General features: G+C 36.1%; 216 protein-coding genes, 19 tRNA genes, 3 rRNA genes, 10 pseudogenes and 5 riboswitches (2 of these 253 only partly in view). Of the genes and pseudogenes, 175 read left to right on the top strand and 73 right to left on the bottom strand.

The annotated features are described in order from the left end of the window. Positions 1-1,126 carry the 3' end of a heavy metal translocating P-type ATPase gene (locus tag JFT89_RS20780; protein ID WP_002063744.1) on the top strand. The gene continues 1,229 nt to the left of window position 1, outside the view, so only the last 1,126 of its 2,355 coding nucleotides appear in the window; its start codon lies off the left edge, out of view; it ends in the stop codon at positions 1,124-1,126. A gap of 224 nt (positions 1,127-1,350) precedes the next feature. Here JFT89_RS20780 and JFT89_RS20785 read toward each other — a convergent pair whose 3' ends face one another. Beyond that, complete coding sequence (locus tag JFT89_RS20785) at positions 1,351-2,814, bottom strand: nicotinate phosphoribosyltransferase (protein WP_002010465.1); 1,464 nt, start codon at positions 2,812-2,814, stop codon at positions 1,351-1,353. 199 nt (positions 2,815-3,013) lie between these two features. Between JFT89_RS20785 and JFT89_RS20790 the strand changes: the two genes are divergently transcribed. The 3 genes from JFT89_RS20790 (at position 3,014) to JFT89_RS20800 (ending at position 6,284) form a co-directional block, all read left to right on the top strand. Further along, complete coding sequence (locus JFT89_RS20790) at positions 3,014-4,273, top strand: tetratricopeptide repeat protein (protein ID WP_002010467.1); 1,260 nt, start codon at positions 3,014-3,016, stop codon at positions 4,271-4,273. Positions 4,274-4,287: 14 nt separating this feature from the next. Beyond that, positions 4,288-4,416: an NprX family peptide pheromone gene (locus JFT89_RS20795; RefSeq protein ID WP_000733136.1), complete on the top strand. Its 129-nt coding sequence runs from the start codon at positions 4,288-4,290 to the stop codon at positions 4,414-4,416. Positions 4,417-4,583: 167 nt separating this feature from the next. Further along, complete coding sequence (locus tag JFT89_RS20800; RefSeq protein ID WP_002063745.1) at positions 4,584-6,284, top strand: M4 family metallopeptidase; 1,701 nt, start codon at positions 4,584-4,586, stop codon at positions 6,282-6,284. 63 nt (positions 6,285-6,347) lie between these two features. Here the strand turns inward: JFT89_RS20800 and JFT89_RS20805 are convergent, their stop codons facing one another. Then, complete coding sequence (locus tag JFT89_RS20805; protein WP_016097205.1) at positions 6,348-6,896, bottom strand: TVP38/TMEM64 family protein; 549 nt, start codon at positions 6,894-6,896, stop codon at positions 6,348-6,350. Between the two features lie 398 nt (positions 6,897-7,294). Here JFT89_RS20805 and JFT89_RS20810 point away from each other — a divergent pair, with 398 nt between their 5' ends. Next, entirely contained in the window at positions 7,295-7,813 is a 519-nt protein-coding gene (locus JFT89_RS20810) for an RNase A-like domain-containing lipoprotein (protein WP_033706379.1), read from the top strand. A 15-nt stretch (positions 7,814-7,828) separates the two neighbouring features. Next, a pseudogene (locus JFT89_RS20815) lies at positions 7,829-8,100 on the top strand (hypothetical protein). Positions 8,101-8,105: 5 nt separating this feature from the next. Here JFT89_RS20815 and JFT89_RS20820 read toward each other — a convergent pair. From JFT89_RS20820 to JFT89_RS20830, 3 genes are all read right to left on the bottom strand, one after another. Next, positions 8,106-9,359, bottom strand: a complete 1,254-nt coding sequence (locus JFT89_RS20820) for a VanW family protein (protein ID WP_002063749.1) — start codon at positions 9,357-9,359, stop codon at positions 8,106-8,108. 234 nt (positions 9,360-9,593) lie between these two features. Next, positions 9,594-10,610, bottom strand: coding sequence for an LCP family glycopolymer transferase (locus JFT89_RS20825; RefSeq protein ID WP_002029713.1), 1,017 nt, complete (start codon positions 10,608-10,610; stop codon positions 9,594-9,596). A gap of 331 nt (positions 10,611-10,941) precedes the next feature. Then, the gene (locus tag JFT89_RS20830; RefSeq protein WP_002063751.1) at positions 10,942-12,120 is read right to left on the bottom strand and encodes a NupC/NupG family nucleoside CNT transporter; all 1,179 of its coding nucleotides are present in this window, start codon (positions 12,118-12,120) and stop codon (positions 10,942-10,944) included. Positions 12,121-12,211: 91 nt separating this feature from the next. On the opposite strand from JFT89_RS20830, the gene gloA2 reads away from it, so the two are divergent. The 3 genes from gloA2 to aspA all read left to right on the top strand — a co-directional run bounded on the left by gloA2 (position 12,212) and on the right by aspA (position 15,622). Then, positions 12,212-12,598, top strand: a complete 387-nt coding sequence (gloA2, locus tag JFT89_RS20835; RefSeq protein ID WP_002063752.1) for an SMU1112c/YaeR family gloxylase I-like metalloprotein — start codon at positions 12,212-12,214, stop codon at positions 12,596-12,598. 110 nt (positions 12,599-12,708) lie between these two features. Then, positions 12,709-14,007 carry a hemolysin family protein gene (locus JFT89_RS20840; protein WP_002063753.1) on the top strand — a complete coding sequence of 433 codons (1,299 nt, stop codon included), beginning with the start codon at positions 12,709-12,711 and terminating at the stop codon, positions 14,005-14,007. 181 nt (positions 14,008-14,188) lie between these two features. Then, on the top strand, positions 14,189-15,622 hold the full coding sequence (gene aspA / locus JFT89_RS20845) for an aspartate ammonia-lyase (protein ID WP_002010496.1): 1,434 nt from the start codon (positions 14,189-14,191) through the stop codon (positions 15,620-15,622). A gap of 37 nt (positions 15,623-15,659) precedes the next feature. On the opposite strand, the gene JFT89_RS20850 is transcribed toward aspA, so the two are convergent. Beyond that, positions 15,660-17,279: a lactate permease LctP family transporter gene (locus JFT89_RS20850; RefSeq protein WP_002029741.1), complete on the bottom strand. Its 1,620-nt coding sequence runs from the start codon at positions 17,277-17,279 to the stop codon at positions 15,660-15,662. Between the two features lie 203 nt (positions 17,280-17,482). Continuing rightward, positions 17,483-18,022: a redoxin domain-containing protein gene (locus JFT89_RS20855; RefSeq protein ID WP_307838615.1), complete on the bottom strand. Its 540-nt coding sequence runs from the start codon at positions 18,020-18,022 to the stop codon at positions 17,483-17,485. Positions 18,023-18,409: 387 nt separating this feature from the next. On the opposite strand from JFT89_RS20855, the gene JFT89_RS20860 reads away from it, so the two are divergent. Beyond that, a complete protein-coding gene (locus JFT89_RS20860; RefSeq protein ID WP_001075217.1) occupies positions 18,410-18,697 on the top strand; it encodes an ArsR/SmtB family transcription factor in 288 nt (95 codons plus the stop codon). A gap of 208 nt (positions 18,698-18,905) precedes the next feature. After that, the gene (locus tag JFT89_RS20865) at positions 18,906-19,085 is read left to right on the top strand and encodes an acid-soluble spore protein H (protein WP_002063756.1); all 180 of its coding nucleotides are present in this window, start codon (positions 18,906-18,908) and stop codon (positions 19,083-19,085) included. A 42-nt stretch (positions 19,086-19,127) separates the two neighbouring features. Here JFT89_RS20865 and JFT89_RS20870 read toward each other — a convergent pair whose 3' ends face one another. After that, positions 19,128-20,477: a peptide MFS transporter gene (locus tag JFT89_RS20870; RefSeq protein WP_002063757.1), complete on the bottom strand. Its 1,350-nt coding sequence runs from the start codon at positions 20,475-20,477 to the stop codon at positions 19,128-19,130. Between the two features lie 379 nt (positions 20,478-20,856). Then, on the bottom strand, positions 20,857-21,825 hold the full coding sequence (locus JFT89_RS20875; RefSeq protein ID WP_033706380.1) for an ABC transporter substrate-binding protein: 969 nt from the start codon (positions 21,823-21,825) through the stop codon (positions 20,857-20,859). 172 nt (positions 21,826-21,997) lie between these two features. On the opposite strand from JFT89_RS20875, the gene JFT89_RS20880 reads away from it, so the two are divergent. From JFT89_RS20880 to JFT89_RS20890, 3 genes are read left to right on the top strand one after another with little or no spacing between them, the layout of a single operon-like run. After that, positions 21,998-23,002: a FecCD family ABC transporter permease gene (locus JFT89_RS20880; protein ID WP_002010489.1), complete on the top strand. Its 1,005-nt coding sequence runs from the start codon at positions 21,998-22,000 to the stop codon at positions 23,000-23,002. Then, complete coding sequence (locus JFT89_RS20885; RefSeq protein ID WP_002125167.1) at positions 22,999-24,057, top strand: FecCD family ABC transporter permease; 1,059 nt, start codon at positions 22,999-23,001, stop codon at positions 24,055-24,057. The genes JFT89_RS20880 and JFT89_RS20885 overlap by 4 nt, the downstream gene beginning before the upstream one ends. 12 nt (positions 24,058-24,069) lie before the next feature. Next, positions 24,070-24,891: an ABC transporter ATP-binding protein gene (locus JFT89_RS20890; RefSeq protein WP_002167083.1), complete on the top strand. Its 822-nt coding sequence runs from the start codon at positions 24,070-24,072 to the stop codon at positions 24,889-24,891. A 183-nt stretch (positions 24,892-25,074) separates the two neighbouring features. On the opposite strand, the pseudogene JFT89_RS20895 reads toward JFT89_RS20890, so the two are convergent. After that, a pseudogene (locus JFT89_RS20895) lies at positions 25,075-25,806 on the bottom strand (class I SAM-dependent methyltransferase). A gap of 212 nt (positions 25,807-26,018) precedes the next feature. Between JFT89_RS20895 and JFT89_RS20900 the strand changes: the two are divergent. The 3 genes from JFT89_RS20900 to JFT89_RS20910 are packed head-to-tail and all read left to right on the top strand — an operon-like array spanning position 26,019 to position 28,702. After that, positions 26,019-27,209, top strand: a complete 1,191-nt coding sequence (locus tag JFT89_RS20900; protein WP_016097211.1) for a glycine C-acetyltransferase — start codon at positions 26,019-26,021, stop codon at positions 27,207-27,209. A 44-nt stretch (positions 27,210-27,253) separates the two neighbouring features. After that, the gene (locus JFT89_RS20905; RefSeq protein ID WP_033708778.1) at positions 27,254-28,219 is read left to right on the top strand and encodes an L-threonine 3-dehydrogenase; all 966 of its coding nucleotides are present in this window, start codon (positions 27,254-27,256) and stop codon (positions 28,217-28,219) included. Between the two features lie 60 nt (positions 28,220-28,279). Next, positions 28,280-28,702: an NUDIX hydrolase gene (locus tag JFT89_RS20910; RefSeq protein ID WP_002063761.1), complete on the top strand. Its 423-nt coding sequence runs from the start codon at positions 28,280-28,282 to the stop codon at positions 28,700-28,702. Between the two features lie 40 nt (positions 28,703-28,742). On the opposite strand, the gene JFT89_RS20915 is transcribed toward JFT89_RS20910, so the two are convergent. The 3 genes from JFT89_RS20915 to JFT89_RS20925 all read right to left on the bottom strand — a co-directional run bounded on the left by JFT89_RS20915 (position 28,743) and on the right by JFT89_RS20925 (position 33,180). Then, positions 28,743-30,626, bottom strand: coding sequence for a vWA domain-containing protein (locus tag JFT89_RS20915; protein WP_002063762.1), 1,884 nt, complete (start codon positions 30,624-30,626; stop codon positions 28,743-28,745). Between the two features lie 3 nt (positions 30,627-30,629). Continuing rightward, positions 30,630-31,523, bottom strand: coding sequence for an ATP-binding protein (locus tag JFT89_RS20920; RefSeq protein ID WP_000892986.1), 894 nt, complete (start codon positions 31,521-31,523; stop codon positions 30,630-30,632). A 127-nt stretch (positions 31,524-31,650) separates the two neighbouring features. Next, positions 31,651-33,180 (bottom strand): cardiolipin synthase, encoded by a 1,530-nt coding sequence (locus JFT89_RS20925; protein ID WP_002063763.1) that lies wholly within the window; start codon positions 33,178-33,180, stop codon positions 31,651-31,653. Positions 33,181-33,523: 343 nt separating this feature from the next. Between JFT89_RS20925 and JFT89_RS20930 the strand changes: the two genes are divergently transcribed. Continuing rightward, positions 33,524-33,847, top strand: coding sequence for a hypothetical protein (locus JFT89_RS20930; protein WP_016097214.1), 324 nt, complete (start codon positions 33,524-33,526; stop codon positions 33,845-33,847). Between the two features lie 730 nt (positions 33,848-34,577). After that, the gene (locus tag JFT89_RS20935; RefSeq protein WP_016097215.1) at positions 34,578-36,281 is read left to right on the top strand and encodes a putative bifunctional diguanylate cyclase/phosphodiesterase; all 1,704 of its coding nucleotides are present in this window, start codon (positions 34,578-34,580) and stop codon (positions 36,279-36,281) included. A gap of 30 nt (positions 36,282-36,311) precedes the next feature. Here JFT89_RS20935 and JFT89_RS20940 read toward each other — a convergent pair whose 3' ends face one another. Further along, on the bottom strand, positions 36,312-37,709 hold the full coding sequence (locus tag JFT89_RS20940; RefSeq protein ID WP_002063766.1) for an amino acid permease: 1,398 nt from the start codon (positions 37,707-37,709) through the stop codon (positions 36,312-36,314). A gap of 451 nt (positions 37,710-38,160) precedes the next feature. On the opposite strand from JFT89_RS20940, the gene treR reads away from it, so the two are divergent. From treR to treC, 3 genes are all read left to right on the top strand, one after another. Then, on the top strand, positions 38,161-38,871 hold the full coding sequence (gene treR, locus JFT89_RS20945; protein ID WP_002063767.1) for a trehalose operon repressor: 711 nt from the start codon (positions 38,161-38,163) through the stop codon (positions 38,869-38,871). Between the two features lie 141 nt (positions 38,872-39,012). Next, entirely contained in the window at positions 39,013-40,440 is a 1,428-nt protein-coding gene (treP, locus tag JFT89_RS20950) for a PTS system trehalose-specific EIIBC component (protein WP_002063769.1), read from the top strand. Positions 40,441-40,453: 13 nt separating this feature from the next. Beyond that, positions 40,454-42,115, top strand: a complete 1,662-nt coding sequence (treC, locus tag JFT89_RS20955) for an alpha,alpha-phosphotrehalase (RefSeq protein WP_201040549.1) — start codon at positions 40,454-40,456, stop codon at positions 42,113-42,115. Between the two features lie 31 nt (positions 42,116-42,146). Here the strand turns inward: treC and JFT89_RS20960 are convergent. The 3 genes and pseudogenes from JFT89_RS20960 to gerKA form a co-directional block, all read right to left on the bottom strand. After that, positions 42,147-43,270, bottom strand: a pseudogene (locus tag JFT89_RS20960) (Ger(x)C family spore germination protein). Then, positions 43,251-44,357: a GerAB/ArcD/ProY family transporter gene (locus tag JFT89_RS20965; protein WP_016097219.1), complete on the bottom strand. Its 1,107-nt coding sequence runs from the start codon at positions 44,355-44,357 to the stop codon at positions 43,251-43,253. Before JFT89_RS20965 ends, JFT89_RS20960 begins: the two are co-directional and overlap by 20 nt. After that, the gene (gene gerKA, locus JFT89_RS20970; RefSeq protein WP_016097220.1) at positions 44,338-45,840 is read right to left on the bottom strand and encodes a spore germination protein GerKA; all 1,503 of its coding nucleotides are present in this window, start codon (positions 45,838-45,840) and stop codon (positions 44,338-44,340) included. The genes JFT89_RS20965 and gerKA overlap by 20 nt, the downstream gene beginning before the upstream one ends. 151 nt (positions 45,841-45,991) lie before the next feature. Here gerKA and JFT89_RS20975 point away from each other — a divergent pair, with 151 nt between their 5' ends. The 10 genes from JFT89_RS20975 (at position 45,992) to JFT89_RS21020 (ending at position 54,871) form a co-directional block, all read left to right on the top strand. Then, positions 45,992-46,678: a CPBP family intramembrane glutamic endopeptidase gene (locus tag JFT89_RS20975; RefSeq protein WP_016126548.1), complete on the top strand. Its 687-nt coding sequence runs from the start codon at positions 45,992-45,994 to the stop codon at positions 46,676-46,678. 23 nt (positions 46,679-46,701) lie between these two features. Next, positions 46,702-47,673: a phosphotransferase enzyme family protein gene (locus JFT89_RS20980; protein WP_002063775.1), complete on the top strand. Its 972-nt coding sequence runs from the start codon at positions 46,702-46,704 to the stop codon at positions 47,671-47,673. 159 nt (positions 47,674-47,832) lie between these two features. Continuing rightward, positions 47,833-49,293 carry an alanine/glycine:cation symporter family protein gene (locus tag JFT89_RS20985; protein WP_002063776.1) on the top strand — a complete coding sequence of 487 codons (1,461 nt, stop codon included), beginning with the start codon at positions 47,833-47,835 and terminating at the stop codon, positions 49,291-49,293. A gap of 10 nt (positions 49,294-49,303) precedes the next feature. Beyond that, complete coding sequence (locus JFT89_RS20990; protein ID WP_002063777.1) at positions 49,304-50,158, top strand: amino acid ABC transporter ATP-binding protein; 855 nt, start codon at positions 49,304-49,306, stop codon at positions 50,156-50,158. A 12-nt stretch (positions 50,159-50,170) separates the two neighbouring features. Beyond that, positions 50,171-51,001, top strand: a complete 831-nt coding sequence (gene glnH, locus JFT89_RS20995; protein ID WP_060751640.1) for a glutamine ABC transporter substrate-binding protein GlnH — start codon at positions 50,171-50,173, stop codon at positions 50,999-51,001. Positions 51,002-51,088: 87 nt separating this feature from the next. After that, positions 51,089-51,745, top strand: a complete 657-nt coding sequence (locus tag JFT89_RS21000; RefSeq protein WP_033706391.1) for an amino acid ABC transporter permease — start codon at positions 51,089-51,091, stop codon at positions 51,743-51,745. Further along, positions 51,746-52,390 carry an amino acid ABC transporter permease gene (locus JFT89_RS21005; protein ID WP_002063780.1) on the top strand — a complete coding sequence of 215 codons (645 nt, stop codon included), beginning with the start codon at positions 51,746-51,748 and terminating at the stop codon, positions 52,388-52,390. 204 nt (positions 52,391-52,594) lie between these two features. Continuing rightward, positions 52,595-54,013 carry an amino acid permease gene (locus JFT89_RS21010; protein WP_201040550.1) on the top strand — a complete coding sequence of 473 codons (1,419 nt, stop codon included), beginning with the start codon at positions 52,595-52,597 and terminating at the stop codon, positions 54,011-54,013. After that, entirely contained in the window at positions 53,997-54,374 is a 378-nt protein-coding gene (locus JFT89_RS21015; protein ID WP_033706393.1) for an OsmC family protein, read from the top strand. Before JFT89_RS21010 ends, JFT89_RS21015 begins: the two co-directional genes overlap by 17 nt. A 62-nt stretch (positions 54,375-54,436) precedes the next feature. After that, on the top strand, positions 54,437-54,871 hold the full coding sequence (locus JFT89_RS21020; protein WP_033706394.1) for an HIT family protein: 435 nt from the start codon (positions 54,437-54,439) through the stop codon (positions 54,869-54,871). Between the two features lie 21 nt (positions 54,872-54,892). On the opposite strand, the gene JFT89_RS21025 is transcribed toward JFT89_RS21020, so the two are convergent. Then, positions 54,893-55,876: a helix-turn-helix transcriptional regulator gene (locus tag JFT89_RS21025; RefSeq protein WP_002063783.1), complete on the bottom strand. Its 984-nt coding sequence runs from the start codon at positions 55,874-55,876 to the stop codon at positions 54,893-54,895. A gap of 65 nt (positions 55,877-55,941) precedes the next feature. On the opposite strand from JFT89_RS21025, the gene JFT89_RS21030 reads away from it, so the two are divergent. Next, a complete protein-coding gene (locus JFT89_RS21030; protein ID WP_002010525.1) occupies positions 55,942-56,466 on the top strand; it encodes a dihydrofolate reductase family protein in 525 nt (174 codons plus the stop codon). Positions 56,467-56,504: 38 nt separating this feature from the next. Here JFT89_RS21030 and JFT89_RS21035 read toward each other — a convergent pair whose 3' ends face one another. Further along, entirely contained in the window at positions 56,505-57,875 is a 1,371-nt protein-coding gene (locus JFT89_RS21035) for a sensor histidine kinase (RefSeq protein WP_002063785.1), read from the bottom strand. Positions 57,876-57,886: 11 nt separating this feature from the next. Next, positions 57,887-58,564 (bottom strand): response regulator transcription factor, encoded by a 678-nt coding sequence (locus tag JFT89_RS21040; RefSeq protein WP_002029819.1) that lies wholly within the window; start codon positions 58,562-58,564, stop codon positions 57,887-57,889. 174 nt (positions 58,565-58,738) lie between these two features. Here JFT89_RS21040 and JFT89_RS21045 point away from each other — a divergent pair, with 174 nt between their 5' ends. The 4 genes from JFT89_RS21045 to JFT89_RS21060 all read left to right on the top strand — a co-directional run bounded on the left by JFT89_RS21045 (position 58,739) and on the right by JFT89_RS21060 (position 62,519). Then, positions 58,739-59,986, top strand: coding sequence for a cell wall-binding repeat-containing protein (locus JFT89_RS21045; protein WP_201040551.1), 1,248 nt, complete (start codon positions 58,739-58,741; stop codon positions 59,984-59,986). A gap of 156 nt (positions 59,987-60,142) precedes the next feature. After that, on the top strand, positions 60,143-61,594 hold the full coding sequence (locus tag JFT89_RS21050; RefSeq protein ID WP_016097228.1) for a SulP family inorganic anion transporter: 1,452 nt from the start codon (positions 60,143-60,145) through the stop codon (positions 61,592-61,594). Positions 61,595-61,659: 65 nt separating this feature from the next. Further along, the gene (locus JFT89_RS21055) at positions 61,660-62,082 is read left to right on the top strand and encodes a universal stress protein (protein ID WP_002010593.1); all 423 of its coding nucleotides are present in this window, start codon (positions 61,660-61,662) and stop codon (positions 62,080-62,082) included. A 320-nt stretch (positions 62,083-62,402) separates the two neighbouring features. Continuing rightward, positions 62,403-62,519, top strand: a complete 117-nt coding sequence (locus JFT89_RS21060) for a DUF4027 family protein (protein ID WP_002125236.1) — start codon at positions 62,403-62,405, stop codon at positions 62,517-62,519. 130 nt (positions 62,520-62,649) lie between these two features. Here JFT89_RS21060 and glpT read toward each other — a convergent pair whose 3' ends face one another. Further along, positions 62,650-63,999, bottom strand: coding sequence for a glycerol-3-phosphate transporter (glpT, locus tag JFT89_RS21065; protein WP_002063790.1), 1,350 nt, complete (start codon positions 63,997-63,999; stop codon positions 62,650-62,652). Positions 64,000-64,270: 271 nt separating this feature from the next. Here glpT and JFT89_RS21070 point away from each other — a divergent pair, with 271 nt between their 5' ends. From JFT89_RS21070 to inhA2, 10 genes are all read left to right on the top strand, one after another. After that, the gene (locus tag JFT89_RS21070; RefSeq protein ID WP_078176722.1) at positions 64,271-64,747 is read left to right on the top strand and encodes a MarR family winged helix-turn-helix transcriptional regulator; all 477 of its coding nucleotides are present in this window, start codon (positions 64,271-64,273) and stop codon (positions 64,745-64,747) included. A 19-nt stretch (positions 64,748-64,766) separates the two neighbouring features. Then, positions 64,767-66,380 carry an MDR family MFS transporter gene (locus JFT89_RS21075; protein ID WP_201040552.1) on the top strand — a complete coding sequence of 538 codons (1,614 nt, stop codon included), beginning with the start codon at positions 64,767-64,769 and terminating at the stop codon, positions 66,378-66,380. Between the two features lie 138 nt (positions 66,381-66,518). Beyond that, a complete protein-coding gene (rbsR, locus tag JFT89_RS21080) occupies positions 66,519-67,490 on the top strand; it encodes a ribose operon transcriptional repressor RbsR (RefSeq protein WP_002029805.1) in 972 nt (323 codons plus the stop codon). Between the two features lie 13 nt (positions 67,491-67,503). Then, positions 67,504-68,400 (top strand): ribokinase, encoded by an 897-nt coding sequence (gene rbsK / locus JFT89_RS21085; RefSeq protein ID WP_201040553.1) that lies wholly within the window; start codon positions 67,504-67,506, stop codon positions 68,398-68,400. Then, positions 68,397-68,792, top strand: a complete 396-nt coding sequence (rbsD, locus tag JFT89_RS21090) for a D-ribose pyranase (protein ID WP_002125248.1) — start codon at positions 68,397-68,399, stop codon at positions 68,790-68,792. The genes rbsK and rbsD overlap by 4 nt, the downstream gene beginning before the upstream one ends. 18 nt (positions 68,793-68,810) lie before the next feature. Further along, positions 68,811-70,295, top strand: a complete 1,485-nt coding sequence (rbsA, locus tag JFT89_RS21095; RefSeq protein ID WP_002063794.1) for a ribose ABC transporter ATP-binding protein RbsA — start codon at positions 68,811-68,813, stop codon at positions 70,293-70,295. Between the two features lie 3 nt (positions 70,296-70,298). Next, a complete protein-coding gene (locus tag JFT89_RS21100) occupies positions 70,299-71,234 on the top strand; it encodes an ABC transporter permease subunit (protein WP_002029798.1) in 936 nt (311 codons plus the stop codon). Between the two features lie 14 nt (positions 71,235-71,248). After that, entirely contained in the window at positions 71,249-72,172 is a 924-nt protein-coding gene (rbsB, locus tag JFT89_RS21105) for a ribose ABC transporter substrate-binding protein RbsB (RefSeq protein WP_002159286.1), read from the top strand. Between the two features lie 38 nt (positions 72,173-72,210). Further along, positions 72,211-72,858: a fructose-6-phosphate aldolase gene (fsa, locus tag JFT89_RS21110; protein WP_000667669.1), complete on the top strand. Its 648-nt coding sequence runs from the start codon at positions 72,211-72,213 to the stop codon at positions 72,856-72,858. Between the two features lie 300 nt (positions 72,859-73,158). Further along, positions 73,159-75,552: a M6 family metalloprotease immune inhibitor InhA2 gene (inhA2, locus tag JFT89_RS21115; protein ID WP_201040554.1), complete on the top strand. Its 2,394-nt coding sequence runs from the start codon at positions 73,159-73,161 to the stop codon at positions 75,550-75,552. A gap of 284 nt (positions 75,553-75,836) precedes the next feature. On the opposite strand, the gene JFT89_RS21120 is transcribed toward inhA2, so the two are convergent. Further along, positions 75,837-76,991: an MFS transporter gene (locus tag JFT89_RS21120; RefSeq protein ID WP_016097234.1), complete on the bottom strand. Its 1,155-nt coding sequence runs from the start codon at positions 76,989-76,991 to the stop codon at positions 75,837-75,839. A 226-nt stretch (positions 76,992-77,217) separates the two neighbouring features. On the opposite strand from JFT89_RS21120, the gene bdhA reads away from it, so the two are divergent. The 6 genes from bdhA (at position 77,218) to JFT89_RS21150 (ending at position 83,514) form a co-directional block, all read left to right on the top strand. Beyond that, positions 77,218-78,270: a (R,R)-butanediol dehydrogenase gene (gene bdhA / locus JFT89_RS21125; protein WP_016097235.1), complete on the top strand. Its 1,053-nt coding sequence runs from the start codon at positions 77,218-77,220 to the stop codon at positions 78,268-78,270. A gap of 118 nt (positions 78,271-78,388) precedes the next feature. Then, positions 78,389-78,733 carry a potassium channel family protein gene (locus tag JFT89_RS21130; RefSeq protein ID WP_000948238.1) on the top strand — a complete coding sequence of 115 codons (345 nt, stop codon included), beginning with the start codon at positions 78,389-78,391 and terminating at the stop codon, positions 78,731-78,733. A 264-nt stretch (positions 78,734-78,997) separates the two neighbouring features. Then, on the top strand, positions 78,998-79,849 hold the full coding sequence (cerA, locus tag JFT89_RS21135; protein ID WP_002063800.1) for a phospholipase CerA: 852 nt from the start codon (positions 78,998-79,000) through the stop codon (positions 79,847-79,849). Positions 79,850-79,925: 76 nt separating this feature from the next. Beyond that, the gene (sph, locus tag JFT89_RS21140; RefSeq protein WP_002063801.1) at positions 79,926-80,927 is read left to right on the top strand and encodes a sphingomyelinase C; all 1,002 of its coding nucleotides are present in this window, start codon (positions 79,926-79,928) and stop codon (positions 80,925-80,927) included. A 113-nt stretch (positions 80,928-81,040) separates the two neighbouring features. Continuing rightward, positions 81,041-82,213: an amino acid deaminase/aldolase gene (locus JFT89_RS21145; RefSeq protein ID WP_002063802.1), complete on the top strand. Its 1,173-nt coding sequence runs from the start codon at positions 81,041-81,043 to the stop codon at positions 82,211-82,213. Beyond that, a complete protein-coding gene (locus JFT89_RS21150; RefSeq protein WP_201040555.1) occupies positions 82,201-83,514 on the top strand; it encodes a D-arabinono-1,4-lactone oxidase in 1,314 nt (437 codons plus the stop codon). Before JFT89_RS21145 ends, JFT89_RS21150 begins: the two co-directional genes overlap by 13 nt. A gap of 7 nt (positions 83,515-83,521) precedes the next feature. Here JFT89_RS21150 and JFT89_RS21155 read toward each other — a convergent pair whose 3' ends face one another. Then, a complete protein-coding gene (locus tag JFT89_RS21155; protein WP_201040556.1) occupies positions 83,522-84,673 on the bottom strand; it encodes a VanZ family protein in 1,152 nt (383 codons plus the stop codon). A 171-nt stretch (positions 84,674-84,844) separates the two neighbouring features. Between JFT89_RS21155 and JFT89_RS21160 the strand changes: the two genes are divergently transcribed. Beyond that, positions 84,845-85,048, top strand: coding sequence for a hypothetical protein (locus JFT89_RS21160; protein WP_016097240.1), 204 nt, complete (start codon positions 84,845-84,847; stop codon positions 85,046-85,048). Between the two features lie 124 nt (positions 85,049-85,172). Here JFT89_RS21160 and JFT89_RS21165 read toward each other — a convergent pair whose 3' ends face one another. Together JFT89_RS21165 and JFT89_RS30835 are read right to left on the bottom strand one after the other, a co-directional pair. Next, positions 85,173-85,985 carry an undecaprenyl-diphosphate phosphatase gene (locus tag JFT89_RS21165; protein ID WP_002010553.1) on the bottom strand — a complete coding sequence of 271 codons (813 nt, stop codon included), beginning with the start codon at positions 85,983-85,985 and terminating at the stop codon, positions 85,173-85,175. A 132-nt stretch (positions 85,986-86,117) separates the two neighbouring features. Continuing rightward, positions 86,118-86,636 (bottom strand): annotated as a pseudogene (locus JFT89_RS30835) (methyl-accepting chemotaxis protein); the annotation flags it as partial. 645 nt (positions 86,637-87,281) lie between these two features. Between JFT89_RS30835 and JFT89_RS21175 the strand changes: the two are divergent. The 5 genes from JFT89_RS21175 (at position 87,282) to JFT89_RS21195 (ending at position 91,323) form a co-directional block, all read left to right on the top strand. Then, a complete protein-coding gene (locus tag JFT89_RS21175; RefSeq protein WP_002010551.1) occupies positions 87,282-88,553 on the top strand; it encodes a 3D domain-containing protein in 1,272 nt (423 codons plus the stop codon). 103 nt (positions 88,554-88,656) lie between these two features. Then, complete coding sequence (locus JFT89_RS21180) at positions 88,657-88,884, top strand: helix-turn-helix transcriptional regulator (RefSeq protein WP_078185072.1); 228 nt, start codon at positions 88,657-88,659, stop codon at positions 88,882-88,884. Next, positions 88,877-89,350, top strand: a complete 474-nt coding sequence (locus JFT89_RS21185; RefSeq protein ID WP_016097241.1) for a DUF2178 domain-containing protein — start codon at positions 88,877-88,879, stop codon at positions 89,348-89,350. Before JFT89_RS21180 ends, JFT89_RS21185 begins: the two co-directional genes overlap by 8 nt. Positions 89,351-89,466: 116 nt before the next feature. Then, complete coding sequence (locus JFT89_RS21190) at positions 89,467-90,099, top strand: class A sortase (protein WP_002063812.1); 633 nt, start codon at positions 89,467-89,469, stop codon at positions 90,097-90,099. 144 nt (positions 90,100-90,243) lie between these two features. After that, positions 90,244-91,323 (top strand): YHYH domain-containing protein, encoded by a 1,080-nt coding sequence (locus JFT89_RS21195; RefSeq protein ID WP_201040557.1) that lies wholly within the window; start codon positions 90,244-90,246, stop codon positions 91,321-91,323. 30 nt (positions 91,324-91,353) lie between these two features. On the opposite strand, the gene JFT89_RS21200 is transcribed toward JFT89_RS21195, so the two are convergent. Beyond that, positions 91,354-92,739: a peptide MFS transporter gene (locus JFT89_RS21200; RefSeq protein WP_016097243.1), complete on the bottom strand. Its 1,386-nt coding sequence runs from the start codon at positions 92,737-92,739 to the stop codon at positions 91,354-91,356. 253 nt (positions 92,740-92,992) lie between these two features. Between JFT89_RS21200 and brnQ1 the strand changes: the two genes are divergently transcribed. After that, the gene (gene brnQ1, locus JFT89_RS21205) at positions 92,993-94,294 is read left to right on the top strand and encodes a branched-chain amino acid transport system II carrier protein BrnQ1 (RefSeq protein WP_407707174.1); all 1,302 of its coding nucleotides are present in this window, start codon (positions 92,993-92,995) and stop codon (positions 94,292-94,294) included. 134 nt (positions 94,295-94,428) lie between these two features. Then, the gene (locus tag JFT89_RS21210) at positions 94,429-96,150 is read left to right on the top strand and encodes a DUF2339 domain-containing protein (RefSeq protein ID WP_201040558.1); all 1,722 of its coding nucleotides are present in this window, start codon (positions 94,429-94,431) and stop codon (positions 96,148-96,150) included. Positions 96,151-96,190: 40 nt separating this feature from the next. Here JFT89_RS21210 and JFT89_RS21215 read toward each other — a convergent pair whose 3' ends face one another. Both JFT89_RS21215 and JFT89_RS21220 read right to left on the bottom strand, forming a co-directional pair. Next, positions 96,191-97,738: a hypothetical protein gene (locus tag JFT89_RS21215; RefSeq protein ID WP_016097246.1), complete on the bottom strand. Its 1,548-nt coding sequence runs from the start codon at positions 97,736-97,738 to the stop codon at positions 96,191-96,193. Between the two features lie 181 nt (positions 97,739-97,919). After that, complete coding sequence (locus JFT89_RS21220) at positions 97,920-99,311, bottom strand: amino acid permease (protein ID WP_016097247.1); 1,392 nt, start codon at positions 99,309-99,311, stop codon at positions 97,920-97,922. Positions 99,312-99,576: 265 nt separating this feature from the next. On the opposite strand from JFT89_RS21220, the gene JFT89_RS21225 reads away from it, so the two are divergent. The 3 genes from JFT89_RS21225 to JFT89_RS21235 all read left to right on the top strand — a co-directional run bounded on the left by JFT89_RS21225 (position 99,577) and on the right by JFT89_RS21235 (position 101,648). Continuing rightward, positions 99,577-100,869, top strand: coding sequence for an NCS2 family permease (locus JFT89_RS21225; protein ID WP_002029772.1), 1,293 nt, complete (start codon positions 99,577-99,579; stop codon positions 100,867-100,869). 139 nt (positions 100,870-101,008) lie between these two features. Next, positions 101,009-101,209, top strand: a complete 201-nt coding sequence (locus JFT89_RS21230) for a helix-turn-helix transcriptional regulator (protein ID WP_000301182.1) — start codon at positions 101,009-101,011, stop codon at positions 101,207-101,209. 4 nt (positions 101,210-101,213) lie between these two features. Continuing rightward, positions 101,214-101,648, top strand: a complete 435-nt coding sequence (locus tag JFT89_RS21235; protein ID WP_016097248.1) for a hypothetical protein — start codon at positions 101,214-101,216, stop codon at positions 101,646-101,648. 33 nt (positions 101,649-101,681) lie between these two features. Here the strand turns inward: JFT89_RS21235 and JFT89_RS21240 are convergent, their stop codons facing one another. From JFT89_RS21240 to JFT89_RS21275, 8 genes and pseudogenes are all read right to left on the bottom strand, one after another. Beyond that, complete coding sequence (locus JFT89_RS21240) at positions 101,682-102,119, bottom strand: GNAT family N-acetyltransferase (RefSeq protein WP_016097249.1); 438 nt, start codon at positions 102,117-102,119, stop codon at positions 101,682-101,684. 14 nt (positions 102,120-102,133) lie between these two features. After that, positions 102,134-102,424: a DUF4022 family protein gene (locus JFT89_RS21245; RefSeq protein ID WP_002090894.1), complete on the bottom strand. Its 291-nt coding sequence runs from the start codon at positions 102,422-102,424 to the stop codon at positions 102,134-102,136. Between the two features lie 18 nt (positions 102,425-102,442). Continuing rightward, the gene (locus JFT89_RS21250) at positions 102,443-104,272 is read right to left on the bottom strand and encodes a monovalent cation:proton antiporter family protein (protein WP_016097250.1); all 1,830 of its coding nucleotides are present in this window, start codon (positions 104,270-104,272) and stop codon (positions 102,443-102,445) included. A gap of 373 nt (positions 104,273-104,645) precedes the next feature. Next, on the bottom strand, positions 104,646-104,957 hold the full coding sequence (qoxD, locus tag JFT89_RS21255; protein WP_002063824.1) for a cytochrome aa3 quinol oxidase subunit IV: 312 nt from the start codon (positions 104,955-104,957) through the stop codon (positions 104,646-104,648). After that, positions 104,958-105,560 (bottom strand): cytochrome aa3 quinol oxidase subunit III, encoded by a 603-nt coding sequence (gene qoxC / locus JFT89_RS21260; protein WP_002010602.1) that lies wholly within the window; start codon positions 105,558-105,560, stop codon positions 104,958-104,960. Between the two features lie 13 nt (positions 105,561-105,573). Beyond that, the gene (qoxB, locus tag JFT89_RS21265; RefSeq protein ID WP_002063826.1) at positions 105,574-107,508 is read right to left on the bottom strand and encodes a cytochrome aa3 quinol oxidase subunit I; all 1,935 of its coding nucleotides are present in this window, start codon (positions 107,506-107,508) and stop codon (positions 105,574-105,576) included. A gap of 33 nt (positions 107,509-107,541) precedes the next feature. Further along, on the bottom strand, positions 107,542-108,417 hold the full coding sequence (locus JFT89_RS21270; protein ID WP_088291666.1) for a cytochrome aa3 quinol oxidase subunit II: 876 nt from the start codon (positions 108,415-108,417) through the stop codon (positions 107,542-107,544). Positions 108,418-108,699: 282 nt separating this feature from the next. Continuing rightward, a pseudogene (locus tag JFT89_RS21275) lies at positions 108,700-110,114 on the bottom strand (amino acid permease). A gap of 378 nt (positions 110,115-110,492) precedes the next feature. Here JFT89_RS21275 and JFT89_RS21280 point away from each other — a divergent pair. From JFT89_RS21280 to JFT89_RS21315, 8 genes and pseudogenes are all read left to right on the top strand, one after another. Then, complete coding sequence (locus JFT89_RS21280) at positions 110,493-111,203, top strand: C39 family peptidase (RefSeq protein WP_002063829.1); 711 nt, start codon at positions 110,493-110,495, stop codon at positions 111,201-111,203. Between the two features lie 132 nt (positions 111,204-111,335). Beyond that, a complete protein-coding gene (locus JFT89_RS21285) occupies positions 111,336-112,511 on the top strand; it encodes an amidohydrolase (RefSeq protein WP_201040560.1) in 1,176 nt (391 codons plus the stop codon). Between the two features lies 1 nt (position 112,512). Beyond that, complete coding sequence (locus JFT89_RS21290; protein ID WP_002134449.1) at positions 112,513-112,710, top strand: DUF3311 domain-containing protein; 198 nt, start codon at positions 112,513-112,515, stop codon at positions 112,708-112,710. Further along, positions 112,707-114,179, top strand: a complete 1,473-nt coding sequence (locus tag JFT89_RS21295) for a sodium:solute symporter family protein (RefSeq protein WP_002063831.1) — start codon at positions 112,707-112,709, stop codon at positions 114,177-114,179. Before JFT89_RS21290 ends, JFT89_RS21295 begins: the two co-directional genes overlap by 4 nt. Positions 114,180-114,280: 101 nt before the next feature. Next, on the top strand, positions 114,281-115,759 hold the full coding sequence (gerLA, locus tag JFT89_RS21300; RefSeq protein WP_002063832.1) for a spore germination protein GerLA: 1,479 nt from the start codon (positions 114,281-114,283) through the stop codon (positions 115,757-115,759). Continuing rightward, positions 115,760-116,883 (top strand): annotated as a pseudogene (locus JFT89_RS21305) (endospore germination permease). It begins immediately after the preceding gene. Then, complete coding sequence (locus tag JFT89_RS21310; RefSeq protein ID WP_016097253.1) at positions 116,867-118,033, top strand: Ger(x)C family spore germination protein; 1,167 nt, start codon at positions 116,867-116,869, stop codon at positions 118,031-118,033. Before JFT89_RS21305 ends, JFT89_RS21310 begins: the two are co-directional and overlap by 17 nt. 11 nt (positions 118,034-118,044) lie before the next feature. Next, complete coding sequence (locus tag JFT89_RS21315; RefSeq protein ID WP_000493991.1) at positions 118,045-118,182, top strand: hypothetical protein; 138 nt, start codon at positions 118,045-118,047, stop codon at positions 118,180-118,182. Positions 118,183-118,245: 63 nt separating this feature from the next. On the opposite strand, the gene JFT89_RS21320 is transcribed toward JFT89_RS21315, so the two are convergent. The 3 genes from JFT89_RS21320 to JFT89_RS21330 are packed head-to-tail and all read right to left on the bottom strand — an operon-like array spanning position 118,246 to position 120,600. After that, a complete protein-coding gene (locus JFT89_RS21320; protein ID WP_016097254.1) occupies positions 118,246-119,646 on the bottom strand; it encodes a nucleoside recognition domain-containing protein in 1,401 nt (466 codons plus the stop codon). Next, a complete protein-coding gene (locus JFT89_RS21325; protein ID WP_002063836.1) occupies positions 119,624-120,346 on the bottom strand; it encodes a FeoB small GTPase domain-containing protein in 723 nt (240 codons plus the stop codon). The genes JFT89_RS21320 and JFT89_RS21325 overlap by 23 nt, the downstream gene beginning before the upstream one ends. Next, positions 120,343-120,600 carry a FeoA family protein gene (locus JFT89_RS21330; RefSeq protein ID WP_002134462.1) on the bottom strand — a complete coding sequence of 86 codons (258 nt, stop codon included), beginning with the start codon at positions 120,598-120,600 and terminating at the stop codon, positions 120,343-120,345. Before JFT89_RS21330 ends, JFT89_RS21325 begins: the two co-directional genes overlap by 4 nt. 509 nt (positions 120,601-121,109) lie before the next feature. Here JFT89_RS21330 and JFT89_RS21335 point away from each other — a divergent pair. The 4 genes from JFT89_RS21335 (at position 121,110) to JFT89_RS21350 (ending at position 124,560) form a co-directional block, all read left to right on the top strand. Further along, positions 121,110-122,009 (top strand): phosphate ABC transporter substrate-binding protein PstS family protein, encoded by a 900-nt coding sequence (locus JFT89_RS21335; protein ID WP_000245113.1) that lies wholly within the window; start codon positions 121,110-121,112, stop codon positions 122,007-122,009. Between the two features lie 71 nt (positions 122,010-122,080). Continuing rightward, positions 122,081-122,971: a phosphate ABC transporter permease subunit PstC gene (gene pstC, locus JFT89_RS21340; RefSeq protein ID WP_002063837.1), complete on the top strand. Its 891-nt coding sequence runs from the start codon at positions 122,081-122,083 to the stop codon at positions 122,969-122,971. A 2-nt stretch (positions 122,972-122,973) separates the two neighbouring features. Continuing rightward, complete coding sequence (gene pstA / locus JFT89_RS21345) at positions 122,974-123,894, top strand: phosphate ABC transporter permease PstA (RefSeq protein WP_002063838.1); 921 nt, start codon at positions 122,974-122,976, stop codon at positions 123,892-123,894. A gap of 138 nt (positions 123,895-124,032) precedes the next feature. After that, on the top strand, positions 124,033-124,560 hold the full coding sequence (locus tag JFT89_RS21350) for a P-loop nucleotide/nucleoside kinase family protein (RefSeq protein ID WP_201040561.1): 528 nt from the start codon (positions 124,033-124,035) through the stop codon (positions 124,558-124,560). A 49-nt stretch (positions 124,561-124,609) separates the two neighbouring features. On the opposite strand, the gene JFT89_RS21355 is transcribed toward JFT89_RS21350, so the two are convergent. Next, complete coding sequence (locus tag JFT89_RS21355) at positions 124,610-127,654, bottom strand: efflux RND transporter permease subunit (RefSeq protein WP_016097256.1); 3,045 nt, start codon at positions 127,652-127,654, stop codon at positions 124,610-124,612. Positions 127,655-128,327: 673 nt separating this feature from the next. On the opposite strand from JFT89_RS21355, the gene JFT89_RS21360 reads away from it, so the two are divergent. The 24 genes from JFT89_RS21360 (at position 128,328) to JFT89_RS21475 (ending at position 136,971) form a co-directional block, all read left to right on the top strand. Further along, positions 128,328-129,879: ribosomal RNA gene (locus JFT89_RS21360) — 16S ribosomal RNA — on the top strand. Positions 129,880-130,025: 146 nt separating this feature from the next. After that, positions 130,026-132,947 (top strand): 23S ribosomal RNA (locus JFT89_RS21365). 100 nt (positions 132,948-133,047) lie between these two features. Next, positions 133,048-133,163 (top strand): 5S ribosomal RNA (gene rrf, locus JFT89_RS21370). The 16S, 23S and 5S rRNA genes sit together here with 19 tRNA genes alongside, the layout of an rRNA operon. A gap of 5 nt (positions 133,164-133,168) precedes the next feature. Beyond that, positions 133,169-133,244 (top strand) — tRNA-Val (locus tag JFT89_RS21375). Between the two features lie 8 nt (positions 133,245-133,252). Then, positions 133,253-133,336, top strand: a tRNA-Tyr gene (locus tag JFT89_RS21380). Between the two features lie 12 nt (positions 133,337-133,348). Continuing rightward, a tRNA-Gln gene (locus JFT89_RS21385) sits at positions 133,349-133,423 on the top strand. A 4-nt stretch (positions 133,424-133,427) separates the two neighbouring features. After that, positions 133,428-133,503, top strand: a tRNA-Lys gene (locus JFT89_RS21390). A gap of 17 nt (positions 133,504-133,520) precedes the next feature. Next, a tRNA-Leu gene (locus JFT89_RS21395) sits at positions 133,521-133,601 on the top strand. Positions 133,602-133,630: 29 nt separating this feature from the next. Continuing rightward, positions 133,631-133,705, top strand: a tRNA-Gly gene (locus JFT89_RS21400). A 16-nt stretch (positions 133,706-133,721) separates the two neighbouring features. Next, positions 133,722-133,810: transfer RNA gene (locus tag JFT89_RS21405), tRNA-Leu, on the top strand. Between the two features lie 3 nt (positions 133,811-133,813). Beyond that, positions 133,814-133,887: transfer RNA gene (locus JFT89_RS21410), tRNA-Arg, on the top strand. A gap of 10 nt (positions 133,888-133,897) precedes the next feature. Continuing rightward, a tRNA-Pro gene (locus JFT89_RS21415) sits at positions 133,898-133,971 on the top strand. 15 nt (positions 133,972-133,986) lie between these two features. After that, positions 133,987-134,059, top strand: a tRNA-Ala gene (locus JFT89_RS21420). An 18-nt stretch (positions 134,060-134,077) separates the two neighbouring features. After that, positions 134,078-134,170 (top strand) — tRNA-Ser (locus JFT89_RS21425). Positions 134,171-134,194: 24 nt separating this feature from the next. Beyond that, positions 134,195-134,271, top strand: a tRNA-Met gene (locus JFT89_RS21430). A 2-nt stretch (positions 134,272-134,273) separates the two neighbouring features. Continuing rightward, positions 134,274-134,349, top strand: a tRNA-Asp gene (locus tag JFT89_RS21435). A 9-nt stretch (positions 134,350-134,358) separates the two neighbouring features. Further along, positions 134,359-134,434 (top strand) — tRNA-Phe (locus JFT89_RS21440). 20 nt (positions 134,435-134,454) lie between these two features. Beyond that, positions 134,455-134,530: transfer RNA gene (locus tag JFT89_RS21445), tRNA-Thr, on the top strand. Between the two features lie 3 nt (positions 134,531-134,533). Further along, positions 134,534-134,604 (top strand) — tRNA-Trp (locus JFT89_RS21450). Positions 134,605-134,614: 10 nt separating this feature from the next. Further along, a tRNA-Ile gene (locus JFT89_RS21455) sits at positions 134,615-134,691 on the top strand. 7 nt (positions 134,692-134,698) lie between these two features. Further along, a tRNA-Asn gene (locus JFT89_RS21460) sits at positions 134,699-134,773 on the top strand. A gap of 1 nt (position 134,774) precedes the next feature. After that, positions 134,775-134,846, top strand: a tRNA-Glu gene (locus JFT89_RS21465). A gap of 131 nt (positions 134,847-134,977) precedes the next feature. Beyond that, positions 134,978-135,397 (top strand): CBS domain-containing protein, encoded by a 420-nt coding sequence (locus JFT89_RS21470; RefSeq protein ID WP_002010634.1) that lies wholly within the window; start codon positions 134,978-134,980, stop codon positions 135,395-135,397. A 422-nt stretch (positions 135,398-135,819) separates the two neighbouring features. Continuing rightward, complete coding sequence (locus JFT89_RS21475; protein WP_002063841.1) at positions 135,820-136,971, top strand: DUF3965 domain-containing protein; 1,152 nt, start codon at positions 135,820-135,822, stop codon at positions 136,969-136,971. A gap of 241 nt (positions 136,972-137,212) precedes the next feature. Here JFT89_RS21475 and JFT89_RS21480 read toward each other — a convergent pair whose 3' ends face one another. Together JFT89_RS21480 and JFT89_RS21485 are read right to left on the bottom strand one after the other, a co-directional pair. Further along, the gene (locus JFT89_RS21480) at positions 137,213-137,545 is read right to left on the bottom strand and encodes a hypothetical protein (RefSeq protein ID WP_002010638.1); all 333 of its coding nucleotides are present in this window, start codon (positions 137,543-137,545) and stop codon (positions 137,213-137,215) included. A gap of 5 nt (positions 137,546-137,550) precedes the next feature. Then, positions 137,551-138,711 (bottom strand): SH3 domain-containing protein, encoded by a 1,161-nt coding sequence (locus JFT89_RS21485; RefSeq protein ID WP_016094762.1) that lies wholly within the window; start codon positions 138,709-138,711, stop codon positions 137,551-137,553. A gap of 259 nt (positions 138,712-138,970) precedes the next feature. Then, positions 138,971-139,083, top strand: a riboswitch (TPP riboswitch). 60 nt (positions 139,084-139,143) lie between these two features. Beyond that, positions 139,144-139,247, top strand: a riboswitch (TPP riboswitch). A gap of 89 nt (positions 139,248-139,336) precedes the next feature. Between JFT89_RS21485 and tenA the strand changes: the two genes are divergently transcribed. The 18 genes and pseudogenes from tenA (at position 139,337) to kdpDN (ending at position 154,780) form a co-directional block, all read left to right on the top strand. Then, the gene (gene tenA, locus JFT89_RS21490; protein WP_002150502.1) at positions 139,337-140,032 is read left to right on the top strand and encodes a thiaminase II; all 696 of its coding nucleotides are present in this window, start codon (positions 139,337-139,339) and stop codon (positions 140,030-140,032) included. Further along, positions 140,001-140,750, top strand: a complete 750-nt coding sequence (locus tag JFT89_RS21495; protein WP_016094761.1) for an ABC transporter ATP-binding protein — start codon at positions 140,001-140,003, stop codon at positions 140,748-140,750. The genes tenA and JFT89_RS21495 overlap by 32 nt, the downstream gene beginning before the upstream one ends. After that, entirely contained in the window at positions 140,750-141,502 is a 753-nt protein-coding gene (locus JFT89_RS21500; protein WP_033708337.1) for an ABC transporter permease, read from the top strand. Before JFT89_RS21495 ends, JFT89_RS21500 begins: the two co-directional genes overlap by 1 nt. After that, the gene (locus tag JFT89_RS21505; protein ID WP_016094760.1) at positions 141,499-142,500 is read left to right on the top strand and encodes an ABC transporter substrate-binding protein; all 1,002 of its coding nucleotides are present in this window, start codon (positions 141,499-141,501) and stop codon (positions 142,498-142,500) included. Before JFT89_RS21500 ends, JFT89_RS21505 begins: the two co-directional genes overlap by 4 nt. 10 nt (positions 142,501-142,510) lie before the next feature. After that, positions 142,511-143,131 (top strand): thiazole tautomerase TenI, encoded by a 621-nt coding sequence (tenI, locus tag JFT89_RS21510; protein WP_016094759.1) that lies wholly within the window; start codon positions 142,511-142,513, stop codon positions 143,129-143,131. Then, positions 143,124-144,233: a glycine oxidase ThiO gene (thiO, locus tag JFT89_RS21515; protein ID WP_016094758.1), complete on the top strand. Its 1,110-nt coding sequence runs from the start codon at positions 143,124-143,126 to the stop codon at positions 144,231-144,233. Before tenI ends, thiO begins: the two co-directional genes overlap by 8 nt. Before the next feature lie 15 nt (positions 144,234-144,248). After that, on the top strand, positions 144,249-144,452 hold the full coding sequence (thiS, locus tag JFT89_RS21520) for a sulfur carrier protein ThiS (protein WP_001049509.1): 204 nt from the start codon (positions 144,249-144,251) through the stop codon (positions 144,450-144,452). 2 nt (positions 144,453-144,454) lie between these two features. Further along, the gene (gene thiG / locus JFT89_RS21525) at positions 144,455-145,225 is read left to right on the top strand and encodes a thiazole synthase (RefSeq protein ID WP_002134479.1); all 771 of its coding nucleotides are present in this window, start codon (positions 144,455-144,457) and stop codon (positions 145,223-145,225) included. Beyond that, positions 145,218-146,237 carry a thiazole biosynthesis adenylyltransferase ThiF gene (locus JFT89_RS21530; protein WP_016094757.1) on the top strand — a complete coding sequence of 340 codons (1,020 nt, stop codon included), beginning with the start codon at positions 145,218-145,220 and terminating at the stop codon, positions 146,235-146,237. The genes thiG and JFT89_RS21530 overlap by 8 nt, the downstream gene beginning before the upstream one ends. A gap of 6 nt (positions 146,238-146,243) precedes the next feature. Then, positions 146,244-147,065, top strand: a complete 822-nt coding sequence (gene thiD, locus JFT89_RS21535) for a bifunctional hydroxymethylpyrimidine kinase/phosphomethylpyrimidine kinase (RefSeq protein WP_195743284.1) — start codon at positions 146,244-146,246, stop codon at positions 147,063-147,065. 557 nt (positions 147,066-147,622) lie between these two features. Then, positions 147,623-147,770: riboswitch (cyclic di-AMP (ydaO/yuaA leader) on the top strand. Positions 147,771-147,863: 93 nt separating this feature from the next. Then, positions 147,864-148,241: pseudogene (locus JFT89_RS30365) on the top strand (hypothetical protein); the annotation flags it as partial. Positions 148,242-148,265: 24 nt separating this feature from the next. Next, on the top strand, positions 148,266-148,496 hold the full coding sequence (locus tag JFT89_RS30370) for a hypothetical protein (protein ID WP_042889410.1): 231 nt from the start codon (positions 148,266-148,268) through the stop codon (positions 148,494-148,496). A gap of 261 nt (positions 148,497-148,757) precedes the next feature. Then, a riboswitch (cyclic di-AMP (ydaO/yuaA leader) is annotated at positions 148,758-148,903 on the top strand. A gap of 94 nt (positions 148,904-148,997) precedes the next feature. After that, positions 148,998-149,102: a SipW-dependent-type signal peptide-containing protein gene (locus tag JFT89_RS21545; RefSeq protein ID WP_000887888.1), complete on the top strand. Its 105-nt coding sequence runs from the start codon at positions 148,998-149,000 to the stop codon at positions 149,100-149,102. Further along, a complete protein-coding gene (kdpF, locus tag JFT89_RS21550; protein ID WP_000972378.1) occupies positions 149,099-149,179 on the top strand; it encodes a K(+)-transporting ATPase subunit F in 81 nt (26 codons plus the stop codon). Before JFT89_RS21545 ends, kdpF begins: the two co-directional genes overlap by 4 nt. A gap of 19 nt (positions 149,180-149,198) precedes the next feature. Then, positions 149,199-150,866: a potassium-transporting ATPase subunit KdpA gene (kdpA, locus tag JFT89_RS21555; protein WP_016094754.1), complete on the top strand. Its 1,668-nt coding sequence runs from the start codon at positions 149,199-149,201 to the stop codon at positions 150,864-150,866. Positions 150,867-150,879: 13 nt separating this feature from the next. After that, the gene (kdpB, locus tag JFT89_RS21560) at positions 150,880-152,970 is read left to right on the top strand and encodes a potassium-transporting ATPase subunit KdpB (RefSeq protein WP_016094753.1); all 2,091 of its coding nucleotides are present in this window, start codon (positions 150,880-150,882) and stop codon (positions 152,968-152,970) included. Positions 152,971-152,987: 17 nt separating this feature from the next. After that, positions 152,988-153,569, top strand: a complete 582-nt coding sequence (gene kdpC, locus JFT89_RS21565) for a K(+)-transporting ATPase subunit C (RefSeq protein ID WP_002063856.1) — start codon at positions 152,988-152,990, stop codon at positions 153,567-153,569. Between the two features lie 56 nt (positions 153,570-153,625). Beyond that, positions 153,626-154,780, top strand: coding sequence for a KdpD-like non-kinase potassium sensor (kdpDN, locus tag JFT89_RS21570; RefSeq protein ID WP_002063857.1), 1,155 nt, complete (start codon positions 153,626-153,628; stop codon positions 154,778-154,780). 19 nt (positions 154,781-154,799) lie between these two features. On the opposite strand, the gene JFT89_RS21575 is transcribed toward kdpDN, so the two are convergent. After that, on the bottom strand, positions 154,800-155,978 hold the full coding sequence (locus JFT89_RS21575; RefSeq protein ID WP_016094752.1) for an MFS transporter: 1,179 nt from the start codon (positions 155,976-155,978) through the stop codon (positions 154,800-154,802). A gap of 140 nt (positions 155,979-156,118) precedes the next feature. Here JFT89_RS21575 and JFT89_RS21580 point away from each other — a divergent pair, with 140 nt between their 5' ends. The 4 genes and pseudogenes from JFT89_RS21580 to JFT89_RS30375 form a co-directional block, all read left to right on the top strand. Beyond that, the gene (locus JFT89_RS21580; protein ID WP_201040563.1) at positions 156,119-156,580 is read left to right on the top strand and encodes a MarR family transcriptional regulator; all 462 of its coding nucleotides are present in this window, start codon (positions 156,119-156,121) and stop codon (positions 156,578-156,580) included. Positions 156,581-156,710: 130 nt separating this feature from the next. Then, entirely contained in the window at positions 156,711-157,565 is an 855-nt protein-coding gene (locus tag JFT89_RS21585; RefSeq protein WP_002063860.1) for a patatin-like phospholipase family protein, read from the top strand. Between the two features lie 68 nt (positions 157,566-157,633). Further along, positions 157,634-157,837 (top strand): hypothetical protein, encoded by a 204-nt coding sequence (locus tag JFT89_RS21590; protein ID WP_016094750.1) that lies wholly within the window; start codon positions 157,634-157,636, stop codon positions 157,835-157,837. 56 nt (positions 157,838-157,893) lie between these two features. After that, positions 157,894-158,040, top strand: a pseudogene (locus JFT89_RS30375) (sugar ABC transporter ATPase); the annotation flags it as partial. 26 nt (positions 158,041-158,066) lie between these two features. Here the strand turns inward: JFT89_RS30375 and JFT89_RS21600 are convergent. The 4 genes from JFT89_RS21600 to JFT89_RS21615 form a co-directional block, all read right to left on the bottom strand. Next, entirely contained in the window at positions 158,067-159,056 is a 990-nt protein-coding gene (locus tag JFT89_RS21600) for an ABC transporter permease (protein WP_002134498.1), read from the bottom strand. Beyond that, complete coding sequence (locus JFT89_RS21605) at positions 159,040-160,527, bottom strand: sugar ABC transporter ATP-binding protein (RefSeq protein WP_016094747.1); 1,488 nt, start codon at positions 160,525-160,527, stop codon at positions 159,040-159,042. Before JFT89_RS21605 ends, JFT89_RS21600 begins: the two co-directional genes overlap by 17 nt. Continuing rightward, positions 160,524-161,636, bottom strand: a complete 1,113-nt coding sequence (locus tag JFT89_RS21610; protein ID WP_016094746.1) for a sugar ABC transporter substrate-binding protein — start codon at positions 161,634-161,636, stop codon at positions 160,524-160,526. Before JFT89_RS21610 ends, JFT89_RS21605 begins: the two co-directional genes overlap by 4 nt. A gap of 87 nt (positions 161,637-161,723) precedes the next feature. Beyond that, positions 161,724-161,829, bottom strand: a riboswitch (SAM riboswitch). 92 nt (positions 161,830-161,921) lie between these two features. Further along, positions 161,922-163,223 carry an NCS2 family permease gene (locus JFT89_RS21615; RefSeq protein ID WP_002029878.1) on the bottom strand — a complete coding sequence of 434 codons (1,302 nt, stop codon included), beginning with the start codon at positions 163,221-163,223 and terminating at the stop codon, positions 161,922-161,924. 224 nt (positions 163,224-163,447) lie between these two features. Between JFT89_RS21615 and JFT89_RS21620 the strand changes: the two genes are divergently transcribed. The 3 genes from JFT89_RS21620 to JFT89_RS21630 all read left to right on the top strand — a co-directional run bounded on the left by JFT89_RS21620 (position 163,448) and on the right by JFT89_RS21630 (position 165,710). Beyond that, positions 163,448-164,314, top strand: a complete 867-nt coding sequence (locus tag JFT89_RS21620; RefSeq protein ID WP_201040647.1) for an SDR family oxidoreductase — start codon at positions 163,448-163,450, stop codon at positions 164,312-164,314. Between the two features lie 219 nt (positions 164,315-164,533). Next, entirely contained in the window at positions 164,534-165,295 is a 762-nt protein-coding gene (locus JFT89_RS21625; RefSeq protein ID WP_002063866.1) for a L,D-transpeptidase, read from the top strand. A gap of 163 nt (positions 165,296-165,458) precedes the next feature. After that, on the top strand, positions 165,459-165,710 hold the full coding sequence (locus JFT89_RS21630) for a hypothetical protein (protein WP_002029881.1): 252 nt from the start codon (positions 165,459-165,461) through the stop codon (positions 165,708-165,710). Positions 165,711-165,742: 32 nt separating this feature from the next. Here the strand turns inward: JFT89_RS21630 and JFT89_RS21635 are convergent, their stop codons facing one another. From JFT89_RS21635 to JFT89_RS21675, 9 genes are all read right to left on the bottom strand, one after another. Beyond that, a complete protein-coding gene (locus JFT89_RS21635; RefSeq protein WP_002010693.1) occupies positions 165,743-165,958 on the bottom strand; it encodes a DUF1540 domain-containing protein in 216 nt (71 codons plus the stop codon). Positions 165,959-166,030: 72 nt separating this feature from the next. Continuing rightward, positions 166,031-166,486, bottom strand: a complete 456-nt coding sequence (locus tag JFT89_RS21640; RefSeq protein WP_201040564.1) for a thioredoxin family protein — start codon at positions 166,484-166,486, stop codon at positions 166,031-166,033. A 12-nt stretch (positions 166,487-166,498) separates the two neighbouring features. Continuing rightward, a complete protein-coding gene (locus JFT89_RS21645; protein ID WP_002063868.1) occupies positions 166,499-166,918 on the bottom strand; it encodes a disulfide formation protein C in 420 nt (139 codons plus the stop codon). A gap of 167 nt (positions 166,919-167,085) precedes the next feature. After that, positions 167,086-167,337, bottom strand: coding sequence for a YhdB family protein (locus tag JFT89_RS21650; protein WP_002150460.1), 252 nt, complete (start codon positions 167,335-167,337; stop codon positions 167,086-167,088). A 122-nt stretch (positions 167,338-167,459) separates the two neighbouring features. Continuing rightward, positions 167,460-167,969, bottom strand: a complete 510-nt coding sequence (locus JFT89_RS21655) for a PCYCGC motif-containing (lipo)protein (RefSeq protein ID WP_002063869.1) — start codon at positions 167,967-167,969, stop codon at positions 167,460-167,462. A gap of 45 nt (positions 167,970-168,014) precedes the next feature. Then, on the bottom strand, positions 168,015-169,124 hold the full coding sequence (locus JFT89_RS21660; RefSeq protein ID WP_002063870.1) for a GerAB/ArcD/ProY family transporter: 1,110 nt from the start codon (positions 169,122-169,124) through the stop codon (positions 168,015-168,017). A gap of 12 nt (positions 169,125-169,136) precedes the next feature. Then, complete coding sequence (gerYC, locus tag JFT89_RS21665; protein WP_002140451.1) at positions 169,137-170,219, bottom strand: spore germination protein GerYC; 1,083 nt, start codon at positions 170,217-170,219, stop codon at positions 169,137-169,139. Beyond that, positions 170,216-171,721 (bottom strand): spore germination protein, encoded by a 1,506-nt coding sequence (locus JFT89_RS21670; RefSeq protein ID WP_016094744.1) that lies wholly within the window; start codon positions 171,719-171,721, stop codon positions 170,216-170,218. Before JFT89_RS21670 ends, gerYC begins: the two co-directional genes overlap by 4 nt. A gap of 124 nt (positions 171,722-171,845) precedes the next feature. After that, the gene (locus JFT89_RS21675; RefSeq protein WP_002063875.1) at positions 171,846-172,442 is read right to left on the bottom strand and encodes a hypothetical protein; all 597 of its coding nucleotides are present in this window, start codon (positions 172,440-172,442) and stop codon (positions 171,846-171,848) included. A 231-nt stretch (positions 172,443-172,673) separates the two neighbouring features. Here JFT89_RS21675 and JFT89_RS21680 point away from each other — a divergent pair, with 231 nt between their 5' ends. The 3 genes and pseudogenes from JFT89_RS21680 to JFT89_RS21690 form a co-directional block, all read left to right on the top strand. Next, the gene (locus JFT89_RS21680) at positions 172,674-173,234 is read left to right on the top strand and encodes a nitroreductase family protein (protein WP_002087479.1); all 561 of its coding nucleotides are present in this window, start codon (positions 172,674-172,676) and stop codon (positions 173,232-173,234) included. A gap of 115 nt (positions 173,235-173,349) precedes the next feature. Continuing rightward, positions 173,350-174,765, top strand: a complete 1,416-nt coding sequence (gene spoVR / locus JFT89_RS21685) for a stage V sporulation protein SpoVR (protein ID WP_002063877.1) — start codon at positions 173,350-173,352, stop codon at positions 174,763-174,765. A 103-nt stretch (positions 174,766-174,868) separates the two neighbouring features. Then, a pseudogene (locus tag JFT89_RS21690) lies at positions 174,869-174,973 on the top strand (neutral/alkaline non-lysosomal ceramidase N-terminal domain-containing protein); the annotation flags it as partial. A gap of 64 nt (positions 174,974-175,037) precedes the next feature. On the opposite strand, the gene JFT89_RS21695 reads toward JFT89_RS21690, so the two are convergent. Then, on the bottom strand, positions 175,038-175,511 hold the full coding sequence (locus JFT89_RS21695; protein WP_002063878.1) for a MarR family winged helix-turn-helix transcriptional regulator: 474 nt from the start codon (positions 175,509-175,511) through the stop codon (positions 175,038-175,040). Positions 175,512-175,656: 145 nt separating this feature from the next. Here JFT89_RS21695 and JFT89_RS21700 point away from each other — a divergent pair, with 145 nt between their 5' ends. From JFT89_RS21700 to JFT89_RS21750, 11 genes and pseudogenes are all read left to right on the top strand, one after another. Beyond that, entirely contained in the window at positions 175,657-176,241 is a 585-nt protein-coding gene (locus tag JFT89_RS21700; protein ID WP_033706430.1) for a DUF3238 domain-containing protein, read from the top strand. Positions 176,242-176,592: 351 nt separating this feature from the next. Next, entirely contained in the window at positions 176,593-177,000 is a 408-nt protein-coding gene (locus JFT89_RS21705; RefSeq protein ID WP_033706431.1) for a trypsin-like serine peptidase, read from the top strand. Continuing rightward, a pseudogene (locus JFT89_RS21710) lies at positions 176,966-177,354 on the top strand (DUF2606 family protein). Before JFT89_RS21705 ends, JFT89_RS21710 begins: the two are co-directional and overlap by 35 nt. 179 nt (positions 177,355-177,533) lie before the next feature. After that, complete coding sequence (locus tag JFT89_RS21715; RefSeq protein ID WP_002063885.1) at positions 177,534-177,797, top strand: metal-sensitive transcriptional regulator; 264 nt, start codon at positions 177,534-177,536, stop codon at positions 177,795-177,797. 88 nt (positions 177,798-177,885) lie between these two features. Continuing rightward, on the top strand, positions 177,886-178,446 hold the full coding sequence (locus JFT89_RS21720) for a sulfurtransferase TusA family protein (protein WP_033706433.1): 561 nt from the start codon (positions 177,886-177,888) through the stop codon (positions 178,444-178,446). 38 nt (positions 178,447-178,484) lie between these two features. Beyond that, positions 178,485-179,621 carry an MBL fold metallo-hydrolase gene (locus tag JFT89_RS21725; protein WP_033706434.1) on the top strand — a complete coding sequence of 379 codons (1,137 nt, stop codon included), beginning with the start codon at positions 178,485-178,487 and terminating at the stop codon, positions 179,619-179,621. Between the two features lie 21 nt (positions 179,622-179,642). Continuing rightward, positions 179,643-179,873 (top strand): sulfurtransferase TusA family protein, encoded by a 231-nt coding sequence (locus tag JFT89_RS21730; RefSeq protein ID WP_002063888.1) that lies wholly within the window; start codon positions 179,643-179,645, stop codon positions 179,871-179,873. A 38-nt stretch (positions 179,874-179,911) separates the two neighbouring features. Continuing rightward, positions 179,912-180,271 carry a rhodanese-like domain-containing protein gene (locus JFT89_RS21735; RefSeq protein ID WP_201040565.1) on the top strand — a complete coding sequence of 120 codons (360 nt, stop codon included), beginning with the start codon at positions 179,912-179,914 and terminating at the stop codon, positions 180,269-180,271. Between the two features lie 15 nt (positions 180,272-180,286). Further along, positions 180,287-180,583 carry a rhodanese-like domain-containing protein gene (locus JFT89_RS21740; protein ID WP_002063891.1) on the top strand — a complete coding sequence of 99 codons (297 nt, stop codon included), beginning with the start codon at positions 180,287-180,289 and terminating at the stop codon, positions 180,581-180,583. 72 nt (positions 180,584-180,655) lie between these two features. Further along, positions 180,656-181,135 carry a DsrE/DsrF/DrsH-like family protein gene (locus tag JFT89_RS21745; RefSeq protein WP_002063892.1) on the top strand — a complete coding sequence of 160 codons (480 nt, stop codon included), beginning with the start codon at positions 180,656-180,658 and terminating at the stop codon, positions 181,133-181,135. A 33-nt stretch (positions 181,136-181,168) separates the two neighbouring features. Next, the gene (locus JFT89_RS21750) at positions 181,169-181,942 is read left to right on the top strand and encodes a sulfite exporter TauE/SafE family protein (RefSeq protein ID WP_201040566.1); all 774 of its coding nucleotides are present in this window, start codon (positions 181,169-181,171) and stop codon (positions 181,940-181,942) included. Between the two features lie 33 nt (positions 181,943-181,975). On the opposite strand, the gene JFT89_RS21755 is transcribed toward JFT89_RS21750, so the two are convergent. After that, positions 181,976-182,416 carry a hypothetical protein gene (locus JFT89_RS21755; protein WP_002010734.1) on the bottom strand — a complete coding sequence of 147 codons (441 nt, stop codon included), beginning with the start codon at positions 182,414-182,416 and terminating at the stop codon, positions 181,976-181,978. A 148-nt stretch (positions 182,417-182,564) separates the two neighbouring features. Further along, positions 182,565-183,815, bottom strand: coding sequence for an LCP family protein (locus JFT89_RS21760; protein ID WP_042889408.1), 1,251 nt, complete (start codon positions 183,813-183,815; stop codon positions 182,565-182,567). A gap of 277 nt (positions 183,816-184,092) precedes the next feature. Here JFT89_RS21760 and JFT89_RS21765 point away from each other — a divergent pair, with 277 nt between their 5' ends. Beyond that, positions 184,093-185,091 (top strand): YhdH/YhfP family quinone oxidoreductase, encoded by a 999-nt coding sequence (locus JFT89_RS21765; RefSeq protein ID WP_016094732.1) that lies wholly within the window; start codon positions 184,093-184,095, stop codon positions 185,089-185,091. 35 nt (positions 185,092-185,126) lie between these two features. Here the strand turns inward: JFT89_RS21765 and JFT89_RS21770 are convergent, their stop codons facing one another. Together JFT89_RS21770 and JFT89_RS21775 are read right to left on the bottom strand one after the other, a co-directional pair. Further along, positions 185,127-186,782 (bottom strand): Na/Pi cotransporter family protein, encoded by a 1,656-nt coding sequence (locus JFT89_RS21770; protein ID WP_002063897.1) that lies wholly within the window; start codon positions 186,780-186,782, stop codon positions 185,127-185,129. 460 nt (positions 186,783-187,242) lie between these two features. After that, positions 187,243-188,445 carry an MFS transporter gene (locus tag JFT89_RS21775; RefSeq protein WP_002029919.1) on the bottom strand — a complete coding sequence of 401 codons (1,203 nt, stop codon included), beginning with the start codon at positions 188,443-188,445 and terminating at the stop codon, positions 187,243-187,245. Positions 188,446-188,763: 318 nt separating this feature from the next. Here JFT89_RS21775 and JFT89_RS21780 point away from each other — a divergent pair, with 318 nt between their 5' ends. The 7 genes from JFT89_RS21780 to JFT89_RS21810 all read left to right on the top strand — a co-directional run bounded on the left by JFT89_RS21780 (position 188,764) and on the right by JFT89_RS21810 (position 195,322). Continuing rightward, entirely contained in the window at positions 188,764-189,852 is a 1,089-nt protein-coding gene (locus JFT89_RS21780) for a DUF871 domain-containing protein (RefSeq protein ID WP_002063900.1), read from the top strand. A gap of 76 nt (positions 189,853-189,928) precedes the next feature. Beyond that, positions 189,929-191,869 carry a BglG family transcription antiterminator gene (locus JFT89_RS21785; RefSeq protein WP_002063901.1) on the top strand — a complete coding sequence of 647 codons (1,941 nt, stop codon included), beginning with the start codon at positions 189,929-189,931 and terminating at the stop codon, positions 191,867-191,869. 109 nt (positions 191,870-191,978) lie between these two features. Next, positions 191,979-192,299, top strand: a complete 321-nt coding sequence (locus tag JFT89_RS21790; RefSeq protein WP_000131326.1) for a PTS lactose/cellobiose transporter subunit IIA — start codon at positions 191,979-191,981, stop codon at positions 192,297-192,299. A gap of 1 nt (position 192,300) precedes the next feature. Then, entirely contained in the window at positions 192,301-192,606 is a 306-nt protein-coding gene (locus JFT89_RS21795) for a PTS sugar transporter subunit IIB (RefSeq protein WP_002063902.1), read from the top strand. 76 nt (positions 192,607-192,682) lie between these two features. Beyond that, positions 192,683-193,993, top strand: coding sequence for a PTS sugar transporter subunit IIC (locus JFT89_RS21800; protein ID WP_002063903.1), 1,311 nt, complete (start codon positions 192,683-192,685; stop codon positions 193,991-193,993). Next, positions 193,969-194,247: a hypothetical protein gene (locus JFT89_RS21805; RefSeq protein WP_002150399.1), complete on the top strand. Its 279-nt coding sequence runs from the start codon at positions 193,969-193,971 to the stop codon at positions 194,245-194,247. The genes JFT89_RS21800 and JFT89_RS21805 overlap by 25 nt, the downstream gene beginning before the upstream one ends. Beyond that, on the top strand, positions 194,237-195,322 hold the full coding sequence (locus JFT89_RS21810; RefSeq protein WP_016094731.1) for a DUF871 domain-containing protein: 1,086 nt from the start codon (positions 194,237-194,239) through the stop codon (positions 195,320-195,322). The genes JFT89_RS21805 and JFT89_RS21810 overlap by 11 nt, the downstream gene beginning before the upstream one ends. Positions 195,323-195,493: 171 nt before the next feature. Here JFT89_RS21810 and entC read toward each other — a convergent pair whose 3' ends face one another. From entC to JFT89_RS21830, 4 genes are all read right to left on the bottom strand, one after another. Next, a complete protein-coding gene (gene entC, locus JFT89_RS21815) occupies positions 195,494-196,906 on the bottom strand; it encodes a cell wall-binding protein EntC (RefSeq protein ID WP_201040567.1) in 1,413 nt (470 codons plus the stop codon). A 716-nt stretch (positions 196,907-197,622) separates the two neighbouring features. Then, positions 197,623-198,774, bottom strand: coding sequence for an ABC transporter permease (locus JFT89_RS21820; protein WP_002063918.1), 1,152 nt, complete (start codon positions 198,772-198,774; stop codon positions 197,623-197,625). A 26-nt stretch (positions 198,775-198,800) separates the two neighbouring features. Further along, positions 198,801-199,475, bottom strand: coding sequence for an ABC transporter ATP-binding protein (locus JFT89_RS21825; protein ID WP_201040568.1), 675 nt, complete (start codon positions 199,473-199,475; stop codon positions 198,801-198,803). Continuing rightward, positions 199,472-200,575: an efflux RND transporter periplasmic adaptor subunit gene (locus JFT89_RS21830; RefSeq protein WP_016094727.1), complete on the bottom strand. Its 1,104-nt coding sequence runs from the start codon at positions 200,573-200,575 to the stop codon at positions 199,472-199,474. Before JFT89_RS21830 ends, JFT89_RS21825 begins: the two co-directional genes overlap by 4 nt. A 211-nt stretch (positions 200,576-200,786) precedes the next feature. Here JFT89_RS21830 and JFT89_RS21835 point away from each other — a divergent pair, with 211 nt between their 5' ends. From JFT89_RS21835 to JFT89_RS21850, 4 genes are all read left to right on the top strand, one after another. Continuing rightward, on the top strand, positions 200,787-201,521 hold the full coding sequence (locus JFT89_RS21835; RefSeq protein ID WP_016094726.1) for a YwaF family protein: 735 nt from the start codon (positions 200,787-200,789) through the stop codon (positions 201,519-201,521). Positions 201,522-201,608: 87 nt separating this feature from the next. Continuing rightward, positions 201,609-202,475 carry an ABC transporter permease subunit gene (locus tag JFT89_RS21840; protein ID WP_016094725.1) on the top strand — a complete coding sequence of 289 codons (867 nt, stop codon included), beginning with the start codon at positions 201,609-201,611 and terminating at the stop codon, positions 202,473-202,475. Between the two features lies 1 nt (position 202,476). After that, positions 202,477-203,490, top strand: a complete 1,014-nt coding sequence (locus JFT89_RS21845; protein WP_201040569.1) for an ABC transporter permease — start codon at positions 202,477-202,479, stop codon at positions 203,488-203,490. Between the two features lie 139 nt (positions 203,491-203,629). After that, complete coding sequence (locus JFT89_RS21850; protein WP_201040570.1) at positions 203,630-205,552, top strand: FtsX-like permease family protein; 1,923 nt, start codon at positions 203,630-203,632, stop codon at positions 205,550-205,552. A gap of 36 nt (positions 205,553-205,588) precedes the next feature. Here the strand turns inward: JFT89_RS21850 and brnQ2 are convergent, their stop codons facing one another. From brnQ2 to JFT89_RS21870, 4 genes are all read right to left on the bottom strand, one after another. After that, on the bottom strand, positions 205,589-206,905 hold the full coding sequence (brnQ2, locus tag JFT89_RS21855) for a branched-chain amino acid transport system II carrier protein BrnQ2 (protein ID WP_201040571.1): 1,317 nt from the start codon (positions 206,903-206,905) through the stop codon (positions 205,589-205,591). A 220-nt stretch (positions 206,906-207,125) separates the two neighbouring features. Beyond that, entirely contained in the window at positions 207,126-207,695 is a 570-nt protein-coding gene (gene cotJC / locus JFT89_RS21860; protein WP_002010774.1) for a spore coat protein CotJC, read from the bottom strand. 12 nt (positions 207,696-207,707) lie between these two features. Continuing rightward, positions 207,708-207,971 carry a spore coat protein CotJB gene (locus tag JFT89_RS21865; RefSeq protein ID WP_002063927.1) on the bottom strand — a complete coding sequence of 88 codons (264 nt, stop codon included), beginning with the start codon at positions 207,969-207,971 and terminating at the stop codon, positions 207,708-207,710. Positions 207,972-207,979: 8 nt separating this feature from the next. After that, entirely contained in the window at positions 207,980-208,195 is a 216-nt protein-coding gene (locus tag JFT89_RS21870; protein ID WP_000357172.1) for a spore coat associated protein CotJA, read from the bottom strand. A 108-nt stretch (positions 208,196-208,303) separates the two neighbouring features. Here JFT89_RS21870 and JFT89_RS21875 point away from each other — a divergent pair, with 108 nt between their 5' ends. From JFT89_RS21875 to JFT89_RS21895, 5 genes are all read left to right on the top strand, one after another. Next, complete coding sequence (locus JFT89_RS21875) at positions 208,304-208,678, top strand: VOC family protein (RefSeq protein ID WP_002063930.1); 375 nt, start codon at positions 208,304-208,306, stop codon at positions 208,676-208,678. Positions 208,679-208,953: 275 nt separating this feature from the next. Continuing rightward, a complete protein-coding gene (locus JFT89_RS21880) occupies positions 208,954-209,235 on the top strand; it encodes a YkvA family protein (RefSeq protein WP_002063932.1) in 282 nt (93 codons plus the stop codon). A gap of 11 nt (positions 209,236-209,246) precedes the next feature. Then, positions 209,247-209,852 carry a DedA family protein gene (locus tag JFT89_RS21885; protein WP_201040572.1) on the top strand — a complete coding sequence of 202 codons (606 nt, stop codon included), beginning with the start codon at positions 209,247-209,249 and terminating at the stop codon, positions 209,850-209,852. Positions 209,853-209,957: 105 nt separating this feature from the next. Further along, on the top strand, positions 209,958-210,326 hold the full coding sequence (locus JFT89_RS21890; protein WP_016094719.1) for a DUF3992 domain-containing protein: 369 nt from the start codon (positions 209,958-209,960) through the stop codon (positions 210,324-210,326). A 20-nt stretch (positions 210,327-210,346) separates the two neighbouring features. Further along, on the top strand, positions 210,347-210,685 hold the full coding sequence (locus tag JFT89_RS21895) for a DUF3992 domain-containing protein (RefSeq protein ID WP_016094718.1): 339 nt from the start codon (positions 210,347-210,349) through the stop codon (positions 210,683-210,685). Between the two features lie 64 nt (positions 210,686-210,749). Here JFT89_RS21895 and JFT89_RS21900 read toward each other — a convergent pair whose 3' ends face one another. After that, positions 210,750-211,169, bottom strand: a complete 420-nt coding sequence (locus tag JFT89_RS21900) for an S-Ena type endospore appendage (protein ID WP_002150368.1) — start codon at positions 211,167-211,169, stop codon at positions 210,750-210,752. A 305-nt stretch (positions 211,170-211,474) separates the two neighbouring features. Here JFT89_RS21900 and JFT89_RS21905 point away from each other — a divergent pair, with 305 nt between their 5' ends. Further along, a complete protein-coding gene (locus JFT89_RS21905) occupies positions 211,475-213,937 on the top strand; it encodes a LamG-like jellyroll fold domain-containing protein (RefSeq protein WP_016094717.1) in 2,463 nt (820 codons plus the stop codon). An 80-nt stretch (positions 213,938-214,017) separates the two neighbouring features. After that, positions 214,018-214,221 (top strand): hypothetical protein, encoded by a 204-nt coding sequence (locus tag JFT89_RS21910; RefSeq protein WP_000391508.1) that lies wholly within the window; start codon positions 214,018-214,020, stop codon positions 214,219-214,221. Between the two features lie 131 nt (positions 214,222-214,352). Here JFT89_RS21910 and bcaP read toward each other — a convergent pair whose 3' ends face one another. Next, positions 214,353-215,756, bottom strand: coding sequence for a branched-chain amino acid transporter BcaP (gene bcaP, locus JFT89_RS21915; protein ID WP_016094716.1), 1,404 nt, complete (start codon positions 215,754-215,756; stop codon positions 214,353-214,355). A 289-nt stretch (positions 215,757-216,045) separates the two neighbouring features. Here bcaP and JFT89_RS21920 point away from each other — a divergent pair, with 289 nt between their 5' ends. From JFT89_RS21920 to JFT89_RS21965, 10 genes are all read left to right on the top strand, one after another. Continuing rightward, positions 216,046-217,173, top strand: a complete 1,128-nt coding sequence (locus JFT89_RS21920; RefSeq protein ID WP_016094715.1) for a cation:proton antiporter — start codon at positions 216,046-216,048, stop codon at positions 217,171-217,173. A 123-nt stretch (positions 217,174-217,296) separates the two neighbouring features. After that, positions 217,297-217,644, top strand: coding sequence for a hypothetical protein (locus JFT89_RS21925; RefSeq protein WP_016094714.1), 348 nt, complete (start codon positions 217,297-217,299; stop codon positions 217,642-217,644). Next, positions 217,644-218,507, top strand: a complete 864-nt coding sequence (locus tag JFT89_RS21930) for a MurR/RpiR family transcriptional regulator (protein WP_002063942.1) — start codon at positions 217,644-217,646, stop codon at positions 218,505-218,507. The genes JFT89_RS21925 and JFT89_RS21930 overlap by 1 nt, the downstream gene beginning before the upstream one ends. Positions 218,508-218,663: 156 nt before the next feature. Continuing rightward, the gene (gene murQ / locus JFT89_RS21935) at positions 218,664-219,548 is read left to right on the top strand and encodes an N-acetylmuramic acid 6-phosphate etherase (protein WP_002134585.1); all 885 of its coding nucleotides are present in this window, start codon (positions 218,664-218,666) and stop codon (positions 219,546-219,548) included. A gap of 35 nt (positions 219,549-219,583) precedes the next feature. Beyond that, positions 219,584-220,948: a PTS transporter subunit EIIC gene (locus JFT89_RS21940; protein ID WP_000711285.1), complete on the top strand. Its 1,365-nt coding sequence runs from the start codon at positions 219,584-219,586 to the stop codon at positions 220,946-220,948. Positions 220,949-220,996: 48 nt separating this feature from the next. Beyond that, positions 220,997-222,070: a DUF871 domain-containing protein gene (locus JFT89_RS21945; protein ID WP_016094713.1), complete on the top strand. Its 1,074-nt coding sequence runs from the start codon at positions 220,997-220,999 to the stop codon at positions 222,068-222,070. Positions 222,071-222,223: 153 nt separating this feature from the next. Further along, on the top strand, positions 222,224-222,628 hold the full coding sequence (locus tag JFT89_RS21950) for a DoxX family protein (protein ID WP_001077751.1): 405 nt from the start codon (positions 222,224-222,226) through the stop codon (positions 222,626-222,628). Between the two features lie 182 nt (positions 222,629-222,810). Further along, positions 222,811-223,611, top strand: a complete 801-nt coding sequence (locus tag JFT89_RS21955) for an MBL fold metallo-hydrolase (RefSeq protein ID WP_201040573.1) — start codon at positions 222,811-222,813, stop codon at positions 223,609-223,611. Beyond that, positions 223,611-224,015, top strand: coding sequence for a nuclear transport factor 2 family protein (locus tag JFT89_RS21960; RefSeq protein WP_016094712.1), 405 nt, complete (start codon positions 223,611-223,613; stop codon positions 224,013-224,015). Before JFT89_RS21955 ends, JFT89_RS21960 begins: the two co-directional genes overlap by 1 nt. Before the next feature lie 88 nt (positions 224,016-224,103). Beyond that, positions 224,104-224,586, top strand: coding sequence for a PRK06770 family protein (locus JFT89_RS21965; protein WP_002063949.1), 483 nt, complete (start codon positions 224,104-224,106; stop codon positions 224,584-224,586). A 33-nt stretch (positions 224,587-224,619) separates the two neighbouring features. Here JFT89_RS21965 and JFT89_RS21970 read toward each other — a convergent pair whose 3' ends face one another. After that, positions 224,620-225,531 carry a DMT family transporter gene (locus JFT89_RS21970; protein ID WP_016094711.1) on the bottom strand — a complete coding sequence of 304 codons (912 nt, stop codon included), beginning with the start codon at positions 225,529-225,531 and terminating at the stop codon, positions 224,620-224,622. 204 nt (positions 225,532-225,735) lie between these two features. Between JFT89_RS21970 and JFT89_RS21975 the strand changes: the two genes are divergently transcribed. Together JFT89_RS21975 and JFT89_RS21980 are read left to right on the top strand one after the other, a co-directional pair. Beyond that, entirely contained in the window at positions 225,736-226,230 is a 495-nt protein-coding gene (locus JFT89_RS21975) for an Lrp/AsnC family transcriptional regulator (protein ID WP_002063953.1), read from the top strand. A gap of 287 nt (positions 226,231-226,517) precedes the next feature. Further along, entirely contained in the window at positions 226,518-227,015 is a 498-nt protein-coding gene (locus JFT89_RS21980; RefSeq protein WP_201040574.1) for an N-acetyltransferase, read from the top strand. Positions 227,016-227,050: 35 nt separating this feature from the next. On the opposite strand, the gene JFT89_RS21985 is transcribed toward JFT89_RS21980, so the two are convergent. Then, the gene (locus tag JFT89_RS21985; protein WP_002063956.1) at positions 227,051-227,821 is read right to left on the bottom strand and encodes an SDR family NAD(P)-dependent oxidoreductase; all 771 of its coding nucleotides are present in this window, start codon (positions 227,819-227,821) and stop codon (positions 227,051-227,053) included. Between the two features lie 140 nt (positions 227,822-227,961). Between JFT89_RS21985 and JFT89_RS21990 the strand changes: the two genes are divergently transcribed. From JFT89_RS21990 to JFT89_RS22010, 5 genes are all read left to right on the top strand, one after another. After that, the gene (locus JFT89_RS21990) at positions 227,962-228,321 is read left to right on the top strand and encodes a MerR family transcriptional regulator (protein ID WP_002087388.1); all 360 of its coding nucleotides are present in this window, start codon (positions 227,962-227,964) and stop codon (positions 228,319-228,321) included. 491 nt (positions 228,322-228,812) lie between these two features. Beyond that, positions 228,813-229,169: a DMT family transporter gene (locus JFT89_RS21995; RefSeq protein ID WP_016094709.1), complete on the top strand. Its 357-nt coding sequence runs from the start codon at positions 228,813-228,815 to the stop codon at positions 229,167-229,169. Between the two features lie 2 nt (positions 229,170-229,171). Continuing rightward, positions 229,172-229,486 (top strand): DMT family transporter, encoded by a 315-nt coding sequence (locus JFT89_RS22000; RefSeq protein WP_002063959.1) that lies wholly within the window; start codon positions 229,172-229,174, stop codon positions 229,484-229,486. A 138-nt stretch (positions 229,487-229,624) separates the two neighbouring features. Next, positions 229,625-230,200: a TetR/AcrR family transcriptional regulator gene (locus tag JFT89_RS22005; protein ID WP_002029987.1), complete on the top strand. Its 576-nt coding sequence runs from the start codon at positions 229,625-229,627 to the stop codon at positions 230,198-230,200. A gap of 360 nt (positions 230,201-230,560) precedes the next feature. Next, positions 230,561-230,686, top strand: the 5' portion of a protein-coding gene (locus tag JFT89_RS22010) for an MFS transporter (RefSeq protein WP_201040575.1). 1,077 nt of this gene lie beyond the right edge of the window; only the first 126 of its 1,203 coding nucleotides appear in the window; its start codon is at positions 230,561-230,563; its stop codon lies beyond the right edge, outside the window.

Below are 230,686 nucleotides of genomic sequence, written 5' to 3' on the forward strand. Positions count from 1 at the left end.
AATGGCATTTATTCCACCACTTATTTTAGAGGGTGCTACATTCTCCGATTGGATTTATAGAGCTTTAGTGTTCTTAGTAATCTCTTGTCCATGTGCGCTCGTTGTATCGATTCCTCTTGGATTCTTTGGCGGTATTGGTGGGGCATCTAAAAGTGGTATTTTAGTAAAAGGAAGTAACTATTTAGAAGCATTGAATGATGTGAAATATATCGTTTTTGATAAAACAGGAACATTAACAAAAGGTGTCTTTAAAGTTACGAAGATGGAGCCTAGTGAAGGTATCACAGCTGAAGAGCTATTAGAATATGCAGCATTTGCAGAAGTATATTCAAATCATCCGATTGCACAATCTATTCGAAATGCATATGGAAAATCAATCGATGAAAATGCTATTGAAGACTATAGTGAAATTTCTGGTCATGGTACGGTTGTAAAAGTACAAGGAAAAGAAATTTTCGCAGGTAATGCTAAATTAATGAGCAAAGAAAACATTACATTTAAGCAACCAAATAAAGTAGGTACACTAGTTCATGTTGCTGTAGATGGTAAATATGCAGGGTATATTGTTATCTCTGATGAGGTAAAAGAGGATTCAAAACAAGCAATTCAAAAGTTAAAAGAACTAGGTATTAAGAAGACAGTCATGTTAACTGGTGATGCAAAATCAGTCGGGGAAGCTGTTGGTAAAGAATTAGGTTTAGATGAAGTTCATGCCGAATTATTACCACACCAAAAAGTAGAAGAAATCGAAAAAATTGATGCAGCAAAACGCGGTAAAGAAAAGATTGCATTCGTCGGTGATGGTATTAATGATACGCCAGTACTAGCAAGGGCAGACGTTGGTATTGCGATGGGCGGCTTAGGGTCAGATGCAGCAATTGAAGCTGCTGACATCGTTATTATGACTGATGAGCCTTCAAAAATTGCGACAGCAGTAAAAATTGCAAAACGTACACGTAGCATCGTATGGCAAAATATTATATTTGCATTAGGGGTAAAAGGGTTAGTGTTATTACTCGGCGCCTTTGGTATTGCAACAATGTGGGAAGCAGTCTTCTCAGATGTTGGTGTGACGTTACTTGCAGTATTAAATGCAATGCGTGTACTACGAGTAAAAGATTTATAAAAAAGAGGACGCAATTGCGTCCTCTTTTTATTTGGTTATTTTGTTGAAATTGACTCAAGAAAATAATATCAAATATTATTTTGTTTTTAAATAACGTAATATATAAATTCACAAAAATATAATATTCTTCTTATTATTTTAATATATTTTTTACAAATATCCATATAGTATTGAAAAATGGAGAAGTGGGGGAGGGACAAAACCCCACTGATTAAAGCTTCACTTTATTTTTGTATGTTTTTTTCAACCTGTTCTCGAACAGTTTGAATATAATTCATTTTATGATCCCAACATTCTTGGCTTAAATCGACAGGGTACTCTTCTGGGTTTAAAGTTCGCATATACTCTTCCCAAAATAGTGAGAGGCTGCGTTCATTATACTTTTGAATATCTAATATATTAGGTAATTCATACGCTCTTTTACCGTTAATGAAAATATCTTGATGCAGTTCGCGTGCTTCAAAGCTTGTTACGAATTTACTTATATATGTATGAACTGGATGAAACATTTTTAAACGCTCTTCTTTTCCGGGTTCTTCTGACTCTAAAGCAATATAATCGCCCTCTGCATGATCGTTAACACGGTTAATAATACGATAAATTCGTTTAAGTCCTGGGGTTGTAATTTTTTCAGGATTAGATGAAATCTTAATCGTATCATTTAATTTTCCGTCAGTATCTTCAATAGCGACTAGTTTATAAACAGCCCCTAATGCTGGCTGCTCAAAGGATGTAATCAGCTTTGTACCAACACCCCATACATCAATTTTTGCCCCTTGAGATTTCAAGTGCATAATCGTATATTCATCTAAATCGCTAGAAGCGATAATTTTTGTGTTTGTAAATCCAGCTGCATCAAGTTGTTTTCTGGCCTCCTTTGATAAATATGCCATATCACCACTATCAAGGCGAATGCCATAAAAATCGATACGATCCCCGAACTCTTTTGCAACACGAATCGCATTTGGAACACCAGATTTTAATGTGTCGTATGTATCGACAAGAAATACACATTTTTTATGTGTTTCAGCATATTTTTTAAATGCAACATATTCATCGCGATATGCTTGAACGAAAGAATGGGCATGTGTGCCAGCTACAGGGATGCCAAATCGTTTCCCTGCGCGAACGTTACTTGTAGATGAAAAACCACCAATAAAGGCAGCTCGTGTTCCCCAAAGGGCAGCATCAAACTCATGAGCGCGTCTTGTACCGAACTCTAAAAGCTCATCATTATTTGCAGCGTGCTTCATACGTGCAGCTTTTGTAGCAATTAATGTTTGGTAATTTACAATATTTAAGAGGGCAGTTTCAATTATTTGTGCCTCGCCAAGCGGTGCATCAACACGTAATAATGGTTCGTTATTAAAAACAACTTCGCCTTCTTGCATACTACGAATCGTGCCAGTAAATTTCATGTTTTGTAAATAATGAAGGAAGTCTTCTTCAAATTGCAGCTCTGCTAAATAAGCGATGTCACTTTCGGTAAAGCTGAAATTTTCTATGTACTCTACAATTTTTTCAAGACCAGCAAAAACAGCATAGCCGTTTTCGAATGGAAGCTTTCGAAAGTATAGATCAAAAACAGAACGGCGAGTATGAATACCATCTTTCCAATATGTATAAGCCATGTTGATTTGATATAAATCTGTATGTAAGGCGTAACTATCGTCTTTATAATGATTCATTGCGAAAACACCTCCGTAATTTGGTTATAGTATACCAATCTTTCCCCTTTCGTAGCAAAGAAGTAATAGGGGATTGAAGTCAAGAGAGAAAAAAATGAAATAATGCATATTTTTTAGAAAATTTACATTTATCAATTTATATTTCTCTAGATTTTATGTATTATTAGAGTAATGGGGGTAATGAGAATGGAGGAGGACAATGCAACAAACATTAGAAAAAATAGGCAAGCAAGTTTTTTATAAACGGCTACAGCAAAAAATGACACAGGAAGAATTATGTCAGGGCATTTGTTCTGTCTCATACTTAAGTAAGATCGAAAATGGAAAGATTGAAGCATCAGAAGAAATTCTACAATTGCTCTGCACAAGACTAGAAATTGCTGTGACGGATTTGAGAGATGTAGAAGAAGATGTGAAGGTGAAGTTGGACGAGTGGTTGAATGCATTAGTTCATTTGGACAAGCAACAAGTAGAGCGTATATACGAAGAGTTGCAAGGTGAAATGAAGCATGTGTTGGATTTTGAAATTATAAATTATTATAAACTGTTGTATACACGTTATTTAATGATGAAGCGGGATCTCCCTGCTGTTGAAGAAGAATTGGACGGATTGAAGAAAGTGTATAAGAAATACTCGCCTTTTCAGAAGATGTTATATACGTATAATAAGGCATTATTATATTCTGTGCAGTACAAATATACGCAGGCATTAGAATATCTGTTAAAGACGGAATCGATGGCGAAAGAGTTAGGATATTATGAAACAGGAATATATTATAATTTAGCATTGACATATAGTCAGATGGAAATAGACCATATGACATTATATTTTGCTAATGTGGCATTAGAAGGTTTTAAAAGTGAATATAAATTTAGAAATATAATTAATTGTAAGTTTTTAATTGCGTTTAGTTATACTAGAAAAAAACAATATAATGAAGCTATGGAAATCTATAATCATATCATAAGAGAAGCAACTTCTTTTGCTGATAAAGATAATATTCTTTCTATTGCTTTAAATAATATTGGTTATCTGTACTACCGACAAAAAAATTATGCCAAGGCGAAAGAGTATTATATAGAATGCTTAAAATATAAAAAAGAAGAGGATATGAATTATATTGATGCCATGTATGAGCTCTCGTTACAGTGTATTCAATTAGGAGAACTTGAGGAAGCGGCTGAATGGATTGAAAAAGGTATCCTTGCTGCAAGGAAAGATGATAGATACAAAGGGATGTTATATTTATTGTTAAATTTAAGATATAAATATTTTGAAGAAAGAGACCTCTATAAAAAATTTCTAGAAACAGAAGTAGTTCCTTTCTTTAAAACAGAGGAAAATATAAAAGATTTAAAGAAAGTATACTTAGAACTAGCTGAATACTTAGAAGAATGCTCAGATTTTAAAGAAAGTAATCGCTATTATAAATTAGCGATTACTTTATTAGAAGAGTAAAGAGGAGGGATAGTATGAAAAAGTTAATTGCAGGAACATTTGTGGTTATGGCAATTGCAGCTGTAGTATTGGATATTCAGTATGCTTGGAAGCCGGATACTCTAGGGCAAGAAGCTAAAACAGTTGAACAAATTAATTTATAAAAAAAACCCTTTCCCAACGGAAAGGGTTTTTTTTCAATATTTGTTCCTCAAAATTCTACAAAACTTGAGAAAAAAGTTATTTGAATTTTTAGTATATTAATAGTGGAAACATAATGCTAATATGAAATTACTCTTTTTCAAAAATTTTTTATTAGGGGGAAGGTTATATGAAAAGGAAGAGTTTAGCGTTAGTGTTAGCGACAGGAATGGCAGTTACAGCGTTTGGAGGGACAGGCTCTGCGTTTGCGGATTCTAAAAATGTACTCTCTACGAAGAAGTACAATGAGACGGTACAGTCACCTGAGTTTATTTCTGGTGATTTAACTGGAGCAACTGGCAAGAAAGCGGAATCTGTTGTGTTTGATTACTTAAACGCGGCAAAAGGTGATTATAAGCTCGGAGAAAAGAGTGCCCAAGATTCTTTCAAAGTGAAACAAGTGAAAAAAGACTCTGTAACTGATTCAACAGTAGTACGTATGCAACAAGTTTATGAAGGAGTACCTGTATGGGGGTCTACTCAAGTAGCTCACGTAAGTAAAGATGGTTCTTTAAAAGTATTGTCTGGAACAGTTGCGCCTGATTTAGACAAGAAGGAAAAGTTGAAAAACAAAAATAAGATTGAAGGCGCAAAAGCAATTGAAATCGCGCAACAAGATTTAGGAGTAACACCTAAATATGAGGTGGATCCAAAAGCGGACTTATATGTATATCAAAACGGTGAAGAAACAACATATGCATACGTTGTAAATTTAAACTTCTTAGATCCAAGCCCAGGAAACTACTACTATTTCATTGAGGCAGACAGCGGTAAAGTATTAAATAAATATAATACAATTGATCATGTGACGAATGATGATAAGTCACCTGTTAAACAAGATGCTCCTAAACAGGATGCTAAAGCGGTTGTAAAGCCTGTAACAGGAACGAATAAAGTAGGGACAGGTATTGGAGTGTTAGGAGATACGAAATCGCTTAATACAACGTTATCTGGGTCATCTTACTACTTGCAAGATAATACGCGCGGAGCAACAATTTTCACATATGATGCGAAAAATCGCTCAACATTACCAGGAACATTATGGGCAGATGCAGATAATGTTTTCAATGCAGCGTATGATGCAGCGGCAGTTGATGCTCATTACTATGCAGGTAAAACATATGATTATTATAAAGATACATTTAACAGAAACTCTATTAATGATGCAGGAGCACCATTAAAATCAACTGTTCATTACGGAAGTAAGTATAATAATGCATTCTGGAACGGTTCACAAATGGTATACGGAGATGGTGATGGTGTAACATTCACTTCATTATCTGGTGGTATTGACGTAATTGGTCACGAATTAACGCATGCAGTTACGGAAAATAGCTCGAATTTAATTTATCAAAATGAATCAGGAGCATTAAATGAAGCAATTTCTGATATTTTTGGTACTTTAGTAGAATTCTATGATAACCGTAACCCAGATTGGGAGATTGGTGAAGATATTTATACACCTGGTAAGGCGGGAGATGCACTTCGTTCTATGAGTGATCCAGCGAAATATGGTGACCCAGACCATTATTCTAAGCGTTACACTGGTTCAAGTGATAACGGTGGCGTTCATACAAACAGTGGTATTATTAACAAACAAGCTTATTTATTAGCAAATGGTGGTACGCATTCTGGTGTAACTGTAACTGGTATCGGTAAAGATAAATTAGGTGCGATTTACTACCGTGCAAATACACAGTATTTCACGCAATCTACTACATTTAGTCAAGCTCGTGCTGGTGCAGTACAAGCTGCAGCTGATTTATATGGTGCTAGCTCTGCAGAAGTAGCAGCAGTTAAGCAATCATTTAGTGCTGTTGGTGTAAACTAAGGCTTTAAGGGATAGTTATTAATAAAATACCTCAAAAATAAAGAAGGAGCCTATGCTCCTTCTTTATTTTTTTCTCCATTTTTTCCACAAATAAAATAATCCAACACAACCTGCGATTGTAATAATCCATTTCGCTACATTTGTTCCGTTAATGACATGATATGCAGAATATACTTCAATCAATAAAGCCGGTATTTTCCCTATTGTGCTGGCAATACTGAAAGAGAGTAATGACATTTTGCCTAGAGCTGCAAATAAAGTAACGATACTGGACGGAATGAAAGGAATAAAACGAAAAGATAGGACTAGTAGAAATGCCTCTCTGCCTTCTACGTAAAGAAGGCGTTCTACCTTTGGATACTTATTTACTTTATCGTGAGTGAACCTTTGAAGGCCTATACGATAAATATAAAACGAGATAATAGCCCCCAATGCCTCACCTGCGATCGAAATGATTGTACCATTTGTTACACCGAAGAGTTGTATATTAATAGCGGTCAAAAAAATACTAGGGATAAAACCTAAAAGACTGATGATGATGTTGATTAAGATACTAAGTGGAATTGCGATTGAATAATAATCTGTTAAGAAGTTTTGAATTGTTTCAACCATGTTATAAAATCCTTTATCTTTTTTTGCATTACACCATATTTCTATTGTATAGGCAAGTGCAAATTTACATAATGTAGAAAACAGTTGATAGAAAGGGTTTCGCATACCTTATGTAGGTATTGGGTATATAAAAATAGGGGTATATTTAACTTGTTTGAAAAACACTACATAAATCCTATGTTTAAAGGGTTCATGTAGTATTTTGATTGGTGTTTTAATCTGGGAAATAATTATAAAAACATGGGGGTATATTTTAAAAAGGGCGAAAAACAGTGATTTGATGAAAGGGGGTGGAAAATATAGAAAAATGAATGAGGATTTTAAAACTGTATACATTTTTTCTTTGTGAAATTGACTTTTAGTGGAGTTACGATAATAATCATGGAAGAGGTGATACGATGAAACGATTAAGTAGTCTTTTCTTGAGTAGTTTATTGGCACTAATGCTGATTTTAAGTGGATGTGCAGGAAAAGAACAAAAAACAGAAAAACCAAAAGAGGATCATTTTACATCAGTAGAAAAAATTAGTGATAATATTTTAGATGAAATGGAAGGGCCACCTAAAAATGGTCATACGATTGAAAGGCATGTAGGCAAATCAGAAGAGGATTTGAAGAATCGTTTGAAGACAGATAAAGTTTCAGCGGCAAGTACATACTATGATAAGGAAACAGCGACAAAGGCTGTGAAAGATAGTTTAAAACAACATGATAAAGAAATTCAGGATTGGTTGAAAAACTCTAAAGAGGCTCGCCTTGTATTGAATACAAATCATTCATTCCCAGTTGGAAAAACGGTAATAAAGAAAAATATGAATGTAAAAGACAAACTAGTAAAGACTGTTACTGTTTTAGCGAGAGATAAATCAGGAAATCTAGGATTTAAGATTATTACTTCTTATCCATCAGATAAATAAAAGGGGGGAGTATATATGTATCCAACATTACAATACTTTCTTAAATCGTACTGTACGTTAAGTATTCATGAGGATGAAATAGTAAGCGTGATGGAAGAGTTTATAGAGCAAGAGGACGAAGAGATTGTTTTGAAATTACGCGATGAATTAGTAAATATGAAGAAAAAGAACGCGTGGGAAGAAGCGTGCGTATTAGCTGCGAAGCAAGGAAATCGTGTGTGGTCTTTAGAAGAAACGAAAGATCATCTGGAAATTTTTTACTATTATTGCAAAAGAAAAAGGCGTGAGTAAATCACGCCTTTTTGTATACGCTTTTTGAAATTTGTCCATTTGAGAGTACTTCACCGTTTTGTGTTACTTTTTTATACGTAACCGCTGTTATTTTATCACCAGTATTACTAATTACTTGAGAAGAAACTTCAACATTTTTACCAGTATTTGTACCGAAAATACGTGTAGTAATACTACCGCCATTTGAAAATGCTTGAATGTAAATATGCTTACCTGTATTGTTTTTAAATTTTAAATCCGGACCATAATCTGCCACTGCTGCATCTTGCCCAAGTGGTAAATAATTTACGGGCATAGAATGATTGCTTCGAGAAACAATTCCTAAATCCGCCCTTAAAGCTGCGCTGTATAAAGTACTACTTACTTGGCAAACGCCTCCGCCTGCACTTTGTATAACTTTACCTTGTGAATATACTGCTGCGGATTTATAACCATGTGCAGCATCAGTTACGCCAACACGGCCATTAAAACTAAACGTTTCATCAGGTGCTACAATAACTCCACTTAAAGTGTTAGCTGACTTATTTACGTTATAGGACTGATTTCCATTACGGCCAGCCATTGGGGTAGAGTATTCAGCAATCACTTCTTTAATCCCCATTTGTTGTATATCTTCTGTAGAACGTTCAGGTTTTATTAGTGTAACTGGTAATACAACATCGGGTGTGCCAGAAGTAATAGCTGCGCTTGTTAAATCGGTTAATTTTCCTTTATCAATTTTTTCTCCATTTTGACTTTGGCTAATATTTACTGTAGAGCCTTCAACACTTAATTCGGCGTTGACAGGATTTTTTAATGTTTCATTATATTTATCCTTTATAAAGGTTTCATAAGTTGTTGTATTTAATTGTGGTGTTAATTTATAGTCACGTTTTACTTCACCGTTTTCAGCTTGCTTACGCATGTTGTAACGATTCATTACGTTCCCTTCTTGTTCTTTAAAGATATTGTCGACAATATCCTTCTCTTTATAATCTACTCCTAAATCTTTCCACGTGTAATTTTGCTTATCATTTTGGAATACGTAGTTAAGAGATTTTTGATTTAATTCATTCATCTTTTGATTAACAAGGGCTTGAATATCTGCTTTATTTTTTCCATCAAGAGAAATACCTTCAAATGTAGTGTTTGGTAGTGCAGTTGTATTTAGTTGATTATTTAATTTGGATACATATTGATATCCACCAATACCACCAACACAAAGTAATATGCCACCAGCAATAGCGGAACCAATCAGTATTTTGCTTAGCTTCATTTATTTCCCCCCAGAAAAATTTGTATAAATATATGTATTACATTTTTTGTATAAAAATGATGAAAATAACATTATGTACGTCCTAGTATACTATTATTTTCACTACGTGTGTAATGTTTTCATAAAAAATGTTACACTGTTGTAATAATTGTCTCTTTTTGTCACAATATGCATGAGAAATATGTTGAAAATTATAATAAAAAGGCTGCTTAGAAAAATCTAGCAGCCTTTTTATTATAATTTTTTATGCTCATTTTTATTCGTAACACCGAGATGTTCTTGAAGTGTTGTCGATATATCATTAACACTCTTTTCGTTTGGAACGTAATAATAAATACCACCTATATATTTATCAGTACCTTCCACTTGCAATTTATCCATTTTTAAATTTGAATCCATTGAATTTTTTGCAATAGTCATCATATCATCAAAAGTTAAATTTGTTTTTAAGTCTGTATCGACAGCATCTAATAGGCTTCCGATTTTATTAATGGAATTGAGAGATAGGGCTTTTTCAGCAATAGCCTCTAAAACAAGTTGTTGTCGTTGACCACGCATATAATCACTATCAATATGACGCGTTCTAGCTAGTGCAAGTGCTTCTTCTCCATTTAAATGTTGACGCCCTTTTTTTAGGTGAATTGCATCTGCTTCGTCGCTACTATTTTGTTCTGTGAACTCAACTGGAACGTCGACAGTTATACCACCTAGAGAATCAACAATCTTGATAAAGGATTTGAAATTAAATTTTACATAGTAATCAACTGGTACATCTAAAAATTTTTCTACTGTATCAATTGTGCTGTCTACACCACCAAATACATGTGCATGTGTAATTTTATCATATTTATCACGTGATTTAATGAAGACGCGTGAATCACGTGGAATGCTGACTAGTTTAACAGATTTATCATTTTTATTAATTGTTGCAAGTAGTAATGCATCTGTACGAGTCGCTTTTCCGTAACCTTTTTCCCTGATATCACTTTCATCAACACCCATGATCAGGACAGAAATATTATCAGTCATAGGTTTAACAGCTTTTTCACGTTTGCTGGATTTATCTCCTCGGCCGAGTTCAGAATAAGCGTTGCTTAAGACGGATTTTGCTTTACTGTATATATGGAAGGAATAGCCTCCTGCTCCCATTGCTACAATAAGTAAGGGAATAAGAATGAACCAAAGTAGGCGCTTTTTCTTTGAACGTCCTTTTTTGGCTCGAGTTTCGTTGTTAATGTCGGATTTCATCATTTTTTCTCCTTTAAAACAATCAAAGTGTATACATCTAGAAGCGTATTAAAACACATAAAAAATATTTTACGCTAAATAAAAGGTATTGTACATGTATAAAAAATAGATGTATTGATTATTTATCCCGCATTAACGGGCAGTAAAACTCCCACCTCAAAGTCCAGCGAATGCAAGGAAGTTAGGTGGGAGATAACTGCCCGTAAATGCCCGATTGGTTCAACTAATAATCAGAGGGGGATAGCCCCCTCTGATTAAAGTTTCACTTTATAAGACATCTATTCGTTATTGTATACAAAAGACAGGGATAAGAAAATGATAAAATTTTACCTAATTAAAGCATAATACTTACAATAATCGCAGATAAAATACTAACAAGAGTAGCGCCGTATAGTAATTTTAAGCCGAACCGGGCAACAACATTTCCTTGTTCTTCGTTTAACCCTTTTACCGCACCGGAAATAATTCCAATGGAAGAAAAGTTGGCAAAAGAAACGAGGAAGACAGAAATAATACCAACTGTACGGATAGAAAGAGTGCTGGAAATTTTACTAAGATCCATCATTGCTACAAATTCATTTGTTACAAGCTTTGTTGCCATAATGCTACCAGCTGCGACAATTTCAGAACTTGGTACACCGATAAGAAATGCAATAGGAGCAAATACGTAGCCGATTAATTGCTGAAAAGTAATGCCGAATATAATGAGGAATAGGTCATTAATGCAGCTAATTAATGCTACGAATCCGATGAGCATAGCACCGACGACAATGGCTACCCGGAAACCATCAAGAATATATTCGCCAAGCATTTCAAAGAAACTTTGCTTTTCACCTTTTATTTCCAAAATATCTTCTTCATCTTTAACGTCGTAAGGGTTAATGATGAGTACGATAATAAAACCGCTAAATAAATTGAGAACGAGTGCGGTTACTACATATTTAGGTTCAATCATCGTCATATAGGCACCTACGATAGACATAGATACTGTTGACATGGCTGATGCACAAAGTGTATAAAGACGGTGTTTTGGAATTTGAGCTAATTGCTTTTTTACCGTAATAAAAACTTCTGATTGGCCGACAATAGCGGAAGCGATGGCATTGTAAGATTCTAATTTCCCAAGACCATTTATCTTGCTAAGAAAGAAACCAATCCAATGAATAAAAAATGGTAGTATTTTGAAATGTTGTAATATACCAATTAAGACGGAAATAAAGACAATCGGTAATAATACAGTAAGGAAAAATGACATCTCACCTTTATTTGCAAGACCGCCAAATACAAAGTTTATACCATCAGCAGCATACTCGAGTAGCTTTGTGAACAGGCTGGAAATGACCCGGATAAGTATGAGACCAATTTCTGTATTTAATAATAAATAGGTTAAAATTAACTGTATAATAAGCATGATGAAAATAGGTTTGAATTTAATGTGTTTCTTATTATTGCTAGCAATATAAGCAAGGAAGAAAACAACGATAAGTCCGACGAAAAAAGTGATAAATTTCATAGTAAGCCTCCTAAAAGAGATATTCTGCTATATATGTTTTTCATTTCAAGGGAGAATATGCATCTTTGGTAAAGAAAGGAATAGAGAAATCATGAATATATGTAAAGTACATCACGTTGCAATTATTTGTTCAAATTATGAAGTGTCAAAGGATTTTTATACACGAATATTAGGTTTTAAAGCGATAAATGAAGTATATAGAAAGGAACGAGATTCTTATAAGGTAGATTTATGTGTAGGAGAAGAGTATCAAATAGAATTATTTTCATTTCCAAGTCCGCCTGACCGCGCAAGTTTTCCAGAGGCTGCTGGACTTAGACATTTAGCTTTTGCAGTTACTGATATAGAAGAAGCTGTTAAACATTTAAACCGATGCGATGTTGAGACGGAATTGATACGTGTCGATGAGATAACGGGAAAAAAATTCGTCTTTTTCCAAGACCCTGACGGTTTACCTTTAGAATTGTATGAGGTTTGAAAATTGGTGAATTTTATATAGGGTTGCTTTCAAGTAAATGAAGAAACTAAAGTGAAACTTCTTTATTTAAAGGAGGTGTAACTTTAGCTAAGAAGAGCTAAAGGACATATGTGGATATTTTAAAATTATTGATGGTAGCTGTTCTTATTGCGCTAACAGGTTTCTTTGTAGCTGTAGAGTTTGCAATCATAAAGGTGCGTAGCAGTCGTATTGATCAACTCGTTAGTGAAAAACGACGAGGAGCATTGGCAGCTAAAAAAGTAACTTCGAATTTAGATGAGTATTTATCAGCATGTCAGTTAGGTATTACAATTACTGCTTTAGGGCTTGGGTGGTTAGGAGAGCCCACTATAAAACATATACTCGAGCCGTTGTTTTTAAAACTACACTTATCTCCTGCAATTGCAAGTACAGTTTCATTTATTATTGCCTTTGCAGTTATTACGTTTTTACATGTTGTCATTGGTGAACTTGCTCCGAAGACGCTCGCTATACAAAGGGCAGAGCAAGTTAGCTTATTATTATCGAAGCCAATTATTTACTTTTACCGAGTAATGTATCCGTTTATTTGGGCTTTAAATGGTTCTGCAAGGCTTGTAACAGGGTTATTCGGATTACATCCGGCTTCTGAACATGAAGTAGCTCATTCGGAGGAAGAATTACGATTAATCTTATCTGAGAGTTATGAGAGTGGAGAGATTAATCAAAGGGAATTTAAATATGTAAATAATATTTTTGAATTCGATAATAGAGTCGCAAAGGAAATTATGGTACCTCGTACGGAAGTTGTAGGTTTATATGAGGACGAACCATTTGAAACACATATTAAAATAATCGCACAAGAAAAGTACACGAGATATCCCGTATTTGGTGAAGATAAAGATGAAATTATTGGGATGGTTAATGTAAAGGATTTATTTATTCGTTATATGGATGGTAATCGAGACGAGGGGTGCTCGATTACGCCATATACAAGGCCAGTTATTGAAGTGTTAGAAAATATCCCTATTCATGATTTGCTATTACAAATGCAAAGAAAACGAATTCCATTAGCTGTATTATATGATGAATATGGTGGTACAGCGGGGATCGTTACACTAGAAGATATTTTAGAAGAAATAGTTGGAGAAATCCGAGATGAATACGATGAAGATGAACACCCGCCTATAGAGCATATAAGTGAAGGGTGTAAAATTGTAGAGGGAAAAGTGCTTATTAGTGAAGTAAATGATTTATTTGGCATACACTTAATCGCTGATGATGTAGATACAATTGGTGGCTGGATTATGGTACAAAAGCAAATCGTTGCTGAAGGAGATATTATTGAAAAACACGGCTTTTCTTTTAAAGTTCTTGAAAAGGATATGCATCAAATTAAGCGAGTTGAAATAAAGAAAGTAGAAGAATGAATGGATTTTCTATTATATAAACTTTAATAAAAAGTATATATAGAAAAATAAATGTTTGCGCTTTCAAAAAAGGTGCTATATAGTGAAAGTGGATACTGAAGAATTCATTTAATGATACTCGTATTTTATAGGGCGAATTCTTTAGATAAGGATTTAGAATGAAAAGTATAGGTGATGAAAAATGATAGCAACGAAGGATATACGTATAGAAAAAGATTTTTTAGGTGAAAAGGAAGTACCGAGTGTAGCTTATTATGGTGTACAAACATTACGTGCCGTAGAAAACTTTCCTATTACAGGATACCGCATTCATCCGTCACTCATTACGGCAATGGCAATTGTAAAAAAAGCGGCAGCGCTTGCGAATATAGATACAGGTTACTTAGCTAAAGATATCGGACAAGAAATTGCAGAAGCGGCACAAGAGATTGTTGATGGAAAGTTCCATGATCAATTTATCGTAGACCCGATTCAAGGCGGAGCAGGTACTTCAATTAATATGAATACTAATGAAGTAATTGCAAATAGAGCCTTGGAACGTATGGGATACGAAAAAGGTGAATATGCGAAAATTAGCCCAAACACTCATGTGAACATGGCCCAATCAACAAATGATGCGTTCCCAACTGGGATTCATATAGCAACTCTTATGATGCTGGAAGAACTTCTTGTTACAATGGAAGAACTTCACTCTGCTTTTCATGATAAAGCAAAAGAGTTTGATCACGTTATTAAAATGGGGCGTACGCATTTGCAAGATGCAGTTCCAATTCGCCTTGGACAAGAATTTGAAGCATATAGCAGAGTGCTAGAGCGTGATATAAAAAGAATTAAACAGTCTCGTCAACATTTATACGAAGTTAATATGGGTGCGACAGCTGTCGGTACGGGATTAAATGCAAACCCTACTTATATAGAACAAGTTGTGAAGCATTTACGAACTTTTAGTGGTTTCCCTCTTGTTGGTGCAGAGCACTTAGTTGATGCGACGCAAAACACAGATGCATATACAGAAGTATCTGCAGCACTAAAAGTATGTATGATGAATATGTCTAAAATTGCAAATGACCTTCGTATTATGGCGTCTGGTCCACGTGTTGGGTTGGCGGAAATTCAATTACCAGCTCGTCAACCAGGTTCATCTATTATGCCGGGTAAAGTAAATCCAGTTATGGCAGAAGTAATTAACCAAGTTGCTTTCCAAGTAATTGGAAATGACCATACAATTTGCTTAGCGTCAGAAGCTGGCCAATTAGAGTTAAATGTAATGGAACCGGTATTAGTATTTAATTTAATTCAATCCATCAGTATTATGAACAATGGATTCCGTGTATTCCGTGAATATTGTATTAAAGGAATTACAGCGAATGAAGAGTTGCTTAAGCAATATGTTGAAAAAAGTGTTGGAGTTATTACAGCAGTGAATCCTCATATTGGTTATGAAGCAGCTTCTCGCATTGCACGTGAAGCAATTGCGACAGGAAAATCTGTTAGGGAGCTATGTTTAGAACATGGTGTACTTACAGCAGAAGAGCTTGATATTATTTTGGATCCATATGAAATGACGCATCCCGAAATTGCTGGTGCTTCTTTATTAAAGAATAAAAAAATGTAATGTAAAAAGCACCGATCCATTTGGATCGGTGCTTTTTTTAGAAGATATTAAATACAGAGTTAAGTTGAAGTAAGCTAATAATAGCTAAGAAGATTAAACTATATTTCATTACTATTTTAAATAGAGCAGATTCTTGACCAACTAGTCCAACTGCTGCACAAGCAACTGCTACAGATTGTGGTGAAACCATTTTTGCGATTGTACCACCAACTACGTTTAATGAAACGAGAGTAGAGGGTACGATGTTTAACTGATCGGCAGTTACTGCTTGAAGTGGTGCGAATAATGAACCACTTGATACGACTGAACCTGTAATGAATACGCCAATCCATCCTAAGATTGGAGAAAGAACTGGGAATGCATTTCCTGTAGAAGAGAATGCAAGTCCAAGTGTAGATGACATACCAGAGTAGTTTTCTACGTAAGCTAAAGCGATAACGCTACAAATTGTATATACTGGAACTTTTAGTTCTTTTATTGTTTCGATCATTAATTCTTTAATCATTTTGCCGTTTACACGGTAGACGATAAGTGAAACGATGATTGCTAATACAATCGCAGTAGTTGTAGAAGAGAATACATCTAGTTTGAAAATCGCTGCGAAAGGTGTATCAGCCTTTGTAATTGGTGCAGTTTTCATAACCGCATTATGAAGACCAGGGAATTGAATGTTAAATACTAAGTTTGCCAATGGACCATCCGGAGCAAATAAAGCTTTAATTGGTTTTAAATTAAAGATTGTTACAAATGCAGTTAAGAATACGAATGGGGACCAAGCATATAAAATTTGATTGAATGTATGAGATTCTTTTTCTTCTTGTTTTTCTTCTTTAGCAGAAGATTTTGGTTGCCAAACACGTAAGAATAATGTAAGAGCGACCATACTTACGACTGCTGCGAAAATATTAGTAAGTTCAGCGCCTAAGAAGTAAGTCACAAGGAACTGAGTAATTGCGAAAGAAACACCACTTACAAGAATACCTTGCCAAGTTTCTTTAATGCCTTTAAATCCATCTACCATTGAAACAAGTAAGAACGGTAAAACAATGCTAATGAATGGCAAAATGTAAACAGCTTGACGACCGACAGTTAATGCATCTAGCCCAGTTAATTGTGCAGGTACTGTAACTGGAATACCCATAGCACCCATAGCACCACCAGCGATATTAGCTACTAAGCAAATACCTGCTGCTTTTAATGGATTAAAGCCCATACCTACAAGTAATGCAGCTGTAATAGCAACTGGAACACCGAAACCAGCTGCGCCTTCTAAGAAAGCACCGAAAGAATAAGCGATTAATAATACTTGTAAACGCTGATCATTTGTAATACTTGAAATGCTATCACGAATGACATTGAATTGTTCTGTTTTAACAGTTAATTTGTAAAGGAAGATAGCTGCGATAACGATAGTACAAATTGGATAAAATCCAGATAAAACACCGAATCCGGCAGATGCTACAGCTACAGTTGCGGGCATTTTATAAACAAATATAGCAAGAATAATAGCGACGATCACACTATAAAGCCCAGCCATGTAACCTTTCATTTTGAATCCCACTAAACAAATAATGAAGCAAAAAATTGGGAGTGCTGCGATTAGTGCAGATAACCAAATATTGTTTAATGGGTCATAAATTTGTGTCCAAGTACTCATAATAATGACAACTCCTATCTATTATATGTGAAGAAATTCACATTATTTGTGAAACTATTCACAATCAACTTACATGCTTAGTATATTCTCCTTCAACACTATTGTCAACGTGAAAAAGTATAATTATTCCATAATAGTATTAAAAGTAACATTTTGTTCATAAAGTAGACAAAAAGCGTAATCAAATTGATTTGATTACGCTTTTATAAATTATTGACATATTCTTTCATTTTTTCATATGTCATTGGTCCTACATGTTTATATTGAATGACACCGTTTGAATCGATGACAAAAGATGTTGGAATACTGATAATTTGATATGCAGCACTTGCCTGTCCTTTCTGATCTAATAGGACGGGGAAGGTATATTTGTTTTCTTCAAGAAATTGTTTTACATTGTTCGGGTCTTTTTCAGTAGCTGTCGCATTTACAGCAACAATTTCAATCCCCATATCTTTAGTATCGTGATAAAACTTTTCCATATCAGGCATTTCTATTTTGCATGGACCACACCAGCTTGCCCAAAAATTCAATATTACTTTTTTTCCTTTATAGTCTGTAAGACGAACTTCTTGACCAGTGGTTGTTTCTAGAAGGAAATTGCGGGCAACATTGCCAACTTCAGTTCCAATGGGGGTGTTTGATTTTGAAGCTATATCTTCTTTGTTGTCTAATAGGAAGTGATCGATAATAGTCCAGCCAACCGCAATGCTAATTAACGAAATAATAAACCATTTTTTAATATTACATCATCCTCCTTACTTAAATTTCCTTTTCATCGTAACAAAGTGGTTAAATATGGTCAAATTACTTTACGATAGGTTATCAATTATGGACGGTATTTTACAATATCATTACTGTACATTTCAGTAAGGTGAAAATATAACAAAAAGGCTGATAAATCAACATTTGTAAGCAAAGTATTACTATCCCTTTGTTTTGCTTTTTCTTTATATCATATAGTATAATATTCAAAATCAGCAGGGATTTTTTCCTGAACTGTGTGCTGATAAAAGGAGGAAAAATTTTTCAGCATTATAGGTTGATAAAGTTATGTCGTAACAGGAAATATAAGAACAGATATATAAATAAATAATAAAGAAAATAAAAACGAAAATGAGGGGAACTTTATGAACCAAAACCAATTTGACTGTCGTATTTCAGAAGAAGACGTACAGATGTTAAGAGCATTAGCTCATCCACTTCGTCTACGTTTAGTAATGGAACTAATGCAGCGTGGAACATGTAATGTAACACAATTACAAGAGGTATTAGAAATTCCGCAATCAACTGTTTCGCAGCATTTAACGAAATTAAAGCAAAATAAAGTAGTACGCTTTGAGAGACGCGGGTTAGAAGTGTATTATCAAATTCATAACGATAAAGTAAGTGAAGTAGTAAAAACATTATTTTCTTAATTTTTGAATATTATGGAAAAAAAGACGTGTGAAATATACGTCTTTTTTTATTTGGAAAGGGTCTAATAATAGGAAGATTTGAGAGCGTATATATTAGCGCGTTAGAAAGAAACAAACTATCGGTTGAAGTGCTAAATTGACGGAATATATTCTGAAGGGATATGAAAAGATAGAAAGGAGTGTTGTAAGCCAAAGGAGGAACAATATAATGGATGTAAAACGTGTGAAACAGATATTATCTTCTTCAAGTAGAATTGATGTTACATATGAAGGCGTACCAGTATGGATTGAGAGCTGTGACGAGCAGAGCGGAGTTGCTCAAGTATATGATGTATCTAATCCTGGAGAAAGCGTTCACGTGGATGTGACGGCTTTAGAGGAGAAGTAATAGAAAAGACGCTTCTAATTGTAGAAGCGTCTTTTTTATTTACTATTCCATCATATGTGCAATTTTCTTAGAGAACATAAGAAGTACTAATCCTAGCACGATTACGATAACACCGATGCTTGCGAATACTTCTAAATATCCTAAAGATTGAGTGAAAGCAGCTAATTGTCCTGCTAATAAGTTTGCCAAGCCAGTACCAGCTAACCATACACCCATTAATAATGATGCTAATTTAAGAGGAGCTATTGCACTTACCATAGATAATCCAATTGGTGATAAGAATAGTTCACCGATTGTGTGGAACATGTAAGTGAATACAATGAATAGTAAGTTTGCTTTCATTGTAATGTTACCTTCATCGCTACCAGTTTTTAGAACAGCTAAAGTTAAAACTAAGTACCCGATTCCTAGTAAAATCATACCAAAAGCCATTTTTGTAGGGATTTTTAAATCCCCATTTTTGGTTTTTGAAAGTTTAATCCATAATGCAGAAACTGGTAATGCTAATAAGATAATGAATAATGGGTTTACAGATTGGAACCAAGGTGTTGGAATTGTAAATCCACCAATTGTACGATCTACGAACTTATCTGTGTAAAGTGTTAAAGAACTACCAGCTTGTTCAAATCCTGCCCAGAAGAATACAACGAAACAAGTTAAAATTAAAATTGCAGTAGTACGTTTTTTCTCTTGTGTTGTTAAAGGTTTTTTCTCAATTGCTTTTGCATTTTTTTCTTTAGACTTTTTACCGACAACAGTTGTTCCGATAGACCCTAAGTAACGAGGTGCTAAGAAATTAAAGGCAATCTGTCCAATAATCATACCGATACAAGCTGTTAAGAAACCGTATCTATAATCTGTGAAGTAACCACAAATGAATGGAGCGATAAGAGCTCCTAAGTTAATTCCCATGTAGAAGATAGTGAAGGCACTATCACGACGAGAATCGTTGTCGCTATATAATTGACCTAGTAAAGTCGAGATATTTGGTTTGAAGAATCCGTTACCGATAACTAATAATCCTAATCCTAAAAATAGTCCAGTTTTCGTGTTCATTGAAAATAGTACGAAGTTACCAATCGCCATAATGATACCGCCGATGGTAATGGCATGTCGTTTCGTAATGAAATGGTCAGTTAACCAGCCACCAATAATCGGTGTGAAATATACAAGCATTGTGAAAATACCGTAAATTTGAACTGCAACTGCTTTATCAAATCCTAAACCGCCACTTACTAAGCTCGTTGTTAAATAAAGAACTAATAAGCCACGCATTCCGTAATAACTAAATCTTTCCCATGCTTCTGTAAAGAACAACAAATATAATCCTGGTGGATGTTTTTTTGGTGATTGTTGCTCTCCAGCTTTGTCTAATTTTAAAGCTGCATCCATGTTTGTTTCCCCCTAATCCTGTATAACGGATATTTATGTAATTATTTTAATTCACAAAATATTTAGAAGTCAATAGAATTATATGGAAATAGCAAGAAAGTTTCTGAAAAAATCTATTTTTCTTCAACTGTTATTGTAGTTTTCCCTGAAAACAAGATAATAAGCGTTTTCAAATGTAGTAATTGAATTCTAAAAGAAAGTAAAATAGTGATAAATCAGAAAATTTAGATTAGAATATTTATTCTGATATAGAGAAAATAAACTATATTTACTTTTATAATATAACATATCGGGAATAAAAATACAAAATGAAATAATGTGACACTTCAGTGAAATGAAAAAACCAGCTCCATAAAAGAGGGAGCTGGTTAGAATAAAATTATTTAACAAAGCGTTTTTCAATATCATCTAGTAGTAAGTTAGCGGCGATTACACCACCAGCTGTATTCCAAATAACATCGTCAACTTTGTATGCTTTTCCATTCTTTACTGCATTTAAGTTTTTAAATAGAGGATCGTTTATATATTCTTTTTCTAGTTCAGAACCTTTTTTCTCGTTGCCTTTATCGAATGTGAAGTAGAATAATACATCACCATCCATTGCAGAAATACGCTCTTTAGATACATTGCGTTCTGCGAAATCATCTTTGTTTTGATCTCCAGGACGTTTAAATCCAAGTTCTTTTAAAATAACACCAGAGAATGTATCGCCATGATAAATACGAACATCACCAGGCATAAAACGTACCATAGAAATTTCTTGATTTACTTTATCGCCAAGTTGGCCTTTCAAATCTTTCATACGTTTTTCGTAATCAGCTAAAACCTTTTGACCTTCTTTTTCTTTATTTAAAGCCTTTGCATAAAATGTGAAGTTATCTTTCCATTCACCGCGTAATGTTTCAGAGAACACAGTAGGTGCGATTGCTTTTAGTTGCTCGTACACTTTTTCGTGACGCATTTTGTTACCGATAATTAAGTCTGGTTTTAAAGAAGCAATCGTTTCAACGTTAACTTGTCCTTCGTCGCCAACAACTTTTACATCTTTCATTTTGTCCTTAATATGTGGATACCACGGATCACCAGTCCAAGACTTTACAGCACCAACGGGTTTCACACCTAATTCAAGTAAAGCTTCAGTTCCTTCATTCGTTAAAATAACTACACGTTTTGGATTAGCAGGAACTTCTGTTTTACCCATTGCGTGTTCAACGGTAATCATTTCTTTTTTATTATCTTTTTTTGTTGATTCTTCTTTGTTATTTGATTTTCCACAAGCACTTAAAAGAAGTGAAAAAGCTAGTAGAAATACAAATACTGTAAACGATTTCTTTTGCATGAAATTCATTATGTACCCCCTACATGTTGAGAATATTTTTCAATAGCAAGCATGATATTAAGCCTTTATCTTTTGATTGTCAATATATAGTACTGAAAATAGTTCTCATTATCGTTGACAATGAGAATTAAGTTGAAATACACTTACAACGTATCATTATACATTGAAGGGGAAACGCTGCATGTTATTAAAAACAAATCAAGCAAAATGGATTGGATTATTTGTTGGAATCGTTGCAGTCGTTATTTGTATTTGGGGAAGTATTATTTTCGGATATACAAATACGAGCTGGAAATTAGCTTTAGATGCTTTTTTCCATTTTAATGGTTCAAATGAGCATATTATTATTCAAAATGTGCGTCTACCAAGGGCGTTAATTGCAGCAAGTGTTGGTGCTAGTTTAGCCATTGCGGGTTGTTTGATGCAAACTTTAACAAAGAATCCGCTTGCTTCTCCAGATTTTATTGGATTAAATTCAGGCGCTGCGTTCTTTATAGTTGTAGCAATTGTACTCTTTTCCGTGACATCATTATCAGCTTTTACATGGATTGCCTTTTTAGGAGCGGCAGTTGCAGCAGTACTTGTATTTGCCTCTAGTTCTTTAGGAAAAGAAGGGACAACGCCTCTTAAGTTAACATTAGCAGGTGTAGCGATAAGCGCTTTATTTTCATCATTAACACAAGGGTTACTTGTATTAAATGAAAAAGCATTTGAAGAAGTGTTATTTTGGCTTGCCGGATCTGTGCAAGGAAGAAAGTTAGAGATTTTACAATCAGTATTCCCGTATTTATTAATAGGCTGGATTGCATCTTTTATGATGGCAGGGAAAGTAAATACATTAATGATGGGGGAAGATGTCGCAAAGGGGCTCGGACAACGAACGATTTTAATGAAATCATTCGTGTTACTTATTATTGTACTGTTGTCTGGTGGTTCAGTTGCGGTTGCTGGTCCAATTGGATTTATTGGCATCGTTACTCCTCATTTCGCAAGAGCTCTTGTTGGGGTAGATCACAGATGGAGAGTACCCTATAGCGGATTGTTAGGTGCAATACTATTAATCTTGGCTGATATAGCAGCAAGATATGTCATTATGCCACAAGAAGTACCAGTAGGGGTTATGACAGCATTTATCGGGGCCCCATTCTTTATTTATATTGCACGTAAGAGAGGGCTTAGCAAATGAAGAAGTATATTCCGTTTCGTATTGGAAAAGGCGAGCTCTCGTTTTTAATGTATAAACGAGCTTGTCTCGTCTTATTGAGTTTACTAGTTGTTTTAATAGGATTATTTTTTGCGAGTGCAGGTATGGGGGATATGAAAATTGCTCCTTATGACGTATGGCAAGCGATTACCGGAAATGGTGATGCGATGTCAAATATGGTTGTAAATAAATTTCGTATGCCGCGTATTTTAATTGCTATCCTCGTAGGAATTGCGCTTGCGGTAGCGGGCTGTATTTTACAAGGGCTCGTTCGAAACCCACTTGCTTCTCCTGATATCATCGGAATTACGGGCGGGGCAAGTGTTGCAGTTGTACTCTTTTTAGCTATATTTAGTGATAAAAACAATGCGTTAACAGTAAGCATTCATTATATGCCGCTAGCAGCTTTTGCTGGGGCAACAATTGTAGCGTTTTTTGTATATTTATTTGCCTGGAAAAATGATGGATTATCACCGATTAGTCTTGTTTTAATTGGTGTTGGATTTTGGGCATTAACGAAAGCAGCAACAACTTTATTTATGTTGTTAGCACCAATTTATCAAGCAAGTCAAGCGAATGTATGGATCACAGGTACTGTTTACGGTTCTTCATGGCAAAATGTTATGGTACTTGCGCCGTGGGTTCTCATTTTAACGACAATATCATTTATCGCTGCGAGACATTTAAATGCACAAGAGCTAGGGGATGATATAGCAGTGGGACTTGGTGTTCCTTTAACGAAGTCGCGTGTATTTATGTTGTTACTTAGTACAGCTTTAATTGGCGGGGCAGTTGCCTTTGCAGGAGGAATTGGATTTGTTGGTTTAATGGCACCTCATATTTCGCGAAGATTAGTTGGCTCTTTCTACGGTGCATTGCTCCCAGTTGCGGCGATTATCGGTGCAATTCTAGTACTAGCTGCAGATTTAATTGGGCGTACAGTTTTCACACCGCTTGAAATTCCAGCAGGGGTATTTACATCAGCAATTGGTGCACCTTATTTTATTTATTTACTTTATAAAAGTCGGAATTCATAAAGGGAGATGAATATGCAAAAAGCATTGGAGACGAAACGCTTGACGCTGTCGTATGGTGAAACGATTATTATTGATGAGCTGAATTTAGAAATTCCAAAAGGGGAAATTACAATCTTCATCGGTTCTAACGGTTGTGGGAAATCAACTTTATTACGTTCACTAGCTAGATTATTAAAGCCAACAACCGGTGACATTTTGTTAGATAATCAAGCAATTCAAAGTATGCAAACGAAGCAAATCGCTCGTCAAATGGCGATTTTACCGCAAGGGCCACAAGCACCGGAAGGACTTACGGTATTACAACTTGTAAAGCAAGGACGTTATCCATATCAAACATGGCTGAAGCAATGGTCCGAAAAAGATGAGGAAATGGTACAAAAAGCGCTTGCAGCAACGGGTATGACAGAATTTGCTGAGCGTGATGTTCATGCCCTTTCAGGTGGACAACGTCAACGTGCTTGGATTGCAATGACCCTTGCACAAGATACAGATATTATTTTGCTTGATGAACCGACTACATATTTAGATATGACGCACCAAATTGAAGTGTTAGATTTATTATTCGAATTAAATGAAACAGAGCAAAGAACGATTGTTATGGTATTGCACGATTTAAATTTGGCATGTCGTTATGCAGACAACATTGTAGCTATTCAAGATAAACAAATATATGCGCAAGGTAAACCAGAAGAAGTTATTGACCAGAAGTTAGTTCGGGATGTATTCCGTATGGAGTGTCAAATAAGCGCTGATCCGTTATTTGGGACACCGCTCTGTATCCCGCATGGAAGAGGAAGACGTGTACTTAAAGAGGCTGTTCAGGCGATGAGATAACGAAAAAAGACGATGAGGATTCATCGTCTTTTTTACCCCGCATTAACGGGCAGTAAGATCCCCATCTCAAAATTCAGCGAAAGCAAAGAAGCTGGTTGGGGGATCAACTGCCTGTAAAAGCCCGATTGGTGCGGGCTAATAATCAGTGGGGGATGAACATCCCCCACTGATTAAAGTTTCACTTTATTTTCGGCAAGAAAATAATAGAAAAAGGGGAATACGTAAACGTCGTTCATATTCTTCTTCATCTTGAAAACAGTTTCGATTTGGTGTAGCTTCTTTTAAGTTTGTAATCGTAAATCCGGCTTGTTGTAATAATGTAAAATATTCTTCCGTAGTCCGGTGATATTTAATAACTTCTTGATCAATCCATGGCTCAACTCGTTTTCCTGTTTTGAAATAATCATCGACGAGCCAACTAGTTCTTTTACCACTCGTTTGCAAGCTTTCAAATGAAGAGGTAATAACGGGATGTTGAACGCTAAAGGTGAAGGTTCCGTTTGTTTTTAAAGTTTGAAACACATTTCGAAAAATGATATCAAGGTGTTCAATATAATGTAAGGCAAGTCTAGATGTTACTAAATCAAAAGTAGAAGGAGGGTATGTGTAGTCTTTGAGGTTTAAAAAATGAACGGTGCCATTTTTATTTTCTAGTTGTTTTTTAGCTTTTTCATACATAAGCTCGGAGCCTTCAATACCAGTGTAAGAGTGGCATCCATGTTCTAATAATTCTTCGCCGAATTTAGCATCACCACAACCTAAATCGAGGGTTTGTTTTCCTGTTACATTGCCAATGAGCTGAAAGAATGCTGGTTTTTCAAGGGATTCGTTTGGACTATTTTCTCGATATCTTCGCTACATATATTGCTCTAAAAACGATTCGTTATTATATACATCAGATTCAGTAAATGCCATTTTAAAAGCCGCCTAAATATTTTTTTAATTCTATCAAATATGAAAAGTAAATGATAGATTTCTTGTAATGAATCATATATAATCTAAAATTGTAAGCGGTTTCTTTAAACTATTTTTCTATAATAAATTCTGAAAACGTGTTAAGCTAGTAGAGGGATTATTAGAACTATTAAGATAATAATCCGCTTACATGAACGATGGGAGGCTTCACGATGTCTAGTAAAACACTTGCAAACTTTTTAGAAGAAAATTTAGAGGATTTAAAATCAAAGGGGCTTTATAACGTAATTGATCCGCTTGAAAGTCCAAATGGACCGATTATTACAATTGGCGGAAAAGAATATATTAACTTATCTTCAAACAACTACCTTGGATTAGCGACTGATAATCGCTTACAAGAAGCAGCAATTGGTGCAATTCATAAGTACGGCGTTGGAGCAGGAGCTGTTCGTACAATTAACGGTACTTTAGATTTGCATATTAAATTAGAAGAAACAATTGCAAAGTTTAAACATACAGAAGCAGCAATTGCTTATCAATCAGGATTTAACTGTAATATGGCAGCGATTTCAGCTGTTATGGATAAAAATGATGCGATTCTTTCAGATGAATTAAACCATGCATCTATTATTGATGGTAGTCGTCTATCAAGAGCGAAAATCATCGTTTATAAGCATTCTGATATGGAAGATTTACGCAAAAAAGCAATCGAGGCAAAAGAATCAGGTCTTTATAATAAATTAATGGTTATTACAGACGGTGTTTTCTCAATGGATGGAGATATTGCAAAATTACCAGAGATTGTTGAAATTGCAGAAGAGCTGGATTTAATGACATATGTAGATGATGCACACGGTTCAGGTGTACTTGGCAAAGGTGCAGGTACTGTAAAACATTTCGGCCTTTCTGATAAAGTTGATTTCCAAATTGGTACATTATCAAAAGCAATTGGGGTAATTGGTGGATATGTAGCTGGGAAACAAAACTTAATCGATTGGTTAAAAGTGCGTTCACGTCCATTCTTATTCTCAACAGCTTTAACACCAGCTGATGCAGCTGCTTGTATGAGATCAATTGAAATTCTAATGGAAAGCACAGAGTTACACGATCGTTTATGGGAAAATGGTCGCTATTTAAAACAAGGGTTAAAAGAACTTGGCTTTAACATTGGAGAAAGTGAGACACCAATTACGCCTTGTATTATTGGTGATGAAGTATTAACACAAGAATTTAGTAAACGTCTAAATGAAGAAGGCGTTTACGCAAAATCTATCGTATTCCCAACTGTAGCAAAAGGAATGGGACGCGTTCGTAATATGCCTACAGCAGCTCATACGAAAGAAATGCTAGATGAAGCAATTCGTAAGTATGAAAGAGTAGGGAAAGAAATGGGTATCATTTAAGTAACGACATCTTTTGAATAGCTTGCAAATGAGGAGTGGGGAAAATGAAAAAAATTCTAGTAACCGGTTCTTTAGGGCAAATTGGTTCTGAACTAGTAATGAAACTTCGTGATGTATACGGCGCATCGAACGTTATTGCAACTGATATTCGTGAAACAGATAGTGAAGTAGTAACGTCTGGTCCATTTGAAACGTTAGATGTAACAGATGGACAAAAATTACATGATATTGCAAAGCGTAATGAAGTAGATACAATTATTCATTTAGCGGCTTTACTTTCAGCAACTGCAGAAAAAAATCCGTTATTTGCTTGGAATTTAAATATGGGCGGACTTGTAAATGCATTAGAAGCAGCACGTGAATTAAACTGTAAGTTTTTCACGCCAAGTTCTATCGGTGCATTTGGTCCATCAACGCCAAAAGATAATACACCACAAGATACAATTCAGCGTCCTACTACGATGTATGGGGTAAACAAAGTAGCAGGAGAATTATTATGTGATTATTATCATCAAAAGTTTGGCGTTGATACGCGCGGTGTACGTTTCCCAGGCTTAATTTCTTACGTAGCTCCTCCAGGAGGCGGAACAACTGACTATGCAGTTGAAATTTATTATGAGGCGATTAAAAAAGGTACATACACCTCATACATTGCAGAAGGAACATACATGGACATGATGTATATGCCAGATGCTTTACAAGCAATCATCTCATTAATGGAAGCTGATCCAAATAAACTAGTTCATAGAAATGCGTTTAACATTACAGCAATGAGCTTTGAACCAGAGCAAATTGCAGCATCAATCCGTAAACACATTCCGAACTTTACAATGGATTACGCAGTAGATCCAGCTCGTCAAACAATCGCTGATAGCTGGCCGAACTCTATTGATGCAACAGCAGCAATGAAAGAGTGGGGCTTTAAAGCAGAATATGATTTAGACAAAATGACAACTGATATGCTGGCTAAGTTAAAAAAAAAGCTCGCATCTGAGTTAGTAATGAATTAATAGGAAGAGCCGATTCTTAGGAATTGGCTCTTAATTATTTTAGGAAGGGAGAAAAGCAACATGCAAAGAGTTGATGTTGTATATGCATTAATACACGATAGCGAAAAAGATAAAATATTAATGGTACATAATATAGAACAAAACGTTTGGTCATTGCCAGGCGGGGCTGTTGAAAAAGGTGAAATATTAGAGGAAGCACTAGTAAGAGAAGTGAAAGAAGAGACAGGTTTAACTGCCGTATTCAGTGGACTTGTCGCATTAAATGAGAAGTTTTTTGAAGAGAAAGGACATCATGCATTATTTTTTACATTCCGAGCAAATGTAGTAACAGGTGAACTTCGTGCAGAAGATGAAGGAGAAATTTCCGCAATCGAGTGGGTAGATAGAAAAATCGCGAATGAGCGATTCCCATACTATGATGGAGGGTTCGAATTATTATTAGAAGTTTCCATTCTATACAAGTTTCAACCAGAAACAAAGTAAGTTAACGAAGAAAAACAGGAGCCTCGTGGCTCCTGTTTTTCTATTCAATCGTCTTCAGTAATAGTTTCTTCAACAATGGTTTAATCTTCAGGCGTAAATCTTCAGCATGATTTGCAACTAAGAAGTGATGGTTATAAATGTTTTTCATTAGTTGATAAGTCGCTTCTTTCGCTTCGCCTTCTTCGATAAAGATGCCGATTACTTCCATACCACTTTTACGAGCAAGTTTGACTGCTTCGTGCGTATCTAAAATTCCGTCTTGTTGATAGTCTAGTGCAGAAGGTTCACCGTCTGTAAAGACAAGTAAGAATTTATGTTTTTCTGGTCTTTTCGCAAGCTTTTCGGAAACGATACGAATAATATACCCGTCGCGGTTATCTTCTTCTTCGCGAAGTTGCATAATTTCTGGACCGACGTTTGGTAACGTTGAGTTTTTATACGTAACAACTTCATGGATAACGTTCGGTTTATCTTCAGGTTTAGCACTAGAAGCATCTTCCCAAAATCCACTAATAGCGTGCGGGATTTTTAAAGATTTTAAAGCTTCATGGAATAGGACCACACTCTTCTTCGTTTCTTCCATTTTGTTATACATAGAACCAGAGCAGTCCACTAATAGTTGGAATGCAACGTCGAGCTCTTGTGATTCTTGTCCTTTTTTATAAAACATACGCGGCTGCTTTTCAGTATAAATACGAAGGAATTTCTTACGAAGCCTTCCGTAATATTTATCACTGTTTGCATTCGTTTTGTTTTCAATTGTTTTTTCGATAATTTTCTTTAATTCTTTTACATCTTTATTAACGACTGATTTGATAGCTTGGTAATCTTTTTTCTCATCAGGATTCGATTTGCGAGCTTCTTTAAATGTATGAGAAGCTCCCACATTATACTTGCCGTATGCACCGTCGTTTTGGCTAGAAGCATGAGACGCTCTTGCTTCCTCTGTATCAGCACCATCAAAGTTAGATTGTGTACTTTTTTGGGAAGTACCTTGTACAGAACCAAGTGCTTGGTCACCATCTTCTGATTCACGAGCAGTATCACCCATCATATTTGTTTTTGTTCCGCTTTCTAAATCAAAGCGTAAAAAGTTCTCGTTTTCATTGTTTTTATTTTCACGGTGCCATGTCGAGAAGCTTTCATCCATTTTGTTTTTGTTATCATCGTCATCTAGGAGCTGCGTATCATCATTTGCTAATTTTTCAGCGCGACTGTCTTTCTCATCTGTAATAACAGATAAATAAAGCGGTGCATGTCCGAAATAATTATTAAGCATATCACTTTCAAGAAGTCCTTCTAAACGATAGCGAATTTTCTCAACAATATACATAATATCTTCCGTATTACGAGCTTGGAATGTTTCATGCAAAATTGATTCAATTTGCTCGAAATATTCATTATTAAACATTTCATATTTATCACTCGTTAATGAAAGATAGCATAGACAAAATAGACGATCACCGTGATAGTTACGAACACGATTTATTTCATTTTGTGAGCCAAAGTAATTGCGATACATTTCTTTTCGGCGTTTAAAAATATGTTTTGTGCCAGGACGTAAATTTTTGACGATTTCCTCAACACGTAAATCTTCTAATAGAACAAATAATTGTGTTAAAAACTTTTTTAGAGGCGATTCTTGTAACTCAATCGCATAAGAACGAATTAAAGTCATGTCCGAGTAATGTTTATTACCAAGTGCCTTTAAGAACACTTCGCTTTTTAATCCGATTACTGTATCCTCTTCTTTTCGATCATCCCAAAAGTGACTAATGACAACCTTTTTTTCAATTTCGTCGTAGTATGCTTTATAGCCATACTCAAGATAGGCATCGTCTTCTTTTAGAAGAGCATACATTAAGTTTTCCATTTGTAGAAACAGCGACGCATCAATTTTTTTGTCACTAAAAATTTGTCTCATGAATTATCCCTCAAAGAAATAACTTTCTGCTAATTCACGGACAGTCATTTGTTCTGTTTCATCGTTTAATTTTGCGATAATACTACGTTCAATTGCACGCATAACAGGAATATATACACCTAAATCACATGCATCGATAATGCCACGAATACTAGCTGCCTCTTCACTTACGCGCCCATCACGAGCTAAAGGCATAAGATCGCTTGCGAATGCAACGAACTTTTCAATTGTTGCAACATCATTTAATTTTGATTCAGATAGTAATAGCTCTTTTAATGTATCACCTTGAATGTAAGGAACTTCAATAATAACGAAACGGTTTTTTAACGCTTCGTTTAGTTCACTTGTCCCAACGTAACCTTCGTTAATCGCAGCAATTACGCGATATTCGTCATCACCGTATACAACCTCTTGTGTAAATGGGTTTGTAATCATTTTACGGTAATCTAACGCACCATGAAGAAGTGGTAACGTTTCAGGTTTTGCCATATTGATTTCATCAATATAAAGGAAATGACCGTTTTTCATTGCCTTCATAAGAGGACCGTTAACGAACGTAACTTCAGATGCGCCGTCTTTCGTTTGTAATGTGTTGTATCCTAAAATACCTTCCACATCTAAATCGACAGAACAGTTAATACTATGCATTGGTTTTTGGAATAAAGAAGAAAGAGTTTCTGCTAGTACCGTTTTACCACTACCAGTTGGCCCTTTTAATAGAATGTTTTTACCAAGTAAAAGTGCTGTAATGGCATCTTCAATAATGCTGTTATCAGATGCTTTATATATTTTCTTGCCAATTAAATGTGCATTTTCACCAGCTTCTTGTTTATTCTTTTCGTGAATTGTAGAAAGCTGCTGTTTTAAATCAGAATGTATATGAAATTGTTCTAACATGTATTTCCCACCTAACATTATTTTCATAAAGTAATACATCTTATGATAACTTGTTTTAATATGGTATGCAAAGAAAAGGAGAAGGGGGAAATATAAAAGAAAAAGCAATCAATATCACATTGATTGCTTATAGTAAAGGAGAAATGAGTCGCATAAAGGACTCTAATATTCTTTTTTTGATACTTCTTTTTTGGAACGAGTTCCATTTAATTTCAGTGGAGTGTTTAAAGTCTTCTTCAAAATCATGTTTAATATCATGAACGGTTTCTGATTCATATAGTACGCTAATAATTTCATAATTCAATTCAAAGCTACGTACATCCATATTTGCTGTTCCAATTGTTGCGATCGTATCATCAACGAGTACAATTTTTGCATGCATAAATCCATCTTTATAACTGTAAATAGAAGCACCAGCTTTTAAAAGTGGAGTGAAATAGGATTGAGATGCTTGATCGCTAATAATACTATCACTTTTACCTGGATATAAAATACGTACATCTATGCCGGATATTGCACTTAAGCGTAATAATGTTAAAGTTTCTTGATCCGGAATAAAGTATGGTGTAGCGATCCAAATAGATTTTTTGGCTGAGGCCATAACAGCTAGTAATGTATTACGAATACTTTTATCATCTGAGCTTGGTCCACTTGCTACAATTTGCACCGCACCTTCTGCATCCGGAATTTCTTTTCCTGGGAAGTATTGTCTATTCATAAATTGATCCCAAGAATAAGTATTCAATCCACTAGACGCATAAAGCCAATCTTCTAGAAAGATGGCTTGTAATTTATACAATGCTTTTCCTTCTATTTTTAAATGACTATCACGCCAAACAGGGAATTTTTTTGAGCGACCAAGATATTCATCACCGACGTTGAGCCCTCCGGTAAAACCAATTTCTCCATCTACAATGACGATTTTACGGTGATTACGATAATTAACTGTCTCGAGTAACCAAGCTGAAAAAATAGGGTCAAATTCGACAATTTCAATTCCAGCTTTTTTCATAGGTTGTAAAAATCGTCGTCTTAACGTATTACTTCCGAGTCCATCATAAAGGAAGCGTACAATAACACCATCTTTTGCTTTTTGTATTAAAGCATCGCGTACTTTTTTACCAATCTCATCAGATTTATAAATATAGTATTGAATATGTATGTGATGTTTTGCATTCTCGATTGCGTTCAAAATTTCTGAAAAGGTTTGATCACCGTTTGTTAAAAGTTTTGTTGTCGTTCTATCTGCGGCAGGCCCGCCTCCGAATTTTTGTACGACTTCTGTTAAATGTATAGAACGTTCATGTAATGGGACTGTGAGTGATAATTCTAGTCGTCTTCCTTCTAATATTTCGCGGAATAATTTTCTTTGTTCTTCTGAACGATGAAGATGTTTTTTTCTTCTCCAACGGCTACGCCCGAAAATAGAGTATAAAAGTACACCTACAACAGGAAGAAGTGCTAATACTAAAAACCACGCTAAGGTGCTTTGGGGTGATCTATTTTCGATAAAAATAACGAATGAAATTCCTACGATTGTGATGGACCATAGAGCACCAACAAACGTATATAACGAAATAACCGATGTATTTAATAGGAAAAGAACGATAGATACGATTGTAAATATTAATAATAATTGAACGATAGGTTTCTTCATTTCTATATAATTCCTCTAATCTTTCTTAAATATAGACTTCTTAAATAGAAGATATAATCTGACATCCTTATTATAAAGTGTTTTGTTTTTTTACAAAATATAGACATTTGTCCTATACTTTCCGCATTTGTCCTACATACAGTATATTGTTACGTTGTTATCCCGCTATTTGCTGGTTAATGATCAGTGTAGGAGGGACAAAAACCTTGCCCCTTATATAGGAAAGGGAATGAGGTTTCTTTTCTGGATTTGTAGCAGGTGCATTATGAAGCCCAGGATATGGTTATCCATATTACGCGAATTCTTCTTATTAAGGTGAAGAAATGGAAAGGAGAGGGAAAAAATGAATTATATAGAAAATAACGGATTGTATTATCGTCATAATCATGGAGGGCACCATCATAATGGCGGACATAATCACCATGGTGGGCACAATCATTATGATCATCATCATCATCACGGTGGTGGATGGGGCTGGGGTGGCGGCTCGTGGGGCGGCGGATTTTTCCCAGGAAGTTTTGCTGGAGGCATGTTAGGTGGGCTTACAGCTGGCGCATTAACGGGTGCAGCAGGTGGAGGCTACTATCCAGCACCGTACCCAGTAACATATCCAGCACCATATCCAATGCCATACCCGGGTTATCAGCAAATACCATATCAGTATTAAACTAAAAAAGAGGATATCCTCTTTTTTAGTTTAATACTTTATTTATAAAATATTTCCAAAAACAAGGTGAAAATATGTTAATATTTTGTTATTATAATTCAATATGTTAAATGCAAATTTTGGCTTTATCCCGCTATTTGTGGGCAGTAAAACCCCCGCTGATTAAAGTTTCACTTTATATTATTATTCGTGAATCGTTGCATTTTGTATATCAATCTCTATTTCATTATGTATCGGCAGTTAGATTTACATCTTAACATTTAATGAAATAAAAGAGGTTAGGTGTGAGGTCGTATTAGTAGGGAGCAGAGGCTAATAGTGATGAAATTGTCACTCTACAAATTCAAAGAATGTAAGAGAATACTGTATAATAAGCTTAGATAAGTAGAGAGATGAGAAGCTTCTACTATAATTAAAACAGCACCATATTGCTTTTTTTTATAAATAATATTATGTTATTTTAATCGGCCTACTTAGAAAAAAATTGTGATTTATCCCGCATTAACGGGCAGTAAGACTCCCACCTCAAAATTCGGTGAATGTGAGAAAGTTAGGTGGGAGATAAAAGCCCGATTGGTGAAGGCTAATAATCAGTGGGGGATGGACACCCCCCCCACTGATTAAAGTTGCATTTTATGTAAAGGCGTATTGTTAGAAAATGAAATATCTCTATTTCTATGAAGAGAAACGAGTTGTGTTTTAGTCAGATAGGAAGCAAGGAGAGGTGCGCATGCTAGAACAAAGAGGTCATGCATTATATGACTCTTCATTGCAAGATTTAAAATTAGCATTAGATGAGTCTTCAATTGTTGCTATTACAGACCGAAATGGTCTTATTACATATGTGAATGATAAATTTTGTAAAATCTCAAAATATAAAAGAGAAGAGTTAATAGGAAAAGATCACCGTATTTTAAATTCCGGGTATCATCCGAAAGCATTTTTTCAAATCCTATGGAAGCGTATTTTGAGTGGAAAAGTCTGGACGGGGGAAATTCGAAATCAAGCAAAAGATGGTACGTATTATTGGGTTAAAACAACAATTGTTCCATTTTTAAATGAAAAGGGAGAACCTTATCAATTTATTGCAATTCGAAATGATATAAGTAGTAGGAAAGAAGCAGAACAAAGATTACGATTAAGCGAAAGTCGTTATAGGGAACTTGCTTATCATGATGGGTTAACAAGTTTACCGAACCGTTTACAGTTAATTACGACTGTAAATAAGATGATTGCAGAGAAAATAGAGTTTGGCATGATTTACTTTGATTTAGATCGTTTTAAATTAGTGAATGATACGTTAGGTCATATGATAGGAGATTTACTTTTAAGCGAAGTTGCTTCACGGTTGCATTATGTGCTAGGAGAGAAAGATGTTCTAGCTAGGCTTGGTGGCGACGAATTTGTACTGTTAACAAAAACTCATACACATGATGAGATGAGGCAGTTAGCGACATCCGTGTTGTCATGCTTTCAAGCGCCATTTATGCTTGAAGGTCATGAAGTATATATTTCAGCTAGTCTAGGACTTTGTTCCTATCCGCAAGATGGAAAAGACGTTGAAACGTTATTAAAAAATTCAGATTTAGCCATGTATAGTGCGAAAGAGCAAGGAAGAAATGCGGCGTGCTTCTTTACAGATGAATTACGTGCGAAAATAAACCGTAGAATGAAAATAGAATTTGCTTTGCAAAAAGCGATTCGTGACGAAGAATTAAAAGTGGCATTACAGCCCATTATTGATTTGAAAACAAAGAAATGTACTGGTATTGAGGCTTTAGTACGCTGTAAGACAGAAGAAGGTCCTATTTCCCCAAGTGAATTTATCCCTGTAGCTGAAGAGTGTGGACTTATTATAAAACTAGGAGACTGGGTACTAGAAAAGTCATGTCGACTGTTTAAAACTTTACCAGATTATCAAGAGGGACTGAAGTTATCTGTTAATTTATCAATACAACAATTGATGCAAAAGCGATTTATTTTATCTGTTCGTAGTATATTGAAGCGAACAGGGTTTCCGCCAAATCGTTTAATATTAGAAATAACAGAAAGTATAGCTGTACGTCATTTTGATTATATTATTGCTACATTACAAGAATTAAGAAGTATGGGAATTTTAATCGCTTTAGACGATTTCGGAACAGGGTATTCCTCATTATATTATTTAAAACAACTACCACTTGATATTGTGAAAATTGATCGTAATTTTATTCGTGAGTTTCATTATGATCATGCACAACCAGAGCGAACGATTGTAAAATCGGTTATTGAAATCGCCCATAGTTTAAATTTATTAGTGGTTGCTGAAGGGGTAGAAACGGTAGAACAAGAAAGTTTATTAAAATCAATGAGTTGCGACTTTGTACAAGGTTTTTATTATGCGAAACCGTTAGATATAGGGGAACTAAAAGAAAAGTTATTAACTGATTTTTAATAAAAAAGAGAAGCGAAAAGCTTCTCTTTTTTATTGTTTTTTTTGTGAATCTTTCATTAAAACTGGATAAAGAATAAGACCTAATACAAACAAACCAATGCCTAAGAAGAATGTTTTTAAATCAGCAGTTCCCGTTTTAATAACCCATATGGAATATAAAAATGCTAATGCAGTAATGATTCCATCTTTTACTCGAGATCCAGGCATTATATCATACGTTTCCCCCGTAATAACTAATTTTAACTGATACAAGGTAGAAACAAGGTACGGGATTAAATATGCTAATGTCGCTACAACAATAGCGAAATTATATGCTTCTGAAACAGTACCAGAAATCGTTGAGAATAAGAAAATTTGCGTCATCACATTTGTAATAAATAATGATTTTGAAGGACTACCTTTTTTATTTGTTTTACTGAAAAACTTAGGGAAAAGTCCATTTTTAGCAGCCTGGTAAGGTACTTCTGAGCTAACAACGATCCATCCTACAGTAGAGCCGAATAAAGATACGAGTGCAAGTAAGGCCATTATATAAGCACCTTTAGTACCAATTGCTAAATTTAATGCATCTACTAATGGTTTTTGAGACTCTTTTAAAGCGTCTTGTGGAAGAGCGCCCATTGTTAGTAGAGTAATTGCCATGTAAATAAGAAGAGCGATGATTAATCCGAAAATCGTAGCTTTCTTAACATCGTGCTGAGATTTTGCACGGTTAGAGAGCATAACTGCTGACTCAATACCGATAAACGCCCAAAGTGTTGCAATAGCAGCGGAATTTATTTGTCCACCCAACGAAATAGGTTGTCCAGCTTCATTCATAAATGTTTGACCGTCCCCGAAATTAGAGGCATTGAAAATGAATAATGTGATTACAATAAACATTGTAAATCCGATGATTTTTGCGATTGTTGCAAGAAGGTTCATATTTCCGGCTCTATCAATATTTTGAGAAAGAATATATTGAATTCCCCATAGCATCATACTACATACTATGAAGGTTAAAGCTTTTCCAAGTTCTAATGAAAATCCGTTTGTTGAAAAGAGAATTTGCTTACTTTGTAAAACTGGGAAGAATGTTGATAAATATCCTGCAAAGGAAATAATTACAGATGCTGTAGCAGCCCAGTTAGCAGCCCAGTATCCCCAAGCCATACTATATCCTGCAACTTTACCTGTCTTTTGAGAAGTAAACATTGCTTGGGCGTAACTTTGTGGTCCTGCTTTTAATTCTGGTTTACGAATTGCTAAATTTCCAAATACGAGTGCAATCATAAATACACCAAGTCCTGTAATACTCCATGCCAGTGTAGATCCCATTGGACCTGATACGTGTGCTAAATTTGCTGGGAGCATAAATACGCCACCGCCAACCATATTCCCGATAACAAAAGCTGTTAAAATCCATAATCCCCATTTTTTCGTTTCCATTTTTGTTAACTCCTTTGTAGTAAGTTTTGCTTAAACATCATTTTTTACTAGCATTTTTGGCAATAAAAAAAGAGCCATGTAGATAAAAAATACCTACATGGCTCTTTGCCAAAGCGTAGGTACAACGGGAATAACCCTTGTACCTACGCGTAATTTTTCCGCTAGGTTTCAAGGGTTAAGTATGATGATGATGTTTTTGTGCAAATGTAACTACAATTGTTGTATAAGTAAGCATAGTTCTTTGCTCCCTTTCTCCTCTGATTTTGAAGTTAGTATACTATATGTTTTTTTGAATGAAAAGAAAAATATTAAAAAATTTATAAAAATACGTTTTAGGGACTAAATATTTACCCATAGTTTTCTTGTACTGGAAAATAAGTGAGAGATTGGCAGAAGAGTATAGCGTGGTATAATACATATAGAATTAGAAGGTGACAAGGGGCTATTGTAGATGATGAGTAAGTATGAACAAATTTATACAGAAATCAGCAAGTCTATTGATAATAAACAATTAAAAGAAGGATGCAAAATTCCATCAGAAACGGAATTAATGAAGCAGTACGAGGCAAGCCGGGGTACTGTAAGAAAAGCTGTAGATTTATTGCAAGAGCGTGGATATGTTCAAAAAATACACGGAAAAGGTGTTTTTGTATTAAAGCGCAAAAACATTGAATTTAACTTTGGTGGTATTGTAAGTTTTCAAGAAGAAAATGAACGTTTAGGACGTTACTGTATTACAGAAGTCGTGGAAATAGAGAAAATGAAAGCGACGAAAGATGTAGCAAAGTTATTAAATGTGAAAGAAAAAACGGAAATAGATCATATTAAACGCGTACGAAATATTGATGGAGAAAAAGTAATTTTAGATATAAACCATTTTGTATCGGAATATATTCCAGGATTAACGAGAGAAATTGCAACTGCATCGATTTATAAATACATCGAAAAAGAATTAGGACTACATATTAGCTATTCACAGAGGGTAATTGAAGTACAGCCATGTACAGATGATGACCGAAAGTATTTAGATTTAAATGGAACAGACTATGTTGTCGTTGTAAAAAACTTTACTCATTTATACGATGGGAGTCAGTTCGAATATACGGAATCACGTCACCGCTTAGATATTTTTCACTTTTCGGATGTGGCGCGAAGAAAATAAAGAGATGGAGCGAAATAATCGTTCCATCTCTTTATTTATAAAAAAATCATCAACTTATATATACGAGTGTTGACTAACTTATATATACGAGTTAATATGTAAGTGTAAACGGTATCAAAAAAAGAAAAGAGGGACGGGAATATGGGGAAAGACTATCGTAAAACAGCAGAAGAAGTGTTGCAGTATATTGGTGGGAAAGACAATATTGAACAAGCTGCGCACTGTGTAACGAGGCTACGTATCGCTTTAAAAGATGAAAATAAAATAGATAATGATAAATTACAGTCTGTTTCATTAGTAAAGGGAGCGTTTCATAACGCTGGGGTATTTCAAATTGTAATTGGTCCAGGTGATGTCGACCGAGTATACGCTGAATTGATAACGCTTGCAGGTATGGAAGAATCGACAGTAGCTGACGTAAAAGGTTCAGGGGATAAAAAATTAAATCCAGTTCAAAAGTTTGTAAAAGTATTTTCAGATGTATTTATGCCGATTTTGCCAGCAATTATTACGGCAGGTTTACTAATGGGGATTAATAACCTGTTAGGGGCAAAGGACTTATTTTTTGATGGGAAAAATTTATTAGAAGTATATCCGAACTTAGGTGGGCTTTGGGATTTAATTAATATGATGGCCAATACAGCATTCGTATTCTTACCGGCACTTGTTGGTTGGTCAGCAACGAAGCGCTTTGGTGGTAGTCCAATACTAGGGATTGTTATGGGATTAATGCTTGTGCATCCGGCCTTATTAAACGCGTGGGATTATGGAAAAGCAGCGACTGGTTTAGAGGGACAAAAGATTGAGTACTTCGATATTTTAGGGCTATTCCAAATTGAAAAGGTAGGGTATCAAGGTCAAATTTTACCCATTTTAGTAGCAGCATTCGTATTAAGTAAAGTTGAAATCTTCTTAAAGAAACATGTGCCAAACGCAATTCAATTATTAGTTGTACCAATTACAACAATCGTTGTAACAGGTGTATTAGCATTAGGGATTATCGGTCCAGTTACACGTCATATTGGCGATTTATTAACGGCTGGATTAGTTGGCGTATATGAAACGGTACCAGTACTTGGAGCAGTATTATTTGGAGCATTATATGCACCGCTCGTAATTACAGGAATGCATCATATGTTTATTGCAATTGATTTGCAGCTAATTGCACAGCACGGCGGTACATTTATTTGGCCGATGATTGCTCTTTCTAACATTGCACAAGGTAGTGCGGCACTAGCGATGTTCTGGATTTCTAAAAATCAAAATGATAAAAGTATGGCATCAACATCAGCAATCTCAGCATACTTCGGTATTACAGAGCCAGCGATGTTCGGTGTGAATTTAAGAAATAAATTCCCGTTCTATGCAGCGATTATTGGGTCTGCTATAGCAGCGATATTTATTACATTAAATGGTGTATTAGCACCAGCAATCGGAATTGGCGGATTGCCAGCATTTATTTCTATCATTCCGAAATCGATTCCAATGTTTATTGTAGGGATGATAATCGCAGTAGTAATTCCATTTACATTAACATGGTTATTTGCGAAACGAGTAAAACAGAAGTAGGAGGAAATTAAGCATGAAAGATTGGCATAAAAGTGTAGTCTATCAAATTTATCCGAAGAGCTTTAATAGTTACTATAATAAAGAAACCGGTGATATAAAGGGAGTTACAGAGAAATTAGATTATTTAAAGGAACTTGGAGTGGATTATATTTGGTTAACACCGATATACCGATCACCACAAAATGACAATGGATACGATGTAAGTGATTATTACAGCATTGATCCATCTTACGGGACGATGGAAGAGTTTGAAGAGCTTTTAAAAGAAGCGAAAGTACGTGACATTGAAATCATGCTTGATATCGTTGTAAATCATAGTTCAACGGAGCATAAGTGGTTTAAAGAAGCAAAAGAAGATAAGAATAGCCCGTATCGAAATTATTATATTTGGCGTGATGAAAAGAATAATTGGCAGTCTAAATTTGGAGGATCTGCTTGGAAATATGATGAGAAAACAGGGCAATATTTTTTACATCTATTTGATGAGACGCAAGCTGATTTAAACTGGGAAAATGAAAAGCTTCGTGAAGAAGTGTACGATATGATGCGCTTTTGGTTGGAGAAAGGTGTAAAAGGATTTCGCCTTGATGTTATTAACTTAATTTCAAAAGATCAAAGATTTTTAAATGATGAAGGCACCACGGCTACAAGTGATGGGCGTAAATATTACACAGATGGTCCACGCGTCCATGAATATTTACAAGAGATGAGCCAAAATGTTTTTGAAGGGAAAGATGTAATTACAGTTGGAGAAATGTCATCTACAACAATTGATAATTGTATTAAATATTCGAATCCTGAGCGCAATGAACTAAGCATGACGTTTAGTTTCCATCATTTAAAAGTAGATTATTCGAATGGTGATAAGTGGACGAAAGCTGATTTTGATTTCATTAAATTAAAAGAAATTATGTCCGATTGGCAAAGTGAAATGCAAAAGGGCGGAGGATGGAATGCGTTATTTTGGTGTAATCATGACCAGCCTCGTATTGTTTCACGGTTTGGTGATGATGAGAAGTACCGAAATGAATCTGCTAAAATGTTAGCGACAGCTATGCATATGTTGCAAGGAACACCTTACATTTATCAAGGGGAAGAAATCGGTATGACGAATCCTAAATTCGAGTCCATCGAGCAATATCGTGATGTGGAATCGTTAAATATATATAATATAAAGCTAGAAGAAGGATTATCAAAAGAAGAGATTATAGGGATTTTAAAACAAAAATCTCGTGACAATTCCCGTACTCCAATGCAGTGGAATGAAGAGGTGAACAGTGGTTTTACAACAAATGCACCTTGGATTTCAGTGGCTGATAGTTATGAAGAAATTAATGTAGAAAAAGCGTTAGAAGAGAAAGAATCTGTATTTTATCATTATAAAAAGTTAATTGAACTTAGAAAAACTTATGATGTAATTACAGAAGGGGAATATGCTATTTTAGATGAAAATCATTCTAAGATTTGGGCATATACTCGTACTGTAAAGAATGAAGTACTACTTGTTATAAATAACTTCTATGGAGAAGAAATAACATATTCTGTACCAGGTAATGTTCAATTAGATGGAATGAAACAAGAAGTATTATTGTCAAATTATAAAGATTCAAGCAAGGATATTACAAATATTAATTTAAGACCATATGAATCAATTGTATATCGATATACGAAATAAAAGGTTGTATGCCCAAGTGGCATACAACCTTTTATTTTAAGACACCACTATATAAAATGCTTACTTCTACTTCGGGATTAAATTTCACTTTTGCATAATCTTTATTCCAATTTTTTTTCTTCCATAAATCAGGATGATAAGCGATAAGGTGTCTTCCGATACCGAAAGCATCACAATTTGCTTTTTGTAGCTTTTTCGTTATTTGTTTAGCTTCTTTCGTAAGTTGTTTCGATAATTCTCTATTTAGCTTTTCTCTTTCACCCATTTTATAAAGATTATCCCTTGGAGCTTCAAGCGCTATAATTTTTAGTTGAAGCTTAATGTGAGCATAAACATTTCCTTTTTTATCTGTTGTTATTTTTAAGTCTCGTTTTAATTTCTGATTGCTCACTTCCATTGTTAAATAATCAGATGTCTTCTCTGATTCATCACTAGTAAGTTTTTGGGTTATACGGGCACTTGTTCCCATTTTTCCGGTTAATAACACGAATAAAACAGCTTGTTTCAGGGGTAAATGTCCAGTTAATTTGTCTTTATTAAATAAAGCTAACCCGTCTGTAATAACTTCTTTTCCTTTTATTTTTATAGAAGGGAGAGTGAAATCTTTACCCGGATCTAACATTTTTGTAGCGGCTGTTTCTAAAGTTTCTTTCGGAAATACACTCATGTCCTCTAAGCTTTTAATTTTTTTCTTTAGAAAATCTCCAATTAGTAAATTTCCTACTTTCTTTTTTTTAGTATTTCAGCTGTTTCACCATCTACTGAAATAAGTTTTACCAGAGCAGTTGGATTTGTTGGGTCTCGAAAACTAACATCTAAATAGGGTAATATACCTTTTTTTTGAATTTTTGTTCCTAATAGCAGCACACCGTATTTGAAATAGCGAATATTCCCAGTCACATTTTCTTTCAAAGTATCGCTAGTATCTCGTATGTTATGGCCGGTTGCTGAATGTATTTCATTTTCAAATGAAGATTGCTCGCTTCCTGAACTTCTTACAAGTTCGATGGTTTGTTGAAGTTTATTTTCTTCTGTAATATCAAATCCAATACTATAAGCTAATCTAGCATCCCTTAAAGGTTCTTGATCCCAGCAACCAGAAAGAAGTGAGCTAGCACATAAGATGCTACATAATTTAACTATTTTTTTGCGCATATGGAGCTCCTTTCTTATTTCTTAATAAGGAATAAAGAAGAAATAAAAAGGGAAGAACGACAATGAAAATATAAGTGAATTTATCAGTGAAATTTGCAATCACTTTTAATTCTTCAGGTGTATCTATAAATAAGGCGATACTAAAAGTGACAATTCCAACAATTGGAACAGCTTTTTTATGATTAGCAAGGTTGAATATATGCCCAATGCCTATAGAAGCAGCACAGTAACAACTAGCAATAGAAGCTACGACAGTTATCATCCAAATTGGTATGAATATTAAATCAGTGCGGTCTATAATCCCGATATGTAAGGAGCGCAATAAGTAAGCAACTGGCTCTGGAATAAGCTCAATTTGCTTTGGACTAAATACGATAAAGCAAATCCAAACCGTAAAAGTGTAAAAAAGGGTTACGAATCCATTAGCGATAGAAATTGCTTTCAGCCGTTCCACAGGATTCCCATTTACCTTTGGAAAAGCGATAAGAATAATTTCAAAACCATACATTGCCGTAATTGTTTCTTTCGATGCTTGAATAATATTCCACCATCCAGCCTCTGTAATGGGAAAAATATAAGAGAAATCAGCTCGCGAAAGCCCTAGGGCAATTAAAAGAGCCATTGGTAAAATGAGAATAGAAGCCATGACATAAAATCGTACAATGACTTTAAATGTATTATAAGCTACATAACAACAAGCGATTGTAAATAATATGAGAATTGCAGACCAAGGAGTTGCTTGCAAAATCCATACTTTAATGACATTACAAGCATTTAACATAACGGTCATACCGATAAGGGTAAAATAAAAAACATAAGAGAATCCTAATAGTTTTCCTAATTTATTACCAAACATCATACAAACAATTTCATATATATTTGCATTAGGAAATCTTTTTAATAAAAACCACATAAGTAAAATAATAATTTGAGTCGCAAGACCAGCTACGAGTGTAGAAATCCATCCACCGCCTTTAGCTATTGGGTGAAGACGGTTTGGTAGAGAAAGTATACCAACACCGATTTGGCATTGAATAACGAAAAAGGTCAATTGAACTAGCGAAATTTTACTTTGCGTGTTTGTCACCGTTCTCATCCTCTCTCGTTACATGTTGTCGTTGCATTTTTTTCGGCTTTGAATCATGTGGTCGTTCCCAAAACGACCAAATTGGAAGTCTGATAAAAGCATCTTTCATATCTTTTATATTCATTGGTGCAAGAGGGGAAAGATATGGTGTATGAAAAGAATGAAGCTGACATAAGTGAACGAAAGTTATAATTAAGCCAAATGAAATCCCTACATATCCGAATATAGCAGCAAGGATCATTAACGGAAAACGAAGAATACGAACTGCTGAACTCATGTCGTTGGATGGAACGAGAAAAGACGCAATTGCAGTTAAAGCCACAACGATAATCATTGTGTAAGAAACGAGTCCAGCTTTTACAATTGCATCCCCAATTACTAAACCACCTACAATACCGATTGTTTGTCCAACGCGGCTCGGCAAACGAATACCAGCTTCTCGTAATAATTCGAAAATCAACTCCATTAAGAGAGCTTCAAAAATAGGAGGGAGCGGTACTTTTTCTAATGAAGCTTTAATTGTATAAACGAGTTCAAGTGGCAATACATCAGGATGGAAGGCCACGGTTGCGATATATATAGCTGGTAAGAGAAAGGCGATTAAGAAACTTACTAAGCGAATCATTCGTACGAAAGAACCGACAATCCAGCGGTTATTATAATCATCTGGAGATTGATAAAAGGCAAATAATGTGACGGGAACGATAAGAGCTGTTGGATCCCCATCTGATAAAATAGCAACTCGTCCCTCCATTAAATTAGCGGCGGTTCTATCTGGGCGCTCTGTATTTAATTGCTGCGGGAATGGTGAGAAAGACGTATCTTCTATAAATTCTTGTATGTAACCTGGTGGCATGAGTGCATCTGTCTTAATCAATTCTAATCTTCTTTTCACTTCTGCAACGAGATCGTCATTAGCTATATTTTGAATATAAGCAATTGCCACTTTCGTGTGCATTTCTTCACCAAGTGTGAAATATTTAACGACGACATTTGGACTTTTTATGAGTTTACGAATAGACGCTAAATTGGTTGCTAAATCTTCTACGAAACCAGTATGTGGTCCGCGTACAATCCCTTCATTATCAGGCTCTGTTATAGCTCTCTTTAAAGATAATGCTGTTTCAAAAATACAAAAGCTTTCGACATGTTCATGGAAATATAAAGATTTACCTTGTAATAAGAGTTGTACACCGTAATTTAAATTCGTTTCTTTTTTCATATTTAATGTAGAAAATGCTTTATCTAAAGATAGATCAGATCGAGTTAATAAGGGTTCAAGAGCTAATTGATGAATTAAATTTGGGTCTGCTAAAGATTCGATATATAAAATTGTTCCTTTTCCGTTTTGAAAAGGGATATCTAATTTTTTTATATCATCTGAATGACAGAGCTTATTTTCAATGTAATTAATATTTTCCGGAAGTGATGGAAACATATGCTTTTGATTCTTACTCTTTTGCTGTTCTTCTTGTTGTGTCATAATTTCCACCTCTTTTAGAATAAAATTCCTTCTGTTAATTTTTGTTGTTTGTGAGAAAATTATGCTTAGATTATTTGAAAAAAAGTAGCTTGAAAGTTACGTTACGTCATCTTTTATACTAAAGAAAATAGGATATAGGGGGATGGTGTAGATGACTTTAAAATGTATGTGGGGATGGAAAGAAATTTTATATTTATTTGTTTTTGTATTTCTGATTGTACCAGTAATGGTTGAATCTCTTTTTTATGATTATGCTTTAAAAATAATAGGGAACTCATTATATGCTGGAGTATTAATGGGACTTATAATGGCAGTGATATTTACATTTTTAGTTTATCTTTTTTGCATAAAAAGATATAAACTGTCGTGGAAAGATATTGGAATTCGGAAGCTTTCATGGAAAGATTTATTGTGGACATTTGTAGCGGTTATTTCTTTGATTGTAGTGAGTGTTGGAGTATTAATGATAATGGAGAAACTGGGGATTTCTTTCGAAAATAGTAAAACGGAGACGATCCAAAATGATAAATCAATATATGCGTTCTGTATCGCGGTAATTGGAGCAGCAGTTATATCACCAATCTATGAAGAAATTTTATATCGAGGTGTTTTTTATACGTTTTTTCGTGATAGATATGGCATATTGGGCGGGGTGATTATAAGTTCAATAATATTTACCGTTGTTCATATTCCAACATATAACACATTACCGGTGAATTTTTTAAGCGGTGTAGTATTCGCGTGGTTATATGAAAAAACAAATTCTATTTTATCGGCTATGATTGCACACGCACTATTTAATTTCATAGCAGTACTTCTTACATTTATGTCGAATTAAGAAGATATATAGGAGGGATACAAATGGAAATAGCGGTAGAACGTGTTTTTACGAATGAAATTTTAGCAAGAGCAGCAAAGGCATATCATGTAACGGTGGAAGAAAAGCCACTTGGTGATTTTGAAAATTATATTTTTAAGGCGAAGGGTAAAAATAATGAAGATTACGTATTACGCTTAACCCATTCTTCTCATCGGTCTAAAAAAGAGGCAGAGGCCGAACTAGATTTTTTACGGTATGTTGCAGAGCATGGGGCAAAAGTGGCGGGACCTCGTAATTCAATATCTCAAAACCTTGTAGAAGAAATTGGAGCGGAAGATGGCACTTTCTTTTTCGCGTCTTTATTTACATATGCACAAGGTGAGCAAGTAAAAGGAGAAGAATCGCCTTATTGGGGAGATGCTTACTTTGAAGCGTGGGGAAAAGCGATTGGACAACTGCACCGCCTTACAATGGATTATCCTAAAACAGACTACCGTGATACGTGGGAAGAGGATGAAAGTAGCATTGTTAATGGATTAGAAGATGAGAAGGTGAAAGGGATTGCCACTGTATTAATGGATGAAATAAAGGCTCTTCCAATTGAAAGAGAAACGTTTGGCCTTATGCATGGTGATATTCATCCAGGTAATTTTCATTATGATGGAAAAGAGCTAACAATCTTTGATTTTGATGATGCAGCTTATAATTACTTTATACATGATTTAGCAATGGTTCTCTATTACTCTGTTCTATTTACACAGTGGACTACAGAAGAGAAGACAGAATTTGCTCGTAAACAATTGCGAGTGTTACGAAAAGGTTATGAATATGAGCACAGACTGGCGGATAGTTGGTATGAATCGTTACCGTTATTTTTACGTCTACGTGATATTGGTTTATACGGTACGCTTCAAAAGAAATTTAAAGGGAAAGATATGCCAGAGGATTTTCAAAAGTTATCAGATGAGTTGTATGAAAGAGTTATAAAGCAAGAGGCAATAGTGAATATATAATACAGAGATAAGGGAACAAAGTATATAAAATAAATATATACTTTGTTTTTTTATACAAAAATATGTTTACTTTATTAAAATAATATTGTTATAGATTCGGTATACACTTATAATTTTATATATATTCTGAATATTCTTTATAAAGAAGGAGGGGGAAAATTGGAAGCTGTCGTAAGTTGGATAAATAATATTGTTTGGAGTCCAGCACTTGTCTATTTATGTTTAGGAGTAGGTCTATATTTTTCCATTCGAACAAGGTTTTTACAAGTAAGACATGTAGGAGAAATGGTGAAACTTACATTTCAAGGGGAAAAATCGGATGCGGGTGTTTCTTCGTTCCAAGCTTTAGCACTTTCATTATCAGGGCGCGTTGGAACCGGAAATATTGCCGGTGTTGCAACGGCTGTTGCATTTGGTGGTCCAGGCGCTGTATTTTGGATGTGGGCGGTAGCCTTTCTAGGAGCTGGTTCTGCATATGTAGAATCGACGCTTGCACAAATATATAAGACGAAGCATCAAGGGCAATTCCGGGGTGGTCCTGCTTATTACATTGAAAAAGGACTAGGTGTTAAATGGTACGCATTAGTGTTCGTTGCAGCGACAATTCTTGCAACAGGAATGCTGCTTCCAGGTGTTCAAGCGAATAGTATTGCTGTAAGTCTAGAAACAGCTTTTGGTATTAATACTTCTGTATCCGGGGCGGTATTAGTAGCGGCATTAGCACTTATTATATTTGGTGGAGTTAAGCGAATTGTTAACGTAGCGCAAGTTGTAGTGCCGTTTATGGCGCTTGGTTATATTTTAGTAGCTTGTGTAATTGTAGCTATGAATATTGAAAAATTACCAGACGCTTTCATGTTAATTTTAAAAAGTGCATTTGCATTAGAAGCAGCTTTTGGCGGGATTATTGGTTTAGCAATTTCTTGGGGTGTAAAACGTGGTATTTATTCAAATGAAGCAGGGCAAGGAACTGGGGCTCATGCAGCGGCAGCTGCTGAAGTATCGCATCCAGCTAAACAAGGGTTAGTACAAGCATTTTCCGTTTACATTGATACATTATTTGTTTGTTCAGCAACAGCATTTATGATGATTATTACAGGCATGTATAACGTATTTGATGCAAGCGGAAAAAACTTTATCGTCAATAAATTAAATGGTGCACAGCCAGGTCCTGGTTATACACAGGCAGCGGTAGAATCTGTTTTCCCTGGATTTGGAAACGGTTTCGTCGCAATCTCTCTACTATTCTTCGCATTTACAACAATTATGGCTTATTACTACATTGCAGAAACGAATATAGCTTACTTAAACCGTGATAAAGACCGCCCTTGGATGTCTATCGTACTAAAGTTTGTATTCTTAGGAGTTGTATTCTACGGTTGTGTAAAAACAGCAGCAACAGCATGGGCTTTAGGAGATATTGGTGTAGGAATTATGGCATGGGTTAACATTATTGCGATTCTATTATTACAAAAACCGGCATTGATCGCATTAAAGGATTATGAAAAGCAGAAAAAAGAAGGAAAAGATCCAGTATTCGATCCGCAGAAATTAGGAATTAAAAATGCTGATTTCTGGGAGCATGAATACGGGAAAGACAAGAAAGAAGAAGTATCTTAAGAGAATAGAAATGAAGGAGCAAAGGGAAATCCCTTTGCTCTTTTTTATGGACAAAATGAAGATGAAAGTTATTTTTTTGCCTATTTTTGAATATAAAAAGAATGTACATGCTTTGTTTAGGGGAGGGGGGAGTATGGTGATAGAGTTTCGTAATGTAAATAAATATTATGGTAACTTCCAAGTTTTGAAAAATATTAATGTGCAAGTGAAAAAAGGTGAAGTGGTAGTAGTTGTTGGTCCTTCAGGATCAGGAAAAAGTACATTGCTTCGATGTATAAATCAGTTAGAGGCGATTACTGATGGAGAGTTAATCGTACAAAATACAGACGTACACAATAAAAAAACAGATATGAATGAATTACGCCGAAATATTGGTATGGTCTTCCAGCATTTTTACTTATACCCACATAAAACAGTTCTGCAAAATATTACACTAGCACCAATTAAAGTAAATAAAACTTCAAAAGAAGAAGCAGAAAAAACAGCGATGGTTTATTTAGAGAAAGTAGGAATCCCGGAGAAGGCAGGTGTATATCCTCATCAATTATCCGGAGGTCAACAGCAAAGGGTAGCTATTGCTAGAGGGCTCGCGATGCAACCGAAAATTATGCTATTTGATGAGCCTACGTCCGCTCTTGATCCAGAGATGATCGGAGAGGTGCTTGATGTTATGAAAGCGCTGGCTAAAGAAGGAATGACGATGGTCGTCGTCACACATGAGATGGGATTTGCACGTGAGGTAGCAGATAGAATTTTATTTATGGATGACGGTCAAATTATCGAAGATACAACACCATCTCAATTTTTTGCAAATCCTGAACAAGAAAGAGCACGTCTATTTTTAAGCCGGGTATTAAATCATTAAAGGAGGAATTTCATGCTTAAGATGAAAAAGTTGTTTACCCTAATCGTATTCTCATGTTTATTCGTGTTTATTGTTGCTGGGTGCGGGGGGAAAAAAGACGAGGCGAAAGAAACGAATACGAAGCAAGGCGGAGCTGTTGAGCAAATTAAGAAGCGCGGGAAGTTAGTAGTTGGAGTGAAGAATGATACGAATTTATTTGGATTGAAAAACCCTTCAACAGGGCAAGTAGAAGGATTCGATATTGATATCGCGAAGGCACTTGCGAAAAAAATTCTTGGTGATGAAAAGAAACTAGAGCTGAAAGAAGTAACGTCTAAAACACGTATTCCGATGCTGAAAAATGGTGATATTGATGCAATTATTGCGACAATGACAATTACGGAAGAACGCAAAAAAGAAGTAGATTTCTCAGATGTATATTTTAAAGCGGGGCAATCGTTACTTGTGAAAAAAGGAAGCAATATTAAAAGTATTGATGATGTGAAACAAGGCGTTAAAGTATTGGCTGTAAAAGGTTCAACGTCTACAAATAACATTCGTCAAAAATCACCAGAAGCAACAGTATTAGAGTTCGAGAATTATAGTGAGGCATTTACAGCGTTAAAAGCAGGTAAAGGCGATGTTTTAACTACAGATAATGCGATTCTTTACGGAATGGCAAAACAAGATTCTAATTATGAAGTTGTAGGGAAAATTTTCACGGATGAACCGTATGGAATTGCAGTACAAAAAGGTGCAGACGATTTAACGAAAGAGATTAATAGTTTATTAAAAGATATGAAAGCGAATGGAGAATACGATAAATTGTATGAAAAATGGATTGGTCAAAAACAAGAGAAGTAAAGTGAAACTTTATGTCTCTTGATAAATAGTAAGGGTGAGAGGATGAGAGTACTCATCCTCTTCTTGTAAAGAAAGAGGGGAGAATATGTGCCTGATTTTTCTATATTAACTAATAACATTGATATGTATTTAGAAGGCTTTAAATATACAGTGATGTCTAGTGTAATTGCATTAATAGGAAGCTTTATTTTAGGAGTAATTTTGGCTGTAATGCGCATTTCACCTATTCGTATTTTAAATTGGATAGGGTCAGCTTTTGTGGAGTTTGTAAGAAATATTCCACTCGTATTAATTGCATTTATATTTTATTTCGCTTTACCTGTAATAGGAATCACTTTAAATGGTTTTGTAGCAGGGACAGTTACGCTTACTGTGTATACTGCATCATTTATTGCGGAAGTCATTCGTGCTGGTATTTTATCCGTTGCAAAAGGGCAAATGGAAGCAGCACGGTCTTCAGGATTAACGTATGTACAGGGAATGTATTATGTTGTCTTACCTCAAGCGATGAAAATCGTAATCCCTCCCCTAGGAAATCAATTTCTCAATTTAGTAAAAAACTCTTCTATACTCGGAATTATCGCGGGTACTGATTTAATGTATCAAGGAGATTTAATTTCAACGAAGACGTTAGTTACGTTCGATGTGTATATATTTGTCGGGATGTTTTATTTAATATTAACACTTCCGCTCAGTATGCTAGTGCGTTATTTAGAAAAACGCTTAGCAAAGGAGGCGGTGTAAATGGATTTTAAGGGAGCAATTACAGGAGATCATATTCTGTTTTTATTAAAAGGATTACTCATAACGTTAGAGGTAGCGCTCGTAGCAATTGTACTTAGCTTTATTATTGGTAGTGTAATAGGAATATTACGCTACATGAAAATACCTGTTGTCTCACAAATATTAGGAATTATCGTTGAAGTGATTCGAAATTTACCACTACTTTTAATTATATTTTTCACATATTTTGCACTTCCAGAAGCAGGCTTGAAATTAGAGATTATAACAGCTACAATTGTTGCTTTAACAATATTTGAAGCAGCAATGATATCTGAAATTGTTCGAAGTGGTCTATTATCGATTGAAAAAGGACAGATTGAGGCCGCAAGATCTTCAGGATTAACGTATGTGCAAGCGCTTTGGCATATCATTTTACCACAAGCATTAAGAAGAATGGTCCCGCCGCTTGTCAGTCAGTTTATTTCATTGCTGAAAGATACATCATTAGCAGTTGTTATATCACTGCCAGAGCTTATGCATAATGCTCAAATTATTAGCGGGCAAAATGTAAATTATATGATTCCGACTTTTATAGTAGTGGCTTGTATGTACTTTATATTGAATTATAGTTTATCAATTTTATCGAGAAGATTAGAACTTCGTTAACTCTTACAATATATGTAAGGATTTTTCCTTGTTTCTCCTTATTTTCCTCTAAATAGTATCTAAATCTTGCAATAATTCGTTTTTTTATATTGTTTTATCAGAAAAGTTTTAATTTTATATAGAAATTGTAATCGCTTTCGTGTATATTTTTATTATCAGAAAATTTTAAAAAGAGATAGGGGTACTTGTAGGGGGAGGATTAAGATGCAGCAAACAACGAATGAGCAATTACATCGTACGATGAAGAGTAGACATTTATTTATGATCGCACTAGGTGGTGTAATCGGAACTGGTTTTTTTCTAGGTTCAGGTTACACCATTAATCAGGCTGGACCAGGGGGAGCCATCCTTTCATATTTAGTGGGCGGATTTATTATGTATTTAACAATGCTTTGTCTTGGAGAGCTAACGGTAGCAATGCCAGTTTCAGGATCTTTCCAAAAGTATGCGACGAAGTTTATTGGACCAGGAACTGGATTTATGATCGGTTGGCTATACTGGATTGGATGGGCAGTAACAGTAGGATTAGAATTAACATCGATCGGTTTAATGATGAAAAGATGGTTTCCGAATGTTGATGTTTGGGTATGGTGTCTCGTATTCGGAGTTATTTTATATGCTTCAAATGCAATATCAGCGAAGAGTTATGCTGAATTAGAGTTTTGGTTCTCTAGTATTAAAGTAGTTACAATTATTGCATTCATTCTACTTGGTGGTAGCGCATTACTAGGATTCTTACCATACGATGGAAAAGAAGCAGCGCCTCTTTTCTCTAACTTTGTAAGTGATGGTGGGCTATTCCCAAATGGACTAGCTGCAGTGCTTCTTACGATGATTACAGTTAACTTTTCCTTCCAAGGAACAGAGTTAATCGGGATTGCAGCAGGAGAGAGTCAGAATCCTGAAAAAACAATTCCACGTGCGATTCGTAATACAGTATGGCGCATTATGTTATTCTTCATTTTAACAATGACAATTTTAGTAGGGTTAATTTCTTGGAAAGAAGCAGGGATAATTGAAAGCCCATTCGTAGTTGTATTTGATAAAATCGGTATTCCATATGCAGCTGATATTATGAACTTCGTTATTATTACAGCTCTTCTATCTGTAGCGAACTCAGGGTTATATGCAGCAACGCGTATACTATGGTCACTTGCAAATGAAGGAATGGCACCAACTTCTTTCAAGAAAGTAAATAAACGTGGTATTCCGATTACAGCGTTAGTCGTAACAATTGCAGTAGCGGGCCTTTCTTTATTAACAAGCTTCCTTGCAGAAGATACAGTATATATGTACTTATTATCTATAGCTGGTTTATCGGCTGTTTCAAGTTGGATCATTATTGCTTTATCACAACTTCGCTTTAGAAGTCAGTATTTAAAAGGCGGAGGAAAATTAGAGGACTTAAAGTATAGAACACCACTATACCCGCTTGTTCCAATTTTAGCTTTAATTACAAATAGCATCGTTGTTATTAGTTTAGCGTTTATTCCAGAACAAAGAATGGCTTTATATTGTGGTATTCCATTTATCATTTTCTGCTACATATATTATTATATGAGTAAGAAACGGAAGAAACCGATGAAAGTGGAGATGGAAGCAAAGTATGAAAATAGAAATTAAGCATGATGATATAGAGGCAGATTTATCGTATGGTCAATTAGCGATTGGGAAAGAAAACGGATATTCACCGTTACAATTACTCGTTTCTTCTATCGCGGGATGTAGTGCAATTGTTTTTCGAACGATTTTAGAAAAGAAACGTATTGCATACGATACGTTTACAATTGAAACTGAAATTGGTAGAAGTGAAGCTTTATCAAAACCAGTTGAAAGCGTTCATTTGCACTATAAAATTAAAGCACAAAATATTACAGAAGAACAATTAGACAAGGCACTGCAACTTGCGGTGAAAAATTGCACAATTGTTCAATCTGTAAAGGATAGTATAAAAGTTACAGAAACAATTGAATTAGTAAAGTGAAACATAAAAACGTGAGAATAGGGCGCTCACGTTTTTATGTTTTTAATAAAGGGGAAAGTATGATGGAATGTTTAGGTTGTAAATTAGCAAATGAAGAAGAAATTATATATAAAGTGTATGAAGATGATTATGTAACTTGTTTTTTAGATCATGCGCCTTTCTATACAGGGCATACTTTAATCGTTCCAAAGCTGCATGTTGTAGAAGTGGACGAATTAGATGATTGTGTAGCGCAAGCGATTATGGACGCTTCTAAGCTTATTTCAAAGGCTATTAAGTTATTATATAAACCAGACGGAGTTACAATTTGTCAAAATGGTGGAATCTTTAACGAGTTAACTCATTATCACATGCATATTGTACCGAGATATAAAGAGCGTTCGTTTGCTGAGTTTTATACGGTGCAGCCAGGAGAACAGCAGAATCATAACTTTGAAGAGACAAAGAGTTTGTTAAAAGAAGCGATAGAGAAAATAATACATAGCGAAAAGGCGTAAGAGGGGTTTTCTTACGCCTTTTTAGTCTCCATACATATTTAAAACTTCTTTCGCACGTATACGTAAACCATCTATTAATTCTTTCGGTTCTAAAACTCGTGCATCTTTTCCAAGTCTATAAAATAAAGGGGTAATAAAGTTAATTTCACCTTTATCAATTGTTGAATGTATATATCCTGTCCCGTCTGCGTTTATTACCACGAATTCTTCAAGGTAAGGAACGCTTTTACATTGGCGTACGCCTTCAGTCGTTAATAAAACATGTAACTGCGTAGGGATGTGTACTATGTTAGAGCTAGAGGTAAACCACTCTTCTAAATTCATGAAAGTATCCTCATTTTCTTCTGTTGATAATATAGAAAGAATGCGATCAACACGATACAGTAGGACTTTTTTTCTACCATAGTCATAGGACGGCAAATACCATAAACCATCGTGAGCATATACACCGATGGGATGAACATGTTTTGTTTTTATCCCTGATTTAGATTCGTATTGAAAGTGTAAATTTTTATTTTCAATAGCCGCGGTTAATACTTCGTTTAAAAGAGGTGTATCAATTGTTCTCTTCGGATTCCAAAAAGAGATATAAGATCGTATTTTATCAACTTTCGCTTTCGCATCATGTTGTAGGGAGCTATACAGTTTATGCGTAACGGAATTGATTTCTGTGTTAAAAGGCAAGTCTCTGTAGTAGCTTAAAGACTGAAAAGCAAAAAAGATGGAGACTGCTTCTTCTTCGGTAAATAAAATGGGGGGAAGCATGCTGTTTGTTAATACTTTATATCCTCCGTTGCGACCTTGTTCAGCGTAAATGGGTAACCCCATATCACTTAAATCTAAAATATATCTATGGACCGTACGAACGGAAATATTAAATTCATCAGCTATTTCTTGAGCTGTAAATGTTTTTTTCGTAGAAGCAAATATAAGAATGTCTAGTAAACGTTTTGCTTTTGACAAGGATATCACCTTTTTCTTTTTTAACATGACATAAGTTGTCATGTTTTATGGTTAGTATAGTGCTTATAAGATGATTTTATCAATAGAAGCTGTAAGGAGGAAAAGATATGTCACGTGAAATTGTTTTATTTATTGCAGCGAGCTTAGATGGATTTATCGCGAAAGAAGATGATGATTTAGAGTGGTTAATGGAAACAGAAGGTGAGGGAGACAACGGTTATACAGAAATGTACGAAACAATTGATACGATAATTATGGGAAAGAGAACGTACGATTATGTGGTAGAGCATACGGAAACATTCCCGTACCTAGATAAAAAATGTTATGTTTTTTCTAATTCAGAAAAAGGTTCAAACGAGCATGTAGAGTTTGTAAATGAAGATGTATTAGAGTTTACAAAAAGGTTGAAAGAGCAGGAAGGATCTAAAATATGGATGGTCGGTGGAGGGAGTCTACTGAGAGGATTTTTTAAGAATAATTTAATTGATGAATATGTTGTTACGATTACACCTCACATATTAGGTTCTGGAGTTCCGTTATTTAAAGAAAAGAATCCAGAAATTCATTTAACTTTAACGGATACGAAACGTTTTGGCCAATTCGTAAATTTATATTATAAAGTAAAGTCCTAAAGGATAAGAAAACACGACTATTGATGATAGTCGTGTTTCTATATAGATGGCAATGAAATTGTAAAGCAAGATCCGTGATCAATTTCACTTGTGACAGTAATATTCCCGCCGTGTAGTTCTACGATTTCTTTTACGATGGAGAGCCCTAAACCAGTGCCTCCTGTAGCTCTAGAGCGCGCTTTATCAACACGGTAAAAGCGGTCGAAAATGTGAGGGAGGTCTTCAGGGGGAATACCTTCTCCCTTGTCCTTAATTTTGATGGAAATATGTTTATGTTCTTCTGTAACAGAAATATTAATATGGGAATGTTCTTTTGAATGTCTATACGCGTTATTTAAAATGTTAGCCATAACTTGTTCAAAGCGCTGCTCATCTAGCTTTACTAAGAGTGAGGAAGGACATGTGAAAACAGCTTTAATTTGTTTTTCTCCGTACATCACATTTATTTTTTCAGTGATGCGAGTAAGGAAGGGGTGTAAATGCACTTCCTGTACTTGAATGAAAAAGTTATGCTTTTCCATTTGAGCGAGTGAAAATAAATCTTGGACTAAGTTTGTAATATAATCAGACTCGTCTTTTATAATGGATAAGTATCGTAAACGTTGCTCTGGAGGTGTGCTTTCTTTTAATGCAATGTCAGCATAACCTCTTACGTACGTTAATGGTGTTCGTAATTCGTGAGCAACACTCGCTAGAAATTCACTTCGCTCTGTTTTCATATAATGTAAATCATTTGCGAGAGTTTGGATAGATTGTGCTAGTTCACCAATTTCGTCATTTCGAGTAGTCGTTAATGAAACTGATAAATCGCCCTTACTCATTTTTTCAGTCGCTTGTTTCATGTGTAACAATGGTTTTGTTAACACACGTGATAATAGAAAAATGGTGATGGCTGTTAATAGGAAAGTAATGACTCCAGCGATAATGAATTGTCTTGTTAGCCCGTTGACCATTTCTTCGATTGATTCCGTCCCGAGAAACATATATACATAGCCTTCCGTTTTTCCTGCCACTACAATTGGGCTAACTGTACATATATAATTAGATGTTTTCCAATGATTCTCTATAATTGCTCCATCATGATCTGTTCGTGTTTGCATTCCTTCAATATGTTTTTTTATAGTAGTATTTATTTCATTGGATTTAGCTAGTATTTCCTTATTTGCATTTGTAATAATAACAGTGGTTTCGGCTTCGGACTCCATTAGTGCAACATGGGAGATTGTTTGCTTATCAAAATACTTTTCAAGGACATCTCGGTGACTATTTCCACGCTTCAATAAAGCTGTCATTTCTTCATTTACTCTATTGTTTACAAGGCTATAATAGAGCAAGACAAATAGAACACTTTCGATTAAAAGTGTAACAATTAGAAAATAAAATCCGAGTTGAATAGAAATTCGCTTCATCGTTTTGCTCCTTAGTTTTCAATATCAATCCATCGATATCCTACTCCGTAAACAGTTTTTAAATGGTGATCAATGGGGAAATTTACTTTTCGTAATTTATCACGTAAATTACGAATATGTGAATCGACTGTTCTATCTTCTGTATTTGTATTTAATCCCCAAATTCGTTCAATGAGCTGATCACGGCTTAATACGTAGTTCACATGACGTAAAAATAATCCGAGTAAAGAGAATTCGATTGGGGTGAGAAGAAGTTCTTCATTATGGACAGAAATGAAATGCTTGGCCTCATCCCATAAAATGCCGTGATATTGGATTTGTGCATGTTGATTGGTTCGGCGTAAAACAGCTTCAATTCTTGCGAAGAGCTCCTCTTCGTGGAATGGTTTCGTCACGTAATCATCTGCTCCAAGTTTTAACCCTTGAACGACATCTACCGTTTGATCACGAGCAGTTACCATAATGATAGGAACGTTACTAAATGATCGAATTCTTTTGCAAGTTTCCCACCCATCCATCTTTGGCATCATAATATCGAGTAAAACAAATTTGAAGTTTCGATTTTCTATATGTGAAATAGCTTCTTCTCCGGATACTGCACATACGCAGTTATATCCGATTGGAGTAAGATAAAGCGTTAATAATTCAAGCATTCTCGGTTCATCATCTACGAGTAGTATATCGATCATAGAGTACCTCCGCATTTGTAGTTATTACTTAAATTGTAAGTCAAAATCATGAAGAAATGGTGCAGATTATAATGCATCTGCATAATTTCTTCAGAATTGCTTGTTATTGTAAAGTTGAAATTCCATTTTAGGTAATAATATTGGCTCGAAAACGAATAATACGGAGGCGATATAGTGAAAAAGATGACCCGAATTTTGGGGATAACAATAATTGCAGCAGTCGGTCTTGCGGCATGCGGACAAACGAATACAGATCATAAAAATCATGAATCTACAGAAGAGACGAAAACAGAGCAAAAGGAAATGAAAATGAATCAGGAGGTAACTGCGCCGAAAGAAATGAATCAAGGTGCATCGAATGATTTATTAACGACAAGTTTAAAAAATGTAACGAGATTAAATACAAATGATCCTTTGCAAATGGCAGTATTAACTTCACAAACGATATGGCCAGCAACGCATAAAGAGAATCAGCCAGGCGCTATTATTTTAGTGCCAGTGAACGAGTGGCAATTAGGTATTGCAAGTGCGGATCTTATTCATCATCCGAATAACGGACCGATTTTATTTATAGAAAAAGAAAAGGTACCCGAAATGACGTTAAAAGAAATAAAACGATTAAATCCGCTCGGAACGAAAGATGGAACGCAAATTATGGTGATGGGGGATGTAGGGGCATCTAGCCTAGAGCAATTAAAAGAATATAAATTAAAGCAAATAAAAGAAACGGACCCAGCTAAATTTGCTAAAGATGTTGATAAAGAATATGCCGATATAACAGGAAATTATCCAAATAGCGTTATTATCGGTTCGTCTGAAGAAGAAGGACGTTTATATACAACACCAGCTGTAAATTGGATTTCTCATATGCCAGAACCTCTTCTATATACTGAAAAAAATAAAGTGCCAGAAGCGACAATAGAGGCATTAAAAATGAGAAAAGATAAAGCAAATATATATGTGTTAGGACCAGAAAAAATCGTTTCGAGAGAAGTAGAAAAAGAGTTAAGTAAATACGGGAAAGTAACGCGTATTAGTGGGGAGACTCCAACAGAAAATTCGGTTGCATTTGCGAAATTTAAAGATGAAAAAACGAAATTTGGCTGGGGATTCACAAAACCAGGTCACGGTTTTTCATTTGTTTCAAGCAAAACACCAGACTTAGCAATTGCGGGAGCACCGTTTTCACATATGGGTAAACATGCCCCTGTTGTTTTGCTTGAGGAAGGAAAAGCAAAACAACCAGTTTATGACTTCCTTGCTACTATTCAGCCGAAGTTTAAGGATGACCCAACGCTTGGACCGTATAACCATGGTTTCCTATTAGGAAGTACTAGTGATATCTCATTTGAAACACAAGGTATATTGGATGAGAGGTTAGAAATTGTTCAGGAAAGTGGTCAAGGTCACGGTGGACATTAATGAAATGAGAAAAGACGCTGCTAAGGTAGCGTCTTTTCTTTAGGAAACTTTTACATAGCACAACATCCTTTGCTCGTTATATAATAGCCTTCGTGCAGTCGGCCTTGATTTTCTTACGGAGAAAATCAAATGATAAAAGAGTAGAGGAGTGTTACTTTGTTTCAAACTATAAAAAATGAATGGTTCTCAAATATGAGAGGGGACGTGCTATCGGGGATTGTTGTTGCTTTAGCATTAATTCCTGAAGCGATAGCTTTTTCTGTTATTGCAGGTGTAGATCCGACCGTTGGGTTATACGCCGCTTTTTGTATTGCGGTTACAATTTCGTTTGTAGGCGGAAGACCAGGGATGATCTCGGCGGCAACAGGTGCGATGGCGTTATTAATGGTCACTCTTGTGAAGGATCATGGTTTGCAATATTTATTTGCTGTGACAATAGTAACAGGTATTGTTCAAATTATTTTTGGAGTGTTCAAGCTGAGCTCATTTATGAAGTTTGTTCCTAAATCCGTTATGAGTGGTTTTTTAAATTCACTTGGAATTTTAGTTTTTACAGCGCAATTGCCGCATTTTAAAAATGCAACTTGGCAAATGTATGCACTTGTCGCATTAGGACTTGCAATTATATATTTATTTCCACGTATTACGACGGCTGTTCCGTCTACACTTATTTCAATTATTATTGTGACAAGCATTGCACTTATGAGCGGATTACAGTTAAAAACAGTAGGGGATATGGGAAGCTTACCGAAAGAATTACCGTTCTTTAGTATTCCTGATGTTCCATTTACACTTGAGACATTAGCAATTATTTTACCGTATTCAGTTATGCTAGCGGTTATAGGTTTACTAGAGTCATTATTAACGGCGTCGGTTTTAGACGATATGACACATACGGAAAGTAATAAGCATAAAGAGGCACGTGGACAAGGGATTGCGAACGTTGTTGCTGGTTTCTTCGGAGGAATGGCAGGATGTGCAATGATTGGACAATCTGTTATTAACATTAAATCAGGTGGTCGCGGGAGATTATCGACGTTTGTAGCCGGTGGTTTTTTAATCGTATTGCTATTTGTTTTAGGTGATTACGTTGTTCATATTCCGATGGCAGCTTTAGTTGCAGTTATGATTATGGTTTCGATTGGGACGTTTGATTGGAACTCTGTAGCGACGATTCATAAAGTACCAAAAGGAAACGCATTTGTTATGATCGTAACAGTTGTGATTGTCCTAATTACACATAATTTAGGATTAGGTGTAATTATCGGAACGATAATTAGTGCAGTTTTATTTGCATTCAATATGGCAAAGATTCACGTGAAACATTTGTATATTGAAAATAAGAAAATATACGAAATTCACGGCCAACTATTCTTCGCATCTACGGCAGAGTATATAAATGCTTTTTCATACAATGAAGATGTGAAAGAAATTGAGATGAACTTTACTAACGCACACGTATGGGATGATTCAGCAGTAGCGGCAATTGATAAAGTTATCATGAAATATGAACAGAACGGTGTGAAAGTAAGGATCACAGGGTTAAATGAACGTAGCTCGAAGCTCGTTGCAAATTTAGCTACTTATAATAAGAGAATTGCTAGTTAGAAGCCTCCTTTTTAGGGGGCTTTATTATATAATACGGGTAGGATAACGAAAAGGGGATTCAGCATATGTACAAACAAATTTTATTAGCATGCGATGGTTCTGAACATGCACTTCGAGCAGCCGAGCATGCAACATATATTGCGAAATTTAACGAAGAAACACATGTTGAAGTTGTGTACGTAGTAGATAATAGAACGGCAAAGTCAGATATTATACAAGGACAAACGGATTTAGAAACAATATCAGCTAGTCGAAAAGATAAATTAAAAGAGATTGAGGGTTTATTAAAGAAAGAGAACATTTCCTACAAAATTACGATTCTACATGGCGATCCAGGAGATACGATTGTTCAATATGTAAATACAGGAGATATAGATCTTATTATTGCTGGGAGTAGAGGGCTAAATACACTGCAAGAAATGGTGCTTGGTAGTGTAAGTCATAAAATAGCAAAACGTGTGAAATGCCCGGTGATGATTATAAAGTGAAGCTTTAATCAGTGGGGGTTTTGTTCATCCCCGACCTAACTTCTTTGCTTTCACTGAATTTTGAGGTGGGGGTCTTACTGCCCGGCGAATAGCGGGATAAAATAAGTTGAGTGAGATATTATGTAGTGTAAGCAGGACCTTGATATAATTCGAGGTCTTTTTTGATGTATTAAGAGGGAGAATATGGACAGAATATATATAAGTTTAAAAAAATGTTAACTTACAAATTTGTAAGTTAGCTGTCAGCGAAATCGATGTTATGAAATTTTCCCCATTGATACAATAAGAATATCAAAGGGGATATAGGGAGGATGGAAGGTATGAAATCATTTCAAAATTTGTCTTATAGCCAAGGGGTAAGCTTAATTTGTTTAGGTGGATTTGCTGGATCTGTTATGTTAGCTGTTTTAATAAAGATGTTTCAGCAAATGTTTTAATCGTATGAATAGAAGGGAAATGATTAATATAAATAGCAAGAGAAGAACGATAAATAAAAAATAGCTCTTAGCATGTAAGTAAATGCTGAGAGCTATTTTTATGTTTATTTTTCTACACATTATATTTTGTTTAAACTTCTTTTGATTTAGCAGATCCTGTATTTAAAGTAAGAGCAAGGAAGAACATTGCAAGCACACAAGAAGCAAGGAGCAAAATGAATCCGCCGTCCCATCCGAATCCATCTACAATAAAGCCCATAGCTGCGCTAGCAAAAGTAGCTCCCCCTAGGTAACCGAAGAACCCAGTTAACCCAGCGGCAGTTCCAGCAGCTTTTTTGGGTGCTAAGTCAAGCGCGTGAAGACCAATTAGCATAACAGGTCCGTAAATTAAAAATCCAATGGAAACAAGTGCGATACTATCAATGATTGGATGCCCAGCAGGATTTAGCCAGTAAACAAGAACGGCAATGAATACACCGACCATAAATAGAATGCCAGCAGGTGCGCGGCGCCCTTTAAATAGTTTATCACTCATCCATCCGCAAAGAAGTGTACCTGGAATACCAGCCCATTCGTATAGAGCATAAGCTGTACGTGAGCTACTGTGAGTAAAGCTTTTTTCTTCTACTAAATAAGTAGGAGCCCAGTCTACAACGCCGTAACGAACGAAATAAACAAAGACGTTAGCGATAGCGATGTACCATAAAAACTTATTGTTTAATATGTATGTAAATAAAATTTCCTTTACCGAAAGTTCGCGTTCACGGTCCGCTACTTTTTCATCTGATGGATATTCCCCAGTATGTTCTTCAATAGAAGGTAATCCGCAAGATTGAGGTGTATCTCTCATCGTAATTAATACATAAATCCCCACCAAAATTGAAAGAATACCTGGGAAGTAAAATATACTTTTCCAGTCATTTGCAAAGAAATATAAGCCTAATGTAACGAGAGAAGGCATAAGCGCGCCGCCGACATTATGAGCGACGTTCCAAATAGACATTTTTGTACCACGTTCACTAACGGAGAACCAGTGAACCATCGTACGACCACAAGGAGGCCATCCCATACCTTGTACCCATCCATTTAAAAACTGAAGTACAAACATAAGTATAATGCTCGTTGTAATGAAAGAAAATGAGCCGAAAATAATATTAATGATACCGGATAAAAATAGCCCAGCTGCTAAAAAGTAGCGAGGATTACAACGATCGGATACGATACCCATAAGAAATTTACTTAATCCGTAAGCGATAGATACTGCTGAAAGGATAACCCCAAGTTCCCCTTTACTAAAGCCCTGTTCGATTAAGTATGGCATTGCGAGTGAAAAGTTTTTTCGAACAAAGTAGTAACCCGCATAACCGATGAAGATGCCTAAGAATACTTGCAAACGCAATTTGCGGTATTCGCTATCAGTGCGGTCAGCTGGTAAGCGTTCTGCGTGGGGCGCAGGTTTAAATAATTGTGTGAAAAACATAAAATGAAAATCCTCCCCTAATTAATTGGAAGCGTTTTAAGACAGAGAGAATACAAAAAGGCTATGAAATATAAAAAAGTTCCCTTTTTTATGATTCATAGCCATATACTCCGATTCTCCGTGACTGTCAATATTAACTTCGACGAAAATTATACAACTTTGTGACAAAAATGTAAACGTTTTTATAAAGAAAGTTGTTGACGTATTTTGTTTGCGGGATTAATATTTAAATACGTTAAATATTTTATTGCTTAAATAAGAGGTGGATAACATGCCAAATGATATGACTCATATTGATAAGATTCAAGCTCTTACATTCGCTATAGGAAAGAAAATGCAAACAGAGCTATTAGAACAAATGCAAGCATCAGGACTTACACCACCGCAGTTTTATATTTTAAAGATTTTAGATCATTACGGAGCTTCAAGAGCGACACAATTGGCGGAGAAAATGTACGTGAAACCGAGCGCGATTACAGTAATGACTGATCGTTTAATTGATCATGGGTTAGTAGAGCGCTATCACGACGATAATGATCGCCGCGTTGTTGTCATTGAGCTAACGAAGAAGGGGAAAGCTACAGTAGAAGAAGCGATGGCGGCTCGTAATGAGCATATTGCAAAATACTTCTCACACTTAGAATTACAAGAGAGAGAAGATTTGTTGCGCCTCTTTGAAAAGCTAGAAACAATTATTTGCGGGAAACCAGAGAAAAAAGAGAAAAAAGAGAAAAAAGAGAAAAACTAAGAGGAATTGAGGAGATTACATGGAGCAACAAGAAAATCAGAATAGAAAGTTGTTGTTAATCGGTTTAGTAATCGCAATGCTATTTGCTGCATTGGACGGAACAATCGTTGGTACAGCAATGCCGCGTATCGTCGGTGAACTAGGTGGATTAAGTTTAATGACATGGCTAACAACAGCTTACATGTTAACATCAACAACGGTTGTACCGATTGCAGGTAAATTAGCGGATTTACTTGGGCGTCGTAACGTATATATAGCAGGATTAATTATCTTTATGGTTGGTTCAGCGTTATGTGGTATGGCAAACGGTATGACAGAATTAATTATTTTCCGTGGTATTCAAGGTCTTGGTGGCGGTATTATGATGCCAATGGCTATGATTATTATCGGAGATATGTTCACGGGAAAAGAACGTGCTAAATGGCAAGGTATTTTTGGAGCTCTATACGGTCTTGCCTCTGTAATTGGACCACAAGTTGGTGGTTGGATTGTAGACGCAGTGAACTGGAGATGGGTATTCTATATTAACTTACCAGTTGGTATTTTAGCGACAATCTTCATTGCAATGGGATTAAAAGCACATAAACAAACAGGACCAATTAAAATTGATATCGCTGGAATCTTCACGATGATTCTCGGTGTTGTAAGTTTATTACTTGCGTTAACGTTTGGTGGGAAAGATTATGCATGGGGTTCTTGGCAAATTATCGGGTTATTTGCACTAGCTGCCATTGGTATTGTTAGCTTTGTTATCGTTGAAATGAAGGCTAAAGAACCAATTTTACCGATGCACTTCTTTAAAAACCGTACATTTACACTACTGAATGCGATCGGTTTCTTTATGAGTATCGGAATGTTTGGAGCAATTATGTTCGTACCGTTCTTTATGCAAGGAATTGTAGGCGTAAGTGCTGCTGAATCAGGAACGATTATGACACCGATGATGATTACAATGATCGTTATGAGTATTATTGGTGGTCAGCTTGTATTAAAAATTGGTGTGAAACCACAAATTATTACAGGGATGCTTATTATGGCTAGTGGTTTCTGGTTATTAACAACGATGGATATGCACACAACTAAGCTTACCGCTACTTCTTATATGATGGTTATCGGTTTAGGAATGGGTCTTGTTATGCCGATATTAACATTAGCATTACAAGAAAGCTTCCCGAAAAAAGATCTTGGCGTTGTAACATCATCAAGTCAATTCTTCCGTCAAATCGGTGGAACGTTTGGGATTACAATTTTAGGATCAATTATGAATAACACTTCAGGCACAACGTTAACAAATAAATTAGTACCTGTATTAGACACATTCCCAAAAGAAGCGGGACAAATGGTAACAAAATTTAAAGATATGATTCATACAGATCCACAAAGTTTATATTCTATGCTATTTAGTCCAGAGGCATTAAAACAAATGCCAGAAGCATTTTCTAATAGCATCGTACCAATTTTGAAAAGCTCTTTAGTGGACTCACTTCATACTGTATTCTTAACAGGATTGGTATTTATCGTAGTAGGTGCTATCTTTACGATTTTCTTACAGAAAATTAAACTGTCTGATCGTAAAAAAGGTGCTGAAGAGCCTGCTGTAGAAGAAAAGGAAAAAACTGTATCATATTCGTAATAAAAAAGCATCGCCTTATGGCGATGCTTTTTTTGAGTATAACCTTAAAAGCTTTTTAGTTAGAAATGATTGACGTATTTTTATAAATGCGTTATATTATTTTCTGTAAACGGTTACATGAAATGAGGAGAAAAGAGAATGAGTACGATTAAAGACGTTGCAAAATTAGCAGGGGTATCTGTTGCGACCGTTTCCAGAGTGTTAAATAAAAATGGATATGTCCATGAGGATACATTAAAGAAAGTAGAGCGAGCAATTGAAATGCTAGATTATAAGCCTAGTACAGTAGCGCGTTCTTTATATAATAAAAAGTCTCGTTTAATTGGCTTAGTTGTTCCAAATATCGTGAATCCATTCTTTCCGGAAGTTGCACGTGCTGTAGAAGATGTAGCACATAAGCAAGGTTACACAGTTGTACTTTGTAACTCTGATGAAAATTTAGAAAAAGAGAAGCAATACATTGATGTGCTTAGACAAAATAATGTGGACGGATTTATTGTAGCAACGAATCCACAAAATAGTGTTAATTACATGAATTTGTCTATTCCAGTTGTTGCGATTGACCGTATGTTTAATGAGCGCATTCCTACTGTATATGCAGATAACTATGCAGGGAGTCAGGCGGCGACAAAGTTATTAATAGACAAAGGGTGTAAACATATTGCACATATTCGTGGACCGCGTGATGTGAGCACAGCTAATGAACGTTTTGAAGGTTTTGTAGACGTTATTACGCAAAATAATCTTTCTTATATGATTGCAGAGAGTACATTCGATCCAGCTAATAGTGAACAGGTAGCGGTGGAATTATTAGAAGAATATCCACATATTGATGGAATTGTTGCTGGGAATGATTTAATTGCAATTGGTATTGTAAAGGCTGCACTTCAAAAGGGAATTTCTATTCCAAACGATTTACAAATTATTGGATTCGATGGAATTTCTTTAACTGAAATGATGTATCCATCTATTACGACTGTTGCACAGCCAATTTATGAAATGGGGAAAATTGCAACAGAATTGTTGTTAGAGCAGATGGAAGGAAATCCATTAGAAGAGAAACACTATCGTTTACCGATTGAAATTATAGAACGAAATACAACGAAGTAAGGAGATGAGACAGATGCCAAATATTGCAGTAGTAGGTAGCATTTCAATGGACTTAGTGGCTGTTTCAAAAATACGGCCGAAAGCAGGAGAAACAGTAATTGGTGAAGCGTTTCATACGATACCAGGAGGAAAAGGGGCCAACCAAGCAGTTGCTGCAGCTAGATTAGGAGCAAATGTAGCGATGGTTGGTGCAGTAGGAAATGATGATTACGGAACAGTAGTTAGAAAAAATTTGGAGAACGAACGCATTTTTATCGACTATGTGGTACCGGTTACAGATAGGACGACAGGAATCGCTCATATCGTTTTAGCAGAAGAGGATAACAGTATTGTTGTCGTACAAGGAGCAAATGCTCTTGTAAATGAGTCGATTGTAGATCGTTCAAAAGACCTTATTGTAAAAGCAGATATGGTTGTTCTTCAACTAGAGATTCCGCTTGAAACAGTAAAATACGTTCTGGCTATTTGTGAGGAGCATAAAATTCCAGTTATGTTGAATCCGGCTCCAGCACAAATCTTATCAGAAGATATTTTAGAAAAAGCGACTTATATTACGCCGAATGAACATGAATGCCGCATCGTATTAAATGATTTCACATCACCAATTGAAGAGTTACTTGCGAAATATCCAAATAAGCTATTGATGACGGAAGGGTCTAACGGTGTTCGTTTCCATAACGGAACGGAAGTTGTTCAAGTTCCAAGTATTGCTGTAGATGTAGTAGATACGACTGGAGCTGGTGATACATTTAACGGCGCGCTAGCAGTTGCACTTTCTGAAGGAGAAATACTTCAAAAAGCAATTCGTTTTGCGAACATTGCTGGTGGTCTTTCTGTAACGAAACTTGGGGCACAGGGCGGTATGCCAACGAGAGATAGAGTTCGTGAAGTGCAGGTGATTGTCGGATGAAAAAACACGGTGTATTAAATAGTGAAATTGCGGCGGTCCTTGCTTCACTTGGACATACAGATACGATTGTAATTGCTGATTGCGGGTTACCTATTCCTGATGGAGTAAAACGAATTGATTTAGCAGTTGAAATCGGAAAACCTAGTTTTTTAGACGTATTACAAGTTGTTGCTGATGATATGGCAATTGAAAAAGTGATGTTAGCAGAAGAAGTTATTATAAATAATGCAGAGGTAAATAAAGAAGTTGAGATGCGATTAATAGAGCCAGCATTTGAATATGTGTCTCATAAGGAATTTAAAGAGCATACAAAGAGAGCGAAGGCGATTATTCGTACAGGAGAAGCAACGCCTTATGCGAATGTTATTTTACATGCAGGCGTGATTTTTTAATAAAGGGATGTGATGAGAATGCATATTGAAATGAAGAACATTTCAAAAGCGTTCAGTGGTAATCCTGTTCTAAAAAACGCACAGTTTATGATTGAAACAGGAGAAGTCCATGCATTGATGGGGGAAAATGGAGCGGGGAAATCGACGCTCATGAAGATTTTAACAGGTGTATATAAAAAAGACAGTGGAACAGTCATGATTGATGGGAAAGAACGAACTTTTAAAAATGCGAAAGAAGCTGAAGAGTATGGTATTGCATTTATCCATCAAGAGTTGAACATATTACCGAATTTAACGGTAGCTGAAAATATGTTTCTTGGAAAAGAGTTAATGTATGGGAAAACGGGCATTTTACGTACGCGTCAAATGAACGCGATTGCCCAGCAACAATTAGCAGATCTTGGTCTACATGTGAGAGGTGCTATGCTAGCAGGTGAATTATCAGTTGGACAACAGCAAATTATTGAAATTGCTAAAGCATTAATGACAAAGGCGAGCGTTATTATTATGGATGAACCTACAGCAGCATTAACAGATCGCGAAATTGAAACGCTGTTTATTGTTATTAATAAATTACGTAAAGAGGGCGTTTCATTCGTTTATATTTCACACCGGATGGAAGAAATTTTTTCAATATGTGATGCCATTACGATTTTGCGTGATGGAGAATATGTAGGGAAGAGATTAATTCCGGAAACATCATTTGATGAAGTAGTTAGCATGATGGTGGGGCGCAGTATTGGTCAACGTTATCCAGAGCGAAATAGTCAAATTGGCGAAGTGATTTTTGAAATGCGTAACGGAACGAAAAAGGGGAAATTTGAAAATGTTTCGTTTCAAGTTAGAAAAGGTGAAATCCTTGGTGTTGCGGGCTTGATGGGAGCTGGTCGCACGGATATTATGAAAGCAATATTTGGATATGAACCGCTCGATTCAGGAAAAATTTTCATGAATGGACAAGAAGTAAAAATTGATAGTCCAATTGATGCGATTAGACAACGAATTGCCTTTATTACAGAGGATAGAAAATCTGAAGGGCTTGTGTTAGATTTTTCGATTCGTGAAAATTTAGCTTTACCAAATTTAGAAAGTCTTTCAAAGGGAAGCGTTGTTAATAAAGGTTTAGAACAGCAATTTACAGAGGATATGATGAAGCTTCTTAATGTGAAAGCAGCAAACGGAGAGCAAGCTGTAAAATCTCTTTCTGGTGGAAATCAGCAAAAGATTGTAATTGCAAAATGGCTAGGTATTCATCCGCAGTTACTCATTTTAGATGAGCCAACGAGAGGTGTAGATGTTGGGGCTAAAAAAGAAATTTACTCTATTATGAATAAGCTTACTGAGCAGGGTGATGCCGTTATTATGGTATCGTCTGAGCTTCCAGAAGTTTTAGGAATGAGTGATCGTGTTCTCGTTATTCATGAAGGGAAAATCGGTGGTATTTTAGAGAAAGATCAGGCATCGCAAGAGTCTATTATGGCACTAGCTACAGGGGGAGAGTAAGATATGGCTAAGAAGGGGAATGTATTACAACAACTTGGTTCTTTAATTGGGTTAGTATTAATTATCGTGGTAATTACAGCTTTAAATCCAGCATTTATTGAAATTCCAAATTTATTTAATATACTGCGCCAAGTATCGATTAATGCACTCATTGCATTTGGAATGACCTTCGTTATTTTAACAGGGGGTATTGACTTATCGGTAGGTTCTATTTTAGCATTATCAAGTGCACTTGTTGCCGGAATGATGGCAAGTGGCATGGATCCGTTCCTTGCAATGGTAGTTGGATTATTAGCAGGTCTTGCAATGGGGATTGTAAACGGCATCATTATTGCGAAGGGAAAAGTAGCTCCGTTTATTGCAACTTTAGCAACAATGACTATTTTTCGCGGGTTGACGCTTGTTTATATGGACGGACGTCCGATCACTGGTCTTGGTGATCATTTAATGTTCCAAATGTTTGGCCGTGGTTATTTCCTTGGTATTCCTGTGCCAGCCGTTACAATGATGATCGCTTTTGCAGTACTGTACTTTATTTTAAAGAAAACAACGTTTGGTCGCCGTACGTTTGCGATTGGTGGAAATGAAGAAGCGGCAGCTTTATCAGGTATTAATGTTACGAGAATTAAAGTAATGATTTACGGTCTTTCCGGAATTTTGGCAGCGCTTGCAGGTATTGTCTTAACATCAAGGTTAGATTCTGCACAGCCGACTGCTGGTACTTCTTACGAATTGGATGCAATTGCTGCAGTTGTGTTAGGAGGAACGAGTCTTTCAGGTGGAAGAGGATGGATTGTTGGTACATTCATCGGTGTGCTTATTATTGGTGTACTAAATAACGGTTTAAATTTATTAGGTGTATCTTCTTTCTTCCAACAAGTTGTAAAAGGACTTGTAATCTTACTAGCTGTACTAATTGATCGTCGAAAAGAAGCGTAATGGAGGGGCAATTCATGAAAAAATGGTTACTGATACTCGTTGCATGCATCATGGTAGTTACTGCTGGTTGTTCAATGGAACCACCAGATTGGGCAAAGGATTCTAGCGATAAAGGTCGAAATAAAACTATTAAAGTTGGATTTTCTGTTTCCACTTTAAATAATCCATTTTTCGTCACGTTGAAAAAAGGTGCAGAAAAGAAAGCAAAAGATAGTGGCATTGAACTAATTGCTGTTGATGCACAAAATGATGCAGCGAAGCAAACAAACGATGTTGAAGATTTAATTCAAAAAGGTGTCGATGTAGTTGTTATTAATCCAACCGACTCAGATGCTGTTGCTTCAGCGGTAAGTGCAGCCAATGCAGCCAATGTTCCTGTTATTACAGTAGACCGAGTTGCGAATTCAGGTAAAGTTGTTTCTCACATTGCTTCTAACAATGTCGAAGGTGGTCAAATGGCTAGTGATTACATTCGGGAATTAGTTGGTGAAGGAACAAATGTTGCTGAGTTAGAAGGAATCCCTGGATCGTCTGCTGCTCGTGAGCGTGGGAAAGGATTCCATAACGTAGCTGATAAGTCTTTAAAAGTAGTAGCAAAACAAGCAGCTGATTTCGATCGTGCAAAAGGGCTATCCGTTATGGAAAATATTTTGCAAGCAAATAGCGATATAAAAGCAGTGTTTGCTCATAACGATGAAATGGCATTAGGCGCACTTGAGGCGTTGAAATCTGCTGGCAAAACGGACGTAGTCGTTGTTGGATTTGATGCAACGGACGATGCTGTAAAAGCGGTTAAAGATGGGCGCATGGCAGCAACAGTCGCTCAAAAACCGGAATTAATCGGAGAGAAGGCGATGGAAACAGCGAAAGAAATAACACAAGGTAAAAAAGTGGACAAATTTGTTCCGATTGAATTAGAGCTTATTAAGAAAAAATAAATAAATATAAAATGAAAATTAGGAAGGAAGAATAACAAATGAAATTTTTTATTGATACAGCAAACATTAACGAAATTAAAGAGGCAAATGCATTAGGTGTAGTAGCTGGAGTAACGACAAATCCATCACTTGTAGCAAAAGAAGGCGTAGATTTCCATGAGCGTATTCGTGAAATTTGCAGCTTTATTGAAGGACCTGTAAGCGCAGAAGTAATTAGCTTAGAAGCTGATAAAATGATTGAAGAAGGAAAAGAGTTAGCAAAAATCGCTCCAAACGTTGTTGTAAAAGTTCCAATGACAACAGAAGGCTTAAAAGCAGTAAAAGCATTCTCAGATTTAGGAATTCGTACAAACGTTACATTAGTATTCTCAGCAGTGCAAGCATTACTTGCAGCTCGCGCTGGTGCGACATACGTTTCACCGTTCTTAGGTCGCCTAGATGATATCGGTCATAACGGTATGGACTTAATTCGCCAAATCGCAGAAATCTTTGCAATTCACGGCATTGAAACAGAAATCATTGCAGCATCTGTACGTCACAGTGTTCATGTAACAGAAGCAGCATTAAACGGTTCACATATTGCAACAATCCCAGCAAACGTAATCGCTTCATTAGTGAAGCATCCATTAACAGATCAAGGAATTGAGAAATTCTTAGCTGATTGGGAAAAAACACAAGAGAAATAATACGAAATGGAGAACCCAAGTTTAATTAACTTGGGTTCTTTTTTTTGTTTGAAAGAATTTTCATGCAATTGTGCATATTGTCTTTTAAATTTTTAATATAAGCTATTTAATATATACAAATCACTCTTTATTTTTCACATTTCGACATAAAAAAGATAGAGGGTCTGACCAGAAAACTGGAGGGCATGATTCTATAACAGAAAGCTTATTTCTTATAGAATCATGTCTTTTATTATACAAGGGAGGATAGATTACGTATTTTTATCTGAAGTTTAAGATTGATACAAGGGGATGAGTAAAATGAGAAAAAAAGCGCCATTTAAAGTGTTGTCATCATTAACGATCGCGACACTCATCGGATGCTCAGCTGTAATGAGTGCTCCGTTAGCATACGCAGAAACGCCAGCAAAAGAAAGTGTGTCTACAACGCCAATTGATCATAATTTAATTCAAGAAGATCGTTTAGCAGAAGCGCTGAAAGAAAGAGGAACGATTAATCCAGCCTCTTCTAAAGAAGAGACGAAAAAGGCTGTAGAGCAATATATTGAAAAGAAGCAAGGGGATCAGGCAAATAAAGAAATTCTTCCGGCGGATACTGCTAAAGAGGCATCTGATTTCGTGAAAAAAGTAAAAGAGAAGAAAATGGAGGAAAAGGAGAAAGTAAAGAAACCTGAAAAAAATGTGAGTCCTGAGCAAAAACCAGAACCAAATAAAAAACAACTGAATGGACAAGTCCCAACTTCTAAAGCAAAGCAAGCGCCGTATAAAGGGTCTGTTCGAACTGATAAAGTATTAGTATTACTCGTTGAATTTAGTGATTATAAACATAATAATATTGATCAAACACCAGGATATATGTATTCGAATGACTTTAGTAGAGAGCATTATCAAAAAATGTTATTTGGTAATGAACCGTACACATTATTTGATGGTTCAAAAGTAAAAACGTTTAAACAATATTATGAAGAGCAGTCTGGTGGAAGTTATACGACAGATGGATATGTAACGGAGTGGCTAACTGTTCCAGGAAAAGCGTCTGACTACGGTGCTGATGGTAGTAGTGGTCACGATAATAAAGGACCAAAAGGCGCACGTGATTTAGTGAAGGAAGCTTTAAATGTGGCAGCTGAAAAGGGATTAGATTTATCTCAATTTGATCAATTTGACAGATATGATACAAATGGTGATGGTAATCAAAATGAATCTGATGGTGTAATTGATCATTTAATGGTAATCCATGCTGGTGTTGGTCAAGAAGCTGGTGGCGGTAAATTAGGTGATGATGCGATTTGGTCACATCGTTCAAAATTAGCAACAGATCCAGTAGCGATTGAAGGTACAAAATCAAAGGTAGATTACTTTGGTGGAAAAGTAGCAGCGCATGATTACACAATTGAACCGGAAGATGGAGCAGTAGGTGTATTTGCGCATGAATTTGGACATGACCTTGGCTTACCGGATGAATATGACACGAAATATACTGGAATGGGTTCACCTGTTGAAGCGTGGTCATTAATGAGTGGAGGTAGTTGGACAGGGAAAATTGCAGGAACAGAGCCAACTAGTTTCTCACCACAAAATAAAGACTTCTTACAAAAGAATATGGGCGGCAACTGGGCAAAAATTTTAGAAGTAGATTACGATAAAATTAAGAGTGGTGTAGGCGTTCCTACATATATTGATCAAAGTGTTACGAAATCCAATCGTCCAGGCGTTGTACGTGTTAACTTACCAGGTAAAAGTGTTGAAACGATTAAACCGGAGTTTGGAAAGCATGCATATTATAGTACAAGAGGAGATGATATGCATACAACACTAGAGACACCATTCTTTGATTTAACAAAAGGAACAAATGCAAAATTCGATTATAAAGCAAATTATGAGTTAGAAGCAGAGTGCGATTTTGTCGAAGTGCATGCTGTAACTGAAGATGGAACGAAAACATTAATTGATAGATTGGGAGAAAACATAGTCCAAGAAGATAAAGATACAACAGATGGAAAATGGATTGATAAATCATACGATTTAAGTCAATTTAAAGGGAAGAAAGTTAAACTACAATTCGACTATATTACAGATCCAGCTTTAACATATAAAGGTTTCGCAATGGATAATGTAAATGTAACAGTTGATGGACAATTAGTATTTTCAGATGACGCAGAAGGACAGTCTAAAATGAAGTTAAATGGATTCGTTGTTTCTGATGGGACAGAACAGAAACCCCATTATTATTATCTAGAGTGGAGAAACTATGCGGGATCAGATAATGGATTAAAAGCAGGGAAAGGTCCGGTGTACAATACAGGTCTTGTCGTTTGGTATGCAGATGATAGCTTCAAAGATAACTGGGTTGGGGTGCATCCAGGTGAAGGATTCCTTGGTGTTGTAGATTCACATCCAGAAGCATTTGTTGGCAATTTAAACGGAAGACCAACTTACGGTAATACAGGTATGCAAATTGCAGACGCTGCATTTTCATTTGATCAAACACCAGCATGGAGTGCAAATTCATTAACACGTGGACAGTTTAACTATTCTGGATTACAAGGTGTTACAACTTTTGATGATTCAAAAGTATACAGCAACAAACAAATTGCTGACGCAGGACGCAAAGTTCCAAACCTTGGTCTTAAATTCCAAGTTGTTGGACAAGCAGATGATAAGTCTGCAGGTGCTGTTTGGATTAGACGTTAATAAAATAAAAGCACATTCTTCATATGAAGAGTGTGCTTTTATATTTGTACATTAAGTTATTATTTTAGCTTGTGTAATACAACTGTTTATCTATGTGTAGTGTATCAAATTATGTGGGGAAAGGAAATATTTCCGAGGAAATTGTCGAAGTATCGTTGGTATTTATTTAGTTTCTTTTTTAAAGAGAGAAAGTAGTATTGCTGTTATAAATAAGTTTATTTACAGTATTACTTGGTTATATGCAAAATTAATATATATTAGGCGAAAAAAAGACAATGATGGAATTAACCCATCATTGTCTTTTTTACTTTGCTTCTTACATAAATCATTCCAGCAAATGTTAATAAAAATGCAGTTCCGATAACGAAGCTAGCGCTAGGTGATGCCCCGATTGCTCCAACTGTAAAGGATCCAGCGACAACTCCTAATGAGAAGAATGCATAAAACAATCCGAATGCTTTCCCTCGGTTACCATCTGTCGTATTTTCAACAAGTAAAGCATTAATTGCTGGGAAGAGGATAGCGAATCCAATTCCATAAATCATCATAACGATAAAGAGCATGCCTTTTGTTGCAAATAATCCGAGTAAAGATAACGCTAGTGCCATTACTGCAATCCCGATTAGCATTAGTTTTGAACGATTAAATCGATCGTAAATGCGATTTGTTGGAAGTAAGAAGAAGAGGATAGCGGTAATTCCGAATACACTTAACATCATGCCTGTTGTAGATGCTTTAAGTGCTAACGCCTCAACTTTTACTGGTAACATATACGTGACAATTCCTTGTGAAAACATTAGCGTGAAAGCACCAATATATGCTTGCAATAACGGTTCAGATCTCAATAGCTCAATCATATCTTCTTTGTTCATCATTTGAGTTCTTGATGTATCTTTTCTTGATACGTTATTTGGTAAGAAGAATAGGGATACGATTGTACCAAGGACCATTAAAATAGAAATGGTAATGAACACCCACTCTATACCAGCTGTTGCTTTCATAATGCCACTAAAAGCAGGTCCTACGATTGCCGCTGTTCCAACGGCAGCACCAGATAGAGCCATTGCCTTACCTTGCTTTGCTGAATTTGTTTGCTTTGATAAAAATGTAAAGGCAGCAGGAATTAAAAATCCGTCACTAAAACCGTGCATAAAGCGCACAACTAATAGTTGTTCACCACTTTGAACAACGGTGTATAACAAGACTATGAAACTCGTAATTCCCATGCTTATATAAAGGATTTTTTTTGCACCAAATTTATCGACAGCGGCTCCAGCAATAATATTACCGATCATATTAGCGAATGAGTACATACCGACAACTAGCCCGATAACAAGAGGAGTTCCTCCAAGGCTTTGAGCGAAAGTACTCATAATAGGTAATTGTGAAAATGTATCTAAAAACGCTACGATAACAATAAAGTAAATAAAATATTTCAAGCGATATTCACCTCTCCTATGCTATTATGGCATAATGCTAATTTCAACTGCAATGAAATTAGCATTAACAGATGTGGAAAAAAGTACAAAGTGACAAAACATTGAACGTTATTTGTTAAAATTTAGTGGGAATGAGATTGTTTTTTTGAAATATATGGATAGAAGTATTATAATAGATTTGTAAACTTCACTAGGTTAAGTATATACATAGAGAGGGATGTTTAAAATGAAAGCATTACTTTGGCATAATCAACGTGATGTACGAGTAGAAGAAGTACCAGAACCAACTGTACGACCAGGAGCAGTGAAAATTAAAGTTAAATGGTGTGGTATCTGCGGGACAGACTTGCATGAATATTTAGCAGGGCCAATTTTTATTCCAACAGAAGAGCACCCATTAACACACGTAAAAGCACCGGTTATTTTAGGTCATGAGTTTAGTGGTGAGGTAGTTGAAATCGGTGAAGGCGTTACTTCTCATAAAGTGGGAGATCGCGTCGTTGTAGAACCAATTTATTCTTGTGGTAAATGTGAAGCTTGTAAACACGGACATTACAATGTTTGTGAACAACTTGTTTTCCACGGTCTTGGCGGAGAAGGCGGCGGTTTCTCTGAATATACAGTAGTACCAGAAGATATGGTTCATCATATTCCAGACGAAATGACGTATGAGCAAGGTGCGCTTGTAGAACCAGCAGCAGTAGCAGTTCATGCAGTACGTCAAAGTAAATTAAAAGAGGGAGAAGCTGTAGCGGTATTTGGTTGTGGTCCGATTGGACTTCTTGTAATCCAAGCAGCAAAAGCAGCAGGAGCAACTCCTGTTATCGCAGTGGAACTTTCTAAAGAACGTCAAGAGCTAGCTAAATTAGCAGGTGCTGATTACGTATTAAATCCAGCAACTCAAGATGTACTAGCAGAAATTCGTAACCTAACAAATGGTTTAGGTGTAAATGTGAGCTTTGAAGTAACAGGTGTTGAAGTAGTACTTCGTCAAGCGATTGAAAGTACAAGCTTTGAAGGCCAAACTGTAATTGTTAGTGTATGGGAAAAAGATGCGACAATTACTCCAAACAACCTTGTATTAAAAGAAAAAGAAGTTATCGGTATTCTTGGATACCGTCATATCTTCCCAGCTGTTATTAAATTAATTAGCTCTGGCCAAATTCAAGCAGAGAAATTAATTACGAAAAAAATCACAGTGGATCAAGTTGTTGAAGAAGGATTTGAAGCACTTGTAAAAGATAAAAAACAAGTAAAAATTCTTGTTTCACCTAAATAATATATAATAGAAGAAAGTAGCCCTTGTCTAGAAATAGAAAAGGGCTACTTTTTTTCTATACTGAAAAGTGGTAGACTTTCCTTTAACTAAAGGTATTTTGTTTGGAAGGGGAAGTCTAATGCTTTCATTCATGTTGACATTGAAACGGATGTTAAAAGCTTGTTTACGAGCGTGGAAAGATAAAGAATTTCAAGTATTATTCGTATTAACATTTTTAACATTAACATCTGGTACGATTTTTTATAGTACAGTTGAAGGATTACGTCCTCTTGATGCTTTATATTTTAGTGTGGTCACGTTGACGACTGTCGGTGATGGGAATTTTAGTCCGCAAACTGATTTTGGAAAGGTATTTACGATCTTATACATATTTATCGGGATTGGATTAGTGTTTGGATTTATTCATAAATTAGCAGTTAATGTGCAACTGCCAAGTATATTATCGAAAAGAAAAAAAGAGTAAAGCGGTTAATCGCTTTACTCTTTTTTTACATTAATTTAGACAAGTATTTGCAGTAGCTTAACAATACTTTATTAAAATGTAAGTGTATTCATTCATTACGTTCACTATGTATAAAGTTATAGTGATATGAACATTTGCATATTTTAATTTATTGATAGAAATTTTGTGAAAGGTGGGATATTCTAGTCATAGGTTAACCGGAAGACATCATAGGATCCTAACAAAATATGAACAATAATTCAATTATAAAATGGAGGATTTCAGATGAAAAAGAAAGTTCTTGCTTTAGCAGCAGCTATTACGTTAGTAGCGCCATTACAAAGCGTTGCATTTGCTCATGAAAACGATGGAGGACAGAGAGTTGGAGTTATTCCGCGCTGGTCTGCTGAAGATAAGCATAAAGAAGGCGTAAACTCTCATTTATGGATTGTAAACCGTGCAATGGATATTATGTCTCGTAATACGACACTTGTAAAACAAGGTCAAGTTGCACTATTAAATGAATGGCGTACGGAGTTAGAGAACGGTATTTATGCTGCTGACTATGAAAATCCTTATTATGATAATAGCACATTTGCTTCACACTTCTATGACCCAGACAATGGGAAGACTTATATTCCATTTGCAAAGCAGGCAAAGGAAACAGGTGCTAAATATTTCAAACTAGCTGGTGAGTCATACAAAAATAAAGATATGAAACAAGCATTCTTCTATTTAGGATTATCTCTTCATTATTTAGGAGATGTAAATCAACCGATGCATGCGGCAAACTTTACAAATCTTTCGTATCCACAAGGATTCCATTCTAAATATGAAAACTTTGTAGATACGATAAAAGATAATTATAAAGTAACGGATGGAGATGGATATTGGAACTGGAAAGGTACAAATCCAGAAGATTGGATTCACGGAGCGGCAGTAGCTGCGAAACAAGATTACTCTGGTATTGTAAATGATAATACGACAGATTGGTTCGTAAAAGCAGCTGTATCACAAGACTACGCAGATAAATGGCGCGCTGAAGTTACACCAATGACAGGTAAGCGTTTAATGGATGCACAACGTGTTACTGCTGGATACATCCAGCTTTGGTTTGATACGTACGGAAATCGTTAAGTATTTGAAAAAGGTCAAATCTCAGAATAGAGTATTTGGCCTTTTTATCACTATACAGTACATGGAGGTATGAAACGTGAAAGGTAAATTGCTAAAAGGCGCACTCAGTTTTGGGATTGGTTTAGGAGCTTTATATAGCGGATCTTCGGCTCAAGCAGAAACGTCTGTAAATCAAAATAATACATTAAAAGTGATGACGCATAATGTGTACATGCTATCAACAAACTTATATCCGAACTGGGGACAAAATGAGCGTGCTGATTTAATTGGAGCGGCAGATTATATAAAGAATCAGGACGTTGTTATATTAAATGAAGTGTTTGATAATAGTGCCTCAGATCGTTTGTTAGGAAATTTGAAGAGAGAATATCCAAATCAAACGGCGGTATTAGGTCGTAGTAGTGGAAATGAATGGGATAAAACATTAGGGAACTATTCATCTTCGACTCCTGAAGATGGGGGTGTTGCGATCGTGAGTAAATGGCCAATCGTTGAAAAGATTCAATATGTATTTGAAAAAGGATGCGGACCAGATAACTTATCAAATAAAGGATTTGTATACACAAAAGTTAAGAAAAATGATCGTTTTGTACATGTGATTGGGACTCATTTACAAGCTGAAGATAGTATGTGTGGAAACACTTCGCCAGCATCTGTACGTACAAAACAGCTACAAGAAATTCAAGAGTTTATTAAAAATAAAAATATACCAAATAACGAGTATGTGTTAATTGGTGGTGATATGAATGTAAATAAAATAAATGCTGAGAATAATAGCAATTCAGAGTATGCATCGATGTTTAAAACATTACATGCGTCTGTTCCATCTTATACAGGACATACAGCAACTTGGGATGCAACGACAAATAGTATTGCGAAATATAATTTCCCTGATAGCCCGGCCGAGTATTTGGACTATATTATTGCAAGTAAGGATCATGCGAATCCATCATATATAGAGAATAACGTTTTACAACCGAAATCTCCAGAATGGTCTGTTACTTCATGGTTCCAAAAATATACGTATAATGATTACTCTGATCATTATCCAGTAGAGGCGACTATTTCTATGAAATAGAGTAGTCTTAAAAAAGTTTCTTCGTGAAGAAGAAACTTTTTTTATTTGCAAACAGGAAAATCATTTTTTCTTTCCAATATGTATAAGACATATATAGAAGAGGAGAGAAAAATGTGGATAGAGGAATTTTTAAGGAAGTTCCATTACCGTGTGCATTTTTAGATGAAGTGGCTTTAGAGAGAAATATTCAATCGATTATAGAGTTAAGTGGAGATAAGAAGATTCGTATAGCGAGTAAATCGTTACGCTCTGTTCCAATTATGAAAAAGATTTTAGCAGCAAATGACCGGTTTCAAGGTATTATGTGTTTTTCCCCTAGAGAAGCTTTGTTTTTAATTGAACAAGGATTTAATGATTTATTGCTCGGATATCCTGCTTATGATGAAAGAGCTTTATATGAAATTAGTTTGCTAACAAAGCAAGGGCTCAGTATAACTTGTATGGTGGATTGTGAAGAACATATTGTTTATTTAGAAAAAATTGCTGAGAAGTCTAAAGGTTGTTTTCGCGTTTGTTTGGATATTGATATGAGTAGTCGTTTTTTAAAATTTCATTTTGGTGTAAAAAGATCACCGGTAAAAGATGTGCAGAGTGCTTTAAAAATAGTAGGAAAGGTGAAGGGCTCATCATATTTAATACTAGATGGTGTAATGGGATATGAGGCTCAAATTGCTGGGGTGGGGGATCATATACCGAATCAATGGATGAAAAGTAAAGTGGTTTCGTATTTAAAGAAGAAATCAGTATTAGAGGTTAAAGAAAGAAGGGGACGTATCGTAAAAGAAATACAAAACCTTGGTATTAAACTAAGATTTGTAAATGGGGGAGGAACAGGAAGTATAAAAACAACTGAGCAAGATAACTCAGTTTCAGAGATTACAATAGGTTCTGCTTTTTATTCCCCGAAACTATTTGATTATTATAAAGAAGTACAATTTCAGCCAGCTGTCGGATTTGCTTTACCCGTTGTGCGTAAACCAGCTCCGTTTATTTATACTTGCCTCGGTGGTGGATATATTGCTTCAGGCGCAGTTGGTAAAGATAAAGAGCCTGAGATTTGGAGGCCGGGTGGTGCAAGACTATTAGCGTTAGAAGGTGCTGGTGAAGTGCAAACGCCAATTTTTTATAACGGTGAGGAACGAGTGGATATAGGAGATTCTATCTTGTTTCGCCATAGTAAAGCTGGAGAGTTATGTGAACGCTTTCCTGTTTTGTATCGCGTTAAAAAAGGAGAGATTGCTGGGGAGTATTCAACATATCGGGGGGATGGACGATGCTTTCTATAAAGGGACAAAAATGGAGAAATTGGACAGGGAATGTAGAAGGAACGCCGTATTATACGATGTATCCAAAAAGTATACAAGATGTAGTAGAAGTTGTAGGGCTTGCACGAAAAAAGGGAAAGAAAATTCGTGTTGTCGGTTCAGGGCACTCTTTTACACCTCTCGTGCAAACGGAAGAAATTTTAGTTTCTTTAGATGAATTGAAGGGCATTGCAAATATCGATGCAGAGAAGATGACTGTTGAAGTGTGGGCAGGAACAAAGTTACATGACTTAGGGAAGTTACTTGAGGAAAAAGGTTATGCGCAAGAAAATTTAGGGGATATTGATTCGCAATCTATTGCAGGAGCGATTAGTACGGGGACTCATGGCACGGGTGTTACATTTGGGAGTTTATCAACACAAGTTATAGAGATTACGGCAGTTTTATCTACAGGCGAGAGTATAGTTTGTTCAGAAACCAAGAACGTCGAATATTGGAGAGCATTTCAGTTATCGCTTGGAATGCTAGGTATCATTGTAAAGCTCAAATTGAAGGTTATCCCAGCGTATTCGCTTGTTTATGGAAGTGAAAAACAAGCATTATCTACTGTAATGAACAAACTAGAAGAATATAAGAAGAATCGTCATTTTGAATTTTTCGTTTTTCCTTATTCAGATGAAGTGCAAGTGAAATTTACAAACGAAACAACGAGTAAAGAAAGTGATTTGAAATGGCATAAACTAAAGGTGGAGTTACTTGAAAATAGGATGTTCTCTTTGTTATCGAAAGGGTGTAAATGGTTTCCTTCTATAAGTAAGGGAGTAAGTCGATTATCAGCTAAGGCTGTACCGAACACGAAAATAATTGGCGCAAGCTATGAAGTGTTCGCTACATCACGTACAGTTCCATTTTATGAAATGGAGTATAGTGTTCCTTCAAAGTATATGAGGACTGTTGTAGAAGAGATTTCAAATCTTATTGAAAAGAAAAAGTATAAGGTACACTTCCCGATTGAATGCCGTTATGTGAAAGGTGATGATATATGGCTCAGTCCAGCGTACGGAAGAGATTCAGCGTATATTGCTGTTCATATGTATAAAGGTATGACGTATGCTGCTTATTTTGGTGAAGTGGAGAAAATTTTTCTAAAGTATGAAGGTCGCCCGCATTGGGGGAAAATGCATACGTTAACGTACGAGAAATTACAAAATATATATCCAAAACTATATTTGTTTCTAAAGGTGAGGAAGTCATTAGATGAAACAGGAATGTTTTTAAATCCTTACACTGAAAAATTATTTACGATTATGAAAAAAAGCTGACAAAGTATTATTTGTCAGCTTTTTTTAGTATAATCGCATTTCTTGTTTGACTAATGTGCTCGTAAAATAGTAACTTATCACGGCTAAATATGTGTAATAAAACATGAATAATAAATAGACCGTTAATTCCAAATTGGAATAACAGTATAACTAGTAATACTAAAGGCTCTGTATGATTTAAGATAGAGCTACTAGAAAGAATATAATTGATTCCACCTAAAATGAAATAGAATATACCGTAACGAATGAATAATTCTTTTAGTGTAATACGCTCTGCTTGTCCTTTAATGTAAATACGAAGCAACGCTTTCCCTATTGTTCTTCCATTTGTAAAGTATGGGATGATAATAAAGTAAATTAAGATTGAACATGCAATGAAAAGGAGTTCGTATACATTTGTATAAGATTGGATGTTAGAAATAAATAGTGAGTTTCCTTTGTTTTTAATGAAAGGTACAACGATAGATAAGAAAATCCAATCAATTTGCATAGCAATGAGACGACGAACGAATCCAACTGGTTTCGTTTCTAAATCAATATGACTATCTAACTCGCTCGCTTTCGGAAGGAAGTACGTAAATATTGGTGCGATAATAAAACCAGTGATTCCTCCTAATGTATTTAAAAACAAATCGTCTATATCGAATAGGCGATAGGCACAATTATATATACCGTATAATCCAGTCACCTGTGTTAGCTCGAAAAATAGTGAAAGACAAAAAGAAATACAAATAGTCTGTAAGAAACTACGTCGGAAATAATAACGTAAGTAAATACCGAATGGAACGGTTAGTAGAACGTTAAAAGCGACTTGTAAAAACGCAGATTCCTTTAATAAATAGAAATAGGTAGCTGGCTTCGTCAAAATTGCCGATGTATGATTACTAATCTCTTGTACGAAATAAAATGGCGAGAGTTGCATATGCTGTGTATTAGCCGGTTGTAGGCTACATGTGTCATATGTTTGTGGCAAAGGTAAAATAACAAGAAAATAGGCATTTAATAAATAGAGTAATAATGAATATAAAATAAATGAACGCCATTTATTTAAATAACCGTATTTTCGATAATTAAATATTAAAAAAGGGATTAAGAGAAACATTGCTAAAATAGGAAATAAAATAAATGCTGTTTTTACTGGAAATAAATATGCAGTCAAAATGAAGCTCCTTTCAATAAAAATTCGTTTATCATTATAGCGCTAAAAAGAGTATAAAACAAAGTTAAAATATTTCGAAATAGAAAGAATTACAAATTTTATCGAAATTAAGTTGTACTAAATTTAATATAAGGATATTGTGATTATATAAGTTGAGAGAGGGTACTAGATATGCAATATGAGCTTTTTTCAGTAAGCGGGGGTCATATTACGACTTTTGAAAGCGCATGGTGTTTTCAAGAGGGGGAACAGGTTTTTGTCCATGATGATAACAAAAAACGAAACTTTATTATTATTCGCTTAACACATGATTTATTTCAAAAAAATACACATGTTATTCGCCTGTATTGTCAGGAAAAAAAAGTTTATGCATAAGGAAAAACCACTTACTGTATGAGGGCAGTAAGTGGTTTTTTATCCCGCTATTTGTGGGCAGTAAAACTCCCACCTCAAAATTCAGTTGGAGATGAACAAAACCCCCACTGATTAAAGTTTCACTTTATAAGAAAATGATAGTTAGCACACCTACGATAATACAGTAGAAAGAGAAATATTTTAAATTTCCTTTCGCCATAATGTTCATAAACCATTTTAATGAAATATATGTCATGACAAATGTTGCGATGAAAGCAACAATATAAGGTACAAATAATGTATCTAAATTTGGATCGTTTGCAATGTCTGTAATACTTAACAATAAACCACCTAAGCTAACAGGGATGTATAGTAAGAATGAGAAACGAAGAGCTGTTTCTTGCTTCATACCAAGTAACATTGCTGCTACGATTGTAGCACCTGACCTGCTTATACCAGGAATTAGTGCGCAAGCTTGTGCTAGACCAATAATGATTGCATCTTTCATAGAAAGGTCGCCATCATTTTTACGTCCACGTAAGTTTCGAATAATCCAAAGGCCGATAGCAGTAATAAGAAGGGAAATCCCAACCATTTTAACGCCTTTTAAATAGTGGTCGATATAATCTTTAAATAAAACTCCAATTACACCTGCTGGAATGGTTGCAATAACAAGGTAAATAATAAAGAAGAAATCTGATTTTGCATCTTCTGCTCTTGTGAATATATAAGATAGACCATTCTTTGTTAGACGAATTAAGTCATTTCTATAAATAAGTAATACAGCTAATAATGAAGCTGAATTAACAAGTAGCTCAAAGCTAAACCCTTCTATTTTTAGTCCTAGCAAATGCTGTGCTAAAACGAGATGACCGCTTGAAGAAATCGGAATTGGTTCTGTTAGTCCTTGGAATAGACCAAGAATTAAATACTTCAAAATGTAATAAAATTGTTCCATAACATCCTCCTTGTGTATTAGTCGAAAGAAATAACTTTTCCATTATAACAAAGATATAGATGAATATTGAGAAGGAATAAATATTCGAAATATAATAAAAACCCCTTATAGCGATATAAGGGGTTTTTATTGTTAATGAGAAGATACTGTTTCTTGAAGACCTTTAGTCAATTGAACATCGACTTTTTCAGCATCATGAATATGGCTCATAATAGTAGTATTTAATTTTTGGAACATTTGTTGAGTGTTTGCAAATTCTCTTAATATATCATCATTACAAGATTTTTGGTTTTCGATAGCTTTAATAACATTTGTAGCGCCACTTTGTAATGTTTGAATCATTATTAAAATATTTTCAATTCTAGCGTTAGTATCGGCGCTCATTTCTACACCTTCATCAACTAAATGTAAATTATCTTTTGTATTTTCGTACGCTTTTTCAATTTCCTCTTGGATTTTTTTCGTTAAATTGCCAATGTTTTTTGTACTCTCCGCTGTGCTTTCTGCTAGTTTTCTTACTTCATTGGCAACAACAGCGAATCCTTTTCCATGCTCTCCAGCACGTGCAGCTTCAATACTTGCATTTAACGCTAATAAATTTGTTTGCGCAGCAATGTTTTGAATTACTTCTACAATTTGCTCGATTTCTTTTGAGCGTTCACTTAAATGATTCATACTATTAGACGTGCGCTGAGATTGTTCACCTAATTTATTAATTACAATAAGTAAACGGTGAACAGATTCTTTTCCTTCATTAGAGCAATCGATAATTTCTTCAATAGACTGAATTAAGCTTTGTTCTTTTTGTAACATTTCACTATTTAATTCATTGGAATGTGTCGTACGTGTTGAAACATTTTCAAAACATGAGTTTAATTGTTGAATTAAATTTTGGAGTGTATGGTGCTGGTTATTTACAAGTTGATGCTCTTGAACAACGCTTTGTACACGGTCGTGGATAGAAGAAATAGTCTCTTGGCTTTCAATATCTTTTTGTTTTAATTCTGTTTCTAGCTCTTGTATACGATTTTCTAATTGATCAATTTTATGTTGGAGTGCTTTCTTTTGAGTAAACATGTATTTATCTCAACCGCCTTTAGAAGTTATATTTTCTCTATATTTGGATTTTAGCATCTTTTATAATTTTTAAATATAGGAATTGTTAAATATTTAAGAATCTATTACATTTTATTCATAATTCCCTTTTTTTGTCATGAAAAATAAACTGTATTTAATGGTTCTGTAAACAAACTGTAAAATAAATCATGTATAACTGTATAAGAAGGGAGTCGGATTATGAACTATTTTAAGCGAATCAGTAGTCTAGTATTAGCAGGAATTATCGTTCTTTCTAGTACAGTCGCTGTAAAAGCAGAGTCAAACGACGAGAAACTTAACAACATGCAACAGCAATTGCAGCAAAACGATGCAGATATGCAGAAGAAAGAGCAAGAGAAGCAAGCTGTTAGTAAAGAAATTCAAGGTATCGAAAATGAACTACATAATTTAAATAATACAATTGCAAAAAATAAAGAGGATCAAGCTGCTATTCAACGTAAAATCGATGAAACACATAAGCAGATTGAACAAAAAAAGAACGAAATTGTCGTTTTAGAAGATAAAGTCCTTGCTCGTAAGGATATTATGAAAAAACGTATGGTTTCTGTTCAAAATAGCTCAAATACGAGTTTAGTAGTAGAAGTTGTTGTAGAATCAAAAAACTTTGCAGATTTCATACAACGTATGAACGCAGTTACGACTATTCTAGAAGCAGATAAAGAAATTTTACGTCTACAAGAACAAGATCTTCGTCAAATTGAAGAAGATAAAAAAGAGATTGATGAAAAAGAAGCATCTTTAGTAGTAGATAAACAAAAATTAGCAAAAGCACAAGCTGATTTGCAAGATAACTTGAAAAAACGTCAAGATAACTTACAAACAGTTCAAGCTAAATATAATCAGGTTGCAAGCCAACTTAATTTAGCAGCAGAAGAAAAGGCTAAAATTGAATCAAATATGAAGGCAGTACAAGAAACAATCGCTCGTGAACAAGAAGCAGCAAGAATTGCAGCGGAAGAGCGTGCAAAAGCGGAAGCAGCTGCAAAGGCTGAGCAAGAAGCTTTAGCAAAAGCGCAAGCGGAAGTTGCTGAAAAGCAAAAGCAAGAAAAAGCTAATAAACCAGCTGAACCAGTTGCTAATAATAGTTCGAAAGTAGAGCCTGAACAGCCTAAAGTAACTGCTGGCGGAAAAGAAATGTATGTACACGCAACAGCTTATACAGCAGATCCATCTGAAAATGGTTATGCAGCAGGTCAACAAGTATATTCTGCATGGGGACCGGGTGGTAAGCCTTATAACTTAACTGCAAACCCAGGAATGAAATTAATTGCGGTGGATCCATCTGTTATTCCATTAGGATCTACTGTAAATGTTGAAGGCTATGGAATTGCAATTGCAGCAGATACTGGTGGCGCGATTAAAGGTCACAAAATCGATGTTTTAATGCCGGATAAAGCCTCGTCTAGTAATTGGGGCAGAAAAAATGTTAAAGTTACAATTTTAAACTAAAACGTAATCCAACTTTACAAAACGTAAAGTTGGATTTTTTTGTAAAAATAATGTTAAGTTGAGTTTACATTTTGTTAAGAACAGCATACAATGATGGTAAGAGGTGGTAAATTTGACCATTTGCAATAAGGTGAAGGAATTAAGAGCTCGTTTTAATTTTACGCAAAGTGTATTAGCAGAAAAGGTAGGAGTGACGAGACAAACGATCGCTGCAATTGAAAAAGGGGATTACGTTCCTTCATTGTTACTAGCACTGACGATTTGTGATGTATTCGAGTTAAAGATGGAAGATGTGTTTGTTTTAAATAAGGAGGGGGAAGAGGATGAATAGGATTATTGCTTCATATATCATAAATTTATTTTACAGTGTATTGGCATGCTGGGCATTTGTAGAGCTTTATGATTTTTATATACAGTTTGCTGATATTATTAAAAATGAGAGTTTGCCATCTAAAATAACAATGAGTTTGACACCTGTTGTATTACTATTTATTGTAGCGATCATATTAGCGTTTTTTAAAAGATTGCATAAGAAGAAATATAAAAAATCATCATTGCGATTGTATCCTTTATTATTTCCCCAAGAGGATGAACGTGAGAAGGATATTACAGATAGAGCATGTCGAACAACATTTGTATCATTGTGGTTTGTATTACCTTGTGCACTAGGATTATTAATACTTACACCTGTAGCAAATTTGTATATTCCAGCATATCCTTTATATGTTGTATATTTGATTTATTTGACTCAAGTGACAGTCTTTCACATATCCCTATACAAAAATAAATTAGCTTGAAAAGAAACCTTCTTGCATAAGCAAGAAGGTTTCTTTTCAGCTTATACTTGTACATATAGCAATATTATCTTATCATTTTATATAGAGTAAGATTTTGTAACGGAAAGGAATTGTATATGAATAAGCAAAGAATTTATAGTATAGTAGCAATCCTTCTATTTGTTGTAGGTGGTGTATTAATCGGAAAGCCATTTTATGATGGATATAAGGCAGAAAAGAAGCAGACAGCGAATGTACAAGCTGTTCAAAAGATGGAATATGAAAAGCATGATACAGAATTTGTAGATGCTTCAAAAATTAATCAACCAGACTTGGCAGAAGTAGCGAGTGCATCGTTAGATAAAAAACAAGTAATCGGTCGTATTTCAATTCCGAGCATCTCATTAGAACTTCCTGTTTTAAAAGCATCGACTGAAAAGAATTTATTATCAGGTGCGGCAACTGTAAGAGAAAATCAAGTAATGGGACAAGGGAATTATGCACTTGCAGGGCATAATATGTCAAAAAAAGGTGTTTTATTTAGTGATGTATCAACTTTAAAGAAGAACGATAAAATTTATTTGTATGACAATGCAAATGAATATGAGTATACTGTTACTGGTGTATCTGAAGTGACTCCTGATAAATGGGAAGTTGTAGAGGATCATGGGAAAGATGAGATAACACTTATTACATGTGTATCTGTTAAGGATAATTCTAAGCGTTTTGTTATTACGGGTGATTTAGTAGGAACAAAGGCTAAGAAATAAAGAAAAAAGAAGGTTCACTCTTTAAAGAGTGAACCTTCTTTTTTATCCAATGTTGAGAAATAAAAGAATATTTTAGTTGGTATTTAAATATTTTTCTATTTTTATATAATAAAGTAATGATTCTAGATTTTGGGAGGAACAAAAGTGAAACAGCAAGTAAAAAAACTTCTTTTAACAACAAGTGTAGCGTTATTGGTAGCGCCAATTTCTGCTTATGCACATCCAGGACGTACAGATGCTAATGGTGGACATACGTGTCGTACAAATTGTGAAAAATGGGGATTGCAGTACGGGGAATATCATTATCACAATAAACCAGCTTCTAGCGGCGGAACAACAAGCCCTGCGCCTAGTCAAAATAATAATGGTGCTGTAGAAGCGGAGAAACAAGCAGAAGCACAGCGTAAGGCGGAGGCAGAGAAGCAAAGAGCTGCAGAAGAACAACGTAAAGCTGAAGAAGAGAGACAACGTGTAGCCGAAGAGCAAAGAAAAGCAGAAGAGGCACGTAAGCAAGAGGAAGCCCAGCGCCAAGCTGACATGGAAAAAGGACAGCTTGAAGGTCAAAAAAGTGGAGAGACAGATTTTAAAGCAGGAAAGAATAATGCAGAAGGACATGTAGCTGGAAAGTCAAATGCATATAAACAAGCATTTACAACTGCGTATGCTGCGGCATGGTCTTTAGAAGAACAGAAAAAAGCGCATTTTGAAAAAGGTAAAGAGCAAGGGTTAACACAAGAAGCAATGGACGATAGTCAAATTACTCCTGAGTTTAAGGGGAACTTTGCAGAAGGTTTCCAAGTAGGTAATAAAGAGAGAACCGAAAAGATTGAAAAAGAACAAGCGGAACTTGGTGAAAAGGCTGGTAAAGAATTAGCTGAAAAGAAACCTGGAAATACTGAAAAGGATACATATGTGAAAGTATATGAAACCGCGTATGAAAAAGGATATAAGTCTGCTAAAAAGGCAGCGGAAAAAGCTGGATATACATATGCATTTGAAAATTATGATTTAAAAATTCCTGCTAAGTATGAAAAGAATGAAACATTAAAGAAATGGTTTACTGAAGGATTTAAATCAAATAAAAAGGCAGCGGAAATTCGAGAAGAAGGATATAAAAAAGGAGACAGCTGGCTTTCGTTCTTCTATAAGAGTTTCGTGCCAAGTGAATATAAAGAACATAAAGGCTTGTATGAACAAGCAATAGAAAAGGGAAAGAAAGCGTAAAAAAAGATGAGGAAAATTCCTCATCTTTTTTTAATCCATCCATTTCACTAATTTCTTAGAAATTGATAATAAAACACAACCTAAAACGATCGCCACAGCGCCAATAACTGTGAATACTTCAGCATATCCAAGTGAAGTTGTGAAGCTTGCAAGCTGTCCGCCTAAAATATTAGCAATACCTGAGCTTGCTAACCATACGCCCATTAATAAAGAGGCTAGTTTTACTGGAGCGAGAGCACTAACCATTGATAGCCCGACAGGTGATAAGAATAGCTCACCTAACGTATGGAAAAGATACGTAAAGACGATAAATAGTAAGTTTGCTTTTTCTGTAATGTTATGTTCGTCACTGCCTGTTTTTAATGTAGCGATAACAAGAACAATATAACCGATACCGAGTAAGATCATACCAAGTCCCATTTTTGTTGGGATTTTCATGTCACCATTTTTTCTAGTTGCCAGTTTCGCCCATAATGCTGAAATAGCTGGTGCAAGTAAAATAATAAATAACGGATTGACCGATTGGAACCAAGACGTTGGTACTTCCCATCCGAATACGGAGCGGTCAACGAATTTATTTGTATATAATGTTAACGAACTACCAGCTTGTTCAAAACCAGCCCAGAAGAAGACAACGAAGCACGTTAAAATGACGATAACTGCTGTATGTTGTTTTTCTTTTTTTGTTAATGGTGTATTTCCTACTGTTGGTTGTCCATCTGTTGTTTGCAAATCGCGAGTTGGTTTTTTACCGATATCACCAAGGAAGCGATTAGATAGTGTTGTAAATAAAATTTGTCCAATGATCATTCCGATTGAAGCGGCTAAGAAACCGTAACGGAATCCGAAATGAACAACACCGTCCACTGTTGTTTTAAATAAATTTTCTGATAAAAATCCGCAAACGAGTGGAGCTAAAAATGAACCGACGTTAATACCCATGTAGAATATTGTAAATGCACTATCACGTTTTGGATCGTGCTCTTCGTATAATTCTCCAACAAGTGTAGAGATATTCGGTTTGAAGAATCCATTACCGATAATAATAAGCGCTAATCCGAGGTATAGACCGACTTGGTTTTGCAAGGAAAATAGTGTAAGGTTACCGATTGCCATTGTTATACCACCAATTGTGATGGCTTTTCGTTTGCCTAGAAAACGGTCCGTTAAGTATCCACCGATCAATGGTGTAAAATAACAAGCACCAGTATAAAATCCGTAAATAGAGAGTGCCCAAGCGGGACTAAACCCAAGACCACCACTTACTAAAGCTGTTGTTAAATATAATGTTAATAATCCTCGTAATCCATAGTAACTAAACCTTTCCCACATTTCTGTAAAGAAGAGTAAGTATAAACCGGGAGGATGTTTCTTTTTTCTTTGTTGTTCTCTTTCTAGTTGTATCGTTGATTCCATGTGATTTTCCTCCTGACACAAGCAAAAAACAAAGTTAATAGTATTGTATGATTAATATTTTACCTTATTAACTATTATAAGTCAATAAAGGTTGATTTTTCAGAAGAAATTTGAAAAGGGAAATAGCTATAGAATGGGTGTTTCTTTTGTGATAGACTATGGACTATGTTTTCTTTGTAAGGAAGCGGATTACCGCATTTTTTTATTTGTGGAATTGATTTCATGTAAGGTGAAATTGAAGAAGGAGAAAGAAATGAAATTGTTACAGAAAAAAGAAATTTTGCTTATTAGTCTTATGTTATTCTCTATGTTCTTTGGGGCCGGAAATCTTATATTTCCACCTTTCCTTGGATATGAAGCAGGAGAACATGTATGGATTGCATTGTTAGGTTTTATTATATCAGCAACAGGGCTTCCTATATTAGGTGTTATCGCTATTGCGAAAGCAGGGAGTTTTCAAACGTTAGCGGGCAGGGTTCATTCTTCATTTGCAATTATTTTTCCGTGTATTGTGTACTTATTTATTGGACCAGGTCTTGGTATACCACGTGCAGGAAGTTTAGCTTTTGAAATGGGGCCAGGCCAGTTGTTCCCAGAAGCGGGTAGCGTAGTTTTGTTATTGTACACGGCTATTTTCTTTAGTATTGTTTACTGGTTAAGTTTATCACCGTCTAAATTAATGGGCTTGTTTGGAAAGGTGTTAACGCCTTTATTATTATGTATGATTGCTATTATATTTATAAAAAGTATGTTTACATCAGTAGGCAGTGTGAAAGAGCCTGCAGGAAATTATGGACAAGCTCCTATGTTCCAAGGATTTTTAGATGGATATTTAACGATGGATGCGTTAGCAGCTTTAATATTTGGGATTGTTATTGCAAATGCTCTGCGTGCAAAAGGTGTAAAAGATGATAAAGGTTTAGCGAAATATATGAGTATTGCTGGTATTGGAGCAGGTCTTTTATTATCTATTATTTATGTCATTCTTGGATATGTTGGCTCAATTAGCGGTTCGTTGGGTACATTTGATAACGGTGCGAAAGTGTTAGCACAAGTTATGACGACATTATTTGGACAAGGTGGGTTAGTTTTATTAGGTCTTATTTTTACTGTCGCTTGTCTATGCGTTTCCATTGGACTTGTTACGTCTTGTAGTCAATTTTTCACAAGTGTATTTCCGAAAGTATCTTATAAAGTTTGGGCATTTATATTAAGTTTTGTTAGTATGGTTTTAGCTAATTTAGGATTAACGCAAATTTTAAAAGTATCGGTACCGATTCTTGGATTTATTTATCCAGTTGCACTAACGCTTATTATTTTAGGGTTATTCCATAAGTATATTGGAAAGTATGTATACGTATATTCGGTAACGATTGGACTCGTAGCGGTATTTAGTGCGATTGATATTTTAAACAAAAGTGTGCTGATGAATAAATGGACACCACTACTAAAAATGCTTCCGTTTTATACAGAAGGTGTAGGATGGATTGTTCCGGCATTTGTAGGTGTCTGCCTCGGTGTAATTGTTAGTATCGCTATAAATAAGAAGAAATAAGTAAGAGGTGTTTTCCGATTTGGGAAAACACCTTTCTTTTTTGGAAAAATAGTATTGAAAATGAATAGACTAAGAGTATGATAAAGTTAATTGGTAATATATAGGTTTAGTTGGAAATGATGAGGGGGGAGTGTATGAAGGAGGATTTAAATAAGAAAATAGAAGCGCTCGAAACGGCAATTGAAACGATGCAAGAAGCACTTTTTGAGTTGAAAGCAAAACAAAGGAAAATAGAAGTAGATAAAGTTCAACAAAATGTTAATAAAGAAAAGAAAGAATATATTGAAGCGGTAAGTAATGAAAAGTTACAAGAAGATGTAGTTAAGACGAGGAAGTCCATGCAAGAGCCAGAGGTGAAACAAGTAGATATATCTGCATTTAAACCAGAACCATTTAATATTATAAAGTTTTGTCAAACGTGGTTACCACGCATATTTGTCGGTATTATGCTACTTGGCGTTATTTGGTTATTCAAAGCAGGGGTAGATGCCGGATTATTGACACCAGCGATACGGGTTTTGTTTGGTATAGTACTATCTGCCGGTTTGTATTACGTAGGAGATATACAAATTAAAAGAGAGCGGCAAGCGTTAGGGTTAGTATTAGCTGGAGGAAGTATTACGGGAATTGTTTTAACAACGTTTGCGGCACATTATTTATATGAGTTTATTCCTGCAAGTATTGCGTTTATCTGTAATATTGTATGGGTTGTTTTAGGGATTTATTTAGCGAAAAGATATAGATCGGAATATCTCGCTATTTTCGTAGCGGTGGGAGCATTTTTTGTTCCTTTCTTGTTAAATAGTACGACTCCTAATACGTATATCTTCTTTAGTTATGAGACGATATTAACAATTAGCCTATTATGGTATGCATTGAGAAACCGTTATAAGTACTTGTATATGATTTCTTATGTTGTTGCGGCAATTGTCCTATTTGTCTTCTTTGTTGTTATGTCAATATTAGTAGAGAATGTGCAAGTACAGTTAACAGTTGTATACGGTGCAATTCATTTACTATTATTTTGGCATATGTTTTCGGAGAGAAGGTTTATACAAGAAGCACGATTGGCGATATTTAGTGCGAATGCAGTTTTCTTTATTTTATCCATTTCTCAAATTCCTGAATTTACAACGTGGGGATTAGTTATAAGTGCATTTGTGCATGCTGTTATGTTTGTACTTGAATATAGGAAGAATAAACATTCTGTATTTTCAAATCTAATATTTGGCTTTGCAATGGGATCATTTAGTTTAGCGATTTTATACGAGTACAGTTTGGTGAATGCAGCGATCGTATTATTGTTACAAGGTTTCCTCGGTATGGTTACTGCTATTAAAGTAAAGCAAAATATTAAGTTGTATGTAGGTGCAACGATTTATGCGATTGGAATGGTACAGACGATTTTTAGCCCGTTTGATGAGTTCATTTCAGCAGGGTTTGTCGCTCATATTATTTTAATAGGAACGTTCTATTATTGCATGATACAAGCAAAAGAAGTGTTAGCGAGTTTAGGTAAATATGTTTATTCTATAGCGCTCTACTCGTTAATGGTTATTGTATTTATTACAATTACTAGGATCGGTGAAGTTCTTTCTACAGATGGAAGTATAATTAGCGTATCTGTATCATTATTATGGATGGTATATGCTTTATTTGCAGTTTGGTTTGGCCGTTATAGACAGATGAACGAAATATTATATGCTGGATTAGTCGTATTAGTAGTAACAGTAGGGAAGTTATTCCTTCTCGACCTACCAGAGGTGTCGATGATGATTAGGGCGGTGTTATTCTTAATCGTAGGTAGTATAGGTATCGTTATTTCAAGAATGTTTTTTTCAAAAGAAGAGAAGTGAAAAGAAGGCAATCCATTTACGGATTGCCTTTTACTGTACTTTACTTCTTACCAATCGTTACAGTTTCACTATATTTCGCTGTTGTGTTTTGACGTAGACGAAGTGTTGCTTGTCCAGTTGTATTTGGATCAAGTTGTACGTTCACAATTTTTTCAGCAGATCCTTGGCTATTTGTTATGAAAGAGAATGTACTGCTATATCCGAAAGAAGATGGCCAAGTACCATTTGTATTTTGAACTTTTGCTACTTGTGTTCCGCCAGTTGTGAAAATACCTAAAGAATAATTATTGTACGTTGTATTTGGTAATAAGTTATTTACTTGAATCGTCATTTGGAACACTTCATTGTTTGGTAGAATGCTAGGGTGAGTAATTACGTAATCACTCGTTGTCACTGCACCGTTATAGCCGTATGAACCTGGTTTGAAAGTATTTGTATTGAACCACTGGTAACCTTGACTTGGTGCACTCCAAGGTTCTGGTTGTGGCTCTGTTGATAAACTTGGTTGTTCAAATGTTTGTAGAGCTGTAGGTGCATCAAGCTGTAAACCACTTACTTGATCTAAGCTTGTAAATGTTTCTTGCTTCGCTAACCAATTCACTATGTTTTCTAATAGAACAGCATCGTTTTCTTCTTTATAACCATCATAAGTTTTCTTTGATTGACCTGAATCTTCACGAACATATTTTGGCGAGGCATCTTCAACAGGAGAAGAATCACCAATAAAGGCTGCTTTTCCAAGGCCAACTTTCGAAATAGCAGCATAAGGTCCCTCTGCAACGCCACCACCGTTATAAACGCCGCTATCAACAGCGTTATTCCATTTTGATGGATTTTCTGGAAGATATACAAGGCCTTTCGCTAGTTTTGGATTTGTAATTGCAAGAGTAGAGCCGGCATGCATGGCTACAGATGATACACCTTCTGTAATTCCGAATGATTGTTCAGGTGAAACAATATTTTTAGCTGAAACATCACCAAGTGCGTTATAGCGGAAGCGAATACCGAAATTATTGGATAGCCAATCAGAGCTTTCGACTCCTTGCATAGCTTGTGAATTTGCTTCCTCGTTTGACATTCCTTTTGCTGGATTATCCCAAGCACCGCGTCTATATCCATTGAATACTTCGGAAGAGTCCCAACGGTTTTTATTACGATCTGCATTATAATGATCGGCAATGAAGAAGATACTGCCGCCATTTTTCACGTATTGTAACATTGCATCCTGTTCAGATTTTTTGTAAGGAATATTAGCTTCTGGAACGATAAACACATTGTAGTTTTTTAAATCTTCGTATGTAATAGGTGCTGATTTACGAAGTTCTTTTACATGATATCCGTTTTGGGCAATGCCGTTTCCGAAATCAGAAAAACCGCCATCAATAACCCAATCAGCTGTCCCGGCCGTTTGACCGTGCGTATTATCAAATAATACTTTCTTCCCATTGTTTTGATTTACAACCTTTGCAGCAATTTCAGGAGCTGGGTCTACAGAGCTTTCGGCATAAGTAGACGGTATGAACGAACTCCCCATACTAAGTGTAATTGCTGTTGCTAAAGAAAATGTAATCCATTTTTTATTCTTCATAGAAGAATCCCCCTAATAATAAATATATGTGCTTTAATAATGTAATTTATTTTTCTGAAAAAATAAAGACAGAAAACGTAAAAAATATTAAAAAATTGTAAAAATACCGTGAATTTTGTTGAGAAATATTTATATAGACAATAAAAAATCCCTTCCAATTAATAAGGAAGGGATAGCTTGTTTAACTAATCTTTGAATTAGGTGTTTCATCAATCTTATGAAATCCTTTCATGTAATACACGATAGCTAAGCCAATAAGCCAAATTGGGCCAACGATTAATGCAATTCGTGTATCTTCTGAATACGCCATTATACATAGTACAAGTGCAAGGAAGCCAAGTGAGAAGTAAGAGCTTAATGGATGTAAAGGCATTTTATACGTTAGCTTGTCTTTTTTCTCAGTTGGTAATCCTTTACGGAATTTAATTTGAGCGACTAATATTATACCCCAAGTCCAAATTGCCCCGAAAGTTGAAATACTAGTTAGCCATGTAAACACTTTTGCAGGAACGAGATAGTTTAATATAACGCCAACGAGTAAAACAATCGCAGTTGCTATAATACCTTGACTTGGAATGCCATTTTTATTTAAACGTCCAAATCGTTCAGGTGCTTTCTTTTGTTGTGCTAGTGTAAATAGCATACGCCCTGTACTAAATAAACCACCGTTACAAGAAGAAAGTGCAGCTGTTAATACAACAAAGTTAATAATACCTGCTGCTTTTGCAATGCCGATTTGTTGGAATGTTAATACGAATGGACTTCCTTTCTCGCCAAGTTCGTTCCATGGATAAATTGCCATCATAACGAATAATGCCCCGACGTAAAAGATTAGGATTCTCCAAAATACGTTATCGATAGCTTTTGCGAGTGTTTTCTTCGGGTTTTGAGCTTCACCAGCTGTAACACCAATTAGTTCAACGCCTAAATAAGCGAATAATACCATTTGTAAGGAAAGCAATAATCCAGAGAAGCCATTTGGGAACCAGCCCCCATGTTCCCAAAGATTTGAAATACCAGTTGCAACGCCGCCATTTCCAAATCCGAATAGAATAATACCAAAGCCAATCACTATCATACAGATAATTGTGACAATTTTAATGAGAGCAAACCAAAACTCAAGTTCTCCAAATACTTTTACTGATAAGAAGTTGAAAGCGCTCATTAATAATAGAGCGAGTAGTGCCCAAGTCCAGCGCGGGATATCTGGGAACCAGTACTGCATGTAAATTCCAGCCGCCGTAATTTCAGCCATACAAGTAACAACCCATAAGAACCAGTAGTTCCAACCAGTAATATAGCCAGCAAGTGGGCCGATATAATCATTAGCATATTTACTAAAAGAGCCGGCAACCGGTTGTTCAATTGCCATTTCTCCGAGCGCTCGCATAATGAAAAAAATAACGAGTCCAGCGATCATATAACCTAGTAAGATGGAAGGACCAGCTAGTTTAATAGCAGAAGCAGATCCTAAAAATAGCCCAACGCCAATAGCCGAACCGAGTGACATTAAAGTAATATGTCGTTCTTTTAAACCTCGATTTAAAGTTCCAGATTTGTTTGTGTGCTGCATAAGAAGAATCCCCCTTGTAGAATGAGCTACCTAAATATTTAACTATTTCAAATTATAAAACATTTCTATCTGTTATGCTACAAAAATAATCAAAATGAACTGTACTACATCTGAACTTGTCAGACTTAAACTTAAAATTCTCACTATTAGAGAATATATTGACTCTTCTTTTTATTGATTGTTAAGATTAAGTATTATATTTTCTCACATACTAGTAAGAAAAGAATGTGTGATAATAATTCAGGTGTAGGAAGGGTACATAGCCATGTTTCAATTACAAAAATATAACACTTCTGTGAAGCAAGAGCTTTTAGCGGGCATCACAACTTTTTTTACATTTGCGTATATTCTTGTCATCAATCCGAAAATATTATCTGATGCAGGTGTACCATTTGATCAAGCGTTTACGGCAACTATTATTGCGACAGTTATTGGGACGCTATGTATGGCGTTTTTAGCTAACTATCCAATTGTTATTGCTCCAGCTATGGGGATGAATGCATATTTTGCTTATTCTGTCGTTCAACAGGCAGAGGGGATTACGTATGTCATTGCGTTTTCGGCAGTATTTGTAACGGGTATCATTTTTCTTTTATTATCTTTCACTTCATTTAGGCAAAAGCTAATTATCGCAATTCCTGACAGTTTAAAACATGCAATTGCAGGTGGAATTGGACTATTTATTGCTTTTATTGGATTACGTCTATCTGGAATTATCGTGGATCATCCTTCTAACTTAGTTACGATTGGTGATTTTCATTCTCCAGCCGTTATTTTAACTTTAATTGGTTTAATTTTAGCGGCAGTATTAATGGTATTACGTGTGAGTGGTGCATTATTTATTAGTATGATTGTGACAGGAATTATCGCCTTCTTTACGGGGCAACTGAAGTTTGAGGATAAAATTGTAGCGATGCCTCATTTACCAGAGGGTATTATCGTTTCAAATCCAATCAATGCTTTTTCAGATGTAATTCAGTATGGATTATATGGTGTTGTATTTTCATTTTTACTTGTACTTTTATTTGATACGACAGGTGCATTACTCGGTTTAATTAAACAAGCTGGTTTAATTACAGATAATACAGAGAAACGTTTTGGCAAAGCGTTTATTGCAGATGCGATTGGCGGAACGACAGGTTCTATCTTCGGAACAAGCCCAACAGCAGCAACGATTGAATCGTCAGCTGGTATTGCTGCAGGTGGTAAAACTGGATTAACAGGTATTGTAGTTGTTGGTCTAACGATTATAACGGCATTTTTCAGCCCTGTTATCGCGTCTTTATCAAGTGTAGCTGCTATTACAGCTCCTTCATTAATTATTGTAGGTAGTTTAATGGCACAAAGCATTCGTGATATTAATTGGAATGAATTTGAAGATGCATTACCAGCATTTTTAATTTTCGTTGGTATTCCGTTAACGTCTAGTATTGCAAATGGAATTGCAATTGGATTTTTAGTGTATCCAGTATTAAAAATTGTGAAGGGGAAAGGGATGGAAGTACATCCGTTACTATATTTATTTACAATTTTATTTGGATGTCATTTATTCTTATAGTATAGAGATAGGAAAGGGGGCTTCTTATGAGAGGCTCCTTTTTTGTGTATAATAAAGTGAAAAAAACAAATTAATTACGTAAAATATAAATTACTTAATGGAATATATATGTTACAATAAAGGCAGAGGAGGAACATGAATGGCTGTAAGTAAAATAAAAGTCGCACGTGTTCAGTTAGATTTAACACAACAACAATTAGCAGAAAAAGTAGGCGTCACAAGGCAAACAATTAGTTTAATTGAGAAGGGGAAATACAATCCATCTTTAGATTTATGTTTGAAAATTTGTTATGCAGTAGATAAAACATTGAATGATTTGTTTTGGGAGGAAAAGGAGTGATAGGGTGAAAATCGTGAAAGATGAACGTTTAATGATTGAGGGATTAAAACATATTAGATTGGCTTTCATCTTACAAAATGTCGTCATACTAGGCATTGTTTTTTACCGTTACGTCTTGCAAGGGGCAGGGTATGAAAGTGTTTCGGATTTATTAATGGTATTTATGGGCGGGATAATAGTTATTAACTTTTTAAACTTAAAAAATTCGGTGGAAGTGTATGAGCATACAGGGGGAGTATCTCGTAGTTATTTCATGAAACTATTATTAATTCCAGTAGGGATTGTTATTGGACTGTTAGCTATTTGTATCATTGTAACACCGGATATTTCGATAAAGGAAATTGGTATAACAGGACTTATTATGTTTGCTTGTTTTTTAATTCCTAGTTTGTTTATATACATATATATGAAAAAAATAAAAAGTGAAAATGAAATATAAGAAAAGCTTTCTGCAATATGCAGAAAGCTTTTCTTATATTTCTTTATACATTACTTTATGTAGTCCTATTGGATCAATCTCGAAGATTTCACCATGCTCATGGAAGTCTAATCGTTTGTAATAATCCGCTACGGTAATTCGGGCATTACACCATAGAATATTTGCTTCGCGTTCTTGGAGGAATTGTTCAGCTTTACGGATTAAGGAGCTGCCAGCATGCTGGTTTCGGAAATTAGGTAATGTTGTCATTCCTCGTAGACGATAGTGGGTACCAGCTTGTAAATCAGGATGTATTTCTTTAGAGAAAGAGGCGATACTAACAAGTTCATCATATAAAAATGCACCTAAATGAAAGGCGTCTGTTTCGTAATCTGAATCGTATTTACAATCTTCTAATGATTGATTGGGACGCAAAACCTTTTGACGTAATAAGTATGTTTCAGATGCATCAATATGTTTCACTGTAATCATAATATCGCCCTTTCTTATAAGCCTTTTTCTATAAGTTGTAAGAAGAAATATGCGGGTGCAACGAGAAGTCCTAGTATGCTAGCTGTTCCGAGAAGGAGTGAAATTAAGAGACAAAAGTACTTAATTCCATTCGATTTTTTCCATCCATAACTACAAATTTCAATGCTAATACCGATGAGAATAATGGCGACGAGTACTTCTGCTAATAATAAGAGAGCTAAAGTTGAAATAGACATAATGTGATTCATCCCCATAATATGTGATAGTAACATTTTACCATATGAAATTGAAAAAATGCCCCTCATTTATGTGAGGGGCATTTTCTATTCTAATATGTTTTTCATTGTATCAATATGTTCTTTTGAACCCGTTACAAGTAAAGTATCGCCATGCTGTAACTTCGTATCACCATGTGGTATTAATGCTTTATTACCACGGTAAATTTGAATGACAAGTACATCACCTAGAAACGGAAGGCGACGAAGTGCTAAGCCGTTATATTTATTACTTCGTAGTTCAACCTCACGCACCGTTTCATTTGCTGTTGTAATCAAGCGAACGAGACTCGGTTTATCAATAAGTGCACGTAATAAAATACGTGTAGAGTTAATAGTCGAGAATACAGCGATATGTTCTTGAGTCGCTTTTTCTTGTAGAAGGGGATCTTCTACACTTGCAATGACGTGTTCAACACCTAATTCTTTTGCGTGTTCTGCTAATAATAAGTTTTGTTCATCATCACTTGTCGCAACAACAACACGGTCTGCTTCGAAAGCTTTTTGCCCCATTAAAGATTGAATAGTAATCTCATCTAATTTTACAATAGGGAAGTCATGAGATTTCGCTTCTTCATCATTTATTTTATTTTGACGTATCATATATAGTGTTACGTTATAATCTTCACGTTTTAAATCAAGTGATAACGGAAGGGTAATTCTGCTTGCACCAATAATAGATACTTTCGGTTTTGGCGTTTCCACTTTTGGAAACATCTTTTTAAATAATATAGGTGCAAAAATACAAGTAATAACCGCACTTAAAATAAGAGATGCTGATAAACTTGGGCTAATGATGCCTAGCTTTTCACCGATTTGTGCAGCCGCAATAACTAAAGAAAGTGTTGATGTTAACAAAATAGCACTTCCGAGTACGATATTGCGTGGGTACCATTTTCGTAAGACGAGTGATGGCAACAGTTTTGAAATAAAGAGTCCCACAATTAGAATTGGGATCATTAGCATACTAGAAGGCTCGTTAAAAATAGACCATACTTCTAGATTTACACCAACCATTACGAAGAAAATAGGAATGAAGAAGCCATATCCGATGGAATCAAGTTTTTCAACCATATCTTCATTTGGTGATAATAAAGATACGAGTACACCTGCTAAAAAGGCTCCCAAAATATTTTCTGCTCCAACAGATTCAGATAATCCAACTAATATTAAGATGAGTGCAAAAACAGCTCGTGTATCAATTTGTACACTACCGGCTTTTAAGCTTTCTAGGTATGGAATATTTTTAAAACGTCTTGCGACAAAGTAAATTATAATACCAGCACCGAATAGAAGAAGTAGAAGCCACATGCTTTGGCCACTTTCGGAATTTAATCCGACGAATACAGCGAGTAAAATCATTGTAACTAAGTCTGCAATAACAGCGACTAATAAAATGATTTGCCCGATTGCGGTTTTTCCTAAGTTATTTTCTTTCAATGTTGGTACGACAACACCTAAAGAAATAGTTGAAATAATTAAAGTCATGAACATTGCATTGTCTACGAATCCTAGCCATACGAATAGTAATGATAGGGCATAAGATAAAATGAAAATAAACAAGAAGATAATGCTTGCTGCTTGGAATGTGTTCGGTTCGTTTGTCGTATTCTTTTTCCCTTTTTGTTTAAAGATCGAAAAGTCAATTTCTAAACCACTTAAAAACATTAGGAAGATAAACCCTAGTGTTGATAAGACTTGAAGCCACATATCTGGCTCAATGATGTTAAATCCACTTTTACCTACAAAGATTCCTGCGATAATTTCTGCAACAACGACAGGAAGTGCTTTTAATTTAAAGCGCTGTAACAAAAGGGGAACGAAAAACGCGATTGCGACGACAACCATAAGTGATAGAACAGAAGAATGATGTTCCATTGCGTTCTCTCCCTTCAAATAAATATAGTAACTATTTAGCCATATAATAGGAAGAAAAGCAACGGATATGGTTTCGATTTCATAAAGAAAGAGTTTTCTTAACATTTGTCATAATAAGTATATTTTGCATGATTTTGTTGTTAATTCCGTAATGTAGATGTAATAGGGGAGGGGATAAAGTGAAACTTTAATCAGTGGGGGTTTTGTTCATCACCCACTGATTATTAGCCTTCACCAATCGGGCTTTTACGGGCAGCCCGGACCCCCACCTAACTTCTTTGCTTCCGCTGAATTTTGATGTGGGGGTCTTACTGCTCGTTAATGCGGGATAAAAAAAGACTGCTGAGGAATCCCAGCAGTCTTTTCATGCAAATTACATTGAGAAGAAGATCCATACAGTAAGACCAACTGTTGCAGCTGCAACGAAGAAACTGTATATCATTGTAAGAATTTGAATTCTTCCTTCTCCTTCTTTTAAATGCATGAACATAATTAATTGTAATAAAGCTTGCGCAACAGCCATTATGATAATAGTTGTTAATATCGTTGAAAGTGGCAGGGTTGTATAAAGTGCCACGTATAAAGCTAGAAACGTTAGTGCAAGCGATAAAATAAATCCGAAAACGTGTGACCATGGGAATCCGCTATGCCCATGTCCGTTTGCTTGGTTGTTATTTTGACCCATTTACGCCACCATCCCGTTCAAGTAAACTAGTGTGTAAATAAAGACCCAAACAAGATCAAGGAAATGCCAGTATAAGCTGATAATAAATACTTTACGAGCTGTAACTGGTGTTAAACCTCGTTTTAAAATTTGGATAATAACACAAGTTGCCCAGATGATACCACCTGTTACGTGGGCACCATGCGTTCCAAGAAGAACGAAGAATGCCGATAAGAAAGCACTTGTTTGAATCGTTGCACCTTCACCAATGTACATAATGAACTCTTCGATCTCGAAGAATAGGAAACCTGCACCTAAAAGTAAAGTTAGTATAAACCAGGCTAACATTCCTTTTTGATTGTGTTTACGCATTTCATGAATTGCGATACCACATGTGAAACTACTTGTTAAAAGTAGTAGTGTTTGAATTAAAAGCGTTTTAAGTTCAAACAGTTGCGCTGGTGTTGGGCCATCTGCCGTACGACCAGCAAGGACTAGATAAGAGGCGAAAAGTGTTGCGAACAGCATAATTTCAGCCCCAAGAAAAATCCAGAATCCTAGGATATTCAACCTGCTTTGCTCGGATTGATATTCCAAAGGTAAGCTTTTATCTAAAGCCGCCATGTCATTTCACCTCTCATGCTATATGTTCTGTTTCTTTAATTTCATCAACGCTTACGTAGTAGCCATCATCATAATCGAATGAACGATAGATTAAGCAACCTAAAATACCAATACCACCGATTGCTGCAATCCAGAACCAGCTAAATACTAATGCAAAACCTGCAAGACCGAAGAATAAAGACGCAATAATAGGCACACCAGAATTACTTGGCATGTGAATTGGTTTTAATTCATCTGCTGTTGGTGTAATTGTTTCTCCACGTTTTTTCATGAACCAGAAAGCATCAGCTTCTTTAATTTCAGGAAGTTTCGCGAAGTTGTAATGTTGTACAGGAGATTGAGTTGCCCATTCAAGTGTACGGCCGTCCCATGGATCTCCAGTTGTGTCACGCTCACCGTGACGTGCACTCCAAATTACGTTATAGCAAAGGATTAGGAAGCCAATAGCCATCATTACAGCACCAACAGATGCGATTTGGTTTAGCCAGCCCCATCCAAGACTTTCAGAGTAAGTGTACATACGACGAGTCATACCGTCTAAACCTAAGAAGTACATTGGGAAGAAACAGATGTTAAATCCGCTCATAAAGATCCAGAATGTCCATTTACCTAGGCGTTCATTTAACATATGACCTGTCATTTTTGGATACCAGTATGTGAATCCAGCAAGCATAGCGAATACTGTACCTGCGATTAATACGTAGTGGAAGTGAGCAATTAGGAAGTAGCTGTTATGGTATTGATAATCAGCTGCTGCCATTCCAAGCATAACCCCTGTAACTCCACCAACTACGAAGTTTGGAATAAATGCCAATGACCAAAGCATTGGAACTGTAAAACGAATACGTCCTTTATACAGTGTAAACAACCAGTTAAAGATCTTAACACCGGTTGGAATCGAAATCGCCATTGTCGAAATCGAGAAGAATGAGTTAACCGCTGGACCTGCACCCATCGTGAAGAAGTGATGAAGCCATACGACGAAACTTAGTAAAGAAATTGCAACCATCGAGTACACCATCGCACTGTAACCGAATAGACGTTTACGTGAGAATGTACTAATGATTTCAGAGAAAATACCGAATGCCGGTAAAATAACGATATATACTTCAGGGTGACCCCATACCCAGAATAGGTTGGCCCATAACATCGGCATACCGCCGCTCGCCATCGTAAAGAAGTGAGCATCGAATAGACGGTCAAATGTCATTAATGCAAGAGCAACTGTTAATACTGGGAAAGCGAAAATAATGATAATTGTTGTAATTAAGATTGACCAAGTAAACATTGGCATTCTCATTAATTTCATGCCAGGTGTACGCATTTTTAAAATAGTAACTAGGAAGTTAATACCTGTCATTAACGTACCGAGACCTGAAATCTGTAATGCAATTGCGTAGTAGTTATTTCCTACACCAGAAGTAAACTCTGTACCTGCCATTGGGAAGTAAGAAGTCCACCCAGCGTCTGGAGAACCACCGATTACGAAAGCGATGTTGAATAACATTGCTCCGACAAAGAATAACCAGAAACTTAAAGCATTTAAGAACGGATATGCAACGTCACGAGCACCAATTTGTAATGGTACTACAAGGTTCATTAATCCCATAACGAATGGCATTGCCATGAAAAGAATCATTACTGTACCATGTGTTGTAAAGATTCCGTTATAGTGTTCAGCGTTTAAATAAGTTGTTTCTGGGAATGTTAACTGTGCACGGATCATTAAACCATCCATACCACCACGGAATAACATTATAACGGCAGAGATAATATACATGGTCCCTATTTTTTTATGGTCAACAGTTGTCAACCATTCATCCCAAAGCCATCTCCATTTTTTGTACTTTGTTAGTACGAAAAGAATCGCTAATGTCACAAGAACGATAGAAGCGTCAGCTCCGTAAATAATCGGGTCACCTGTGACAAAAAATTCATCAAGCTTCACTGTGTTCACTCCAATCTGTTGGAATAATAGCTATTATTTTTTGTTTTTGTAGTAGTTGTAATCACAATATTCAAGTGATTTTGGATCTACATAACTTAAGTGATGACTAGAGAATGTCATACGACCAACTACACCAGGTTTAACAATTTCGTTGTACTTATTTTCTGTTAGTTTAGGAGCAGTTTCTTGTACTTCTTTTACCCACTTGTCATACTTTTCTTTTGTTTTTGCTTCAACTTCGAACTCCATATGAGTGAACCCTTCACCAGAGAAGTTCGAACTACGGCCTAGGTAAGAACCAGGCTTATCAGCTTGTAAATATAAATCCATAATCATGCCATCCATAGTGTACTTCATACCACCAAGTTCTGGAACCCAGAATGCATTCATTGGACCTACAGAAGTAAGCTTAAATTGAATTGGTACACCAGCTGGGATGTTTAAATAGTTAACGGTTTCAATTTTTTCCTCCGGGTAACTAAATAACCATTTCCAGTTCGCAGATGTAACATAAATTTCAACTGGTTTAATATGTTTGGACTCTTGCGGAACCTCTTCCGAAGCATAAGTTGCCTTAACTGTTGGAATCGATAATGCGATAACGATAATAACAGGAATAACCGTCCAAATGATTTCTAATAATGTGTTACCATGTTGATCAGGTGGCTCATAGTCCATATTCTCTGGTTTTTCACGATAACGAATCAAGATGACTGTAAACAAGATGAATACAATTGCGATAATTAATGACATAAGCAAGAATGACCAAACAATTAAATCATACTGTGCCTTTGCAACAGGTCCTTGCGGATTTAATACTGCGAGTTTTTTATCACAGCCACCGAGGAACAGAAGTAATGATAACGGAAGAAGCGAAGCCAACTTCCAAAACGTTTTCTTTAGTTGCACGATTGAAAATCTCCTTTCTCCTTGGATTGAAACTATGCCAATAAAACAATATAAACCTATTAATTTATAGAAGGCAATAGTTTTTGTCATATTGTTAAAAAATAGACACAAATGCACACTTTTTAAGGTGAATATCATTTGTAACTTGATAACATTGTAAACTATTTTCCAGATAAAAACGTGATTGTGGGAATTTTAAGATAAATAAAGTTATACCAACATATCCAAGAAATAGAAAAAAGCTATCTTATTATAAGAAAGATAGCTGAATATTTTGTATATTTAATTTATTTCCTGAGTTATATTTTTTTCTGTTCAAATGTGACAACTTTTTTATATTTCACTTGGTATAAAATGTAACAAATAATCATAAATGGAATCCCACAATAAAGAGCAATTCTCTGATCTGGAATGAAAGCTAAACTAACAAATGTAATGAAATTGAGTGAGAAAGCTACGATTGGAACTATTGGATAAAGTGGTGTACGGTATTTTAAATCATTTATGTCGCCGCCATTTTTCACGAAATTTCTACGGAAGAAAAACTGTGAAGCTGCAATCGACATCCAAACAACAACAGCAGCCATTGCTGCAATGGAAGTTAAAATTAAAAAGACAGTATCTGCTGCAAATATACTTGTTAATAAAGAAAGGCTTGCGAAAATTAGACTGAAAATTAACGCATTTAGTGGTACACCTCTTATAGTTAACTTCGTAAAAGCTGGACTAGCCATTCCTTGTTTTGCCATCGCCCAAAGCATACGAGAATTTGCGTATAGACCAGAGTTAGCTACGGATAATACAGCTGTAATAATAACAAAGTTCATAATGTCCGCTGCATAAGGGATACCAGCCACATCGAATACAAGTACAAATGGACTTTCAACTAGATTAGCCTCTTGCCACGGGAGTAAACCGACAACAACTGAAATTGCTAGGACGAAGAAGAATAGAGTTCGCCAAATTGTATTTTTGATTGCTTTTGGAATTGTTTTTTCAGGATTTTCACTTTCTCCAGAAGCGATTCCGATTAGTTCTGTTCCTTGGAAGGAGTAATTGACTGTAATCATCGTAAGAAGAACAGCTAATGCACCGTTTGGAAATAGCCCGCCATTTTCAGTGAAATTGTGAAGCATCGGAGCTGGTTTTCCGTTAAAGTCTAGTAGACCGAACATAACTGCACCACCGAGTACGATGAAAATAACAATTGTTGCGACTTTTACACTTGCGAACCAAAATTCCGTTTCTGCATATGCTTTTGCTGATAAAGCGTTCACAAGGAAGAGTGCTGCTGCAAATGTAACACACCAAATCCAAGAAGAAACGTCTGGAAACCAGCGTTTCATTAAAATGCTAACAGTCGTTAACTCTACTCCAACTGTAACAGCCCAATTTAACCAATACATCCAACCGACAACAAATCCAAAACCAGGTGAAATAAATTTGCTTGCATAGCTTTGGAATGAACCTGCTTCTGGCATAGCTACTGACAATTCACCAAGACATAACATCGTTAAATACATAACAAATCCACCGACTAAAAATGCGAGAATAGCTCCGCCTGGTCCTGCATTATGGACGATTTGTCCAGAACCCATAAATAATCCTGTTCCAATGACTCCACCAAGTGCGATCATGAATAGGTGTCTACTTTTCATTGTTCGTTTTAAATCTGTTTGTTCTACTTGTTGATTCATATGCCCCTCACCCCATATTTTCTTGTAAGTGTTAACTTGATTTCATTCTGGGCTTTTAATCATTAGTGGGGGATGAAAAACATACTCGGCTTATTTTGTTGTGAACTGAGTATGTAAAAGATAACTATGACTAAATACCTTAGAATGTTTATTAACCTAGTGAAATAAATTCAATTCTTTAACTAGGTTAATAATTTCGATTTTAGCAAAAAAATATGAAAAAGTATATTGTTTTTTCTTTTTATTAAAAATAATTAGAATTTTAAAAAGATTCTGTGAATAATAATTCACAGAATCTTTCTAGCAAACTAGTAAGAAGAAAGGTACAATGATAGAAGGTATATCTGTAAAATAATAATTAATGGAGTTTTGTTTAAAATGAAAAAGTTAAAATATCTTTTTGTTTTTGGAATTATATTTGCTGCCGCGTTTTTTATAGGGAAAGATAAAATTATACAAAAGGCGCAAGTGTTCCGTTTAGAGTTTCTATCTGAAATGAAAGAAGCGGCTATGATTGAAAATGTTCCGTTTATAAAGCAGTTACCAGAATTACCTCGTGGATGTGAAGTTACAAGTTTGGCTATGTTGCTGCAATATAAAGGTGTACAAGTGGATAAGATGCAACTTGCTAGCGAAATTCATCGTGTTCCATTTGAACAAAATGGTTTGCGTGGAAATCCTTATGAGGGATTCGTTGGAAATATTTATACGAAAGCGGAACGAGGATATGGTGTATACAATAAACCAATCTTTAATTTAGCAGAAAAATATGTTCCTGAAAAAGTAATTAATTTAACAGATAGAGACGTGAAAGATCTATATAAGGTAATTAGTTCGGGCTCTCCAGTATGGGTTATTATTAATACAACGTTTAAGCCGCTAGCTGAAGGTAGTTTTGAAACATGGAATACAAGTTCTGGTGAAGTGAAAATTACATATTTTGAGCATAGTGTAGTAGTGGTTGGATACGATCAAAATTTTGTATATGTAAATGATCCTCTAAAAAACAATCCACGTTTCGCTGTTCCGCGAGCAGAGTTTGAGAAAGCTTGGGAGCAAATGGGGAAACAAGCAATCACTATTTTATAATAATGAAAAAGTCATCTTTTTGATGGCTTTTTATTTTTAAATTTTAGAGATAGAAAATTCGGAATATTCTTTTAAAAGTCAACAATTCACGTTATAATAACATTTAACTTGGTGAAGAAGGGGAGAAGAGAAATGGATGTCGCAAAGGAACTTGTTTTATCAAAGAATCAGTTGATTGAGTGGAGAAGGCATTTTCATAAGTATCCAGAGTTATCTTTTCAAGAGGAAAAAACATCTCAATTTGTATTCGACATACTTCGGGAAATCCCGTATTTAGAAGTCTCAAGGCCTACTAAATATAGTGTAATGGCAAGGTTAATTGGTAAGCAGCCTGGTAAAACTATCGCGGTTCGTGCTGATATGGATGCTCTTCCTATTCATGAAGAAAATAAGTTTGATTTTATTTCTATATATCCAGGTGTGATGCATGCGTGTGGTCACGATGGTCACATGGCAATATTGCTTGGTGTAGTACATAAGTTGGTAGAGGAAAGAGAGAAGGTTAAAGGAGAGATTCGCTTTTTATTTCAACATGCAGAAGAAAACTTTCCGGGCGGTGCAGAGGAAATGATCGCAGCGGGAGTAATGGAAGGTGTGGATTACATTATTGGTGCTCATCTTTGGGCGTCATTAGAGGTTGGAAAAGTAGGTGTAATTTATGGTCCTGCGATGGCGGCGCCGGACGTTTTTAAAATTACGATAGAGGGAAAAGGTGGGCATGCTGGAATTCCGCATGAAACAGTTGATAGTATCGCCATTGGTGCGCAAGTAGTTTCGCAAATTCAGCAAATTGTATCTCGCCTCACGAATCCGTTAGATTCTCTCGTAGTATCTGTTACGCAATTTCATTCTGGGACAACCCATAATGTTATTCCAGAACAAGCGGAGATTGAAGGGACAGTGAGAAGTTTAAGGCATGAATTAAGAGAGGAAACAAGAAAGAAACTTGAAAGAATTGTAAAACATATTACAGAATCATACGGTGCTAAGTATACATTTTCTTATGAGTATGGATATCGACCAGTTGTGAACGATTATGAAGTTACAGAGATTATTGAACATACGGCATTACAGCTATATGGAAGAGAAAAGGTTGTTCGTTTACAACCAACGATGGCAGGAGAAGATTTTTCAGCATTTTTACAAAAGGCACCAGGGACGTTCTTTTTTATAGGGGCAGGTAATGAAGAGAAGGGAATTATATATCCGCATCACCATCCTCGTTTTACAATTGACGAAGATGCATTACCAATTGGAATGGAAGTCTTTGTATCATCCATTATGAATTTTATAAGTAAAGGAGAATGAGATGAAGAAAATACACGTGCTAGCACTTATTCCAGTTCTTTGTTTAGTAGTTGGACCAGTATTTGCAAATTCGGTCACTCCTTACGTACTTGGGATGCCATTTCTATTATTTTGGGTACTATTATCAGTGCTCATTACGTCTCTTTGTATGGGTCTTGTGTATGTATTCGACCCCGCTAATAAGGGGGATGTAAAATGATAGCATTACTTATCATTATTTTCTTCTTATTTCTAGCACTATTTTTAGGAGTTCGAGCACAACGTGGAAAAGATATGAATTTAGAGCAATGGTCAGTTGGAGGAAGAGGATTTGGAACTATTTTCGTTTTTCTCCTTATGGCAGGGGAAATTTATACGACGTTCACATTTTTAGGAGGAAGTGGCTGGGCTTATAGTAAAGGAGCTCCTACATTTTATATTTTAGGGTATGGTGCATTAGCTTATATTTTATCGTATTTCTTATTGCCTCCAATTTGGAAGTATGCAAAAGAACATAACCTCATTTCACAATCAGATTTCTTTGCGAAGAAATATAGGAGTAAGACGCTTGGGATAATTGTTTCAATTATTGGTGTTATTTCGATTATCCCGTATCTTGTTTTGCAATTAAAGGGATTAGGAATTATCGTTTCGGAAGCTTCCTATGGAAGAGTGACACCTGTTATTGCGGTATGGATTGGTGCTATTGTTATAACTATTTATGTAATGGTTTCAGGTATACATGGATCGGCTTGGACAGCTGCTTTGAAGGACATTATGATACTATTTATCGTTATGTTTTTAGGTATATATTTACCGTATCACTATTACGGAGGATTTCAACCGATGTTTGAAGCTGTAGAAGCTGCAAAACCAGGTTTTTTATCTTTACCTGAAAAGGGAATGAGTATTTCTTGGTTTGTTTCTACTATTATATTAACGGCTCTCGGTTTTTATATGTGGCCTCATACATTTGCCTCAGCTTTCTCAGCGAAAAGTGAAAAAGTATTTAGGAAAAATGCGGCAATTATGCCTCTCTATTCTTTAGTTTTGCTTTTTGTGTTCTTTGCAGGTTTTGCTGCTATTTTACAAGTTCCAGGGTTAAAGGGAGCGGATGTAGACCTTTCATTATTCCGTCTTGCTCTTCAAACTTTTGATCCTTGGTTTATTGGGATTATTGGTAGTGCGGGGGTATTAACAGCACTAGTTCCCGGTTCCATGCTTGTTATGGCCGCTTCTACATTATTAGCAAAAAATATTTATGGAACGATGGTACCATCCGCCTCTGATAAACAAGTTGCAAAAGCAGCTAAGCTATTTGTACCTGTCGTGACGCTTATTGCCGTATTATTTACCTTTAAAGGTGGAGAGACGATAGGTGCTCTTCTTTTAATGGGATACAGTATAGTTACGCAACTTTTCCCTGCGCTTGTATGTAGTTTGTTTCCTCGTCAAATTATTACGAAACAAGGTGCGATTGCGGGGATGGGAATTGGGTTGTTAATTGTCGCATATATCACCTTATCTGGTTCTACTATAGCTACGATGTTCCCGGGTGTCCCACAGTATATGAAAGATTTGAATGTAGGTATAGTCGCGTTGTTGGTTAACATTATTGTGATGTTTGTAGTTAGTGGATTCACAAGAAATGTATCTGTAAAGACCGACAATATAATAGTAGAAAAGTAATTCGTATGTTAGAGCTATCTTCGAAAAGAGATAGCTCTTTTTTGTATATATTTTCTTCTATTAGCGGAATCTAACTAAAAACTTGTTGAAAAGGAAGTTAGGTGGGGAAATTGTTAGAGCTAAAAGGTAACTTGTTTGAAGTTATGAAGGAAATTAGAGATGAGTTAGGTTCACCTAATGATTTAACAATTAGAGAAGTTGCTCTTGCGGGTAGTTTTACACGTTGTGCGGTTGTTTTCTTATGTGGATTGACAGATAAGGATAATGTTTATAAATATGTAGTTCGTACACTTCAATATGAAGAAATACCAAATGAAGCAGCTGTGGTTCAGATATTATTGGATCGTTTTATTTCTATTGCAGAAGTCGGTATGAAGACGACTTTTCCAGATATTATAAATGCGGTTTTAGCAGGAGATACAGTCATATTAATTGATAATATTCAAACGGCTATTGTTGTTAACAGTAGGGCTTGGGAGAAAAGAAGTCTAGAACCGCCAGTGACAGAAGATTTAATTCGTGGACCGAGGGTTGGGTTAAATGAAGATATTAATGTGAATAAAATGTTAATTCGCCGTGGTTTACGTGATCCGAAGTTACGGTTTCAATCTTATATTATGGGGAAGCGATCGCAGAAAGAAGTAACCCTAGTATATATAGAGGATATTATTAACCCTTACATCGTAAACGAGCTAGATCGGCGTCTTCAATCAATAGTGACAGATGTCATTTTTGAGACAGGAACGATTGAGCAATTAATTCAAGATAATAATTTATCGCCGTTTCCTCAGTTTTTAAATACAGAAAGACCAGATAATATAGTGGCTGCATTGGCGAAAGGGAAAGCGGCCATTTTAGTAGATGGGTCACCATTTGCTCTTATTGCACCACTTGTATTTGTTGATATTTTTCAATCTGTCGAAGATCATTACGAGCGCTGGGTGATTGGAACGTTATTGAGAGTTTTACGGATGGTTTCGGGTATAATGGCAGTTTTGCTACCAGCTATGTATGTAGCGCTTGTATCATATCATCAAGGGCTTATCCCATCTAAACTAGCTTATTCTATTGCGGGAGCCAGAGAAGGGGTACCATTTCCAGCATATATTGAAACATTAATGATGGCATTAACGATGGAGTTAATACGAGAAGCGGGAATTAGATTGCCAAAACCGATGGGACAAACAATTGGAATTGTAGGCGGTCTTGTAATTGGAGAAGCGGCAGTAAATGCGGGGATTGTAAATCCGTTTTTAGTAATTATTATTGCGGTTACCGCAATTGCTACATTTTCACTGCCTGTATATAGCATTACAATTACGTTCCGGATTTTACTTTTTGTCTTTGTGTTAGCGGCGACTGCTTTTGGATTGTACGGAATCATTTTAGCTCTTATTGCACTTGCGATTCATATTACGAATTTAAAGAGTGTTGGGGTGCCATATACAACGCCTATTGCTCCTGCATTTTATAAAGATTGGGAAGAAGAAATGATCCGCTTGCCAAAATCAATGTTGAAAGAAAGACCAGAGTACTTACAAACGAAAGATTCTACAATACATCCAAAGGAGCGAGAGTAATTGAAGCCATTTGAATATGGGGATGAAGAAATTGGATCTCGGGAACTTGGTTTTGCGGTATCGTCAACAATTATCGGTATAGGTGCATTATCTATGCCGCGAGATATTGCTACGCAAACTTTATTTTCGGACGGTTGGATTATTTTGCTTTTGGGTGGATTGATATGTGCAATTTTAGGTTGGTTTGTAACGAGGGTGGCTATTTTATTCCCAAAACAAAACTTTGTTCAATATACGAGTGCACATTTGACGAAGCCTGTTGCATACACAATTAGTAGCATTTTAGTATTAACGTTTGCTGCTTTGACAGCATATGAATCGCGAATGATTGCAATTATTTCACAAACGTATTTGTTTAGTGATACACCAGTACAACTATTGTCGTTCTTTTTCCTATTAGTTGTTATTTATGGAATAGCAGGGTCGAGAGCGGCTCTATTAAGGTTAAACGTTTTATTCTTACCTATCGTTTTAATTGCAATCGTACTGCTTTCTTTATTGAATGTGAACTTAATGGAAATAGATAATTTACTACCGGCTTTTCAAACGGACGTCAGTCAATATGCTGTAGGAGTTAAAAATTCTATTTTCACATTTATCGGATTTGAGGTAGCTCTGTTTTATGCCGTGATGTTGAACGATAAGACAGCGAAAAAAGCGCCAATGGCAGTTGCAAAAGCGGTGATAGTAAACGTTTTGTCATACATTTTAATTTATGTAACTTGTATTAGTGTTTTTTCGTATATAACAACACGTGGATTGACATATCCAACAATTGAACTAGGGAAAGAAATTGAAATTGGTGGAGGATTTTTAGAGAGATTTGATGCGATTTTTTTACTACTTGGATTATTACTATTTATAACACTACAGCAATGTATTATGACGTCGCATCTTTATTGTTTTGTGCTATGTTTCCGAAAGTGAAGAAACACGTATTTATTTTTGTGAGTGCTCCTATTATTTTTATGGTGAATATGATACCTGGCAATTCGAATGATTTATCAAGTTATGGGACTTATTTAGCTTGGATAGATATGGGGTTTGTTGTGTCAGCACCTTTGCTAGTTTTTATTGTATATAAAATAAAAAGAAGGAATGGTGGAAATGAAACACCTTCTTAAAATTATAATAATTATGTTTTTAGCTGGATCTATTAGTGGGTGCTCTGAGCTGGAGGAGATAGAAGAAAGGGGATTTGTAGTAGGGGCGGCTTACGATATCGTGAAGGAAAAACAATCGAATCCAATTATGAAAGGGACGTATCAGATGGTGCTCCCAAGTAAATTGTCGCAACAAGGTGGACAAGGGGATGGAGATAGCGAAAATTATATTAATGTTAGTGCGAAAGCAGATAGTGTCTTTGAGCAAATACGAATTATCGCTAAAAAAATTAGTCGCTCATTATTCTTTCCGCATATACAAGTGATAATTTTTTCTAAAGATTTACTAGCGAACCCATATGTTTTACAAAATACGTTAGATGTATATATTCGCGATCATGAAATGAGAAGAAATATTCGTTTGTTCGTTTCTAAGAAAAATGCAGAAGCTATTTTAAAGCAGAGTGCCAAGCCTGAAAATTTGCCGGCGCAGTATATCGATATGTTAGCTGAACACCCTCCGAAAAATGCCCAAATGATTGAGGCTGCAAGAATTGGTGAAGTACAGGAAAAGATGATTTCTAACCAGAGTTTCGTATTACCTATTCTCGAACTAACAAAACAAGGGGTACAAATGAACGGAGCGGCGTTGTTTCGCGGGAAGGATAATAAGTGTGTAGGCATTTTGAATGGGGAAGAAACGTTAGGAATGAATTATATAATAGGTAAAAAAATTGGAGGTTTTTTTACTATCCGTAAAAAGAATCAACTTATTACATATGAAATTCATAAGCTGCATCGAAAAATTAAAGTATCTACAACGGATGCTACAAAACCAAAGTTTAATATTCACTTATCTCTGGAAGGTACATTGGCCGAGTTGCACTTTAGTGATCATAAAAAGGTTTTGAATGAAAAGCGTTTAGAGAAGGATATTTCGAAGGAAATGGAGAAACGCATCCAAAAATCGATTAAGCTTGTTCAAAAAAAATATAAGGTAGATGTATTAGCATTAGGGGAAGTATATAAGCGACATAATTATAAAGAGTGGAAAAAGATAAGTAAGAATTGGGATCAAGGTGAAAATTACTTTAGTAATGCTGAAATTACTGTTCATGTTCATCCAACGATTGCACATTCAGGTTCAGCTTTACCGAAGAGAGTGAAATAAGGTGATGTAAGTTGTTTACTGGATTGGGAATTAGTTGCACGATATTAATGGCGGTTCTTCCGGGAGCTATATACTTCATTCATAAAAAACTGACAACGTATGGAGCGCAGCCATGGAATACTGATGTACAAAAAAAGAAACCTGAATAATTTCAGGTTTCTTTCGCGCAAAGCATATGTGAAGGGGGATACCTTCTATGTATGCTTTGTTTTTTATACAAGTCCTAACCAATGTACCAATTGTGTAGAGAGGAATGTAACAACAATTGCGATAACAGTAGGGATTGCGAACGATAAGAATGTCCATTTTGCACTTTTTGTTTCTTTATATATGTTAACCAGCGTTGTTCCGCACGGGAAATGAAGGAGTGAGAACAACATTGTATTTAACGCTGTTAACCAAGTCCAACCATTTTCTAAGAATAGATTTTTAATTTGGTTAAAATCATCTATTTCAGTTAAAGCCCCAGTTGATAAATAAGACATTAATAAAATCGGGATAACAATTTCATTCGCTGGTAGTCCAAGAATGAATGCAGCTAAAATAAACCCGTCAAGTCCTAACATTTTAGCAAATGGATCTAGGAAGTTTACAAAATACATAAGTAAGCTTGTGTCACCGATGAAAATATTAGCAAGTAACCAAGTTAATGCAGCTGCAGGGGCAGCTACAACTACAGCTCGTTTTAAAACATATATTGATTTATCGAGTGTTGCGCGTACAATTGTATTCCAAACTTTTGGCTTACGGTACGGTGGTAACTCAAGAGTGTAGTGAGTTGGCACACCTTTTAAAGCTGTTTTTGATAGTACCCAAGAAACGGTTAATGTCATAATGACACCAATTACAACCATTCCAACTACAACGCCAGCAGTAACAAGTGTTTGCATACTACCTGTATAACCAGCAGCCATAAATAGTGAAGCCATTAAAATTAACATAGGCCAGCGCCCATTACATGGAACGAAGTTGTTTGTTAAGATTGCAAGCATACGTTCACGTGGTGATTCAATAATACGTGTTGACATAATGGCAGCTGCATTACAACCAAATCCCATTGCCATTGTTAAGGATTGCTTGCCGTGTGCACCAGATCGTTTGAATAAGCGGTCCATGTTAAATGCGACACGTGGTAAATATCCGTAGTTTTCTAATAGTGCGAACATAGGGAAAAAGATTGCCATAGGTGGTAACATAACGCTTATAACAGCACTGGTACCACGGAATAAACCAAGTATTAAAATGCCATGTAACCATTCAGGTGCATGCATTGCTTGGAACCAAGAGGTTAAATATCCTTCTATCCAGCCAAAGAACTTAGCGATCATATCAGAAGGTACGTTAGCGCCTGCAATTGTAAGATAAAAAATAATAGATAAAATACCGAGCATAATTGGGAATCCCCAGATTGGAGAGGTGAAAATTTTATCTAGTTTTTCAGAACGATACAATTTATCGGTATTTGTATATTGAACAGCTTCTTTACATATACTTGCGGAGGTTCGATAAATATCTCCGACAATATCATCTCGTATATCTTCTTTTGAAAGTGTTTGTGCATGTTGAACAATATAGTCCAGCGGAAGAGCTTTACTGGCTGAGTGAGATTCCATTGATTACAACCTCCCTTACAAGTGGTTCGTTATGGTGTTTTTGAAGTGTAGTTAAGAAATTCTTATCTCCATCTAATATACGTAATGCAATCCAACGTGCTGGATACGTATCACCGAATACTTTATAAATTTGTGGTTCTAATTCCTGAATCATATTTTCGATTTTATCGTTATAAGTAATTTTAATTGGTGTTGGAATTAGTTTTTTATTTGCTACTTTAGCGATGACATTTAGCAAATGACCAATGCCTACTCGGTTGCGAGCAGAAATCTTCACTACAGGTACACCGAGGGATTTTGCTAATTTCTTTTCGTCAATAATGATTCCTTTTTTCTCCGCTTCATCAATTAAGTTAATACAAATGACCACATCGTTTGTCATTTCCATCACTTGGAGTGCTAAATTTAAATTTCTTTCCATTGCCGTTGCATCTATAACAACTACAGTTACTTCTGGCTTTTCAAATATAATATAATCTCGTGCTACTTCTTCATCTGCCGAATTTGAATATAGTGAGTAAGTTCCAGGTAAATCTATTATTGTATATATATTTCCGCCGTGCTTATATTCCCCTTCAGCCTTTAAAACAGTTTTCCCCGTCCAGTTTCCAGTATGTTGTTTTAAGCCTGTTAAAGTATTAAATAATGTACTTTTTCCGGTATTCGGGTTACCAGCTAACGCAATGCGGTGGTTACTCATCTGAAATCATCTCCTATTAATACCCCGAAAATAAGGGAGCTTTCTTCACTACGCAGTGCAATAGTTGTGTTGCTTACTTGATAAGCAACTGGGTCTCCAAGTGGGCTGCGTTGTAATACTTTAATTGTCGCTCCAGGAAAAAAGCCTAAATCTAATAAACGTCGTTTCATAGTTCCTTCTAATTGTATCTTCTCAATTTGTACAAACTCTCCTGTTTTAAATTCAGAAAGTGGTTTTGTATTAGCCGATACCATAAAAGTTACCTCATCTCTATATTGTTAGTTTAAGTTTAAAAAGTTTCCTCAGGTAAACTTTTTGATACTAATATAGTAGACTACATTTAATGATGCTGTCAATTAGTACTTTAAAAATATTCAATTATTTTTAGAATTGTTCCAATTTATTGAGTTGTACCGAAAAATATTACTGGAATTCTTCTTAATGTAAATAAAGTAAGAGTGTAAAGTTTTAAAAATATAGTGGATTTGTAAATATAGTTTTAACTTAAAGGGCAAAATAAAGAAAAATATTTACATTGGATTTACATTGTTAAGAATAAATTTACAATACTGCGTGTTTAGTGTGGGTTTTGTTGGCTTTTTCAACTGTAAATGTTGGAATGTCTAGCTTTTATGGGATGTTATCTCTATTTACTTAAACTTAAAAATTGCTTAACACTCACATAATATTGTTGTCCTACAATGAATTTGTGTTCGAAAGAAAATGAATTCGAAAAGTGATAATCCAAATGGGGGTACAAGACATGGTTATGAAAAAGGGTATTAAATTTTCTTTAGCGGCTTTAGTTGTTGCAGGTGCATTAGTTGGATGTGGAAAAGCAGAAAGTACGGATAATAAGGAAGCTGCTAAAGGTAGCGATGCAAAACAAGAATTATCAGGTACGATTGCAGCGGCTGGCTCTACAGCTCTTCAACCTCTTGCGGAGGAAGCTGGAAAGAAATTCATGGAGAAAAATTCAAAAGTTTCTATTCAAGTTCAAGGTGGCGGTAGTGGAACTGGGATTAACCAAGTAGCATCTGGTGCGGTACAAATTGGTAACTCAGATGTTCCAGCTGGAGATAAAATAAAAGATGCTGAAAAAGCAAAAGAATTAGTAGATAACAAAGTTGCGGGTATCGCATTCGCACTTGTCGTAAATAAAGATGTAAAAGTTGATAACTTAACAGTAAAACAAGTGCAAGATATCTTCACTGGAAAAGTAACGAACTGGAAAGAAGTAGGCGGAAAAGATGAAAAAATCAATGTAATTAACCGACCAGCTTCATCTGGTACACGTGCTACTTTTGAAAAGACAGTGATGAAAGACGCGAAAATTAATGATGGAACTGGTACAACACAAGATTCTAATGGTGCTGTAGAGCAAGCGATTAACTCTACTCCAGGTTCAGTTAGTTACTTAGCGATGTCTTACATGGTTGGTGAGAAAAAAGGTGCGTTACAAACGGTTAAAATTGATGGATCTGAACCGAAAGTTGAAAATATTTCTGCTGGTAAATATCCATTCTGGTCTTACGAGTACATGGTAACGAAAGGTGAGGCGAAGGAAGCAACTAAGGCTTACATCGACTATGTAAAAGGTAAGGACTTTGAAAAACAAGTAGAAGATATGGGTTACATTCCAATGTCTAAATTAAATAAGTAATAAAATTTTATGGGGCTGGCTGCAAGGCCAGTCCTGTTCAATGCAATCTATGAAGTGGGGTCTGTCCTGTGATGAAGGGGAAAAAACAAATTAATTACGTAAAGAGTGAATATATAGGTAGATCACTTGTTACGTTTTGCGGTATCTTTATTGTTTTTATTACATTAGCTATTATTGCGTTTATTTGCGGCAAAGGAATTCAATCTTTCACGCAAAGTGGTATCTCGTTTTCTGAGGTGTTAACTTCGACAAAATGGAATCCAAATGCTGATCAAGGTACGTATGGTGCTGTAATCTTTATTGTCGGTTCGACACTTGTGTCGTTAGGTGCTGTTGTCATTAGTGCACCAATTGCTATAGCTCTTGCTATATTCATGAATTTAATTTCGCCGAAGTTTGGGAATAAAGTATTAAAGCCTGTTTTAGAATTATTAGTTGGTATTCCATCAGTTGTATACGGATTATTAGGGGTTACGATTTTGGTTCCTCTATTACGTGATTCGTTCGGTGGAGTGGGCTTTAGTTTAATTGCGGGTATTATTGTCCTGAGTATTATGATTTTACCTACTATTGCTAGTATTGCCTCTGATGCGATACGCTCTGTTCCGTTTGATTACTTGGAAGCTTCTTACGGTCTAGGATCGACGAAATGGCAAGCGATTAGCCGAATTATTGTTCCTGCTGCAAAACAAGGAATTTTAACAGGTATAGTTTTAGGGTTAGCGCGTGCTTTTGGTGAAGCGTTAGCGGTTCAAATGGTAATCGGGAACACGATTAAATTACCGGAAGGAATATATAGTCCAACAGCAACGTTAACTGGTATTCTAACAATGGATATGACGAATACATTGAACGGAACAGCTTGGAACAATGCGCTATGGACGTTAGCAATGATTTTACTTGTTATTTCATTCCTGTTTATTTTAGTAATTCGAGCGATTGGTCAAAGAGGTGAGCGATAATAATGAATGCAAGAACGGTAAATAAAGTTTGGACAGGTATCTTTTATGCGGTTGCAGCTTTAGTTGTAGCTTTGCTGGCTTTTTTAATGTACGAAATTCTGCAAAAGGGATGGGGATTTTGGGATCCTAGTTTCTTATTCGGAGAACCAAGCAATACAAGAGCTGGTGGGGGAATTGGTCCACAGTTATTCAATTCTTTCTACATGCTTGTTATAACACTTATTATATCTATTCCTCTTGGACTAGGGGCTGGAATATATTTAGCGGAGTATGCAAAACAAGGTCGTTTTTTAAGTTTTGTTCGTTTATGTATTGAAACAATGGCGTCTTTACCTTCTATTGTTGTTGGACTATTTGGCTTATTAGTATTTGTTACCATGACAGGCTGGGGATATACAGTAATGGGTGGAGCTCTTGCTTTAACTATTTTGAATTTGCCTGGTTTAACACGTGTTTGTGAAAATGCGATTTCTGAAGTTCCTCATAATGTAAAAGAGGCGAGTCTTGGACTAGGTGCAACGAAATGGCAAACAATTGCCCGCATCATTATCCCGTCTTCGTTACCACAAATCATTACAGGTATTATTTTAGCGGCAGGCCGTATATTCGGTGAAGCTGCGGCGTTAATTTATACAGCGGGTTTAACATCACCTATTTTAAATTCAGCAGCGGACTTCTCGAGCCCCTCGCATCCTTTAAATCCATTTAGACCAGCTGAAACGTTAGCTGTTCACATTTGGAAATTAAACTCTGAAGGGATTATCCCAGATGCGAAGTTAATTGCAACAAAATCTGCAGCTGTATTAATTATTATGGTATTACTCTTTAATATCATTTCTCGTTTCGTAGCATCTGTATTACACAAACGTTTTACAGGAGCGAAAAAAAGTCGTAAAACGACGAAGAAGGTAAAAGCGGCATAAATTGAAGGTAAGAGCTCTCTGTTTATAAACAGGGAGTTTTTTTACGGTCATTTTGTTGTTGGCAGGAAAAGAAGAAGAGTGACCGAATAGGTAACTTAATATATAGAAATTCGGCTGAAAATAGGGAGGGGTTTGGAAGTGTTTTTTCTGCAAATGTCGAGGTTTCCTGGATCTGGGAAATCGACACTTTCTAAGTATATCGCTAAATTAACAGGTGCCGTTATTGTAGATCATGACGTCGTGAAATCAGCTTTATTAAAATCATTAAAGGAAAAAGGTGTTGAACCAAAAGTGGTTGGGGGAATCTCTTATGATATTGAGTGGGAACTGATCGATTTTTTGTTGGAGCAAGAGCACAGTGTGATATTAGATAGTCCGTGTCTCTACGAAGGGATGGTTAAAAAAGGAATAGATTTATGTCGGAAGTATGGTGCTACATATAAATATATTGAATGTTATCTTAATAATATAGAAGAAATTAATCGTAGGTTACAAACCCGTGAACGTAGGATAAGTCAAATTACAAAAGTAGAATCAGCAGTAGCATTTCAAAAATGTCTGGCTGGCAGTAAAAGGCCTTTACATGGTGAATATCTTATTGTGGATTCTGGAGAGCCGCTAGAGAAGTATGGTAAAAAAGTGATGGATTATATTATGGATAGGTAGAGGGATAAAAAAGGCGTTATCTTCATAATTGAAGATAACGCCTTTTGGTTTAAATATCAGGTGTTTCTGTTGAAGTACTTATTTTTCTGCGGGAGCGTCTTTTTCTCCCGATTTTATCTAATAGTTCATACATAACAGGAACAACTACTAATGTAAGAACGGTTGAAACGGCTAAGCCGCCAATTACAACGACAGCTAGACTTTTTGATACCATGCTGCCCGCTTGAGATTGGCCGAATAGGAGTGGTAGCATAGCGACGATTGTTGTTATAGCTGTCATAATAATTGGGCGTAATCTAGTAGATCCTGCTTCTAGTAAGGCTTCTCTTGTTTCCATACCGTTTTCCCGATTTTGTTGCACTCTTTCTATTAATACAATAGCATTTGTAACGACAATCCCGATTAACATTAATGCGCCAATTAATGAATTTACGTCAACAGGTGTTCTTGAAATGATTAATCCTAAAATACCGCCGACAGCAGCTAATGGTAAAGAGAATAAAATCGCGAAAGGAGCACGTGCTTGCCCGAATGTGATAACCATAATTAAATATACAATCCCGATTGCGATTCCCATAATTTTGAATAGATCTGTGAAGTTCTCTTGCATAGATTCAGTAGCACCTGCGACATTTACTTTTGCTCCGTTAGGTAAATCTAAGTCGGCTATAGCCTTGTTTACTTCTGCGCTTACTTTGCTTAAATCTTCACTTGAAGCTTCTGCGGTAATTTGAATCGTTTCTTTCCCATCTTTATGGAAGATTTCCGTTTGAAGTTGTTTTTCTGAAATAGTTGCAATGTCTTTTAAAGGAATTGGTCCGTTAATAGGTGATAGTATGTTTGTGTTTAAAATATCTTCTTGTTTGTTAATGGATGCCTTTTTATGTTCTATCATAATGGTTGTTTTTTCATTATTGATTGAGATTTCCCCAATAGGAGATTTCTTCATAAGGAATGATACTTGTTGTGCTACTAATTCTGGTGTTAAACCGTGTTGTTCCGCTTTTGTTTGATCGATATGAATTTGCCATTCTTTTTTAGAGTCTTCTATATTTGTTTTTACTTTAGAGAGATCGTCCATACCTTTTAGTTTTGTTTCGACGATGTTAGCGGCCTTTTTTAAATTTGTTTCGTTAGTAGCGGTTACGTTAAATTGTAAGTTGTTTCCGCCTCCAGAGTCAGAGTAACTCGTTTTTATATAATCAAGTTCAGCTGGTTCAAAAGTATTATGATCCTTTTTTAATTCTTTAATATATTGGTCGATATTAGATCCTTTTTTAAAGACTACAAATATAGTTGCAAGATTGTTTTGAGTTGTCTGTCCCCATTGTGCATCTTCTGCGCTAGATCCCATTCGCAAAATAACATCTGTTACATCAGGATTAGAGAGTAGTTTCTTTTCGAAATCAAAGGCTTTTTGTTTTTTAGCTTCAGAATCATAATCACCTGGAAATGTCATGTTAACGGAAAGCATTGTATCGTCCTCAGACTTTATGTTCGCTTTCGGAAGTAGTATGTAGGCTGCAATTGATCCTGCAAATAATAAAAAAGAAGTGAGTAGAATGATAAACTTATGAGAAAGAGCCCACTTTAATGTAGCGACATATCGCGGTGAAGAATGTGAATTGCGACGTTTTGTTTTTTTGAGCAGTAAAAAAGCCATAAGTGGAACGACTGTTAATGCCACAATTAAGGAAGAAAGTATAGAATACACAACTGCTAACACCATAGGTAACATTAGTTTTCCGATTACTCCCGATACGAGACCGATAGGTAAAAAAACGGCGACTGTCGTTAAAGTAGAAGAGGTAATTGCGACGGCGACCTCTTTTGTTGCATCGAGAATAATATCTTTAGAGAAAGATTCTTTTTGTAAACGACGGAAAATATTCTCGATGACAACGATACTATCATCGACGAGACGTCCAACTGCAACAGCTAAGCCACCAAGAGTTAGAATGTTAAGTGTGATGTTAGATTGATGGAGTAAAAATAGTGTTAATAAAATAGATAATGGAATACTAACGACAGCGATGAGTGTTGTTCGGAAGCTGCGTAAAAAGATTAAGATAATGAGAGTTGCAGCAATTGCCCCAAGGATTACTTCTTTTCCCATACTAGTAACAGCATTTTCAACTTGCTCATGAGTTGAAGCTAAAAGTTTAATAGAGAATTGATCTTTATATTGCTTGCTTATATCTTTAATCTTTTTATCAATCTCTTTTCCGATTGCAACCGCATTTTTACTCGGCTCTTTCATGATGATTAATCCTGTTCCTTCTTCCCCGTTTATGTGCGAGATTGTATCGTAATGTTGTTTTAATTCAATTTGAGCAACATCTTGTAATTTTACTTGAGGTGTAACGGTGATGTTTTTTATGTCATTTACATTTTTTATATCCCCGATGACACGAAGATTGTATTCTGCCTTATTAACGGTAATTGCTCCGGCTGGAGTGGAAGTTTCTTTTCCTTGTAAAACTGTTAATACTTGCTGTGATGTTACGTTTTTATCTTTTAGTTGGTTAGGATCAAGTACGATGGATAATTCGGAAGTTGATTTTCCGAAAAACATAACATTGGCAACACCATCAATGCTTTCGAGTTGTGGTACGATTTCTTTCTCAATTTGTTTTTCGTCAGCTTTTGAAAATCCGTTTTGCTTCTGGATGGTAATTTGAGCGAGTGGAATCATAGAAGTGTTTAATTGGCTAACAACAGGTTTAGTTACATCTTTAGGTAATTTAATCGTATTAATTGTTTTTTCGACTTCGCGTGCCGCGTCTTTCATATTTGCCTTGGATGTATATGCAATGTCGATGCGTGATAATCCCTCATGTGTGGAAGAAGTGATGCCATCGATATGTTCTAAATTACGAAATTGTTTTTCAAGGGGATCAGTTACGTCCTTGGTCATCGTTTCAGCATCGAGCCCTTGAGATAATGTCGTAACAGTTATTGCAGGGTTATCGATGCTTGGTAAAAATTCCATAGGTAATTTAGAGCCGGAATAAACACCGAGTATGGAAATGAGAAAAACCATGATAATAATAGCGGCTCGGTTTTTTAATGAAAATTTTGTTAACCTATCCATAAAATAATTCCTCCATTAGTTTATTTATAGTTTTGTGGGCACTTTCTTACTATATAACAAAAATTGGATATCTTTCATTAATTAAATGTAAAAAAATTCTAACAATAATCTTAAGTTAATATTTCGAGGGGAAGTTTGTTATTTGTGGAAGAAAAATTCTTGATTGGAGAGAAAAATCAGGAATTAAAGTTTTGCTCTAGTATAGTGGCCTCGTTTTTTGTTACTCTACATTTAAATAATTATTTGTCCTTCTTAAGTAGAACTATGGTAATTATAAAATTAAAAAAGGAGAAGACTAAAGGTTAGGAAGTTATTGTGAAATACTGCCTGGTTGATGATAGTGTATAGTAACTTGTATACAATCAAAATGAATGTTTTTAGTAGAAAGGATAAGGGTTCTTTCTATAGAAGAAAGTAGGATAGATAACTTTTTGTATTTTTTTATAAAAAATACTTGTTATTTAAAAACCATGATGGTATATTAATAAACGTCGCTGATGCGGAAACGCAGAAAACGACAAAAAAAGAAATTAAAAAACATAGTTGACATCGAAAAATGAAGATGTTAATATGATGAAGTCGCTTTTGAAGCGGCAGACAAGTTCTTTGAAAACTGAACGAAACAAACAACGTGAACGTCAATTTTTATTTTTAGATGCTAGACAAACTAACTTTATTGGAGAGTTTGATCCTGGCTCAGGATGAACGCTGGCGGCGTGCCTAATACATGCAAGTCGAGCGAATGGATTAAGAGCTTGCTCTTATGAAGTTAGCGGCGGACGGGTGAGTAACACGTGGGTAACCTACCCATAAGACTGGGATAACTCCGGGAAACCGGGGCTAATACCGGATAATATTTTGAACTGCATAGTTCGAAATTGAAAGGCGGCTTCGGCTGTCACTTATGGATGGACCCGCGTCGCATTAGCTAGTTGGTGAGGTAACGGCTCACCAAGGCGACGATGCGTAGCCGACCTGAGAGGGTGATCGGCCACACTGGGACTGAGACACGGCCCAGACTCCTACGGGAGGCAGCAGTAGGGAATCTTCCGCAATGGACGAAAGTCTGACGGAGCAACGCCGCGTGAGTGATGAAGGCTTTCGGGTCGTAAAACTCTGTTGTTAGGGAAGAACAAGTGCTAGTTGAATAAGCTGGCACCTTGACGGTACCTAACCAGAAAGCCACGGCTAACTACGTGCCAGCAGCCGCGGTAATACGTAGGTGGCAAGCGTTATCCGGAATTATTGGGCGTAAAGCGCGCGCAGGTGGTTTCTTAAGTCTGATGTGAAAGCCCACGGCTCAACCGTGGAGGGTCATTGGAAACTGGGAGACTTGAGTGCAGAAGAGGAAAGTGGAATTCCATGTGTAGCGGTGAAATGCGTAGAGATATGGAGGAACACCAGTGGCGAAGGCGACTTTCTGGTCTGTAACTGACACTGAGGCGCGAAAGCGTGGGGAGCAAACAGGATTAGATACCCTGGTAGTCCACGCCGTAAACGATGAGTGCTAAGTGTTAGAGGGTTTCCGCCCTTTAGTGCTGAAGTTAACGCATTAAGCACTCCGCCTGGGGAGTACGGCCGCAAGGCTGAAACTCAAAGGAATTGACGGGGGCCCGCACAAGCGGTGGAGCATGTGGTTTAATTCGAAGCAACGCGAAGAACCTTACCAGGTCTTGACATCCTCTGAAAACTCTAGAGATAGAGCTTCTCCTTCGGGAGCAGAGTGACAGGTGGTGCATGGTTGTCGTCAGCTCGTGTCGTGAGATGTTGGGTTAAGTCCCGCAACGAGCGCAACCCTCGATCTTAGTTGCCATCATTAAGTTGGGCACTCTAAGGTGACTGCCGGTGACAAACCGGAGGAAGGTGGGGATGACGTCAAATCATCATGCCCCTTATGACCTGGGCTACACACGTGCTACAATGGACGGTACAAAGAGCTGCAAGACCGCGAGGTGGAGCTAATCTCATAAAACCGTTCTCAGTTCGGATTGTAGGCTGCAACTCGCCTACATGAAGCTGGAATCGCTAGTAATCGCGGATCAGCATGCCGCGGTGAATACGTTCCCGGGCCTTGTACACACCGCCCGTCACACCACGAGAGTTTGTAACACCCGAAGTCGGTGGGGTAACCTTTATGGAGCCAGCCGCCTAAGGTGGGACAGATGATTGGGGTGAAGTCGTAACAAGGTAGCCGTATCGGAAGGTGCGGCTGGATCACCTCCTTTCTATGGAGAATTGATGAACGCAGTTCATCAATAAACGTTGACTTGTTTTGTTTCGTTCAGTTTTGAGAGAACTATCTCTCAAGTTTAAATGTATGTTCTTTGAAAACTAGATAACAGTGTAGCTCATATTTTTTTAATTTTAGTTTGGTTAAGTTAGAAAGGGCGCACGGTGGATGCCTTGACACTAGGAGTCGATGAAGGACGGGACTAACGCCGATATGCTTCGGGGAGCTGTAAGTAAGCTTTGATCCGAAGATTTCCGAATGGGGAAACCCACTATACGTAATGGTATGGTATCCTTACCTGAATACATAGGGTATGGAAGACAGACCCAGGGAACTGAAACATCTAAGTACCTGGAGGAAGAGAAAGCAAATGCGATTTCCTGAGTAGCGGCGAGCGAAACGGAATCTAGCCCAAACCAAGAGGCTTGCCTCTTGGGGTTGTAGGACATTCTATACGGAGTTACAAAGGAACGAGGTAGACGAAGCGACCTGGAAAGGTCCGTCACAGAGGGTAATAACCCCGTAGTCGAAACTTCGTTCTCTCTTGAATGTATCCTGAGTACGGCGGAACACGTGAAATTCCGTCGGAATCTGGGAGGACCATCTCCCAAGGCTAAATACTCCCTAGTGATCGATAGTGAACCAGTACCGTGAGGGAAAGGTGAAAAGCACCCCGGAAGGGGAGTGAAAGAGATCCTGAAACCGTGTGCCTACAAATAGTCAGAGCCCGTTAATGGGTGATGGCGTGCCTTTTGTAGAATGAACCGGCGAGTTACGATCCCGTGCAAGGTTAAGCTGAAGAGGCGGAGCCGCAGCGAAAGCGAGTCTGAATAGGGCGTTTAGTACGTGGTCGTAGACCCGAAACCAGGTGATCTACCCATGTCCAGGGTGAAGTTCAGGTAACACTGAATGGAGGCCCGAACCCACGCACGTTGAAAAGTGCGGGGATGAGGTGTGGGTAGCGGAGAAATTCCAATCGAACCTGGAGATAGCTGGTTCTCCCCGAAATAGCTTTAGGGCTAGCCTTAAGTGTAAGAGTCTTGGAGGTAGAGCACTGATTGAACTAGGGGTCCTCATCGGATTACCGAATTCAGTCAAACTCCGAATGCCAATGACTTATCCTTAGGAGTCAGACTGCGAGTGATAAGATCCGTAGTCAAGAGGGAAACAGCCCAGATCGCCAGCTAAGGTCCCAAAGTGTGTATTAAGTGGAAAAGGATGTGGAGTTGCTTAGACAACTAGGATGTTGGCTCAGAAGCAGCCACCATTTAAAGAGTGCGTAATAGCTCACTAGTCGAGTGACTCTGCGCCGAAAATGTACCGGGGCTAAATACACCACCGAAGCTGCGAATTGATACCAATGGTATCAGTGGTAGGGGAGCGTTCTAAGTGCAGTGAAGTCAGACCGGAAGGACTGGTGGAGCGCTTAGAAGTGAGAATGCCGGTATGAGTAGCGAAAGACGGGTGAGAATCCCGTCCACCGAATGCCTAAGGTTTCCTGAGGAAGGCTCGTCCGCTCAGGGTTAGTCAGGACCTAAGCCGAGGCCGACAGGCGTAGGCGATGGACAACAGGTTGATATTCCTGTACCACCTCTTTATCGTTTGAGCAATGGAGGGACGCAGAAGGATAGAAGAAGCGTGCGATTGGTTGTGCACGTCCAAGCAGTTAGGCTGATAAGTAGGCAAATCCGCTTATCGTGAAGGCTGAGCTGTGATGGGGAAGCTCCTTATGGAGCGAAGTCTTTGATTCCCCGCTGCCAAGAAAAGCTTCTAGCGAGATAAAAGGTGCCTGTACCGCAAACCGACACAGGTAGGCGAGGAGAGAATCCTAAGGTGTGCGAGAGAACTCTGGTTAAGGAACTCGGCAAAATGACCCCGTAACTTCGGGAGAAGGGGTGCTTTCTTAACGGAAAGCCGCAGTGAATAGGCCCAAGCGACTGTTTAGCAAAAACACAGGTCTCTGCGAAGCCGTAAGGCGAAGTATAGGGGCTGACACCTGCCCGGTGCTGGAAGGTTAAGGAGAGGGGTTAGCGTAAGCGAAGCTCTGAACTGAAGCCCCAGTAAACGGCGGCCGTAACTATAACGGTCCTAAGGTAGCGAAATTCCTTGTCGGGTAAGTTCCGACCCGCACGAAAGGTGTAACGATTTGGGCACTGTCTCAACCAGAGACTCGGTGAAATTATAGTACCTGTGAAGATGCAGGTTACCCGCGACAGGACGGAAAGACCCCGTGGAGCTTTACTGTAGCCTGATATTGAATTTTGGTACAGTTTGTACAGGATAGGCGGGAGCCATTGAAACCGGAGCGCTAGCTTCGGTGGAGGCGCTGGTGGGATACCGCCCTGACTGTATTGAAATTCTAACCTACGGGTCTTATCGACCCGGGAGACAGTGTCAGGTGGGCAGTTTGACTGGGGCGGTCGCCTCCTAAAGTGTAACGGAGGCGCCCAAAGGTTCCCTCAGAATGGTTGGAAATCATTCGTAGAGTGCAAAGGCATAAGGGAGCTTGACTGCGAGACCTACAAGTCGAGCAGGGACGAAAGTCGGGCTTAGTGATCCGGTGGTTCCGCATGGAAGGGCCATCGCTCAACGGATAAAAGCTACCCCGGGGATAACAGGCTTATCTCCCCCAAGAGTCCACATCGACGGGGAGGTTTGGCACCTCGATGTCGGCTCATCGCATCCTGGGGCTGTAGTCGGTCCCAAGGGTTGGGCTGTTCGCCCATTAAAGCGGTACGCGAGCTGGGTTCAGAACGTCGTGAGACAGTTCGGTCCCTATCCGTCGTGGGCGCAGGAAATTTGAGAGGAGCTGTCCTTAGTACGAGAGGACCGGGATGGACGCACCGCTGGTGTACCAGTTGTTCTGCCAAGGGCATAGCTGGGTAGCTATGTGCGGAAGGGATAAGTGCTGAAAGCATCTAAGCATGAAGCCCCCCTCAAGATGAGATTTCCCATAGCGTAAGCTAGTAAGATCCCTGAAAGATGATCAGGTTGATAGGTTCGAGGTGGAAGCATGGTGACATGTGGAGCTGACGAATACTAATAGATCGAGGACTTAACCATATAATATGAAGCAACGTTATCTAGTTTTGAGAGAATATAAAAAACTTATTGACTTTCTAAGTGAATCAAGTATAATAATGTTTGTCTCAATCAAATATAGTCTGGTAATGATGGCAGAGAGGTCACACCCGTTCCCATACCGAACACGGAAGTTAAGCTCTCTAGCGCCGATGGTAGTTGGGACCTTGTCCCTGTGAGAGTAGGACGTTGCCAGGCAAAATGGAGGATTAGCTCAGCTGGGAGAGCACCTGCCTTACAAGCAGGGGGTCGGTGGTTCGATCCCGTCATCCTCCACCATATATGTCGGAGGGGTAGCGAAGTGGCTAAACGCGGCGGACTGTAAATCCGCTCCTTCGGGTTCGGCAGTTCGAATCTGCCCCCCTCCACCATTTCTTAATTATTGGGCTATAGCCAAGCGGTAAGGCAACGGACTTTGACTCCGTCATGCGCTGGTTCGAATCCAGCTAGCCCAGCCATTAAGAGCCATTAGCTCAGTTGGTAGAGCATCTGACTTTTAATCAGAGGGTCGAAGGTTCGAATCCTTCATGGCTCACCATTTTCTTAAAAAAATATGCGGGTGTGGCGGAATTGGCAGACGCACTAGACTTAGGATCTAGCGCCTTTGGCGTGGGGGTTCGACTCCCTTCACCCGCACTTTTAATAAAATAACTCAAACATGTCTTGCGGAAGTAGTTCAGTGGTAGAATACAACCTTGCCAAGGTTGGGGTCGCGGGTTCGAATCCCGTCTTCCGCTCCAATTTTCAGTATGACATGCCGGGGTGGCGGAACAGGCAGACGCACAGGACTTAAAATCCTGCGGTGGGTGACCACCGTGCGGGTTCGACCCCCGCCCTCGGCACCATATGCGCCCGTAGCTCAATTGGATAGAGCGTTTGACTACGGATCAAGAGGTTAGGGGTTCGACTCCTCTCGGGCGCGCTTTTATTAACGGGAAGTGGCTCAGCTTGGTAGAGCACCTGGTTTGGGACCAGGGGGTCGCAGGTTCAAATCCTGTCTTCCCGATTTTCCCAAAAACATGGGGCCTTAGCTCAGCTGGGAGAGCGCCTGCCTTGCACGCAGGAGGTCAGCGGTTCGATCCCGCTAGGCTCCACTTTATTTTTTATATGTCGGAGGTATACCCAAGTTCGGCTGAAGGGATCGGTCTTGAAAACCGACAGGCGGCGAGAGTCGCGCGGGGGTTCGAATCCCTCTACCTCCTCCATTTATTTTTAAAACATAATATCGTCGCGGGGTGGAGCAGTACGGTAGCTCGTCGGGCTCATAATCCGAAGGTCGCAGGTTCAAATCCTGTCCCCGCAACCAATGGTCCCGTGGTGTAGTGGTTAACATGCCTGCCTGTCACGCAGGAGATCGCCGGTTCGACCCCGGTCGGGACCGCCATTTTATGTTGGCTCGGTAGCTCAGTCGGTAGAGCAGAGGACTGAAAATCCTCGTGTCGGCGGTTCGATTCCGTCCCGAGCCACCATTTTTTTGTTTTTTTTTTATGCCGGCTTAGCTCAATTGGTAGAGCAACTGACTTGTAATCAGTAGGTTGGGGGTTCAAGTCCTCTAGCCGGCACCATTTAGGGGCATAGTTTAAAGGTAGAACTGAGGTCTCCAAAACCTCCAGTGTGGGTTCAATTCCTACTGCCCCTGTAAAGTATATGGGCCTATAGCTCAGCTGGTTAGAGCGCACGCCTGATAAGCGTGAGGTCGATGGTTCGAGTCCATTTAGGCCCACCATATATATTCCGCAGTAGCTCAGTGGTAGAGCTATCGGCTGTTAACCGATCGGTCGTAGGTTCGAGTCCTACCTGCGGAGCCATGGCCCGTTGGTCAAGTGGTTAAGACACCGCCCTTTCACGGCGGTAACACGGGTTCGAATCCCGTACGGGTCATAAAAAAAGAGTCAGCATATTGCTGACTCTTTTTTATTATGTATAAGCCTCTTTTTATCACCTTATTTTCCCGAAATAAATAAAGGGATTTAGGAAAAGCTATGGTATGTATTAAAAGGAGGAGATGAAAAATGACGCAAGTTAGAGAACTTATGAGTACTCATATCGTACATTGTACACCATTAGACAATGTATATGAGGCAGCTGTAAAAATGAAGGAAGAATCGGTTGGATTGATTCCTGTTATTGAAAATAAACAAGTTGTTGGGCTTGTTACTGATCGAGACTTAGTTGTTCGTGGGATTGCTGAAAAACATCCTGGATCTAATCAAATTACAAATGTAATGACAACAAACATTGTTTCAGTTTCTCCAGATGATTCTATTGAAAAAGCTACAGAATTAATGGCACAATATCAAATTAGACGGTTACCGGTAGTTGAGAGCGGTCAACTTGTTGGGATGCTAGCACTAGGTGATTTAGCTATAAGAAAATCAGCAGATGATCAAGCAGGGTTTGCTTTAAGTGAAATCTCAGAGCATATGGAATAAATTATGTATAAAGATCAGATACATTATTCTAGTATATACGGATTAAACTAATATGTTAGCGTGATGTATCTAGGGCATTATATAATAAGTATAGAGTCAATATTTTTGACAGTTTTTTTAAATTTGTCATTCCTAATTTTTAATAAGAGAAAAAATGATATACTGAGAGATATAAGTATTATGATAGATTTTGAATATAACAATATTTATTGTTAATGATGTAATAATGAATTAATATTTCCTACGTAGATAAAGTGAAACTTTAATCATTGGGGGTGTCCATCCCCCAATAATTATTAGTTGAACCAATCGGGCTTTTATGGGCAGTTTTATCTCCCACCTAACTTCCTCGTATTCGCAGAATTTTGAGGTGGGAGTCTTACTGCCTGCAAATAGCGGGATAAAAAGGGAAGGGGAATTATATGAGGGCTGTACAGGGCGATCCAAATTGGAATTTGGTTACAGATACATATATAGAACCAAATAATTTCGCTGAGTTATTTTCTTTGCTTGTACCTTGTCATCCAAAAGGTGAAGGGAAAGAGCGAACTATATTAGTATGGAAAGAAAAAGAATTTTATAAAGAAGAAAATTTAGCGCCATTTATCGTATATGGCATGAATAAAGTAAAGAATTTACCGCAGTTTCATAAAGATGAAATTCCAACTCTAGTACGTATTCTTCGTTTATGCCAAGAGATTGGTTGGTATGAAGAGGCAAATGCTTTTATGATAACCCAAGGGCTAGATGAATTTGTCCGAACTTCATTGGAGTATGAAACATGGGATCTTTTGACGAAAGCAGTTGCTTTAAACTATTTAATTATTAAATATCGTATTGGTGAATTAACAGCTGAGGATGTAGAAATTTGGGATCGAGTTAAATTTAATGAGAAATGTATAACAGATTGCAAACATCTATTATCTCATAAAGAAGTATTGGAATTTACATTCTTTTATATGTGTAAGCGAGCGAAAACACTGTCAAAAGAGAAATTAAATAGTGATATGATGAGTCTGGCAATGTATTGTAATACTTTTGTGTATGATTTATATACACATGACTTATTACGAAAGTATCGTAAGTGTACAGACTTCCTATCATATTATGGACCTAGTCAAGCGGTTTTAGCTTGTCAAAGAGCTGTACTTTCACAAATTTCCGATCGATTAGACCCTTTAAAGACAACTCATGTAGATGATTATTTATATGTGATGAAAGAAATGATGGAGCATATGACGATAGGGGTAATGGATCGGTATGGTCATTTTATTGGAAAGCTACTATCATATGTACCATTTTTCGAAATGATCCAAGTTCCACAGCATGCATATTATTGTGAAGAATTACTGTATATTTGTAAGGGAATTGAATACAAAGAAGAAATACTACGCAATTATATATTTATACAATTACATGATTGTTTACCATCATTCTTTAAACTATTTCTTAAAAATAAGCGTTATGCAACGATTCATGATATTCTTTTCTATTGGTGCGACGATGAACAAAGAATGAGCTTAGAGAAAAAATATAATCTTAGTTTCATTTATGAAAAATATGCTTGTGGATAAACCATATTTTACATATTAAAAATTAATATAAATTAAAAAGGATCTCAAGTTTATGTGAGATCCTTTTTTTGTTAGTAAAGCAAGGAGAAAGTAACTAAGATAAGAAATAACATTCCATAAAGGAGAAATTGTGCAGTATAACTTCCTTGTATACCAAAAAAAGTATTCATTTTTTCATATAAATTCAATATATATTTCATTGGATTATCTTTGAAATATTGGTACACAGTGTTTCCTCTTTCTAAGCTTCTTGTTCATGTTTTTGGTTATTAGGAACATGAACGTATCTAGCTATGAATAATAAAACACCTATAAAGAATACAGGAAGTACGGTAGATAAATAAAAACCATTACTAATTATATTTGTTATAAGAGCACTTAAAAGAAAAATTACATTATAAATATGGGCAATTTTTTGTTTTAGCCGCATTTGTAATGCTTCCATAATGATTTCTAAAGCAACAAAAGCAATAATAATAGATAAAAATACAGTGTTCGTATTATAAATGATTAAACAACAGATTAAACCTAAAAAGGCCAGGTATTCAATAAAGAGAGGTATATTGCGTGGCATATAATTTACCTAACTAAATATGGCAGTGGGTTTACTGCATTTGTTTTTTCAAAATTCCATTCCCCATTATGTAATTCAAAATGGAGATGTTGCCCGTATGAATGACCTGTGTTTCCCATATGACCTACTAATTGTCCAGTTTGTACTTGATCACCAGCTTGTACAGTGCGATCCTTCATATGAGCATAAACTGTTGTATATAATTTCCCATTTATTTGATGGGCGATGAACACGACATTGCCATAGCTAGCCGAATAATAAGATTTCACAACCTTACCCGCAGCAGCAGCTTGAATAGAGACATTTCCTTGTGCTGCTATATCTATACCATAATGCATTTGCTCCCAGCGCATATCAAAAGTGGAGCTGATTTTTCCTTGAGTAGGGAATTTGAAAACTGCTGGAATTGATGCAGGTTGAGCTGTTTTAGCTTGTGCTTGATTTTGATTTTGCACTACATAGTGTTTTGCTACATATCCGTATCCTGTGCCAAAACGAATTTTATACCAAGTACCTACCGTTTCTACTACTTGTACTTGTGTACCATTTTGTAATGAGCCAAGTAGAGTGCCACTTGTGCTAGCATTGCTACGTACATTTAATTTTGGTGTTGCAACAGTATACGAAGGAGAACCTTGTACTGTTACACCTTTTACTAGAGGTGTGGATCCATTAGATACAAATGTTTTTTGTACGTAACCAATTTGACCGTTATGTAATATTTTGTACCAATCTCCTTGTTCACCTTGAATGGTAATGAATTGACCATTTGGTAATATATCTAGAATAGAAGACTCTGTATTAGGTTCAGAACGAACGTTTAATGCGTTTGCATTTACGATATATTGAGACTTTGGTTGAACATTTTTTTTGAATAGAATTGCATCTTTTTTCATATAGCCTGTTTTGTTGTTAACAGATACTTTATACCAATCTTGAGTTGTCTCAAGAATAGTAACCGGGCTATTAAATCGAATGGTATCAATTATTGCACTGTCTGTATGGCTATTTTGATGTAGTGCAACGTTGTCAATTTTTACATATCCAGTTTTTACTGTAGATGGTTGCTTAGCAGCTGCTGTTTGTATATCGGATTCTCCCATAGAAGGAAGTAAAGAAGCAATTGCGATAGTAGTTGCTGTTAAAGCTGTAGCTTTCATATTCATGTAATAAAGACCTCCTCTAGTTGTATAGTTGTAATTTTATTATAGTATAAAGATATAATATAGTGGGTGTATTCACATAAATGTAATATGAAATCAATATAAATAATGTTAGAAGAGAGGTTCATATATAAATATTGTATATATCATTTGTGGGGTCGCATTTATATTTGTTTAACACGTTAATATTTAATTCGCAATTAAGAAAATTAAAACAGTTGATGATGTCTTATGGCGGTGTTATACTGACAGTGATAATTTTATAGTTTGCTAGGAGGGCTGGTGTTGCCAGCTGAGAGTAAGACCTTAAGTCTTTGATCCTTTTTATTACCTGATCTAGATTATGCTAGCGTAGGGAAGCAATTCGGACACTAACAATGAGTCCCCGTTTCTTTGCGTATAGAAACGGGGCTTTTTTATTTAAAAATTTCATATTAACACCACTAGGGGTGCTTTTCGTGCTGAGAGAGGAATAATCCTTAACCCTTACAACACCTGATCTAGATAATACTAGCGAAGGGAAGTGGAACAACGAATAAATTATAATTTTATTTGCTGTAACCACTTCTTATATACAGAAGTGGTTTTTTTATTGAGATAAATAGATATATAGGAAGGGGAATTATTAATGAAATTTTGTGAAAGATTATTTGATACGGTGCAGCCTGTTTGGGAGAAAAGTCATAATCATCCGTTTGTAGTAGGTATGGGGGATGGTACGTTGGAAAAAGACAAATTCCAGTACTATATTATTCAAGATTATTTATATTTGTTAGATTATGCAAAGCTATATGCAATTGGGGTTGTAAAGGCAACGAATCCACAAGTTATGGCAAAATTTGCAGAGCAAATTGATGGGATTTTAAATGGTGAAATGACGATTCATAAACAGTATGCAAAAAGACTTGGCATTTCTGCACAAGAGATGGAATCTGCGAAACCATCTGCTAAAAATTTAGCCTATACAAATTACATGATGTCTGTATCTCAAAATGGCACACTTGCAGAATTAATATCAGCTTTACTTCCATGTATGTGGAGTTATTGGGAGATTGGAAAGCGTTTAAATGATATTCCTGGAGCAGGAGATCATGAGTTCTTTGGAGAGTGGATTCAAGGATATAGTTCTGAAGAATACGGTAACCTTTGTATTTGGTTAATAGATTTATTAAATGAAATGGCAGTTGGAAAGTCAGAGAAAGAGCTAGACCGATTAGAGGAGATTTTCTTATATTCCAGCCGATTTGAATATTTATTCTGGGATATGGCTTATCGTAAGGAGATGTGGGGTTTTGAGGAGCAAGAACATACTACAGTTTCATAATGTTTCCTTTCATTATGATGAGAAACCAATCATCAGTGAATTAAATGCTTCTATACAAGATAAAGAGTTTGTAAGTATTATCGGACCGAGTGGATGCGGGAAAAGTACTTTATTTCGCCTTATTACAGGCTTAGAAGAGGCAAGTACTGGACAGATAGAGCTGACAGAAACAAAGAGTCATCCTGTAGGGTATATGCCCCAAAGAGATATGCTCTTGCCGTGGAGGACGATTATTGAAAATGCGGCCCTGCCGCTAGAGTGCCAAGGAGTGCAGAAGAAAGAAGCGCAAGTAAAAGCGAAAGAACTGTTACATAAATTTGGTTTACAAGGGTACGAGAAAAAATATCCGAAAGATTTATCTGGCGGTATGAGGCAACGCGTATCTTTTATCCGAACTTTATTAACAGGCGGGGAGATATTATTGTTAGATGAACCTTTTAGTGCATTGGACGCTTTAACGAAGGCATCTTTGCAAGAATGGTTATTTGAACAATGGAAAGAGTGGGAAAAAACAATTTTATTTATCACTCATGATGTTGAAGAAGCACTGTTTCTTTCAAATCGAATTTTGGTTGTAGAAAATCAACCGATAGCAACTTTAACTGAGCGAATTGTGCCGCTTGATCGTAACCGAACAAGAAAAGATTTATATAAGCCTGAAGTGTTAGCGCTTAAAGAGGATCTCCTTAGTATGTTACAAAGGCAGGTACTCGTATGATGAATCGCTTGAAGGAGCTATTACCTGCCCTCATATTAAGTGGGATTTTACTTGCTCTGTGGGAAGTAGGAGCAAGAATTGTAGATGAGATGTACATTTTGCCATCACCGTCTGCAATTGTAATGAAGATATGGGCGCTGAAAGATATATTATTTACGGTTCATTTACCTGCAACGTTGTACGTCGTTTTAATAGGCGTTGTTATTTCTATCGTACTGGGCGTAGGGCTAGCAATGTTAATGAATGCGAGTACATGGATGGAGAGAGCATTTTATCCGTTATTAGTAGCTTCACAAACAATCCCGATTACAGCACTTGCGCCGCTATTTGTTTTATGGTTTGGATATACCATTTGGAGCAAGGTTGTTGTTACAGTTTTAATTACGTTTTTCCCAATTGCGGTAAATACGTATGATGGACTGCGTAGTACGAAGAAAGAATGGGAGGAGCTCTTAGTTACGTATGGTGCAACGAAAAAAGATATTTTTCTAAAGCTAAAATTGCCATCTGCTCTTCCTTACTTTTTCTCAGCGTTAAAAATTGCAGTTCCGCTTAGTGTGATCGGGGCAGCAATTGGAGAATGGCTGGGTGCACAAGCTGGGCTTGGATATTTCAGTAAAAGAATGATGACGCAGTTAGACGGAGCGGGTGTATTTGCACCAATTGTATTGTTATCATTATTAGCTATTTTCTTCGTCATACTTATTTCGATATTAGAAAAGAAATTCATTAGTTGGAGGAAGCATTCATGAAATTATTAAAACGCATCTTTGTGTTGACATTATTAGTTGCAATGATTGCAGGATGTTCGAGTAATTCAGCATCAGATAAGAATAAAACAGAAAAAGAAATAACAGTAATGCTTGATTGGTACCCGAATGCGGTACATAGCTTTATTTATACGGCAATTGAAAAAGGGTATTTTAAAGAAGAAGGAGTAAAGGTGAATATTAAATTCCCTTCTAATCCGACTGATCCATTAACGCTAGCGGCGGCAGGGAAAGTGACAGTTGGTTTGTATTATCAACCAGATGTTGTCATGGCAAAAGCAAATGAACAAATTCCAGTGAAATCAATTGGAGCTGTCGTACGTTCACCGTTAAATCATGTTGTATCACTGAAATCAGCAGGCATTCAATCGCCAAAAGATTTAGAGGGGAAAACAGTTGGATATTCTGGAACACCTTTAAGTGAGATGTATTTAAAAACGATGGTAAAAGAAGCTGGTGGTAATCCAGATACAGTGAAAGTAGTCGATGTTGGCTTTGATTTAGTACCAGCATTAATTACGAAAAAAGTGGATGCGGTAACAGGGGCATACATTAACCATGAAGTACCTGTTATGCGTCATGAAGGTCATGAACCAGCATACTTTAATCCAGCAGATTATGGTGTACCGAACTATCATGAGCTTGTGTTTGTAACGGGTGATAAAACGTTGAAAAAAGATAAAGAAGCATTGCAAGCCTTTTTACGTGGGGCACAAAAAGGGTATGACTTTATGAAGAAAAACCCCGATGAAGCATTAAATATTTTATTAGATCATCAAGAAAAAGAAAACTTCCCGCTTGTACCAGAAGTTGAAAAAGAAAGTATGAAAATTTTATTAGAGAAGATGGAAACGAAAGATGAGCCATTCTTATCGGATTCAAAAGAGTCATGGGAGAAACAAAATAAATGGTTGAAAGACAAAGGAATGGCGAAAGAAATTGTTCCAGCCGATGAATTATTCGAAAACATTTTAAAGTAGGCGAATGAATATGAAAAATGAGCTTCATGTAATCTCAAATGGCCATATGCCATTTGAAGAATTAGTGAATGTAGCGATGCAAATTGAGAGTGAGATTGATTATTTGCATATTCGTGAGCGTGAGAAGAGTACGAAGGAATTGTATGAAGGTGTGGAAAGTCTTTTAAAAAAAGGCTTTCCGCCATCTAAGCTTGTTATAAATGATCGAATTGATATCGCCATTCTATTAAATATTCCTCGTGTTCAACTAGGATACAGAAGCGCAGATGTAAGGTTAGTGAAAGAAAAATTTTCTTATTTGCATGTCGGTTATTCAGTACATTCGCTAGATGAAGCGATAGTAGCATTTAAAAATGGAGCAGATTCACTCGTTTATGGTCATGTATTTCCGACAGATTGTAAAAAAGGTGTACCAGCGAGAGGATTAGAAGAAATTACTCATATGGCAAGTTGTTTATCCATACCAATAACTGCAATTGGTGGGATTACCCCTGAAAATACAGGTGATGTTCTTGCAAATGGTGTAAGTGGCATTGCTGTTATGTCCGGGATTATAAGCAGTAGTAATCCGTATAGCAAGGCGAAATCTTATAAGGAATCAATAAGAAAGTGGGCGGAAAAACATGTGTAAGAAGTATGATGTAGCGATTATTGGCGGAGGTGTAATTGGTAGTTCAGTTGCACACTTTCTAGCAGAAAGAGGGCATAAAGTAGCGATTGTAGAGAAGCAAAGAATCGCATCTGAAGCTTCGAAAGCAGCTGCTGGTTTACTCGGTGTTCAGGCAGAATGGGATGCATATGATCCGTTGTTTGAGCTTGCTAGAGAAAGCCGTGCTATATTTCCACAACTTGCAGAAGTTTTACGTGAAAAAACAGGCATCGATATTGGGTATGAAGAAAAGGGCATTTATCGCATCGCTCAAAATGAAGATGAGAAGAAAAGAATTCTTCATATTATGGATTGGCAACAGAAAACAGGTGAAGATTCATATTTTCTAACGGGTGATCGTTTGCGAGAAAAAGAGCCGTTTCTATCCGAATTAATTATAGGAGCAGTATATTATCCAAAAGATGGTCATGTTATTGCACCAGATCTTACGAAAGCATTCGCACACTCCGCGGCATTTTCTGGAGCTGACATATATGAACAGACAGAAGTGTTTGATATTCAAATTGAAAACAATAAAGTGGCTGGAATTGTTACGAGTGAAGGTGTAATAACATGTGAAAAAGTCGTTATCGCTGGAGGCTCATGGAGTACGAAATTACTACATTATTTCCATAGTGATTGGGGCACGTATCCTGTGAAGGGTGAAGTTGTTGCAGTAAGAAGCAAGAAACCGCTCTTGAAAGCTCCTATTTTCCAAGAACGTTTTTATATTACGCCGAAACGTGGTGGCCGTTACGTAATTGGGGCAACAATGAAGCCTCATACGTTTAATAAGTCTGTACAACCAGAAAGTATTACTTCCATATTAGAGCGTGCCTACACAATATTGCCTGCTTTAAAAGAAGCAGAATGGGAAAGTACGTGGGCTGGGTTAAGACCGCAGTCTAATCATGAAGCTCCTTATATGGGAGAGCATGAAGAAATAAAAGGTTTATATGCTTGTACGGGCCATTATCGAAACGGCATTTTATTAAGTCCTGTTTCTGGTCAGTATATGGCTGATTTAATAGAAGGAAAGCAGGAGAATCACTTGCTAGATTCATTGCTTTCTAAAACGGTTTAGAAAGGGGATGGAAGTTTGAATTTAAAAATTAATGGTAACCAAATTGAAGTACCAGAGAGTGTAAAAACAGTAGCTGGGCTACTTACACATTTAGAGTTAGATAACAGAATTGTTGTAGTAGAACGTAATAAAGATATTTTACAAAAAGATGATCATAACGATACATCTGTTTTTGATGGGGATCAAATTGAGATTGTAACTTTCGTAGGAGGCGGTTGATTATGTTAAACATTGGACAATTTTCATTTCATTCTAGACTTTTATTAGGAACAGGGAAATTTCCTGATTTTGATGTGCAGCAAAAGGCAATTGATGTTTCTGAGGCTGAGATTTTAACATTCGCAGTACGTCGTATGGATATATTTGATGCGAAGCAGCCTAATTTATTAGAGAAACTTGATGTGAAAAAATATACGTTATTACCGAATACAGCAGGAGCAAAAAATGCTGAAGAAGCTGTTCGTATTGCAAAATTAGCAAAAGCTTCTGGACTTTGTGACATGATAAAAGTAGAAGTTATTGGTGATGATAGAACGTTATTACCTGATCCAGTAGAAACGTTAAAGGCATCTGAAATGTTACTAGAAGAAGGATTTATCGTTCTTCCTTACACATCTGATGATGTTGTATTAGCACGCAAACTACAAGAACTTGGTGTGCATGCGATTATGCCAGGAGCATCACCAATTGGATCAGGACTTGGTATTGTAAATCCATTAAATTTAAGCTTCATTATTGAACAAGCGACAGTACCAGTTATCGTTGACGCAGGTATTGGTAGCCCAGCTGATGCGGCATTTGCGATGGAATTAGGAGCGGATGGTGTGTTATTGAATACAGCTGTTTCGGGAGCAAAAGATCCTATTAAGATGGCACAAGCAATGAAATTAAGTATTGAGGCAGGTCGTTTAGGTTTTGAAGCAGGTCGTATTGCACGCAAGCGCTGCGCGACAGCAAGTAGTCCTTTAGAAGGAATGAGCGTAGTTGAATAATCGATATTCTCGCCAAGAGCTATTTTCTCCAATTGGGGAAGAAGGGCAACAAAAGATAAGGACAAAGCATGTACTTATTATCGGTGCAGGCGCATTAGGTAGTGCAAACGCAGAGATGTTTGTAAGAGCAGGCGTTGGTCAAGTAACAATTGTTGACCGTGATTATGTCGATTGGAGTAATTTGCAAAGACAACAATTGTATGCAGAGAGTGATGTAGAGAATAATCTTCCGAAGGCTGTAGCGGCAAAAAAACGTCTAGAAGAGGTTAATAGTGAAGTAAGAGTAGAAGCTCGCGTTCAGGATGTAACGGCTGAAGAGTTGGAAGAACTCGTTACAAATGTTGATGTAATCATCGATGCGACTGACAATTTCGAAACACGTTTCATTGTGAATGATATATCGCAAAAATATTCTATTCCATGGGTTTATGGGGCATGTGTAGGGAGTTACGGTCTTTCTTATACTATTCTTCCAGGAAAAACGCCATGTTTATCTTGTTTATTACAATCGATTCCGCTTGGCGGAGCGACATGTGATACAGCGGGGATTATATCGCCTGCTGTGTCTCTTGTCGTTTCTCATCAAGTAACGGAAACACTTAAACTGTTAGTAGAAGATTATGACTCGCTTCGAGATGGGCTTGTATCATTTGATGTATGGAAAAATGAATATTCATGTATGAATGTGCGAAAGCTTCGTAAACATAATTGTCTATCGTGTGGTGAACAGGCAGTATATCCATATTTAAATAAGGAAAACACTTCAAAAACAGCAGTGTTATGCGGGAGAAATACAGTTCAAATTAGACCACCTCATAAAGAGGAAATGGATTTTGAACAATATAAAAAATTGCTGAATGGTCGCGTGAATGATTTGAATGTAAATCCATATTTATTATCGTTTTCTGTTGAAGAAAAGAGATTAGTTGCTTTCAAAGATGGTCGTGTACTTGTGCATGGAACGAAAGATATAAGTGAAGCGAAAACAATTTATCATCGCTATTTTGGATAGAAAAGGATGAGTGGGATGAAAGTAAATAAAGCTTTAACAATTGCAGGATCTGATAGCGGAGGCGGCGCTGGAATTCAAGCAGATTTAAAAACTTTCCAAGAGCTTGGTGTGTATGGAATGACGGCTATTACAGCAATTACTGCTCAAAATACGCTTGGCGTTCAAGGGGTATATCCTGTTTCTTTAGAAGGAATTACGGAACAGCTGAATTCAATTGGTACGGATTTAACGCCAGATGCTGTGAAACTAGGGATGCTATTTAGCAGTGAAATTATTCAAATTGTCGCAGAACATATTAAGAAATTTGGCTGGAATAATATTGTGCTAGATCCTGTTATGATTGCTAAGGGCGGGGCATCATTATTACAACAAGAAGCAGTGCAAGCATTAAAAGAATATTTATTGCCACTAGCAACGGTTGTAACACCGAATGTTCCTGAAGCAGAAGTGTTAACTGGGATGGAGATTCATAATATAGAAGATAGTAAAAAAGCTGCAGAAGTGTTGCACGAATTAGGTGCTAAATATGTGCTTATGAAGGGCGGACATGCAGAATATCAAGGGAATGAAGTAATTGATTTACTCTTTGATGGAGAAGAGTTTATTGAATTTAGAAGTGAACGAATTCCTTCGAAGCAAACGCACGGAAGTGGGTGTACATTTGCTTCAGCGGTTACAGCAGGACTTGCGAAAGGCTACTTGATGGAAGAGGCGGTTCAAGAAGCAAAACGATTTATTAGTATAGCGATTGAAGAGCCGTTGAATATTGGAAGTGGTCATGGGCCGACGAATCATTTTGCGTATAAATTGAATAAAGCGCGTGCATAAGTGAAAATTCAACCAGTGGGGCTATATCCTCACTGGTTATTAAGGTTAATGATTAATAGAAGTTTAATATATGGTAGTGAATTTGATTTGGGTATCTTGTTTAAATGTGTCCTTTTAGATAAATAAAGTATATAAAAGGTGTGATGATATTAATATTAAAAATATAAGGTATGGAATCATAGCTTTCTTATTATTACTTAAGTATTTACTATAAATTAATAACAAACAAGAAATTTAAAAAATGATTTCTAGTGTAGTACGGAATTCAGTATAACTAGTAATAGTAACTAAAATCGCTAGAATTAAAAGTAACGAATTACCTAGAATGTTTATTATTTTAATAAAATTATTCTTTTTATCCTCGGTCATATAGCATCCTCGTTTCACGTTTAATTTTTAATCATTTCTTTATTTAGTATTATTATAATACGACTCATGAAAATTCCTATTGAATATAAATATTTATAATGTCTAGCAACAATGAAAAATCCATTTTAAGGATTTTTCATTGTTTACTTTTTCCAAATACAGGAGTAATATATCAGCCAGAATACATTTTTTGTAATACGCTGAGTCCAAATGTATGGAGCGGAGGAACCAATTTGTGCGTCGTCACTAGGGGTGAATCTTTCAATTTTGAAAGTAGGGCTACTCTCAAAGCCCGAATCCGACAGCTAACTTCGTAAGCGTCTTGAGAGAGGGCGGTGCCATGATGGATATATCACTTCGTCGATCTGATTAGTATAGGAGAATATCAATCTATGTTTGGATTCTTTTATGCTAAGGAGGATGAGGTACATGGAACTAACACTTATTTGTGTTGGAGAAGAAAATAAGGTAAAGAGTTTAAGAGAGCTAGCAGCATTTCAGCATGAGTTAATTATTTTTACAGCAAATGAAGAGATAGCAGATCAAGTTAGAAATTGTGGATTTGATTGGACTTATAGCTGTAATAAGGAGCAGGATTTTACTAGTATTTGCGAGCGGATTAAGAAAGTAATTTTATTAGGAGATGAGCTTCCGATAGTTAGTTTCTTCACAGAACGCATTCGTTTTTCTTTTCAAGCGCCTATTACTGTTGTTACAAGGAATAAACGATATCCGGCCAGGCTCTATGAAACAATTGGAGCTAAATTTGTAGTGTTTACGAACTGTGATAATATTTCTTTTTATTTTTTGAATAAGGTGGGGGAAATGAAGATGAAAGTGTTGTTACTAGGAGATATAGCGAATCGTTGGGCGGTATCGGTAGAGAGAGTTCACGAATTGGTAGTGCTCGATCCTCTTTTTCCAGGGCCATATATTATATTACCATCAAAAGATGTTTTGTATTTAGAGGTGGATATTACCGAATATGAGCAGTTACATGCAGAATTATCACAAGTTTATATTCGAGGGAGAAATTTGCGTGCTTTTTTACGAGGAGAATAAAGATTGAATGAAAAGAGAGCGAATGCTGAGTGCAACAAGCTATGCACTTCATGTCATTCGCTCTTTTTATTTCATATTTAAAAGATCATTTTTATGAAAAAGAAAGAAAAGACAAGGAAATAGATGGAATTATATGAATGATACTTAATGTAAGCGTTTAAACAGCGGGATATTTTCTTATTTTCAGTAATTTGCCTCTTTACAAGTTAAATATAGAGGAGTATATTTACTCTCATAAATCATTCATGAAATTTCCAAAAAAACCTAAAATCGCTGAGTTCCAGAAATGGAGCGGGGGAACCAATTTTGTGCATCGTCACTTGGGGTGAATCTTTCAATTTTGAAAGTAGGGCTACTCTTTAGGCCCGAATCCGACAGCTAACCTCGTAAGCGTTTAGAGAGGAGGTTTACTTTGTGTTGTTCGTTTCGAACACTAAGTAGAGCTTAGTGTTCTTTTTTTGATAATAAGATGGTAAATTTTAACAGAAGTGAGGGGTAGTTATGTTAGATGTTGTAATGATCGGGATTTTTGTTGGGTTAGTCGCATCAATGGCAAGTCTTGCAAGTTGGTCAGATAAAGTTGTGAAAGAAGGGAAGCAATCATGATGATTGCCTTATCGGTTATTGTTGCAGCGATTACGGTGTACTTAGTATACGCATTATTAAATCCAGAAAAGTTTTAATTAGGGGGAATCATTCATTATGATTTGGGTTGCAGTCATTATTACAATGCTCTTGTTTATTTTAGTAGCAAAGCCAATGGGGATTTATTTAGAGAAAGCCTTTCAAGGTAGCAAGAAGCTAGATAAAGTATTCGGGCCTTTTGAGAAACTTATTTTTAAAATTACAGGTGTAAAAGGATACAATCAAACGTGGAAACAGTATGCATTATCATTAGTTCTACTCAATGGATTTATGATTGTCGTTGTATATTTCATTTTCAGATTACAAGGTGTATTGCCATTAAATCCAGCGCATATTGAAGGGATGGAGCCTACGCTCGCTTTTAATACAGCGATTAGTTTTATGGCTGATACAAACTTACAACATTACAGCGGTGAAAATGGTTTATCATATTTATCACAATTAATCGGGATTACATTTTTAATGTTTGCGGCACCAGCAACGACGTTAGCGCTCGTTATGGCATTTATAAGAGGGCTCGCTGGAAAAGAACTTGGTAACTTTTTCGTTGATTTTACGAGAGCGTTAACGAGAGTTTTTCTTCCTATCGCATTTATTGCGGCGTTAGTCTTTGTCGCACTTGGTGTACCACAAACTTTAGATGGGGCGGTTACAGCACAAACAATTGATGGTGCGAAGCAAAGTATTTTACGTGGACCAGTTGCATCATTCGTTTCAATTAAGGAACTTGGGAATAATGGTGGTGGTTTCTTCGGAGCAAACTCAGCGCATCCATTTGAAAATCCAGGACAAATTAGTAATATTTTACAAATGATGCTTATGATGTTATTACCAACAGCACTTCCATTTACGTACGGAAGAATGGTAGGAAATAAAAAGCAAGGGCGTATCCTTTTTGTATCACTGTTCATGGTCTTTTTACTAGGATTTATAACGATTACGACATCCGAATTACATGGAAATCCAGTATTGAACCAAACGGGTATCCAGCATGTGCAAGGAAGCACAGAAGGAAAAGAAGTACGATTCGGAACCGTATTTTCTTCACTTTACGCGACAGTAACGACAGCTGCTGAAACAGGAGCGGTTGATACGATGCATGATACGTTAACACCAATTGGCGGTTTAGTTCCACTCGTAAATATGATGTTGAATACAGTATATGGCGGCGTTGGAGCAGGCTTTATCAATATTATCATGTATGCAATTATTGCAGTCTTTATATCAGGATTAATGGTCGGACGGACGCCAGAGTTTTTAGGTAAAAAGATTGAAGGTAAGGAAATGAAATTAATTGCGGTAACGATATTATTCCATCCGTTGCTTATTTTAGGATTTTCAGCATTAGCTCTTTCAACAAGTTTAGGAACAGATGCCATTTCTCATTCCGGTTTTCACGGTTTAACGCAAGTTGTATATGAATACACATCGTCAGCTGCGAATAACGGGTCTGGATTTGAAGGATTAGCAGATAATACGCCGTTTTGGAATATTACGACTGGTTTAGTTATGTTTTTAGGACGTTACTTCAGCTTAATTACGATGCTAGCTGTTTCTGCTTCACTGAAGGAGAAAACGGTCGTACCAGAAACAGTCGGAACGTTCCGTACGGATAATGGTTTATTTGGAGGAATCTTTATTGGAACGATTGTAATTGTTGGTGCGTTAACATTTTTCCCGATGTTAGTACTCGGCCCAATTGCAGAATTTCTTACATTGAAGTAATGGAGGGTAAATGATGAGACCGGTAGTAGTAAAAGAAAAACAAGTGAACGAGTCACAAATACATGTTATAGAAGATGAGGTTAGACAAGCGAAAACGTTGGATCGTGATATCGTGACGCATGCGATGAAACAATCATTTGCGAAATTGAATCCGAAAGTAATGATAAAAAATCCTATTATGTTCATTGTGGAAATTGGATTTATAATAACGTTACTTTTATCCTTTCTTCCAAGTAGTTCGAGTAGCGTACCAGGATGGTTTAATATAACAGTTTCTCTCATTCTATTATTTACAGTTTTATTTGCTAACTTTGCAGAAGCGTTAGCTGAAGGTCGTGGTAAAGCGCAAGCCGATTCTTTAAAACAATCGAAAAAAGATGTATTTGCAAATGTTGTAAAAGAAAATGGAGACATTGTTCAAGTTTCAGCAACTGATCTGAGAAAAGGTGACGTTGTTATTGTAAAACAAGGAGAAATGATTCCAAATGATGGTGAAGTAATTAAAGGATTAGCGTCTGTAGATGAATCTGCAATAACAGGAGAATCTGCTCCTGTTATAAAAGAAGCAGGTGGCGATTTTTGTTCCGTAACAGGCGGTACGATGGTCGTAAGTGATGAGATTACAGTTGTGATTACGAGTAACCCAGGTGAATCATTTATCGATAAAATGATTTCTTTAGTAGAAGGAGCTGCACGTCAAAAAACGCCGAATGAGATTGCTTTAAATACAGTATTAACGAGTTTAACTCTTATTTTCTTAATAGTTGTTGTGACGTTGCCGATTTTTACAAATTATTTAGGGTTTCAAATTGATACAGCTGTACTTGTAGCGTTGTTAGTTTGTTTAATTCCGACGACAATTGGTGGGTTATTATCAGCGATTGGTATTGCTGGGATGGACCGTGTGACAAAATTTAATGTGCTAGCAATGTCAGGGAAAGCAGTAGAAGCTGCGGGTGATATTAATACAATTATTTTAGATAAAACGGGTACGATTACTTTCGGAAACCGGATGGCACATACACTGCTTCCTGTAGGAAATGAAACGATTGAGCAAGTAGGAAAATGGGCTGCGATTAGCTCAGTTTTAGATGAAACACCAGAAGGTCGATCAGTTATAGAATATGTACAAACGAAATCTATATCATATAATAGAGAAATTGCAGAACAAGGTGAATTTGTTCCATTTAAAGCAGAAACGAGAATGAGTGGTGTTGATTTACAGGACGGAACGAAAGTGAGAAAAGGTGCTGTTAGTGCAGTTATTGAATGGGTTAGGTCGCAAGGCGGAACAATTCCGAAAGATGTGAATCAAAAAGCAGATTTAATCTCAAAAGAGGGCGGGACACCGCTTGTAGTTGCAGTAGATGATCGTATTTATGGTTTGATTTATTTAAAGGATACAGTAAAACCTGGTATGCGTGAACGTTTTGAACAATTACGTCAAATGGGAATTAAAACAGTTATGTGTACAGGTGATAATCCATTAACAGCAGCAACAATTGCAAAAGAAGCAGGGGTAGATGAATTCGTTGCCGAGTGTAAACCAGAGGATAAAATTGCGGTTATTAAAGCAGAGCAAGATAAAGGGAAACTTGTAGCGATGACAGGTGATGGTACAAATGATGCTCCGGCATTAGCGCAAGCTGACGTTGGATTAGCGATGAATAGTGGTACGACAGCTGCGAAAGAAGCAGCGAATATGATTGATTTAGATTCGAATCCAACGAAAATTATTGAGGTTGTAGGAATCGGTAAGCAATTGTTAATGACACGAGGTGCGTTAACGACGTTTAGTATTGCGAATGATATTGCAAAATATTTTGCAATCATTCCAGCAATGTTTACACTTGCGATTCCGCAAATGGAAGCATTAAACATTATGAAATTAACATCACCGCTTTCAGCAATCTTATCAGCATTAATATTTAATGCAGTTATTATTCCGTTACTCATTCCGTTAGCGATGAAAGGTATTGCGTATAAACCGATGAGTTCTAATGCACTACTTAGTCGAAACTTACTCATTTACGGGCTTGGCGGAGTGATCGTTCCGTTCATTGGAATTAAAGTAATTGATATGATTGTCGGCTTGTTCATATAAGGAAGAGGGGAAAAAAGATGGCGAAAAAACAAAGTATACTTTCACCAATTATTCGTATTACTTTTACATTTCTAGTCTTGTGTGGACTTGTATACCCGCTTATTGTAACTGGTATTGCGCAAGCGGTAATGAAGGATAATGCGGATGGAAGTCTTATATATAATGATAAGGATGAAGTAGTTGGTTCAAAATTAATCGGTCAAAATTTCACAGATCCACGTTATTTTCATGGACGTGTCTCTAGTATAGAATATAAAGCAGAAGCATCTGGTTCAAATAACTATGCACCGTCTGATCCAGAATTAGCAAAACGAGTTGAGAAAAGTATTGAAGACTGGAAGAAACAAAACCGAGCCGTTCCAGTTACAGAAGTACCGATAGATTTAGTGACGAATTCGGGTTCAGGGCTTGATCCTGACATTAGTCCAAAAGCGGCTTCTGTGCAGGTAGATCGCATCTCAAAATTAACGAATATTCCGAAAGAAAAGCTGGATCAATTGATTAAGGATCAAACGGAAGGTGCTGCACTTGGCTTGTTTGGAGAAGATCGCGTGAACGTTTTAAAGTTAAATTTAGAATTACAGAAATTAATGAAATAGTAACAGTGCTACCTCAATCTAACGGATTGAGGTAGTGTTGTTTCGAAAGAAAGGTTGTGAGTGTTTTGTATGCGGATGACTATAAACCGACGTTTCAAAGGCGAACACCAGAAGAGTATTTAGAATACATTCGTCAACAAAATCGAGGGAAGTTAAAGCTATATGTAGGAGCGGCTCCAGGAGTAGGAAAAAGTTATAAAATGCTTTTTGATGCAAGAGAAATGAAAAAAGACGGTATTGATATTGTAATTGGTTTAATTGAAACACATGGAAGAGAAGAGACAGAAGAAGCAATTGCTGATTTAGAAAAAGTTCCTTTAAAAGAAATACAGTATAAAGGAAAAGTATTTTATGAACTTGATGTAGAAGGAATTATAAAGCGTGCGCCGCAAGTAGTAGTTGTTGATGAACTCGCGCATAGTAATATTCCTGGTTCTAAACATAAAAAACGGTATATGGATGTACAGGAATTGTTAGAGGCTGGTATATCAGTGTTATCAGCGTTTAATATTCAACATTTAGAAAGTGTTCATGATATTGTAGCTCAAATTACGAATGTTAAAGTACGAGAGCGTATCCCGGATTTTATTTTGCAAAAAGCAAATGAAATTCAACTCGTTGATGCAACGCCGGAAGTGCTAAGGAAGAGATTGATAGATGGAAAGATATATAAGGAAGAAAAAATTCAGCAAAGTTTACAAAATTTCTTCACACTCAATAATTTAGGGGCACTCAGAGAGTTATCGCTTCGTGAAGTGGCAGATGATATGGATGAGAAAATTAGTCAAACAGTTACAGAACCAATTGGGGTGAAAGAAAAAATTCTCGTTTGTGTACAATACAGTTCAACAGCAGAGAAGTTGATACGAAGAGGTTGGCGTATGGCTGACCGGTTAAACGCTGAGTTGTATGTCTTAAATGTTGAGAGGGAAAATATAGATTCTCTTTCAGCGGGGAAAAAGCAAACAATTGAAGAGTGGAAGTCGCTAACGAATCAATTTGATGCGAGTTTTGTATTAGAAGAAGCGAAAGGAAGAAAACCGGCGGATGTTATTATTGAAGTTGCCCAGAGACTACAAGTAACACAAGTTTTACTCGGGCAATCTGCGAGAACACGGTGGGAGGAAATACGAAAAGGTTCTATTGTAAATGAAATTATGAGACAGACGAAGTATATTGATATTCATATCGTCGCTGATCAAAGAGCTTAAGAGACCATCTATAGGTCTCTTAAGCTCTTTGTGCAGCATGGGAATGTAGCATTTTCATTGCGTGTAAAACTATAAGTAGAAATATAATTGCCCCTAGGAAGAAAATCCAAAAGTAATTTTGATTAAATAAAAGAAACCCACCTACAATAGGCCCTGTACCCATACCAAGATAGCGAATGAAGTTGTACATACCGATGGCAGTTGCGCGTTCTTGTACGAATTCTTCCGTTAATAAAGTAGCGTGAGTCGGCATGGAAAGTCCCATACTAAAACCGTATAAAGAGGTAACGATAATTACGGATGGGATATTGATGCTATATGTGAAAGAGAATAAAGTGACACATATAATATTGAAGAAACTAGTGATGAATAAAGCCTGCTTTGTTGTGAAATGTTTTTGCAAAAATTTGTAGCAATAGCTTCCTAACATAAGAGAAAGGGACATCGGTACAAACATAAGACCAATTTCACTTGCGCTTAGATGAAATATATTTGTTAATATGCTAGGTAAAAAAACGAGGAAACAGAAATATATACAAAATTGAATAAAGCCAATAAGTGTAATGGAAAATCCAGTTTCATTTTTTAAGATAAGCCAGTAATTTTTTTTTGCTTTAGGTTTCTCAATTACATTTGTTTTTGTTTCTGGAAGTAGTGAAATGTTTATAATTAATAAGATTATGCCAATTGTGGATAAAAACAGAAATACAGATAAGTGGCCATTTATACTGCCGAGATAACCACCTATGAGAGGGCCGATTGCAGGTGCGAGAGCAAGTAACATTTGATAAAGGCTCATCGCTTCTCCGCGTTCTTTTCCTTCAAATAAATCACCGATAATCGTTGCTGCAACTACAGGTATAGCCGCTATTCCTATAGCTTGAACAGCTCTAAAAAAAAGAAATAAGTAAATGTTTGGTGAGAAAGCACAACCAATTGAGCCGATTGTACTAATGATTAAACTAGGGATAAGGACAGATTTTCGTCCCTTTGTATCAATTAAAGGTCCATATATGAGCTGCATAATCGCAAGAACGAATGTGAAAAGTGAAACGGTTAAATTTGCAAGATAAAGAGAAGTATGAAACGAATTTTGAATCATCGGTAAGATCGGTGTGTAAATATTTTGAGCGAAGGAACCGAGTAAGGCACTAATACAGACAACATATAAAATGAAATTCAGTTTGGTTTTTTCCATAATGCTAACCTCCTTGTTATTTAGTTTCCTTGGAAACTAAATTAATTTTAACATGATTTTCTCACTTGTAAAGATGGAGAAATGATTTTAAAATGGTATATAGTTAAATTGTTTCTTTGGAAACTTAGGAGGCGAACGGATTGGAACGTACAGCGAAACAAATGGAAATACTTTCGGATATTCGTACACTTTTTCATAAAAAAGAAGAGCATTTGAAAGAAAATAATGAAAAGTTTCTTCGTGAGACAGGTGTAAGTGGTATGTCTCTATCTGAATTACATGTTATCGAGTGTATCGGAAAAAATGGTCTCATGAATGTAACTGTTATTACGACAGAAATGGGAATGACGAAGGGTGCAATCTCTAAAATTTGTACAAAGTTGTTTCAAAAGCAATTCGTTGAGAAAATGCAAATGTTAGATAATCAAAAAGAAATTTTCTTCCGCTTAACGGAAAGAGGAAATGAAATATATAAAGCTCATGAAAAATTGCATAAACAAGCTGAAGAAAAGTGGCTGTTACTTTTAGATGGATATACGAAAGAAGAGCAAGATTTTATTCAAAGGTTTATAAAGGATGTCACTGGTCATTTGGAAATATAATTGGAAGAAAAAATCCCTCCATTTCAAGCCTTTTAAATATAATTTCTGAAAGAACTCATATATAATAGAAAAAGATACTTAACATAGTGAATAATTAAAGAGTCAATATATATAAAGAGGAGAGAATAACATGCTTGAAAATACGGGATTAGTATTAGAAGGCGGCGGTATGCGTGGTGTATATACGGGGGGGATACTAGAATACTTTATGGAACAAGATGTATATTTTCCATATGTAATCGGTGTATCAGCTGGTGCTTGTCATGCAGCGTCGTATCTTTCCAGACAAAGAAATAGAAATAAAACGGTCAATATTGATTATGTATCACACCCACAATATTTATCTTATAAAAACTTATGGAAAAAGCGTCAATTATTTGATATGGATTTCATTTTTCATGAAATTCCAGAAAAGCATGTACCGTTTGACTTTGAAACATATTTTAATAGTCCCGAGCGTTTCCTTGTAGGAACGACGGATTGTGAAACAGGACAGTCTGTTTATTTTGAAAAAGAGGGAACGAATGATGATGCGCTAAATTTATTACAAGCGTCTAGTTCATTACCTTTCATTGCACCAGTAGTAAATTACCGTGGTAAGCAGTTGTTAGATGGCGGGATTTCTGATCCAATTCCAGTCCGTAAAGCACAGGAGGATGGATTTAAAAAATCAGTCGTTATTTTAACGAGAAATCATGGTTACGCGAAGAAAAAATCAAAGTTTGGATGGGTTGCAGCGAAAGCGTATAAAAAGTATCCAAACCTTGTTAATACGATGCTAACTCGTTATGAAGTGTATAATGAAACACTTCACTACATTGAAAAAGAAGAGCAAGCTGGTAATTTATTTGTTATTCGCCCGGAAGTGCCTCTTCAAGTAGATCGTATGGAAAAAGATGCGGCAAAACTACAAAGTTTATATGAGCAAGGCTATGAAGATGCAAAGAGACAATTTGCAGATTTACAGGCGTTTTTGCAAAGTTAAAAACCTCTATATAGAGGTTTTTTTATTCATGGTATAATATGGATAAGAGGTGTGTGAAGGGGATACATATGGAAAATGTATATAAAGGGCTTAGACATACTGGATTTACTGCAATGCTTATTTTTGGTGGTGTATTTCTACTTCGTTGGTTCATTCATGATGAAATGTTATTAGATCAGCTTATTGGTTTTAGTATAGGAATGATGATGGTTGTTTCATCAGTTTTCATTCAAAAGTATAGTAAAGAATTACAGGTAAACGAAAAATATTAAAGGTTTCTAACCTCTTTTATATTTTTTCATAGTTAAGTAGTTTCGTCTTAGAGGAGGCTTTCATTTCTTCTATTACGTTTGTATTTAATAACGGAATGGGAGAACTTATGATAGCAATCTTCTTAGGCGTTACAGTAATAGCGAACTTTCTCTTACTTCTTGCATTGAAAGTAGTTCGTGTAATTGTTACAAAAGGAAAGTAGCGCATCGGAATTCGACGCGCTACTTTTTATTTACGCTTCTTTTTAATAAATGAAAAAGCTAAAGCTGTAATTAAAATACTGCCTTTAATGATATCTTGTGCATAATAAGGAACGTTCATCATTGTGAGGCCATTTAATATGATCCCGATTAATACGGAACCAAGAAATGTTCCGATGACATTTGGTTTCTTGGCACCGAACATTGCGTAACCGATATAGGCAGCTGCAACTGCATCCATTAACAATGGGGCGCCAGCTGAAACTTGTCCTGTTCCAACGCGGCTACATAAAATAATACCACCAATAGAGGCAAGTAAACCGCTAATCATATAAGCATATACACGGTAACGATCAGTGGGGATACCGGCTAGTCTAGCAGCTTCTCGATTCCCACCTGTCATATAAAAGAAACGACCGTACGTTGTTTTTTCTAAAAATAAATATGCAATCAAAACGACGCTAAGCATGATAATGACAGGGACTGGGATTCCTAAAACAGAGCCCTGACCGATAAATAAAAAGGATGGAATAAAATGTCCTGTGGCACCAGGCATTCCTTCATAAATAGAAGATCCTTTTGAGAATGTTAAGTGTAGTCCATTCACGATATACATGATACTTAATGTAGCTAGTAAATCTGGTAGCTTAATTCGGATAACGAGTAGTGCATTTAATAATCCAACTAATAGTCCACAAAGAATAGGAATAAGGAGTGTGACTATTAGTTCTTGTCGATATAAAACGAGACAAGAAGCCGCCGTAATTGTGGCTAAACTAGCGGTAGAGCCGACTGATAAATCAAATCCATCTACAATTAATGTAAAGGTAACGCCAATTGCGAGTAACGTTACAATAGAAATAGAACGTAAAATATCACTAATATTGTTGTAGGTTAAAAAAGAATCGTTGGCGATAGAGAAAAAAATTGTAACACCTATAATGATAGCAATCGTGCTAAATTGATAAAAAAGATGGGTAGGTAAATATAACTTCTTAGTTTTATGAATGAGATTCAATGGAAAAGCTCCCTTCAGATAAATGTAAAAGCTGTTCAGGAGATAGGTCATTCGGCAAGTACTCACCTACAAATTCGCCGTTTGCTAGTATGAGAATACGATCGGCGATATGTAGCGCTTCATCTTGTTCTCCTGTGAAATAAATTACGGAATTTCCGCCATCTGTAATGTTGCGAATGGATTGAAAAATGTCTTGTTTCGCAGCGACGTCTACACCTTTAGTTGGCTCGTCCAAAAGAAATAGATTAGGTTTGAATCCATTCCACTTTGCAATCGAGACTTTTTGTTGATTTCCACCGCTAAGTGAATGAATAAAGGCTTTTGGATCATTTGGTGAGATGCCGAAAGTAGTAATTGCCGCAGTAGCATAATTTAATTCGGTTTGTTTTCGTCTCCAACCTGATTGGTGTAAATTTGTGTGACTTATAATGTCTTCCGAAAGAAATACGCCTTGTTTTCTTCTTTCTTCTGGTACAAGTGCAATTTTCGCTTTAATCGCATCTCGCGGTGTTTTAATCGCTATATTTTGACCGTCGATTTCTGCTTGATAAGTATGACGGGCACCAAATAAAGTTTCAGCAAGTGTTGTTTTTCCGCTTCCAATTAATCCGTATATCACAACAGTTTCTCCTTTTCGTACTGTAAGAGAAAGCGGAGGATGGTCTTTATGTAATTGAAGTTCTTGTACTTTCAATATTTCTTCGCTCCCGAGTTTTGGTGTTGTATTAATAGGAAGTGTAAGTTGTTTTCCAGTCATTGCTTCAACAATTTGTTGATCCGTAATCGTTGTAATGGTTTTAGAAAGTGCAACTTTACCTTTATATAAAACAGTTACTTCATCCGCAAATTTTCGAATCTCTGATAAACGATGAGAAATCAGGATGATGCCAATTCCTTTTGATGTTAAATCTTTTAATAGTTTCCCAAAGGTTTCGACTTCTTTTGGTCCAAGAGAAGAAGTTGGCTCATCTAGTAAAAGATAATTTGTATTGTTAGATAGAGCTCTTGCGATGAGAAGTAATTGTTTTTCATGTAATGAGCAGTTTGAAACATCTTCAAGAATATTTAAGTCGGCCTGTACAGCTTGCAAGTATTGTTTAGCGAGTGCCACTAATTTTGATTTTGAAAATAGTGCTTTATTTTGCATTGCTAAATGATCGATTAGTACATTTTCTAATACAGATAATCCAGGAATAAGTCCGTGATCCACTTCTTGTGTTACGAAAGAAATACCATGCTTTTTTGCATCGCGTGGTGAAGTAAAGGAAATAGACTGATTATCAATTTTTATATTCCCAGCAACTGGTTGAATTTCACCAGTTGCTATTTTTAGTAAAGTACTTTTTCCTGCACCATTCATTCCTAGTAAAGCGTGAACTTTTCCTTTTTGTATGTTAATAGAAACATTTTCTAGTACAGGGGTAGAGATGTGATAAGAATGTGTAATGTTTTGAAGAGAGAATGTCATCATTTTTTCTCCTTCTCTAATTTTTTCATCCAAGGTGAATATGCATCTTTCGAGTCTCCCCAACCGTTTATATGTTTTGATAATTGATCCATCGTTATATTTTCTTGTGGCAAACTATTTTTCTTTACTAAATAAGGTTCTAATGAATAAATATCTGGCGTTTGTTCACCAGCGATTTTCTTGTATAAGAAACGCACTTGAACTTTACCGACTTCAGCTGGATCGGTTGCAGCCGTAGCAGTCCAAGGTGAATTTTCTTTTTGCATGAGTTGTAAATCTTCATTACTTAAGTCAATGCTGTATACTTTTATATCTGTACGACCAGCTTGTTCGAGTGCTTTGACGGCCCCCTTAGCAAACTCATCCCACGAAGCGAAAATAGCTTGTAAATCACCTTTTTTCGGATATTTTTTTAGTAAAGCCTCTACTTGTGCTTGCGTATCAAGTGGTGTGTTATTACTAGCGGTACCAAAGCGTGCAACTTCTTTTATATTTGGATAACGTTTATAAAAAGCATCAATGATAACATTGCGACGTTCCATTGGAGCAAATCCGCCAACCCATACGACGGCGATATTCCCTTGTCCATTCAGATCTTCCGCTAACGTTTTTAATGATTTCCATGCAAGACTATAGTCATCTTGATCAATAATCGTTACACCTGGTAAGCGTAGGTCGTTATCAAATGCAACTACAGGAATATTCGCTTGTAATGCTTTTTCTACTCCGGGTTTTAGTGCTTCAGAGCGACCGTGATCAATTAAAATACCATCAACTTTTGAATTAATAGCAGTATCTAGATTTGCTGCCATTTTTGCTAAATCATTATCAGAATTGTAGACTTGCACACTGCCGCCGAATAGCTCGATTTGTTTTTTGACACCCTCAATATATTGAGAGGAAAAAGTTCCGATGGACATTTGCATAATTAATGCGATTTTTAATGGCTTTTTTACTTGGCTTGGAATTTCTGTTTGTAAATGATTTGCTGCTGTAGTAGTTTCTTTCTTCAACGTTTGTTGCTTTTGTGAAGAGATAGCATCTTGTTCATTTGTGCAAGCTGTTAATGCGAGTAAGAGAATAATGAGTACGGTGGAACATAATTTTTTCATAAAAAAATCCCTCCTAAATTAAGAAAAGAGAGGAGGGAGTGAAAATAAAAACGTCTTTTCATATAGAAAAGACGTCTTATCATATTACTCTTATCTTTCAACACAATGTGTTGTAAGAATTAGCACCGTGCCCATAAATGGGTCGGTTGCCGGGCTTCGTAGGGCTCATCCCTCCACCTGCTCTTGATAAGACATCGAATATTTAACTATTTCGAATTATTCCATAAGTGTATGCTGTTGTCAAATATTTTTTTGTAAATAAAAAATCCCTCTTTATGAGGGATTTTAATGTGGTAAGAAAACTAATTGATAAGCGAACAAGATCCCGAATAAATACACAAGTGGGTGAACAGCACGGAATTGTCCTTTTGCCACTTTCATAAGTGGGTATGAAATAAATCCAAGTGCAATACCTGTTGAGATACTTGATGTAAGTGGCATGCTTAAGATTACTAAAAATGCTGGGAATGCTTCATCGAATGTATCCCAATCGATGTGGCGAACTGAGCCCATCATAAGACTACCAACGATAATTAGTGATGGTGCTGTAATAGCTGAAACGCCAGAAACAGCGCTCACTAACGGTCCGAAGAATGCTGCTAATGCAAATAGAACAGCTACTGTAACAGTTGTTAAACCAGTACGACCACCAGCTGCAACACCAGCAGATGATTCAATGTAAGCTGTTGATGGTGTTGTTCCGAACATAGCTCCAATTGTTGCTGAGAATGAGTCAGATAGAAGAGCTCGTCCTGCTTTTGGAAGCTTTCCATCTTTCATAAATCCACCTTGTTGTGCAACGCCAAGTAGTGTACCTGTTGTATCGAATAGTGTAACAAGGAAGAATGAGAACACAACACCGTATAATCCGTAGTTAATTACATCAGAAACAGCAGTAATTGGGTTTGAAACGATAATTCCTTCTGGTAATCCAGGCATTGATGTAACGCCGCTTGAGAATGTTAATTGACCTGTGAAGTAAGCGATAATCCCAGTTAATAACATTCCGATAAATAGTGCCCCGTTTATATTTAAAGACATAAGGATAATTGTAATTCCAAGGCCAGCTAATGCTAGTAGAACTGGAGCAGAGTGAAGATCGCCAAGCCCAACTAAGTTTGCATCATTTTTTGTAACAATTCCCGTTAAGCGCAAACCGATAAAAGCAATAAAAAGACCGATACCAGCAGTAAGTGCATGTTTTAAGTTCTCAGGAATTACTTCCATTAATTTCGTACGGAAAGATGTGAATGATAACAAAATTAAAATCATACCTGCTACGAATACAGCAGAGAATGCAATTGCGAAAGTCATGCCTTCATGGGCTTTTACAACAGAATAAGAGAAGTAAGCATTTAATCCCATACCTGGTGCAATTGCGATTGGTAAATTAGTAAAAATCGCCATAAATAATGTTCCGACAACAGCAGCGATAATTGTAGCTGTAAATGCTTGTTCAAACGGAACACCTGCATCCCCAAGGATGACAGGGTTTACGACAATGATATATGCCATTGTTAAAAAGGTAATAATACCTGCCATAATTTCAGTTTTAATAGAAGTTTTATGTTTTGAAAGGTTAAACATATAAACATCCTTTCTTTTTACGAATAATTTTCACAACAGTTATATATAATATTCGTTTTTTAACTATTTTGCAATAGTTTTGCATAAAAACTTTAGAACAACTCATATTTTATGTCGTAAATTCGAATATTAATCGTAAAACTGTGTGTGAATTGCGGTTCTTTAATGTGTAAGTAGTTTTTTTTATTGTGCGCATTATAAGGGGAAAGGAGTTGAAGGAAGTTATGCCGCAGCAAAAAAACTTTTTAACAATGCCAGCACAACATCAAAATAAACAACCTGGTATTGAATCGTTAATGAATCCTCTTCCAAAGTTTGAAGATCCAAATTATAAAGGAAGTGAAAAGTTAAAAGGAAAGAATGTATTAATTACAGGAGGAGATAGCGGGATTGGAAGAGCTGTTTCTATCGCTTTTGCAAAAGAGGGAGCAAATATTGCGATTGCTTATTTAGATGAGGATGAAGATGCAACTGAGACGAAACAACTTGTGGAAAAAGAAGGCGTGAATTGTGTATTACTGCCGGGGGATTTAAGTAGTGAACAACATTGTAAGGAGATTGTGGAAGAGACCGCCCGGCAGCTAGGGGGGCTAAATGTTCTTGTGAATAACGTCGCACAGCAATATCCGCAGCAAGGACTAGAGTATATTACAGCGGAACAGCTAGAAAAAACGTTCCGTATTAATATTTTTTCTTATTTTCATGTTGCAAAAGCATCGCTACCCCATTTAAAGCAAGGGGATGTAATTATAAACACAGCATCTATCGTTGCGTATGAAGGAAATGAAACGTTGATCGATTATTCTGCAACGAAAGGAGCAATTGTCGCTTTTACAAGATCGCTATCTCAGTCGTTAGTACAAAAAGGAATTCGTGTAAATGGTGTTGCACCAGGCCCAATTTGGACTCCGCTTATTCCATCTAGTTTTGATGAGAAAAAAGTATCACAGTTTGGGAGCAATGTTCCTATGCAAAGACCTGGTCAGCCGTATGAATTAGCACCTGCATATGTATATTTAGCGTCTAGTGATTCGGCATATGTGACAGGGCAGATGATACATGTAAATGGTGGAGTAATTGTGAATGGATAGTTTTCATTTATAAGAGCAAAGTAAAGCTAATTGTATTTATCCCGCATTAACGGGCAGTAAAATTCCACCACAAAATTCAGGTGGAGCACAGAAGTTAGGTGGGAGATAAATGCCCGTAAATGCCCGATTGGTGAAGGCTAATACTCAGTAGGGGATGGACAAACCCTCCCACCGAGTAAAGTTTCACTTTATTATGATGTTAGTGCTAGGAGGATTTAGATGAAGAAAGTATGGTTTATCGTAATCCTATTTTTCTGCCTGCCAGCTAGCGTTTTTGCTAATACAGATCATTTAATATTAGTTAACCTTACGACAAATCAGCTTTCTTTTTTTGAAGATGGAAACTATACTAGAACATTTCCGATAACGACAGGAAGAGACAGGACCCCGACACCTGAAGGGAATTTTTGTATTATAACTAAATATAAAAATAAAGAATACCATCGTAAAAAAATAGCTGGAGGTGCACCGAATAATCCTCTCGGTACGAGATGGCTAGGTCTGGATAAAAAGGAATATGCCATTCACGGGACAAATCGTGAAGGAACGATTGGAAGTCGGGAATCAAATGGTTGTATTCGCATGCACGATCGGGACATACAATGGTTATACGACCGGGTACAATTACAGACGAAAGTAATTATTTCTCGCTTTCATACGAGTCCCGAATATGAAGCATATAAGCTTGGTTATCGTGTTGTGAGCTGGAATGGTCGTAAAGTAGAAGAAGAACAAATTGGAATGCTTACGTTAGTAGATCGTGTAAATATATATTGGCAAGAACCAAATGGACAATTGACGAAAGTAAAAACGGTATTGCCAAATGAACGATACACAGTGTATTCCAAACGAAAAGATGGAACTTATTATATAGGAAACAATTTGTATGTTGTAGATGAAACGGGAGAAAAAATTCATTATGAGCAATTACCTTATTCGATTTTAAGTAATCTATATAAAAGAAAATATAATGTCCCGTAATAGCTACCGTAAATAGACGGTAGCTTATTTGTGATGAAGTTTAGGTGTTTTTATTGATTTCATACCAATCGCGTGCCTGTAAATAGTGAGATGAAAAAATTGAAACAGCAACTATTATGTTTTGCTGAATATAATACAGTACAGACTGGGGGGCGGTCACATTATGAAAAGTGAATTTGCATTTAAAATTTTCTTAATCACGACTTGTTTATTTATCGTGTATTTATATGCGTTACTCGTCTTCTCCTTTTATGTTCCATATATTGATTTAATATTGTTCGTTGGATTTATTTGGGCATTTGTTAAAGCGAGGGAAGGGGAGAAGAGTGTATATCGACGCATTACTTTATGCGGGACGGTCCTTCTCGTTATTTTGTACTTTTTTATGATGCATGATGTTTGGAGAGGAATGTAAAAAAGCATACGACTAATCGTATGCTTTTACGTTTAATATTTCGGTTTAAATGTATGACAACACGTTTCTACACTCGTTGTTACAGAACTTTCAAGCGTCTCGTTTGTTAAAGTAGCGCTTGTATACGAACTATTTTCAATTTGACCTGCTTCTTGTGCATCAGGTTGAACAACAATTGCACTTGCTTGACAAAAGTTACCTTGTCCCCAAAATGAGCAATTGGAAACCGAGCATTTCACTTCTGGCATAAAACCCCCTCCTTATACATTAGTGTGGGAGTTTACACGCATTTCATGTATAGAAGGAGTTTCCTTTTCTTATTATTTTTTCGTTTGCTCAAGCCACTCTTTTAATTTGTCTTCCGGTTGTTCGCCGCTAATACGGCTCACTTCTTTACCGTCTTTAAAATGAATGATTGTTGGAGTTCCTTTAATTTTATATTTATCCCAAGGAGCATCTAATTTTTCAATATCCATAACTTTCATATCAACATTCAAGTCTTTAGCCATTGGTACTACGATAGGAGATAATTTTTGGCAATGAACGCAAGATGTTTGATAAAAGTATACTGTTTCTTCTTTTTTCTCTTTTAAATTCTTTTGGAGATCTGAAAGAGAGATTTTATTTGTATAGTAGTCAGGGCCATTTGTCTTACTATCAGTAGCATTATCAATTTTTTGGCTTGTTGAAGCATTTTTTTCTTCCATTTGTGTTACAGCGAAAATTGCTGCAAACAAGGCGATAATAATACCGCCAAATATAAGCATTTTTTTCATTCTTTCATCTCCTTATTTGTTTTTAATTACGATGAAGCTACAAACAGCGATTGTGATAAAGCCGATAAGTGCTAAAAACGGGATTGTCACAAAGCCGAACCAGTTTATGTATTCTCCCGTACAAGGTACGCGTCCGCAAGCTGCTCCTGCAGCTGATAGTGCTGAAACTTTTTGAATTGCATAATGATATAAAGAAATACAAGCACCAATACTTGCAATTGGTAAGGAATAACTTGCAATACGATAATCTTTTTTTACTACAGCAATGCCGAGCCATAAAACGAATGGATACATAAAGATACGTTGATACCAGCAAAGGACACAAGGCTCAAATTTCATAATTTCGGAAAAGTATAGGCTACCTAGCGTAGCAATAAAAGAAGCTCCCCATGCAGTAAATAAAGCATACTCTTGCTTTTTTTCTCGTCCCATATTTTATACCTCACTTATAATAGTTACATACTAAATTATAGTATGAAGTAGCACAGAAAAGAAAGAGAAAATATGTTTATCAATAAAAGTTTTGTAAAAGAAAACTTTTATTGATATAAAAAATGTTCAAAAAAGCGCCATTCTCTAAGAGAGAATAGCGCTATATTTTACATTTGAATTTGCTCTACTACTTCTTCTACATGTGACTTCTGGGATGCATGGTCAATATATTGAAATAGGAGCTGCAATTGTTTGTCAACTTCTGGCAATTCTTTACTGTATTGATAAGCGTGTAAAAAATGTTCAATACGCTTAGAAAATAGTTGATCATTCGTTTGAACCATTAAAACGAGTAGTTTATCCCAATTACAGCAATACGTGTAATAGAGAGCTTTGTCATAGTCGTTATATGTTTGCACTGTGTACCCTCCTTACCGAGGAGTTATATATAGTGTGTGACAAGCGAGGATAAATACACTTGAAAGAATTTGTTAAGAAAAAAAGTGAATGAAAAGAAAAAAACGAGGAGTCTCCTCGTTTTTTAAGCTTTTGGCATTGGCGTAGGTGTTGGTTTGCCATATCCTTCTTTGTATTTATTATCAATATAATTACGAATTTCAAGAGTTGATTTTCCTTTTTGTTTCATCGAAGCAGATTCGACCGCGATTTCTAAGCAATTGACGCAAGTTGTTGCATGGGAATCCCAAACAACTTCACCATTCTTTTTGATTTCACGAATAAAGCAATTTTTATTATTTTTATGTCCTACACTTTCACCACAACCGCAGTAACAAGGAATCCAATCCAATAGTTCAGCATTTTGTCCAGCGACAGTATAGATGTCTTTCATTTGTGGATCAAGTTTGTCTAGGAAGGCCGGAAGTGTGTCGACTCCTTTTGTCTTTTCTTGAATGTCAGCTTGCTGAGTATGCGTGGCATGATCATGCTCTTCTTTTGATTCAGAAGATTTTTTTTCATTTGTACCAGTACTCCCGCATCCAGTAAGAATTAAGCTCAGTACTACAAGTAAAGAAAATACATACTTTTTCATTCGCTTGTCCCCTTTACAAATGTATTAATAAAATTGTATCAAATATCATGGGGTGTTGGGAGAAGATTTTTTCGACTTATTTTTGAAGTGCCATCGTAGTGAATGGAATAGAAATAAGATTGGGATATAAGCGTATACAATATATAACCCAGCTTGAGACAGTACCGTATTTAATGTATTGATACTTTCACGGTTTGTGAAAAACAAGGATGAAAAAAATATAGCTGCGATAAAAAATGGCAGTGTAATGTTAAATGGTATGCGAAAAGATTTCTTACTAATGCAACAAGAAGACCAAATCGTTAAACAAAGGTTAGGTAAAATAATAAGATACCATAAGAAAATAATAATGTACTCAAACCTTTGGATAAAAGGAACCTTAATTATTTTTAGCATCGTTAATGTTGGCCAAATTGTATGATGTAATTGTCCTTGGCTATAGTACATAAGGGATACGATCGCTAATATTACGTATAGAATGGTTGTAAAAGCAATACCGCTATGTGCCCATTTATTTAAGGATTTTCCTTTTTTAATAAATGGATAAAAGATAAGGATTGCTTCAAAGCCAAGAAATTCTAATGCAGATGCTTTCGCTGAATATAGAATGTCTGCAGGTGAATGGGTGAAAATAGGTAAAATATTACGGACATGTGCGTATTTCATAGGGAAAACTAAGAAGAATAGTACGAAAATCGGTATTATGACGCCCCAAAAACACATTCCTGTTACAGAGCGGAAGCCGCCTTTTATTACGTAATACGTCACGAGTAAAAATAATAATGTTAATTTCCATGGCTTAATTGTAGGAAAAACCCAAACTTGAATGACTTCAATATATGTACGAAGCACAGTAAGGCAAAATAAGAGAAGATATGCGGCAAAGCACATAGAGAAAAAGGTTCCAATCCATTTTCCGAAACATGTCGTATGAATGGTCATCAAATCATTGTCTTTATCTAACATTTTTAACATACAAAACAGTACGATATGAGTTAAGACACCCGCAACAATAAGGGAAATCCAAGAATCATAACCAGCATATTGTGCAATAACTCGTTGGTATCCTAACACGCCTACTCCAATTTGAAGAGAGTGTAATAGAAGGAATGTGAAATAAGGGGAAACAGTATGTGTTTTATCTTGTTCAACCACTATAGCACCTCACTATTCTCCAATACCAGATTGCACGACATTGATTTGCACATGAACAGCAACGTCTACATTAGGGTACATTTCTTGAATTTGTTTTATAGTCCATTTTCTTGAATGACTACGAATTTCTTCTTGTATACCTATCGGATCGATTTCTTTTTCTTGGAATTGTTTTATTAATTCGTTTAAATGCTTCTCAAGCGTTTTTTCTACATGTTTTTTTACGTAAGTTATATTTTCGTGCTTTGCTAAATCGAGCCAGTCGGGAGCATTTTTTATAAGTCCGTTTAACTTTAAGTGGATGTTAACTTTCGGAATGTCACCGTTTTGGGAAAGAGAACAAAAACTTTTCCCGGATAAGTTTTGAGTAGCGATCAATCCTTTATGCTTACCTTGACGTATCGGAACTTCGTAACGACCATTTTTAGTTGGATTAATGAGTAGTTTTAATAAAAAAGATCCTTTTTTATCTGTGTACATAACCACTTTATCCTTTTTTAAAAAAGCAATTCCTTTAATGGAAGCAGACTTGTCTTCATCAACTTTAATATAAGGAAGAAATGGATCGCATCCAGATGAATAAAAGTTATATAAAAAAATATTTAAAGCTGTCCGAGGGATTGTCTCGGTTTCTATATTTTGCTCCAGTAAATCAGATAGATATAGCGATCCATTCGTTTTGACATGTTTAAGTAATTCTTCTGTTGAACCATCTACAAGCGCTAGTTGCACATCTCGGCCAATATTAGGATCACGTTGTAAGTTGTTAATAACATCCCCAATTCCACGTTCACCAAATGATTTTCCAAATAGGACAACACGCATTTGACCTACAGCGATCGTATGTGGTGATTTGGCGTTTAGAAGTGAAGAAATTGTTTCAATTGTATCTGCGGTAGTTGACTGAGTTTCTGGTTTTGATTGAACGCCTTTTGTGTAATCGGGATATAAGATTGTCCCGCGAAATTTTTTATCTTTCGTTATATCAAATCCACCTATATGAATCATTCGCTGTGTGTCTACTATATTCGGTTGTGTACAGCCGGATTGGAAAATTAAAATGATAATGGAAAAGCATAATAAAGTATTTTTCATTTCTCTTCACCATCATGTTTTTCTTTCGCTTTGTTTGGATCATAGCGCCATTTCTTTTTTGGTCTTAGAAAAGAGGCACGTCCTGCAGTTTGACTAAATGGCAAGCGAAAGAGACCTTCTGCCGTTCCTAAACCGCGAAATGGATATAGAGGTAATAAATAAGGTGATCCAAGTGATTTTAAGCGAATTAAATGAGCTAATATGAGTACGAATCCTACAATGAGACCTAAGCCCCCAAATGCACCAGCTAAAAGAATAAGTGGAAATCGTAGTATCCGGATAGTAGAAGACATTTTTACAGTTGGTGTTGTAAAAGAAGCGAGTGCTGATAAAGCAACTGCAATTAATAAAATGGTACTCGTTAAAGCAGCCTGAACAGATGCTTGGCCAATTACAATCCCGCCAACGATGCCGATTGTTTGTCCAACTTTTGTAGGTAATCGTGCTCCAGCTTCACGGAGCAATTCGATTGTGATTTCTAAAAAAAGTGCTTCTAAAATGGGCGGAAAGGGTACATTAGCTCTTGAAAAAATAATCGGACCTAGTAAATCCGCAGGAATCATTTGATAGTGATACGTTAATACAGCTGTATAAATAGCTGATGAAAATAGCGAGAATGCTGCTCCGAAAAAGCGAACCATTCGAAGAAATGAGCCTGCTATCCATGGTAAATAATAATCTTCTGGAGAGACGAAGAAATCGAGTAATGTCGCTGGTCCAGCTAATGCATATGGTGAACCGTCTGTTAAAATGACGACTCCTCCATTCAATAATGCATAAACGGAGCGATCTAAACGCTCTGTAGGGAGTAAAACAGGGAAGGGAGAGTTGCTGTTATCACTAATAAACTGTTCAATCATAGTTGCATCGAAAGGAACATCAAAGTCAATGTCTTGTAGGCGCTGCATCGCAGTATTAACGTGCTGCTCATTCGTAATATCTTCGATGTAAGCAACTACGACTTTTGTTTTTGATATAGAACCAACTATAACTTCTTTGAAAACTAATTGTTCTGTGACAATATTTCGCCGAAGTAAGTGTATATTTGTATCGATATTCTCAACAAATCCGACTTTTGGACCGATGACACTATATTCATTTTCAGTATCGTTATATAGCCGTGTACCTAAAACGGAACTTTCAGCACGAATAAGTGCATATTCTGCGATTTGAGAATCATTTTTTAGTTGTATAAGTACATACCCACTTAATAATTTTTCACGAATGTCATCAATAGTAGGGCCAGTGATAATCTCCTCAAGTGTGACGATATTTGCTATATCACTTATATTTTCAATGTGATCTAATTCTCTTTTTATAGGTGTTAAAATGAATCGATTAATGAGGAGTGATTCAGCCGTAGATTTATAGTAAAACAAACATAATGTCCCATCTTCTACGATGTTATAAGAAACGAAATCACTCGATTCTTTCATAGTATGGATAAACTCTGGAATGGAACAGATTGTTTTTTTATTCTTTTTAGACGAAGAACGAAACATTTTCTCACCCCTTACTACATCATTTTCTTATGTTAGTTTTTGGGAAAGACGGGAATTTATACTTGAAAATTGAAAGTTCATAAAGAAAAGGAAGAGTATTGAATATCTCTTCCTTTTTGGCGTGTTAATTTGTTTTCTTTTCTTTAATGGACTTCACTAATTTAATCATCTCTGCTCGTATATCTTCTCTTTTAACATTTAATTTTTCCGCAATTTGTTTAATATCCATCCCATCTTTTTTCATTTTTAGTACATCGTCAAGAGGGGTATTACTTTTTTGAGAGATGATTGTTAACACGGTAAATTGGCGTAAGCCAATGTTATATTCTTTCATTTTTTGTTTCAGTCCATCTGGTGTGGACTTTTGCATATTTGCTAATTTTTGCAGTAGTGCTTTTTTCGTTTCTTTATTCATATGATGCTTTTTCAATTTACTTGGGTCTACACCGAAATGCTCGGCTGTTTTCTCCCAAGATTTATTTTGCTTATAGTAAGCTAAAACGTCCTTAATTTCTTTTTTACTTATTCTTGCAATGTGGGCAGCTTTCCAAATTTCATGTTTATTATAGCCGAGTTTTTCGAGCGACTGCATTTCTTCTTCTGAAATAGGCTTATGATGGTGCATTGTTACTTCTTTTGGCGTGGCAGCGGAAGTAGGAAAGACAGATATCCCGCACAATAATGCTGCCATAGTCATACTTACTGCGATTTTCTTATACATGTAAACTCCTCCTAGATGGGTAATGTGGAAAACTTACACATATCATTTCCATAAAATGTGAAAAACTTGTGAACAAGTTAAGTTTTTTTATTCACAGTATAAAAAGAAGTTTTTCAGGGTTTTCCAACATAAAACATTGATTAATAGTGAAAAACTAGGTTATAATCGAAATTGAAAATCAATATCAATGACGGATTTATACATATAGATAAAAATAAGGGAGAGAAAAATATGACTACATATACTTCCATCGCAAACGTTATTAAAGAAAGACGTTCTGTTCGTACATTTACAGATAAAGCAGTAGAAAAAGAGCTATTAATTGAACTATTAAACGACGCAACATGGGCACCGAATCATAAACACCGTGAACCATGGAATTGTAAATTATACATTGGAGAAGGCCGTCAGAAATTAGTAGACGCAGTACTAAACTCTTTCACAGAAGAAGAAAGAGCGAAACGCGGCAAGATTTTATCTGATCGTTTCTTAAGCACACCTGCACAAATCGTTGTTTACATTAATGAAGATCCGCGTCAAATTCAACGTGACGAAGATTACGCTGCAACATGTGCATTTATGCAAAACTTCCAATTACTTGCTTGGGAACGCGGCTTAGGGTGCGTTTGGAAATCAGGTGGATTAAACTACAATCCACTATTTATAGAAGGAATCGGTTTAACAAGAGGTCAACGCATCATTGGAATTCTTCATATCGGCTATTTCGATAAAGCACCAGAAGGAAAAGCTCGTACACCGATTACGGAGAAGATGGAGATTATTGAGGGTTAATTTGGAAGGCATTCTCGTTTTTTACGAGGGTGTCTTTTTATTATGTAATCAATCCTCATGAAAGCTTGTTCCCCATCATACACTTTCTTAAGGGAAAGTGTAAGGAGGGAAAATAATGAGAACAAGTGACGATAAAGCACTACAATATGCGATTGCTGAAATTACTGAAATTGCGACTGGATTTGGTCTTGATTTTTATCCGATGCGCTATGAAGTATGTCCAGCGGAAATTATTTATACATTTGGTGCATATGGGATGCCGACGAGGTTTTCGCATTGGAGTTTTGGAAAGCAATTTTTTAGAATGAAATTACAATACGATTTGGGACTTAGTAAAATTTATGAACTCGTTATTAACTCTGATCCATGTTACGCCTTTTTATTAGATACGAATTCTTTAATTCAAAATAAACTAATCGTGGCGCACGTTTTAGCGCACTGTGACTTCTTCAAAAATAATATTCGTTTTTCTAATACGAAACGTGATATGGTGGAGAGCATGTCAGCAACAGCTGAACGTGTGAAAGCATATGAGCATAAGTACGGAAAAGCAGAGGTAGAAACGTTCTTGGATGCAGTACTTGCCATTCAAGAACATATAGATCCATCACTTATGCGCCCGAAACTTGCATGGAGTATTGAAGATTTAGAAGAGGATGTAGAAAAGAAAAAGATATCACAGTACGATGATTTATGGAATTTAGATGATCGAAACAAAAAGAGAGAACGACCTAATATGCATAAAAAGAAGAAAATCCCTCCGCAACCAGAAAAAGATTTACTCCTCTTTATTGAAGAATATAGCCGTGAGCTAGAAGAGTGGCAGCGCGACATATTAACGATGATGCGTGAAGAAATGTTATACTTCTGGCCACAGCTTGAAACGAAGATCATGAATGAAGGCTGGGCTTCGTACTGGCATCAACGTATACTTCGTGAAATGGACTTAACATCTGGTGAAGCAATTGAATTTGCGAAGCTTAATGCAGGTGTCGTACAGCCATCAAAAACAAGTATTAATCCATACTACCTCGGTATTAAAATGTTCGAAGATATTGAAGAACGCTACAACAACCCAACAGAAGAAATGAAGCGACGCGGTGTGAAGCCTGGTTCTGGTCGTGAGAAAATGTTCGAAGTACGAGAAATTGAATGGGACGTATCGTTCCTAAGAAACTACTTAAATAAAGAACTCGTAATGAGAGAAGATATGTACTTATTCCAGCGCCAAGGAAAAGAATATAAAGTAATAGATAAAGAGTGGGAACATGTACGTGATCAACTCGTAAATATGCGTACAAATGGAGGTTTCCCGTACTTAGTAGTAGAAGATGGAGACTACTTAAAGAACGGAGAATTGTACATTAAACATAGTTACGAAGGAATTGAGCTCGATTTAAAATACTTAGAAAAGGTATTACCGTACCTTCATCAGTTATGGGGAAGAACGGTGCATATGGAGTCCATTGTGGAGAGTAAGGGCGTTGTGTTTTCTTATGATGGGAAGATGGTGCATCGGAAGTATGTGTGATAAAAAGAACGGACATAGAATTTCTTGTCCGTTCTTTTTATTTGGAAAATGGTAAATATGCTATCTTTAAGTAAGTGGGATATATAGAAGGAGATCGATTCAAATGAGCAAAATAGGGGTATGCAAGGTGGATATTACGCCGCCTTTAGGTATTGATTTTATCGGATATCATAGAGATAAGGGAATCAATGATTTTAATAAAACTGTAGAAAACGAATCCACTTTGAAAAAGACTAATCAAAATGGATTCGTTTTTTATATGGAGTTTTTATTTACCAAACAGGTCGTATACTTGATGAAAACCTACCTGTATTTTCTTTAGTAACGAATGTTGTTAAATCCTCTTTAAGCATTTGCATTCGATCTGCACCTATGTGTTCAATCCATCGCTGCTCTATTTCAGCTACTATTTCTTTTTTTGCTTTCATTACTGCTAAACCACGTTCGGTTAAAACAATGATTTTACCTCTTTTATCAGTAGGATGCGTTTGGCGCGCGACATAACCACTGTTCTCAAGAGAATCTACCATTTTACTTATGGCTTGTTTTGAAACCCCTAAATATTCAGCTAGTTCTATACCGGTTGCTCCATTAGGAAGGATACGTTTGAACATAAAACCGTGTGCGGGCCTAATATCTTCAAATCCCAATTCACTTAATTTGTCGTGTAGTTCAGTAATTAATGTACTGAAGGATAGTGATAAAAGTGAAGTAAGATCTAATTCGTTAAATGTTTGATGATCCATGTAAATAACCTCCTTGCCTATAGTCAATTAAATTGACTATAAGTAAAATTCATTGTACTATATAGAATATAGTCAATCAAATTGACTACATGTTAGTGATAGAACAAATAATGATTTATATAAATAGAATTAATGGAGGTTTCACATGGTTAATATCGTTAAAATTAGAGCTAACGTATTTATTCCAATGTCGTGGACAGAACCACAGAAGGATGTACAAACGGGAAAAGTAATCCAATTCGAAGGTGATTCACGTGAATTTACACCACATGCGGTAAATACTATGCGCTCTAGAGTTGAGCAAGAGGTAGTAGTAGATTTTTATAAAGAAGAAGTGTTTTCATATGCAAACACGGGTATTACGACAGAGAAGATTACAAATCCAGATGGTTCTGTGAATAAAAGAACAGGAAAAGCGAGTACTGAAAATATTGTGTGTACTCATATTGCATGGAATTCTGATGGTGTCCAATTCAAAATGAGTGCCAGTGCAAGTAATCCATTAAATATATATGCACCTCCTGTGGATTATTTATTAACTGTATGTGTTAAAAAGGATGGTAGTATCGATATTCAAGGAGAGCATGATGGATTCCCTTGTTATGAATTTTATAAACAAGTAGATTTTGGTTCATTTGAGCAAATTTATACACATGATTTTAGAGAAACTGGTGATACAGCTGGAGCTTTAGGTGGAGAGATGGAGTATAGTTTTACAAAGAGATTATAGGAAGTAGGATAATAAAACGGTTGATTCTTTCGTTCGTAAATGAAATGAATTTTTTGTAGTAGATATATTGTATTAGTCATAGTATCCGCCGAGTATTAGCCATCACCAATTGGGCATTTACGGGAAGTTGATCTCCCACCTAACTCCTTTTCTTTACAGCTGAATCCTTGGAAGAACTAAGCTTTTTTAACTCAAAGTAAAGAATGTAAATAATTTTATCGTTTTGTTAAGTCAATGTAATTAATAATGATAATCATTATTAATTACATTGACTTCTAAGAAAAGAAAAATTAGAATTTATAAAGGGGATCCTCAATTGTTCGCTATCATTTATATAGGAGGTAAGTTAAAGTGTATAGCTTTATTTCTATAAGATGTAGATTGGCTCTTTACAGTTTTGGTGTTCTCTTTATCTTTTTTTATATGGTATTTTGGGTGAATCAGAAGGTATATGCAGAAGATGTACCTTGGACATCAGTTTCGAATGAGGGAGAAAGAGTACTTTTTCAAGAACAATCTTTGTATAGTAATGATCTAAGAGGAGAAGATCTTGTTTCGCCTTCGTTTGAAGGCGTTAACCCTAGAATTTTAACATATAGGATTGATACTTATGAGGGGCAAAGTGGATCACCTGTATACCATTATTTTGATACGGGTGTCAGAATAATAGCCATTCATACAAGAGGAAATAAAAATATGAATTCTGGAAATCGGATAACAGACGATGTTTTTAATAATATTAAAAAATGGTCTGAATAAATATAGTAAGTATATTGGGATTTTGTTTTGTATATTGGTCATAATCTTGATGTCTAGTTGTATAGCAAATAATGAGGAGCATGCTAGTAAGGTTGGTAATCCTATAACTTTCTATGTTCAGAATAAAGAGAAACAACCGATAAAAGATTTTGAAATTATGCTTATAAAGATGAATCCCCTGGGCCTAGCAAAGAAATCGTAATTTCGATAGGGAAGACTAATCAAGAAGGAAAATTTATTTGGAAGACTCCCAGAAAAGGGAAGTATATAATTTTACTGCCGAATAATGAGAAAAAAGCGATTGTGATTAATGATAGAAATATAGCTGAATTAATAACGATTAACGTAAATTAATGAATAAGGATAGGCCGAAACCCGCCATATGGTTGATTCGGTCTATTTTTATCTGGTTAGAAAGTATAAATTATAGGCTTAAAATTAAAAACTTTACAATATACCCTCAAGGGTATATGATATTATACAAAGTTACAAAGTAATGTATAATATAGTTATAATTACGGAGGTGGTCTACAGTGGAATATAATCAAGATATGAAAAATAGATTGAAACGTATTGAAGGTCAAGTTCGTGGTGTGCTTCGCATGATGGAAGAGGGAAAAGATTGCCGAGATGTTATTACACAGTTAACTGCATCCCGTTCTGCGCTAGATCGTACAATTGGACTCGTTGTGGGAACAAATTTAGAGCAATGTTTACGTGAACAGTTTGAAAGTGGAAATGGTTCAAATGAAGAATTAATTAAAGAAGCTGTTCAATTACTTGTAAAAAGCCGATAATCTGTCAAACATATGTGTTGACAGATTTTCAAAAACATTTTATTATACCCCTACAGGTATATGTATAGTGATTAGGGAGGAAATGACGATGAGTATAAAAGTGGATACGAGTTTAGATTGTAAAGGATTGGCTTGTCCGATGCCGATTGTGAAGACGAAGAAGGCGATGGAAAGATTGGCATCAGGGCAAGTGATTGAAATCGAGGCAACAGATAAAGGATCTACGTTAGATATTCAAAGTTGGGCGAGTAAAGTAGGGCATCAATATATCGGGACGAAACAAGAGGGAGATATATTAAAGCATTATGTAAGAAAAGCCCATGAGCATGAAGTGAATGAAGTTGTGAAATATCCTTATACGATTACGAATGGGGAATTGCAAAATATATTATTAAGTGGTGAGGATTGCACTGTATTAGATGTTCGTGAAGAAGCGGAATTCGTCTTTGGTCATATTCCATCCGCAATTTCGGTGCCGTTAGGTGAATTAGATAGTGCTTTGTTAGACAGTGCGAAACCAATTTATGTTGTTTGCCGAACGGGTAATCGTAGTGATATAGCGTGTCAAATGTTGAAAGAAAAAGGTTTTTCAAACGTGAAAAATGTCATTCCAGGTATGTTAGAGTGGCAAGGGAATGTGGAGAAATAAAATTTTTTAAATAAAAATATACCTAAGGGGGTAATTAAATGAACATTAAGATGTTACAAGCAAAAGATGTTGCAGAGAAAGTTTTATTCGGAGATTTGTTTATTTTAGATGTTCGTAATGAGACGGATTATGAAGATTGGAAAATTGAAGGGAAACAAGTTTCTTCTATAAATAAACCTTATTTTGACTTGTTAGATGGTGTAGATCATATTGTAGATGAATTACCGAGAGAAAAAGAGATTTTAGTCGTATGTGCGAAAGAAGGTTCTTCGCAGTTTGTTGCGGAGCAATTGTTGAATGCTGGTTTCAACGATGTTTCCTATTTAGCTGGTGGGATGAAAGCTTGGAGTGAATATGTAAAGCCGCTCAAAGTAGGAGATGTACAGGGCGGGGGGAGTATATATCAATTTAACCGTCTTGGAAAAGGCTGTTTATCTTACATGGTCGTTTCAAACGGTGAAGCAGCAGTTATTGATGCAGTAAGAACGGTTGAAGCATACGAGGAATTTGCGAAAGAGCATGGAGTTACTATTACGAATGTAATGGATACACATTTACATGCAGACCATATTTCTGGTGGTCGTAAGTTAGCTGAAAAAGTAGGTGGTACGTATTGGTTACCTCCAAAAGATGCGGAGGAAGTCGTTTTCTCATACGAACCACTTGTAGAAGGATCTGTTATTACGGTGGGGGGTACCAAAATTGGAATTGACGCGTTATACTCACCAGGGCATACGATTGGGAGTACGTCATTTATTGTAGATGATTCCTATTTATTATCAGGTGATATTTTATTTGTAGATTCAATTGGCCGTCCAGATCTTGCTGGGAAGGCTGAAGATTGGGTGAGTGATTTACGAAATACGTTATATAAACTTTATAAGGAACTGTCTCAAGATTTAATTGTTTTACCAGCTCATTATTCAAAAATAAGTGAAATGGACGACAGAGGCATTGTGAGTGCGCATTTACAAGATTTATTTAAGGAGAATGTAGGGTTAAATATTGTTGATGAGGGAGAGTTTCGTAAAACTGTGACAGAGAACTTACCGCCTCAGCCGAATGCTTATGAAGAAATTCGTCAAACGAATATGGGTAAGATTTATCCGAGTGTGGAAGAAGAGCGTGAAATGGAGATTGGCCCAAATCGTTGTGCAGTTCATGATTCATTATAAAATAACAAACTGGAGGAATAGATGATGAATGTAAAACAAGTATTAGATGCGAAAGGTTTAGCATGTCCAATGCCGATTGTAAGAACGAAGAGAGCGATGGATACTTTACAATCTGGAGAAGTGTTAGAAGTACATGTAACGGATAAAGGGTCAGTTAAGGATATTCCAGCATGGTCAAAAACAGGCGGTCATGAAATAGTAAAGCATAATATAGAAGACGATGTGCTGAAGTTTTGGATTAAGAAGGCGTAGTGAAGAACTAGTTTTATAAAGGCGGAGAGGTTGGTTATATGAATACAATATTAAGTACGCTGTTCATTGTATTTGCTGCATGGTTTGTTATTTCACGTTTTTTACCGGTGAAAGGTGTTCAAAATATAAATGGAAAAGAATTAAAAAGTATAGTGGGAAAACAGGGGAAGTACTTTATTGATGTTCGTACAGTAGGTGAATATAGAGGAAATCATATGAGAGGATTTCAGAATATCCCGCTAAATGAGTTAGTTAGTAAGGCAAATCAGCTAGATAAAAATAAGGAAGTAATCGTTATTTGTCAGAGCGGGATGAGAAGTAAGCAAGCAGCAAAAGTATTAAAGAAATTAGGATTTCAGCACATTATAAATGTTTCAGGCGGTATGAACGCTTTGTAAGGAAGGGATAGCAAGATGAAAGAAATAACAGCGAGAGAAGTAGAGGAAAGATTGTTACGAAATGAAGAGATACATGTGATTGATGTTCGTGAAGTGGAAGAAGTGATGGAAGGGAAAATTCCAGGAGTGATTCATATTAGGTCAGGTTTACTAGAGTTTCGAATACATGAGCTGGATAAAAATAAAGAATATATTATCGTTTGTCGCTCAGGCGGGAGAAGTGCAAGAGCAGTTCAGTTTTTAGAGAGTTACGGTTTTCGAGCCATAAATATGGTAGGTGGCATGTTAGCTTGGGAAGGTAAAGTTGTATAGTACGGAGATAAATGATTTGAGCCTTTTTATAAATAATTAAATACCCCCATAGGTAATTAGGAGGAGAACAACATGGAACAACAGAAGAAAACGACGATTGTTTTATTTAGTGGAGATTATGATAAGGCGATGGCAGCTTATATTATTGCAAATGGTGCAGCGGCGTACGATCATGAGGTGACTATTTTTCATACTTTCTGGGGTTTAAATGCGCTTAGGAAAGATGAGCATGTGAAAGTAAAGAAAACGTTTATAGAGAAAGTGTTTGGAAAAATGATGCCGCGCGGCGCTGATAAGATGGGATTATCAAAAATGAATTTTGCTGGTATGGGGCCAAAGATGATTAAAGGCATTATGAAGAAGCATAATGCGATGTCTTTGCCAGATTTAATTGATATGGCGAAAGAGCAAGAGGTTAAGCTTGTAGCTTGTCAAATGACAGTAGATTTATTAGGGTTAAAAGAGGAAGAGATTATGGAAGGGGTAGAGTTTGCAGGAGTAGGTGCATATTTAGCAGATGCTTCGGATGGGAATGTGAATTTATTTATTTAAATCACCTTCTTTTTAGAAGGCGGGGGATACAATATGAGTTTAACAGTACTACTTTTTATTATTGGATTTATAGGTTCGTTCATATCAGGGATGGTTGGGATTGGCGGTGCAATTATTAATTATCCGATGATCCTATACATTCCAGTATTGCTAGGATTTTCCGGATATACATCACATGAAGTGAGTGGTATTACAGCAGTTCAAGTATTCTTTGCAACTTTTGCAGGCGCGTGGGCGTACAGGAAAAGTAACGATATGGATAAAACGTTGGTTGTGTATATGGGAGCTAGTATATTAATAGGAAGCTTTGTAGGTAGCTTTAGCGCGAATTTATTAAATGAGCATGCTGTAAATGTTGTTTATACAATATTAGCTACTATCGCGGCTATTATGATGTTTATACCGAAGCGAAGCGATCGTAAGGGATCAGAGGGGATTATGTACAATAAATGGCTAGCTAGTTTGTTAGCGTTTATTATAGGAAGTGTTTCCGGCATTATTGGGGCTGGTGGTGCGTTTCTTTTAGTCCCGATTATGCTAGTTGTTTTAAAACTACCGATACGTACGACAATAGCAACCTCTATCGCTATTACTTTTATTTCCTCGATAGGAATTACTACTGGGAAAGTGATTACTGGACAAATAGTTGTTATTCCGGCTCTTATCGTTGCGATAGCAAGTTTATTTGCCGCTCCTCTTGGAGTGAAAGTAGGGAAGAGACTGAATCAAAAAATTTTGCAATATGTATTGTCCGCTTTAATTGTAGGAACTGCGATAAAGATGTGGATTGATATGATATCGAAATAAAAAGATGGTGCTCTTGTAGCACCATCTTTTTATTTACGCCCAAATAACTTTCATTAAGTTCTTATATTCATCGTTTGCCAGTTTATATAGCATTCTCGTGTGTTCAAAGACAAGTGCGGGATTAAAGTTTGGTTCTGAGAATGCAAGAGATGTTGAAATATCAATTGCATTTTGTTTGTTTAGCGTGAATTTTGCAAATCGATAAGATGTGTTTAATTCATTGATGACATGTAAAATGTCATTTTTTGATGTTGAATCAGGTACAAGAGCAACATTGAAGCAGTATATATCCACAGCAGGATGTTCGCTTTGGAAAGCAGCGATAAGTTGAATTTTTGCGCCAGCTTCTGTTTCTAATCCTACTGAAAAATGTACCGAACCATCATTTTCATCTATATTTTCTTCCATGTATATATCGTTTGATTTTAAGTACTCTTTAAAATCTGAAATGTTATGTTTTACTGCAGCTTTCATATGTATGAGCCCCCTGATAATTGGAATAGATTACTATTATTTATTATAATTTAAAAATATTAAAAAAGATAGTTGGAAAGTTCTGATTTTTTGTTTTGAAAGCATTAAAAAGAAGCAGTGCTCTACCTCCATAGAGCACTGCTTCACTTTATTCATTGTCATTAGACGATGTTTCTGTATCTTGACTGTTATTTTTATTCTTATCTTTAGTTTCATTGTTACTTGATTCGCGTTCACTCGTATTTTCAGACTTAGATTCTTTTGTTTTCTCTGAGCTTGTTTTTTTCGAATCAGAATCAGAATCAGATTTTGTATAGGCAGGTAGTCCAAGGTGACTACGAAGTTCGTTTGTAACATTAGCTAATTCTTTTTTATCTGGATTGTAGTAGTAAGTTCGGCCACCACCAGCTGACTTACTACATGTATCATCACCTTTTGCCATGTAACAATCTTCACCTTGAAGTTGTAATTTCTCAATTTCCGAATCCGATCCATATTTATAGAATGAAAGCATGTCATCGAATGTTAAGTTTGTAACGAATTGTCCGTTAATATCATCAATGATGTTACCAACTTTTGTTACAGACCCAGCGCTTGTTAGTTTCTTTAAAATTGCTTCAATAACAAGTTGCTGACGTTGTCCACGCATTGCATCACTATCAATGTGCCTTGTTCTAGCAAGAGCAAGAGCTTCTTCACTATTTAACTTTTGAACACCTTTTTTCAGGTGAATTGCATCGGCGTTATCATTACTATCTTGTTCAGTAAACTCAACTGGTACGTCAACTTCAATGCCGCCTAAATCATCAACGATTTTCATGAATGATTTAAAGTTGAATTTTACAAAGTAATCGACGGGAACATTCATTAATTTTTCAACTGCATCAATACTAGCTTGTGGTCCACCATCTTTTCCGTTTTTGGTAGCACCGAATGCATGAGCGTGTGTAATTTTATCTTTTTTCTTTTCTACTGGAATATAAGTATACGTGTCACGTGGAATACTTAATAGCTTTACAGTTTTGCTATCTTTATTAAACGTTGCAAGTAATAGTGCATCCGTTCTTATAGCTTCACCATATTCTTTTCCGCGGACATCGCTTTCATCAACGCCCATTATTAAGACAGAGACGTTATTTGTAATAGGTTTTACAGCTTTAGCACGTAAATCAGACTTATCACCGCGTGCTAAATCGTGAGCGGCGTTTCGAACAGCAGAAGATGCTTTATTTACTAAAAACCATGTATAACCGCCACCTATTATTAAAACTAATAGAATAACGCTTATAATAATTTTTGTTTTTTTCTTACTATTTTTCGGTTTACTTCGTGTATTTTCTTGTAAAGATGGGTTTTGCTCCATTTCTTGTACTCCTTCATTTGGATTGAAATACGACACTCATATCCACTTATTATAATGAAATTTAGCGAAAAAAACATTACAAATCATTTACATTTCGTAAAAATTCAATTTATTTATAAAAAGTCAGATTTTCTATATTTTATTTTAAAGATGTAGAACAAGTATAATGTGTTTTAGTAGAAATGAAAATATGTATTGTGAGAAAGTGATAGAGAAGTAAGATTTGTTGAAATATAGCCAAGAAGAAGCGATTAGCTTTACATTCATTTTTTATATAATAAAGAAGTATTCTACGGATGAAGGAGAGAGCGTAATGAATCATACATCATTCCAAGCAATTGTTGTGAAAGAAAAAGAAAATAATCAATTTGAAAGAAAGCTTGTTGAGAGAGAAATTAATAGTTTACCTGAAGGAGACGTATTAATACGTGTTTATTATTCTTCATTAAATTATAAAGATGCCCTTTCAGCTACTGGTAATAAAGGTGTAACGAGAACATATCCTCATACACCTGGCATAGATGCAGCGGGAGAGGTTGTTAGTAGTGGAAATGACTCCTTTAAGGAAGGGGATCAAGTCATTGTAACTGGATATGATTTAGGCATGAATACTTCTGGTGGTTTCGGAGAATATATTCGCGTGCCATCATCTTGGGTCGTTCCTTTACCAAAAGAAATGTCTTTGAAGGAAAGTATGATGTACGGGACAGCCGGTTTTACAGCTGCCTTATCGGTATATAAGCTCATTAGAGCGGGAATTACACCTAGTACGGGAGATGTTTTAGTAACGGGTGCTACGGGCGGAGTAGGCAGTGTAGCAGTTAGTATTTTAGGAAAGCTAGGATATAGCGTAGTAGGGGCAACAGGGAAAATGGAAGAGAAAGAGATGCTGCTACGTTTAGGTGCAAAAAAGATGATTCGCCGCGCGGAGTTGAGTGATGAATCAGGAAGACCGATGCTTAAAGGAATATACGCTGGGGTTGTCGATACTGTAGGCGGAAACATGTTAGAAAGTTCTTTAAAGGTAGTTAAGTATGGAGGCTGTGTAACAACGTGTGGTAACGTAGCAGGGCATGAATTAAATACAACTGTATACCCATTCATATTACGAGGGATTAGCCTTTTAGGAATAGATTCAGTTCAATGTCCAGTAGATGTGAGAAGAGAAGTGTGGGCATTGCTAGCAGGTGAGTGGAAAAATTCAGAGCTATTATCTTATACAGAAGAATGTACATTAAAAGAATTAGATGAGAAGTTTACACTTATACTGCAAGGAAAATTAAAAGGAAGAACGGTTGTAAATATGAAATGAAAAAAGAGACGCTAATTTGAGCGTCTCTTTTCCTATTATAATGATTGCTTTAAATTTACTTTTCCTTGTTCACCTAAAACGCCATCAGCAATATTTACAGCGTGATCACCGATACGCTCTAAGTTACTTACCATATCAACGAAAATGATGCTTGCATCACCTGAACAGCTACGTTCGTTCAGACGTAACACATGACGTTTACGAAGAACACGTTCCATTTGGTCAATTTTACGTTCTTTTGCAATAACCGTTTGAGCTAGTTCAGTGTCGAAGTTTGTTAAAGCATTAATTGCATCTTGTAATGTTGAAATTGTTAATTCAAGCATTTCATTTAGTTCAGCTAGTGCTTCATCCGATAGTGAAACACGGTTTGAAATTTGGAAATCTACAAGTTCTACAAGGTTTTCTACATGATCACCGACACGTTCAATATCTCCGACAACACCTGCTAAAACGGAATGTTTTTCAGAATCTGAAGGTGAAAGTGGTTTTTCTGATAGTAAAACTAAATACTCGGTAATTTTTTTATCTAAATTGTTAATAGCGCCTTCTAATTGAGTAGCCATGTTCGCGTGTTTTTTGTCTTGTGTATTTAAAAATTGGTTTGCTTCTTTTAATCCATCTAATGAAAACTCCGCCATACGGATAATCTCTTTTTGAGCTTCTGTTAAAGCAATAGCTGGAGATTGTTCAATAAAGATTGGATTTAAATGTTGTGGTTTGAAGTTAATGGATGCATCTTCACCACGAATAATTTTTGTTACAATCCAGGCTAATACTGCAATGAATGGGAACTGAATGATTGTATTCGTTACGTTAAATGTTCCGTGTGCAAATGCAATTGTCATTTCTGGATTTAAGTTTAATGACGTTTGGAAATATTGAATTAAACTTGTAAATGGTATCAATATAATCGTAAAGATAATGGTACCGATAATATTAAAGATAACGTGAACTAATGCTGCACGTCTTGCTGCAATTGAAGTACCGATTGCTGCTAATACTGCTGTAATTGTCGTACCGATGTTATCACCGAATAATACAGGAAGGGCAGCTTGTAAATCGATTGCACCCTGGCCAAATAATTCTTGTAAAATACCGATTGTTGCGCTTGAGCTTTGTACAATTAAAGTGAAAACTGTACCGACAATAATTCCTAGAATTGGATTATCACTCATGCTAATCATTAAATCTTGGAATGACTCTAAAGAACGAAGAGGTTTCATACCTGCGCTCATTAATTCTAAACCGAAGAATAACATACCAAAACCGAATACAACTTGACCTACAGAATGTACTTTTTTATTTTTAAAGAAGAATAGTAAAATCGCTCCAACTGCCATAACTGGGAGAGCGTATTCTCCGATTTTAATTCCGATAATAAATGCAGTAACTGTCGTTCCGATATTCGCACCCATAATAACACCAATTGCTTGTCTTAATGTCATAAATCCGGCACTTACAAGTCCGACCGTTAAAGCAGTTGTTCCTGAACTTGATTGAATTAATACAGTAACTAACATACCTGCTAGTACACCCATAAGTGGGTTCGTTGTAAAGCGATCTAGAATATCGCGAAGACGATCTCCAGCTGCTTGTTGCAGTCCATCGCCCATGTATTTAATCCCGAATAAGAAAATACCTAATCCACCAATGAACTGGAAGATCATTTCTTGAACATTATATTCCACGCATTCCACTCCTTAAATTTCATGTACGATGTAATTATTAACTGAACCTTGAGTAACTGTAAACGGTTTGCTAGTAAAATTTACACTAAATTTACAAAGAGGTGAAAAGTTTACAAATCTTTAAAGAAACACCTGGATTTAATTGGTTTTCATCTTTTACAAATGGAATTTTTGTAAAGAAATCATATTTATCACACTATTTGCGGATAGTAAAAATAGGAGAGGTAAACTATCCAAATTGGATGCGCTAAGTAAAGTGTCACCTTATTTATAATAATGGTTCTTTGTATATTTTTTGATTTAAGTTAGAAAAATATGTAGGGGAAATGGGGAGGTTTGAAATGAATGTATTAAATGAAAATGAAAAAAGCAGTGTGATTTTTTTAGGAATCCACTGCTTTTTACAAATGTGTATACATGATTTTTTGGTCTAAGTACTTCGAAAAAGAACCAATTAGCATTACCCAACGGCTTTTTCTTTTGTTTTATCCCCCTGTTTTTGCTTCCGTAAGCTTGTGATGTAAATGAAAAGAAAAGCAATAAGTAACAGAGAGGAATATCGATATACAGTTGCATAGTTTGTAAAGTGTGCAATGAATCCAAAAATAATCGCTCCAGCACCAATTCCAAGATCAAATGCTGAGAAGAATGTTGCTGTTGCTACTCCTCTCCGGTGCGGTGCTACGCGGTCAATCATCCATGCTTGTAGTGCCGGTTGAATTGCTCCGAAACCACTGCCGTAGCACGCTGCGGCAATAATTAAACTCGGAATTGTAGTTGTATACGACAGCAAGATAATCCCTGTAAACGTAATAATAACTCCTGGAATGATGACGAATGTATGACCTTTCGTATCATATAATCTTCCAGAAAACGGACGAGTTACAGCGATTGCAAGTGCGTTAAATAAAAAGAAGAGACTGATATCAGCAATCCCGACTTCCGTAGCAAATAATGTGATAAAGCTCCCAATTCCCCCGTACATTAATGTAATACATAATATTAATAATGAAGGAAGTAAAGCTTTACGCTCAATAAATCCATCGAGAAAGGTACCAGATGTTTGCTGTGGTGGTTGCGGCGATTTTTTGATTTGAAGTAGTTTCGTTAATATTAATGAAACTATTGTGCATGAAAGTGCACATAAAAAAAGAATCGTGAAGTTATATGCTTGCATAAGCCAAAGTCCGATAAGCGGGCCGAGCGCCATGGCGATAGTTCCAGAAAGACCGAAGTACCCCATGCCTTCACCGCGGCGAGCTTGCGGAATTAAATCTGAAACGACAGTTCCGTATGTAGTCGTTGTAATACCAAAACCAGCTCCGTGTAAAATTCGAACGGCAAGCAATAGGAAAACGGTTGAAGCGAAAAGATAACTGCCCATAGCGAGTAAACAAATAGCGGTACCGATCATTAAAATGATTTTTTTGTTGAATTTCTGCAGGGCATTTCCAGTTAGCGGCCTAATAAAAAGTGCTGCAACGGTAAACATGCCGACAACGAATCCGATATTTGAACTTGTGCCCCCAATTTCTTTCACATAAACAGGTAAAGTTGGAATTAACATTTGAAATCCTAAAAACATACATAAGTTTGCTAGAATTAGCGCAATAAACTCTTTTGTCCATAACGGTTCTCGTTTTACGAGTACTGCCTCTCCCATATATTCATCCCCTATATAAAAGTTATCTCTGTTCTTTCGAGTATATGTATTGGTCAATGTAACAGTCAAGAAAGGTGCCTTGAAAACGTATAACAATTTTCGAGGCGAAAAAACTGACAAATTTGTGTAAATGCTACACAACTATGAAAAAAAGATGTAAAGTATAGATGTATAGACTAGTAATTGTTATGAATGATAGAAATTTTTTTCTTTAAAGAAAGCGGATTCAAAAAGTAGTGGATGAGAAGGGGATATATACTTTTTCACTACATATATTTGAAAAGGTTTACAAAACAATGAAGAAAGAGGCGTGTACATATGAGACGATTAGGTATTTCTATTTATCCGGAACATTCAACAGTAGAGAAAGATAAGGAGTATTTAACATTAGCAAGTAAATATGGATTTACACGTGTGTTCACATGTTTACTATCTGTGGATGGGGAAAAAGAGAAAATAATAGAAGAGTTTAAAGAAACGATTTCTCATGCGAATGCATTAGGATTTCAAGTATTGGTTGATATTAGTCCGTCTGTTTTTGAGCAACTAGGTATTTCTTATAATGATTTATCGTTTTTCCATGAACTAGGTGCTTACGGTATTCGTTTAGATGTCGGCTTCTCAGGATTAGAAGAATCGATTATGACGTACAATCCGTATGATTTAAAAATTGAGATTAATATGAGCAACGGTACGAAGTATGTAGATAACATTATGAGTCATAGACCAAATCGTGAAAATTTAATTGGCTGTCACAACTTCTATCCGCACCGTTATTCAGGATTATCATACGATCATTTTATTAAATGCTCGAAACAATTTAAAGATTACGGCATGAGAACAGCTGCTTTTATTTCATCATTTGATGCAACATACGGACCTTGGCCGGTAACAGAAGGTTTATGTACGTTAGAAGAGCATCGTGAATTACCAATGACAACACAGGCGAAGCATTTGTTTGCGACAGAATTAATTGATGATGTTATTATTGCGAATGCTTATGCATCAGAAAAAGAACTAGAGGCGCTTGGTGAATTAAATAAAGATAAGCAAACTTTTGATATAGAGATTTATGAAACGACAACAGAGTTAGAAAGAATTATTGTGTTAGAAGAACCACATTTTTATCGCGGAGATGTATCTGAATATATGATTCGTTCTACACAAAGTCGTGTGAAATATAAAAAAGAAGAGTTTAAACCACACAATACACGTGAAATTAAGCGTGGCGATCTTTTAATTGATAATGAGCAATATGGCCAGTATAAAGGTGAATTACAAATTGCATTAAAAGATATGGTGAATACAGGAAAAACAAATGTAGTTGGGCGAATTATAGAAGAAGAGATTTTCTTACTAGATTATTTACAAGCTTGGGATAAATTCGGATTTACATTAAAGAAATAGATAAAATATAAAAGGGGAAAACTACTGATTTCAGCAGGTTTTTCCTTTTTATATATAAAGAGCGTGAGGAAGAGCTATGACAAAGGTGCATCAGCGATTAATTTCTATTTTAGAGGAGTTTTTAGAAGAGAAATCGATGTTAAATCGAGCTTTTTTAGCGAGCCGATTACATGTATCAACGAAGACGATTCAAAAGGATATCAAATTATTAAATGATATATTGAGAGAACACGGAGCGGAAATCGAATCACAAAGAGGGACTGGATACGAACTAGAAATTATACAAACGAAGAAATTTGAAGAGTTTTGTATGAGCCTATTTCAAAAACAGACGGAAAAGATTCCAATTTCTTATGAAGAAAGAGTAGCGTACATTTTACAACGTGTTTTAACGACAGAGGGATATGTGAAGCTTTCTCAGTTAGCAGAAGAGATTTATGTGAGTAAATCAACTGTAAATTTAATTATGAAAGATGTTACAGATATTTGCGGTCGCTATAAATTACAAATTGAAAAGAGACCATACTATGGTATACGTATTGTTGGAGAGGAATTTAATATTCGTTCTTGTTTATCACAATATGGTTTACCACGTTATGACCATACTCCGTTTCATGAGCAATATGAGCAGACAAATACATATGTATCGTTACCTCATATATCACTTATCCGTTCAGTTATATTAAAGTATATTGAGGGAGGAACGATATATTTATCAGATATAGAAATTGATAATTTAGCGATTCATATTGCGATTGCGTTAAAGCGATGCCAAGATAATCATTACATTCAAGTACTGCATGTAGAGAAATCTGAACTGATAATAAAGAAAGAATATATAATTGCGAAACAAATTTTAGGGGGATTAGAGGAAGAGCTGAATCTTCAATTTCCAGAAGAAGAAATTTTATATGTGACGATGCATTTGTTGAGTACAGCTGTTACAGCGAGAGATCGCTATGAAAATGTAGAAGAGCTATTAGGAAAAGATGTATATGCATTCATACAGCACATTCTTTTCAAAGTTGCGGAAGAACGGAATCTTATTTTTTATTATGATGAAGAATTATTATTTGGATTTGGTGTTCATTTAAAAACGTTATTAAACCGTTTGAAATATAAGTTAAATACGAGAAACCCCCTTTTGGCAGAAGTGAAAAAGAATTATCCGTATGCTTTTGAAATTGCGGTTCTCGTTGGAGATATAATTGGTGAATATACGGGAGAATCGATTCCGGAAAGTGAAATTGGTTATATTGCCATTCACTTTGGCGGAGCGATGAGCCGTTTGCAGGAAAAGAATCAAAAGAAAAGATGTTTATTAGTTTGTGCGACTGGGCAAGGAAGTGCACAACTATTGAAATATAAAATTTTATCACAGTTCCGAGATAAATTAGAGATTGTAGGTATTACAGGCTATTATCAATTGAAAGTAGAAGATCTTTATAAAGATAAAGTAGATTGTATTATTAGTACGATTCATATACCGAGTGGTTTGCCTGTGCCAGTTATAAAAGTGAACTCAATATTTGATGATAAAGAGATTAAATCGATTGGTCAGCAGTTGTTTACACATGTGGATAATAGTGTGAAGCAATATATTAAGGAAGATTTGATCTTTTTAAATCGTAGTGCTTCTACGAAAGAAGAAGTTATCCAGTTTTTATGTGAGAAAGCTGCTGAGAAAAACTATGTACCCAAAAACTTTTATGATTCTGTTATGGAGAGAGAGAACACATCTCCTACAGCGGTTGGGAATTTAGTTGCGATTCCGCATCCGATGCAATTATTAAGTGAGGAAACATTTTTGATGTTTTGTACACTTGATAAGGCTGTTGAGTGGGGAGATAAAAAAGTACAATTGATTATTTTATTTAGTGTGAAGCGCAATAATAATGAAGATTTGCAAAGGCTTTATGATTTTTTATATGATATTATGTCTAATCAAAATACGATAGAGAAACTAACTCAGACTGAAGTAATTGAAGAGTTTCAAGAGAGTTTACTATCGTTTTGAAAAAGTATATAAAAACTTCCGTTACATAACGGAAGTTTTTTATGTTTAATTGTATGCGTTTTCATAATAAGATTAAAATATAGAAAAACAAAGCTTGGGGGAATTTAAAATGACTGATATGCAAACTCCATTTGCGTTAATTTTACATGGTGGCAATGCTAGAAGCGCAGCGCTTGAGGCAATCGCTTTTGCAAGACAAGGAGATTTTGAGAATGCGAGTGAAAAGATGGAACTTGCTAGTGAGGAAATTTCAGCAGCTCATCGCATTCAAACAGATTTAATTCAAGAGGAAGCAAGAGGGAATCATGCAGAAATAAGTTTACTATTAGTGCATGCACAAGATCATTTAATGAATGCAATTACAGTAAAAGAACTTGCTGAGGAGTTTATTACTCTTCATAAAAGAGTGGAAGAGAAAGTGACAGTATAATATGTACATTTTATTATGTTGTGCAGCAGGCATGTCAACGAGTATGGTTGTAAGAAAAATGCAAGAAGAGGCAAAGAAACAAGGGAAGGATTATAAAATTAAAGCAGTTGATTCGGAACTTGTGAAATTGGAAATTAAAAATGCTGATGTTGTTTTAATTGGGCCACAGGTGAAGTATTTGTTCCCAACAGTAGAGTTTCTTGCGAAGTCATACAATATACCAGTTGCAATTATAGAGCAGCGAGATTATGGCATGTGTGATGGTTTGAAAGTACTTAAGCAAGCTGAACAATTAGTTTTAGCGTAATTATATTTTTTTAAATACAAACATTATAATGTTATAACTTTTATTTTTGTCAGATTGAACATAGGGAGGGTTATCGATGAATGGTTTTATGAGTTTTATGGAACAGAAGATTATGCCAACAACGCAAAAGATTGCGGGGCAACGACATTTATTAGCAATTCGAAATGGAGTTATTTCTACATTACCGTTAACGATTGTCGGGTCATTTTTCGTTATCTTTTTAAACTTACCAATTGATGCATATATGGAGTGGATTGCACCGTTTCGCCATATTTTAGATATTCCATTCCGATTTACAGTAGGTTTAATGGCTTTATACGCAGCATTTGGGGTAGGGGCCTCACTCGCGAACTTTTATCAGCTCAATCAGTTAAGTGCAGGATTGTTATCTGTACTCGCCTTTTTACTAGCATCAGTTGAACCTATTCAAATAACAAAAGCTGTACCAGGTGTTATTGATGCAGGAAGATATATTTCAGTAGGGACATTAAGTGCTACGTCTTTATTTGGAGCTATTGTGACAGCATTAATTGCAGTTGAAATTTATCATTTCATGATTAAGCATAATATCTCGATTAAATTACCAGATAGTGTACCACCAGCAGTTGCAAATTCATTTGCAGCATTAATTCCAACTTTAGTAGTTATTCTTTTATTCTGGGGCATTCGTTACGGTTTAAAATTTGATGTAAATACAACGATCACATATTTAATTGCGCCATTAAAGTCAGTGTTAGTAGGGAATAATTTATTCGGTGGTTTATTAACAGTATTCCTAATCGTATTCTTCTGGTCGTTCGGTATACATGGTCCAGCGATTTTAGGACCAATCATTCGTCCGATGTGGGATTCAGCAATTCTTGAAAATATGGAAGTATTCACGGCTACAGGAAATGCACATCAGTTACCAAACTTATTTACAGAGCAATTTATTCAATGGTTCGTATGGATTGGCGGATCGGGCTCAACGTTAGCTTTAGTTATTATGTTTATGTTCTCTAAATCTAAGTTCTTAAAAGAGTTAGGTAGACTATCATTCGTACCAGGTTTGTTCAATATTAACGAACCAATTATTTTCGGGGCACCAATTGTAATGAACCCGATCTTAATTATTCCGTTCGTTATTACACCGCTAGTTACAACGACGGTATCATATTTCGCAGTTGTTTCAGGTATGATTCCGCTCATGATGGCGAAGCTGCCATTTACGATGTTAGCGCCAATTGCAGCGATTATTAGTACGGACTGGACAATTATGGCTGGTGTACTTGTACTTATTAACTTTGTTATCTCATTCGTTATTTACTATCCATTCTTCAAAATGTATGAGAAACAACAATTAGCAGGAGAGGAGAAAACAGAATGCTCGGAGCAATTATCATCTTAATTACATTCGTAGCGGGGCAGTGTATTGCACATTATTCAAAGTGGGTACAAAGTAAATCGTTATTAGTTTTACTACTTGTTTCGATATTATTTATCGGGTGTTCAATGGGAGCTTATGTAGCATTTAGTTTACAATCACCATTCTTTATCATTGTACCAACGATTTTATGTGCGACATGTTTATCTGCAAAATATAGATTTACGAGCATGGCATTAATACAACGTGTGAAGGAGATGCAAAAGCATGGAGCGTAAATTAGGAATTTCACTTTATCCAGAGCATTCAACGAAAGAAAAAGATATGGCATACATTTCAGCAGCGGCCCGCCACGGTTTTTCAAGAATATTCACTTGTTTACTATCTGTTAATCGTTCGAAAGAGGAAATTGTAGCTGAATTTAAAGAAATTATTAATCACGCAAAAGATAACAATATGGAAGTTATTTTAGATGTAGCTCCAGCTGTATTCGATCAACTTGGTATTAGTTATAATGATCTATCATTCTTCGCAGAGATGGATGCAGACGGTATTCGTTTAGATGTAGGGTTTGACGGATTAACTGAAGCAAAAATGACGAATAATCCGTACGGTTTAAAAATTGAGTTAAACGTAAGTAACGATATTGCGTATTTAGAAAATATTCTTTCGCATCAGGCGAATAAATCAGCTTTAATCGGTTGTCATAATTTTTATCCGCAAAAATTCACTGGTCTTCCGTATGATTATTTCATTCGCTGTAGTGAACGCTTCAAAAAGCATGGTATTCGCAGTGCAGCATTTATTACATCACATGCTGCTTGCATTGGTCCATGGGATATTAACGACGGATTATGTACGCTTGAACAACATCGTAATTTACCAATTGAAGTACAAGCGAAGCATTTATGGGCGACAGGGCTTATTGATGATGTTATTATCGGAAATGCTTATGCGAGCGAAGAAGAGTTAGAGAGACTCGGAAACTTAAATCGTTACATGTTACAGCTAAAAGTACAATTTGTAGACGAAGCGACTGAAGTAGAGAAGAGAGCGACACTGCAAGAATTACACGTAAGACGCGGCGACATAACAGAATATATGGTACGTTCTACAGAAGTACGTAAAAAGTATAAAGACTATGACTTCCCAGTGCGCGAAAGTGTACTACAGGAAAGAGGGCAAGTTGTAATTGGTAACAACTCATTTGGTAAGTATAAAGGTGAACTACAAATCATCTTGAAAGAAATGCCGATAGATGAACGGAAAAATATTGTCGGTACAATTGCTGAAGAGGAGTTGTTTTTACTAGATTATGTAGGGGCTTGGACGCAGTTTACTTGTGTGGAATAGGGAAGGGAGGAGAGGATGTATGGCATCCTCTTTTTTTTGTTGAAATAGTAATCTATCGTATATAGAATGCAAAGAGATAGATTTAACTTGGACGGGGGAGAAGGAGAAAGAATGTAAGAATCATAAAAAAAGAGTTAGCCTCAACAGTGAGACTAACTCTTTTTTTAATAATTAGTTTAAAATTTTCACTGTAACTGTTTGGCGTCCCCAGTTACTTGATGTACCTTTATCTGGCATTAAAACATCAATTTTATTACCTTTAATAGCTCCACCAGTATCACCAGCGATTGCTACTCCGTAACCTTCAACCCATACTTTTGAACCTAATGGAATGACACTTGGATCAACTGCAATTAGTTTCATGTTTGGATTAGCTGTTAAGTTATGACCCATAGCTGATTTTACCTGGTCTCCTGCTTTGTAACCATTTTCAAGTGGATCTGCTGTGTAAGCTGTTGCTACAACTTGGAACTCACGAGAAGAAGATTGTGTGTTTTTCTCAGTTTCTTTTGCAACAGGTTGTTGTGTAGCTGGTTTTTGAGCCTTATTAGCCGCTTCACGATCAGCTGCCTCTTGAGCCTTAGCTGCTTTACGAGCTTCAGCTGCTGCCTCTTGAGCCTTAGCTGCTTCACGAGCTTCAGCATCTGCCTGAGCTTTAGCCGCTTCATGAGCTTTAGCTGCTTCTTGAGCTTTAGCCGCTGCTTGAGCTTCAGCTGCTTCCTGAGCTTTAGCTGCTTCACGAGCTTTAGCTGCTTCTTGAGCTTTAGCTTCTGCTTGAGCTTCAGCATCTGCCTGAGCTTTAACTTCTGCTTGAGCCTTAGCTGCTTCACGAGCTTTAGCTGCTTCCTGAGCTTTAACTTCTGCTTGAGCTTCAGCTGCTTCACGAGCTTTAGTTGCTTCCCCGGCTTTAGCTTTTGCTTGAGTTTCAGCTAATTCTCCAGCTTTAACTGCTTCACGAACTTTAGCTGTGTCTTGAACTTTAATTGCTTTTTCAACTTTAACTGCTGGTTGAACTTTAACTGGTGCTTTACCTGTTAAGTAAGGAACATGAACATAAGCTGTTTTTCCGTTATATTCAAATTGAATCCAGTCATTTTGCACTTCGTGTGTTGTTTCGATTACATCATCTTGTTTCAACTTACCAAGAATTTCTGAGTCTGTGTTTGCACCAGCACGTACGTTTAATACATTTGCTGTTACGTAGTAAGTATCTTTTGTGTAGTCAGCGCTTATGAAAGCCTCTTTACCACTATTTAATTTAACTTTTGACCATCCGTTTTCTGTATGTAAAACGTTAACTTTATATCCATCTAATAACTTTCCGACAACTTGTGATTCAGTAGTTGGGTTTTCTCGTACATTTAGTACATCAGTCGTTACGATTGTTTCTGCTTTAGCAGATGTTGTGAAAATCCCAAGACCAAAAACCGCTGCTGTTGCTATACCCATAAATTTTTTCATAATAGCCTCCATTGCATTTGTTTTCGTTGACCTCATTATAGCAACCATTATTTTCTTATTTGCGGAAAACACAAAACTACAAAGCATTCGTAACGAGGCATTAATATTCTGTAATAATTCCATTAATATCCTGATAGCGTTTCCTTTGCGTTTTTGAGGGGATTAGAACATACGATTCATAAAATCAACACTTTTTTAATTACTAATAGATTAATAATGTATCAGTAGTGTTACTTGAATGTTTCTGTAACGTTACAAAAAAGGGTATTTAACTGTTTGAATCGTAATGTAGTTATGAAAATATAATCTTATTGTGTGTGAAGTCGTATATATAGGGGTGATTTTAATGAAATAAAGATATAATTGTTACAAAATAAGTTGTAGTATGGAAAAAATTACGCCTTGAATTTGTTCTTTTACATATTATTTTTGCAATAATAGGATTGTAGGATAGTGGTAATGCGAAATGAAAGTTGCAAGGATAAAAAGATAATCGCAACATGAAACATATATAATAGAAGAAACATGATTTAAAGGGATGATATCGTTATGAATTGTTTCACGAATTGCAGTAGAATTATCCCGCTATTTGTGGGCAGTAAAACTCCCACCTCAAAATTTGGCTGGAGCAAAGAAGTTAGGTGGGAGACTAACTGCCAATAAACGCCCGATTGGTGAAGGCTAATACTCAGAGGGGGATGAACAAAACTCCCAATGAGTATAGTTTCACTTTATATAATAGAAGTTAGAGGTTCTTATTTTTGTCAAAACGTCGATAAAATTACATTTGCCTTCAATAAAATAAAAAACGTAGGAGTGTAAACTCCTACGTTTTTTATTTACTCATATCGTAAACATTCAATTGGATCAAGTTTTGCAGCTTTGTTAGCTGGAAGTAGACCGAATGCAATACCAATTAGCATTGAAATACCTACTGAAAGAAGTCCAAGTTCTTTTGAGATAACGAGTGGCCATCCGGCAAAGATTGAGACGATCCAAGCGAAGAAGATACCAAGCATGAATCCGATGAAACCACCGAGTCCCGTTAAAATACACGATTCGATTAAGAATTGCGTTAATACTTTACCGCGTGTTGCACCAAGTGCTTTACGAATACCAATCTCACGTGTACGTTCTGTTACAGATACAAGCATGATGTTCATTACACCGATACCACCAACAAGTAAGGAGATAGCAGCGATACCACCGAATACCATTTTCATCATACCGATTGATTCATCTAGTTGCTTCGTAAATTCACCCATATCTTGAGCTTCGAATTTATGCTCAAATTTAGGAGCTTTCATTTCGTTTAGAACAGAAGCGGCTTGTTTTTCTACACTTTTACGTTCTGCTGGTGAAGTTAATATTAATCTTACAGAGTCATACTCAGTTACTCCTGAGATTACAGGAGCGTTTTCAAGTGATGTATAACCTTCTGACATAGCCATTCCGAAATCATTTTTTGCTTCATACACACCGACTACTTTATATGGCTTTCCTTTTATATCAGTGTATAAATTTGATTCCCAACCATTAAACAATTTGTTGAAAGCTTCTTCATTTAAAATAACAGCAGGGATTGCTTGCTTTAATTCACTATCATTTAATTCACGACCGTGAACTAATTTTATTTTCGCATCTGTCATAAAGGCGCCTGTTCCACCTTTTAAATCAAGAGAGACATCCTTTGAACCAGAAGATGCTTTTACTTTCATACTTACATCGGGATAAACATCTTTAACGCCTGGCACAGTTTGAAGACGTTTTAACATATCAGCTGTAATTTTGGCACTATCAGTTCCGTAATCAGGGTTGTTGTAGTAAATCGTTACTTCCGTATCTTTTCCTTGGCCTAACTCTTTTTTAAACTTTGCATTTGTACCATCACCCATTGAAATGATAGTAATAATGGCGCTAATACCAATAATAATACCTAGCATTGTTAATATAGAACGCATTTTATGAGCAAAGATAGAGGAAAGGGCCATGCGTATATTTTCACTCGTGTTCAAAATTAACCTCTCCAATCTTGGACGATATTTCCGTCACGAATTACAATTTGACGTGCTGCAGCTTCCCCGATTTCGCGGTCATGGGTAATCATAATGATTGTTGAGCCTTGTTTGTTTAATTCGTAAAAGAGGTCCATAATTTGTGTACTCGTTTTCGTATCAAGTGCACCCGTTGGTTCATCAGCTAAAATGAATTTTGGGTTATTTACAATTGCACGGGCAACGGCGACACGCTGCTTTTGACCACCGGATAATTCGTTTGGTAAGTGAGTAGCTCGATCAGCTAAACCAACTTTTGCTAAAGCGGCTAATGAGCGTTCACGTCTTTCTTTTTTATCGACTCCAGCGTAAATAAGAGGTAGTTCTACATTTTGAAGTGCTGTAAGTCTCGGTAATAACATGAAGTTTTGAAATATGAACCCGATCTCTTTATTACGAACGTGTGCAAGTTCGGTTTCAGACATGTTTGAAATATTTTGTCCCGCTAATTCATACGTACCTGTCGTTGGTTTATCTAAGCAACCGATAATGTTCATTAAAGTTGATTTACCAGAACCAGATGGTCCCATAATAGAAGTAAATTCTCCTTGGTTTAGAGTTACATCAATTCCGTGTAATATTTGAACGGACTCTGCACCATTTTGGAAGGATTTCGTGATGCCTTTTAAGTTAATCATTCAACGACAACCTCCATACCATCTTTTAAGTCTTTTTCAGGTTTAGAGATAATTTGCTCTCCTTTTTTCACTCCAGAAACTTTTGCTTCGCTATCTGTCTCGAATTCAACAGTAACCGCTTGTTCTTTCGCTTTACCATCTTTCACAACGAAGACAACATTTTTGTCACCTTTTTTCACAATACTGCTTTTCGGAACAATCGTACCAGTTGCTTCGCCAGATTTACTTGTTACGTAAACGTGGAAGCCGTTTTGTAATTCTTCACTATTATCTAATGTGACAGTGAATTGATAGTTAGAAACAGTTTTATTTTCGTCCATGCTCTTTAATGGTGTAGAACCGATTTCCGTTACTTTTCCTGTCCAAGTCTTACCAGCGACCGTTTTTGATGAAACAGTTACTTCTTGCCCAACTTTCATACTAGCAAGCTCATATTCAGAAAGTTGACCTTTTACTTTAAATTGACCAGCGTGACGAAGTGTAATGCCACTCATACCTGTTTTTTCATCGGCAGTTTTCACGATATCATCAATTACGCCATCAACAGGGCTCGTTACAGAAAGTGTGTTTACTTTCTCTTTTGCTACTTTAATCATTTCATCAGCTTTTTCTACTTCAAACTTCTTCATTTCAAGTTGTGATTCTAATTGTTGTACTTCAATTTCTGATGCTTTTAATGCTTCAGCGGGAAGGCCTGCATTTTTATCTTTTTGTAATTTTTGTTTCGCTGCATCAATTTGTTTTTGGAACAATGTTACTTCTTTTTGTGCGATTTTCTTTTGCATTTCTGCTTCTGTTACACCTTGTTTAGCAGTAGGGTCATTATATTTAAATAGAAGCTGACCTTTTTTCACTTCATCACCTTTTTTAACAGCTAATTCATACGTACCTTTTGTTGGATCGAATGAAATTGTTTCAATACCATTTGGAATAACTTCGCCGCCAAATTTTTGTGCATTTTCAATTTGTTTTTCCGTAATTTTATAACCGCTATATGCCATTGCTACTTCTGAACTACCGCCAGCAAATGCAAAATATGATCCAGCTGCAATTCCGATCGCTACTACACTAGTAATTAACACTTTATTTTTCTTCTTCATCTATTTATCACCTTTTCGTTCGTTTTAGTATCTACATTAAGTATAGAAGAGGTGAAGAATATGACAAATCGTTTTAGCTTACAATAACCTTACAGTTTTGTAAGGTATAAATATGTAAATGTAAGGTAGAGGTTGTCCTAGTTTAAGCAAATGAATTGACTCGTTGTTTCTTTCTTACAATAATATTGTATGAAGGAGAGGAGGAAGGAAGATGGAAGCTTATTTTAGTGCGTATCCATTAAAAACATTTATTCCATACTCAAGGCAACATGCCATTATATTATTTATTATGTTGGTGGGGATAGTTTTTCTATATCAATACCAAGATGTATTACGCCAAAGTGAGTGGAATATAACGGTTCGATATGCGATTGCATTTCTATTTGTAGGAAGTGAGATTGGACTTCATATGTGGGAATGGAAAGCGGGTATTTTTGAGCTAGGCACTTCATTACCATTTGAGTTATGTACGATAAGTTTATTGTTAGCGGCGATTATGATTGTAACGAAAAGTTATCGAATATATGAGATTGTATTTTTTACAGGAATTATTGGTGCATCACAAGCCATTTTAACGCCGAACGTGCAATATGCTTTTCCGCATTTTCGTTTCATTGAGTTTTTTATCGCACATATATTGCTCATTTGGGCACCGCTCTTTATGACTTGGGTGGAAGGATATCGTCCAACATTACAATCTATTAAGCGTACGATGATATTTTTAAACATCTTAATTCCTATCGTTTCGTTTGTGAATTTTAAAACAGGTGGAAATTATATGTTTTTAGCTCATAAGCCAGAAACTGCTTCATTACTTGATATGTTAGGTCCGCATCCTTACTATATTATTTCATTGGAAATTGCGGCTTTGATTGGATGTTTTATTTTGTATATGCCGTTTGCGAAAAGAGAAAAGCATGTGCATACGGAATCGCTGGGATCATAACCTAGCGATTTTTTATGTTTGAATATTTACAATTCAGAAAATTAAGAATAAAATTAAGGGGTAAATCATAGAGAGAGAAGGGGAAAAATGGTAAAGAAAGTTTTTTTGAATGGGATGGAAATGACAATTCAATTTATCATTTCAATTTTGGGTATTATTTTTTTAGGGGCACTGCCGAAATTATTTTATGGATTTGAGCTGAATGTATCAGCGTACATAAAGAGTCTAAAAGAAGTATTTGCGAAATTAATGGATATTTCCAATATGCAATATGCAAGTGATAAATTTTTATTTCCACAGTTGTTTGTTCATTATAAAGAAACAATGGCTATTTTCTTGGCTGCATTTTGCATTTCATTATTAGTAGCATTTTGTATCGTTTATATGATTATGAGTAGTTCACCGCGTATACAACATCGAATTAAATCGTTTCTCATCTTTCTAGAATCCATTCCAGACATTCTTCTTATTTTAGGATCACAACTTTTAGTTATATGGTTTTTTAAACAGACAGGCTTTTTACCTTTTAAAATTGCGGCAATTGGAGGCGAGTCCATTAGAGGATTGCCGATATTTTGTTTGAGCATCCCGACTACGATTATGTTTGTAAAATTGTTAGTGCTTCGTTTTGAAAATGAACTAGAAAAAGATTATGTATTATTTGCTAAGGCAAAGGGGCTGGATCGCGTTCATATTTTAAACCGCCATATTTTACGAAATGTGTTGCTTAGTACACTTTTCTTTGCAAAAACGAATATTTGGTTCATGTTATCAAATTTATATATTATAGAATGGATTTTTAATACGAGAGGTATTTTTATGTTTTTGAAATCATATCCGGATATTAGGATTGAGGTTTTCATCGTTAGTGTGCTGCTTATTTATATTCCAATTTTTATTTTATTTAAACTGTTTCATTATCTCGTTCCAGCTGCGATGAAGGAGAGATTATAATATGTGGACGTATATAAAACGTGATAAAAGGTTTTGGATAAGCATTGGATTTCTTCTCATATTAGTTCTTTTGAGCATCGGAAATACGATATGGAATGATGGACAGATTAGAAAAGTTACACTGCAATACGATGCGGCTGGAAACCCAGAAGTGCCACCGTTTTCACCTTCATTACAATTTTTACTCGGGACAGACCGGAATGGATATGACCTTTTACATTTAGTAATTGAGGGAGCAAAGTGGACGATTGGAATATCGTTTTTAATCGCATTACTTAGAATGGTAATGGGTGTATTTTTCGGTGTTTTGCTCGGAACATACATAAAAAGAGGCTTTGCAAAGATTGAGGCTTTCTTTGATAGTTTTACAGTCATTCCAACAGTTATGATTGCGTATTTCTTTCTTCAATCTGTTAATAGATTTGGAAGTGGAGAGGAAACAACAACTTTTTTTGAAAGAGCTTCGTTCCAAGTAGTATTACTTGTACTGCTTGCGATGCCAGTTATTGCACTATATGTTGCGAATGAAGTTCGTAAATTGAGAACGGAAGAATTTATTGATGCTGCGCGTATATTAGGTGGATCAAGAAGACATATAGTTATAAAACATATTTTTCCACATCTCTATATGACGTTTATACTCGTATTTCTTCAACAGTTTACTCAAACCTTGACCATTTTACTTCATTTAGGGTTACTTGAGGTGTTTTTTGGAGGGACGGTCCAGTTTGGTGGACCGATTCGAGGGATAAAAGAAATAGATTCTTACACGCATGAATGGTCAGGTTTAATAGGAGTGTACTTTAGATCCTTAACAGTGCATCCGTGGATTCCTCTTGTCCCAATTACATTTTTCGGGCTTACTATTTTTTCAGGAAATATGATTGTAAAAAGTATAGAAGAAGCGATGATGAAAGTAAGGTTAGGGGGAGAGAGAAAGAAAACAGTTTTAGAAGAGGAACAATCTGCTGTGCAGTCAAAAGAAGAGTTATTTACTTTTAAACATACGATGTGAAGAGCCTAGGAAACTAGGTTCTTTTATTTTGTTATATTACAATATCGTAAGAGAGATGTAATGAAAATCGATAGGGAGGAAGTTTTTTTTCGTATACACTGCATGTATAGAGACATAGGGGAGCGGGTGAAGGTATACGATGGATTTTTTAGAAGTATCAAAGCGTAGTATAAAACGAAATATAAAAGATTATTTTCTATACTTTATTTCTTTAGTTGGCAGCATTATTATTTATTTTACATTCGTATCGATTAAACGAAATGAAAGTGTAGTAGCGCTTTTGAAAGAATCGGATAAGGTGGAAACGACATTTACGTTTGCACAAATTTTGTTGATTATCTTTTTAACGATTTTTATTTTTTATTGTAATAGCTTCTTTTTGCGAAAGAAGAAAAAAGAAATTGCGTTATACAGTTTATTAGGAATTCGTAAAGAGGAAATTGCTAAGTTACTCTTTTATGAAACATTATTAGTTGGTGCTGCGGCAAGTGTATTAGGTATTATTTCTGGTTTATTTATAGCGAATATATGTGCAGGGCTTCTTGTGAAGTTAATGGGAAGTGCGTTTACTTTTACATTTACGATTTCATTTTTATCTATAGTAGAAGTTCTTATAACGATAGGTGCGATTTTCTTTATTGCATCATGGAAAAGTAAAAAGTTAATTTATGAGCATCGTTTAGTTGAATTACTATATGGTGAAAATCAGAAAGAAGAGGCACCTACGTATTCAAGTAAGAAGGCAAAACGAGCGATTGTTTTATTAATTACAGGTTATATAATTGCATTACTCACACAAGTTTTTGGATTTGGAGCAATTTTTATTACAGGTCTACTTATTTTTGGGTGTATTGTAAAAGGTACGTTTTTACTATTCGAGCAGTATACAGTGAAATCACTCGATAAAATAAAGGGAGATAAAACGAAATATTGGAATGGAACGAACATTTTATCGATTTCTTCCTTGTTCTTCAGAATAAAAGGAAATGTAAAGATGCTTGCGCTATTATCTTTATTAAGTGCAGTGACACTATGTACAATTGGAATTAGTTCTAGTATGTATTATGGAGCGCAGAAAACGGCGACATTAATGAATTCAGTTAGTTATGAGTATGTAACAACTGGAAAGGAGTTAGATAAGAAAGTTAGAAAAGAAATTCAAAAACATGAGTTAGGAATCAAAAATGAAACGTCTGTAGCTATGCTCTCTATGAAAGGAAAGATAGAGGGAGAACAAATACTAACTGGGTACTTAATAGGGAATGGTAATGTACAAGTTATAAAAGTGTCGGATTATAATAAATCAGCTTCTATGTTAGGTAATAAACAAGTTATTCTAGGTTCTGAAAAGGAAGTTGTTTTATTAGATCCGTATAAATCATATAACATAGAAAAGAATTCGCTTGAAGGAAACGACGTATCCTTCGAAGGGATGAAGAATGGTATAACAATCGTTGATCATCGTGAGGAAACAATTGTGAGTGCGAAACTTGCACCAGTTGGACTTGTTGTTCAAGATTCGTTATTTAATAAGCTGCAGCAAGGAAATGCTGTTTCAACAGTTAGCGGATTTATCGTTGAAGGAAACGGTAGTAGAGAGCTAACGAAAGAGCTAGAGACTATTCTTTTTAAGGAAGCGAAATTCCAATCATTTGAACAGGCGAGTCAAGCTGAGTTGCAAGATGGTGCAGTGCTGTTATTTGCAAGTATATTCTTAGGGATTGTCTTTATTCTTGCAACGGGTTGTATTTTATACTTTAAACAAATAACAGAAGCGATGGCAGAGCGACCAGCTTACGAAATGTTAAAGAAAATTGGACTAACGAAAAGAGAAGCAACAGAGTCTGTAAGAAAGCAAGTAGGTGCAATTTTCTTAGTACCATTACTCCTTGCGATTTGTCATACATTCTTTGCATTTTTAAGTTTGATGGGCTTTACAGGAATGTTCGAATATAGTCTTCCGTTACTAGGTAGTATAGGAGTGTATGTCATGATTTACTTTAGTTACTATATGTTAACGGTTCGATCGTACACAAATACAGTATTCAGCGATAGAAAATAAAAAGAAGCAAGCATGGATTTCATGCTTGCTTCTTTTCTATTTTGTAGAAACTTCACCTTCAGCTGCTGTTTGAGGAATAAAGTATCCGATTATACCACCGATTATTGCTGGAACGATCCAGCCGATTCCTAAGTTATAAAAAGGAATTGTGTGTACGATATTAGCGATAAAGCTTGGTATCATTCCCACATTATCAAGTGCATGAATACAGCTAATAATGAATGCCACGATCATCGCTCCGATATAGACAGAAGGTTTACGTTTCGTATATTTATCAATAAATGATACGAAAATTAAAATGATTGTAATTGGATATAAAATAATTAATACAGGTAATGTAATTTTAATTAATAAGCTTAAGCCTAAGTTTGAAATGATGAAGCTAAAGATACAAACGTATAGTACCAGTTTCTTGTATGAAACATTCGTTAACACTGTTGCGAAATAGTTTGCGAATGCACTTACAACACCGATTGCAGTCGTTAAACAAGCAAAGATAATTGCGATACTTAATAAAACATTCCCGCTTGTCCCAAAGAATTGATACATAACAGTAGCTAATAGCTGACCACCGTTTTCGAATTGTCCTAAGTTTCCGTTTGAAGCACCGATATAACCGAGTAAGAAATAAACAATTGTTAAGAATAGGGCAGCAATGCTTCCGCAAATAATTGTATATTTCGCAATCGATTTCTTATCTTGTATACCGTTTTGACGAATTGCATTTACAACAATTGTTGATAATACGAGAGCTCCGATTGCATCTAATGTTAAAAAGCCTTCGAGAAATCCTTTGAAGAATGGAATTTCTTTATAGTCACCAACAGGTTCTGCAAATGATCCTGGTGAAAGAATCGCTTTTGTTGCCATAATTGCAATAATTACAAGTAAAATGGGTGTTAATATTTTACCGATATGATCTACTAATTTTGATGGATTTAATGATAAGAAGTAGACGACTGTAAAGAAAATCGCACTAAAGACTAACATAGAGTACCATTGATCTGGGAATAGTGGTGCAATCCCAATTTCGTAAGATACAGATCCAGTTCGTGGAATAACAAATAGTGGGCCGATTGAAAGATAAATAATGATAGCGAATACTGCTGCGAATTTTGGGTGAACACGGCTCGCTAAAGTATTAAAACTACCACCAGCAAGGGCAACAGCGACGATAGCTAGTAAAGATAAACCGACATCTGTAATAATAAATCCTGTAATGGAAACCCACATGTTTTCTCCGGAAGAAAGACCGAGAAGAGGCGGGAAAATCATATTACCAGCACCGAAGAAAACTGCGAATAGTAATAAACTAATCGAAAGTATTTGCGCTGGTTTTAAAGTTGTACGCATATAAAGAAAAGCCTCCTAATGAGCGTTTTTTTGTCGAAAATTCAAATAATTTGTCGATTGACTGTTATTATTTTAAAGGTCTGATGACTAGAAAGCAAGAGGGAATTTTAAAAATATTTTAAAATAATGCGTAAAATTGAATAAATATACTATTTATATGTTAATGCAGGAAGAATTTCACTTTTAACGTAAAAAAACACATATCGCTAGGATATGTGTATTAAAAATAAATTTGCCTATCACGTTCTTCTTTTAAAATTTCTACAGCCTCTCGGAAACGCTGTGAATGGACAATTTCTCGTTCGCGTAAAAAGCGTAAGCTATCATTTATATCGGGATCGTCTGATAAATCAATTAGCCATTGATAAGTCGCTCGTGCTTTTTCTTCAGCTGCAATATCCTCGTATAAATCTGCGATAGGATCTCCTTTCGCTTGAATGTAAGTGGCAGTAAAAGGAACACCACCTGCATTATGGTAAAACAAGGCGCTGTCATGATTCGCATAATGCGCGTCTAATCCGGCAGCTTTCATTTGTTCAGGTGTTGCATCTTTTGTTAATTTATAAATCATTGTAGCAATCATTTCTAAATGTGCGAACTCTTCTGTACCAATATCGGTTAGTAAGCCAACGACTTTATCAGGAATTGTATAACGTTGATTTAAGTAGCGAAGAGCAGCGGCTAATTCACCGTCCGCACCACCGTACTGTTCAACTAATAATTTTGCGAGTGCTGGATTACAAGTACTCACCTTAACAGGATACTGTAATTTTTTTTCATAAATCCACATAGTTTCTCTCCTTCATATTTGCCATGGCCACGGTCCTTTGCTCCATTCCCATGGAGCGTTAGAATAACTGTTTCCAAACTGCTGAAGTGGTCCGTATCTTTCTTCAATTTTTTGTTTTAATACTCTTCGTTTATAAGAAAAATCGTTGAATTGATTTATAGCTTTAGTATCGTCGGGATGCGTATCTAAATAGAGAGTAAGTTCAACTAATACAAAGTCTAATTCTTGCAGCTCTTCAATCCATTTGTAATATTCATCAGGCAATGTTTGTGTCACGTTTTTATTCACCGTCCTTTTTTGTAAGGATTTTCATAATAATCATAAAAAGCAGGCCATAAAGTCCCTTTTCTTAAAGCTTCTTTTGGTGTGAATTGGGGTAAATTAGTTGGTTGAAAACCCATATATAAGTGCGGGGGAGTTGAATAATATTTCTTTCCAATTGGAGGACAAGGATCGTTTGGACCATGATAAGGTATGTAGGATTTCATGAATTTATCCATGTTACACGCCTCCTTTATAAATGAAATATTCATCACTACGTATTATATTCGTACATAATTGCAAATTATGACTCATATAGAAAACTAAGAGGGACAGGGGGAGTACGGATGGAAAGTATTACGACATGCATTGTATTAGAATCTAAAAACTTAAAGGAAACATTATATTTTTATGAAGGAATTTTAGGTTTTAAACCGAGCGAGGAGAGGCCGCAATTACGTGTAACAGGTGTTTGGTATGATATTGGTTCGACGAGAATTTGTTTTGTTGTAAACAGGGGATTGGGAGAGTATAGAGAGACTGTCACATCATCAGCTACAGAGATATTTTTAAGAACCTCAGATATCGAGCGGATAAAGAAAAAATTAGAGTTTTATCATATATCATTTGTGGAAGATTGCTGTGGTGAAGAAGTAAGAATAACTTTCTATGACCCAGATCGTTTTAAACTCCAATTTGTATTAAAAGAGAATACAGAATAGCTTCTTTTGTAATGTAATAATCTTAATGGCGAATGAAAAAAATATTGACAAGCCCCTCCAAATATCTTAATGTGATTGTATAAAATTGTGTATCTAAAGGGGAGTAACTTATTACAGTAAAGTCGTCATTACAGGGAGAAACCCTCGGCTTTATTGGCAACGTTTCGTTGTTAGTGAGACCTTTACCAGCAATGGTAAAGGCCCCTTATTGTCTTTTTAGGACCCTTACCATATTTGGTAGGGTCCTTTTTGTATACAAAGAGAGGAGATAGAAAATGAAAAAACTTTTTAGTAGATTAAGAGTTGTATTTCATGTCCGCCGTTTTGTTCCATTCCTATTTGACTTTTTTACTTCAAAAGAGGTTTCAATAAAGAAGAAAATTTTATCTATTGCTTTTTTAGTTGGTTATGTAGCGATGCCGCTCGATTTAATTCCAGACTTCCTACCGTTCATTGGTATTTTAGATGATATTGGAATTGTGTTATTTATTTTGAACCGAATTGTAAAGATGGCGCCAGTTCAATTACAAGAAAAGCATAAAGTAAACGTAGGATAGGAGTTGAAAATATGGAGCAAATTATTTTAGATATAATCGAGTTTTTAAAGCAGTTTTCTTATTTTGGAGTTGTGTTAGCATTAACGTTTGAATTTATTCCAGCAGAAGTAGTTTTGCCCATGGTTGGGTATTGGGTATATGAGGGAGATATGAATTTTTGGCTAGCTGTATTAGCTGGAACGCTTGGCGGAACGACAGGACCTTTAACGTTATATGCGCTCGGGTATTACGGTGGTCGTCCTCTATTAATAAAATACGGGAAATACTTCTTCATTAAAGAAGAACAAATTCAAAAAGCAGATGATTTCTTTGAAAAATATGGACCGGTTGTAGCATTTGTTGGACGCTTTGTGCCAGGAGTTCGAACGCTTATTTCCGTTCCATGTGGTATGGCGAAAATGAACATATGGAAATTTAGCATATATACATTTGTAGCAATGTTCCCATTAACGACTTTGTATATTTATTTTGGAATGAAATTAGGTCCGCATTGGGAAAAAGCAGCGGGTGTTGTTGGACAATATATGCTACCGATATTAGTAGGCGTGCTAATTATTGTAGGTGGTATCTTAATCTATAAATATATGAAAAAGAGGGACAAAACGGAATCTATTTAAAGATAAAGGTGCGTAATTTTTGGTGAATATAGATGAATAATACAGGCAAAGGACTCTAAAGGACATACACATATAAGGAATAAGAAAGAGAGAGGGGAAATTTTTATGGCTTGTGAATGCTCAGGAACAGCGTTAACGTGTTGTCCAGATAAAAATTTTGTACAAGATAAAGTGTGTAGTCCATGGTCAGGAACTGTAGTTGCAACTGCAATTACAAATGTGCTGTATAACAATAATATTAATCAAAATATGATTGGAACAGGGTTTGTTAGGTATGACGTCGGGCCAGGTCCAATCACGCTGACAGTTTTAGATGCAACAGGAGCTACACTTGATACACAAACATTAAATCCTGGAACGAGTATTGCTTTTACGTACCGTCGTTTTCAGACAATTGAAGTAACTTTACCTGCTGGAACAGCTGGAACATATCAAGGAGAGTTTTGTATAACAACACGTTATCCACTTTCATAAGAGAAAAGGAGAGGACTAAGATGTGCAATTCTAACTTATCATGCTGTTCCAGTAAAACACTTGTACAAGATCAGGTGTGTATAGATTGGGCTGCTACTGGTGCGGTAACTGAAACGGTATATACGAATAATATTACGCAAGATTTGTATGCATCTGGTTATGTAAAATATGATGTAGGTGTAAATCCAATTACAGTAAACTTTCTAGTGGGAGCGACAGTAGTTAATACAATTACTGTACAACCACAAAGTAGTGGCTCTTTTACAGTAAGGTATTTTACTACTATTCAAATCGTAACAACAGGAACGGCAACGAGCCAAGGGCAATTATGCCTTACGGTACGTTACCCGATTTCATAAGGAAAAGCATACCGTAATGGTATGCTTTTTTTATATAGTTTGTAAGTTGAGATAGTAAAGAATTTTATAAACAAAATGAGAATTGGCAACAATATTTTCCCTCTATATATTGAGTTGGGTTATTTGGAATATTAATGATTGTCACAGATTGTAATGATTGACCTGTATATGACATTGTGTTGCCAGGATAGACAGTAAAAGTATTTGTCACCTGCCCAATAATTTGAACGGTAACCCCTCCAGTACTACTAGTGCTATTATACACAGAAATGGTACCTGATATTTTAAGTAAACCATCTCCTTCCCATAAAACTAATGTGGAATTTTCAGAAGGTGGAGGGATTTCTTTTGTTATAAAAAAATTACCAGCAAATTCATTCGTGACTAGTTCACAGCTTGGTGGTTTAGGTGGATTAGGTGGATCGTAGGGAGGGCAGATGATAGATAAAGGGGCATAGCAGCCGATATTTTTTTTACAAGCCATTAATAGTTCCTCCCTTCATAGCTACTATTTATTACTATTAAATGTTGTAAAGCGATAGGTTGTGTTAATAAAGGGGCGAAAAATTTCACGAAAGATGTTTAATAGGCTTACAGCTCATAATAAGTTATGAGAGTCTGTAAGACAAAAGGTGGTTGTATAAGATAATACAAGTAATGTGGGATGTCACACAAAATTGACTGTATATTTACAAAACTTAAATAAATTTCATTCTTAGTTTAAACGAAATTAATATGCGTTCGATACAATAATCATTGTAATTAATTCATTATATGAGGAGGATTCACGTGGAAAGAACTGCTTTACGAAAAGTAAAAGGCCTTATTGGAGTATTAATGGTTTTTGTATTAGCTTTTGTATCATTGCCGTGGAATACACCAGTCAAAGCGGAAGAGAAAAAACAAGAAAAGTCGCCAAGTGAGAAGAAGCTTGTTTTTCCAGTTGTAAGTGATGTGCATATTAAAGATAATGAAACGGATGGTATGTTCCGCTGGAAACGAGCGATTGAGCAATTTAATACGCTTGCACCAAAGCAAGATGCGTTTGTCATTGTAGGTGATTTTACTGATTCGGGTTCAGTAAAGCAATATGATCGTTTTATGCAAGTGTATAATGACAATGCAAATAAAGATGCGGTACGAATGAATTCTCTAGGTAATCATGATTATTGGAACGGTTTATCTGTAGAGGGAGCGCAGAAGCGTTTCTTAGAAAAGACAGGAATGGAATCGATTTATTATCATAAAGTGGTAAAAGGCTATCATTTTATCGTAATGTCTCCAGAAAATGAAACGACACATGGGTATTATTCGGACAAGCAAATTAATTGGTTAAAAGAAGAAATGGCAAAGGCACAAAAAGATGATCCGGAAAAACCGATTTTTGTGTTTTTACATCAACATATTAAAGATACAGTGTACGGTAGTCAAGAATGGGGAACGAAAGATAGTGCGAAAATTAATGCGGTATTAAAAGAATACCCACAAGTAATTACGTTTTCAGGTCATTCACATTATCCGTTAGATGATCCAAGATCGATTCATCAAAAAGACTTTACGTCTGTTGGAACATCTTCTGTAAGCTATATGGAAGTTGAAGGCGGTAAAGTACAAGGGAATATCCCGCCAGGAGCTAGTACATTAAGCCAAGGTTTATTAGTAGAGGTAGATGATAAAGAAGTAACAATTAATCGCCGTGATTTCCATACAAATTCTTGGACAGGCGAGCCATGGAAAATTCAGTTGCCATCAAAGAAAGAAACATTTACGCATGTAGAAGATCGTGATAAAGAAAAGCCATACTTTGCGAAGGATGCAAAGCTTGCTGTATCAAATGTAACGGAAAATGCAGCAACAGTAACATTCCCGCAAGCGGTGGATAACCTTCTTGTTCATTCTTATCGCTTGCAAGCAAAGGATAAACAAACAGGTGAGATTAAAAATAAGCTATTAGCGTTCTCTGAGTTTTATCGTGATCCAGTGCCGAAAGAACTTACATTTACGCTTGCTGGATTAGATGGCGGGAAAACATATACACTTGAAGTGGTTGCGATTGATTCGTTTGGCAATGAAAGTGCGCAACCGTTAACTGCAGAAATTACAACGAAAAAAGATAATATTGATCCGAATGTGAAAGTACCAAAGGCGGACGTTTTTGATGTGAATTTCTTAGATGGTACATTTAAAGATAACTCACCGTTTGGAACAAAAGGTGATGTGAAAGGGAATGTATCTATTGCATATGATAAAGCGTTGAAAACAAATGTAATGAAATTAAATGGAAAAGCAAATACATTTGGTTATCTTCCATTTTCAGCGGCACAAAAAGAAAAAGTAGCAAATTCATTTACGTTAGAAACTGTATTTTCGATGAATGAAATTCGTGGACAAGGAATTTTACAAAATACAGAGAGCGGCGGAATTGGTTTTGAATCTACAGGAAATGGATATGTAGAACTATGGGCTCATATTGGCGGAAGCTATAAACGTGTTGGCGTTCAATTAGCAGCAAACAAAACGTATCATTTAACAGGAACGTATAACGGAAGTGAAGTAGCAATTTATGTAGATGGTAAAAAAGTAAATAGTCAGCCAGCTAGTGGGAAAGTATATCACCCGAACGTACCATTTACACTTGGTGCAGATCCAGATAGCAACGGAAATGGCGGTATTCCGTTAAATGGACAAATTGCGTTAGCAAAATTATATAGTAAAGCATTAAGTTCTTCAGAAGTATTAGCAGCGTATAATGAGTTTTTTAATCGTACGAAGTTAGAGCAAGTAAACGCGTTATATGAAGAGAGTGGAAAAGTGAAAGAAGTGTTAGCTGGTACTTATGAATTTGGTGAAAAGCCAGGTCAGTATTCACAAGCAGCTTTTAACGAATTACAAAGAAGTTATGACAATGCAAAGAAAGTGTTTGAGAATATAGCAAGTACAGGAGAACAAATTGTTCAAACGTATAATGAATTAAAAACAGCAAACCAAACATTTGTACAATCAAAGGTAGCAGAAGAACAGCCAAAAACACCGAAAGAAAAATTACAAGTGAATATTGAATCTGCAAAAGCTTTAGTAAAGAAAGCGCAAGATGGAAATGTAACAGACGGTTCTGTTAAATCATTAAGTCAAAAAATCACAGTTGCAGAATCTGTGTTAAAAGATAAAAGTGTAAAAGATGAGTATGTGGAATCAATGAATCGTACGCTAGAGCACGCTATTTCACTGGTTGAAAAAAGCATCAACAAATAAGGTATAAGAAAAAGAAGCTTATCATGATAGGCTTCTTTTTTGTTATACTAAAAGTAGTATAACAAAAGGGAGCGAATAATTTGGAAGAGAAAAAGCTAAAGAGAATTCTTGAATATGTATGGATCGCCGTTGTGCTCCTTGTAGGATATTATTTATTAAAAGATAAAAGTATATGGGTTCTATTTTTAATGACATTTTTATTAGCGGGATTAGGAACGCTATTTATTAACTTTTTCTTTGATAGTGTAAATGCGTGGAGGAAGAAAAAGAAGGAGACGAAGTAGGGGGAAATAAGTATGCAAAAATTGCAGGTTATGTACTTACTTGCATCGGTATATTTTTCAGTTTACAATCGTTAACTAAAAAACATAATAGACATGAAAATAGCTCGCCATTTCATAGGCGAGCTATTTTATTACGATTTTTTCTTGTCATCATTTGTTTTTTCATTAGCTAAATGACTATGTTTTCTAGAGTAGAAGAAGTAGACGCATAAACCGATTATAAGCCAGACTGCAAAGCTGATCCATGTCGTTTTGGATAAATTAATCATTAAATATAAACAACAAATAATAGCGACAACCGGTAGTACAGGTACGAGTGGTGCGCGAAAGCCACGTTTTAAATCAGGATGAGTTTTCCGTAAAATAAGTACAGCAAAGCAAACGAATGTGAAGGCTGTTAACGTACCGATGTTTACTAAATTCGCTAGTAAATGTAGGTCTAGAAGTCCTGCTAATAAAGCTGCAAATACCCCAGTAATCCATGTGTTTAGTAAAGGGATTTTTACTTTTTTATTTACGCGTGATAACGCTTTTGGGAGCAAGCCGTCTCGGCTCATTGCATAAGAAACACGAACTTGTCCATACATAACGACTAAAAGAACGGTTGTCATTCCTGTCATCGCACCTACTGCAAGTAGCCCCGCAATAGTATCTTCGCCAACGAAATGTAGTGCAAATGCAACTGGATCAGAAACGTCTAATTGCGTATAAGGAACCATGCCTGTTAAAACGAAAGATACGATCATGTATAAAACTGTACAAATAAGAAGGGAACCGATAATGCCAATTGGTAAGTCACGCTGCGGTTTTTTCGTTTCTTCTGCCGCGGTTGCGATTGCATCAAAACCTAAAAAGGCGAAGAAGACAGTGGCAGCGCCAGTAATAATACCGTCGTACCCGAATGGAATGAACGGTGTCCAATTTTCAGGTTTTACATATTTTGCGCCTGCTACGATAAAGGCGATAATAACTGCTAATTTGATAAGGACCATAACATTATTAATGCGTGCGCTTTCGCGTATACCAAAACTTAAAAGACCAGTAATGAGAAGTAAAATACAAACAGCTGGTAAATCAATGAGACCACCTTTCCCTGTACCAGGGGCCGAGGAAATAATGGTGGGAAGGTGTATATTGAACCCTTGAAGCAATGATTGTAAGTATCCAGACCAGCCAACAGCTACCGCTGCAACAGCGAGTAAATATTCGAGCATTAAACACCAACCAACGATAAAGGCGACGACTTCCCCGACTGTCATGTATGCGTAAGTATACACACTTCCTGAGACAGGAATAGAAGAAGCAAATTCGGCATAACAAAAGGCTACACAAGCACAAGTAAATGCAGCAATAAGGAATGATAGCATAATACCAGGGCCAGAATGTTTTGCCGCTACGATACCTGTTAATACAAAAATCCCTGTCCCAATTACGGCGCCGATTCCTAAAAACGTTAAATCGAGTGCCGTTAATGTTCGATCTAGCTGTCTTGGTGATTCAGTACTAAGTGCTTTTTTTCGTAATAATGACTTCACTTTGAACTCTCCTCCTTTAGTTTTCATTTCCATAACTGCGAATATAGTACGAGCCCATTGGAAAAGAGTATGTAAGTGAATGAAAATACAGTTATGGTATGTAGTTTTTTAAAATTTCTGGGTTAATCTTATTATAATTCAGAATATTTTGTCAAATGAAATTTTAACAAATAAAAAGCCGGTTGTAAGGAGAAACTATGTGCAGAAATAGATGCAGGTTAACAATCAGTAGAGATGAAGAATAATCCACTGATTAAAGTTTTACTTTATTATAGTAGGAGAAGATGTTATGTTATTTTATTTTGAACTTGTCGTCATTTTACTTTGTACGAAATTAGCTGGTGATATTAGCGTTAGACTTGGCCAGCCTTCTGTACTCGGTAAATTAATCGTTGGTATTATTATCGGTCCGGCTTTGCTAGGTATTATTAATAGTTCAGAACTTATTGATGAGCTTAGCGAAATTGGTGTTTTGCTACTTATGTTTATGGCGGGACTTGAAACAGATTTAGAAGAGTTAAATCGTAATTTAAAATCTGCATTCGCAGTAGCCATGGGAGGAATTATTTTCCCATTCCTTGGTGGGTATTTAGCAGGACTTGCGTTTGGAATGTTACAGTCGCATGCGATCTTTTTAGGGTTATTACTTTGTGCCACTTCGGTTAGTATTTCTGTTCAAACACTAAGAGATTTAGGGAAAATGAATACGAGAGAAAGTACGACGATTTTAGGTGCAGCTGTATTTGATGATGTAATTGTCGTTATTTTATTAGCATTTGTGATGAGTTTTTTAGGTACACAAGATGTAAATGTAACGCTAGTCATTGCAAAGAAAATCATCTTTTTTGTAAGTATTGTTTTCATCGCTTGGAAAGTTGTTCCGTGGATTATGAAAATGCTCGTACCACTTCGCGTAACAGAAGCGTTAATTAGTGCTGCACTTATTATTTGTTTCTCTTTTTCGTATTACAGTGAAATGATGGGAATCGCAGGTATTATTGGGGCATTTGCAGCAGGAATTGCGATTTCGCAAACAGAGTATAAGCATGAAGTGGAACATAAAATTGAACCGATTGCTTACGCGATATTCGTACCGGTTTTCTTCGTAAGTATTGGAATGGAAATTACATTTCAAGGTATCGGAAGCCAACTTTGGTTCATTATCATTATGACGCTCATCGCAATTTTCACAAAGTTAATCGGATCAGGTTTAGGAGCAAGATTAACAGGGTTTAACTTACAATCTTCTATTAGTATTGGTGCGGGAATGGTGTCGCGCGGGGAAGTAGCGCTTATCATTGCAGCAAATGGACTTGCGGCGAATTTGTTAGCGAAAGAAAATTTCACAGCGATTGTCATTGTTGTTATATTGACGACAATTATTACACCGCCACTTTTAAAGAAGTATTTTGTATAGAGGGAAAGAGCTTATCTGACGTAGATAAGCTCTTTTTTATTACAAAATGCAGTGGTCATGTAGCATGAATGGATTGTAATTATGATAAAATCTATGTATGTGATATGACAAGGAGAGGGAAGTGTGAAGATTACAAAGGGGAAAGTTATAGGTGTAATCATACTTATTGCACTATGTATACCATTTACTGCATGGAAAGAGTCAAAAGTGAAAAATTTTCCAGTTTCTATTTTTTCTTCCTATGTAGAAGACGAAAACCCGAAAGACTATAAGTACACTGCTTTTGTACCTGACTTTGCAATTTGGATACATGGATGGGAAAAACAGCAATCTGAAGGCGAAATAACGTCATATAAAAAAGGTGATCGAACTGTAATTGTTCACCATCCACCTGGTAATGATGGTTTTTATCTATATGATACAAATGATATTAGAGAATATACGCAACCGAAAGAAGTGGAGGTTAAATAGTGAAAGCTTCAACATTACTATTTAAAATTGAAAGTAATATGGATCAATTTTCACCAGCTGAAAAGAAGGTTGCCATGTACATAATGGAGAATGCAGAGATTGTTCCGAATTTAACGACGAAAGAAGTGTCAACGAATGCAGGTGCAAGTGAGGCGAGTGTTGTTCGCTTTTGTAAATCGATTGGAATCGGAAGCTTTAAAGCATTTAAGATAGCGCTCGTTCGTGAATTAACGATTGCTGATTATAATATTAATGATTTTTCAGTGATGAATACGGAAGATGGACCGTACGATTTGTTTAATAAAGTTACATATGTGAATAAAGCTGCAATTGAGGCGAGCGTTACTGCGATAGATAAAAAGGAACTTGAGAAAGCTGCAGATCGTATTGTAAATGCGGATAAAATTATATTTTACGGAGTAGGCGGATCGGCTACTCCGGCGATGGACGGGGCTTATAAATTTACAAGGCTCGGGTTTACAGCGATGATGCTATCTGATTTTCATATGATGTTGCCGCTTGTGACGAATTTAAAAGAGGGCGATATATTTGTTGCGATTTCAACTTCTGGTCGTACGAAAGATGTACTTGAAATGGCACAATATGCGAAGAAGCGAGGAGCTACAGTTATTGCGATTACAAAGCTAGATCAATCATCTCCTTTATATAAAGCGGCAGATATTCGCCTTTGTATGCCGGATGTAGAGCAAGACCATCGCATTGCGAGTATTGCTTCACGAATGACGCAGCTAAATATGATTGATGCTTTATATGTGATTACTTTTAACCGTATTGGTAATAATGTGATAGATCAATTTATGGAGACGAGAGAAGAAGCTTTGCGGTTACGGAAGTTAAAGTAGAAGAAAAGATGAGGGGACTCATCTTTTTTTATTATCTTTGACACAAATATGTCATGTTGTGAAATTTTATTTCATAAAATAAGAAAGAGTTATTGATTTTTAATTTCTTAAAGTTATAATAAAAGTGTGAAATATAATTTCAAAGAGGGTGGCAATATGTTAGAAAATTTATCGACAGAACACCGTAATGAGAAAACGACGAATCTAGATGAGATGAGTATAAAAGAAGTGTTACAAAGCATGAATGAAGAAGATCGAACTGTTGCGTTAGCAGTTGAAAAAGAGATAGAACAAATTGAAAAGGTTGTACAGACTGTTATTAAATCTTTTGAAGAAGAGGGCCGATTAATTTATATTGGGGCTGGTACGAGTGGCCGTTTAGGTATTTTAGATGCGGTTGAATGTCCACCTACATTTGGAACAGATGATAAAATGGTGCAAGGATTTATAGCAGGTGGATTGAAAGCGTTTACTAAGGCGGTGGAAGGTGCCGAAGATCGCGAAGAGTTAGCAGAAGAAGATTTGAAAAGTATTGGATTAAACGAGAAAGATACAGTGATTGGTATTGCCGCAAGTGGTAGAACCCCTTACGTAATTGGCGGATTGAAATACGCACATAGTGTGGGAGCTAGTACGGCGAGTATTTCTTGTAATAAAAATGCTGAAATAAGTAAGTATGCAAAACTCAATGTAGAAGTGGAGACAGGCGCAGAAATATTAACAGGCTCAACACGTTTGAAGGCTGGTACAGCGCAAAAATTAGTGCTTAATATGATTTCAACAGCGTCAATGATTGGTGTAGGAAAAGTATATAAAAACTTAATGGTAGATGTTCAATCTACGAATGAAAAGTTAGTAGAACGATCAAAACGAATTATTGTGGAAGCAACAGGAGTTAGTTATGAAGTAGCGGCAGATTATTACGAAAAAGCAAATCGTAACGTGAAAGTTGCTATCGTTATGGCATTACTACAGTGTGAGTATGGGGAAGCACTAGAAAAACTAAAAGAAGCGAAAGGCTTTGTGAAGAAGGCATTATAAAGTGAAACGATAAGAATAGGGAGGGGGATTCTATTATGAAGAAAGAAGAGAGAATGGCCAAAGAAATTTCGGAGCAACTTGGGGGAATAAAAAATATTCGTGGCATTGCTCATTGTATGACGAGACTGAGGTTAACGCTTCATGATGAAAGTAAAGTGAATATGGATCTTTTGAAAAAGGTTGAAGGCGTTATGGGCGTCATTGAAGATGAAACACTTCAAGTTGTTGTTGGTCCAGGAACGGTAAACAAAGTAGCAGCCGAAATGGAAGTTTTAACAGGATTACGAATTGGTGAGGTTGCAGATCATCATCTTGAAGATATTGGTCAAGAGATTAAATCAGAGATGAAGAAGAAAAATAATACACCAGTGAAGAACTTTTTACGAAAAATAGGTAACATTTTTATTCCGTTAATACCTGGTCTTGTTGCATCAGGAATTATAAACGGAGTTGCTAACTTCGCAAAAAACGCAGGTGCTGATCCGAATGCAACATGGCTACAAATGTTACTACTTATTGGCGGCGGTATCTTTACATTTTTAGGGATTTTAGTCGGTTGGAATACAGCGAAAGAATTTGGCGGGACACCAGTTCTTGGAGCGATTGCGGGTATTTTAATTTTCAATCCAGCGATGGCAAATGTGAAATTATTTGGTGAAGCAATGGTACCCGGGCGGGGCGGATTGTTTGCAGTTATTTTTGCAGCATGGCTTATGGTAGTAGTTGAGAGAAGAGTACGAAAAGCAGTGCCGAATGCAGTTGATATTATTGTAACACCGCTTATTACTGTATTAGCTGTAAGTATAGTAACGATGTTAGCGATTCAGCCAGCAGCGGGATTTTTATCTGATGGTATTACGAGCGGTATTAACGCAATTTTAAATGTTGGTGGGGCATTTGCTGGAGCAGTGCTAGCCGGAACGTTTTTACCACTCGTTATGGTCGGATTACACCATGGTTTAACACCGATTCATATGGAATTTATTAATCAAACGCACGTAACACCTTTATTACCAGTACTCGCGATGGCTGGTGCTGGGCAAGTGGGCGCAGCAATTGCGATTTATGTAAAAACAAAAAATAAACGACTTCGTAACGTAATTAAAGGTGGATTACCAGTTGGGTTTTTAGGAATTGGCGAACCATTATTATACGGGGTTACATTACCACTTGGGAAACCGTTTATTACCGCTTGTTTAGGAGCGGCCGTTGGTGGTGCATTCCAAGCAGTTATGAAAACGGCTTCACTCGGAATTGGCGTATCAGGATTATCTTTAATCCCGTTAATTGCTGATAATAAATATTTACTATATTTCTTAGGTTTAGTCATTGCGTATACTTTCGGATTTATCTTCACGTACTTCTTCGGATTTAAAGAAGAAATGGCAGAAAACATATAGAGAAAGGGATTCCTTTCTCTTTTTCTATTCATAGAAAGGGAGATTCATATGATAGGAGTTTCAATTTATCTTTCAAAAGGGCAAGTAGACAAACAAAAAGAGTGGCTAAAAATAGTGAAGGAAAACGGGTTTTCGTCTATTTTTACATCACTTCATATTCCAGAAGATGACCCAGGTACGTATAAAGAGTTAATTCAAACATTAGGGAAACAGGCTCTCGAAAATGAAATGGAATTAATGGTTGATGTCTCTCCGAAATCGCTACACCATTTAGGAATGACGTATGAAAATGGGGAAGAATTATTGGGGTGGGGCATTACTGGTTTAAGAATGGATTACGGCATTGCGCCAAAAGAAATTGCCCACGTATCTCATAAGATGAAAGTGGCTTTAAATGCGAGTACGATTACAGAATCTTTTTGGGAAGAGTTACTTGCGGAAAATATACGAGTAGAGAATATAGAAGCATGGCACAATTTTTACCCGCGTCCAGAAACAGGACTAGCAAAATCCTTCTTACAAAAACAAAATAAGTATTTACATGAGTGCGGAATAAAAACGATGGCATTTATTCCGGGAGATGGTGAAAAACGTGGTCCGTTATATGAAGGTTTACCGACGTTAGAAAAACACCGCTATATGCGGCCGCTTGAAGCGTATTTAGAACTTATTCAAGAGTGTGACGTCGATAAAGTGCTAATTGGAGACATAAGCGCGAGTCTAGAAAGTGTACAAGAAATCGCGAGTGCGAGTAATGGGATTATTCCGGTGCGATATGAGCCATTCATAAATGAAAATGAAGTATTAAAAGTGGTAGAGAAAGTGCATACAAATAGACTAGATCCAGCTCGTGATGTCATTCGCTCGGTAGAATCACGAGAAGAAAATAAAGTGATTTTACAGCAGATGAATACAATTTCAAGAAAACGAGGCAGTATTACAATTGATAATGAATTGTACGGTAGATATGCTGGGGAGATGCAGGTTGTTGTAAATGATTTACCTGTAGATGAGAAAGTGAATTTTGTCGGAATGGTTGTAGAAGAGGACCTGCCTTTATTGTCTTATGTTGGTGCTGGAAAAAAGTTTCAACTTTTTCTGTGTGATAGAGTAAAAGCTTGAATTAGCGCTATTTTATAAAAGACATTATTCGTAAAACGGATAATGTTTTTTGTTTTCTTTAAAAAAAGCATTTGACGAATGAAAAGAAATACCGTATTGTTTTGTCTTGTGAATAAATATTCACCATAACAAAACAAAAAAGGAGAGTTCAAAATGAATCAATATATTGGGAATTTAATTATTCGTATCGTGTTAGGAGTTACGTTCTTTGCACACGGTTTAGCAAAGTTTCAATCAGGTATAGATAACGTAGCAGGATGGTTTACAAGCATCGGTTTACCAGGTGGTCTTGCATATGGCGTAGCGACAGTTGAATTAGTAGGTGGTATATTATTAATTATCGGTTTAGGTGTGAGGTATGTAGGATTGTTATTCGCTCTTATTTTAGCTGGAGCTATAGTAAAGGTAAATGGAGCAGCAGGATTATTAGGAGATGGAAAGAATCCAGGGTATGAATTAGATCTTGCGTTATTATCAATGGGTGCGTATTTATTCGTTGTAAAAGCAGAAGGATATGTAGATCGTTTCTTAAAAGAGAAAGTAATGAAAACGAAGTAAATTTTATTTTTTTAGTGTTGACTTGACGACTTGGTGTAACTATAATGATTACAACAAGTCGATTAGTAATAAAATAATTCGTATATTTTTTTATTCTAGTTGTAACTAAATTAGTTACAACTAGAATAAAGCTTAAAGAATAAAGGAATATAAAAGAGTAAATAAAAAGTGGAGGAAATAACATGTCCAAATTACATTTAGAGGTTTTTACAGGATCTGAGCAAGCATTTCAAGTTACATCCACAATTGTATACGGAGAAAAAGATGCAATTCTTATCGATGCACAATTTTTATTAAGTGATGCGCACCGTTTAGCAGCTCAAATTATTGAAACAGGAAAGAATTTAACTCATATTTATGTGACTCATTTCCATCCAGATCACTATTTTGGATTAAATGTATTACATGAAGCATTTCCAGAAGCGAAGATTGTTGCATTACGGAATACTGTTGAAGATATTCGTAACACATTTGAGAAGAAAGTGGAACAGTGGAAACCATCTATTGGGCATAATGTTCCTCATCAACCAATTGTTCCAGAGGAATTAACAGAAGAGAAATTGATTTTAGAGGGAAATGATTTAATCATTAAAGGTGGTTTGCAAGGTGATACACCGAATAATAGTTATGTATGGATTCCATCATTAAAAGCCGTTGTTACAGGCGATATCATTTATAACAATACTTTCGTATGGACGTTAGAAACAGATGCTGAAGCTCGTCATAAATGGTTAGAAACATTAAGTGAACTTGAAAATCTTCATCCTGAAATTGTTGTAGCGGGTCATCGTGATTATGACGTACCAAATACAGCAGACGCGATTAAACATACTCGTAAATATTTAGTTGCATTTGATGAAGTTCTTGCAGGAAATCCTTCAAGTGAAGAAATTCAAACGGCAATAAAGGAGCGGTTCCCGCACGTTAAAGCGTTAGAAATTGGACTTGTTTTAGCGGCAAACGCGTTTGGGGTGAAAAAATAATGAAGCAAAAAACAAATTTAGAAATTGTTCGAAGCACATATGAAGGACCATCTTCTTCAAATGCAAAACATTTAGCGGAAGCTCTCTCTGAAAAAGTAGAGTGGACAGAGGCAGCAGGTTTTCCGTACGGCGGAACGTATATAGGTACAGAAGCTATAATGGAAAATGTATTTAGTCGTTTAGGATCAGAATGGGATGATTATAAAGCGAGTGTAAATACGTACCATGAAGTAAACGGAAAAGATGTGATTATTGCTGAAGGTGTTTACTCAGGAGTTTATAAAGAGACGGGAAAATCATTTGAGGCGGAATTTGTTCATGTATGGCAGCTTGAAAATGGAAAAATCGTGAAATTTAAGCAATATGTGGACAGTTACATTGTACGAGAAGCGATGAAGGCTTAAAATAAAATAAGGAAACAAATGGAATCGACTATGTGCAGGCGATTCCATTTGTTTATGTAATTATTAGGGGGAATGGGGAGTACATAATATGAAAAAATGGATAATAGGGACAATTACAATGATTGTAATTGCGGTAGGAGCTGTATTCGGTGTTACTAAACTTCTTAATTATATAGAGGAGGAGGAGAAGAGCCTTAAAGTACAAAAAGTAATGGATCAACAAGGGAAGAAAGCAAAGGAAGAGAAGCAACAAGCTAGTGAAGATGAAATTATTTCTACAATGCATAGGATGGTACATCAAAAAGTGAAATCCTCTGATAAATGGGGATTTATCGAAATGACAAATAAGGAAATTCGTAGTGCGAAGAACGCAGTAGAAAGCAGTACAAATTTTAAATATAAAGCAAAGCTACTTTCTACTTTGGAGCGTTGGGAGAAAGGAGACTTTTCACAAACGGTTGAGGATCATAACTTTTTGTGGGAAATTCAAGGTGGTGATACCGGAAAGGCAACAGAACGTTTATCGCCAGAAGAAGAAAAACAGTATGTGAAAGAAATGAAAGGTAAATAAAAACATCGCCACTCTGGTGGCGATGTTTTTTCATTAAGAATGCTTTCGTACTAAAGCTCTAGTCGTCTGAGGAGAAACAGTTTTAAAATGAGAGAATAAATAGCACCCTGTAACGACGATAATTGTCCCGAAAATTTGAGTCCATGTTAGTTCTTCTCCAAGGAAAATAAATGCTAAAATAGCTGTGAAAATTGGATTGAAATTTAGAAAAACGCCCGATGTAGTAGCTCCTAATTTCTGTACACCAATGTTCCAAAATACCATACAAAGGACCGTTGAAACGAGTCCTGTATATAAAAGTGATGTTATGAAGGAAGAATTAATATTGGAAACAGTGAAGTTGCCTATGTTAAATGGAAGCAATAAAATGACGCCGAAAATACCAGAATATAACGTCGCCATTAGCGGTGTAACTGTTTTTGTCGCCCATTTACTAGAAACAGAATAAATACCCCAAATACATACTGCCGCCATCATCCATAAATCTCCGCTATTAAAATGTAGTGAAAATAAAAGTGCGAAATTTCCTTTTAAAAGGACGAGCATAACCCCGAAAAATGAAAGAATCATAGAAAGAATTTGAAGTGTATTTACTTTTTCTTTTAGAAATAGCACAGAAAATAATGCAATCGAAATAGCGTTCAATGTAGAAATAAGCCCCACATTTGTTGCGGATGTTTTTTCTAGTGCTAAAAATTGAAAAATGTTAAAAAGAACGACTCCTGAAATTCCCATAAGTATTAACGGAAGTATTGCAGAGCGTGGTGGAATGATTTTCTTCTCTTTAAACCATACCATTGGTAATAAACAAATGATCGCAATTAGCCATCTTAAACTTGTCAGTGTCATCGGAGATGCATGATCGACGAGTGATTTCCCAACGACGAAATTTCCTCCCCATAATAAGCTTGTTAATAATAGTAAAAAGACATAAAAATAAGGCATGCTAAAAACCCCTTTGTTGAAATAAGAATGAACTGTAAATAATTTTAGCATTTTTCTTTATTGTCTAATATATTCTTTTGTATAATGGTAAAAACTCGATAAAATGTTTCGTTAGAAATCTATTTTGCAGAAAAACATTCAGTTTTATATAAGTTATGAGATGTTTCTTCGAATAATCATCGGTAAGAAAAAGGAGGGATTTTGATGGAGTCATCTGTTATTAAAGTGCTTGATGATTTAGATGTACAAATTTTAGATATATTGCAGAAGGAGTCACAAGTAAGTAATGCAGAGCTTGCACGACGCGTTAATTTATCTCCAGCTGCGATGCATGCACGAATAAAAAGGTTAGATGGGGAAGGTTTTATTGATAAGCAAGTAGCAATTTTAAATCAAGAAAAGCTTGGATTTGATTTATTATGTTTCATTTTTATGAGCACGAATATTCATCAGTATGAAAAGCTTGAAGTGTTAGAACGAGAATTAGAATCTATGCCTGAAGTGTTAGAATGTCACTGTTTAACAGGAGAGTATGATTATTTATTAAAAGTTGCAAATCGTGATCGTAAGGAACTGGAGCATTTTATTAGAAAGCTGAATAAGCTTGGTATTACACGTATACAGACGAGTTTAGCACTTCGTGAAATTAAATATTCAACGGTATTGCCGATACGAAATGAGGAATCAAGCATCGATTAAGTTGCTTGGTTTTTTGTTTGTGTAAAGTGAAACTTTAATCAGTGGGGGTTTTGTTCATCCACCACTGATTATTAGTTGAACCAATCGGGCGTTTAGGGGCAGTTGATCTCCCACCTACCTTCTTTGCTTCAGCCGAATTTTGAGGTGGGAGTCTTACTGCCCGTTAATGCGGGATAAAATTCAGAAAAATAATTGGCGAGGAGAAAAGAGGGTTGTATTATTATATAAAATTACGAATTAATATTCATTTTTTATAAATATTAATGTGCTGGGTAAGGGGATATAATATGGAAATTTGTAATGCGGTTACAAGTGATGTGAAAGAGATTTATAACTTAATTGAAGTGTACGCGAAAGAGGGGGTTGTTTTGCCACGTTCTCTCTTGTCTCTTTATCAATATTTACAATGTTTATATGTCATGAAAGAAGAAGAGAATGTTATTGGAGTTGCTGGTTTACATGTGTTAGGAGAGGATCTCGCAGAAGTACGATCGTTAGTAGTTTCGCATACATATGCAGGAAAAGGGATAGGGCGTAAGTTAGTGAATCATGTAATGAATGAGGCGGCAAAGATAAAAGTGAACAGGGTAATTTCTTTAACATATGAAACGGAATTTTTTCAAAAGTGCGGGTTTGATTTTGTGAATAGAGAAGCATTGCCAGAAAAAGTGTGGATTGATTGTAGACATTGTCCAAAAGTTGATTATTGTGATGAGGTGGCGATGATACGGTATGTGGGTGAAATTTTTAGAGAGAAAAAAGGCCCACTATTATTTAAGAAATAGTGGGTATCTATATTTTAATCAGAAATGAGATGTTGTTAAGAATTTGAATTCGTTTTTCTCACGGCAAAATTATAAAGTGGATCTCTAAGTTCATAGTTATACGTAGAACCATCGACAAGTCCTACAACTTTATCGCTATCATAAAGGTCGAGCATAAATTGTGCCATTTGTTTTGCAGTGTGGAATTGTGGTACAACATTAGCGTATTGGAACTCATCAATATCAAATGAACGTTTTGCGAATTCTGTTTCAGTTGCAGCAGGAGCTAAAACTTTTGCTTGTAGTTTTGCACCTTGTTCTTTCAGTTCGTGAGATAGTCCTTCTGTAAATGCACTTACATAAAATTTCGTAGCGCAATACGTAACAGCATTGGCAACAATCGTGTATCCACCGCCTGATGAAACGTTAATAAGTTGTGTTCCTTCGGTCATTGAATAATCTCGAACGAAAAGGGAAGATAGTATTGTTAGTGCTTCTATATTTACATGCAACATCGTTTCTATCTTGTTTAAATTTTGTTCAGCAATTGAGGCGAAATTACCAAAACCTGCGTTGTTAATCCACGTTTCAATTTGAAAACTTTGTAGACTTTCATAAAATTTATAAACTTCTTCAGTGACTGATAAATCAGTTCTTCGAATGACAACATCCAATTCCGGATGCATTTCATTAATTTTCAATTTTAATCCGTCTAATTCTTCTTGTCTTCGAGCTACAAGTATTAAGTTTTTTCCGCGAGATGCAAAGGCTAAAGCGGATTCATAGCCAATTCCTGAACTAGCACCAGTAATAACAGTATATTTCATATAAAAGCCTCCTAAATTCAAATTAATTTATCATGGTTAGATTGTATTTGTTAGAGTATACTCTAAGTCAAATGTTTTTTATAATTTGGATAAGGCAGTAAAATATATGAGAGTAAATGGCGTGCGGAGGGAGTATGGTTATGTACACAATTAGCGAGGTAGCTAAATTATTAGGAGTGAGCACACATACATTACGTTATTATGAAAAGGAGAACATATTAATTGCAAATCGCGATGCAAATGGGAATAGATTGTATGAAGAGTCACATATAAAGTGGTTGCAGTTTGTAATGAAATTAAAACAAACGCAAATGCCGATAGCGAAAATAAGAGAATACGCTAGATTATATTTAGAAGGAGAGCATACAACCGAAGCTCGTTTACAACTGTTAGAAAATCATAAAAAATCTATTCGAACTCAAAGAGAAAACTTAGAAATTACAGAGAAGATGCTCGAAAATAAAATTATTGCATACAAAGACTCGTTGAAAAGTAAATAGCGTACAAAATATTTCGTTCTTTGTTGCATGTTGAAAAGGGAGTACAGGTCTTTGTTTTGGAATTTATCTATGAGTATTTTATTATAATGTGCCGATAAATTAAAAAAGAGCAGTTAGCTAAAAGCAACTGCTCGATTCAAAGGGATCTCCAAGGGGGGAATGGAGAAAATATTATGTTACTACCATTATTGACAGATTATTAAGAAATATTCATGTGGATTTAAGAAATTTAAAATATTTTTGGTTAATAGAATCCGGGTGTTGACACTTTATCAATTGGTCATGTAGAATGTTTATGAATGACATTCAGTCATTTTTTCTGTGGAAGGGTGTAGATAAGCAACTTTTATATGTAGTTAGCTTAATAACGGAACAAATATAAGGATAAATGAGGATGATATTGGTTTTTTAAATAGTAGTTAGAGTGAGATTATATTTTTTAAATTAAAAATGACTGACGGTCAGTCAGTAAATAATAGAAGGTGAGAGATATGAAAAATAAAGCTTGGTTATATGTCATATTAACATGTATTTTTGAAGTCTTTTGGGTGTTTGGTTTTAATACAGCTCATACTTGGTGGCATTGGGTCATTATTGTAGGAGTTATCGCTGTTGATTTTTACTTCCTATCGAAAGCGTGCGAACATCTTGCAACAGGGACTGTATATGCTGTGTTTGCCGGAGCTGGTACGGTTGGTACTTTCCTAATGGATGTATTCCTTTTCGGCGGCAGTTTCAGTGTAGGAAAGCTATTCTTTATCGTAATGGTCGTAGCGGGCGTGATCGGTTTAAAATTGGCTGATAATAAAGAAGAAACCGCGGAAGAAATTGTGAAAGGAGCTGCTTAAAAATGGGTTGGATTTTCGTGTTTTTTGCTGCAATTAGTGAAATAGTCGGTGTGATAGGCCTTAAAATGTATAGTAAAGATAAGACGTTAACAAATGGAGCGATTTATATAGGTGGATTCGCAACTTCCTTTGCATTCTTATACACATCTTTCTTGTTCTTACAAGTAAGTGTAGCTTATGCGGTTTGGATTGGCATTGGAACAGCAGGAGCTGTTTTATTAAATATGTTTCTGTTTGGTGAATCGAAAAGTAAGGCACGTTTGATTAGTGTGGCTCTTATCGTATGTGGAGTTACGGGATTAAAGGCTCTTTCATAAGAAAAGGATATTAAAGTTAAATCTCCTAACGATTTGTTGGGAGATTTTTATTATGAAAAGTGCACGATGATTGACAGTACAGCTAGTTATTTTATAAAATGAGTGACAGTCATTCAATACGCGTGTGAAAGGGTTTAGATGATGAATAAAAAAGAAAAAATTGTCTATGCAGCTATTGAAGTGTTTCAGGAAAAGGGCGTTGAAAAAACGAAGATTTCTGATATCGTGAAATTGGCTGGCATTGCGCAAGGAACGTTCTATTTATATTTTCCTTCTAAGTTATCTGTTATGCCTGCAATAGCAGAAGTGATGGTTGAGAAGATGATACTTGCAGTGAAAGAAAAAGTACAGAACGATTCACCTTTTTCAAGTAAAGTTGAGCAAGTAATAGATGCGGTATTTACCTTTATAGCTGAATATCGTGAAATACAAGCATTAATGTATGCGGGCCTTGCATCAACTGAACATATAAAAGAATGGGAAGCTGTATATGAGCCTCTTTATATATGGCTAAGTGACTTTTTAAGTGAGGCAAAAGAATCAGGTGAAATTCGTGATTCGGTTCACGCAGAGCGAACAGCGAAGTTATTTATCGCTCTTGTTGAATCAGCAGCGGAACAAGTTTATTTATATGATCATAAAGATGATGAGCAAGTCGAGCTACAAAAGGCAGAAGTACTAGATTTTTTAACACATGCACTACATATAAAGTGAAACTTTAATCAGTGGGAGGGTTCATCCCCACTGATTATTAGTTGAACCAATCGGGCATTTAAGGGCAGTTATCTCCCACCTAACTTCCTCGCATTCGCTGAATTTTGAGGTGGGAGTCTTACTGCCCGTTAATGCGGGATAAAGAAGTAGTAAGATGAACCTGTCTGAAAAGGTAGGTTCATTTCTGCGGGAAACTGAATGATAGTCATTCACCCTGTGTTTATGTATGTGTGGAAGGATAGAGTGAAATTCTAATGAGTGGGGACATCTTTACTCAGTATGAGCCCACAAATAGCAGGATAAAGAAAAAGCTTCTTGGGCATTATTTTTGAGAGGAACTACGGGAAGAGGTGTTAAAAATTGAAGAAACCGATAAAAGAACAAAAGATGGTATTGATCATTCTTTTGAGTAATATATTTATCGCTTTTTTAGGGATTGGATTAATCATTCCGGTTATGCCGTCCTTTATGAATGATATGAATTTA

The organism is Bacillus sp. TH25 (genome assembly GCF_016650935.1).
In the GTDB taxonomy this organism is placed as follows: domain Bacteria; phylum Bacillota; class Bacilli; order Bacillales; family Bacillaceae_G; genus Bacillus_A; species Bacillus_A mycoides.

Coding starts and splice junctions, on each gene's coding strand:
- JFT89_RS21745 (WP_002063892.1), top strand. CDS start 180,656: ATGGAACAACAGAAGAAAACGACGATTGTTTTATTTAGTGGAGATTAT.
- JFT89_RS21075 (WP_201040552.1), top strand. CDS start 64,767: ATGGAGCAACAAGAAAATCAGAATAGAAAGTTGTTGTTAATCGGTTTA.
- JFT89_RS21320 (WP_016097254.1), bottom strand. CDS start 119,646: ATGGAATCTCACTCAGCCAGTAAAGCTCTTCCGCTGGACTATATTGTT.
- JFT89_RS21335 (WP_000245113.1), top strand. CDS start 121,110: ATGGTTATGAAAAAGGGTATTAAATTTTCTTTAGCGGCTTTAGTTGTT.
- treP (WP_002063769.1), top strand. CDS start 39,013: ATGGGGAAAGACTATCGTAAAACAGCAGAAGAAGTGTTGCAGTATATT.
- murQ (WP_002134585.1), top strand. CDS start 218,664: ATGTTAGAAAATTTATCGACAGAACACCGTAATGAGAAAACGACGAAT.
- JFT89_RS21015 (WP_033706393.1), top strand. CDS start 53,997: ATGAAAATAGAAATTAAGCATGATGATATAGAGGCAGATTTATCGTAT.
- JFT89_RS21800 (WP_002063903.1), top strand. CDS start 192,683: ATGAATGGTTTTATGAGTTTTATGGAACAGAAGATTATGCCAACAACG.
- JFT89_RS21010 (WP_201040550.1), top strand. CDS start 52,595: ATGCAGCAAACAACGAATGAGCAATTACATCGTACGATGAAGAGTAGA.
- JFT89_RS21620 (WP_201040647.1), top strand. CDS start 163,448: ATGCCGCAGCAAAAAAACTTTTTAACAATGCCAGCACAACATCAAAAT.
- JFT89_RS21735 (WP_201040565.1), top strand. CDS start 179,912: ATGAATACAATATTAAGTACGCTGTTCATTGTATTTGCTGCATGGTTT.
- JFT89_RS21325 (WP_002063836.1), bottom strand. CDS start 120,346: ATGAGTAACCACCGCATTGCGTTAGCTGGTAACCCGAATACCGGAAAA.
- JFT89_RS21615 (WP_002029878.1), bottom strand. CDS start 163,223: ATGTTTAACCTTTCAAAACATAAAACTTCTATTAAAACTGAAATTATG.
- pstA (WP_002063838.1), top strand. CDS start 122,974: ATGAATGCAAGAACGGTAAATAAAGTTTGGACAGGTATCTTTTATGCG.
- JFT89_RS20790 (WP_002010467.1), top strand. CDS start 3,014: ATGCAACAAACATTAGAAAAAATAGGCAAGCAAGTTTTTTATAAACGG.
- JFT89_RS20800 (WP_002063745.1), top strand. CDS start 4,584: ATGAAAAGGAAGAGTTTAGCGTTAGTGTTAGCGACAGGAATGGCAGTT.
- JFT89_RS21765 (WP_016094732.1), top strand. CDS start 184,093: ATGAATCATACATCATTCCAAGCAATTGTTGTGAAAGAAAAAGAAAAT.
- JFT89_RS20990 (WP_002063777.1), top strand. CDS start 49,304: ATGAAGGAGCAAAGGGAAATCCCTTTGCTCTTTTTTATGGACAAAATG.
- JFT89_RS20900 (WP_016097211.1), top strand. CDS start 26,019: ATGTCTAGTAAAACACTTGCAAACTTTTTAGAAGAAAATTTAGAGGAT.
- JFT89_RS20940 (WP_002063766.1), bottom strand. CDS start 37,709: ATGGAAACGAAAAAATGGGGATTATGGATTTTAACAGCTTTTGTTATC.
- JFT89_RS20880 (WP_002010489.1), top strand. CDS start 21,998: ATGTTATTAAAAACAAATCAAGCAAAATGGATTGGATTATTTGTTGGA.
- JFT89_RS21940 (WP_000711285.1), top strand. CDS start 219,584: ATGAAGAAAGAAGAGAGAATGGCCAAAGAAATTTCGGAGCAACTTGGG.
- JFT89_RS30370 (WP_042889410.1), top strand. CDS start 148,266: ATGAAAGTGTTGTTACTAGGAGATATAGCGAATCGTTGGGCGGTATCG.
- JFT89_RS21175 (WP_002010551.1), top strand. CDS start 87,282: ATGAACTATTTTAAGCGAATCAGTAGTCTAGTATTAGCAGGAATTATC.
- JFT89_RS21870 (WP_000357172.1), bottom strand. CDS start 208,195: ATGGATAAATTCATGAAATCCTACATACCTTATCATGGTCCAAACGAT.
- cerA (WP_002063800.1), top strand. CDS start 78,998: ATGAAAAAGAAAGTTCTTGCTTTAGCAGCAGCTATTACGTTAGTAGCG.
- JFT89_RS21480 (WP_002010638.1), bottom strand. CDS start 137,545: ATGCCACGCAATATACCTCTCTTTATTGAATACCTGGCCTTTTTAGGT.
- JFT89_RS21165 (WP_002010553.1), bottom strand. CDS start 85,985: ATGGAACAATTTTATTACATTTTGAAGTATTTAATTCTTGGTCTATTC.
- rbsK (WP_201040553.1), top strand. CDS start 67,504: ATGCCAAATATTGCAGTAGTAGGTAGCATTTCAATGGACTTAGTGGCT.
- bdhA (WP_016097235.1), top strand. CDS start 77,218: ATGAAAGCATTACTTTGGCATAATCAACGTGATGTACGAGTAGAAGAA.
- JFT89_RS20975 (WP_016126548.1), top strand. CDS start 45,992: ATGACTTTAAAATGTATGTGGGGATGGAAAGAAATTTTATATTTATTT.
- JFT89_RS21805 (WP_002150399.1), top strand. CDS start 193,969: ATGCTCGGAGCAATTATCATCTTAATTACATTCGTAGCGGGGCAGTGT.
- JFT89_RS21960 (WP_016094712.1), top strand. CDS start 223,611: ATGAAGCAAAAAACAAATTTAGAAATTGTTCGAAGCACATATGAAGGA.
- JFT89_RS21630 (WP_002029881.1), top strand. CDS start 165,459: ATGAAAAGTGAATTTGCATTTAAAATTTTCTTAATCACGACTTGTTTA.
- JFT89_RS21655 (WP_002063869.1), bottom strand. CDS start 167,969: ATGAAAAAGTATGTATTTTCTTTACTTGTAGTACTGAGCTTAATTCTT.
- JFT89_RS21160 (WP_016097240.1), top strand. CDS start 84,845: ATGCAATATGAGCTTTTTTCAGTAAGCGGGGGTCATATTACGACTTTT.
- JFT89_RS21875 (WP_002063930.1), top strand. CDS start 208,304: ATGGAAAGTATTACGACATGCATTGTATTAGAATCTAAAAACTTAAAG.
- kdpF (WP_000972378.1), top strand. CDS start 149,099: ATGATGATTGCCTTATCGGTTATTGTTGCAGCGATTACGGTGTACTTA.
- JFT89_RS21025 (WP_002063783.1), bottom strand. CDS start 55,876: ATGACAACTTATGTCATGTTAAAAAAGAAAAAGGTGATATCCTTGTCA.
- entC (WP_201040567.1), bottom strand. CDS start 196,906: ATGGAATTATTACAGAATATTAATGCCTCGTTACGAATGCTTTGTAGT.
- JFT89_RS21995 (WP_016094709.1), top strand. CDS start 228,813: ATGAAAAATAAAGCTTGGTTATATGTCATATTAACATGTATTTTTGAA.
- fsa (WP_000667669.1), top strand. CDS start 72,211: ATGAAATTTTTTATTGATACAGCAAACATTAACGAAATTAAAGAGGCA.
- JFT89_RS21020 (WP_033706394.1), top strand. CDS start 54,437: ATGGAATGTTTAGGTTGTAAATTAGCAAATGAAGAAGAAATTATATAT.
- JFT89_RS21070 (WP_078176722.1), top strand. CDS start 64,271: ATGCCAAATGATATGACTCATATTGATAAGATTCAAGCTCTTACATTC.
- kdpB (WP_016094753.1), top strand. CDS start 150,880: ATGAGACCGGTAGTAGTAAAAGAAAAACAAGTGAACGAGTCACAAATA.
- JFT89_RS21950 (WP_001077751.1), top strand. CDS start 222,224: ATGAATCAATATATTGGGAATTTAATTATTCGTATCGTGTTAGGAGTT.
- JFT89_RS20860 (WP_001075217.1), top strand. CDS start 18,410: ATGAACCAAAACCAATTTGACTGTCGTATTTCAGAAGAAGACGTACAG.
- JFT89_RS21900 (WP_002150368.1), bottom strand. CDS start 211,169: ATGGCTTGTAAAAAAAATATCGGCTGCTATGCCCCTTTATCTATCATC.
- JFT89_RS20910 (WP_002063761.1), top strand. CDS start 28,280: ATGCAAAGAGTTGATGTTGTATATGCATTAATACACGATAGCGAAAAA.
- JFT89_RS20905 (WP_033708778.1), top strand. CDS start 27,254: ATGAAAAAAATTCTAGTAACCGGTTCTTTAGGGCAAATTGGTTCTGAA.
- JFT89_RS20810 (WP_033706379.1), top strand. CDS start 7,295: ATGAAACGATTAAGTAGTCTTTTCTTGAGTAGTTTATTGGCACTAATG.
- tenI (WP_016094759.1), top strand. CDS start 142,511: ATGAAAAATGAGCTTCATGTAATCTCAAATGGCCATATGCCATTTGAA.
- qoxD (WP_002063824.1), bottom strand. CDS start 104,957: ATGGGTCAAAATAACAACCAAGCAAACGGACATGGGCATAGCGGATTC.
- JFT89_RS21330 (WP_002134462.1), bottom strand. CDS start 120,600: ATGGTATCGGCTAATACAAAACCACTTTCTGAATTTAAAACAGGAGAG.
- JFT89_RS21880 (WP_002063932.1), top strand. CDS start 208,954: ATGAAAAAACTTTTTAGTAGATTAAGAGTTGTATTTCATGTCCGCCGT.
- JFT89_RS20865 (WP_002063756.1), top strand. CDS start 18,906: ATGGATGTAAAACGTGTGAAACAGATATTATCTTCTTCAAGTAGAATT.
- JFT89_RS20890 (WP_002167083.1), top strand. CDS start 24,070: ATGCAAAAAGCATTGGAGACGAAACGCTTGACGCTGTCGTATGGTGAA.
- JFT89_RS21355 (WP_016097256.1), bottom strand. CDS start 127,654: ATGGATAGGTTAACAAAATTTTCATTAAAAAACCGAGCCGCTATTATT.
- JFT89_RS21895 (WP_016094718.1), top strand. CDS start 210,347: ATGTGCAATTCTAACTTATCATGCTGTTCCAGTAAAACACTTGTACAA.
- gerYC (WP_002140451.1), bottom strand. CDS start 170,219: ATGAAAAATACTTTATTATGCTTTTCCATTATCATTTTAATTTTCCAA.
- JFT89_RS21035 (WP_002063785.1), bottom strand. CDS start 57,875: ATGAAGCGAATTTCTATTCAACTCGGATTTTATTTTCTAATTGTTACA.
- gloA2 (WP_002063752.1), top strand. CDS start 12,212: ATGAATATATGTAAAGTACATCACGTTGCAATTATTTGTTCAAATTAT.
- JFT89_RS21505 (WP_016094760.1), top strand. CDS start 141,499: ATGAAATTATTAAAACGCATCTTTGTGTTGACATTATTAGTTGCAATG.
- spoVR (WP_002063877.1), top strand. CDS start 173,350: ATGAGAACAAGTGACGATAAAGCACTACAATATGCGATTGCTGAAATT.
- rbsA (WP_002063794.1), top strand. CDS start 68,811: ATGCATATTGAAATGAAGAACATTTCAAAAGCGTTCAGTGGTAATCCT.
- JFT89_RS21645 (WP_002063868.1), bottom strand. CDS start 166,918: ATGGGACGAGAAAAAAAGCAAGAGTATGCTTTATTTACTGCATGGGGA.
- treR (WP_002063767.1), top strand. CDS start 38,161: ATGATGAGTAAGTATGAACAAATTTATACAGAAATCAGCAAGTCTATT.
- treC (WP_201040549.1), top strand. CDS start 40,454: ATGAAAGATTGGCATAAAAGTGTAGTCTATCAAATTTATCCGAAGAGC.
- JFT89_RS21730 (WP_002063888.1), top strand. CDS start 179,643: ATGATGAATGTAAAACAAGTATTAGATGCGAAAGGTTTAGCATGTCCA.
- JFT89_RS21885 (WP_201040572.1), top strand. CDS start 209,247: ATGGAGCAAATTATTTTAGATATAATCGAGTTTTTAAAGCAGTTTTCT.
- thiG (WP_002134479.1), top strand. CDS start 144,455: ATGTTAAACATTGGACAATTTTCATTTCATTCTAGACTTTTATTAGGA.
- JFT89_RS20795 (WP_000733136.1), top strand. CDS start 4,288: ATGAAAAAGTTAATTGCAGGAACATTTGTGGTTATGGCAATTGCAGCT.
- JFT89_RS22005 (WP_002029987.1), top strand. CDS start 229,625: ATGATGAATAAAAAAGAAAAAATTGTCTATGCAGCTATTGAAGTGTTT.
- JFT89_RS21215 (WP_016097246.1), bottom strand. CDS start 97,738: ATGAAGAATAAAAAATGGATTACATTTTCTTTAGCAACAGCAATTACA.
- JFT89_RS20785 (WP_002010465.1), bottom strand. CDS start 2,814: ATGAATCATTATAAAGACGATAGTTACGCCTTACATACAGATTTATAT.
- JFT89_RS21280 (WP_002063829.1), top strand. CDS start 110,493: ATGAAAAAGTTAAAATATCTTTTTGTTTTTGGAATTATATTTGCTGCC.
- JFT89_RS20825 (WP_002029713.1), bottom strand. CDS start 10,610: ATGATGAAATCCGACATTAACAACGAAACTCGAGCCAAAAAAGGACGT.
- JFT89_RS21780 (WP_002063900.1), top strand. CDS start 188,764: ATGAGACGATTAGGTATTTCTATTTATCCGGAACATTCAACAGTAGAG.
- JFT89_RS21975 (WP_002063953.1), top strand. CDS start 225,736: ATGGAGTCATCTGTTATTAAAGTGCTTGATGATTTAGATGTACAAATT.
- JFT89_RS21055 (WP_002010593.1), top strand. CDS start 61,660: ATGTACAAACAAATTTTATTAGCATGCGATGGTTCTGAACATGCACTT.
- rbsB (WP_002159286.1), top strand. CDS start 71,249: ATGAAAAAATGGTTACTGATACTCGTTGCATGCATCATGGTAGTTACT.
- inhA2 (WP_201040554.1), top strand. CDS start 73,159: ATGAGAAAAAAAGCGCCATTTAAAGTGTTGTCATCATTAACGATCGCG.
- JFT89_RS21850 (WP_201040570.1), top strand. CDS start 203,630: ATGGATTTTTTAGAAGTATCAAAGCGTAGTATAAAACGAAATATAAAA.
- tenA (WP_002150502.1), top strand. CDS start 139,337: ATGAAATTTTGTGAAAGATTATTTGATACGGTGCAGCCTGTTTGGGAG.
- JFT89_RS20805 (WP_016097205.1), bottom strand. CDS start 6,896: ATGGTTGAAACAATTCAAAACTTCTTAACAGATTATTATTCAATCGCA.
- JFT89_RS20875 (WP_033706380.1), bottom strand. CDS start 21,825: ATGAATTTCATGCAAAAGAAATCGTTTACAGTATTTGTATTTCTACTA.
- JFT89_RS21785 (WP_002063901.1), top strand. CDS start 189,929: ATGACAAAGGTGCATCAGCGATTAATTTCTATTTTAGAGGAGTTTTTA.
- glnH (WP_060751640.1), top strand. CDS start 50,171: ATGCTTAAGATGAAAAAGTTGTTTACCCTAATCGTATTCTCATGTTTA.
- JFT89_RS21290 (WP_002134449.1), top strand. CDS start 112,513: ATGAAGAAAATACACGTGCTAGCACTTATTCCAGTTCTTTGTTTAGTA.
- JFT89_RS21485 (WP_016094762.1), bottom strand. CDS start 138,711: ATGAATATGAAAGCTACAGCTTTAACAGCAACTACTATCGCAATTGCT.
- gerKA (WP_016097220.1), bottom strand. CDS start 45,840: ATGACACAACAAGAAGAACAGCAAAAGAGTAAGAATCAAAAGCATATG.
- JFT89_RS21575 (WP_016094752.1), bottom strand. CDS start 155,978: ATGGAAAAAACCAAACTGAATTTCATTTTATATGTTGTCTGTATTAGT.
- JFT89_RS21790 (WP_000131326.1), top strand. CDS start 191,979: ATGACTGATATGCAAACTCCATTTGCGTTAATTTTACATGGTGGCAAT.
- JFT89_RS21605 (WP_016094747.1), bottom strand. CDS start 160,527: ATGATGACATTCTCTCTTCAAAACATTACACATTCTTATCACATCTCT.
- JFT89_RS21920 (WP_016094715.1), top strand. CDS start 216,046: ATGTTATTTTATTTTGAACTTGTCGTCATTTTACTTTGTACGAAATTA.
- JFT89_RS21190 (WP_002063812.1), top strand. CDS start 89,467: ATGAATAAGCAAAGAATTTATAGTATAGTAGCAATCCTTCTATTTGTT.
- JFT89_RS21970 (WP_016094711.1), bottom strand. CDS start 225,531: ATGCCTTATTTTTATGTCTTTTTACTATTATTAACAAGCTTATTATGG.
- JFT89_RS21150 (WP_201040555.1), top strand. CDS start 82,201: ATGCTTTCTATAAAGGGACAAAAATGGAGAAATTGGACAGGGAATGTA.
- qoxC (WP_002010602.1), bottom strand. CDS start 105,560: ATGGCGGCTTTAGATAAAAGCTTACCTTTGGAATATCAATCCGAGCAA.
- JFT89_RS21225 (WP_002029772.1), top strand. CDS start 99,577: ATGTTTCAATTACAAAAATATAACACTTCTGTGAAGCAAGAGCTTTTA.
- rbsR (WP_002029805.1), top strand. CDS start 66,519: ATGAGTACGATTAAAGACGTTGCAAAATTAGCAGGGGTATCTGTTGCG.
- JFT89_RS21590 (WP_016094750.1), top strand. CDS start 157,634: ATGGAAAATGTATATAAAGGGCTTAGACATACTGGATTTACTGCAATG.
- JFT89_RS21250 (WP_016097250.1), bottom strand. CDS start 104,272: ATGGAACATCATTCTTCTGTTCTATCACTTATGGTTGTCGTCGCAATC.
- thiD (WP_195743284.1), top strand. CDS start 146,244: ATGAGTGGGATGAAAGTAAATAAAGCTTTAACAATTGCAGGATCTGAT.
- brnQ2 (WP_201040571.1), bottom strand. CDS start 206,905: ATGCGTACAACTTTAAAACCAGCGCAAATACTTTCGATTAGTTTATTA.
- JFT89_RS21040 (WP_002029819.1), bottom strand. CDS start 58,564: ATGATCGATATACTACTCGTAGATGATGAACCGAGAATGCTTGAATTA.
- JFT89_RS21230 (WP_000301182.1), top strand. CDS start 101,009: ATGGCTGTAAGTAAAATAAAAGTCGCACGTGTTCAGTTAGATTTAACA.
- JFT89_RS20870 (WP_002063757.1), bottom strand. CDS start 20,477: ATGGATGCAGCTTTAAAATTAGACAAAGCTGGAGAGCAACAATCACCA.
- JFT89_RS21830 (WP_016094727.1), bottom strand. CDS start 200,575: ATGAAGAAGAAAAATAAAGTGTTAATTACTAGTGTAGTAGCGATCGGA.
- JFT89_RS20925 (WP_002063763.1), bottom strand. CDS start 33,180: ATGAAGAAACCTATCGTTCAATTATTATTAATATTTACAATCGTATCT.
- JFT89_RS21585 (WP_002063860.1), top strand. CDS start 156,711: ATGCTTGAAAATACGGGATTAGTATTAGAAGGCGGCGGTATGCGTGGT.
- JFT89_RS20820 (WP_002063749.1), bottom strand. CDS start 9,359: ATGAAGCTAAGCAAAATACTGATTGGTTCCGCTATTGCTGGTGGCATA.
- JFT89_RS20935 (WP_016097215.1), top strand. CDS start 34,578: ATGCTAGAACAAAGAGGTCATGCATTATATGACTCTTCATTGCAAGAT.
- JFT89_RS21200 (WP_016097243.1), bottom strand. CDS start 92,739: ATGGAATCAACGATACAACTAGAAAGAGAACAACAAAGAAAAAAGAAA.
- JFT89_RS21030 (WP_002010525.1), top strand. CDS start 55,942: ATGTCACGTGAAATTGTTTTATTTATTGCAGCGAGCTTAGATGGATTT.
- JFT89_RS21755 (WP_002010734.1), bottom strand. CDS start 182,416: ATGAAAGCTGCAGTAAAACATAACATTTCAGATTTTAAAGAGTACTTA.
- JFT89_RS21310 (WP_016097253.1), top strand. CDS start 116,867: ATGAAACACCTTCTTAAAATTATAATAATTATGTTTTTAGCTGGATCT.
- JFT89_RS21845 (WP_201040569.1), top strand. CDS start 202,477: ATGTGGACGTATATAAAACGTGATAAAAGGTTTTGGATAAGCATTGGA.
- JFT89_RS21720 (WP_033706433.1), top strand. CDS start 177,886: ATGAGTATAAAAGTGGATACGAGTTTAGATTGTAAAGGATTGGCTTGT.
- JFT89_RS21640 (WP_201040564.1), bottom strand. CDS start 166,486: ATGAAAAAAATGCTTATATTTGGCGGTATTATTATCGCCTTGTTTGCA.
- JFT89_RS21980 (WP_201040574.1), top strand. CDS start 226,518: ATGGAAATTTGTAATGCGGTTACAAGTGATGTGAAAGAGATTTATAAC.
- JFT89_RS21725 (WP_033706434.1), top strand. CDS start 178,485: ATGAACATTAAGATGTTACAAGCAAAAGATGTTGCAGAGAAAGTTTTA.
- kdpC (WP_002063856.1), top strand. CDS start 152,988: ATGGCGAAAAAACAAAGTATACTTTCACCAATTATTCGTATTACTTTT.
- JFT89_RS21810 (WP_016094731.1), top strand. CDS start 194,237: ATGGAGCGTAAATTAGGAATTTCACTTTATCCAGAGCATTCAACGAAA.
- JFT89_RS20830 (WP_002063751.1), bottom strand. CDS start 12,120: ATGAAATTTATCACTTTTTTCGTCGGACTTATCGTTGTTTTCTTCCTT.
- JFT89_RS20850 (WP_002029741.1), bottom strand. CDS start 17,279: ATGAGTACTTGGACACAAATTTATGACCCATTAAACAATATTTGGTTA.
- JFT89_RS21245 (WP_002090894.1), bottom strand. CDS start 102,424: ATGAGGGGCATTTTTTCAATTTCATATGGTAAAATGTTACTATCACAT.
- JFT89_RS21750 (WP_201040566.1), top strand. CDS start 181,169: ATGAGTTTAACAGTACTACTTTTTATTATTGGATTTATAGGTTCGTTC.
- JFT89_RS21635 (WP_002010693.1), bottom strand. CDS start 165,958: ATGCCAGAAGTGAAATGCTCGGTTTCCAATTGCTCATTTTGGGGACAA.
- glpT (WP_002063790.1), bottom strand. CDS start 63,999: ATGTTTTTCACACAATTATTTAAACCTGCGCCCCACGCAGAACGCTTA.
- JFT89_RS20915 (WP_002063762.1), bottom strand. CDS start 30,626: ATGAGACAAATTTTTAGTGACAAAAAAATTGATGCGTCGCTGTTTCTA.
- JFT89_RS21240 (WP_016097249.1), bottom strand. CDS start 102,119: ATGATTACAGTGAAACATATTGATGCATCTGAAACATACTTATTACGT.
- JFT89_RS21675 (WP_002063875.1), bottom strand. CDS start 172,442: ATGTATAAGAAAATCGCAGTAAGTATGACTATGGCAGCATTATTGTGC.
- JFT89_RS21545 (WP_000887888.1), top strand. CDS start 148,998: ATGTTAGATGTTGTAATGATCGGGATTTTTGTTGGGTTAGTCGCATCA.
- JFT89_RS21795 (WP_002063902.1), top strand. CDS start 192,301: ATGTACATTTTATTATGTTGTGCAGCAGGCATGTCAACGAGTATGGTT.
- JFT89_RS21220 (WP_016097247.1), bottom strand. CDS start 99,311: ATGCAGCACACAAACAAATCTGGAACTTTAAATCGAGGTTTAAAAGAA.
- aspA (WP_002010496.1), top strand. CDS start 14,189: ATGATAGCAACGAAGGATATACGTATAGAAAAAGATTTTTTAGGTGAA.
- JFT89_RS21500 (WP_033708337.1), top strand. CDS start 140,750: ATGAATCGCTTGAAGGAGCTATTACCTGCCCTCATATTAAGTGGGATT.
- JFT89_RS21700 (WP_033706430.1), top strand. CDS start 175,657: ATGGTTAATATCGTTAAAATTAGAGCTAACGTATTTATTCCAATGTCG.
- JFT89_RS20885 (WP_002125167.1), top strand. CDS start 22,999: ATGAAGAAGTATATTCCGTTTCGTATTGGAAAAGGCGAGCTCTCGTTT.
- JFT89_RS21965 (WP_002063949.1), top strand. CDS start 224,104: ATGAAAAAATGGATAATAGGGACAATTACAATGATTGTAATTGCGGTA.
- JFT89_RS21625 (WP_002063866.1), top strand. CDS start 164,534: ATGAAGAAAGTATGGTTTATCGTAATCCTATTTTTCTGCCTGCCAGCT.
- JFT89_RS20980 (WP_002063775.1), top strand. CDS start 46,702: ATGGAAATAGCGGTAGAACGTGTTTTTACGAATGAAATTTTAGCAAGA.
- JFT89_RS21695 (WP_002063878.1), bottom strand. CDS start 175,511: ATGGATCATCAAACATTTAACGAATTAGATCTTACTTCACTTTTATCA.
- cotJC (WP_002010774.1), bottom strand. CDS start 207,695: ATGTGGATTTATGAAAAAAAATTACAGTATCCTGTTAAGGTGAGTACT.
- JFT89_RS21005 (WP_002063780.1), top strand. CDS start 51,746: ATGGATTTTAAGGGAGCAATTACAGGAGATCATATTCTGTTTTTATTA.
- JFT89_RS21955 (WP_201040573.1), top strand. CDS start 222,811: ATGTCCAAATTACATTTAGAGGTTTTTACAGGATCTGAGCAAGCATTT.
- pstC (WP_002063837.1), top strand. CDS start 122,081: ATGAAGGGGAAAAAACAAATTAATTACGTAAAGAGTGAATATATAGGT.
- kdpA (WP_016094754.1), top strand. CDS start 149,199: ATGATTTGGGTTGCAGTCATTATTACAATGCTCTTGTTTATTTTAGTA.
- JFT89_RS21835 (WP_016094726.1), top strand. CDS start 200,787: ATGGAAGCTTATTTTAGTGCGTATCCATTAAAAACATTTATTCCATAC.
- JFT89_RS21840 (WP_016094725.1), top strand. CDS start 201,609: ATGGTAAAGAAAGTTTTTTTGAATGGGATGGAAATGACAATTCAATTT.
- JFT89_RS21210 (WP_201040558.1), top strand. CDS start 94,429: ATGAAGGAGGATTTAAATAAGAAAATAGAAGCGCTCGAAACGGCAATT.
- JFT89_RS21820 (WP_002063918.1), bottom strand. CDS start 198,774: ATGGCCCTTTCCTCTATCTTTGCTCATAAAATGCGTTCTATATTAACA.
- thiO (WP_016094758.1), top strand. CDS start 143,124: ATGTGTAAGAAGTATGATGTAGCGATTATTGGCGGAGGTGTAATTGGT.
- JFT89_RS21060 (WP_002125236.1), top strand. CDS start 62,403: ATGAAATCATTTCAAAATTTGTCTTATAGCCAAGGGGTAAGCTTAATT.
- JFT89_RS21130 (WP_000948238.1), top strand. CDS start 78,389: ATGCTTTCATTCATGTTGACATTGAAACGGATGTTAAAAGCTTGTTTA.
- JFT89_RS21100 (WP_002029798.1), top strand. CDS start 70,299: ATGGCTAAGAAGGGGAATGTATTACAACAACTTGGTTCTTTAATTGGG.
- JFT89_RS21945 (WP_016094713.1), top strand. CDS start 220,997: ATGATAGGAGTTTCAATTTATCTTTCAAAAGGGCAAGTAGACAAACAA.
- JFT89_RS21740 (WP_002063891.1), top strand. CDS start 180,287: ATGAAAGAAATAACAGCGAGAGAAGTAGAGGAAAGATTGTTACGAAAT.
- JFT89_RS21185 (WP_016097241.1), top strand. CDS start 88,877: ATGAATAGGATTATTGCTTCATATATCATAAATTTATTTTACAGTGTA.
- JFT89_RS20930 (WP_016097214.1), top strand. CDS start 33,524: ATGAATTATATAGAAAATAACGGATTGTATTATCGTCATAATCATGGA.
- JFT89_RS21295 (WP_002063831.1), top strand. CDS start 112,707: ATGATAGCATTACTTATCATTATTTTCTTCTTATTTCTAGCACTATTT.
- JFT89_RS21285 (WP_201040560.1), top strand. CDS start 111,336: ATGGATGTCGCAAAGGAACTTGTTTTATCAAAGAATCAGTTGATTGAG.
- JFT89_RS22000 (WP_002063959.1), top strand. CDS start 229,172: ATGGGTTGGATTTTCGTGTTTTTTGCTGCAATTAGTGAAATAGTCGGT.
- JFT89_RS21825 (WP_201040568.1), bottom strand. CDS start 199,475: ATGATTAACTTAAAAGGCATCACGAAATCCTTCCAAAATGGTGCAGAG.
- JFT89_RS20920 (WP_000892986.1), bottom strand. CDS start 31,523: ATGTTAGAACAATTTCATATACATTCTGATTTAAAACAGCAGCTTTCT.
- JFT89_RS21890 (WP_016094719.1), top strand. CDS start 209,958: ATGGCTTGTGAATGCTCAGGAACAGCGTTAACGTGTTGTCCAGATAAA.
- JFT89_RS21470 (WP_002010634.1), top strand. CDS start 134,978: ATGACGCAAGTTAGAGAACTTATGAGTACTCATATCGTACATTGTACA.
- brnQ1 (WP_407707174.1), top strand. CDS start 92,993: ATGAAATTGTTACAGAAAAAAGAAATTTTGCTTATTAGTCTTATGTTA.
- JFT89_RS21990 (WP_002087388.1), top strand. CDS start 227,962: ATGTACACAATTAGCGAGGTAGCTAAATTATTAGGAGTGAGCACACAT.
- JFT89_RS21670 (WP_016094744.1), bottom strand. CDS start 171,721: ATGTTTCGTTCTTCGTCTAAAAAGAATAAAAAAACAATCTGTTCCATT.
- JFT89_RS21985 (WP_002063956.1), bottom strand. CDS start 227,821: ATGAAATATACTGTTATTACTGGTGCTAGTTCAGGAATTGGCTATGAA.
- JFT89_RS21680 (WP_002087479.1), top strand. CDS start 172,674: ATGACTACATATACTTCCATCGCAAACGTTATTAAAGAAAGACGTTCT.
- rbsD (WP_002125248.1), top strand. CDS start 68,397: ATGAAAAAACACGGTGTATTAAATAGTGAAATTGCGGCGGTCCTTGCT.
- JFT89_RS21610 (WP_016094746.1), bottom strand. CDS start 161,636: ATGAAAAAATTATGTTCCACCGTACTCATTATTCTCTTACTCGCATTA.
- JFT89_RS21775 (WP_002029919.1), bottom strand. CDS start 188,445: ATGGGAGAGGCAGTACTCGTAAAACGAGAACCGTTATGGACAAAAGAG.
- JFT89_RS21475 (WP_002063841.1), top strand. CDS start 135,820: ATGAGGGCTGTACAGGGCGATCCAAATTGGAATTTGGTTACAGATACA.